This is a genomic window from Streptomyces sp. NPDC020742 (assembly GCF_040641675.1).
Classification (GTDB): domain Bacteria; phylum Actinomycetota; class Actinomycetes; order Streptomycetales; family Streptomycetaceae; genus Streptomyces.
This window is the reverse complement of the sequence record NZ_JBFAEA010000001.1, coordinates 739,286-910,571: the sequence shown is the minus strand read 5'-3', so window position 1 is coordinate 910,571 and position 171,286 is coordinate 739,286. Positions and strand designations below refer to the sequence as shown.

152 protein-coding genes, 2 tRNA genes, 1 pseudogene and 1 riboswitch (1 of these 156 only partly in view) are annotated in these 171,286 nt (G+C 72.8%); of the genes and pseudogenes, 65 read left to right on the top strand and 90 right to left on the bottom strand.

The genetic code is table 11. The features are described 5' to 3' along the window. Nucleotides 1-198 precede the first annotated feature (198 nt). Nucleotides 199-1,137, top strand: coding sequence for a beta-ketoacyl-ACP synthase III (locus AB0G84_RS03980; protein WP_361315004.1), 939 nt, complete (start codon nucleotides 199-201; stop codon nucleotides 1,135-1,137). Nucleotides 1,138-1,327: 190 nt separating this feature from the next. Beyond that, nucleotides 1,328-1,747 carry a VOC family protein gene (locus AB0G84_RS03975; protein ID WP_361315002.1) on the top strand — a complete coding sequence of 140 codons (420 nt, stop codon included), beginning with the start codon at nucleotides 1,328-1,330 and terminating at the stop codon, nucleotides 1,745-1,747. Between the two features lie 120 nt (nucleotides 1,748-1,867). Here the strand turns inward: AB0G84_RS03975 and AB0G84_RS03970 are convergent, their stop codons facing one another. The 3 genes from AB0G84_RS03970 to AB0G84_RS03960 all read right to left on the bottom strand — a co-directional run bounded on the left by AB0G84_RS03970 (nucleotide 1,868) and on the right by AB0G84_RS03960 (nucleotide 3,852). Beyond that, a complete protein-coding gene (locus AB0G84_RS03970) occupies nucleotides 1,868-2,095 on the bottom strand; it encodes a hypothetical protein (protein WP_361315000.1) in 228 nt (75 codons plus the stop codon). Between the two features lie 76 nt (nucleotides 2,096-2,171). Next, a complete protein-coding gene (locus tag AB0G84_RS03965) occupies nucleotides 2,172-3,098 on the bottom strand; it encodes a glutaminase (RefSeq protein ID WP_361314998.1) in 927 nt (308 codons plus the stop codon). 10 nt (nucleotides 3,099-3,108) lie between these two features. Beyond that, complete coding sequence (locus AB0G84_RS03960; RefSeq protein ID WP_361314995.1) at nucleotides 3,109-3,852, bottom strand: helix-turn-helix domain-containing protein; 744 nt, start codon at nucleotides 3,850-3,852, stop codon at nucleotides 3,109-3,111. Nucleotides 3,853-3,931: 79 nt separating this feature from the next. Here AB0G84_RS03960 and AB0G84_RS03955 point away from each other — a divergent pair, with 79 nt between their 5' ends. From AB0G84_RS03955 to AB0G84_RS03945, 3 genes are all read left to right on the top strand, one after another. Next, nucleotides 3,932-4,165: a hypothetical protein gene (locus AB0G84_RS03955; protein ID WP_361314992.1), complete on the top strand. Its 234-nt coding sequence runs from the start codon at nucleotides 3,932-3,934 to the stop codon at nucleotides 4,163-4,165. A gap of 171 nt (nucleotides 4,166-4,336) precedes the next feature. Next, nucleotides 4,337-4,927 (top strand): N-acetylmuramoyl-L-alanine amidase, encoded by a 591-nt coding sequence (locus AB0G84_RS03950; RefSeq protein WP_361314990.1) that lies wholly within the window; start codon nucleotides 4,337-4,339, stop codon nucleotides 4,925-4,927. Nucleotides 4,928-5,005: 78 nt separating this feature from the next. Further along, nucleotides 5,006-5,938: a pyridoxal-phosphate dependent enzyme gene (locus AB0G84_RS03945; RefSeq protein WP_361314988.1), complete on the top strand. Its 933-nt coding sequence runs from the start codon at nucleotides 5,006-5,008 to the stop codon at nucleotides 5,936-5,938. Nucleotides 5,939-6,016: 78 nt separating this feature from the next. Here AB0G84_RS03945 and AB0G84_RS03940 read toward each other — a convergent pair whose 3' ends face one another. Further along, the gene (locus AB0G84_RS03940; protein ID WP_361314986.1) at nucleotides 6,017-7,618 is read right to left on the bottom strand and encodes a Na+/H+ antiporter; all 1,602 of its coding nucleotides are present in this window, start codon (nucleotides 7,616-7,618) and stop codon (nucleotides 6,017-6,019) included. Between the two features lie 57 nt (nucleotides 7,619-7,675). Here AB0G84_RS03940 and AB0G84_RS03935 point away from each other — a divergent pair, with 57 nt between their 5' ends. The 4 genes from AB0G84_RS03935 to AB0G84_RS03920 all read left to right on the top strand — a co-directional run bounded on the left by AB0G84_RS03935 (nucleotide 7,676) and on the right by AB0G84_RS03920 (nucleotide 10,167). Continuing rightward, the gene (locus AB0G84_RS03935) at nucleotides 7,676-7,936 is read left to right on the top strand and encodes a UBP-type zinc finger domain-containing protein (RefSeq protein ID WP_361314984.1); all 261 of its coding nucleotides are present in this window, start codon (nucleotides 7,676-7,678) and stop codon (nucleotides 7,934-7,936) included. Between the two features lie 32 nt (nucleotides 7,937-7,968). Next, nucleotides 7,969-8,457 (top strand): GNAT family N-acetyltransferase, encoded by a 489-nt coding sequence (locus AB0G84_RS03930; RefSeq protein ID WP_361314982.1) that lies wholly within the window; start codon nucleotides 7,969-7,971, stop codon nucleotides 8,455-8,457. A 293-nt stretch (nucleotides 8,458-8,750) separates the two neighbouring features. Further along, nucleotides 8,751-9,164, top strand: a complete 414-nt coding sequence (locus tag AB0G84_RS03925; protein ID WP_018536172.1) for an anti-sigma regulatory factor — start codon at nucleotides 8,751-8,753, stop codon at nucleotides 9,162-9,164. A gap of 43 nt (nucleotides 9,165-9,207) precedes the next feature. Next, the gene (locus AB0G84_RS03920) at nucleotides 9,208-10,167 is read left to right on the top strand and encodes an RNA polymerase sigma factor SigF (RefSeq protein WP_361315156.1); all 960 of its coding nucleotides are present in this window, start codon (nucleotides 9,208-9,210) and stop codon (nucleotides 10,165-10,167) included. Between the two features lie 80 nt (nucleotides 10,168-10,247). Here the strand turns inward: AB0G84_RS03920 and AB0G84_RS03915 are convergent, their stop codons facing one another. Next, nucleotides 10,248-10,709, bottom strand: coding sequence for a hypothetical protein (locus AB0G84_RS03915; protein WP_361314980.1), 462 nt, complete (start codon nucleotides 10,707-10,709; stop codon nucleotides 10,248-10,250). A gap of 96 nt (nucleotides 10,710-10,805) precedes the next feature. Here AB0G84_RS03915 and AB0G84_RS03910 point away from each other — a divergent pair, with 96 nt between their 5' ends. Together AB0G84_RS03910 and AB0G84_RS03905 are read left to right on the top strand one after the other, a co-directional pair. After that, nucleotides 10,806-11,789: a diacylglycerol kinase family protein gene (locus AB0G84_RS03910; RefSeq protein ID WP_361314978.1), complete on the top strand. Its 984-nt coding sequence runs from the start codon at nucleotides 10,806-10,808 to the stop codon at nucleotides 11,787-11,789. A 319-nt stretch (nucleotides 11,790-12,108) separates the two neighbouring features. After that, nucleotides 12,109-12,366 (top strand): WhiB family transcriptional regulator, encoded by a 258-nt coding sequence (locus AB0G84_RS03905; protein WP_003983230.1) that lies wholly within the window; start codon nucleotides 12,109-12,111, stop codon nucleotides 12,364-12,366. Between the two features lie 224 nt (nucleotides 12,367-12,590). On the opposite strand, the gene AB0G84_RS03900 is transcribed toward AB0G84_RS03905, so the two are convergent. Next, nucleotides 12,591-14,063: a PAS domain-containing sensor histidine kinase gene (locus AB0G84_RS03900; protein WP_361314976.1), complete on the bottom strand. Its 1,473-nt coding sequence runs from the start codon at nucleotides 14,061-14,063 to the stop codon at nucleotides 12,591-12,593. A 331-nt stretch (nucleotides 14,064-14,394) separates the two neighbouring features. Then, nucleotides 14,395-15,048, bottom strand: coding sequence for a TetR/AcrR family transcriptional regulator (locus AB0G84_RS03895; RefSeq protein ID WP_361314973.1), 654 nt, complete (start codon nucleotides 15,046-15,048; stop codon nucleotides 14,395-14,397). Between the two features lie 122 nt (nucleotides 15,049-15,170). On the opposite strand from AB0G84_RS03895, the gene AB0G84_RS03890 reads away from it, so the two are divergent. Both AB0G84_RS03890 and nagB read left to right on the top strand, forming a co-directional pair. Continuing rightward, the gene (locus AB0G84_RS03890; protein WP_361314970.1) at nucleotides 15,171-15,944 is read left to right on the top strand and encodes an SDR family oxidoreductase; all 774 of its coding nucleotides are present in this window, start codon (nucleotides 15,171-15,173) and stop codon (nucleotides 15,942-15,944) included. Between the two features lie 221 nt (nucleotides 15,945-16,165). Further along, nucleotides 16,166-16,948, top strand: coding sequence for a glucosamine-6-phosphate deaminase (nagB, locus tag AB0G84_RS03885; protein ID WP_361314968.1), 783 nt, complete (start codon nucleotides 16,166-16,168; stop codon nucleotides 16,946-16,948). 571 nt (nucleotides 16,949-17,519) lie between these two features. Here nagB and AB0G84_RS03880 read toward each other — a convergent pair. Beyond that, entirely contained in the window at nucleotides 17,520-19,079 is a 1,560-nt protein-coding gene (locus tag AB0G84_RS03880) for a glycoside hydrolase family 3 protein (protein ID WP_361314965.1), read from the bottom strand. A gap of 7 nt (nucleotides 19,080-19,086) precedes the next feature. Beyond that, a pseudogene (locus tag AB0G84_RS03875) lies at nucleotides 19,087-19,328 on the bottom strand (carbohydrate ABC transporter permease); the annotation flags it as partial. A gap of 342 nt (nucleotides 19,329-19,670) precedes the next feature. On the opposite strand from AB0G84_RS03875, the gene AB0G84_RS03870 reads away from it, so the two are divergent. From AB0G84_RS03870 to AB0G84_RS03845, 6 genes are all read left to right on the top strand, one after another. Further along, nucleotides 19,671-20,429, top strand: coding sequence for a GntR family transcriptional regulator (locus tag AB0G84_RS03870; protein ID WP_361315153.1), 759 nt, complete (start codon nucleotides 19,671-19,673; stop codon nucleotides 20,427-20,429). A 160-nt stretch (nucleotides 20,430-20,589) separates the two neighbouring features. Then, complete coding sequence (locus AB0G84_RS03865) at nucleotides 20,590-20,850, top strand: DUF3311 domain-containing protein (protein ID WP_361314962.1); 261 nt, start codon at nucleotides 20,590-20,592, stop codon at nucleotides 20,848-20,850. Further along, complete coding sequence (mctP, locus tag AB0G84_RS03860; protein ID WP_361314960.1) at nucleotides 20,847-22,532, top strand: monocarboxylate uptake permease MctP; 1,686 nt, start codon at nucleotides 20,847-20,849, stop codon at nucleotides 22,530-22,532. Before AB0G84_RS03865 ends, mctP begins: the two co-directional genes overlap by 4 nt. A 273-nt stretch (nucleotides 22,533-22,805) precedes the next feature. After that, nucleotides 22,806-22,969, top strand: a riboswitch (cobalamin riboswitch). Between the two features lie 198 nt (nucleotides 22,970-23,167). Then, the gene (locus AB0G84_RS03855) at nucleotides 23,168-25,570 is read left to right on the top strand and encodes a ribonucleoside-diphosphate reductase subunit alpha (RefSeq protein ID WP_361315151.1); all 2,403 of its coding nucleotides are present in this window, start codon (nucleotides 23,168-23,170) and stop codon (nucleotides 25,568-25,570) included. Continuing rightward, nucleotides 25,570-26,625 carry a ribonucleotide-diphosphate reductase subunit beta gene (locus AB0G84_RS03850; protein WP_361314957.1) on the top strand — a complete coding sequence of 352 codons (1,056 nt, stop codon included), beginning with the start codon at nucleotides 25,570-25,572 and terminating at the stop codon, nucleotides 26,623-26,625. Before AB0G84_RS03855 ends, AB0G84_RS03850 begins: the two co-directional genes overlap by 1 nt. A 133-nt stretch (nucleotides 26,626-26,758) precedes the next feature. Further along, a complete protein-coding gene (locus AB0G84_RS03845) occupies nucleotides 26,759-28,726 on the top strand; it encodes a transglycosylase domain-containing protein (RefSeq protein ID WP_361314954.1) in 1,968 nt (655 codons plus the stop codon). Between the two features lie 69 nt (nucleotides 28,727-28,795). On the opposite strand, the gene def is transcribed toward AB0G84_RS03845, so the two are convergent. The 6 genes from def to AB0G84_RS03815 form a co-directional block, all read right to left on the bottom strand. Then, nucleotides 28,796-29,440, bottom strand: coding sequence for a peptide deformylase (def, locus tag AB0G84_RS03840; RefSeq protein WP_361314952.1), 645 nt, complete (start codon nucleotides 29,438-29,440; stop codon nucleotides 28,796-28,798). A 69-nt stretch (nucleotides 29,441-29,509) separates the two neighbouring features. Then, on the bottom strand, nucleotides 29,510-30,511 hold the full coding sequence (locus tag AB0G84_RS03835; RefSeq protein WP_361314949.1) for a hypothetical protein: 1,002 nt from the start codon (nucleotides 30,509-30,511) through the stop codon (nucleotides 29,510-29,512). A 398-nt stretch (nucleotides 30,512-30,909) separates the two neighbouring features. Next, the gene (locus AB0G84_RS03830) at nucleotides 30,910-32,124 is read right to left on the bottom strand and encodes an HD domain-containing protein (RefSeq protein ID WP_361315149.1); all 1,215 of its coding nucleotides are present in this window, start codon (nucleotides 32,122-32,124) and stop codon (nucleotides 30,910-30,912) included. A 122-nt stretch (nucleotides 32,125-32,246) separates the two neighbouring features. Continuing rightward, nucleotides 32,247-33,731, bottom strand: coding sequence for an HD-GYP domain-containing protein (locus AB0G84_RS03825; RefSeq protein ID WP_361314947.1), 1,485 nt, complete (start codon nucleotides 33,729-33,731; stop codon nucleotides 32,247-32,249). A gap of 181 nt (nucleotides 33,732-33,912) precedes the next feature. Then, nucleotides 33,913-34,323 (bottom strand): mycothiol system anti-sigma-R factor, encoded by a 411-nt coding sequence (rsrA, locus tag AB0G84_RS03820; protein WP_361314944.1) that lies wholly within the window; start codon nucleotides 34,321-34,323, stop codon nucleotides 33,913-33,915. Further along, nucleotides 34,320-35,024: a sigma-70 family RNA polymerase sigma factor gene (locus AB0G84_RS03815; protein WP_361314941.1), complete on the bottom strand. Its 705-nt coding sequence runs from the start codon at nucleotides 35,022-35,024 to the stop codon at nucleotides 34,320-34,322. Before AB0G84_RS03815 ends, rsrA begins: the two co-directional genes overlap by 4 nt. Before the next feature lie 417 nt (nucleotides 35,025-35,441). Between AB0G84_RS03815 and AB0G84_RS03810 the strand changes: the two genes are divergently transcribed. Then, nucleotides 35,442-36,005, top strand: a complete 564-nt coding sequence (locus tag AB0G84_RS03810) for an XRE family transcriptional regulator (RefSeq protein ID WP_361315146.1) — start codon at nucleotides 35,442-35,444, stop codon at nucleotides 36,003-36,005. Nucleotides 36,006-36,041: 36 nt separating this feature from the next. On the opposite strand, the gene AB0G84_RS03805 is transcribed toward AB0G84_RS03810, so the two are convergent. Continuing rightward, a complete protein-coding gene (locus AB0G84_RS03805; protein ID WP_361314940.1) occupies nucleotides 36,042-36,689 on the bottom strand; it encodes an alpha/beta family hydrolase in 648 nt (215 codons plus the stop codon). Nucleotides 36,690-36,742: 53 nt separating this feature from the next. Further along, entirely contained in the window at nucleotides 36,743-37,573 is an 831-nt protein-coding gene (locus tag AB0G84_RS03800; RefSeq protein ID WP_361314937.1) for an SOS response-associated peptidase, read from the bottom strand. A gap of 35 nt (nucleotides 37,574-37,608) precedes the next feature. Between AB0G84_RS03800 and AB0G84_RS03795 the strand changes: the two genes are divergently transcribed. The 4 genes from AB0G84_RS03795 to AB0G84_RS03780 all read left to right on the top strand — a co-directional run bounded on the left by AB0G84_RS03795 (nucleotide 37,609) and on the right by AB0G84_RS03780 (nucleotide 41,363). Beyond that, a complete protein-coding gene (locus tag AB0G84_RS03795) occupies nucleotides 37,609-38,322 on the top strand; it encodes a M50 family metallopeptidase (protein ID WP_361314934.1) in 714 nt (237 codons plus the stop codon). A gap of 166 nt (nucleotides 38,323-38,488) precedes the next feature. Then, nucleotides 38,489-39,862 carry a 3-phosphoshikimate 1-carboxyvinyltransferase gene (gene aroA, locus AB0G84_RS03790; RefSeq protein ID WP_361314932.1) on the top strand — a complete coding sequence of 458 codons (1,374 nt, stop codon included), beginning with the start codon at nucleotides 38,489-38,491 and terminating at the stop codon, nucleotides 39,860-39,862. Between the two features lie 14 nt (nucleotides 39,863-39,876). After that, nucleotides 39,877-40,884, top strand: a complete 1,008-nt coding sequence (rsgA, locus tag AB0G84_RS03785; protein ID WP_361314929.1) for a ribosome small subunit-dependent GTPase A — start codon at nucleotides 39,877-39,879, stop codon at nucleotides 40,882-40,884. Between the two features lie 149 nt (nucleotides 40,885-41,033). Continuing rightward, a complete protein-coding gene (locus AB0G84_RS03780; RefSeq protein ID WP_361314926.1) occupies nucleotides 41,034-41,363 on the top strand; it encodes a multidrug efflux SMR transporter in 330 nt (109 codons plus the stop codon). Between the two features lie 40 nt (nucleotides 41,364-41,403). On the opposite strand, the gene AB0G84_RS03775 is transcribed toward AB0G84_RS03780, so the two are convergent. After that, on the bottom strand, nucleotides 41,404-42,135 hold the full coding sequence (locus AB0G84_RS03775; protein WP_361314923.1) for a helix-turn-helix domain-containing protein: 732 nt from the start codon (nucleotides 42,133-42,135) through the stop codon (nucleotides 41,404-41,406). A 206-nt stretch (nucleotides 42,136-42,341) separates the two neighbouring features. On the opposite strand from AB0G84_RS03775, the gene hisN reads away from it, so the two are divergent. Together hisN and AB0G84_RS03765 are read left to right on the top strand one after the other, a co-directional pair. Beyond that, nucleotides 42,342-43,145: a histidinol-phosphatase gene (gene hisN / locus AB0G84_RS03770; protein ID WP_361314921.1), complete on the top strand. Its 804-nt coding sequence runs from the start codon at nucleotides 42,342-42,344 to the stop codon at nucleotides 43,143-43,145. Nucleotides 43,146-43,331: 186 nt separating this feature from the next. Beyond that, entirely contained in the window at nucleotides 43,332-43,733 is a 402-nt protein-coding gene (locus tag AB0G84_RS03765) for a CBS domain-containing protein (protein WP_361315144.1), read from the top strand. A gap of 114 nt (nucleotides 43,734-43,847) precedes the next feature. Here AB0G84_RS03765 and AB0G84_RS03760 read toward each other — a convergent pair whose 3' ends face one another. Continuing rightward, complete coding sequence (locus AB0G84_RS03760; protein ID WP_361314918.1) at nucleotides 43,848-45,311, bottom strand: catalase; 1,464 nt, start codon at nucleotides 45,309-45,311, stop codon at nucleotides 43,848-43,850. Between the two features lie 160 nt (nucleotides 45,312-45,471). Here AB0G84_RS03760 and AB0G84_RS03755 point away from each other — a divergent pair, with 160 nt between their 5' ends. Continuing rightward, nucleotides 45,472-45,891 carry a Fur family transcriptional regulator gene (locus AB0G84_RS03755; protein WP_361314915.1) on the top strand — a complete coding sequence of 140 codons (420 nt, stop codon included), beginning with the start codon at nucleotides 45,472-45,474 and terminating at the stop codon, nucleotides 45,889-45,891. Between the two features lie 238 nt (nucleotides 45,892-46,129). Here AB0G84_RS03755 and AB0G84_RS03750 read toward each other — a convergent pair. The 4 genes from AB0G84_RS03750 to AB0G84_RS03735 all read right to left on the bottom strand — a co-directional run bounded on the left by AB0G84_RS03750 (nucleotide 46,130) and on the right by AB0G84_RS03735 (nucleotide 51,437). After that, nucleotides 46,130-46,203 (bottom strand) — tRNA-Met (locus tag AB0G84_RS03750). A gap of 103 nt (nucleotides 46,204-46,306) precedes the next feature. After that, entirely contained in the window at nucleotides 46,307-48,157 is a 1,851-nt protein-coding gene (locus tag AB0G84_RS03745) for a tetratricopeptide repeat protein (protein WP_361314912.1), read from the bottom strand. 222 nt (nucleotides 48,158-48,379) lie between these two features. Then, a tRNA-Met gene (locus AB0G84_RS03740) sits at nucleotides 48,380-48,453 on the bottom strand. 98 nt (nucleotides 48,454-48,551) lie between these two features. Then, on the bottom strand, nucleotides 48,552-51,437 hold the full coding sequence (locus AB0G84_RS03735) for a UPF0182 family protein (RefSeq protein ID WP_361315142.1): 2,886 nt from the start codon (nucleotides 51,435-51,437) through the stop codon (nucleotides 48,552-48,554). Nucleotides 51,438-51,573: 136 nt separating this feature from the next. Here AB0G84_RS03735 and AB0G84_RS03730 point away from each other — a divergent pair, with 136 nt between their 5' ends. Continuing rightward, the gene (locus tag AB0G84_RS03730) at nucleotides 51,574-52,128 is read left to right on the top strand and encodes a PPA1309 family protein (RefSeq protein WP_361314910.1); all 555 of its coding nucleotides are present in this window, start codon (nucleotides 51,574-51,576) and stop codon (nucleotides 52,126-52,128) included. 32 nt (nucleotides 52,129-52,160) lie between these two features. On the opposite strand, the gene AB0G84_RS03725 is transcribed toward AB0G84_RS03730, so the two are convergent. From AB0G84_RS03725 to AB0G84_RS03710, 4 genes are all read right to left on the bottom strand, one after another. Then, nucleotides 52,161-53,258 (bottom strand): PDZ domain-containing protein, encoded by a 1,098-nt coding sequence (locus tag AB0G84_RS03725; protein ID WP_361314907.1) that lies wholly within the window; start codon nucleotides 53,256-53,258, stop codon nucleotides 52,161-52,163. Nucleotides 53,259-53,383: 125 nt separating this feature from the next. Beyond that, a complete protein-coding gene (locus AB0G84_RS03720; RefSeq protein ID WP_361314905.1) occupies nucleotides 53,384-53,575 on the bottom strand; it encodes a hypothetical protein in 192 nt (63 codons plus the stop codon). A 271-nt stretch (nucleotides 53,576-53,846) separates the two neighbouring features. Then, the gene (locus AB0G84_RS03715; protein ID WP_361314902.1) at nucleotides 53,847-54,326 is read right to left on the bottom strand and encodes a molybdenum cofactor biosynthesis protein MoaE; all 480 of its coding nucleotides are present in this window, start codon (nucleotides 54,324-54,326) and stop codon (nucleotides 53,847-53,849) included. Nucleotides 54,327-54,428: 102 nt separating this feature from the next. After that, nucleotides 54,429-55,580 carry an SDR family oxidoreductase gene (locus tag AB0G84_RS03710; protein ID WP_361314899.1) on the bottom strand — a complete coding sequence of 384 codons (1,152 nt, stop codon included), beginning with the start codon at nucleotides 55,578-55,580 and terminating at the stop codon, nucleotides 54,429-54,431. 194 nt (nucleotides 55,581-55,774) lie between these two features. Here AB0G84_RS03710 and AB0G84_RS03705 point away from each other — a divergent pair, with 194 nt between their 5' ends. Then, nucleotides 55,775-57,232, top strand: a complete 1,458-nt coding sequence (locus AB0G84_RS03705; protein WP_361314896.1) for a zinc-dependent metalloprotease — start codon at nucleotides 55,775-55,777, stop codon at nucleotides 57,230-57,232. Then, nucleotides 57,229-57,759 carry an NUDIX hydrolase gene (locus AB0G84_RS03700; protein ID WP_361314893.1) on the top strand — a complete coding sequence of 177 codons (531 nt, stop codon included), beginning with the start codon at nucleotides 57,229-57,231 and terminating at the stop codon, nucleotides 57,757-57,759. Before AB0G84_RS03705 ends, AB0G84_RS03700 begins: the two co-directional genes overlap by 4 nt. A gap of 61 nt (nucleotides 57,760-57,820) precedes the next feature. Here the strand turns inward: AB0G84_RS03700 and AB0G84_RS03695 are convergent, their stop codons facing one another. From AB0G84_RS03695 to AB0G84_RS03680, 4 genes are all read right to left on the bottom strand, one after another. After that, nucleotides 57,821-58,579, bottom strand: a complete 759-nt coding sequence (locus tag AB0G84_RS03695; RefSeq protein ID WP_361314891.1) for an AIM24 family protein — start codon at nucleotides 58,577-58,579, stop codon at nucleotides 57,821-57,823. 20 nt (nucleotides 58,580-58,599) lie between these two features. Next, a complete protein-coding gene (locus AB0G84_RS03690) occupies nucleotides 58,600-59,283 on the bottom strand; it encodes an AIM24 family protein (RefSeq protein WP_361314888.1) in 684 nt (227 codons plus the stop codon). Nucleotides 59,284-59,298: 15 nt separating this feature from the next. Further along, on the bottom strand, nucleotides 59,299-61,053 hold the full coding sequence (locus AB0G84_RS03685) for a TerD family protein (RefSeq protein WP_361314885.1): 1,755 nt from the start codon (nucleotides 61,051-61,053) through the stop codon (nucleotides 59,299-59,301). Nucleotides 61,054-61,161: 108 nt separating this feature from the next. Further along, nucleotides 61,162-61,788: a M48 family metallopeptidase gene (locus AB0G84_RS03680; protein WP_361314883.1), complete on the bottom strand. Its 627-nt coding sequence runs from the start codon at nucleotides 61,786-61,788 to the stop codon at nucleotides 61,162-61,164. A 194-nt stretch (nucleotides 61,789-61,982) separates the two neighbouring features. On the opposite strand from AB0G84_RS03680, the gene AB0G84_RS03675 reads away from it, so the two are divergent. Beyond that, on the top strand, nucleotides 61,983-63,110 hold the full coding sequence (locus tag AB0G84_RS03675; RefSeq protein WP_361314881.1) for a ThiF family adenylyltransferase: 1,128 nt from the start codon (nucleotides 61,983-61,985) through the stop codon (nucleotides 63,108-63,110). A 42-nt stretch (nucleotides 63,111-63,152) separates the two neighbouring features. Further along, on the top strand, nucleotides 63,153-64,625 hold the full coding sequence (locus AB0G84_RS03670) for an AarF/ABC1/UbiB kinase family protein (RefSeq protein WP_361314878.1): 1,473 nt from the start codon (nucleotides 63,153-63,155) through the stop codon (nucleotides 64,623-64,625). 39 nt (nucleotides 64,626-64,664) lie between these two features. Here the strand turns inward: AB0G84_RS03670 and AB0G84_RS03665 are convergent, their stop codons facing one another. The 5 genes from AB0G84_RS03665 to AB0G84_RS03645 form a co-directional block, all read right to left on the bottom strand. Further along, nucleotides 64,665-64,865 carry a hypothetical protein gene (locus AB0G84_RS03665; RefSeq protein ID WP_361315140.1) on the bottom strand — a complete coding sequence of 67 codons (201 nt, stop codon included), beginning with the start codon at nucleotides 64,863-64,865 and terminating at the stop codon, nucleotides 64,665-64,667. A 111-nt stretch (nucleotides 64,866-64,976) separates the two neighbouring features. Further along, on the bottom strand, nucleotides 64,977-65,297 hold the full coding sequence (locus tag AB0G84_RS03660) for a hypothetical protein (RefSeq protein ID WP_361314876.1): 321 nt from the start codon (nucleotides 65,295-65,297) through the stop codon (nucleotides 64,977-64,979). Next, entirely contained in the window at nucleotides 65,294-65,647 is a 354-nt protein-coding gene (locus AB0G84_RS03655; RefSeq protein WP_361314873.1) for a WhiB family transcriptional regulator, read from the bottom strand. The genes AB0G84_RS03660 and AB0G84_RS03655 overlap by 4 nt, the downstream gene beginning before the upstream one ends. A 116-nt stretch (nucleotides 65,648-65,763) precedes the next feature. Beyond that, on the bottom strand, nucleotides 65,764-66,093 hold the full coding sequence (locus AB0G84_RS03650; protein ID WP_361314871.1) for a hypothetical protein: 330 nt from the start codon (nucleotides 66,091-66,093) through the stop codon (nucleotides 65,764-65,766). A 145-nt stretch (nucleotides 66,094-66,238) separates the two neighbouring features. Beyond that, on the bottom strand, nucleotides 66,239-68,467 hold the full coding sequence (locus tag AB0G84_RS03645) for an ATP-dependent DNA helicase UvrD2 (protein ID WP_361314868.1): 2,229 nt from the start codon (nucleotides 68,465-68,467) through the stop codon (nucleotides 66,239-66,241). 615 nt (nucleotides 68,468-69,082) lie between these two features. Between AB0G84_RS03645 and AB0G84_RS03640 the strand changes: the two genes are divergently transcribed. Beyond that, nucleotides 69,083-69,328: a mycoredoxin gene (locus tag AB0G84_RS03640; RefSeq protein ID WP_361314866.1), complete on the top strand. Its 246-nt coding sequence runs from the start codon at nucleotides 69,083-69,085 to the stop codon at nucleotides 69,326-69,328. 265 nt (nucleotides 69,329-69,593) lie between these two features. On the opposite strand, the gene nudC is transcribed toward AB0G84_RS03640, so the two are convergent. The 5 genes from nudC to AB0G84_RS03615 form a co-directional block, all read right to left on the bottom strand. Next, nucleotides 69,594-70,529: an NAD(+) diphosphatase gene (nudC, locus tag AB0G84_RS03635; RefSeq protein WP_361314864.1), complete on the bottom strand. Its 936-nt coding sequence runs from the start codon at nucleotides 70,527-70,529 to the stop codon at nucleotides 69,594-69,596. 74 nt (nucleotides 70,530-70,603) lie between these two features. Beyond that, nucleotides 70,604-72,013, bottom strand: a complete 1,410-nt coding sequence (locus AB0G84_RS03630) for a dipeptidase (RefSeq protein ID WP_361314861.1) — start codon at nucleotides 72,011-72,013, stop codon at nucleotides 70,604-70,606. A gap of 205 nt (nucleotides 72,014-72,218) precedes the next feature. Further along, a complete protein-coding gene (locus AB0G84_RS03625; RefSeq protein ID WP_361314858.1) occupies nucleotides 72,219-76,208 on the bottom strand; it encodes a UvrD-helicase domain-containing protein in 3,990 nt (1,329 codons plus the stop codon). A 268-nt stretch (nucleotides 76,209-76,476) separates the two neighbouring features. Beyond that, nucleotides 76,477-80,007 carry an ATP-dependent DNA helicase gene (locus AB0G84_RS03620; RefSeq protein WP_361314855.1) on the bottom strand — a complete coding sequence of 1,177 codons (3,531 nt, stop codon included), beginning with the start codon at nucleotides 80,005-80,007 and terminating at the stop codon, nucleotides 76,477-76,479. A 110-nt stretch (nucleotides 80,008-80,117) separates the two neighbouring features. After that, nucleotides 80,118-80,561, bottom strand: a complete 444-nt coding sequence (locus AB0G84_RS03615; RefSeq protein ID WP_361314852.1) for an MGMT family protein — start codon at nucleotides 80,559-80,561, stop codon at nucleotides 80,118-80,120. Nucleotides 80,562-81,116: 555 nt separating this feature from the next. On the opposite strand from AB0G84_RS03615, the gene AB0G84_RS03610 reads away from it, so the two are divergent. Beyond that, the gene (locus AB0G84_RS03610) at nucleotides 81,117-83,729 is read left to right on the top strand and encodes a flippase-like domain-containing protein (RefSeq protein WP_361315137.1); all 2,613 of its coding nucleotides are present in this window, start codon (nucleotides 81,117-81,119) and stop codon (nucleotides 83,727-83,729) included. 103 nt (nucleotides 83,730-83,832) lie between these two features. Here the strand turns inward: AB0G84_RS03610 and moeZ are convergent, their stop codons facing one another. The 8 genes from moeZ to AB0G84_RS03570 form a co-directional block, all read right to left on the bottom strand. Next, complete coding sequence (gene moeZ, locus AB0G84_RS03605) at nucleotides 83,833-85,011, bottom strand: adenylyltransferase/sulfurtransferase MoeZ (RefSeq protein WP_361314849.1); 1,179 nt, start codon at nucleotides 85,009-85,011, stop codon at nucleotides 83,833-83,835. Nucleotides 85,012-85,082: 71 nt separating this feature from the next. Continuing rightward, nucleotides 85,083-85,835, bottom strand: coding sequence for a spherulation-specific family 4 protein (locus AB0G84_RS03600; RefSeq protein ID WP_361314846.1), 753 nt, complete (start codon nucleotides 85,833-85,835; stop codon nucleotides 85,083-85,085). Beyond that, a complete protein-coding gene (locus AB0G84_RS03595) occupies nucleotides 85,823-86,776 on the bottom strand; it encodes an NAD-dependent epimerase/dehydratase family protein (RefSeq protein ID WP_361314843.1) in 954 nt (317 codons plus the stop codon). Before AB0G84_RS03595 ends, AB0G84_RS03600 begins: the two co-directional genes overlap by 13 nt. A gap of 235 nt (nucleotides 86,777-87,011) precedes the next feature. Beyond that, the gene (locus AB0G84_RS03590) at nucleotides 87,012-88,529 is read right to left on the bottom strand and encodes a hypothetical protein (RefSeq protein WP_361314841.1); all 1,518 of its coding nucleotides are present in this window, start codon (nucleotides 88,527-88,529) and stop codon (nucleotides 87,012-87,014) included. Next, on the bottom strand, nucleotides 88,526-88,789 hold the full coding sequence (locus AB0G84_RS03585) for a hypothetical protein (protein ID WP_361314838.1): 264 nt from the start codon (nucleotides 88,787-88,789) through the stop codon (nucleotides 88,526-88,528). The genes AB0G84_RS03590 and AB0G84_RS03585 overlap by 4 nt, the downstream gene beginning before the upstream one ends. A gap of 55 nt (nucleotides 88,790-88,844) precedes the next feature. Further along, nucleotides 88,845-90,626 (bottom strand): DUF3492 domain-containing protein, encoded by a 1,782-nt coding sequence (locus tag AB0G84_RS03580; protein ID WP_361314835.1) that lies wholly within the window; start codon nucleotides 90,624-90,626, stop codon nucleotides 88,845-88,847. A 248-nt stretch (nucleotides 90,627-90,874) separates the two neighbouring features. Further along, entirely contained in the window at nucleotides 90,875-92,338 is a 1,464-nt protein-coding gene (locus tag AB0G84_RS03575; RefSeq protein WP_361314833.1) for a DUF3152 domain-containing protein, read from the bottom strand. A gap of 8 nt (nucleotides 92,339-92,346) precedes the next feature. Next, complete coding sequence (locus AB0G84_RS03570; protein ID WP_361314830.1) at nucleotides 92,347-93,378, bottom strand: alpha/beta hydrolase; 1,032 nt, start codon at nucleotides 93,376-93,378, stop codon at nucleotides 92,347-92,349. A gap of 184 nt (nucleotides 93,379-93,562) precedes the next feature. On the opposite strand from AB0G84_RS03570, the gene AB0G84_RS03565 reads away from it, so the two are divergent. The 4 genes from AB0G84_RS03565 (at nucleotide 93,563) to AB0G84_RS03550 (ending at nucleotide 95,528) form a co-directional block, all read left to right on the top strand. Beyond that, the gene (locus tag AB0G84_RS03565) at nucleotides 93,563-93,784 is read left to right on the top strand and encodes a hypothetical protein (RefSeq protein WP_361314828.1); all 222 of its coding nucleotides are present in this window, start codon (nucleotides 93,563-93,565) and stop codon (nucleotides 93,782-93,784) included. 148 nt (nucleotides 93,785-93,932) lie between these two features. Further along, complete coding sequence (locus tag AB0G84_RS03560; protein ID WP_361314826.1) at nucleotides 93,933-94,574, top strand: TetR/AcrR family transcriptional regulator; 642 nt, start codon at nucleotides 93,933-93,935, stop codon at nucleotides 94,572-94,574. 141 nt (nucleotides 94,575-94,715) lie between these two features. Next, the gene (locus AB0G84_RS03555) at nucleotides 94,716-94,943 is read left to right on the top strand and encodes a DUF3107 domain-containing protein (protein ID WP_361314824.1); all 228 of its coding nucleotides are present in this window, start codon (nucleotides 94,716-94,718) and stop codon (nucleotides 94,941-94,943) included. Between the two features lie 294 nt (nucleotides 94,944-95,237). Next, nucleotides 95,238-95,528 (top strand): hypothetical protein, encoded by a 291-nt coding sequence (locus tag AB0G84_RS03550; protein WP_361314822.1) that lies wholly within the window; start codon nucleotides 95,238-95,240, stop codon nucleotides 95,526-95,528. A 34-nt stretch (nucleotides 95,529-95,562) separates the two neighbouring features. Here AB0G84_RS03550 and AB0G84_RS03545 read toward each other — a convergent pair whose 3' ends face one another. Then, nucleotides 95,563-96,300, bottom strand: coding sequence for a ferritin-like fold-containing protein (locus AB0G84_RS03545; RefSeq protein ID WP_361314820.1), 738 nt, complete (start codon nucleotides 96,298-96,300; stop codon nucleotides 95,563-95,565). A gap of 450 nt (nucleotides 96,301-96,750) precedes the next feature. Here AB0G84_RS03545 and AB0G84_RS03540 point away from each other — a divergent pair, with 450 nt between their 5' ends. From AB0G84_RS03540 to AB0G84_RS03530, 3 genes are all read left to right on the top strand, one after another. Further along, nucleotides 96,751-98,916, top strand: a complete 2,166-nt coding sequence (locus AB0G84_RS03540; RefSeq protein WP_361315134.1) for a DEAD/DEAH box helicase — start codon at nucleotides 96,751-96,753, stop codon at nucleotides 98,914-98,916. A 99-nt stretch (nucleotides 98,917-99,015) separates the two neighbouring features. Then, nucleotides 99,016-99,882, top strand: a complete 867-nt coding sequence (locus AB0G84_RS03535) for an alpha/beta fold hydrolase (RefSeq protein WP_361314818.1) — start codon at nucleotides 99,016-99,018, stop codon at nucleotides 99,880-99,882. Nucleotides 99,883-100,011: 129 nt separating this feature from the next. After that, nucleotides 100,012-100,473 (top strand): SRPBCC domain-containing protein, encoded by a 462-nt coding sequence (locus AB0G84_RS03530; RefSeq protein ID WP_361314816.1) that lies wholly within the window; start codon nucleotides 100,012-100,014, stop codon nucleotides 100,471-100,473. A gap of 13 nt (nucleotides 100,474-100,486) precedes the next feature. Here AB0G84_RS03530 and AB0G84_RS03525 read toward each other — a convergent pair whose 3' ends face one another. Next, nucleotides 100,487-101,413 carry an NYN domain-containing protein gene (locus AB0G84_RS03525; protein WP_361314813.1) on the bottom strand — a complete coding sequence of 309 codons (927 nt, stop codon included), beginning with the start codon at nucleotides 101,411-101,413 and terminating at the stop codon, nucleotides 100,487-100,489. Nucleotides 101,414-101,614: 201 nt separating this feature from the next. Here AB0G84_RS03525 and AB0G84_RS03520 point away from each other — a divergent pair, with 201 nt between their 5' ends. Next, the gene (locus AB0G84_RS03520; protein ID WP_093485054.1) at nucleotides 101,615-101,767 is read left to right on the top strand and encodes a hypothetical protein; all 153 of its coding nucleotides are present in this window, start codon (nucleotides 101,615-101,617) and stop codon (nucleotides 101,765-101,767) included. A gap of 145 nt (nucleotides 101,768-101,912) precedes the next feature. On the opposite strand, the gene AB0G84_RS03515 is transcribed toward AB0G84_RS03520, so the two are convergent. From AB0G84_RS03515 to AB0G84_RS03505, 3 genes are all read right to left on the bottom strand, one after another. Then, on the bottom strand, nucleotides 101,913-102,518 hold the full coding sequence (locus tag AB0G84_RS03515) for a MarC family protein (RefSeq protein WP_361314809.1): 606 nt from the start codon (nucleotides 102,516-102,518) through the stop codon (nucleotides 101,913-101,915). Between the two features lie 108 nt (nucleotides 102,519-102,626). Beyond that, complete coding sequence (locus AB0G84_RS03510; RefSeq protein WP_361314806.1) at nucleotides 102,627-103,478, bottom strand: PHP domain-containing protein; 852 nt, start codon at nucleotides 103,476-103,478, stop codon at nucleotides 102,627-102,629. Between the two features lie 166 nt (nucleotides 103,479-103,644). Further along, nucleotides 103,645-104,283 (bottom strand): DUF6758 family protein, encoded by a 639-nt coding sequence (locus tag AB0G84_RS03505; protein WP_361314803.1) that lies wholly within the window; start codon nucleotides 104,281-104,283, stop codon nucleotides 103,645-103,647. Between the two features lie 212 nt (nucleotides 104,284-104,495). Between AB0G84_RS03505 and AB0G84_RS03500 the strand changes: the two genes are divergently transcribed. Then, nucleotides 104,496-105,758, top strand: a complete 1,263-nt coding sequence (locus tag AB0G84_RS03500; RefSeq protein ID WP_361314800.1) for an MFS transporter — start codon at nucleotides 104,496-104,498, stop codon at nucleotides 105,756-105,758. Nucleotides 105,759-105,818: 60 nt separating this feature from the next. Here AB0G84_RS03500 and AB0G84_RS03495 read toward each other — a convergent pair whose 3' ends face one another. Continuing rightward, nucleotides 105,819-106,403: a suppressor of fused domain protein gene (locus AB0G84_RS03495; protein ID WP_361314798.1), complete on the bottom strand. Its 585-nt coding sequence runs from the start codon at nucleotides 106,401-106,403 to the stop codon at nucleotides 105,819-105,821. 513 nt (nucleotides 106,404-106,916) lie between these two features. On the opposite strand from AB0G84_RS03495, the gene AB0G84_RS03490 reads away from it, so the two are divergent. Continuing rightward, complete coding sequence (locus AB0G84_RS03490) at nucleotides 106,917-108,041, top strand: magnesium and cobalt transport protein CorA (protein ID WP_361314795.1); 1,125 nt, start codon at nucleotides 106,917-106,919, stop codon at nucleotides 108,039-108,041. A gap of 66 nt (nucleotides 108,042-108,107) precedes the next feature. Further along, a complete protein-coding gene (locus tag AB0G84_RS03485; RefSeq protein WP_361314792.1) occupies nucleotides 108,108-108,647 on the top strand; it encodes a hypothetical protein in 540 nt (179 codons plus the stop codon). A gap of 24 nt (nucleotides 108,648-108,671) precedes the next feature. On the opposite strand, the gene AB0G84_RS03480 is transcribed toward AB0G84_RS03485, so the two are convergent. Then, entirely contained in the window at nucleotides 108,672-109,376 is a 705-nt protein-coding gene (locus AB0G84_RS03480) for a hypothetical protein (protein ID WP_361315131.1), read from the bottom strand. Between the two features lie 274 nt (nucleotides 109,377-109,650). On the opposite strand from AB0G84_RS03480, the gene AB0G84_RS03475 reads away from it, so the two are divergent. From AB0G84_RS03475 to AB0G84_RS03465, 3 genes are read left to right on the top strand one after another with little or no spacing between them, the layout of a single operon-like run. Then, the gene (locus AB0G84_RS03475; protein ID WP_361314789.1) at nucleotides 109,651-110,958 is read left to right on the top strand and encodes a CBS domain-containing protein; all 1,308 of its coding nucleotides are present in this window, start codon (nucleotides 109,651-109,653) and stop codon (nucleotides 110,956-110,958) included. Beyond that, nucleotides 110,948-111,526: a DUF1003 domain-containing protein gene (locus AB0G84_RS03470; protein WP_361314786.1), complete on the top strand. Its 579-nt coding sequence runs from the start codon at nucleotides 110,948-110,950 to the stop codon at nucleotides 111,524-111,526. The genes AB0G84_RS03475 and AB0G84_RS03470 overlap by 11 nt, the downstream gene beginning before the upstream one ends. 42 nt (nucleotides 111,527-111,568) lie before the next feature. Then, nucleotides 111,569-112,756, top strand: a complete 1,188-nt coding sequence (locus AB0G84_RS03465; RefSeq protein ID WP_361314783.1) for an Mrp/NBP35 family ATP-binding protein — start codon at nucleotides 111,569-111,571, stop codon at nucleotides 112,754-112,756. Nucleotides 112,757-112,862: 106 nt separating this feature from the next. Here the strand turns inward: AB0G84_RS03465 and AB0G84_RS03460 are convergent, their stop codons facing one another. The 5 genes from AB0G84_RS03460 to sigE form a co-directional block, all read right to left on the bottom strand. Further along, nucleotides 112,863-113,507 carry a hypothetical protein gene (locus AB0G84_RS03460; RefSeq protein WP_361314781.1) on the bottom strand — a complete coding sequence of 215 codons (645 nt, stop codon included), beginning with the start codon at nucleotides 113,505-113,507 and terminating at the stop codon, nucleotides 112,863-112,865. Between the two features lie 120 nt (nucleotides 113,508-113,627). Next, a complete protein-coding gene (locus tag AB0G84_RS03455; protein ID WP_361314778.1) occupies nucleotides 113,628-114,110 on the bottom strand; it encodes a sec-independent translocase in 483 nt (160 codons plus the stop codon). Nucleotides 114,111-114,236: 126 nt separating this feature from the next. Beyond that, nucleotides 114,237-116,357, bottom strand: coding sequence for a trypsin-like peptidase domain-containing protein (locus tag AB0G84_RS03450; protein WP_361314775.1), 2,121 nt, complete (start codon nucleotides 116,355-116,357; stop codon nucleotides 114,237-114,239). 149 nt (nucleotides 116,358-116,506) lie between these two features. Continuing rightward, nucleotides 116,507-117,469 carry a zf-HC2 domain-containing protein gene (locus tag AB0G84_RS03445; RefSeq protein ID WP_361314773.1) on the bottom strand — a complete coding sequence of 321 codons (963 nt, stop codon included), beginning with the start codon at nucleotides 117,467-117,469 and terminating at the stop codon, nucleotides 116,507-116,509. Next, the gene (sigE, locus tag AB0G84_RS03440; protein ID WP_361314770.1) at nucleotides 117,466-118,272 is read right to left on the bottom strand and encodes an RNA polymerase sigma factor SigE; all 807 of its coding nucleotides are present in this window, start codon (nucleotides 118,270-118,272) and stop codon (nucleotides 117,466-117,468) included. The genes AB0G84_RS03445 and sigE overlap by 4 nt, the downstream gene beginning before the upstream one ends. Nucleotides 118,273-118,463: 191 nt before the next feature. Between sigE and AB0G84_RS03435 the strand changes: the two genes are divergently transcribed. Next, nucleotides 118,464-119,147 (top strand): O-methyltransferase, encoded by a 684-nt coding sequence (locus AB0G84_RS03435; RefSeq protein ID WP_361314767.1) that lies wholly within the window; start codon nucleotides 118,464-118,466, stop codon nucleotides 119,145-119,147. Nucleotides 119,148-119,353: 206 nt separating this feature from the next. Here AB0G84_RS03435 and AB0G84_RS03430 read toward each other — a convergent pair whose 3' ends face one another. Continuing rightward, entirely contained in the window at nucleotides 119,354-119,521 is a 168-nt protein-coding gene (locus AB0G84_RS03430; protein WP_126915881.1) for a DUF3117 domain-containing protein, read from the bottom strand. Nucleotides 119,522-119,846: 325 nt separating this feature from the next. Here AB0G84_RS03430 and AB0G84_RS03425 point away from each other — a divergent pair, with 325 nt between their 5' ends. Further along, nucleotides 119,847-120,647 carry an enoyl-CoA hydratase-related protein gene (locus tag AB0G84_RS03425; protein ID WP_361314764.1) on the top strand — a complete coding sequence of 267 codons (801 nt, stop codon included), beginning with the start codon at nucleotides 119,847-119,849 and terminating at the stop codon, nucleotides 120,645-120,647. 100 nt (nucleotides 120,648-120,747) lie between these two features. On the opposite strand, the gene AB0G84_RS03420 is transcribed toward AB0G84_RS03425, so the two are convergent. After that, entirely contained in the window at nucleotides 120,748-121,353 is a 606-nt protein-coding gene (locus tag AB0G84_RS03420; RefSeq protein ID WP_361314762.1) for a DNA-3-methyladenine glycosylase I, read from the bottom strand. After that, nucleotides 121,350-121,793, bottom strand: coding sequence for a DivIVA domain-containing protein (locus AB0G84_RS03415; RefSeq protein WP_361314760.1), 444 nt, complete (start codon nucleotides 121,791-121,793; stop codon nucleotides 121,350-121,352). The genes AB0G84_RS03420 and AB0G84_RS03415 overlap by 4 nt, the downstream gene beginning before the upstream one ends. 92 nt (nucleotides 121,794-121,885) lie before the next feature. Between AB0G84_RS03415 and folP the strand changes: the two genes are divergently transcribed. After that, the gene (folP, locus tag AB0G84_RS03410; RefSeq protein ID WP_361314757.1) at nucleotides 121,886-122,746 is read left to right on the top strand and encodes a dihydropteroate synthase; all 861 of its coding nucleotides are present in this window, start codon (nucleotides 121,886-121,888) and stop codon (nucleotides 122,744-122,746) included. 129 nt (nucleotides 122,747-122,875) lie between these two features. On the opposite strand, the gene AB0G84_RS03405 is transcribed toward folP, so the two are convergent. Then, nucleotides 122,876-123,625 carry a TIGR00730 family Rossman fold protein gene (locus AB0G84_RS03405; protein ID WP_361314754.1) on the bottom strand — a complete coding sequence of 250 codons (750 nt, stop codon included), beginning with the start codon at nucleotides 123,623-123,625 and terminating at the stop codon, nucleotides 122,876-122,878. 153 nt (nucleotides 123,626-123,778) lie between these two features. Then, nucleotides 123,779-124,870 carry a succinyl-diaminopimelate desuccinylase gene (gene dapE / locus AB0G84_RS03400; RefSeq protein WP_361314751.1) on the bottom strand — a complete coding sequence of 364 codons (1,092 nt, stop codon included), beginning with the start codon at nucleotides 124,868-124,870 and terminating at the stop codon, nucleotides 123,779-123,781. Between the two features lie 40 nt (nucleotides 124,871-124,910). Between dapE and AB0G84_RS03395 the strand changes: the two genes are divergently transcribed. Then, the gene (locus AB0G84_RS03395; RefSeq protein ID WP_361314749.1) at nucleotides 124,911-125,840 is read left to right on the top strand and encodes a heavy metal transporter; all 930 of its coding nucleotides are present in this window, start codon (nucleotides 124,911-124,913) and stop codon (nucleotides 125,838-125,840) included. Nucleotides 125,841-126,154: 314 nt separating this feature from the next. After that, complete coding sequence (locus AB0G84_RS03390) at nucleotides 126,155-126,619, top strand: ATP-binding protein (RefSeq protein WP_361314747.1); 465 nt, start codon at nucleotides 126,155-126,157, stop codon at nucleotides 126,617-126,619. 75 nt (nucleotides 126,620-126,694) lie between these two features. Here AB0G84_RS03390 and dapC read toward each other — a convergent pair whose 3' ends face one another. Together dapC and fdxA are read right to left on the bottom strand one after the other, a co-directional pair. Continuing rightward, complete coding sequence (gene dapC / locus AB0G84_RS03385) at nucleotides 126,695-127,831, bottom strand: succinyldiaminopimelate transaminase (RefSeq protein WP_361314744.1); 1,137 nt, start codon at nucleotides 127,829-127,831, stop codon at nucleotides 126,695-126,697. A gap of 195 nt (nucleotides 127,832-128,026) precedes the next feature. After that, complete coding sequence (gene fdxA, locus AB0G84_RS03380) at nucleotides 128,027-128,347, bottom strand: ferredoxin (protein ID WP_361314742.1); 321 nt, start codon at nucleotides 128,345-128,347, stop codon at nucleotides 128,027-128,029. Nucleotides 128,348-128,487: 140 nt separating this feature from the next. Between fdxA and AB0G84_RS03375 the strand changes: the two genes are divergently transcribed. Together AB0G84_RS03375 and AB0G84_RS03370 are read left to right on the top strand one after the other, a co-directional pair. After that, nucleotides 128,488-129,507, top strand: coding sequence for a GNAT family N-acetyltransferase (locus AB0G84_RS03375; protein WP_361314739.1), 1,020 nt, complete (start codon nucleotides 128,488-128,490; stop codon nucleotides 129,505-129,507). Nucleotides 129,508-129,524: 17 nt separating this feature from the next. After that, complete coding sequence (locus AB0G84_RS03370; protein ID WP_361314736.1) at nucleotides 129,525-130,394, top strand: transglutaminase-like domain-containing protein; 870 nt, start codon at nucleotides 129,525-129,527, stop codon at nucleotides 130,392-130,394. Here AB0G84_RS03370 and AB0G84_RS03365 read toward each other — a convergent pair. The 9 genes from AB0G84_RS03365 to AB0G84_RS03325 form a co-directional block, all read right to left on the bottom strand. Beyond that, nucleotides 130,361-131,491, bottom strand: coding sequence for a PP2C family protein-serine/threonine phosphatase (locus tag AB0G84_RS03365; RefSeq protein ID WP_361314734.1), 1,131 nt, complete (start codon nucleotides 131,489-131,491; stop codon nucleotides 130,361-130,363). The two genes, AB0G84_RS03370 and AB0G84_RS03365, sit on opposite strands and share 34 nt — an antisense overlap. A gap of 67 nt (nucleotides 131,492-131,558) precedes the next feature. Beyond that, complete coding sequence (locus AB0G84_RS03360) at nucleotides 131,559-132,164, bottom strand: response regulator transcription factor (protein ID WP_361314731.1); 606 nt, start codon at nucleotides 132,162-132,164, stop codon at nucleotides 131,559-131,561. Between the two features lie 211 nt (nucleotides 132,165-132,375). Continuing rightward, nucleotides 132,376-133,629, bottom strand: coding sequence for a sensor histidine kinase (locus tag AB0G84_RS03355; RefSeq protein WP_361314728.1), 1,254 nt, complete (start codon nucleotides 133,627-133,629; stop codon nucleotides 132,376-132,378). A 5-nt stretch (nucleotides 133,630-133,634) separates the two neighbouring features. Further along, nucleotides 133,635-134,372, bottom strand: a complete 738-nt coding sequence (locus AB0G84_RS03350) for an ABC transporter permease (RefSeq protein ID WP_361314726.1) — start codon at nucleotides 134,370-134,372, stop codon at nucleotides 133,635-133,637. Continuing rightward, nucleotides 134,369-135,340 carry an ABC transporter ATP-binding protein gene (locus tag AB0G84_RS03345; protein WP_361314724.1) on the bottom strand — a complete coding sequence of 324 codons (972 nt, stop codon included), beginning with the start codon at nucleotides 135,338-135,340 and terminating at the stop codon, nucleotides 134,369-134,371. Before AB0G84_RS03345 ends, AB0G84_RS03350 begins: the two co-directional genes overlap by 4 nt. Before the next feature lie 286 nt (nucleotides 135,341-135,626). Beyond that, nucleotides 135,627-137,558 (bottom strand): hypothetical protein, encoded by a 1,932-nt coding sequence (locus tag AB0G84_RS03340; protein WP_361314722.1) that lies wholly within the window; start codon nucleotides 137,556-137,558, stop codon nucleotides 135,627-135,629. Between the two features lie 464 nt (nucleotides 137,559-138,022). Beyond that, the gene (locus AB0G84_RS03335; RefSeq protein ID WP_361314719.1) at nucleotides 138,023-138,544 is read right to left on the bottom strand and encodes a DUF6113 family protein; all 522 of its coding nucleotides are present in this window, start codon (nucleotides 138,542-138,544) and stop codon (nucleotides 138,023-138,025) included. Then, nucleotides 138,541-139,578, bottom strand: a complete 1,038-nt coding sequence (mshB, locus tag AB0G84_RS03330; protein WP_361314717.1) for an N-acetyl-1-D-myo-inositol-2-amino-2-deoxy-alpha-D-glucopyranoside deacetylase — start codon at nucleotides 139,576-139,578, stop codon at nucleotides 138,541-138,543. Before mshB ends, AB0G84_RS03335 begins: the two co-directional genes overlap by 4 nt. A gap of 108 nt (nucleotides 139,579-139,686) precedes the next feature. Next, nucleotides 139,687-139,881, bottom strand: a complete 195-nt coding sequence (locus AB0G84_RS03325) for a hypothetical protein (RefSeq protein WP_361314714.1) — start codon at nucleotides 139,879-139,881, stop codon at nucleotides 139,687-139,689. Nucleotides 139,882-140,273: 392 nt separating this feature from the next. Between AB0G84_RS03325 and AB0G84_RS03320 the strand changes: the two genes are divergently transcribed. Continuing rightward, the gene (locus AB0G84_RS03320; RefSeq protein ID WP_361314711.1) at nucleotides 140,274-142,463 is read left to right on the top strand and encodes a prolyl oligopeptidase family serine peptidase; all 2,190 of its coding nucleotides are present in this window, start codon (nucleotides 140,274-140,276) and stop codon (nucleotides 142,461-142,463) included. Between the two features lie 54 nt (nucleotides 142,464-142,517). On the opposite strand, the gene AB0G84_RS03315 is transcribed toward AB0G84_RS03320, so the two are convergent. Next, nucleotides 142,518-143,642 carry a hypothetical protein gene (locus AB0G84_RS03315; protein ID WP_361314708.1) on the bottom strand — a complete coding sequence of 375 codons (1,125 nt, stop codon included), beginning with the start codon at nucleotides 143,640-143,642 and terminating at the stop codon, nucleotides 142,518-142,520. A gap of 487 nt (nucleotides 143,643-144,129) precedes the next feature. Between AB0G84_RS03315 and AB0G84_RS03310 the strand changes: the two genes are divergently transcribed. The 5 genes from AB0G84_RS03310 to AB0G84_RS03290 all read left to right on the top strand — a co-directional run bounded on the left by AB0G84_RS03310 (nucleotide 144,130) and on the right by AB0G84_RS03290 (nucleotide 150,393). Then, nucleotides 144,130-145,164: an ABC transporter permease gene (locus AB0G84_RS03310; protein ID WP_361314706.1), complete on the top strand. Its 1,035-nt coding sequence runs from the start codon at nucleotides 144,130-144,132 to the stop codon at nucleotides 145,162-145,164. A gap of 106 nt (nucleotides 145,165-145,270) precedes the next feature. Further along, nucleotides 145,271-147,070 carry an ABC transporter substrate-binding protein gene (locus AB0G84_RS03305; RefSeq protein WP_361314703.1) on the top strand — a complete coding sequence of 600 codons (1,800 nt, stop codon included), beginning with the start codon at nucleotides 145,271-145,273 and terminating at the stop codon, nucleotides 147,068-147,070. A gap of 144 nt (nucleotides 147,071-147,214) precedes the next feature. Beyond that, nucleotides 147,215-148,186 (top strand): ABC transporter permease, encoded by a 972-nt coding sequence (locus AB0G84_RS03300; RefSeq protein ID WP_361314700.1) that lies wholly within the window; start codon nucleotides 147,215-147,217, stop codon nucleotides 148,184-148,186. 11 nt (nucleotides 148,187-148,197) lie between these two features. Further along, nucleotides 148,198-149,259, top strand: a complete 1,062-nt coding sequence (locus AB0G84_RS03295; RefSeq protein ID WP_361314697.1) for an ABC transporter ATP-binding protein — start codon at nucleotides 148,198-148,200, stop codon at nucleotides 149,257-149,259. 12 nt (nucleotides 149,260-149,271) lie between these two features. Continuing rightward, nucleotides 149,272-150,393 carry a dipeptide ABC transporter ATP-binding protein gene (locus AB0G84_RS03290; protein ID WP_361314694.1) on the top strand — a complete coding sequence of 374 codons (1,122 nt, stop codon included), beginning with the start codon at nucleotides 149,272-149,274 and terminating at the stop codon, nucleotides 150,391-150,393. Between the two features lie 122 nt (nucleotides 150,394-150,515). On the opposite strand, the gene AB0G84_RS03285 is transcribed toward AB0G84_RS03290, so the two are convergent. The 7 genes from AB0G84_RS03285 to AB0G84_RS03255 all read right to left on the bottom strand — a co-directional run bounded on the left by AB0G84_RS03285 (nucleotide 150,516) and on the right by AB0G84_RS03255 (nucleotide 160,855). Next, nucleotides 150,516-151,589 (bottom strand): dipeptide ABC transporter ATP-binding protein, encoded by a 1,074-nt coding sequence (locus tag AB0G84_RS03285; protein ID WP_361314692.1) that lies wholly within the window; start codon nucleotides 151,587-151,589, stop codon nucleotides 150,516-150,518. After that, on the bottom strand, nucleotides 151,576-152,598 hold the full coding sequence (locus AB0G84_RS03280) for an ABC transporter ATP-binding protein (protein ID WP_361314689.1): 1,023 nt from the start codon (nucleotides 152,596-152,598) through the stop codon (nucleotides 151,576-151,578). The genes AB0G84_RS03285 and AB0G84_RS03280 overlap by 14 nt, the downstream gene beginning before the upstream one ends. Nucleotides 152,599-152,609: 11 nt before the next feature. Then, nucleotides 152,610-153,590: an ABC transporter permease gene (locus AB0G84_RS03275; RefSeq protein ID WP_361314686.1), complete on the bottom strand. Its 981-nt coding sequence runs from the start codon at nucleotides 153,588-153,590 to the stop codon at nucleotides 152,610-152,612. Then, entirely contained in the window at nucleotides 153,583-154,506 is a 924-nt protein-coding gene (locus AB0G84_RS03270) for an ABC transporter permease (RefSeq protein WP_361314684.1), read from the bottom strand. The genes AB0G84_RS03275 and AB0G84_RS03270 overlap by 8 nt, the downstream gene beginning before the upstream one ends. Nucleotides 154,507-154,531: 25 nt before the next feature. Next, nucleotides 154,532-156,148: an ABC transporter substrate-binding protein gene (locus AB0G84_RS03265; protein WP_361314681.1), complete on the bottom strand. Its 1,617-nt coding sequence runs from the start codon at nucleotides 156,146-156,148 to the stop codon at nucleotides 154,532-154,534. A gap of 248 nt (nucleotides 156,149-156,396) precedes the next feature. Further along, complete coding sequence (gene typA / locus AB0G84_RS03260; RefSeq protein WP_361314678.1) at nucleotides 156,397-158,301, bottom strand: translational GTPase TypA; 1,905 nt, start codon at nucleotides 158,299-158,301, stop codon at nucleotides 156,397-156,399. A gap of 199 nt (nucleotides 158,302-158,500) precedes the next feature. Further along, nucleotides 158,501-160,855 carry an ABC transporter family substrate-binding protein gene (locus tag AB0G84_RS03255; RefSeq protein WP_361314675.1) on the bottom strand — a complete coding sequence of 785 codons (2,355 nt, stop codon included), beginning with the start codon at nucleotides 160,853-160,855 and terminating at the stop codon, nucleotides 158,501-158,503. Nucleotides 160,856-161,246: 391 nt separating this feature from the next. Between AB0G84_RS03255 and AB0G84_RS03250 the strand changes: the two genes are divergently transcribed. The 4 genes from AB0G84_RS03250 to AB0G84_RS03235 all read left to right on the top strand — a co-directional run bounded on the left by AB0G84_RS03250 (nucleotide 161,247) and on the right by AB0G84_RS03235 (nucleotide 165,267). After that, entirely contained in the window at nucleotides 161,247-161,543 is a 297-nt protein-coding gene (locus tag AB0G84_RS03250) for a hypothetical protein (RefSeq protein WP_361314672.1), read from the top strand. 87 nt (nucleotides 161,544-161,630) lie between these two features. Then, a complete protein-coding gene (locus AB0G84_RS03245; RefSeq protein WP_361314669.1) occupies nucleotides 161,631-162,458 on the top strand; it encodes a hypothetical protein in 828 nt (275 codons plus the stop codon). 35 nt (nucleotides 162,459-162,493) lie between these two features. Continuing rightward, a complete protein-coding gene (locus AB0G84_RS03240) occupies nucleotides 162,494-164,452 on the top strand; it encodes a fumarate reductase/succinate dehydrogenase flavoprotein subunit (protein ID WP_361314666.1) in 1,959 nt (652 codons plus the stop codon). Further along, complete coding sequence (locus AB0G84_RS03235) at nucleotides 164,449-165,267, top strand: succinate dehydrogenase/fumarate reductase iron-sulfur subunit (RefSeq protein WP_361314664.1); 819 nt, start codon at nucleotides 164,449-164,451, stop codon at nucleotides 165,265-165,267. Before AB0G84_RS03240 ends, AB0G84_RS03235 begins: the two co-directional genes overlap by 4 nt. A gap of 187 nt (nucleotides 165,268-165,454) precedes the next feature. On the opposite strand, the gene AB0G84_RS03230 is transcribed toward AB0G84_RS03235, so the two are convergent. The 5 genes from AB0G84_RS03230 to AB0G84_RS03210 all read right to left on the bottom strand — a co-directional run. After that, nucleotides 165,455-168,121 (bottom strand): SpoIIE family protein phosphatase, encoded by a 2,667-nt coding sequence (locus AB0G84_RS03230; protein ID WP_361315128.1) that lies wholly within the window; start codon nucleotides 168,119-168,121, stop codon nucleotides 165,455-165,457. 171 nt (nucleotides 168,122-168,292) lie between these two features. After that, nucleotides 168,293-168,754, bottom strand: a complete 462-nt coding sequence (locus AB0G84_RS03225; protein WP_361314662.1) for an ATP-binding protein — start codon at nucleotides 168,752-168,754, stop codon at nucleotides 168,293-168,295. A 276-nt stretch (nucleotides 168,755-169,030) separates the two neighbouring features. Continuing rightward, complete coding sequence (locus tag AB0G84_RS03220) at nucleotides 169,031-169,453, bottom strand: (deoxy)nucleoside triphosphate pyrophosphohydrolase (protein ID WP_361314659.1); 423 nt, start codon at nucleotides 169,451-169,453, stop codon at nucleotides 169,031-169,033. 50 nt (nucleotides 169,454-169,503) lie between these two features. Next, nucleotides 169,504-169,683 (bottom strand): SPOR domain-containing protein, encoded by a 180-nt coding sequence (locus tag AB0G84_RS03215; protein ID WP_361314656.1) that lies wholly within the window; start codon nucleotides 169,681-169,683, stop codon nucleotides 169,504-169,506. A 244-nt stretch (nucleotides 169,684-169,927) separates the two neighbouring features. Continuing rightward, nucleotides 169,928-171,286: the 3' portion of an APC family permease gene (locus AB0G84_RS03210; protein WP_361314653.1), read on the bottom strand. It continues 345 nt past the right edge of the window; 1,359 of the gene's 1,704 nt are visible here — the last part of the coding sequence; its start codon lies beyond the right edge, outside the window; the stop codon is at nucleotides 169,928-169,930.

Here is a 171,286-nt window from a genome sequence, read left to right as displayed (position 1 = left end):
GACCGTACGGGCCTTCCTCGCCCGCCGTACGGTCTCCCCGGGGCGGCGGTCGGGCTCCTGCGGGAGGTGGCCGACGGTGGCGGTAGGTGGCACCAGTCTCCAGTTCTGGCGGCGGAACATTGGCAGATCGCTCACCCGCCGGTCACCGCCGGCGGGTGAGACTGGTGGGGCACCGACCGCCCACGTACAGGGGAACTCATGACCGGGTCGCACATCCTGGCCCTCGGCCATTACCAGCCCTCCGGCGTGCTCACCAACGACGACCTCGCCCGCATCGTGCAGACCGACGACGCCTGGATCCGCAGCCGGGTCGGCATCCGCACCCGGCATGTCGCGGCCCCGGACGAGACGGTCGACTCGATGGCGGCCGCCGCCGCGGCCAAGGCCCTGGCCAGCAGTGGCCTGGCCCCTGGGGACATCGACCTGGTCCTGGTCGCCACCTGCACCGCGACCGACCGCAGCCCCAACGCCGCGGCCCGGGTCGCCGCCCGCCTCGGCCTGGACGCACCCGCCACGATGGACATCAACGTGGTCTGCTCCGGCTTCACCCACGCCCTGGCCACCGCCGACCACGCCATCCGGGCCGGCTCGGCGCGGCACGCCCTGGTCATCGGCGCGGAGAAGTTCACCGACGTGGTCGACTGGACCGACCGTACGACCTGTGTGCTGGTCGGCGACGGGGCGGGCGCCGCGGTGGTGTCCGCCGCGCCGGAGCCCGGCATCGGCCCGGTGCTGTGGGGCTCGGTGCCGCAGATGGGCGGCGCGGTGCGCATCGAGGGCGAGCCGGCCCGCTTCGCCCAGGAGGGCCAGACCGTCTACCGCTGGGCGACCACTCAGCTGCCGGCCATCGCCCGGCAGGTCTGCGAGCGCTCCGGGATCGAGCCCGCCGACCTCGCGGGAGTGGTGCTCCACCAGGCCAACCTGCGGATCATCGAGCCGGTCGCGCAGCGGCTCGGCGCGGTCAACGCGGTGGTCGCCAAGGACGTCGTGGACTCCGGGAACACCTCCGCGGCCTCGGTGCCGCTGGCGCTGTCCAAGCTGGTCGAGCGCCGCGAGGTCCCGGCCGGCGCCCCGGTGCTGCTGTTCGCCTTCGGCGGCAACCTCTCGTACGCCGGGCAGGTCATCCGCTGCCCGTGAGGCACCGGGAAACCGGGCCGGCGGCACCCCGCAACCGGCCCGCGCCCACCCCGCACCACCCCCGCAACCGGCCCGCATCCGCTCCGCACCACCCCGCGCCCGGCCCGCGCCCGCTCCGCCTCACCCCCGTACCCGGCCCGCGTCCGATTCGTTCAAGACCCCGGCCGGCCGCGGTGCCTACGCTCGCCGCATGACCACCAGCACTCCCGGCACTCCGACCACCCCGCGGTTCGCCGCCATCGGGATGGTCGTCTCCGACATGGCCGCCTCCCTGGCCTTCTACCGCCGCCTGGGCCTGGACGTCCCGGCCGAGGCGGACACCGCCCCGCACGCCGAGGCACAGCTCCCCGGCGGGCTGCGGCTGATGTGGGACTCGTACGAGACCGCCCGCGCCGTCGACCCCGACTGGACGCCGCCGCAGGGCGGCACACCCACCGGGCTGGCCTTCGAGTGCGACGGCCCGGCCGGGGTCGACGCCGTCTACGCACAGCTCACCGCGGCCGGCTACCGGGGTGCGAAGCCCCCGTGGGACGCCTTCTGGGGGCAGCGCTACGCCGTCGTCCAGGACCCGGACGGCCATGGGGTGGACCTGTTCGCACCACTGCCCTGAACGACCCGGGGGGGCAGCTCTCTCGCGACGGCTCTCGCGACGGCTCCCCGGAAGGCCCCCGGAGCCCCCAGCGACCCCAACGGCCCCGACGGCCCCGACGGCCCCGACGGCCCCGTGCCTCTAGTGCCCCGGCTGCTCGCGCAGGTACTGCGCACCGCACAGGAAGCAGAACGGCTCGGCCTTGTCCGTCCCCCAGGCCTCGGCCGGCTGGGTGGCGGCGGCCGGAGCCAGGTCCCGCCCGCACATCGCCGTGGTGGTGCCCCGCCGCGTCATGTGCCAGAGCTTGACCGGGGTGTCCTCGTGCGGCAGGACACCTTCCTCGTACTCGGCGCGAATCTCGTGCTCCATGGCCGTGCACCTCCTACCCATACGATGCGCCAGCCTTCCAGGGGCCACAACGCCAGCCGGCCCCCTCACCAGGGGCTCAGAACACCGACCAGCCGGTCAGCGTGGTGAAGTGGTCCAGCGCCGCCGCGCCCGCGACGGAGTTTCCCCGGGCGTCCAGTCCGGGGCTCCAGACGCACAGCGTGCAGCGGCCGGGGATGACGGCGATGATGCCGCCGCCGACGCCGCTCTTGGCGGGCAGCCCGACCCGGTAGGCGAACTCCCCCGCCGCGTCGTACGTCCCGCAGGTCAGCATCACCGCGTTGATCCGCTTGGCCTCGCGGGCCTGGAGCAGCCGGCTGCCGTCCGCGCGCAGCCCGTGGCGGGCCAGGAAGCCGCCGGCGACGGCCAGATCGCGGCAGCTCATCTCGATCGAGCACTGCCAGAAGTAGTGCTCGATGACGCTGGGGACCGGGTTCTCCAGATTGCCGAAGGACGCCATGAAGTGCGCCAGCGCGGCATTGCGGTCGCCGTGCTCGGCCTCGGAGTCGGCCACCGCCTGGTCGAAGGCGAGGTCCGGGTTGCCGCTCTCCTCGCGCAGGAAGTGCAGCATCGAGGTGCTGGCGTCGCCGGTCAGCGTCTGCAGCCGGTCGGTGACCACCAGCGCGCCCGCATTGATGAACGGATTGCGCGGAATGCCGTTCTCCGCCTCCAGCTGGACCAGCGAGTTGAACGGCGTTCCGGACGGCTCCCGGCCGACCCGCTTCCAGATGTCGTCGTCGCCGAGGCTCCCGTGGCTCTGCGACATCACCAGCGCCAGCGAGAACGCCTTGGAGATCGACTGGACGGAGAACGGGACCTCCCAGTCGCCGACCCCGTACACCGCACCGTGGATGTCGGCGACCGCGATGCCGAAGCGGTCCGCGGACACCCGCGCCAGCGCCGGTATGTAGTCGGCGACCTGTCCATGGCGGACGAACGGCCGGGCATGGGCCGCTACCTCTTCGAGAACGGCCTGGTAGTCCATGGGGCACACGCTAACCCGACGTGAGCAGCCGACTCATCGGGGCCCCCGTGAGCGCCTTCACCTCCCGCGCCAGGTGCGCCTGGTCCGCATATCCGGCGCGCACCGCGACCTCGGCATAGCCCACCCCGGCGCGCGCCAGACCGAGCGCGCGCACCAGCCGCAGCACCCGGGCCAGGGTCTTGGGGCCGTAGCCGAAGGCGTCCAGGCTCAGGCGGTGCAGCTGCCGTTCGCCCAGCCCGACCGTCCGCGCCACCTCGGCCACCGGGCGGCCCGCCGCGAGCGCCGCGGCCACCTCGGCGGTCCGGCCGTCCGGCGGCGCGGCGCGACGGAGCCGGACCTCGGCGATCCGCTCCAGGACCCGTACGACACCGCCGGGCGTCCCGGCCGCCGCGGCCCGTTCGGTCACCTCCCGCACCCGGCCGGCGGGCCACAGGTCCGCCAACGGCACCCGCCGGTCGCGCAGTTCCCCCGCCGGTACGCCGAAGACCGCCGGGCCCACCCCAGGCGGGAAGCGCACCCCGGTGAAGCGGGTGCCGGGCGGTACGCCGTGGAGGTCCTGCGGGCCGGTGTCCGGGCCCGCCACCAGCAGCCGGCCCTCGCTCCAGATCAGGTCCGTGCAGCCGTCGGGCAGCACCGGTCCGGCAAGGGGCCGGGTGGTGTTGGTCCACAACACCGCACCGGCCAGCCTCGACGGCCGCTCCTGGTAGCCGGCGGCTACGCCGGGCGGCCCACCCGTCTCGCGCTCTTCACCCACATCCCCCAGCCTGGCACGGGAACCCCACGGCGGTCCGCGCCGTTGATCCCTTACGACACGGACCTCACGGAGGTGGCACATGTCAGGGTTTCTCGACCGCGCCAAGGAGCAGGCACGGCAGGGACTGGAAGCGGGCAAACAGAAGGTCGACGAGGTGCAGCAACAGCGGCACGGCAACGACCTGCTGAAGAAGCTGGGCGCGGCGTACTTCGCCGAGCGGCGCGGCAGCGGTTCGTCGGAGGCGACCCAGGACGCGCTCAACGCCCTGGAGGCACACGTCAACACCCACGGGGACGGGTTCCTGCGCGGCTGACGGCCCCGGGCACCTCCCGCCCTGCCGGCGGCGGCCGAAACCGCTCGCACAGGCCCCGAACGACCGGTCCGTTTAATGCCGTTGCCCGCCCGGCGCCGCCGGGCGGGCAGTACAAGCGAGGCAGGAGGCGGTACGCGGCCGGCGGCCGCCGCGCAGGCATCGGAGTGGGTCATGTCCGTACCGCTGTCCGCCACCCGGTTCCGCGGGGCGCTGATGTCCGCGGGACTGCGGGTCGTCTCCCTCGACGGCTGGGAGACCCACAACCGCAACGCGCAGGGGCCATGGGGCCCGGTGCACGGCGTCATGGTGCATCACACCGGCACCTCCGGCACCAAGCACACGGTCCAGGTCTGCCACGAGGGCCGGCCGGACCTGCCGGGCCCGCTGTGCCACGGCGTGCTCACCAAGGACGGCACGGTGCATCTGGTGGGCTACGGCCGCGCCAACCACGCCGGCCTGGGCGACGGTGACGTGCTGCGCGCGGTGATCGCCGAGAAGCGGCTGCCGCCGGACAACGAGGCCAACACCGACGGCAACCGGGTCTTCTACGGCTTCGAGTGCGAGAACCTCGGCGATGGCCACGACCCCTGGCCCGAGGCCCAGCTCGACGCCCTGGCGCGGGCCGCTGCGGCGGTGTGCCGGGCGCACCACTGGACCGAGCGCTCGGTCCTCGGCCACCTGGAGTGGCAGCCGGGCAAGGTCGACCCACGGGGCTTCCCCATGGACCGCTTGCGGGGACGGGTCGCCGAGCACCTGAAGTGACCGGCCCCCGGGCCCCGTGCGGCCTCCCCCGGCCGCACCGGGCACCGGCCCGGCCCGCCGTCTCCCCCACGCGCGACAATGGACGGCGTGACCAGCACCGTTCCCGATCCGCCGGCCGATCCCCGCTCGCTGAGCCCCCGGCTGCCCTCCCCCCTCCAGGAGGTCGAGGACGAGCCGTTCGCGCGCCGCGGGGTACGGCTGCTGCTGAAGCGGGACGATCTGATCCACCCGGACCTGCCGGGCAACAAGTGGCGCAAGCTGGAGCCGAACCTGACAGCCGCGGCGGCGGCCGGCGAACGCACGCTGCTGACGTTCGGCGGGGCGTACTCCAACCATCTGCGGGCCACCGCGGCGGCCGGCCGACTGCTCGGCTTCGCCACCATCGGCGTGGTCCGCGGCGACGAGCTGGCCGGTGCGCCGCTCAATCCGTCGCTGGCCCGCTGCGCCGCCGACGGGATGCGTCTGCACTTCCTCGACCGGGCCCGCTACCGCCGCCAGACCGACCCGGACGTGCTCGCCGCGCTGCACGAGCGCTTCGGCGCCTTCCGCGTCCTCCCGGAGGGCGGCAGCAACGCCCTGGCCGCCCGGGGCTGCACGGAGCTGGGCCGCGAACTGCGCGGCGCGGCCGGCACGGTGGCGGTGGCCTGCGGCACCGGCGGCACACTGGCCGGCCTGGCCGCCGGGCTGGGGCCGGACCAGCGGGCGCTCGGCGTCCCGGTGCTCAAGGGCGGCAGCCCGCACTTCCTGCACGGGGCGGTCGAGGAGCTGCAGCGCGCGGCGTTCGGCGGCCGGCGCGGGCACTGGCGGCTGGACGACCGCTTCCACTGCGGTGGCTACGCCCGCCGCACCGCGGAGCTGGACGCCTTCGCGGACGCCTTCGAGCGGCGCCACGGGCTGCCGCTGGAGCGGGTCTACGTCGCCAAGCTGCTGTACGGGCTGAGCACGCTGGTCGAGGAGGGCGCCTTCCCGCCCGGCAGCACGGTGGCGGCGGTGGTCACCGGCACGCCGTGACGCCGTGGCGGGCCCCGGCGACCCGCCACGACCGGCGCACCGGCCCGGCCGCCCGCGGCAGACCGCGGGGCCCGCCCGTCAGGTGGCGCTCTCCCGGTAGGCCGCGGCTTCCTCCAGGTCCAGCCGGCGCAGCAGGGTGCGCATCATCTCGTCGTCGATCCGGCGGGTGTCGCGCAGCGCGACGAAGACCCGCCGTTCGGCCTCGATCATCTCCCGGGCCAGCCGCCGGTAGGTCTCGTCGGCGGACTCGCCGGTCACCTCGTTAACCGCGCCCAGCCGCTCCCACACGGAGTTGCGGCGCCGCTCCATGACGGAGCGCAGCCGGTCGGCGAGCGGCCCGGGCAGTGCGTTGCGCTCGTCCCGCAGCAGCTCGTCCAGGCGCTCCTCGGCGGCCCGCGAGGCCTCGTTCTGCGCCTGGGCCTCGGCGAGCGTCTCGGCCTGGGTGTCCGGGCCGGGCAGTCGCAGGAAGCGGATCAGCGGCGGCAGCGTCAGCCCCTGGATGACGAGGGTGGCGATGACGGTGGTGAAGGTCAGGAAGAGCACGAGATTGCGGGCCGGGAAGGGGCCGCCGCCGTGCACGACGGCGGGGATCGAGAACGCGATGGCCAGCGACACCACCCCGCGCATCCCGGCCCAGCCGACGATGACCGGCGCGGTCCAGGTGGTGTCGGGCTCCCGGGTGCGGATCCGGGCCGACAGCAGCCGCGGCAGGTACGTCGCGGGGAAGACCCAGACGAACCGGGCCAGGACCACGACGGCGAACACCACCGCCGCGTACCCGAGGGCCTCGGCCCCGCTGAACTCCCCCAGGCCTTCCACCACCACCGGCAGCTGCAGTCCGATCAGGGCGAAGACCGCGGACTCCAGGAGGAAGGAGATCACCTTCCACACAGCGCCTTCCTGCAGCCGGGTCTCGAAGTCCACCTGCCAGGCCCGGTGCCCCAGGTAGAGGCCGACCACGACGACGGCGAGCACCCCGGAGGCGTGGAACTGCTCGGCCAGCGCATAGGCCACGAAGGGGATGAGGAGCGAGAGGGTGTTCTCCAGCAGCGCGGACTCCCGCAACCGGACGCGCAGCCAGTGCAGCGGCACCATCAGGACGATGCCGATGCCGATGCCGCCCAGGGAGGCGACCGCGAACTCCTTCAGACCCTCGCCCCAGGTGGCGCCGGCGCCCACCGCGGCGGCCACCGCGACCTTGTACGCGGTGATCGCGGTGGCATCGTTGACCAGCGATTCGCCCTGCAGGATCGTGGTGATCCGGTGCGGGAGTCCGAGCCGGCGGGCGATGGCGGTGGCCGCGACGGCGTCCGGCGGGGCGACGACGGCGCCCAGGACGAGTGCCGCGGTCAGCGGCAGGTCCGGGATGAGCAGGTAGGCCGCGTAGCCGACCACCAGCGTCGCGAACAGCACATAGCCCACCGACAGCAGCGCCACCGGCCGCAGGTTGGCCCGCAGGTCCAGGTAGGAGCTGTCCAGCGCGGCGGTGTGCAGCAACGGAGGCAGCACCAGCGGCAGCACGATGTGCGGATCGAGGGTGTAGTTCGGGACGCCGGGGAGGTACGACGCCGCGAGCCCGGCCGCGACCAGCAGCAGCGGCGCAGGAACGGGCGTCCGGCGGGCCAGCCCGGCGACCGCCGCGCTCCCCGCAACCAGCAAAAACAGCGGCACCACAGCCATCGGCCCGCCCCTCCCCGTATGCTCCGCCGTCCGTCCCGGCGATCTAACCTGGCCATCATGAGCGAGTGCACGCACCTTGCCGACCTCCCGCGCGCCGAACCGGCCCCGCTGAGCGAAACCTGCCTGGAGTGCCTGGCGGTCGGCAGCCACCCCGTACAGCTGCGGCTGTGCCTGGTCTGCGGCCATGTCGGCTGCTGCGACTCCTCGCCCTACCGCCATGCGACGGGGCACTTCGAGGAGAGCGGCCACCCGGTGATGCGGACGTTCGAGCCGGGCGACGCCTGGCGCTGGTGCTTCGTCGATCAGCAATTGGTGTGAAACGTTCACCGCTGTCGGTTTAGCCTTCCAGGATGATCCGCGAAGCGACGCCCGACGACGTCCCCGTCATCCTCGCCATGATCGGCGAGCTGGCCGCGTACGAACGCGCCTCCGAAGCCGCCCGGGCCACCGTGCCGCAGCTGCACGAGGCCCTCTTCGGGCCGCAGCCGGCGGCCTTCGCACTGATCGCGGAGGAGGACGACTCCCCGGTGGGCTTTGCCCTGTGGTTCCGGAACTTCTCCACCTGGACGGGCACGCAGGGTGTTTACCTGGAGGACCTGTTCGTCCGCCCCGAGGCGCGCGGCGGCGGGCACGGCAAGGCGTTGCTCGCGGCGCTCGCGGAGATCTGCGTCTCCCGCGGATACGAGCGTTTCGAGTGGTCAGTCCTGGATTGGAATGAACCGTCCATCGGCTTTTACCAGTCGATCGGCGCGCTACCCATGGACGAATGGACGGTCTTCCGGCTCACTGGAGATGCGCTGCACCGACTCGCGGCCACCGCGGGCACCAACGCAGCGTAATCGGCCTCGATTTGACAGTGCACACCCCTAGCCACTGTCCGTACCCGTGGTTTTACAATCAGTGACAGCGCTGGGGTGTGGCAATCCCAGGGCGGTGCGCCGACCGGAGGGCACTCGTGCTTCTTCCGGGCGACACCGGCCCGCAGATCGCGATAGCGTCACAGCCGAACCATGAGCCGCGCCGGATCGTTCTCCTTTCATCCGACAGGAGAAAGAACCGGAGCGAAATATCCCGAACAACGCGAATATCGCGTATTCCAGCTCAACCAGCTTGTGCCACCTTGGAGGTGAGGGTGTCCCAGATCGCAGGCGAGCCCGGGACTCAGGACTTCGTGGAAGTCCGTCTGCCCGCTGCGGGTGCCTACCTGTCCGTGCTGCGTACGGCCACGGCCGGGCTCGCAGCCCGTTTGGACTTCACCCTCGACGAGATCGAGGATCTGCGCATCGCGGTCGACGAGGCCTGCGCGATCCTGCTGCAACAGGCCGTCCCCGGCAGCGTGCTCAGCTGCGTCTTCCGTCTGATCGACGACGCGCTGCAGGTGACCGTGTCCGCCCCGACGACCGACGGCCGCGCCCCGGAGCGCGACACCTTCGCCTGGACGGTGCTCTCCGCGCTGGCCGGCAAGGTCGATTCCAGCGTCGCGGAGGACCGGACGGTCACCATCAGTCTGTACAAGGAGCGCGGCGCCGGTCCCGGACCGTCATGACCGAACAGGGGGCCCCGTGAAAGATGTCGAACGCGGCGGGCGGATGGCGTCCAGTGCGACCATCCCCGAGCAGCAGGCCCGGCCGCATCCCATGGGCGTAGACGACCACGGCGGCCATTCGGACGCGGCGGAGCAGGCAGAGCGGGCGGACCACATGGACCAGAGCGAGCAGCAGGGGCAGCAGGAGCATCGGCACGATGCGCCGGCTCCCAATGACCGGCTGCCGGAAGCGCAGCACTCCCAGGAGTCGCAGGACCGCAGCGGCGCCCGGGCGATGTTCCACGAGCTGCGCACGCTGCCCGAGGGCTCACCGGAGCGTGCGGAGCTGCGCAACACCCTCGTCCGCATGCACCTCCCGCTCGTCGAGCACCTCGCCCGGCGGTTCCGCAACCGCGGCGAACCACTGGACGACCTGACCCAGGTCGCCACCATCGGCCTGATCAAGTCGGTGGACCGGTTCGACCCGGAGCGCGGGGTGGAGTTCTCCACGTACGCCACCCCCACCGTCGTCGGCGAGATCAAGCGGCACTTCCGGGACAAGGGCTGGGCGGTCCGGGTCCCGCGCCGCCTCCAGGAGCTGCGGCTGTCGCTGACGACGGCGACCGCCGAGCTCTCCCAGCGGCACGGCCGGGCCCCCACGGTCCATGAGCTCGCGGAGCACCTGTCGATCTCCGAGGAAGAGGTCCTGGAGGGCCTGGAGTCGGCCAACGCGTACAGCACGCTCTCCCTGGACGTGCCGGACACCGACGACGAGTCCCCGGCGGTCGCCGACACCCTCGGCGCCGAGGACGAGGCGCTGGAGGGCGTGGAGTACCGCGAGTCCCTCAAGCCGCTGCTGGAGGACCTCCCGCCGCGCGAGAAGAAGATCCTGCTGCTGCGGTTCTTCGGCAACATGACCCAGTCGCAGATCGCCCAGGAGGTCGGCATCTCCCAGATGCACGTCTCCCGGCTGCTGGCCCGCACCCTCGCCCAGCTGCGCGACAAGCTGCTGGTCGAGGAGTGAGCCGGAGCGCGGAACGACCGGTGGGCGGGACCCCTGGGGTCCCGCCCACCGCTGCATTCTGACCCCCGCGGGGTCCGGAGCTAGGAAGTCTCGCGCGGCCCGATGCCCAGCGCCTCGGTGGCGGTCGGGTTGACCAGCAGCACGAGGACGGCGAGGGCGGCCACCGCCAGCACGACACCGGCCGCGATCAGCCCCCCACCGCCGTTGACCAGCGTCCAGGCGACCGGCAGCGCCACGATCTGGGTGATCAGCGAGGGGCCCCGGCTCCAGCGGCGGCGCAGCCACAGCCCGCGGGCGGCCACCAGCGGAAGCACCGCCAGCGCCAGCAGGGTCAGCCCGCCGGTCTCCGCCTGCCGGGCGCTGTCCGGCGCACCGGCCAACCCCACGTACAGCATGTACACGCCCAGCCCCGCCAGGGCGGTCCCCTCCACGGCGGTGAGCGCCGCGGCGGCGCTCAACCGGGCGGGCCGGGGGCCGACCGGCTCGGGCGCGGCGGAGGCACCGGCGGCTCGCTTCGCGGACTGCTTCTGCTGACTGCTCACCCCAGCAGGGTAGCGCCGGCGCCCGTCCCGCCCGGGAAGCCCCCGCATCCGGACGGGGCGTGAGGCCGGTACCTGCAGGTAGGTACGCTGCTCCCCATGCGTGCACTCCTCGTGGTCAACCCTGCCGCCACCACCACCAGTGTCCGCACCCGCGAAGTGCTCACCCACGCCCTGGCCAGCGATCTCAAGCTGGAGGTCGCCGAGACCCGGTACCGCGGACACGCCCGCGACCTGGCCCGGCAGGCAACCGAGGGCGGCGAGACCGAGCTGGTGGTGGCACTGGGCGGCGACGGGACCGTCAACGAGGTCGTCAACGGCCTGCTCGCGAGCGGCCCCGATCCGGAGGCCCACCCGCGGCTGGCCGTGGTCCCCGGTGGCTCCACCAATGTCTTCGCCCGCGCCCTGGGGCTGCCCAACGACGTCGTGGAGGCGACCGGCGCGCTGCTGGACGCGCTGCGCGACGGCAGCGAGCGGACGATCGGCCTCGGCCACGCCGGGGGCACCCCCGGCACCGAGGACGAGGGGGCACCGGGGCGCTGGTTCACCTTCTGTGCGGGCTTCGGCTTCGACGCCGGGGTCGTGGGCCGGGTCGAGCAGCAGCGCGAACGCGGCAAGCGTTCGACTCATGCCCTGTACATGCGACAGGTCGTACGGCAGTTCCTGGGCGAGGCGAACCGGCGGCGGGGCGTGATCACCCTCGAACGGCCGGGCGGCGACGGCGGTGCGGCGCAGACCGTCGAACACCTCGCGCTGGCCATAATCTGCAACACCGCGCCGTGGTCCTATCTGGGCAACCGGCCGATCTACCCGTCCCCGGACGCCTCGTTCGACACCGCGCTGGACCTGTTCGCACTGAGCAAGCTCTCGCCCACCGCCGTCGCCCGCTACGCCACCCAGCTGCTGACGTCGACGCCCGAGCGCGGCCCGCACGGGAAGCACGCACTCTCACTTCACGACCTCACGAACTTCACCTTGCATTCGCAGGTCCCCCTGCCGTTCCAGATGGACGGTGACCACTTGGGGCTGCGTACGAGTGTGACGTTCACAGGCGTTCGCCGTGCACTGCGTGTGATTGTGTGAGCAGTAGGGCCCAAAGTCCTTTCACTCGAACGTTTAGACTGGCTCCCACCCTCTGGAATGACGGCTGTGACCGAGGCGACACCAAGGATTCAAAAAAAAGTTTCCGGAAGGGGTTGTATCCGCAGCCGAGGTTTGCGAGTCTCTTCATGGCGATCGGGACGGCCGCACTGACGGCCCCCTTGAGAGCCCGAATCCTCCTCCTCATTCCACAGGACCGCACCAGTTCATGACTGGGGTTCGGCCCTTCCCTTGTGGAGGGATTCGTGAAAGCGTTCACATTCACAAGCACGTTCCCGTCACACGAGGAGATGGAGCAGCCATGGACTGGCGTCACCGCGCCGTTTGCCGCGAGGAAGACCCCGAGCTCTTCTTCCCCATCGGCAACACCGGTCCTGCGCTGCTGCAGATCGAGGAAGCCAAGGCCGTCTGCCGCCGCTGCCCCGTCATGGAGCAGTGCCTGCAGTGGGCGCTCGAGTCCGGCCAGGACTCCGGCGTCTGGGGTGGTCTGAGCGAGGACGAGCGCCGCGCGATGAAGCGCCGTGCAGCTCGCAACCGGGCGCGCAACGCCAGCGCCTGAGCCAGCAGCCCCGTGGCCCCCGAGCCGCAGCGCGCAGTACCCCCGATGCACCATCGGCGCTGAAATGCCCGGTCGTTATCGCATCGCAATAGCTTTGAGCCCCGGACCGTACGGTCCGGGGCTTGTTGCTGTGTGGGGCCCCGCGGCGGGGGGGGCGGTGCGCTCCGCCTCCCCGGCCTGCCGGCACCGTTCCGGTCGGGACTCGGTGCGGTATCGGAACGGTCTCAGTGCTGCTTCTCGGGCCGCACCGGCACATCGAGGACGACCTGGGTGCCGCGCTCGGGCGCCCGCACCATGTCGAACTTCCCGCCCAACTCACCCTCCACCAGGGTCCGTACGATCTGCAGCCCCAGGTTTCCGGCCCGGTGCGGATCGAAGCCCTCGGGCAGCCCGCGGCCGTTGTCCTGGACGGTGACCAGCAGCCGCGGCTCCTTGCGGCTGCCGCCGCGCACCGCACCGACCTCGACGACGCCGTGCTCCGCCTGGTCGAAGGCGTGCTCCAGGGCGTTCTGCAGCACCTCGGTGAGCACCATCGACAGCGGGGTGGCCACCTCGGCGTCCAGGATGCCGAACCGTCCGGTGCGGCGGGTGGTCACCTTCCCGGGGGAGATCTCCGCGACCATGGCCAGCACCCGGTCGGCGATCTCGTCGAACTCCACCCGCTCATCGAGGGTCTGCGACAGCGTCTCGTGCACGATCGCGATCGAACCCACCCTGCGGACCGCCTCGTTGAGTGCGTCCCGGCCCTGTTCGGAATCCATCCGGCGGGACTGCAGCCGCAGCAGGGCGGCCACGGTCTGCAGATTGTTCTTCACCCGGTGGTGGATTTCCCGGATGGTGGCGTCCTTGGTGATCAGTTCCCGCTCTCGGCGCCGGAGCTCGGTCACGTCCCGCAGCAGCACAAGTGAACCGATGTGCGTGCCCTTCGGTTTGAGCGGAATGGCGCGCAATTGAATCACGCCCTCATTGCCCTCCACCTCGAATTCCCGCGGGGCCCAGCCGCTGGCGAGTTTGACCAGGGCCTCGTCCACCGGGCCCCGGGCGGGGGCGAGTTCGGCGGTGGCCTGCCCCAGGTGGTGGCCCACCAGGTCGGCGGCGAGGCCGAGGCGGTGGTAGGCGGAGAGCGCATTGGGGCTGGCGTACTGGACCACACCGTCCGCGTCGAGCCGGATCAGCCCGTCGCCGGCCCGGGGCGAGGCGTCCATGTCGACCTGCTGGCCGGGGAACGGAAACGTTCCGGCGGCGATCATCTGGGCGAGGTCGGAGGCGCTCTGGAGGTAGGTGAGCTCCAGCCGGCTGGGGGTGCGCACGGTCAGCAGATTGGTGTTCCGGGCGATCACTCCCAGCACCCGGCCCTCCCGGCGTACCGGGATGGACTCGACCCGTACCGGAACTTCCTCTCGCCACTCGGGGTCGCCCTCACGTACGATGCGGCCCTCATCCAAGGCGGAGTCCAGCATCGGACGGCGCCCCCGGGGAACGAGATGGCCAACCATGTCGTTCTGGTAAGAGGTGGGGCCGGTGTTCGGCCGCATCTGGGCGACGGAGACATAGCGGGTGCCGTCGAGGGTGGGGACCCACAACACAAGATCGGCGAAGGAGAGGTCGGAGAGCAGCTGCCACTCCGAGACCAGCAGATGGAGCCACTCGAGGTCGGAGTCGCTCAGAGCGGTGTGCTGGCGTACGAGATCGTTCATGGAGGGCACTCTTCGGAGCCTACCGGCGTACGGTGTAGGTGTTGTGCCCGCATGGGCATGGACAAGTAAGAATGGTCTAGTCCACAATGCGGGAAAGACCTCCGTTCTCCCCGCACAGGAGAGCGGAACGAGGCCGGCGGCGCTCTCTGCCCTGACTGCGCCAAGGCCTCTGATCGACCGGTCCCACGGCGGGACGGTGCCCCCACCGCACGCGGGGGATACCCTCCGCCGACACGACGGGGCCGGCCGATGGTAGCTCCGGGCTGCGGTGCCGGACAGGTTGAGGGTCCTGTCCCGGCGCCGCGGCCCGCGGGTGTTTCCGGAGCCGTTCCTACGCGGCGGAGCCCTTGAGTTCACCGGCTTTCCGCGCGCCCGCCGGTCGCGGCCAGGCCCGCATCGCCAGTTCGGCGATCGCCTCCAGGGCTTCCTGCTCCGCGCCGTCCCTGGCCTGCTGGGACATGCCCTGGATGACCGCACCCACATAGTCGGCGAGTGCGGTCGCGTCGGTGTCGGCGGGGAGTTCGCCGGCCGCGATGTCCGCGCGGATGGCGCCGGCGATTCCCCGGACGGTCGACCGCCTCATCTCCCGCAGGGACGCGGCGACTTCGGCGGAGGCGGGCGAGGTGTTCAGGGCGGCGCTGATGACCAGGCAGCCGCGGGGGCGGCCGGGCCAGGTGTACGCGACCGCGGCCTCGCGCAGCGCCCTGGCGACGCCGCGGCGGGCGGTGGGTTCCTCGGCGACGGCGCGGGAGAGGAAGCCGCCGTGGTGCCGGGCGTACTCGGCCAGGACCTCGTCGAACAGCGCACGCTTGTCGCCGAAGGCGGCGTAGAGGCTGGGCGCGCTGATACCCATCGCGCGGGTGAGGTCGGCGATCGAGGTGGCCTCGTAGCCCTGCTCCCAGAAGGACCGGACCGCCTGCTCCAGTGCCGTCTCCCGGTCGAAGGACCGGGGCCGGCCGCGCTGCTTCGTCTCCTTGGTCGCCATGGCAGGAATTTTATAGCGACCGGTACGGAAGCCGTGCTACGGTTTTTTGTAGCGGGCGATACAGAATTGGCCGGGCGCATGAACAGGCATGCGCCCGGCGCAGACCAGGGAGGGGCTCGGGGATGGGTGCACTCAGCGGCAGGACGGCACTGGTGACCGGCGGCAGCAGGGGGATCGGCCGGGCGATCTCGGAGCGACTGGCGCGAGACGGCGCACGGGTCGGGGTGCATTACGGCCGGGACGAGACCGCGGCGAAGGAGACGGTCACGGCGATCGAGGCGGACGGGGGCGAGGCGTTCACCCTCCGGGCCGAGCTGGGCGTGCCGGGCGATGCGGCGGCTTTGTGGGCGGCGTTCGACGAACGGGCCGAGGGGCTGGACATCCTGGTCAACAACGCCGGGATCAACACGGCGGTCGACGGGACACTCAAGGGCATCGGCGAGCTGACGGCGGAGGACTTCGACCACCTCTTCGCGGTCAACACCAAGGCGCCGTTCTTCCTCGTCCAGGAGGGGCTGTCCCGGCTGCGGGACGGCGGCCGGATCATCAACACCTCGACGGGGCTGACGCGCGGGGCGGCCAAGCCCGAGCTGATCGCCTACGCCATGACCAAGGGGGCGCTGGATGTGTTCACTTCGACGCTCGCCAAGGACCTGGGCCCGCGCGGGATCACGGTCAATGCGGTGGCGCCCGGCGTGGTGAGCACGGATATGAACGCCGGCTGGCTGCGGGGCGAGGCCAATGCCGAGGCGCGCGAGTGGGTGGCGGCGATGTCCCCGCTGGGCCGGATAGCCGACACCACCGACATCGCCGATGTGGTGGCGTTCCTGGCCTCGGACGACAGCCGGTGGGTGACCGGCCAGTGGATCGACGCGACGGGAGGCGTCCTGCTCTGACGAGGAGCCCTGCCCCGACGGCTCATCGCCGGCGGTACACACCGCGACCCCGGCGTCCGGGGTTCCGGATAGCGGACGCGTTACCGAAACGGCCACCGGATGGACGGGAAACCGTGCCCCGCCGTTCGGGAGCGGCAGCCGGGCCGCGGCCCACCGCTCTGCTAGATTGGTCTATACCACATGACCTCATGAGACCACTCTCCAGAACGGCAGGCCAAAGCGTGGAAGTTGTCATCGTTCCGGACGCCGCGGCGGGCGGCGAGCTGATCGCGGAGGCCATCGCCACTCTGGTGCGGCGCAAGCCCGACGCGCTGCTGGGGGTGGCCACCGGCTCCACCCCGCTGCCCCTCTACGAGGCGCTGGCCACGAAGGTCCGGGCCGGCGCGGTCGATGCCTCGCGGGTCCGCGTCTGCCAGCTCGACGAGTACGTCGGCCTGCCGGCCGGGCATCCGGAGTCCTACCGCTCGGTGGTGCTGCGGGAGGTGGTCCAGCCGCTCGGTCTCCGGGAGGAGGCCTTCATGGGCCCTGACGGGACGGCCGAGGACGTCCAGGCCGCGTGCGAGGCGTACGACCGTGCGCTGAGCGAGGCCGGGGGCGTGGACCTCCAGTTGCTCGGCATCGGCACCGATGGGCACATCGGCTTCAACGAGCCCTGCTCGTCGCTGGCTTCCCGTACCCGTATCAAGACCCTGACCCGGCAGACCCGGGAGGACAACGCCCGGTTCTTCGACAGCCTCGACGAGGTCCCGCACCACGTCATCACCCAGGGCATCGGCACCATTCTGGAGGCCCGCCACCTGGTGTTGCTGGCCACCGGCGAGGGGAAGGCCGACGCGGTGGCCCAGGCCGTTGAGGGACCGGTCGCGGCGCGGGTTCCGGCCTCCGCGTTGCAGCTCCACCCGCACGCCACGGTGGTCGTCGACGAGGCCGCGGCCGCCAAGCTGACGCTCGCCGACTACTTCCGCGACACCTACGCCGCCAAGCCGGACTGGCAGGGCCTCTGACGGGACGTCCGGCCTGGGCCTCAGGGGCCGGGCGGGCTCCCAGGGGCCGGGCGGGCTCCGGGGTGCCGGGAGGGCCCCGAGGTGCCGGGCGCCGGCGGTGCGGCCGGGGCGCACTCCGGTGGAAGGCCCGGCCCTGGCGGGAGGCCCGGCCCGGTGGGTGCTCGGCCCTGGCGGGGGCACAGCCCCGGTGGGTGCTCGGCCCTGGTGGAACACCCCGCCCCCTGGGTGCTCAGCCCTAGAGGCAGGCCCCGCCCCGCTGGGGGCTCTCAGCCCTGGCGCGAGGCCAGACCCCGGCGAGGGCACGGCCCCAGTGGGTGCTCAGCCCTGGCAGGACACCCAGCCCCCTGGGCGCTCAGCCCTGGCCGGAGGCCAAGCCCGCCCCACTCGGGGCTCTCAGCCCTGGCGCGAGGCCAGACCCCGGCGAGGGCACGGCCCCAGTGGGCGCTCAGCCCTGGCCGGAGGCCAAGCCCCGCTGGGTGCTCAACCCCGCGCCCCACTGGGCGCCCAACCCTGCTCGGTGCCCAACCCCGCTCGGTGCCCACCCCCGCTGGGGGCTCAACGCTCGGGGTGTTCAGCCCTGGTGGGTCGAGGCTCGGCCCACCAGGGCCTCGGCCGCGGCCAGGCCGCAGACGCGGGCGGCGCCGTGGGTGGCGAGGTGCAGCGCGCCGCGGGGCGGTGCCTGGGGGACGCCCATCTCGACGACCGCGGTCCCCGGGCGGGCGGCCAACAGGGCAGTCACCGCCTCGGCCATCCAGGGGTGGCGGTGCAGGTCGCGCACCACCGCGACGATGCGGCGGCCGGCGGCTGCGGTGAGCAGACCCTCGATCAGTGCGGGGATCCCGGCCGCGGACGCGGAGGCCGCGGTGTAGGCGGCGGTATCGGTGCCGGGGAGGAGACGGGTCAGCTCGGCGGCGACGCCCCAGGGGGTCTCGTCACCGACCGCGATATTGGCGAGCGGGGTGAAGGCCGCGACATGGACGGGGCCGGTGAGCGGCTCGTAGGGGCCGCCGGCGGTGGTCAGGCGCAGTGCGCGGCGGGCGGCGGTGAGCCCGATCCCCGGTGCGGGCGCGACCCGCTCCCGCTCCCCCGCGTCCGGGCCACCCGGCGTGCGCGCCAGGGCCCGTACCCGTGCCGCGGCGTCGGCGAGCCGTCGCTCCGACAGTTCGCCGGTGCGTACCGCCCGCACCAGGGCGTCGCGCAGCCGCAGCACGGTGTCCTCGTCGGTCGGTCCGCCGCCCACACAGATCGCGTCGGCGCCGGCCGCGAGGGCCAGCACACTGCCGCGCTCGATGCCGTAGGTGGCGGCGATGGCCCGCATCTCCATCCCGTCGGTGACGATCAGCCCGTCGAAACCGAGGCCGCCCTCGGCGACCGGGGCGCGCAGCAGGCCGTTCAGTACGGCCGGGCTGAGCGTGGCGGGACGCTCGCCGTCCAGGGTGGGCAGCAGGAGGTGGGCGCTCATCACGGCGCGGGTGCCGGCCGCGACGGCGGCGCGGAACGGCACCAGTTCACGGGCCCGGAGGGTGGCCGCATCGGCGGTGATCCGCGGCAGGTCGTGGTGGGAGTCGACGGCGGTGTCACCGTGTCCGGGGAAGTGCTTGGTGCAGGCGGCCACCCCGGCGGACTGGAGGCCCTCGACATAGGCGGCGGTGTGCCGGGCGACCAGCCGCGGATCGGCGCCGAAGGAGCGAACGCCGATGACCGGGTTGTCGGGGTTGGAGTTGACGTCGGCGCAGGGCGCCCAGTTGAGGTTGACCCCGCAGTCGGCGAGCCGGCGGCCGAGTTCCCGGGCGACCGCGCGGGTGAGCGCGGTGTCGTCGACGGCGCCCAGGGCGTGGTTGCCGGGGAAGGAGGACCCGCCGCGCACTTCGAGGCGGGTGACATCGCCGCCCTCCTCGTCGATGGCGATCAGGAGTTCCGGACGCTCCCGGCGCAGTTGCGCAGTGAGCGCGGCGAGTTGCTCGGGCCCGGCGACATTGCGGCCGAACAGCCCGACGGAGGTCAGGCCCTCGCCGAGCCGGCGCAGCAGCCAGTCCGGTGCGGTGGTGCCGGTGAAGCCGGGCTGGAGGACGGCGAGGGCATCGCGGTTGAGGGTGTCGGCGGAGGACACCGGGCGGACGGGAGGGGTCATGGCTGCGTCATCCCTTCACTGCGCCGGAGGTGAGACCACCGACCGCCTTGCGTGGCAGGACAGAGACAGGAACAGAGCGAGGACCGGGGTCGGGACGGCGAAGAGCGAGACGGCGGCCATGGCGGCGCCCCCATCGTCCCCGAACCGGGCCCTGGAACTGCGAGAGCCACAGCGGAAGGGCGTCCTTCGCCGGCTCCTTGTTGAGGACCAGCACCGGAGGAGCTCCTTCCAGGCCGTGGTGGAGCCGAAGGGGAAGCCGCAGAGGAGAAGAGGGTGGGTGGACCAGGCGTTCGACATGTCCGGCGGCCCGGACCTGCGACCGCGGTCGCCGATCTGAGCCCACGCCGCATCGCGCTCTCCCTCCAAGGCCGGGTGTGGTCTTTAATGGTTTAGACCAGTTCCGGCAGCTTGGCCTAGACCTTTCGGAGTGTCAAGGGTGTATAAGAGTCGCTGTCAGGTCCGTTACCGGACCGACATCTGGCGCGCCGGGACCCGCGAGGGAGCACGGAGAACCCACCCGTGCCACGATGTGAGCCGCTACGTACGGAGGAGCCGGTGACGGCAGCACGACAGGAGTCGGAAAGGCGGGGCATGGAGACGGACGGGGGCAGCACCGACAGCAGCGGCGGTACCCGCACCGCGCGGGTGCCCAAGTACTACCGCCTCAAGCGGCACTTGCTGGAGATCACCGAGACCCTGCCGCCCGGCTCCCCGGTCCCGCCCGAGCGCACCCTCGCCGCGGAGTTCGACACCTCCCGGACGACGGTGCGCCAGGCCCTGCAGGAACTGGTCGTCGAGGGCCGGCTGGAGCGCATCCAGGGCAAGGGCACCTTCGTGGCCAAGCCCAAGGTCTCCCAGGCGCTGCAACTGACCTCGTACACCGAGGACATGCGCGCCCAGGGCCTGGAGCCGACCTCCCAGCTGCTGGACGTCGGCTATGTCACCGCCGACGACCGACTGGCCGGGCTGCTGGACATCGCGCCCGGCGGCCGGGTGCTGCGCATCGAGCGGCTGCGGCTGGCCAGCGGTGAACCGATGGCCATCGAGACCACCCATCTGTCCGCCAAGCGGTTCCCCGCGCTGCGCCGCAATCTGGTCAAGTACACCTCGCTGTACACCGCACTCGCCGAGGTCTACGACGTCCGGCTCGCGGAGGCCGAGGAGACCATCGAGACCTCGCTGGCCACTCCCCGCGAGGCCGGTCTGCTGGGCACCGACGTCGGTCTGCCGATGCTGATGCTCTCCCGGCACTCGCTCGACGCCCAGGGCCGGCCGGTGGAGTGGGTGCGCTCGGTCTACCGCGGCGACCGCTACAAGTTCGTCGCCCGGCTCCAGCGCCCCGCGGACTGACGGCCGCCCGCCCCGACCGGCGACGCCTCCCGCGCCGTGCGACACCGCACCGCGCGGGAATTCGCCATACCGATATGCGGACAGGTAGTGACGCGCGCCACGTCCCTGCCATAGATTTCCAGCCGGTTGCACAGGAGATCGCCAGGGACGGAGCCGCACGATGCCAGAGCCAGCCGGACCACCGACCAGAAGACGAATCGTCACACCGACGCGTGTGGTGGCGGGGCTGTGCCTGCTGGCTCCGTTCGTGGCGATGCTGTGGGTGAGCTCGTACGCCCGGATCGAGCCGACCCTGATCGGCATCCCGTTCTTCTACTGGTACCAGATGCTCTGGGTACTGATCTCCACCGCGCTGACGACGGTGGCCTACAAGCTGGTCCAGCGTGAGCAGCGCGCCCGCAAGGGTGGTGCACAGGCATGAGTCCGACCCCGGCCGCGCCCGGCGCCGCTCCCCTCGCCGCCTCCGCCCCCCAGGGCGTCAACGGCGTGGCGCTCGCCGTCTTCGTCTTCTTCTTCCTGGCCGTGACGGTCATGGGCTTCCTCGCCGCCCGGTGGCGCAGGGCGGAGCAGTCCGAGAGCCTCGACGAGTGGGGCCTGGGCGGGCGCAGCTTCGGCACCTGGATCACCTGGTTCCTGTTGGGCGGTGACCTCTACACCGCGTACACCTTCGTAGCCGTTCCGGCGGCGATCTACGCGGCGGGCGCGGCCGGCTTCTTCGCCGTGCCGTACACGATCCTGGTGTACCCGCTGATCTTCACCTTCCTGCCCCGGCTGTGGTCGGTCTCGCACAAGCACGGCTACGTCACCACCTCCGACTTCGTCCGGGGCCGCTTCGGCTCCAAGGGCCTGTCGCTGGCCGTGGCGCTGACCGGCATCCTGGCGACCATGCCGTACATCGCGCTCCAACTGGTCGGCATTCAGGCCGTCCTGGACGTGATGGGCATCGGCGGCGGCGAGCACACCAACTGGTTCGTCAAGGACCTCCCGCTGCTGATCGCCTTCGCGGTGCTGGCCGCCTACACCTACTCCTCCGGGCTGCGCGCCCCGGCGCTGATCGCCTTCGTCAAGGACGGCCTGATCTACCTGGTCATCGCCGTGGCGATCATCTACATCCCGATCAAACTGGGCGGCTTCGAGGGGATCTTCGACGCGGCGGGCAAGGCGTTCACCCAGCCCGGCCCGGTGCCCGGCAAGCCGCGCGGCGAGCTGACCAGCGGCCCCAACGCCCAGTGGGCCTACGCCACTCTGGCGCTCGGCTCGGCGCTGGCGCTCTTCATGTACCCCCACTCGATCACCGCCACACTGTCCTCCCGCAGCCGCAATGTGATCCGCCGCAACACCACCATCCTCCCGCTCTACTCGCTGATGCTGGGCTTCCTGGCACTGCTCGGCTTCATGGCCGTCAAGGCCGGCACGGACATCCAGGGCAACCCCCAGCTGGCCATCCCGCAGCTGTTCGAGGACATGTTCCCCAGCTGGTTCGCCGGTGTGGCCTTCGCGGCGATCGGGATCGGCGCCCTGGTGCCCGCGGCCATCATGTCCATCGCCGCCGCCAACCTCTTCACCCGGAACGTCTACAAGGACTTCCTCAAGCGCGACGCCACGCCCGAGCAGGAGCACAAGGTCGCCAAGCTCGTCTCCCTGCTGGTGAAGGTCGGCGCCCTGGTCTTCGTCCTCACCATGGACAAGACCGTCGCCATCAACTTCCAGCTGCTGGGCGGCATCTGGATCCTGCAGACCATGCCGGCGCTGGTCGGCGGACTGTTCACCCGCTGGTTCCACCGCTGGGCCCTGCTGACCGGCTGGGCGGTGGGCATGCTCTACGGCACCCTCGCCGCGTACGGCGTCGCCAGCCCGACCCAGGCCCACTTCGGCGGCTCCAGCAAGGAGATCCCCGGCATCGGTGAGATCGGCTACATCGGCCTCACCGCCTTCGTCCTGAACGTGGTGGTCACGGTGGTGCTCACGGTCGCCCTGCGGGCCGTCAAGGCCCCCGACGGGGTCGACGAGACCAGCCCCGGCGACTACACCGCGGACGCCGGCGACACGGGCGTCGCGACCGACCTGCCGCCGGCCACCGCCGGAGCACCCGCCGGGCACTGATCCGCCGGCACCGCACCACGGGCCGTCGCGTCCCCCTGGGGGCGCGGCGGCCCTTCGCCGTTCCGGAACCGCCGGGGCGCACGGGGGTGGGTGACGGCGCGTCGGGCGCGTCCGCCCTTCCGGGGTGGCCGCGGCAGGCGTGGCGGCGACTGGCCGGAAGGGGCCGCTGTCCTGGGACAGAGCACCTTTCCCGGGCCGTCCGACGCCCCTGGTCATTCGCACACCCGTCGGAGTGGTATGGGGTGACGACACAAGATGTGGGGGTGCATGCGGGTGGCAGCACAAGATGTATGCTCGTCCTCGCTGTCGCCGCAGGGGAATCCGGTGTGAATCCGGGACTGTCCCGCAACGGTGTTGGAGCGCGCTCGGTGGCCCGATCACGGCCCTTCCGCGCGTGCCGTGAAGTCCGAAGACCTGCCGACGGTACGTCCGCACCGCCATCGGTACGGACGTCGATACGTCCGGGCCCCGAGGGTTGGGCCGATGGACGCCGCGCGGTGCCCGCGCGCCCCACAACGTCACGGGGTGCCGCATGCCCGCGCGCGCCCGTCGCCCCGCTCTCCCGGCCCCCGCCGAGTGAGGGAGAGCACCACGTGACCATCGCGCCAACGGAGCCCGCGTCAGACGCCGAGGTCGTGCCGACTGCGGTGACCACGCCTGCCGCCCCCGCCGACGGCGCGCCGGGCGAGGACGGGCCGGGCGTCGCCCTGCTGCGCACGCTGACCGCGCTGACCGAGGACCTCACCGCGACCGACCCCGGCAAGGTGGCCGCCGCCGCCCTGCGCGGCCGGCACCCGGGCTCCGACGAGGCCGAGCTGCGGTCGCTGGCCACCGAAGCCGCGGCCGGCCTGATCGGTGACGAGCCCCAGTACTCCAAGCTCGCCGCCCGGCTGCTCACCCGCGCCATCGCGGAGGAGGCCGCCGGGCAGGGGGCGGTCTCCTTCTCCGCCTCCGTCGAGGTCGGCCACCGCGAGGGCCTGATCGCCGACGGGACCGCGGAGTTCGTACGGGCGCACGCCGAGCACCTGGACGCGCTGGTCGACGCCGCCCTCACGGACGGCGCGGACGACCGCTTCGGCTACTTCGGGCTGCGCACGCTGCACTCGCGCTACCTGCTCCGGCACCCCACCACCCGTCAGGTCATCGAGACCCCCCAGCACTTCCTGCTGCGGGTGGCCTGCGGTCTGGCCGAGGACCACAGCGAGCGCGCCCTGGCCGACGTCGCCGAGCTCTACCGGCTCACCAGCTCGCTGTCGTACCTGCCCTCCTCCCCCACGCTGTTCAACTCCGGCACCCGCCACCCGCAGATGTCGTCCTGCTACCTGCTGGACTCCCCGCTGGACGAGCTGGACTCGATCTACGACCGGTACCACCAGGTGGCGCGGCTGTCCAAGCACGCCGGCGGCATCGGCCTGTCCTACTCCCGCATCCGCGCCCGCGGTTCACTGATCCGGGGCACCAACGGACACTCCAACGGCATCGTGCCGTTCCTGCGCACGCTGGACGCCTCGGTCGCCGCGGTCAACCAGGGCGGCCGGCGCAAGGGCGCGGCCTGCGTCTACCTGGAGACCTGGCACGCGGACATCGAGGAGTTCCTGGAGCTGCGGGACAACACCGGTGAGGAGGCCCGCCGCACCCACAACCTCAACATCGCGCACTGGATCCCGGACGAGTTCATGCGCCGGGTGGAGGCGGACGGCGACTGGTCGCTGTTCTCCCCCGCCGACGCCCCCGAGCTGGTGGACCTGTGGGGCGAGGAGTTCGACGCCGCGTACCGCAGGGCCGAGGCCGAGGGCCGGGCGGTCAAGCAGGTGCCGGCGCGGGTGCTCTACTCCCGGATGATGCGGACCCTGGCGCAGACCGGCAACGGCTGGATGACGTTCAAGGACGCCGCCAACCGGACCGCGAACCAGACCGCCGAGCCCGGCAAGGTCGTGCACTCCTCCAACCTCTGCACGGAGATCCTGGAGGTGACCAACGACGGGGAGACCGCGGTCTGCAACCTGGGGTCGGTCAACCTCGCCGCGCACCTGGGCGACGAGACCGCCGGCTGGCAGGAGGCGATGGACTGGGAGCGGCTGGACGCCACCGTCCGCACCGCCGTCACCTTCCTCGACCGCGTGGTGGACATCAACTTCTACCCGACCGAGCAGGCCGGGGCCTCCAACTCCCGCTGGCGCCCGGTGGGTCTGGGCCTGATGGGCCTGCAGGACGTGTTCTTCCGGCTGCGGCTGCCCTTCGACTCGCCCGAGGCGAAGGAGCTGTCGACCCGGATCTCCGAGCGGATCATGCTCGCCGCGTACGAGGCGTCCGCGGACCTCGCCGAGCGGCACGGCCCGCACCCCGCGTGGTCCGCGACCCGCACCGCCCGTGGGGTGCTGCACCCCGACCACTACCCGGACGCCGAGCCCCGCTGGGCGGACCGCTGGGCGGCGCTGCGGGCCCGGATCGCCGAAACCGGCATGCGCAACTCGCTGCTGCTGGCGATCGCGCCGACCGCGACCATCGCCTCCATCGCCGGGGTGTACGAGTGCATCGAGCCGCAGGTCTCCAACCTCTTCAAGCGCGAGACGCTGTCGGGGGAGTTCCTCCAGGTCAACGCCTACCTGATCGAGGAGCTCAAGGCCCTGGGGCTGTGGGACGCCAAGACCCGTGACGCGCTGCGCGAGGCGAACGGCTCGGTGCAGGACGTCGAGTGGATCCCCGCGGACGTCCGCGCCCGCTACCGCACCGCCTGGGAGATCCCGCAGCGCGCCCTGATCGACATGGCCGCGGCCCGTACGCCCTACCTGGACCAGAGCCAGTCGCTGAACCTCTTCATGGCCTCGCCGACCATCGGCAAGCTCAGCTCGATGTACGCCTACGCCTGGAAGAACGGCATCAAGACGACGTACTACCTGCGCTCCCGTCCGGCCACCCGGATCGCCCAGTCGGCCCGCGGCACCGCGGCCGCCGCCCCCGTACCGCAGCAGGCCACCGACCCCGAGGCGGTCGCTTGCTCCCTGGAAAACCCCGAGTCCTGCGAGGCCTGCCAGTAATGCCCAACCCCACCGAGCCCAACGCCTCCGCCGCCCACACCGCCACCACCGGCGAGAAGAACCTGCTCGACCCCGGCTTCGAGCTGACGCTGCGTCCCATGCGGTACCCGGAGTTCTACGACCGCTACCGCGACGCGATCAAGAACACCTGGACCGTGGAGGAGGTCGACCTCCACTCCGACGTCGCCGACCTCGCCAAGCTCTCCCCGGGTGAGCAGCACATGATCGGCCGGCTGGTGGCGTTCTTCGCGACCGGCGACTCGATCGTCGCCAACAACCTGGTGCTGACGCTCTACAAGCACATCAACTCCCCCGAGGCGCGGCTGTACTTGAGCCGTCAGCTCTTCGAGGAGGCGGTGCACGTCCAGTTCTACCTGACGCTGCTGGACACCTACCTCCCCGACCCGGACGACCGGGCGGCGGCCTTCGCCGCGGTGGAGAACATCCCGTCCATCCGGGAGAAGGCCGAGTTCTGCTTCAAGTGGATGGACTCGGTCGAGAGCATCGACCGCCTGGAGTCCCGGGCCGACCGCCGCCGCTTCCTGCTCAACCTGATCTGCTTCGCGGCCTGCATCGAGGGCCTGTTCTTCTACGGCGCCTTCGCCTACGTGTACTGGTTCCGCTCGCGGGGTCTGCTGCACGGCCTGGCCACCGGCACCAACTGGGTGTTCCGCGACGAGTCGATGCACATGGAGTTCGCCTTCTCGGTGGTGGACACCGTCCGCCAGGAGGAGCCCGAGCTCTTCGACGACAAGCTGGAGCAGCAGGTCACCGAGATGCTCAAGGAAGCCGTCGAGGCGGAGCTGCAGTTCGGCCGCGACCTGTGCGGTGACGGCCTGCCGGGCATGAACACCGAGTCGATGCGCGAGTACCTCCAGTGCGTCGCCGACCAGCGGCTGCAGCGGCTGGGCTTTGCGCCCGTGTACGGCTCGGAGAACCCGTTCTCCTTCATGGAGCTGCAGAACGTCCAGGAGCTGACCAACTTCTTCGAGCGCCGGGCGTCGGCCTACCAGGTCGCCGTCGAGGGCACGGTCTCCTTCGACGACGAGTTCTGATCCCCGTTCCGGGCCGGCTCCGGCCGGCCCGGAACTCCCCTGCCGGCGGCCCGCCTTCGGCCTGGTCACCAGCCTTTTGTGAGCGTTCTGTTACCTACGCAACCGGAAGCCCGGCCACCACATCTCACTGGGCATGAAGGGCACGAAGGGGCTCCGCCGGTTCATCGACTATCCGCGCCAGGGACGCAAGGGCGCCCGCCGCTGGCTGCCGTCGTGGCGGCTGTGGGTGGGGGCCGTCGGTCTGGGCCTGATTTCCCTGGTGGGACTGTTCGCCGTGGTGTACGCGACGGTCGACGTCCCGAACGAGAATGCGCTCGCCGGACAGGAGGCCACCGTCTACTACTGGGCCGACGGCAGCCAAATGGTGAGCGTGGGCGCCGTCAACCGGCAGAACGTCACTCTGGACAAGGTCCCGGACTCCGTCGAGAACGCCGCGATAGCCGCGGAGAACGCCACGTTCTACAGCGATTCCGGCGTCTCCATGAAGGGCATCGGCCGGGCCATGGTCAACATGGTCTCCGGCGAGGAGACCCAGGGCGGCTCCACCATCACCCAGCAGTACGTGAAGAACACCTACCTCTCGCAGGACCAGACGGTCACCCGCAAGGTGAAGGAGTTCGTCATCGCGCTGAAGGTGAGCAACCAGAAGTCCAAGGAGGAGATCCTCCGGGGCTACCTCAACACCAGCTGGTTCGGCCGGGGTTCGTACGGCATCCAGGCCGCCGCCCACGCCTTCTACGGGATCGACGCCAAGGAGCTGAACCCCAGCCAGGGTGCGCTGCTGGCGGCCCTGCTCAAGGGCTCGGAGCAGTACGACCCCGGGCTGAGCAAGGCCAACCACCAACGGGCCGTGGCGCGTTGGAAGTGGATACTCGACCGGCAGGTCGCCACCGGCACGATGAGCGAGAAGGAGCGGGCCAAGTACACCCGGTTCCCCGAGCCGCGTGCCCCCTCGAAGCCCACCAGCCAGGCCGGCCAGACCGGCTATCTGGTCGATGTCGCCAACAAGTTCGTCAAGGCCGCCACCGGGCTAACCGACAAGGACCTGGCGCGCGGCGGCTACCGCATCCACACCACCTTCGACAAACAGCGCACCCACCGCCTGGAGAAGGCGGTCCGGGACGTCCGCCGGCAGAACCTCGACCCCGAAAAGCGCGCCGCCGACAACTACGTCGAGTTCGGCGCCGCCTCCGTGCGTCCCCGGGATGGGGCGATCGTCGCGGTCTATGGCGGCTCGGACGCCACCCGGCACTTCAGTAACAACGCGGACACCTCGGCGGTCCCGGCCGGCTCCGCCTTCAAGCCCTTCGTGCTGGCGACCGCGCTCCAGGATCAGGCCGACGGGCCCGACGACCCCGCCGCGACGACCGACATCGACCAGAAGGCCCGGCAGGCGGCGGAGGACGAAGCGACCGGGGATCTGCGCAGCGCCCTGATGATGGGGCAGAGCCCGCCGTTCGTGCAGGCCGGGAAGCGCCTGGGGCTGGAGCGGATCCGGGACCTGGCGGTGTCCGCGGGGCTGCGCGAGGAGAGCATGGCGCGCCTGGAGCAGACCTTCCCGCTGGGCACCTCGGCGCCCAGCGCGATCCGGATGGCGAGCGCCTACACCACCTTCGCCAACAGCGGGCTGCACGCCGACCCGTACGCGGTGTCGTCGATGACCTACGACGGCAAGAAGATCCAGGGCTTCGACCGCGCCGCGCCGAAGCGGGTGCTGGACACCGGGGTCGCCCAGCAGGTGTCCGGCGCCCTGGGGGTGCTGGGCCTGCGCACGCTGGGCCCGTCCAACGACGTGTCGGTCCCGATGCCGGTGGCGGTCGGCCGTACCGAGCCCGGGGACCGGATGAAGTCGGCGTGGTTCATCGGCTCCCCGGCCGGCGGTCCGGAGCCCGGCCCCAGCACCGGCACCGGCTCGCAGAAGTGGAGCGGGGTCCGCCCTGGCCTGACCGCCGGCGCCGAGCCGACCACCGCGGTCACCATGTTCCGCAACAAGCCGGGCGCGCCCGAGCTGCTGCCGATGCAGGGCGTCGGCGGCGACGACAAGGGGCTGGGCACAACCCTGCCGCCGAAGGTCTGGAGCGCCTACCGGGCCACGTCGTGACGGCGGCGGGCGCCCGGTCCCACCGGGGCCGGGCGCCCGCCGCACACGATGGTCGACGTACCGCCGCGCTCAGTCGTTGGCGACGACGGGGTAGCGCGGCTCCTGCTCGGCCATCTGCTTCAGCACGTCCTTGCGGTCCCGCTTGCTGAGCCGGTCGATGTAGAGGTAGCCGTTGAGGTGGTCGGTCTCGTGCTGCAGGCAGCGCGCGAAGTAGCCGGTGCCCTGGACGGCGATCGGCTCGCCCTGGGCGTCGTGGCCGCGGACGACGGCGTAGTCGGGGCGGGCCAGCTCGGCGTAGGCGCCCGGTACGGACAGGCAGCCCTCGTTGGAGTCGTCCAGCACCCGGCGCTCGGCGGGCAGCTCGTCCAGCACCGGGTTGCAGACCGCGCCGACGTGCCGGACGCCCTCGTCGTCCAGGCAGTCGTAGACGAAGACCTTCAGGTCCACGCCGATCTGGTTGGCGGCCAGGCCCACGCCCTCGGCGGTGCGCTGGCTGGCGAACATGTCGTCGATCAGCTGGGCCAGCTCGTCGCCGAACTCCGTGACCTCCTTGCACTCCTTGTGGAGCACCGGGTTGCCGACGACCGTGATCGGCCGCGAGGTGCCGCGCTCGCGGTGGGCGGCCTCCCGCTCCGCGGCGTCCGTGACGTCGTCGATGAACGCGTCGTCCGCCGGCCGGTCACTGTCTTGATCAAACACGGGCTGCTGGGCCATCTCCGCCGTACGCCTTCCTCAAAAACCCTGACTAGTCGCCCTACAGCCTACGGCGACGCGGGCGGCCGCTCAGCAGACCTCTTCGAGATCGCGCCACTCCCGGGTGTCCGGGCTGTCCGCGACCCAACCGTCCAGCAGGCCGCGCACCAGGGCGGACGGCGCCGCGATACCGCACTCGCGCTCCGGCACCCACAGCGAGCCGGAGCCCGCGGTGCGGTGGCCGAGGGGGCCGGGGTGGCCCGGCTCACTGTGGTCGTGCGGGTCCAGGTGCTCGCCGTCGCCCTCGTCGCTGGGCATCCGGCTCTCCGAGCACGTCCGGCACAGCAGCCGTACGGAGGAGGACCAGTCCTCGGCGGCGAAGCCGGCGTCGGCCGCCAGCTGCTCCAGGGCGTCCCGGTCGGCCTCCGTGGCGGCCTCCAGCAGCACCACCCAGGTGGGGACCGGGGACGGCGCCCAGAGCTCGATCTCGTCGAAGACCGGGTACGCCCGGGTGGTGCCGTCGGCGCCGGCGGCGGTGGTCCGCTCGCCGTGCGGTACGCCGTCGTGCAGCACCACCTCGCCCCAGCGCCGCCCGGAGGACGGCAGCGGGATGGACAGCACCTCGATCCGGGCGGGGTCCAGCCGGCGACCCCAGACCACTTCGGCCTCGCCCTCCGGGGAGAGCCGGACGGCGGCGCTGCCCAGCGCCATACCGAGCGGTTCGCCGGACGGGGAGCCCTCGCCGGGGACCTTCAGCCCGTAGGCCTGCCAGGCGCGGCGGGCCAGCGGCCAGTCCTGCAGGGCGGTGGCGGCGATCCCCACGTTCCACCAGTCGGGCGCCCCGGTCTCGCGGTCCAGCAGCGCCACCGCGCGCAGCCCGGCGGCCCGGGCCTGGTCCCAGTCATGCCGGAACTTGTGCAGCAGGGCGAGGTTGAACCAGGACTCCGACAGCCACGGCTCCATGTCCGCGGCGCGGGTCAGCAGCGCCCCCGCGTCCTCGTAACGGCCGTCGCCGATCAGCGTGAAAGCGCGGTCGGTCGCCTGCCGCCACGAGGCGGAGGGCCGGTGCCGTACCTTGCCGAAGATCCTCACGATTCCCGCCTGCTGGTTGTTCCCACTGCCGCTCCGGAGGTGTCCCGGGCGGTGTCCTGGGCCCCTTGTGGGGCTCACTCGACAACCTGCCACAGATTGCCGTCGGGCTCAGCCCGGTTTGCCGCTCCCCTGCGGCAACTCGCCCTTCGCCGACCCCCTGGATCCCCCCGAGGGGGCTCCCTTCGCATCCAACCATGCCCGTCTCGCAGGGCGCTCATTACCCGTGGGTTCCCTCCCGTCCGGCGCCCGGAGGCGGCTCGGCGAGGGGTGCCGGAGCGGCCGGACGGACCGGGTGCCACAGCCCCTCCCTTGGGCGATTCCCGTCCTTACCGGTGGATACACACTGGTACCGAGAGGTCGCGGACCGCATGCCGCCCCCACTGACACCGTCGCCCCTCTCACACCGCCCGGCCGCGGCGCGAGAGGACCCGGGCGAGCGCCTCGACGACACCGGGCTCGTGGTCCCGCGCGGTCGCCAGCCGCAGCCGTTCCAGGGCGCGCAGCGGCCCTGCGGGCCCCGTCCCGGCGCCGGAGAGGTCGTCGTAGGCGTTGACCGTGCGGACGATACGCGCCGTGAGCGGCTGGTCCCGGTACGGATCGGCCTGCCGCTCGACGATCACCGCCACCTCCGCGGGCGCCCCGGTCTGCCGGACAACGGCGCCGCCCAGCAGGGCGATCCGCCGCTGCTGGGCGGGCGGCAGCGGTGCGGTCGCCCCGTCCGGCACCGGGTCCAGCAGCGAGAGCTGGCCGATGTCGTGCATCAGGGCGGCGTGCTCCAGCATGTCCAGGTCCGGTTCGTTCAGTCCGAGTTCGCGGCCCACGGCGCGGCTGAGCGCGGCCACCCGGCGGGCGTGGCCGTGCGGGGTGTAGCCGGCGATCTCGGTGGAGCGGGCCAGCGAGGCGATGGTCTGGCGGTTGGTGGTGCGTACCGCCGCGAACCGGCGGAAGGCGCACTGGGTGAGCAGCAGCGGCAGGCAGAACACCGGAAGCGCCCACAGACCGGCGACCGCGGTGGCGAGCGCGATCACCACACCGGTGGCACAGATGGCGGTGCCGATGCCGGGCAGCGCGCGCAACTCGTCGCGCAGCAGCGGGCAGTAAGGCCAGCCGGTACGGGCCGCGGCGAGGGCGGCGGCCAGCACCGCGTCACACAGCGTGGTCAGCGCCAGCAGGGCGATCAGGAAGAGCGGGTAGGCCGGCCCGGAGGCCACCCAGCCGCCCAACCGCCCGGTGGCGTAGAGGGGTTGGAAGCAGACGGCGGCGAAGCCCACGGTCAGCACCCGGCGCGCCAGCGGGTCCAGCACCGGCTCCCTACCGCGCGCCAGCTGCGGGACCAGCCCGATCAGCCCGGCCGCCAGCACGACCGCCACGGTCTGCGGTACCCCGTGGGTCGTGGGGCGCCCGCCGGCCTCGCCGAGCAGCGCGTAGGCGAGCGCACCGGCCGCGCCGAGCGGCGCCCCCTCCCGCTCCGCCGGGGCCCGCCCGTACCCGGTCGCCGGGGCCGGGGCCCGGCCGGCCAGCTCGCCGACCGCGATCAGCACCCCGAAGGCCAGCGCGATCCCGGGCTGGGCCGGGCCCTCCCACAGCGTGCGGCCGAGCGCCCAGCAGGCCAGCGCGGCGGCCGGGAGGTGCACCGCGGCGATCACCGCGCGGCCACCGGTGACCGGCCGGCGGCCGCGCGCTCCGGCCGGACCCGCGACGGCCCCGGAATCCGGGGGCCGGCCGGTGGCGCCGGTCACCGCGCACCGTCCCGCACCGCGCCCGCCACCCCTCCGGACCCCGCCGCACCCTGCCCGTCCGCCCCGCCCGCCCGGTCCGCCCCGTCGGCCGGCCCCGCCGCCGCGCCGGCCGCCCCCTCCGGCTCCCGGGCCGTGCCGTTCTCCCGGGCCGTGACGTTTCCGCTGCCAGCCGCGCGGACACCGGGCTCCGCCGCCGTCACCAGGTCCGGCTGCCAGCCGTACCGCTCCAATGACGCCGCCAGCGCCCGGACCATCCGCGGATCGAACTGCGCCCCGGCACACTTGCGCAGTTCGGCGACCGCGGCCGGCACCGGCCGGGCCCGCCGGTAGGAGCGGGTCGAGGTCATCGCGTCGAAGGCGTCGGCGACCGCCACCACCCGTGCGGCTTCCGGGATCTGATGCCCCATCAGTCCATAGGGGTAGCCGCCGCCGTCCAGCCGCTCGTGGTGGTGCAGGATCGCCGCCCGGGCCTCCCCCAGGAAGCCGATGCCCCGCACGATCTCGTGTCCGTACTCCGGATGCAGCTCGATGACCCGGCGCTCCTGTGGGGTCAGCGGCCCGTCCTTGCGCAACAGCCGGGTGGGGACGCCGAGTTTGCCCACGTCGTGCAGGATTCCGGCGAACCGCAGCACCTCCAGCCGCTCCTCCGCCATGCCCAGCTCGCGGGCGATCATCACCGAGGCGCGGCCGACCCGTTCGCTGTGTCCCCGGGTGTAGCGGTCCTTGAGGTCCACGGCCTGCACCAGGGCACGGATGGTGGCCTGGTGGGCGGCGCGTTCGCGGTGGTACCGGCCGAAGCCCCAGCAGGACAGGTGGATCGGCAGCAGCACCAACAGCGCCGCCGGCGGCCCGTACGAGCTGTGCCACAGGACGGCCATCATCAGCCCGGCGAGGCCCTGCACCAGGTGCGGCCCCAGCGAACGGGCCAGCAGCCCGCGCCAGGCGGTCCGGACCGGGTGCCGCTCGGCGAGGGCCAGCACCCCGCCGTCCAGCGCGGCGAGCACCGCACAGAAGGCCACCGCGGCGGCCGTGGCGGGCAGCAGCAGGACGGGGAACCGCGGTGCGGTGAGCGAGGGGGCGCCGAGGGCGCGGACGAGGGCGGTCGCCGCACCGCAGGCGAGCGCCAATTCAGCAGCGTGCCAGAGCCGCCGGGCACCGGCCCAGCGGGTCGCGGCCGGTGCGAGCAAGGCGCCGGGCACGGCGGTCAGCGCGGCCAGCGGCGGCGGCAGCAGGAAGACCCCGGCGAACAGCAGGGCGCTGGCCCAGCCTCCCCCGGCGCTGGGCCGGGCTCCGTCCACCGCCCGGCCGCCCGGTGGCGGGCAGCGGAGGGCCGCCTCGCACAGCGCGTAGAGAATCATCAGGGCCAGGGCGCTGCCCCAGGGAGCGGCGGCCCCGAGTCGCAGGGCGGGGGCGGCACACAGGGCCGCCGCCAGCACGGCACCGCCGATGTATCCCCGTGCGGCCGCCGGAAGTTCCCGCATCGCGCCCTCCTCACCCATGCCCGCCCGGCCCCGGCTCGTACGCAAGCTGGGATCGGCGCCCCGCGTCCGCGGTGCGCTCGGGTGCGTGAGAATAGAGGGGCCGGAGCGCCGGGAAGGGCGCATCGGCGGAACGAGCGGGACGAACGGCCCCGCCCCTCACCCAATGGGGTGACGTGCGGCCTTATTCGGCGCGGGTGACCTCGGTCCGTGCATCGGCGGAGCCGGGCGCCCCGGCGGCGCCGTCGGCGTCCCGAGTGGGGGCCGCCGGGCCGCTCTGCTCGCGTGCTGCCGCCTCGCGCTTGGCCTGTTCGAGCACGCTCACCTCGGGCACGGTCTCGCCGGCCCGGATGAGCTCGATCCGGCCCATCACCTTGGAACGCAGATCGCTGGGGACGTCGTCATGGCCGCAGCAGCGCTTGACGAGCTTCTTGACGGCCTGCTCCAGGCCGTACTTCTCCAGGCACGGCGAGCACTCGTCGAGATGCACCTGGAACTCCGCGCACTCCCCGGCGGGCATCTCCCGGTCGAGATACTCGTAGAGGTGGTCAAGGACCTCTGAGCAGTCCTTCTCGTGCGGCTCTCCGCAGCTCATGATCCCGAGCCTTTCCGGTCGTGCGACTCCGACGTCCGCGCGGCCTGCGGGTCCGCAGCCGTCGCCCCCGCCGGGACCAGCCCGCGCTCACGGGCGTAATCCTCCAGCATGCCGCGCAGTTGGCGCCGGCCGCGGTGCAGTCGGGACATCACCGTGCCGATGGGTGTCCCCATGATGTCCGCGATCTCCTTGTACGCAAACCCCTCGACATCCGCGAGGTAGACCGCGATGCGGAATTCCTCCGGGATCGCCTGGAGCGCGGCCTTGACGTCCGAGTCGGGGAGGTGGTCGAGCGCCTGGGACTCGGCGGAGCGCAGGCCCGTCGACATGTGCGACTCGGCGCGCGCCAGCTGCCAGTCCTCGATCTCCTCGGCGGCACTGCGCTGGGGCTCGCGCTGCTTCTTGCGGTAGGAGTTGATGAAGGTGTTGGTGAGGATGCGGTAGAGCCAGGCCTTGAGGTTGGTGCCCTCCCGGAACTGGTGGAAGGACGCGTACGCCTTGGCGTACGTCTCCTGCACCAGGTCCTCCGCGTCGGAGGGGTTGCGCGTCATGCGCAGCCCTGCGGAGTACATCTGGTCCAGGAAGACCAGGGCGTCCCGCTCGAAGCGGGCATTGCGCTCGGCCGCAGTCTCGTCCCGGGCAGCGGACTGCTCCTCAGCCGTGCCGTCGGTCCCTGCGTCGGTACCGGTGACCGGACCCACCTCCTCCAACACCGTCGTGGCCCCGGAAACGGACCCACTTGAATCGGAGAATAGACGACGATCCGGTGCCGCCGCCGCTCCGGCCAGGGCGGGCTGCGTCACCTGCATCTGCGACCACGGCAGGTCAGCGGCCGGGCGGGCCGGGCAAGCGATTCCCATGCGGCGGACTCCCATTCCTCATGCTTCGCTGGACGTACTCGGGCATCTCCGTCCGTGACAACAGCCCCGGCCGCCGGCGCATTCCCGCCCGGCCCGGCGGATTCCGTCCGTTGCCGCACGGACCGTTGCGCACCGGTTGACAAACCGCGTTGCTGCTTCAGCAATGGAGGGGTGGATGACTACGCGAACGGCACGACGGACGGCACCACGGCGGACGGCGGTCCCGGCGGTGCGGCGCACGACCACGGCTACGACCGGGTGCTGGCCGAGGTGGGCCCGCGACTGCGGCGGCTGCGCCAGGAGCGCGGGGTGACGCTCGCCGCGCTCTCCGAGGCCACCGGCATCTCGGTCAGCACGCTCTCCCGCCTGGAGTCCGGCGGCCGGCGGGCCACCCTCGAACTGCTGCTGCCGCTCGCCCAGGCGCACCAGGTGCCGCTGGACGAGCTGGTGGGGGCACCGGAGGTCGGCGATCCGCGGGTGCGCGCGGTGCCCCAGCGGCGCGGGCCCATGACGGTGGTGCCGCTGACCCGCCAGCCGGGTGCGCTACAGGCGTTCAAGCTGGTCATCGAGCCCGTCCGGGGCGCCCCGGAGCAGCGGACGCACGAGGGCTACGAGTGGCTGTACGTGCTGTCCGGCCGGCTGCGGCTGCTGCTGGCGGACCGCGATGTGGAGCTGCGGGCCGGCGAGGCGGCGGAGTTCGACACCCGGCTGCCGCACTGGTTCGGCCCCGCTGACGGGGAGCCGGTGGAGCTGCTGAGCCTGTTCGGCCGGCAGGGCGAGCGGATGCACGTACGGGCCCGGCCGCGGGGGCGGGCGGACTGATCCCGCGGGCCTCCCGCCTCGGCGACGGGCCGCGGGTCAGCCGAACATCCGGTCCAGCCAGGCCAGTACGGCACCGGTGAGCTGCGCCATCGACTCCGCCTCGGCGACGCCCGCCTTCTTCGGCACCGCGAAGCCGTGATCGCCGTGCGGGACCTCGGTCAGCTCGGTGTCCGGCGGGAACTCGGCCGGCCGCCCGAACGGGTCCCGCCCGCCCTGGACCACCAGCGTCGGCACCCCGGCGCCGGTCAGTTCGTCCGCGCGGGACTTCTCCGGCCGACCCGGTGGGTGCAGCGGGAAGCTCAGGGCCAGGACGGCCGAGGCGCCCAGCTCCCGCGCGGTGCGGCAGGCCACCCGGGCACCGGCGCTCCGGCCGCCGGCCACCACCGGCAGCCCCGGCTTCGCCAGCGCCGGCCACAGCGCGGTCCACCCGACGTCCAGGGTCTTCGGCGCCGGCGCCACCTTCTTGCCGGCCACCCGCCACGGCTGTTCGACCAGCGCCACCGGGTAGCCGCGGGCGGGCAGCGCGGCCGCCAGGGCCTGCAGGTCGCGCGCCTCGATGCCGCCGCCGGCGCCGTGGCTGAGCGCCACCACCGCCCGCGCCGGCCCCGCGTCCCGGTACCAGCTGATCCGGGCGTCGCCCGCCGGTGTGGCGACCGTCTCGGTCTCCCTCGCTGCTGTGCTCATACGCCCATCCTGCCCGGGCCGCGGCCGGAGGGGCACCGCCGCGCCCAGGGGACTTAGAACAGCGTGCCGACCTCGGGCCCGTCGAGCTCGGTGACCAGCTCGGGACCGTTGTTGCGGACGTTGCTGACGTCGGTGGGCACCGGGTGGGCCCGCATCAGCCCGGGCGGCGGGGGCGTCAGCAGCTCCTGCAGCTCGCCGGGGTCCGTACGGGTCGGGTCCAGCCAGGCGTCCCAGCGGTCCGGGGTCAGCACCAGCGGCATCCGGGGGTGGATCGCGGCCAGCGACTGCGGGCCCTCGCCACCGTCCGCCCCGGCCAGCGCGGTGGTCTCGGCCTCAGTGGTCAGGACCGTGCAGGTCACCCACCAGGCCCGCGGGTGGTCCCCGGGCAGCGTGCGGTCCCGCCAGAACTCGTAGAGCCCGGCCATCGCCATCACCGACCCGTCGGCGGGCGTGACGAAGTACGGCTGCTTACGGCCCCGCTTCTTCCGGCCCTGCTCCTCCAGCTCCCGCTCGGCGGCGCCGGTGACCCACTCGAAGTAGCCGTCACCGGGGAGCAGGCAGCGGCGGGCCGCGAAGGCCTGGCGGAAGGACGGCTTCTCGTGCACCGTCTCGGACCGGGCATTGATCATCCGCGCGGCGCCGTCGGGTGATGTCGACCACGACGGGACCAGGCCCCACGTCAGCGTCCGGAGTTGGCGCACCGGGCCCGGCGGGAAGCCGTCGGCCGCCGCGCCCTTGAGCGGGCGCTCAAGTACCGCGTGCACCTGGGCCGTCGGGGCGACGTTCCAGCTGGGCGCGAGGGTCTCCGCCGGCTCCCAGCGCTGGACGCCGAAGAGTCCCGCCAGTTCCTCGGGGCGACGACTCGCTGCATACCTACCGCACATGCGTGCCACACTGCCATGCCACACGAAGGGGAGACATGGACACCGACCACCTCACCGACATATGGGGCCGGGTCTTCGGGACCCAGCCCCATCCTTCGCTCTGGCTGGTGATCGTCACCGGGGTGCTGGCGCTGGGCGCCGTCGTCCCGCGCACCGCCTGGCGGCTGTCGCGGAACGCCGTCACCATCGCGCACGAGGGCGGCCACGGCCTGATCGCACTGCTCACCGGCCGCCGCCTGGACGGCATACGGCTGCACTCGGACACTTCCGGGCTGACCGTGTCCCGCGGCAAACCGACCGGTCTGGGCATGGTGCTGACCGCCGCGGCCGGCTACATCGCCCCGTCCCTGCTCGGCCTGGGCGGCGCCGCGCTGCTCGCCGCGGGGCACATCACGGCGCTGCTGTGGGGCGCCACCGCGCTGCTGCTGGCGATGCTGGTCATGATCCGCAATGCCTACGGCGTGCTCACGGTCGTCCTGACCGGCGGCGCGTTCGTGCTGATCTCCTGGCTGACGACGGCGCAGGTACAGGCGGCGTTCGCGTATGCGGCGGTGTGGTTCCTGCTGCTGGGCGGGGTGCGTCCGCCCTTCGAGCTGCAGGGCAAGCGGCACCGGGGCGGGGCGGCGGACTCCGACCCCGACCAGTTGGCCCGGCTGACGAACGTCCCGGCGCCCGTCTGGCTCGGCCTGTTCCACGTGGTGACGCTGTGCTCCCTGACCGGTGGCGGCCGCTGGCTGCTCGGCGTGTGACGTCAACCGCAACCGCTCCGCGTACTCCGGTGTCCGATATCCGGGTCTCCGTGCCACCCAGGGTCCGCCCCACTGCACGCGGGCGCACGTCCACTGCCACGTTTCGGAGGGGTTGCGCCACTTTTGATCAAGATCGGCACCCTTGCCCAGCCATTAAAGTAAGGGCATGACCGAGAGCCCCGCACACCCCGCCCTGTGGCCCGCCCCCGTCGCGCCCGGGGCCATCGATGCAACCGTCACCGTGCCCGGCTCCAAATCGGTCACCAACCGCGGACTGGTACTGGCGGCCCTCTCCTCCGAGCCGGGCTGGCTGCGCCGCCCGCTGCGCTCCCGCGACACCCTGCTGATGGCCGAGGCGCTGCGCGCCCTGGGCGTCGGCATCGAGGAGACGGCCTCCTCCAGCTCCGCCGGCTCCGCCGACGCGGTGGAGCAGCCCGGCGGCGGTGAGGCCTGGCGGATCATCCCGGCGGGGCTGCACGGCCCGGCCACCGTCGACGTCGGCAACGCCGGCACGGTCATGCGCTTCCTGCCGCCGGTCGCGGCCCTCGCCGACGGCCCGGTCCGCTTCGACGGCGACCCGCGCTCCTACGAGCGCCCGCTCGGCGGCGTCATCGACGCGCTGCGCGCCCTCGGTGCCCGGATCGACGACGACAACCGCGGCGCGCTGCCGCTGACGGTCTTCGGCGCCGGTGCCCTGGAGGGCGGCCCGGTCGAGATCGACGCGTCCTCGTCCTCCCAGTTCGTCAGCGCCCTGCTGCTGTCCGCGCCACGCTTCAACCAGGGCGTCGAGGTCCGGCACACCGGCGCCGCGCTGCCATCGATGCCGCACATCCGGATGACCGTCGACATGCTGCGCAGCGTCGGCGCCCAGGTGGACACGCCGGAGGCGGGCGGCGAGCCGAACGTCTGGCGGGTCACCCCCGGCGCCCTGCTCGGCCGCGACCTGGTCGTGGAGCCGGACCTGTCCAACGCCCAGCCGTTCCTGGCCGCCGCGCTGGTCACCGGCGGCCGGGTCACCATCCCGGACTGGCCCGAGCACACCACCCAGCCCGGTGACGCCCTGCGGGAGATCTTCACCACCATGGGCGGCTCCTGCGAGCTGACCGACCAGGGCCTGACCTTCACCGGCAGCGGCCGGATCCACGGCATCGACGTCGACCTGAGCGAGGTGGGCGAGCTGACCCCGGGCATCGCCGCGGTCGCCGCGCTGGCCGACTCCCCCTCCACCCTGCGCGGGGTGGCACACCTGCGACTGCACGAGACCGACCGGCTGGCCGCGCTCACCAAGGAGATCAACGAGCTCGGCGGCGACGTCACCGAGACCCAGGACGGCCTGCACATCCGCCCCCGCCCCCTGCACGGCGGGACCTTCCACACCTACGACGACCACCGGCTGGCCACCGCCGCGGCGGTCATCGGCCTCGCGGTCGAGGGCGTGGAGGTGGAGAACGTCGCCACGACGGCCAAGACCCTGCCCGACTTCCCGGCGCTGTGGACGGACATGCTCGGTCCGTCCGCCGTCCCCGCCCGGAGAGCCTGAGGAACCCGGCCGCCATGCGCCGCTACGGCAAGAACCCCGATGAGGACGACGTCCGCGTCCGGCCCAACCGCAAGGGCAACCGCCCCCGTACGAACATCCGCCCCAAGCACGAGGACGCCGCCGAGGGCCTGGTCCTGACCGTTGACCGCGGCCGGCTGACCTGCCTGATCGAGGACCGCACGGTCACCGCGATGAAGGCCCGCGAACTGGGCCGCAAGAGTGCGGTGGTCGGCGACCGGGTCGCCGTCGTCGGCGATCTCAGCGGCGCCAAGGACACCCTCGCCCGGATCGTCCGGGTCGAGCCGCGCACCTCGACGCTGCGCCGTACGGCCGACGACGACGACCCGTACGAGCGGGTGGTGGTCGCCAACGCCGACCAGCTCGCGATCGTCACCGCGCTCGCCGACCCCGAGCCCCGCCCCCGGCTGATCGACCGCTGCCTGGTCGCCGCCTACGACGCGGGCCTGGACCCCCTCCTGGTACTGACCAAGTCCGATCTGGCCTCCGCGGACGCGCTGTTGGAGTCCTACGGCACCCTCGGCGTGCCCGCCATCGTCACCAACCGCGACGAGCTCACCGACGGCGCCGCCGCCGACCGGGTGCGCGAGGCGCTCAAGGGCCGGATGACGGCGTTCGTCGGGCACTCCGGCGTCGGCAAGACGACGCTGGTCAACGCGCTGGTCCCGGAGCGCCGCCGGGCCACCGGACACGTCAACGCGGTCACCGGGCGCGGCCGGCACACCACCACCTCCGCGCTGGCGCTACCGCTGCCCGGCGACTCCGGCTGGGTCATCGACACCCCGGGCGTCCGCTCCTTCGGCCTGGCGCACATCGACCCGTCCCGGGTCATCCACGCCTTCCCCGACCTGGGGTCGGGCACCGCCGACTGCCCGCGGGCGTGCAGCCACGACGAACCGGACTGCGCCCTGGACGCCTGGGTCGCCGACGGGCACGCCGACCCGGCCCGGCTGTACTCGCTGCGGCGTCTGCTGGCCACCAGGGAACGACGCGAGGGCGACTGACGCGACGTTTGCTGCCGCTCACACGAGGTAAATGCATAATCACACCAGGACCGGCGAACTGGTCACCAGGCCCGGATCGCCCGGACGGGGCTCCAGACGAGTGAGATGACGTCCTGTCGTCACTCCTCCAGCTGACGGAGGCAACGGGTATGGCGTGGGCGTGGGTGCTGGTCGTGGTGGCCGGTCTGCTCGAAACCGGCTTCGCGGTCTGCCTGAAGCTCTCGCACGGCCTCACCCGCCTCTTCCCGACGATCGCCTTCGCCGCCTTCGCCCTCGCCAGCTTCGGCCTGCTGACCCTGGCGCTGCGCCGGCTCGACGTCGGCCCGGCGTACGCGGTCTGGACCGGCCTCGGCGCGGCGGGCACGGCCGTCTACGGCATGGTCTTCCTCGGCGACGTGGTCTCCACCCTGAAGATCGTCTCCATCACCCTGGTCATCGTGGGCGTGGTCGGACTGCAGCTGTCGGGCTCCGGTCACTGAGCCCCGCACCCTCGCCCCACCGTCTGCCGCCGACGCTCCCTCAGCCCCGACCGAGCCGCTGCGCGCCGTCCGGCAGTCCCGCGAACGCGCCCCGGACGAGCCGGGACACCGCCTCCACCTCCGCCTCCCGGCCGGTGCGCCGCGCCGCCACCCGTCCCGGTGCGGCACCCGCGGCCGCCGGGGCGAGCACACAGGACAGCGTCAGCCGGACCGCGCTCTCGCAGGCCGCGCCCAGGGCGGGCAGCTCCTCGGCGGGCCAGCCGGGCCCCAGCGCAGCGACGGCCTCGTCGCGAAGCCTGCCGACGAGTTCGGCAGGGTCCGGCAGCGGCCGCTCGGCGGGCGGCGCGGTGCGCTGCGTGGGCACGCCGGACCGGATGCGGCGGGCCGCCGCCGGCCCCTCCAACGCCGCTCCCGGGGCCGGCAGCCGGTCGCTCCAGCAGCCGGTCAGCGCCGCCCTGACCAGGGGGTTCGTCCGTGCGGTGCGCAGTGTCCAGGAGGCCGCGGCGGTCAGCCTGGCGGTTGCATCGCCCCGTGTCCCGGCCCCCGGTGCGCCACCCCGGGCCAGCGCCCTGGCGGCCCCGGCGAGGTAGTGGTCGGTCTCCCTGCGCACCAGTGCGCGGGCCAGCCCCTCCTTGCTGCCGAACTCGTTGTAGAGGGTCTGCCGGGAGACACCGGCCGCCGCCGCGACATCGACCATCCGGACGGCCGCCCAGGCCCGGGTCGTCAGCGCCGTATAGGCGGCGTCCAGCAGGGACTCGCGCGCTGCGGGCATTCCTCGCCTCCCCGGCCGACCCGGGTGGCCGGCGTGCGCACAGAATTGACGTGCCATCAGACACTGTCAAGGGTCGCCGCAGGGGCGGTGCCCCGCGCGGTGGCCGGGGCGCCGCCGGGCGCTCGCTCACCTGCCCGGTGGGCGACACACGCCGGGCTCAGCAGAGCCGTGTGGCTCCCGCGTATGCCAATGGATACTGTTCGCACATGCCCGACTATCACGATGATCTTCGCCTCGGCCATGTGCTGGCCGACGCCGCGGACGCCGCCACCATGGAGCGCTTCAAGGCCCTCGACCTGAAGGTCGAGACCAAACCGGACATGACTCCGGTGAGCGAGGCGGACAAGGCCGCCGAGGAGCTGATCCGCAGCCAGCTCCAGCGGGCCCGACCCCGGGACGCGGTGCTCGGCGAGGAGTTCGGCAGCGAGGGTGCGGGTCCGCGCCGCTGGATCATCGACCCCATCGACGGCACCAAGAACTACGTCCGCGGGGTGCCGGTCTGGGCGACGCTGATCGCGCTGATGGAGCGCGGCGAGGGCGGCGACCGGCCGGTGGTCGGCATCGTCTCGGCGCCGGCGCTCAACCGCCGCTGGTGGGCCGCGGAGGGCCTGGGGGCCTTCACCGGCCGCAGCCTGACCTCCGCGAGCCGGCTGCAGGTGTCCCGGGTCGGCCGGGTCCAGGACGCCTCGTTCGCCTACTCCTCGCTGACCGGCTGGGAGGAGCGCGGCAAGCTGCCCGGCTTCCTCGACCTGAGCCGGGACTGCTGGCGCACCCGGGCCTACGGTGACTTCTGGCCGTACATGCTGGTCGCCGAGGGCGCGGTGGACATCTGTGCGGAGCCGGAGCTGTCCCTGTGGGACATGGCCGCCTGCGCGGTGGTCGTCAACGAGGCCGGCGGCCGGTTCACCGGCCTGGACGGCAAGCCCGGCCCGCACAGCGGGAACGCCGCGGCGTCCAACGGACTGCTGCACGAGGACCTGCTCGGCTACCTCGGCGACACCAAGCACTGACCCCCCGCTGCGCGCGGGCGGACGCCCCGCGCGCGAGGGGCGCGACGGCGGGCGCTCGGATGCACGTCCACCAACTCCCCCTTGTTGCGGCGGCAGAGGCATGTGAACATGAGAATCCCCCACTTTGTGAACTTGTGAATCCCTTCGCAAGGACCTTCACCAAGGAGGTGGCTCCACTCCATGCCCATGTACGTCAAGGACGCCATGAGCACGGTGGTCCTCACCATCGGCCCCACCCACACCCTCCGCCAGGCGGCACAGCTGATGGCGGCCCGCCGCATCGGCTCGGCCGTGGTCCTCGACAACGACACCAGCGGCATCGGCATCCTCACCGAGCGCGACATCCTCAATTCGCTCGGCGCCGGTGAGAACCCCGACCGGGAGACCGCACAGACCCACACCACCCCCGACGTGGTCTTCGCCGCACCGGACTGGACCCTGGACGACGCCGCGGGCGCGATGGTGCGCGGCGGCTTCCGCCATCTGATCGTGCTCAACGACCGGGAACCGGTCGGCATCGTCTCGGTACGGGACATCATCCGCTGCTGGTCGGCGGCCGACGTCCGGGTGGGCGCGGTACCGGCCTGAGCCGAGTCCGGGCCGCCGACGGACGGCGGACGGGGAACGGCGAACGGGCGCACGAAGAGGCCGGAGCCCACTGGCATCCGGCCTCTTCGGCTCGTACGGCAAACGGCCCTGGTGTCAGCCGCGCAGGGCCTGGACCGCAGCTTCCAGCCGCTTGCCGTAGTCCGCGTCCGCCTTGCGGAAGTTCTCGATCGCCCGCTGGGCGATGTCGTCACGGGAGACCTGGGAGATGAAGCCCGCCAGGTTGTTGATCAGGCGCTCCTTCTCGTCCTCCGACATCAGGCGGTAGAGGTTGCCGGCCTGGACGAAGTCGTCGTCCTCGGCGTGCGAGGGCGCGGCGTGCTCGCCCGTGGCACCGGTCACCGACGCCGGCTCCCACAGCGGACGGCCCGTCTGGGCGGGGCCGCCGAAGCTGTTGGGCTCGTAGTTCTTCTGGCCCGCGTGACGGCCGTCGTAGAGCACACCGTCCCGGCCGTGGGTACGTGCCTCGGTGGCGTGCGGACGGTTCACCGGCAGGTGGTCGGCGTTGATGCCGACGCGGTAGCGGTGCGCGTCGCCGTACGCGAACAGACGCCCCTGCAGCATCTTGTCGGGGGACGGGCCGATACCCGGCACGAAGTGGTGCGGGGAGAAGATCGACTGCTCGACCTCGGCGAAGATGTTCTGCGGGTTGCGGTTGAGCTCCAACTTGCCGATCTCGATGGGCGGGTAGTCCTCGTGCGGCCAGACCTTGGTCAGGTCGAACGGGTTGAAGCGGTAGTTCGCCGCCTCGGCCGCCGGCATGATCTGCACCTGCACCGTCCAACTCGGGAACTCGCCCCGCTCGATGGACGTGCGCAGGTCACGCTGGTGACTGTCGGGGTCCTTGCCGGCCAGCGCCTCGGCCTCTTCCGAGGTCAGGTTCTTGATGCCCTGGTCGGTCTTGAAGTGGTACTTGACCCAGAAGACCTCACCGGCGGCGTTGTTCCACTGGAAGGTGTGCGAGCCGTAGCCGTTGAGGTGGCGGTACGAGGCCGGGATGCCCCGGTCACCGAAGAGCCAGGTCACCTGGTGGGTGGACTCGGGCGACAGACCCCAGAAGTCCCAGACGTTGTCCGCCTCCTGGGAGCCGGTGTACGGGTCGCGCTTCTGGGTGTGGATGAAGTCGGGGAACTTGATGGCGTCCTTGATGAAGAACACCGGGGTGTTGTTGCCGACGAGGTCGTAATTGCCCTCCTCGGTATAGAACTTCAGGGCGAAACCGCGCGGGTCACGCACCGCGTCTGCCGCCCCGAGGTTGCCCGCGACGGTGGAGAAGCGCAGGAAGACCTCGGTCTGCTTGCCGATCTCGGAGAGGAAGGCGGCGCGGGTGTACTTGCTCACATCCGCGGTCACCGTGAACGTGCCGTACGCGCCGGCGCCACGGGCGTGCACGATGCGCTCCGGGATGCGCTCACGGTTGAAGTGCGCGAGCTTCTCGATCAGGAGCTGGTCCTGAATGAGGCCGGGGCCGCCGATGCCGGCCGTCTCGCTGTTCTGGTTGTCCCCGACCGGAGCCCCGGATTCGGTGGTCAGCGGTCCGGTGGTGCTCTCTACCGACACGTGCGCCTCCTGAAAAGTCTTCTACACCTGCCCTTGGCTTGCGCCGAACCCGATCCTACATTGGACATTGTCTAAGTCAAGATGCACCCGAAAGCCGTACACAATCCGGTGATGGACGGCCACTGCTACCCTGGCTCTATCTGACTGATAGGTGATTGGCATGAGTGACCTGCTGGAACGGCTCCGAGGACGCGGCTGGCGACTGACCGCGCAGCGACGCGTCGTCGCCGAGGTCCTCGACGGGGACCACGTCCACTACACCGCCGACGAGGTGCACGCACTGGCCTCCGCGCGGCTCCCCGAGATCTCCCGCGCCACGGTCTACAACACCCTGGGCGAGCTGGTCTCCCTGGGCGAGGTGATCGAGGTGAGCACGGACGGCCGGGCCAAGCGCTACGACCCCAACGCCCACCACGACCACCAGCACCTCGTCTGCTCGCAGTGCGGCACGATCCGCGATGTGCACGTCCACGGCGACCCCCTCTCCGCGCTGCCCGAGCCCGAGCGCTACGGCTTTAAGGTCTCCGAGGTCACCGTGACCTACCGCGGCATCTGCCCCACCTGCAGCACCACCTCCTGACCCCGCCCGACGCACCGGGTCCGTCCGGACCACGCCCGCCCCGAGCCCGCGCCCTCTTGAGGCCGCGGGCTCCGCCGTGCGCCCTGCGCATGCGGGCTCCTTGGCCGGACCCGGCCACCCGTCCTGCCGCCTACGGCACACCGCCGGCGCGGGCCACCACCCACCGGCGGGCAGCACGCCCGGCGGCGCATACGACGAAGGCCCGGATTCCATGGAATCCGGGCCTTGGTCTTGTGAGTAGCGGGGACAGGATTTGAACCTGCGACCTCTGGGTTATGAGCCCAGCGAGCTACCGAGCTGCTCCACCCCGCGTCGTTGTGCCCTCACCTTACCCCCGGCTCGACGACCAGCGCAAATTCCTTCCCGTGGCCCGGACGCGGGCCACGGACCCGCCCCGGGCCACCGGAAAGACGCCCTACGCACTCAGCTCGTCCTGCAATGCCGCACACAGCCGCGCCGCACGCTCGGCGACCTCCGGCGGCCCCAGCTCGACGGCCCGCGCACACCAGCCCTGCGCCTCCGCGAGCGCACCGCGCCGGGCGGCCAGCAGCGCCAGCCGCAGCGCCGCCCGGCCATGCCCGGCCTCGGCCGCCCGCTGCCACCACAGGGCGGCTTCGGGGAGGCTGCCCTCGCGGGCCAACAGCAGCCCCAGGTTGAAGGCACCGTTACGGCTGCCGGCCTCGGCGGCGGCCCGGTACCAGTTCGCGGCCTCCACCGTCTCCCCCCGGGCCGCCGCGAACATGCCAATCCGGACCTGGGCGCGGCGGTGGCCCTGCCGGGCGGCTCGCTCGTACCACTGCATGCTCTCGTCGTCCGCGGGCCGCTCGCTGTCCGCGAGCCCCTCCCCCGCCGCCGACGCCTTGCGGTCGAGCAGGTCCGCGAGCCGGAACGCCGCCTCGGCGCTGCCACCGCCGGCCGCACAGCGCAGGTTCCGCTCGGCGTCCTGGAGCTCGCCGTCCCGCAGCTGGACGATGGCGACCTGCAGCGCCGCCTCGGTGTGCCCGGCCAGCGCCGCCCGCTCGTACCAGGCGTGCGCCATCCGCTCCTCGCCCCGGCCGGCGAAGAGGATGCCGAGGTTGAACGCGGCGTCCACGCTGCCCGCCTCGGCCGCCTTGGAGAACCACGGCTCCGCCCCCGAGGCGTCGCCGCGCTGCAGCAGCAGGATCGCCAGCGCGTTGGCGGCCTCGCGGTGCCCGGCGTAGGCGGCCCTGCGGTACCACTGCTCACCGCGGCCGGCCCGGCCCTGACGGGCGCACAGCAGCCCGATGTTGTAGGCGCCGTTGACGTCCCCGGCGTCCAGCGCAACGCGGTACCAGCGCTCGGCGCTCTGCAGCTCGCCGCGGTCGGCGTGCAGCGCGCCCAGCGCATTGGCGGCGTTGCCGTCGCCGTCCTGGGCGGCGCGCCGCCACCACTCCGCGGCGCTCTCCTCGTCACCGGCGTCGCGCAGCAGGAAGCCCAGCGCACAGGCGGCCTTGGGCTCGCCGTCCTTGGCGGCGGAGAGGTACCAGCGGCCCGCCTCCTGGACGTCGCCGCGGTCCTCCAGGAGCGCGCCCAGCTGGAGCGCGGCCCTGCGGTGCCCCCGCGCGGCGGCCTGGCGGTACCACTGCTCGGCCTCCTCCTGGCGGTTGAGCTCGCCGTAAGCGGTGGCCGTCCGGCGGTCGGCGCCCCGGCCGTCCTCGATGAGCCGGGCCAGCCGGTACGCGGCCTCTCGGTGGCCGCGCTCGGCGGCGGTACGGAACCAGCGCTCCGCGCCGCCGTCGCCGCGGTGCTCCAGCAGGTCGGCGAGGGCGTACGCGCCCAGGCAGTGGCCGGATTCGGCGGACTGGCGCAGCCAGTACTCGGCGGCCGGCTCGTCGCCGCGCTCGCGGTAGTGCCGGCCGAGGGCGTGCGCCGCGGCGGCGGATCCGGCGACGGCGGCGATCCGCCACCAGCCGGCGGCCTCGTCCCCGTAGCCCCGCTGGTGGAGCAGGACGCCAAGGTTGTTGGCCGCGGCGCGGTCCCCGGCTGCGGCGGCCGAGCGCAGGTGCGGCTCGGCGCCGTCGAGGTCACCGCGGCGCAGCAGCATGGCACCCAGCGCGCTCATCGCGGCGGTGTCACCCGCCTCGGCGGCCCGGCGGTGGCCGGTCTCGGTCACCGCATCGGACGCCTCAGCGGCCTCGGCGGCCTCCATCGCGTCCATCTGCAGCTCGGAATCGCGCCCGTCGTCGGGCACCTGCACAAACCGGTCCGTCTCCAACAACCTTGCCTTGTCCCCCATAAGACCCATCGTCGCATCACCTGCAACCCGCGTACACCTGGTATACCGCAGCCAGTGAGGTCACTTCAGCGGTTTGTCGACTTCCCGACACGACGACATCCCAAACTCAAGCACACAGGTTCCCCATAGGAGCCGTACGACCCGGCCTTACGCGGGATCGCACCGGAACGTATGACGGCGACACATGGCAAAGGCCCGGATCCCATGGAATCCGGGCCTTGACCTTGTGAGTAGCGGGGACAGGATTTGAACCTGCGACCTCTGGGTTATGAGCCCAGCGAGCTACCGAGCTGCTCCACCCCGCGTCGTTGTGCCCTTAACGTATCACGGCAGCGACCGGCACCCGCACCGGCGCGGCCCGTGGCCACCGGTTCGGCACCGGTGGCCACGGGCACGGGACGGCTCAGCCGCCGGACCCGCCGCTCTTCTCGGAGGCCGTGGCGGCCCGGTCCAGCGCCGCCTTCAGCTTCTTCTTGGCCTCGTCGTACGCGGTCAGGTCGCGCCGCCCGAGGGCCTTCTCGCCCTCCTCGTACGCCTTCTCCGCGTCGGCCAGGGCCTGCTGCACCGTCTGGTTCGCCGGCGGCTGCTTGCCGGTGTCACCACCGGGCGGGTTCTCCGTACCGGAGCTGGGCGCCTTCTTGCCGAAGACCACGTCGAGCGCGTCCTTGAGGGAGTCCTCCAGGACCGGCTTGCTGTCGCCGTAGCTGACCAACACCTTCTTGAGCAGTGGGTAGTTGGTGTTGGCGCCGCGGAGGTAGACCGGTTCGACGTAGAGCAGTCCGCCGTCCAGGGGCACGGTCAGCAGGTTGCCGTACTCGATCTCGGAGTCACCGAACTTCTTGAGGACGTTGAGCTCGTTGGCGATGGTCGGGTCGGAGTTGAACTTCGACTGCACCAGCTGCGGGCCGGGCACCGGTGTCTGCGACGGCAGCTTCAGCAGCCTGATCTTGCCGTAGTCGTTGCTGGTCGCATTGGCGTCGACCGCCATGAACGCACCGAGGTTGTCCCGCTTGTTGGGCGTGAAGGTCGTCGTCAGCGAGAAGGACCGGTCCTTCTGGTCGGGCATCTTCATGCTCAGGTAGTACGGGGGCACCGCGTTGCCCGACTTGGTCGTCGGGTCGCTGGGGATCTGCCAGCGCTCGGAGCCGGTGTAGAAGGTGCCCGGGTCCGTGACGTGGTAGGTGGTCAGCAGCTGTCGCTGCACCTTGAACAGGTCCTGCGGGTAGCGCAGGTGCTCGCGGAGCGACGGGCTGATGTCGCTCTTGTTCTTGACCGTGCCGGGGTAGGCCTTCATCCAGGTCTTGAGGACCGGGTCCTTGTCGTCCCACTGGTAGAGCTTGACCGAGCCGTCGTAGGCGTCGACCGTCGCCTTGACGGAGTTGCGGATGTAGTTGACCTGGTTCTGCTGGGCCACCACCGCCCGCTGCCCGTCGGTGAGCGAGTCGGCCGTGGTGTCGCCGAGGGTGGTGCGCGAGGCGTACGGGTAACCGTTGCTCGTGGTGTAGGCGTCCACGATCCACTTGATCCGGCCGTCGATGACCGCCGGGTAGGCGTCGCCGTCGATGGTCAGCCAGGGGGCGACGGACTCCACGCGCTCCTTGGGCGTGCGGTTGTACAGGATCCGCGAGCCGTCGCCGATCGCGCCGGAGTAGAGGATCTGCGGCTCCCCGAAGGTCACCGCGTACGCGGCGCGGTTGACCGGGTTGGCCAGGCTCACGCCGCTGCCGCCCTGGTAGCGGTAACCCTTCTCACCGCTGTCGTCGGAGTAGTCCAGCTCCTTCTGCGGGCCGCCGACGATGGAGTACTGGGTGGTCTTCTCGCCGTAGTACACCCGCTGCTGGTACGGGGGGAGCTGGCCCTTGGTCGGCAGGTCGGACTCGGTGTACTGGGGGCCGCCGCCGTCGGCGGTCTCCGTCCCCTTGGCGGTCACCGCGCCGTACCCGTGGGTGTACTTGAAGTGGTCGTTGATCCAGTTGCGCTCGGGGATGCCGGCGATGTTCAACTCGCGCAGGCCGATGACGGTGTCCTGCTCGTTGCCGTCGCGGTCCTTGTAGCGGTCGACGTCGAGGGTGGAGGGGAACTGGTAGTAGCCCTTGGCCTGCTGCTGTTGCTGGAAGGCCGGCGAGACCACGTTCGGGTCGAGCAGCCGCAGGCTGGCCGTGGTGTCGGCGTCGTCGCGCAGCCGCTGGCCGTCCTCCTTGCCGGTGGGCTTGTAGTTGCCCTTGTACGGCGTGACCTCGGAGTCCTGGATGTCGTACGCGTCCCGGGTCGCCTTGATGTTCTGCCTGATGTACGGCGCTTCCTTGGCCTGCTCGTTCGGCTGGACCTGGAACTTCTGCACGATGGCCGGATACAGGCCGCCGATCAGGACCGCGGAGAGCACCATCAGGCCGAAGCCGATCACCGGCAGCTGCCAGGTGCGGCGCCACAGCGTGGCGAAGAACAGCACCGCGCAGATCGCCGCGATGAAGAACAGGATGGTCTTCGCCGGGAGGTAGGCGTTGGCGTCGACGTAGCGCAGCCCCGTCCAGTTGTCGGCGGACTTCAGGCCGCTGGACTTGACCGCGAGTCCGTACCGGTCGAGCCAGTACGCGACCGCCTTCAGCGAGACGAAGAGGCCCAGCAGCACCGACAGGTGGCCGGTGGCCGCCGCGGTCGCCCGCGAGCCCGGGCTGGTCAGCCGCAGACCGCCGTAGAGGTAGTGCGTCAGCGCCGCGGCGACCAGGCACAGCACCGCACAGGCGAACCCGAAGCTCAACAGGAAGCGGTACCAGGGCAGATCGAAGGCGTAGAAGGAAACGTCCAGGCCGAACTGCGGGTCGGTCTTGCCGAACGGGACGCCGTTGACCCACTGGAGCCAGGTGCGCCACTCACCGGACGCCGAGGCGCCGGCGATCAGTCCGACCACGGCCGTGACCGCGATCAGCGCCCACTTCTTGAACGGCGCGATGCTCATCCGGTAGCGGTCCAGGCTCTGCTGCTCCATGGACATCGCGCTGAGCGGGGGCCGCAGCCGGTGCGCCAGCCAGATGTTGACGCCGACCGTGACGGCCATCACGACGCCGAAGGCGAAGAACAGACCGATCTTGGTCCACAGGGTGGTGGTGAAGACCGAGGAGTACTTGACCGAGCGATACCAGAGCCAATCGGTCCAGAACCCGGCAAACATCACAAAGAGCATGGCCAGTACGGCCAGTACTCCCAGTGTCATGAGCAGGGTCCTGATCCGCCGCGATGGCCGGCCTACTCTGATCCGTGGCCCTGACGGGCCTGAGCCGCGGTCCGGCATCTGGAAAGCCAAGGTGCGCACCTCGAAGTTCGCTGTCGTCTGGAGCAGGCCCGGCGATACTAGGACCCACTGAGGCAACTTACGAAGGCTTTACTCGGTTCCCGATTTCCGGGGGACACAAGGCACGATGTTGAGCATGACCAACCTCCCCGTGGACGGCACCCCGCTCGCCGCCGACCCGCTGACCCGCGCCGTGCTCGAAATCGACGAGTACAGCGCCGGGCTCGGCTGGGACCAGCCCGCCCGACTGTTCGCCCTCGTCGACACCGCCGAACTGCGTGCGCAGGAGCCTTCGCTCGCCGCCCAGCTCGGCATCGACGACTCCACCACCGCTTCCCTGACCCCCGTGGAACAGGACGAGATCCCGGCCGAGGTGCCGCTGGACGAGTTCCTCGCCACCATCGCCTGGCCGGACGCCGTCGCCGGCTGCGCACTGACCGTGGAGCGGCTGATGCTGCCGCCGTCCGCCGAGGACTCCGAGCCCGCGGGCATGGACGAGCAGCAGCTCGCCAAGTGGGTCGCCGGGCACCCGGAACGCGAGGAGGTCCGGATGACCGTGGCGGTGCTGCGCAACGGCCGCCGGGAATCGGCGCTGCGGCTGCGCGCGAAGGACTCCACGGCCGAGGTGCTCACCGGGGCGGCGCTGGTCCCCGGCCTGGCCGACGCGCTCGCCGCGACCTTCGAGGGCTGACGGCGCCGGCCCGGCGCACCTACCGACGGCCGCTACGACCGGCCTGCCGGGCTGCATCCCGGCAGGCCGGCGACGTCGCCCTTGCGGATCTTCGCCAGCGCGTTGACGGCGTCGCCGATGGTGTTGACCTTGACCAGCCGCAGTCCGCCCGGGGTGTCCTTGGCCGCGGCGGCGCAGTTGTCCTTGGGCGTCAGGAAGAACTCCGCGCCCTTGTCGCGCGCACCGACCGTCTTCATCGAGATGCCGCCGATCGGCCCGACCTTGCCCTGGTCGTCGATGGTGCCGGTGCCGGCCACGAACTTGCCGCCGGTGAGGTTCCCCGGCGTGAGCTTGTCGACGATGCCGAGCGAGAACATCAGCCCGGCGCTCGGGCCGCCCACATCGGCCAGCTTGACGTCGATGGGGAACGGGAAGATGTGGTCCACCCCGGCCTGGATGCCGACGATGGCGCGGCCGTCGTCCGCCTTCTCCGTCGGGACCGTGATCTGCTTCGTACCGGTTTCGGGCTTCTTGCCCTGCTTCTCCACCGCGGCCGCGTCCTTGGCCGGGATGATCGTGAAGTCCGCCTTCTCACCCGGCTTGTGCTTGGTCACGAGCTTGGCGACGTCACCGACCTGCTTGACCTGCGTGCCGTCCACGGCCTTGATCACATCGCCGGCGTGCAGCAACCCGTCGGCCGGCTTGTCCTTGGCGACGGACCCCACCACGGTCTGGGAGGCCACCGGGATGTGCAGCTGCCGCAGGGCCGCGGCCTTGGCGCTCTCCTGGGACTGGGTGAACTCCTCGGCGTTCTCCTGGTCGGCCTGCTCGGCGGTCTGTCCCTCGGGGTAGAGCGTCCGGTGCGGCACCACGGCGTTGTCGTGGTCGAGCCAGCCGTAGACCGCCTCGAGGAGGTTCATCCGGTAGTCGGGGCCGGTGACCCGGACCGTGGTCATGTTCAGGTGACCGGTCGTGGGGTACGTCTTGCGGCCGGAGATCTGCAGCACCGGTTCGCCGTCGTGCTCACCGAGGGTGTTGACCGTGGGTCCCGGCGACATCTCGGAGTACGGCACGGGGATCAGCACCCCCGCGCAGAGCAGCGCGATCAGCATCAGGATCGAGGCGAGCAGCGTCGCGGTGCGGCGTGGCATGGAACGACAGTACGGGACGGGTATGACAACCGGCCCGCGGGGCCGTCCGTACGGGGCCGGTCAACGGGCCGTGCAGCGGCCCCGGAACGCCGGGCGGGGCGTGCTTCCGCGGAGGGTGGCGGCCGTCAGGCCCGGTCGGAGGTGGCCGGCGCGGGGCCGGAGACGGAGTGCTCCTTCTCCATGGCGTCCCGGAAGCGGGCGTAGCCCGCGAGCTCCGCGACGTCTCCGGTCTTGCGGTTCCGCAGTGCCCAGCTGCTCCACCCCGCGGCGACCAGCCCGGCACCCACCGGAATCAGCAACCAGAGGAGCGCACCCATCAGCGACCTCCCAACCCCTTGTACGACCGCTGTACGACCGCGATCGAAGAATAAGAAGATTAACCATCTACCCGGTCAACGCTCACGTCAGGGGGCCGGTTACGCAACCGGAGCGCACGGCACCGGTTCGGCCCCGCGGCGGGGACGAACGCCCCCGCTCAACAGGCTCCTACCCGCGACCGCGAGAGCAATCCCCGCCGTTCACCGGGCCGTGTGCACACGCCTCGTGCGGGCACGCACCGGCGGGCATCCTCGGTGCACGGCGGGCGCGCTACGCGCCCACCCACTCCTCGGTTCCGTCCGAGAACGTCTGATGCTTCCAGATCGGCACCTCGTGCTTGAGGTCGTCGATCATCCTGCGGCAGGCGTCGAACGCCTCGCCCCGGTGCGGGCAGGACACCGCGACCACGACGGCCAGGTCACCGATGCGCAGCTCGCCGACCCGGTGAACGGCGGCCAGCGCCCGTACCGGGTAGTCGGCGACGACCTTCTCGGCGATCCGGCGCATCTCCGCGACGGCCGAGGGGTGTGCGGAGTAGCCGAGGCCCTCGACGTCGGCGCCGTTGTCGTGCGAGCGGACCGTGCCGACGAACAGGGCCGTGCCGCCGGCGGCGGTGTCGCCCACGGCGGCGAACACCTCGTCCACCGACAGCGGGGCGTCCCGGATCTCCAGGAGCCGGATCGGGTCCGCCGCGGCCTGCTCACCGGGGTGGTCGCGGCCGGGGGTCGGGGAGGAGGGCGTGCCAGGCATGCCCCCATCGTGCCGTATGCGGCGCCGGCGGGGAATGGCCGTTTCCACCGGTGGTCCCCGCCCCCGTATGGAGACTCCTCCAGCCCGGCGCCCCGGTGGCGCTCAGATGCGGCGCCGTGCCTTACGGGCGCGCCGCACCAGGGCGGCGGTGCCCAGCAGGGCGACGGTGGCGCCGGCGGCGCCCGCGGCGGTGGCGTCCTTGCGGCCCAGCCGGCGGCCGGCGACGGTGTGCCGCCCGGCGACCTCCTCCAGGAGTTCGGCGAGCACCTCCTCGTTCGTCCACCGGGGCCGCCAGCCCGCGTCGTGCAGCCGGCTGCCGCTGACCACCCAGGGGTGCATGGTGTAGGCGAGGTCCCCCGCGGGCGACGGTGTCAGGCCGATGCGGTGCAGCCGGGCCGCGGCGCCCAGTGCCACCGAGGACGGCAGCTCCATGCGGCGGATGCCGGTCAGCTCCTCGACCTCCTCCTGCTCCAGCCAGCCGTCGCAGCCCACCGCCAGCTCCCCCTCGACCTTCTCCAGCGCCGCGTACTCCAGGGCGCTGACCAGGTCGTCGACATGGCAGAACTGCCAGGCGGGCCGGGAGCCGGCGACGACCAGGAGGCGGGGCGACTCGAAGTAGCGGGTCAGCGCGGTGTCGGTGCCGCCCACCAGCACCGTGGGGCGCAGCACGGTGACGTTCAGGCCGGGGTGGGCGCGGGGCGCGCGGTGCGCCAGGTGCTCGATCTCCAGCAGGTCGCCGACACCGGTGGCGTCCGCGGTGGCCCGCAGTTCGGCGTCCTCGGCCAGGGGAACGTCGTTGTCGGGCAACGCCCCGTAGACCATCGCGGAGGTGCACAGCACCACGCGGTGCACGCCGGCGGCCGCGGCGGCGGTCAGCACGGTCTGGGTGCCGCGCACGTTGTAGGCGGTGCGGGCGGTGGCGTCGGTCTCGAGGTCAAGGTCGAGCGCCAGGTGGACGACGACGTCGGCCCCGCGCAGCTTGTCGGCGATGGCGGGGTCGCGGACGTCCAGGACGTGCCACTGCGCCTCGGCGATGTCACCGCGCCGCTCGTCGATGGCCACCACCTCCTTGACCTCGTCGGAGGCGACCAGGGCACGGGTGAGCCGCGCGCCCACTCCGGACGCGGCTCCGGTGACGGCGACGACGGGCCGGCGCAGCGGCCGGTCCGGGGCGCCGCCGGCGGTGTCGTCCGCCTTGTCGGTCTGGGCCGCAGCGTTTCGCGCTGCGCGAACGGTCGGATCTGGGGAACTCACCGGGCGTCTCCAGCGGTTGTCTTCAGTACGGACGTGTGGTCATGTCGTCCGCACCAGGTGGCGTCCATCCTGCCGCAGCCACCGGGACAGCGAAGCACCGAGCCCCGAAGCGGTCCCGGGTGTCTACGCTGGAGGTGATGTCGGGCAGCCGCCGTCGGCCACCTGGTCGGCGGCCCTACGAGCCGAGGAACCCCGTGAGTGACACCCCATTCGGATTCGGCCTTCCGCCGGAGGAGCCGGAGGACGGCGACAACGGCAAGAAGAAGGGCGGCCAGGGAGGTAGCCAGGGCCCCGCGGACCCCTTCGGGTTCGGCAGCGGCGGCGGCGCGGACAATCCGCTCGCGGCGCTCTTCGGCGGCATGGGCGGCCCCGGCGGTGCGATGAACCCGGGCGACCTGGGCGCCGCCTTCCAGCGCCTCGGCCAGATGCTCTCGTACGAGGGCGGCCCGGTGAACTGGGACATGGCCAAGGACATCGCCCGGCAGACCGTCGCCCAGGGCGCCCCGGACGGCAGCAAGGACGCGAGCCTGTCGCCGGGCGAGCGCTCGGCCGTCGAGGAGGCGGTGCGGCTGGCGGACCTGTGGCTGGACGGGGTGACGTCGCTGCCGTCGGGCTCGGGCTCGGTGGTGGCCTGGAGTCGCGCCGAGTGGGTCGAGGAGACCCTGCCGGTCTGGAAGGACCTGGTCAATCCGCTCGCCGAGCGGGTCGGGGCGGCCATGGGCGATGTGCTCCCCGAGGAGATGCAGGCCATGGCGGGCCCGCTGCTGGGGATGATGCGCTCCATGGGCGGCGCGATGTTCGGCACCCAGATCGGCCAGGCGCTGGGCGTGCTGGCGGGCGAGGTCGTCGGGTCGACCGACATCGGGCTGCCGCTGGGGCCGGCCGGGAAGGCCGCGCTGCTGCCCCGGAACGTCGGGGCGTTCGGCGAGGGCCTGGGCGTGCCGGAGGAGGAGGTGCGGCTCTACCTGGCCCTGCGGGAGGCCGCCCACCAGCGGCTCTTCGCCCATGTGCCGTGGCTGCGCTCGCATCTGTTCGGTGCCGTCGAGGGCTATGCGCGCGGCATCAAGGTCGACACCACCAAGCTGGAGGACGTGGTCGGCCAGATCGACCCCCAGCACCCCGAGGAGCTGCAGAACGCCCTGCAGCAGGGCATGTTCCAGCCCGAGGACACCCCGGAGCAGAAGGCCGCGCTGGCCCGCCTGGAGACCGCGCTGGCACTGGTCGAGGGCTGGGTGGACGCGGTGGTGCACGCCGCTGCCAAGCCGCATCTGCCGTCGGCGGACAAGCTGCGGGAGACGCTGCGGCGGCGCCGGGCCAGCGGCGGGCCGGCCGAGCAGACGTTCTCGACGCTGATCGGTCTGCAGTTGCGTCCGCGCCGGCTGCGGGACGCCTCCCGGCTGTGGGCGTCGCTGACCGATGCGCGCGGTATGGACGGCCGCGATGGTCTCTGGGAGCACCCGGACATGCTGCCCACGGCGGCCGACCTGGACGACCCGGACGGCTTTGTGCACCACGAGCAGATGGACTTCTCCGAGCTCGACAAGATGCTGGGTGAGGCCGCCGGCGGCGGCCCGGGCCACGGCACGTCCGCCCCGGAGGGCGAGGGCCCGGATGTGGCGCCCGGTGAGAGCAAGGGTGACGACGACAGGTGAGTCTGCACGCGGATGCGGCGCGGGTGCTGTCCAAGTGGCCCGCGCCGTCGCCCGATCAGGAGCAGCTGCGGCTGACGTACCTGGACCACCTCGCCGCCCACCAGGACGGCATGTGGAAGCCCTGCAAGGACGGGCACCTCACGGCGAGCGCGCTGGTGATCGACCCGGCCGGCGGGCGGGTGCTGCTGACCCTGCACCGGAAGCTGGAGATGTGGTTGCAGATGGGCGGCCACTGCGAGGTGGAGGACGTCTCGCTGGCGGACGCCGCGCTGCGTGAGGCGCGCGAGGAGTCCGGCATCGCCGAGGGGCTGACGCTGCTGCCCGGCGGCCCGGTGCGGCTGGACCGTCACCACACGCCCTGCGCGGTGCATCTGGACGTCCAGTACGCCGCGTTGGCACCGGACGGCGCGGTGGCGCAGATCAGCGACGAGTCGCTGGACCTGCGGTGGTTCGCCTACGACGAGGTGCCGGCCGTCGCCGATGCGTCGGTGGCGCGCCTGGTGGAGAGCGCCCGCGCGCTCCTGTGAACGGCCCGACGCCTCCGGCGCCCGCCCCGTCCGGGGTCGGGCGCCGGAGGCGTGCCGGCGGTCAGTTGGTGAAGATGTTGCCCTGGTTCCCGCCCCGGGCGCCCTGCTGGCCCATGCCGAACTGGGCGGCCAGGCCGGAGCCGATCACTGCGTTCTGCGGCGGCAGCAGCTCGCTGGGCTGGACCAGCGCATGGCCCTGGCCGAGGAAGCTCAGCTCCCAGCCCTCGCCGGTGCTGCCGCGGCGCCGCCACACCCCGGAGGAGTGCGTCTGCGCCTGCATCTGCACCCGCAGCGACGCGGACCAGGCGACCACCGCGTCGGCGTCGGCGCTGACGTACTTGTCGGGGGTGACCTGGAGCATCAGCGGCTGGCCGGAGGTCATCAGGGCGACCTTGCCCCGTCCGGTGATGTTGAGCTGGTACTTGCCGGTGCCGGAGATCCCGTACTGGCTGTCGACGGAGACCACCTCCCAGTGGAGGGTGGAGTCCAGCGCCAGCACATAGGCGCTGTCGACGGTCAGTCCGTCGTGGTCGACGTCGACGACGTGCACGTACTGGGCGAGGTTGGCCAGATAGACGGTGCCCTGCCCGGAGACGCGCATCAGGTCCAGGCCCTCACCGGAGTAGGCGCGGGTCCGGTGCTGGCCGGGCGTCTGGTAGTTGCCGTCGAATTCGAGCAGCCCCTGGTAGGCGACCATCGTCCCCTTGCGGGCGAGGACGTCGTCGTGGCCCTGGAGCGCGACCCGCAGCAGCTGGCTGTTCTGCAGGGCGTAGCGGTCCTGGGTCTGGGCCTCGGTGAAGGCGAAAAGCGGACTCTGCATGGCGTGTTCGGTCCTCCCCCTCAGCCCCGGGCCCGGAGCCGGTCGGTGCTGTCCTCGCTGGGCTGGACGACCACGAACCCCTGGCCGGAGAAGCCCAGTTGGTACGCCTCGCCGCTGCCGCGCCCGATCATCGAGGACGCCTTGAAGCTGCGCTTGCCCTTCATCTTCAGGTTGGTCGACCAGGCGACCAGCGCGTCGGGGTCCACATAGGTCTCGTCCTCGCCCCGGCCGCAGTCGACCACGATCGGCGTGCCCCGGGAGGTCAGCGCCACCCAGCCGGTGCCGGAGATCCCGACGTTGAACAGGCCCTGGCCGGCGAACTTCGCCATCCCCTTGACGCGCTGGACGCCCCACTGGAGGTGGGCGTCGAAGGCGAGGAGGTTGGTGCCGTTGACCGAGAGCGACTCGCCGTTGAGGTTGATGCAGACCACGTCGGCGCCGTAGTCGGCCAGGTAGAGCAGGCCGTCGCCGGAGCACTTCATCAGGGGCGCGCCCTCGCCGGTGAGCCACTGGGAGGCCATCTGGCGGACGGCGGGCGGGTTCGGTTCGTACTGGACGAAGCCCTCGTAGGCGATCATCGAGCCGGTGCGGGCGAAGACGTCCTGGCCGCTCTGCATGGCGATCTTCACCATGGCGCTGCCGTGGTTCTCCATCCGCGCGGCGGGCGGGGTCGGGACGTAGCCCGACAGCTGTTGCTGGTTCATCTGGTGCGGGCTCCCTCAGACCTCGTAGGGCTGGACGACGATGAAGTTGCCGGGCGCGCCGCGGAACTGGAGGTTCACGCTCTCGCCGGAGTGGCCGGGGTAGGCGTGCCGGCGCAGGCTCACCTGGCTGGAGACGATCACCTGGGAGCCCGCGGACCAAGCCACGATGGCGTTGGCGTCGGCGAAGGTGGTCGGGGTGACCGGCAGCACGACCGGGGTGCCGTGGGTGGTGACGACGAGGGTGCCGGTGCCCTGGAACTGCAGGGTGAACAGGGCGCCGCCGGGGATGCCGTGGCCCTCGATGCGGCGGACCTCGTACTGGAGCGATTCGTCGAAGGCGAGCACCGACTCGGCGGAGACGCACAGCGCCTCGCCCTGCAGCTCGATGGGGTGGACATGGGCGCTGTTGTCGGCGAAGAACACCTGGCCCTGGCCGGTGCAGCGCATCAGCTGCATCTCCTGACCGGTGGCGTTGCCGACGATCCGGCCGCGGAAGCCGGCGCCCTTGTAGCCGAAGTCGACCTTGCCCTGGTAGAGCACCATGCTGCCCTGGCGGGCGAGCACCGGCTGCCCGTCGACGCCGAGGTCGGCGCGGATCAGCTTGCCGTTCTGCGGGGTCCAGCGCTGCCCGGTGGGGGCTTCCTTGTACTTGTCGAGGACGACGCCGAGGCCCGGCCCGCCGCCCTGGGGCACGGCCGCGGCCTGGCCGGGGTGGGGGACGCCCGGGGGCTGTCCGTACGGGGCCGGCTGGCCCGAGAACTGGCCGGGCTGGCCGTACGGGGCTCCCTGCGGGGCGGGCTGGCCGGAGAAGCCGCCGGGTGCGGGCTGGGGCTGCCCGTAGGGGTCCGAGCCGGGCGCCGGCTGCCCGTAGGGGTCCGGCCCGGGCGCCGGCTGCCCATAGGGGGCCGGCGGCTGTGGTCCGGACGGGGCGGGTGCGCCGGGGGGCGGCACCGGGCCGGCCGGCGGGGCCACCGGTGCGGCGATGGTCGGCGCGTTGTGCACCTGCGGGGCGGTGGGGTGCGCCTGCGGAACGGTGGACTGCGGGGTCTGGGGCGCCGGAGCGGGATCGGGGGCGGGCTGCGGTACGCCCTGGGGCGGGCCGGGCACGGCCTGAGGGGCGGCGGGCGCGGGCGCGGCGGGCGCTCCGAAGGACGGCGCGGGGACGGCGGCCGCCCCGGACGGCGGCGCGAAGCCGGGCACGCCCTGGGGGGCGGCCGGCGGCTCGGGCTCGACCTCCGCCTCCTCGGCGACCTCACCGCCGAAGTTCTTCAGCAGCGCCTCGAGTCCGCCGTCGAAGCCCTGGCCGACCGCGGCGAACCGCCAGACGTCCTTGAGATAGAAGTCGCCCAGCATGACGGCGCGTTCGGTGCTGAACTCGCTGCCGGTGAAGGAGTAGCGGGCGACCTCCTCACCGCCGGCCACGATCCGGAGGTAGCCGGGGCCGATCTGGGAGATCTGCCCGGCGCCGTCCAGCGCCGCGGTGAAGGACAGCTTCTGGATGTGCGGGGGGATCTTGTCCAGGGTGACCCGGAAGGACTCGTTGTCGCCGGCCTGGGAACCGAGCAGCTGGACGGCTTCCTCGGGCGAGGCGGGCTGGTTGTAGAAGATGAAGTACCGGTCGTCGGAGAGCCGTTCATCGGCGTCCAGACCGAAGCAGCTGATGTCGAAGGTCAGGCCCGGTCCGGCGATCTGCACACCGACGTACAGATCCCTCCCCGCCGTCAGATCAGCGATTTTGGCCTTGTGGCCGCGCTGGAATTCCCTGGCCATACGTAACGCCCGTCCCCCGCTCCGGCTGTGAGTTCGCCTGCCGCGGCCAGGCTAACCGCTGACACCGACAGCGGGCGATGCCGGGGCGCGGCGGGCTCTTCCCCGCGGCTATTCGGTGCGGGCGGCGGCCAGGTGGGGCAGCCGCCCGGCCGCCACGACCCCTTCGAGGTAGCCCCGGGCGCGCTCGGTGCGCGGGTACGCCTCCAACAGCCGCCAGAACGCGGGGCCGTGCCCGGGGACCAGCAGATGCGCGAGCTCGTGCAGCAGGACGTAGTCGACGACGTACTCCGGCATGCCTTGGAGGCGGTGCGAGAGGCGGATGCTGCCCTCGGCCGGAGTGCACGATCCCCAGCGGGTGTTCTGGTTGGTCACCCAGCGCACCGAGGCGGGGCGGGCCCGGCCGTCGAGGAACTGGTCCGACAGCCGTGCGGCACGCTCGGCCAGCTCGCCGTCGCCCAGCATCCGCCGGCTCTCCTGGGCGGCGAGCTTGTCCAGCATGACGGTCACCCAGCGCCGCTCCTCGGCCTTCGACATCCGCGCCGGGATCAGGACCACCGTGCGGTCGCCCTCGCGGTACGCGGAGACCGTTCTGCGCCGCCGTGAGCTGCGGCGCACCTCCACCGCGCGGCTCTGCGGAGCATCGGCCCCGGGGCCGGGCGCGGCCCCGCGCGTGGTGTCGGGGGCGCGGCGCAGGGGGGTCTCCCCGGAACCGTGAACGGGAGGGTCGGCGGGCACGCGACCGACGTTACCCGCTGGCCCCGCGGGAAGTCCCGCCCCACGGACGGTTCGCCTCCGAACCACTCCATGGCGTGCAGCGTTCGTATGACGCACACCGCACCGGCCTGTGGATAACTCCACGCGGTTCCGCCGCAGGGCGCATGCTGGGGTCCGGCACGACAGACGACGGGGGGGCGGATCACATGCATCCGATGCTGAAGCCCGCGCTGCGGCGCGGCTGGCGGGACAGGGAAACGGTGCGGTTCGGTGTGGCACCGGCCCATGCGCGGGTGGTCGGCCCGGTCGACACGGCGACCGGAAGCTTCCTCGCGCTGATCGACGGCACCCGCACCCTGGAGCAACTGGTGGCGGAGGCCGCGCTGCTCGACCTCCCACCCGGGCATGCTCGGGGCGTGGTGGACCGGCTCGCCGCGGCCGGCCTGCTGGAGGGGGTGGCCGGCGGCGGCGCGGCGGCCGGCACCGTACGGGCCGACCGTGCCGCGTTCGAGCGGCTGCGGCCGGACCTGGCGTCGCTGTCGGTGCAGCACCGCGAACCGTCCGGCGCCCTGGGCCGGATGGGGGCCCGGCGTGCGGTCCGGGCCAAGGTCAAAGGGGCGGGGCGGGTCGGTGCGGCGGTCGCGGCGCTGCTGTCGGCCGCCGGCATCGGGCGGGTCGACGTGGTCGACGGCGGCACGGTCGCCCCGGGGGACGTCCTGCCCGGCGGGCTGGCGGCCGGCCAGGTCGGTGAACCGCGTGCCGCGGCCGCCGGACGGCTGGTCCACCGGTCCTCCCCGTGGAGCGGCCGGCCCCGCCCGAGAGTCCCGGTCAGCGAGTCCGGTGAGCCCGGGTTGTCCCTGATGGTGCTCGCACCGCGGGACGGCCTCGCCGCCTACGCTCCCGACCCGGTGCTGTCCGAGCCGCTGCTGACCGCCGGAATCCCGCATCTTTACGCGGGCGTGATCGAGGGCACGGGTGTGGTGGGTCCATTGGTGCTGCCCGGCGGTTCGGCCTGCGCCGGCTGCGACGAGCTGCACCGCAGCGACGCGGAGCCGGACTGGCCGCGGTTGCTGGCGCAGTGGCGGTCAGGGCGTGCGGCACCCCCGGTGCCCGCGTGCGACGCCGCGCTGGCGACCGCCGTCGCGGGGCTGGCCGCCGTACAGGCGCTGGCGTTCCTCGACGGTGAACTTCCGCCGTCCACAGGGGCGCGGATGGAGCTGGCGCTGCCGTGTGCGGCGGTGCGCACGGTGCGCATCGCGCCGCATCCGGAGTGCGCGTGCGGGGCTGCCGCTTCGCGGTGCACGACAGCACCTCGGATCCCCGGCCGTGACACGCCACAATGACGGAGTAACCCCGGTAGGGGACAGTGTGAGTTGGAGGGGCGCATGTCTGATCTTCCCCGCAAGGCGGTCACCCGCACCGCCAAGCTGGCCGCGCTGCCACTGGGGTTCGCCGGCCGTGCCACCTGGGGCCTGGGCAAGCGGATCGGCGGCAGATCGGCCGAGATCGTGGGCCGTGAGCTGCAACAGCGCACCGCGGAGCAGCTCTTCAAGGTGCTCGGTGAGCTCAAGGGTGGGGCGATGAAGTTCGGGCAGGCGCTGTCCGTCTTCGAGTCGGCGCTGCCCGAGGAGATCGCCGGCCCCTACCGCGCCGCCCTGACCAAGCTTCAGGAGGCGGCGCCGCCGATGCCGACGAGCACGGTGCACCAGGTGCTCGCTGAGCGGCTCGGTGAGGAGTGGCGGGAGCTGTTCGAGGAGTTCGAGGACAAGCCGGCCGCGGCGGCCTCCATCGGCCAGGTGCACCGCGCCGTCTGGCATGACGGCCGCGCGGTGGCGGTCAAGGTCCAGTACCCGGGCGCCGGCAAGGCGCTCCTATCAGATCTATCCCAATTGAGCCGTTTCGCCCGGCTGCTGGGGCCTCTGATCCCCGGCATGGACATCAAACCGCTGATCACCGAGCTGCGCGACCGGGTCTCCGAGGAGCTGGACTACGCCCTGGAGGCAGAGGCCCAGCGCGCCCACGCCGAGGAGTTCGCCGACGACCCGGACGTGGCGGTGCCGGCCGTGGTGCACCAGTGCGACCAGGTATTGGTGACCGAGTGGCTGGACGGGGTGCCGCTGTCCGAGGTGATCGCGGACGGCACGGACGAGCAGAAGGACCGGGCCGGCCAGTTGCTGGCCCGCTTCCTGTTCTCCGGCCCGGCCCGCACCGGGCTGCTGCACGCCGACCCGCACCCGGGCAACTTCCGGCTGCTGACCGGCGACTCCCCGGACACCCCCGTCGAGGAGTGGCGACTGGGCGTACTGGACTTCGGCACCGTCGACCGGCTGCCCGAGGGGCTGCCGCCGACGATCGGCACCTCGCTGCGGATGACGCTGGACGGCGAGGCGGACGCGGTCTACCAGCTGCTGTGCGACGAAGGCTTCGTCAAGGAGTCCATCGAGCTGGACCCGGACGCGGTGCTGGAGTATCTGCTGCCGATCATCGAGCCCGCACAGGCGGACGCGTTCACCTTCACCCGGGGCTGGATGCGGCAGCAGGCGGTCCGGGTCGGCGACCTCCGCTCCCCCGCCCACCAGCTGGGCAAGCAGCTCAACCTGCCGCCGGCCTACCTTCTGATCCACCGTGTGACGTTGAGCACCATCGGGGTGCTGTGCCAGCTGGGTGCGACGGTACGGCTGCGCGACGAGCTGGAGGCGTGGCTGCCCGGCTTCGTCCCCGAGGAGGAGCCGGCCGCCGGCCCGGGCGTCACCGGCATCAGCATCCCCGCCTCCGCCACCGGGGAGCGCGCGGACACCGGCGCCGGCCCCCGGAAGGAGGAGGCCGCCGAGGAGGCCGTGGAGGAGACCAGCGCCTGACCGCGAGGGCCGGGCCTCACCCGCCGGCAGGGCCCGGCCTCACCACCAGGTCGAATCCAGCCGGCCCTCGATGGCCCGGATGTTCTCCCGCGCACAGCGGTCGCAGAAGTAGCGGCGCTCACCGTTCTCCACGGAGCAGGTCCAGGTCGGCGGCGTCCCCTCGGTGACCGCGCCACAGCCGGCGCACACCGTCTCGCCGTCGGCCAACTCCGCCCGTTCATGAGTCTTCTGGTTCACCAGCCGACGATATCCCCGTCCACCGCGCGAAGCCGGATGCAACGCACCGCGGGGCCCGCCCTGTCGGACGGACCCCGTGTGTGGTGGTGCCAGTGGTGAAAAAAGAGCGCCCTCTTACTGCATCACGGCCATGGCCAGCGCGCGGCGGGCCCGCAGCGAGGCGCGCTCGGCGCGGCGCTGCATCCGACGCGCAGCGGCGAGCCGGTGGCCCCTGCGTTCGGACTCGGCCTCCCGCAGGCGTTCGTGCATATGCGCACGCGCCAGGGCTTCTGGGATGAGTTGCATGGCGAGGTTCCTGTTCTGACGCGACTCGATCGCGTCGGCGTTCGCGGGGACGGCGGTGTCGGTGAAGGTGGGGTTCATCGTGGGGTCCTGCTTCTGGGGATCCCGTGTGACGGGATGGTCGATCGTTCCTGTGCCGATGGTGATGTTCATGCCGCGACCGGGTTCTTGCGCGGACGGCCACGCGGGCGCTTCCGCGGCACCACGACGCCCTGGACGAAGAGCTCACCGCCCCAGACGCCCCACGGCTCACGGCGGTCCTTGGCACCCGCGAGGCAGGCCTCACGCACCGGGCAGGTCTGACACAGCGTCTTGGCGTACTCGACGTCGGCCGGGGACTCCGCGAAGAAGACCTCCGGGTCGTAAGTGCGGCACGGGACGGCAGCGCCGAGGCGGTCGATCTCGTCGTCAAGCTCGGTGAGGGGCAGCAAGGCGTTCTCCTGGGGGTCGGGCGGAGGGATCAGGTCGGTCGCTACGGACGGGGTGTGCGTCTGCAGTTGCACGGTGTGTGTTCCTCGTCTGTTTCGGCCCGCTCGTGGCGGGCGGTGGGGCAAACAAAAGGGCCGCGGATCCCGGTGTGGGTTCCGCGGCCCTGGAAGGTGCCGACCTAATCTGCCGATCAGGCTGGATCTCTCCAGGGTTCGAGGCCGCGGTAGGCCCACATGTCATGCTGCGTCTGGTACTGCTTCCGGGCTCCGGCACCATTGGCCGCCGCCGCGAAGGCAAAGGCATTCGCCCTGGCCGCCACTGCTACTGCCGCAGGTGCCTCGGTCGGTCGCGCGGTGCGCTCGCGGCGCGTGAGCGCAGCGAGAATCTCGGGGCGCGCGACCTCGGTACCGGAGAGACGGCCGGAGCCGGACAGACCGGTGCCCAGGAGCGAAGAGCCGAGCGTGCAGGTGGCGACGACCGAGAGATCGGTCATTTTGTTGGTCTCGATGAAGCTGATCACTGGTCTCGCCTCCTCTCGGCGTCTCGGTGGACCGGGAAACCCGGTCCAGGGTGTTCAAGTACAGCACGGATCCATCGGATCTCGGAAAGAAACCGTTGTCTCCGTTGCTCCCGAAGGCTATGGGGCTGCGCTCCGCGCGCGCAAACTATTTTTCCGACGAGTTTTCCGCGGCGCCTCCAGACCCGTCTCCGGTGGCTCCCGGGAGCTCCTCGCCGGCGCAGAGAGCCAGCACAGCGCTTCCGTAGCGGTCGCACTTGCGCCGCCCCACACCAGAGATGACCGCAAGCTCCGATTCGGTTCCCGGAACGGCCTCCGCAATCGCCATCAGTGTCTTGTCGGTGAAGATGCAGTAGGCGGGCTGCCGCGAACGGGCGGCCTGTTCGGCCCGCCACGCGTGCAGCCGCTCGTACAGCGCCTCGTCGAGCTCGGCCGGGCAGTCCTCGCACCGCATCAGCTTCATCTCGCCCGCGTCCGTCAGCGTCCGGTTGCAGACCCGGCAGCGGGCCGGGCTGCGGTGCCGGGGGCGCCTGGTCGCCGGCCGTGCCCCGTCCCCGCGCTCCACACCCCCCGGCGCGGCGCCCGGCGCACGGCGCCCCGCCCCGGCCCCGGAACCGGGCCGCAGTCCCGCCAGGAAGCGGCTGGCGCTCCGGGAGGACCGCCCACCGGGGGAACGCGCCAGCGACCAGGACAGACCCAGGTGCTGCCGGGCACGGGTGACACCGACGTACAACAGCCGGCGTTCCTCCTCCACCTGCTCGTCGGTCCGGGCGTAGGTGATCGGCATCATGCCCTCGGTGAGCCCCACCAGGAACACGGCGTCCCACTCCAGGCCCTTGGCGGCGTGCAGGGATGCCAGGGTCACCCCCTCGACGGTCGGGGCGTGCTGGGCGTTGGCGCGTTCGTCCAGCTCGGCGACGAGGTCGGCGAGCGAGGCCTCCGGCCGGGCCTTGGCGAAGTCCTCCGCGAGCCGCACCAGGGCCGCCAACGACTCCCAGCGGTCCCGCGCCGCCCCCGAGCCGGCCGGTGGCTCGCTCGTCCAGCCCATGTCGCTGAACACCGCCCGCACCTCGGACGGCAGATCCACCGCGTCGTCCAGCAGCGTGTCGTTCGCCCCGAAGCGGGCCGCGCCGCGCAGCTTGATGCCGGCCTCGCGTACCTCGGGCCGTTCGAAGAACCGCTCGGCGCCGCGGAGCTGGTACGGCACCCCTGCGTCGGCCAGCGCCTGCTCGTAGATCTCGGACTGGGCGTTGACGCGGAAGAGCACCGCGATCTCGCTGGCCGGCACCCCCGAGGCGATCAGGTCACGGATCCGCCGGGCAGTGCCCTCGGCCTCGGCGGGCTCGTCGGCGTACTCCGTGTACACCGGCTCGGGGCCGGCCGTGCGCTGCGAGACCAGCTCCAGGCGGTGCTCGGCGGCCCGCCCCCTGGCCTGGGAGAGCAGGCCGTTGGCGAGGTGGACGACCTGCGGGCTGGAGCGGTAGTCGCGGACGAGCTTGACGACCGTCGCATTCGGGTGGCGGGTGCGGAAGTTGAGGAGGTGGTCCGGGGTGGCGCCGGTGAAGCTGTAGATCGTCTGGCTGGCGTCGCCGACCACGCAGAGGCTGTCGCGGTCACCCAGCCACAGCTCCAGCAGCCGCTGCTGGAGCGGGCTGACGTCCTGGTACTCGTCGACGACGAAGTGCTGGTACTGGGACCGGACCTGTTCGGCGATGTCGTGTCGGTCCTGCAGCACACCGACGGTGAGCAGCAGCACGTCCTCGAAGTCGATGGTGCCGCGGTCCCGCTTGAGCTGTTCGTAGGTGCCGTAGATCTGCCCGATCTCCGCGGGGTCGCGGGGAGCCTCGCGGCCGGCCTTGGCGACCGCGGCCGGATAGTCAGCCGGCACGGTCTGGGTCACCTTGGACCACTCGATCTCCGCGGTGACGTCGCGCAGCTCATTGCGGTCGAGCCGGACCCGGCAGCGGGCGGCAGCCTCGGACACCAGCTGGACCTTGCGGTCCAGCAGCCGCGGAAGCTCGCCGCCGACGGCCTTGGGCCAGAAGAACTGCAGCTGCCGCAGGGCCGCCGAGTGGAAGGTGCGCGCCTGGACCCCGCCGGCCCCCAGCTGACGCAGCCGCCCTCGCATCTCCCCCGCCGCGCGGGCCGTGAACGTGACGGCGAGCACGCTCGCGGGCTGCACGATGCCCGCCCGGACCCCGTACGCGATCCGGTGCGTGATCGCCCGGGTCTTGCCCGTGCCGGCCCCCGCCAGCACACACACCGGACCGTGCAGCGCCGTCGCGACCTCGCGCTGCTCGGGGTCCAGCCCGTCGAGCACCCCGTCGGCCGAGTCCGGCACCTGAGGGAAGAGAGAGGAGTCTGTTGCTGCTGTCACCCCGCCATGCTGCCAGGTCCGCCGAACCGCGCGGGACGCCCGTCCACAGTCGCCGCTTCCCGGTCACACCGGTCCCGGCCCCTGTGGACGGGCGCGGGCAGGCAGCGGCGCGGCGTGCTGTGCTGTGAACACCCGGCGGCGAAGCGCAGAGGGGAGGACCCGGGCACGGCGGGCGGTCGGGCGGCGGTGGAGCGGGGGACGGGGCGCTCGAGGGGAGGAGGACGAGGCGGAGGGAGGCGGGGGCGGGGGTGGGGTGGCGGGGGGGGTGGGCCCCCAGGGGGAAGGGGGAGGGGGGAGGGGCGGGGCGGGGCCCGGGGAGAGCCAGGCCGAAAGCAGCGAGGCGGCACCCGCCGCCGCGCGGCGCACGCCCCACGCCCCACAACCCAAGGCCCACAACCCACGGCGAACGCCCCACAGCCCACAGCCCACAGCCCACAGCCCACAGCCCACGGAACGACGGCTAGGGACGAAACGCTGAAGGCAGTACGGAGCAGGGCAGGGCCGTACGGGGCGGGCGGGCAGGGCGTGGGAATTGCCGGGGCGTCCCGTACGTTGTGGTCCGTGGCCGCGCCGAGTGGGCGGTACGAATCACGAATGACGAAGGAGCGCGGACACATGGCGGGCACTGTGACGATGTACAGCACGACCTGGTGCGGTTACTGCCGTCGGCTGAAGGGCCAGATGGACCGTGAAGGCATCGCGTACACGGAGATCAACATCGAGCAGGACCCGGAGTCCGCGGCGTTCGTGGAGAAGGCGAACGGCGGCAACCAGACGGTGCCGACCGTGCTCTTCGCCGACGGTTCGACGCTGACCAACCCGTCGCTGGCGCAGGTCAAGCAGAAGGTCGGGGCGGCCTGAGGCCGGACGTGCCGGTCAGTCCGCCTGCCTGAGTCCGGACGTGCCGGTCAGCCCGCCGGCCTGAGCCCCCGTGGGGTCAGGCCGGCGGCCCGTCGTCCGGGCTGCTCACTCGCGTCTCCGGCTCGGCGCCGCGCGCACCGGGCCGGGTGTTCCGGACCGGGTGTTCCGGGCCATGCGCTCCGGGCCGTCCGCTCAGACCGACCGCTCCGGGCCGTGTGCGGGGCCGCCCCCGGCAGCCCCGCGCACGGCCCGTGCGGTGTAGCGCTCAGGGCTTCGGGAGCGGCTTGCCGTACCAGAGTTCGATCAGACGGGCGGCGATGGAGATGCCGTACGGCGGGAGGACCTCGCCGGACTCGAAGGCGGCCCGGAGGTCCTCGCGGGAGAACCAGCGGGCCTCCTCGATCTCCTCACCGTCGACCCTGATCTCCGAGGACGTGGCGCGGGCCATGAAGCCCAGCATCAGGCTGGAGGGGAAGGGCCAGGGCTGGCTGGCGACGTACTCGACGTCGCCGACGACCACGCCCGCCTCCTCGTAGACCTCGCGGGCCACCGACTGCTCGATGGACTCGCCCGGCTCCACGAAGCCCGCGAGGGTGGAGAAGCGGCCTTCGGGCCAGTGGACCTGGCGGCCGAGCAGGGCGCGGTCCTCCTCGTCGGTCACGAGCATGATCACGGCCGGGTCGGTACGGGGGTAGTGCTCGGCGCCGCAGGCCGGGCAGCGGCGGATGTGGCCGGCCGCCGCGATCACCGTGCGCTCACCGCAGCGCGAGCAGAAGCGGTGCAGGCGCTGCCAGTTCTCCAGAGCGACGGCGTGCACGAGCAGGCCGGCGTCCCGGGGCGAGAGCAGCAGGCCCGCCTCGCGCAGACCGGCCGGGCGCGCGGACTGGTCCATGCGGCCCGGCAGGGTGTCCTTCTGCAGGGCGAAGTAGCTGACGCCGTCGTCGTCGGTGCCGAGGTAGTAGCGGTGGGCCTCGGACAGCGGCGCCTCGAAGGCCGGCGTCATGATCAGCTCGGTGCGACCGTCGGGGGTGTCATCGATCAGGGCCTGGCCGCCGGACACCACGAAGACGCGCGTCGTCGGGTGGCTCCAGGCCGCCGCCAGCCATGCCTCGTCGAGACGGTGATGGGCGGAGCGGTCGATGCCGCTCGGCGCGCTGAAGGTGATCGGCCGGTCGGCGGTGTGCTCGGTCCAGGTGGTCACTGCTGTTTCCAACTCCCCCTATGGCGTGGGTGATTGCTGCGTACGGCGCGGCGCGGGCGGCGGTGCGGGCGCGGTCAGGCCGGCGGCTGCCAGTTCTCCGCCAGGTCGCCCCACAGGTGGGCGGCGGTCTCGACGCCCTTCATCAGCAGGTCGAGCTCGACCTTTTCGTTCGGTGCGTGCCAGCCGTCGGACGGAATGGAGATGCCGAGGAAGAGGACCGGGGCGCCGAGGACGTCCTGGAGGTCGGCGGCCGGGCCGGAGCCGCCCTCGCGGGTGAAGCGGACCTTCTGGCCGAAGGCGCGCCCCATGGCGCGGGCGACGGACTGCAGTGCGGGGTGGTCGAGCGGGGTGAGGCAGGGGCGGGTGGCGCCCCAGAAGGTGAGGGTGTGGCGGATGCCGGCCGGGAGTCGGTCGGCGACCCAGTCGCGTACGGACTGTTGGACGGCGTCGGCGTTCTGGCCGGCGACGAGCCGGAAGGAGAGCTTGAGCTGGGCGGTGGACGGGACGATGGTCTTGCCGCCGGGGCCCTGGTAGCCACCGCCGATGCCGTTGACCTCGGCGGTGGGGCGGGCCCAGATGCGCTCCAGGGTCGTACTGCCGGCCTCGCCGAGGGGGGCGTGGGAGTGCGCGGTGCGCAGCCACTCCTCCTCGTCGAAGGGCAGCTCGGCGAAGAGCTCCCGCTCGCGGTCGGTGAGCTCGATCACGCCGTCGTAGAAGCCGGGGACGGCGACGCGGCGGTCGTCGTCGTGCAGGGCGGCGGCCAGTCGGGCGGCCTCGGTGGCGGGGTTGGGCACCGCACCGCCGAACGACCCGGAGTGGATGTCCTGGTCGGGGCCGTACAGGTCGATCTGGCAGTCCGTCAGCCCGCGCATGCCGGTGCAGACCGTGGGGGTGTCCCTGCCCCACATGCCGGTGTCGGAGACGATCACGGCATCGCAGGCGAGGCGGTCGGCGTGCTTCTGGATCAGGGCCGGGAAGTTGGGGGAGCCGGACTCCTCCTCGCCCTCGATGAGCAGCTTGAGGTTGACCGCGGGGGCGGTGCGGCCGGTCGCGGCGAGGTGGGCGCGCACGCCGAGGGTGTGGAAGAACACCTGGCCCTTGTCGTCGGCAGCGCCCCGTGCGTAGAGCTTGCCGTCGACGGTCTGCGGCTCGAAGGGGTCGGTGTGCCAGCCGTCCTCGCGAGCGGCGGGCTGTACGTCGTGGTGGCCGTAGACGAGCACGGTCGGCGCGGAGGGATCGCCGGAGGGCCATTCGGCGAAGACCGCGGGCAGGCCGCCGTTCTCGGTCTCCCAGATCTCGGCGGTCGGGAAGCCGGTGTCGGTGAGCTTGGCGGCGAGCCATGCGGCACTGCGGCGGACGTCGCCGGCGCGCTCCGGGTCGGCGGACACGGAGGGGATGCGCAGCCACTCGGCGAGGTCGTCGAGGAAGGCCTCGCGGTGGCGGGTGAGGTACGCGTGGACGGCGCTGTCCGGGGTTGTGCTCATACGACCGAGCCTATCGGCCTTCGGGAGGCGGCTTCTCGGCGGCATCGGCGGTATCAGCGGTTCCGGTGGTCGGGGCAGTCCCGGCGGTTCCGGCGGTCCTGGTAGTCCCGGCAGTCCCGGGGGTCGCGGCAGTCCTGGCGGTCCCGACAATCCTGGCGGTCGCTTCAGTCCTGGCGGTCTCGCCTGCGTTGCCGGTCTCGCCGCTCTAGTCGGTCTCGCCGGTCTCGCCGGTCTCGCCGAGCAGGATGCGCTCCAGTCCGGCGCGGCCGGGCAGCCGGGCGGGTCTGATGACCTCGCCACTGCGCACATGGACGAAGGCGGCGCCGACGGCGGAGGGCGGCAGGCCGTGCCGCTCGGCCCAGGCGAGGCGGTAGACGGCGAGTTGGAGGGGGTCGGCGGTGCGGGCGCGACCGGTCTTCCAATCGACGATCTCGTAGCGGTCGCCGTCGGGGCCGCGCTCCTTGTAGACGGCGTCGATACGGCCGCGGATCACCCGTCCGGCGAGGGTGAGCTGGAAGGGGGCCTCGACGCGGTGCGGGGTGCGGTGGGCGTAGGGGGTACGGGCGAAGGCTTCCTTGAGGGCTTCGAGGTCGCGTTCGTCGGTGATGTCGGGGTCCTCGGCCTCGTCGGCGCCGGGTAGTTCGTCGGGGCCGAGCAGGGGCAGGGTCAGCTCCTCGAAGCGGGACTCGACCCAGGCGTGGAAGCGGGTGCCGCGCCGGGCGCCGGGGCGGGGCGGGCGCGGCATCGGGCGGGCGAGTTCGCGGGCGAAGCCGTCGGGGTCCGCGGCGAGGTGCAGCAGCTGGGTGGCGCTGAGTGCGGCGGGCAGCGGGACGTCGCGGACGGTGGCGCGGGAACGGCGCAGCTCGGCCGTGAGGGCCTCCAGGTCGCGGTCCCAGGAGCGGATGGTGCGGTGTTCCTCGGGGAGGAGGGTGGCGGGCCGTGTCTCAGTGGTGCCGGGGGGACCTTCGGGGTCGATGAGGCCGGCGTCGGCGAGGTCGGCCTCGGTCACGTCGGGTTCGGTGGAGCGCTGGGCGATGATGCGCGGGGTGCGGGGCCGGGCGTCCGGGGACGGCGGGGCGTCCTGGGCCGCGGTCGTCGGTTCGTCCTCGTACCCCGGAGCTGTCTCGTCGGCGGGACGGTCCCCGGGCGCCGGGCCGTCCCCGGTGGCCGGAACGTCGTCGACCGCGGGGGTGGCCTCGGCCGGCGGAGTCTCTCCGTACGACGGCGGAGCCTCTCCGTACCAGGGCTCCTCGCCGAACGGGTCGTCCTCGGGCAGGTCGTCCGACGGCGCGGTCTCCCACTCCCCCTCCGGGTCCGCCCATGGCTCCTCCGGGCCCGCCCACGGCCCCACGGGCCCGCCCGCTTCGTCGCCGCCCTCCGGTGGCGCGTCCCACAGGTCCTCCGGCGGCGGTGGCCACTCCGGGTCGTGGCCGGGCGCGGCGGGTGCGGCGGGCGCGCCCGGGCCGGTTCGGCGGGCGAGGTGGGCACGGACCGTGGCGGCGGCGCGGCGGCGTCGGAGCATGGCGGTGGGGTCGAGCGGCAGCGGCCAGGCCTGTTCGGTGGCGGCCTCGGCGAGGGCAGGGTTCTCGGCGCCCTCCTCGGGGGGCTCCGCCCAGTGCTCGATCTCGCCGTGTCCGGCTTCGCAGTGGGTGCGCAGCGCTTCCAGGAAGGCGGACGGGCCGCGGGGGCGCTTCTGGCTGGGTCCCCACCAGTGGCCGGAGCCGAGGAGCAGGCTGCGGGGGCGGGTGAAGGTGACGTAGCCGAGGCGGAGTTCCTCGGTCTCCTGGTGGTGCTTCATCGCCTCCTTGAAGGACTTCAGGCCGCGGGCGTCCCAGGTGTCGACGTCGGGCAGGGTGGCGGCGTCGCCGCGCAGGGCGTGCGGGAGGACCTTGGCCCGGCTGGTGAAGGACTCGCGGGCCTGTTCGCTGGGGAACTGCTTGCCGACCAGGCCGGGCACGGCGACGACGTCCCATTCCAGGCCCTTGGACTTGTGGGCGGTGAGCACCTTGACGGTGTTGTCGCCTCCTGGCAGCGAGCTGTCCAGGCCCTTCTCGTACTGGACGGCGGTGCGCAGGAAGCCGAGGAAGGCGAGGAGGGTGGCGTCGCCGTCGAGGGATTCGCCGCCCTGTTTGGCGGCGAACCCGGCGGCGACGTCGAGGAAGGTGCCGAGGGTCTCGCGGCGGCGGGCGGCGAGGGCGTGCGGGGACGCGGACAGCTCGACCTCCAGGCCGGTGGTGGCCAGGATCCGGTGGAGTACGTCCATGAGCGGGTCGCCGAGGGAACGCCGCAGGTCGCGGAGCTCGGTTGCGAGGTAGGCGAAGCGGACCCGCGCCTCGGGCGAGAACGGCAGTCCGTCGTCGGGGCCCTCGGCCTCCAGGAAGGTGTCGAGGGCGTCGGCGAGGGAGACCGTCTCGGCCGGGTCGACCCCTTCGACGGCTTCGGCGAGGCGCTGCTCGGGGTCGTCGGAGTCGGTGCCGGCGGGGCCGCGGTGGACGAGGGTGCGGGCGCGGCGGCCGAGGAGTGCCAGGTCGCGGGGGCCGATCCGCCAGCGGGGACCGATCAGCAGGCGGACCAGGGAGGCGTTGGCGGTGGGGTCCTGGAGGACTTCGCAGACCGCGACGAGGTCCGCGACCTCCGGGAGGTGCAGCAGCCCGGACAGGCCGACGACCTCGACGGGGATGTCCCGGGCGACCAGTTCGCCCTGGATGCGGGCGAAGTCCGCGGCGGTACGGCAGAGCACCGCGATTTCGCCGGGCGGGGTGCCGGTGCGCACGAGGTGGGCGAGGGAGTCGGCGAGCCAGCCGATCTCCTCGGCGTGGGTGGGCAGCAGGGCGCAGCGCACGACACCGTCGCGTTCGGCACCGGGGGCGGGGCGTAGCGCCTCGACGCCCTCGTGCATCCGGCGGAGGGGGGCGGCGAGGCCGTTGGCGAGGTCGAGGAGGCGGCCGCCGCTGCGGCGGTTCTCGCTGAGGGCGAACCGGCGGGCGGGGGTGCCGTCCGGGAAGGGGAAGTGGGTGGGGAAGTCGTCGAGGTTGGCGACGGAGGCGCCGCGCCAGCCGTAGATGGCCTGGCAGGGGTCGCCGACGGCGGTGACGGCGTGCCCGGTGGGGGTGCCGGCGGTGGTCCCTGCGAGGGTCCCGGCCCCGGTGGCGGCGGTCCCGGTGGGGGTTCCGGCCCCGGTCACGGCAGCGGTGGCAGCGGCGGTCCCGGTCGTGCTTCCCGTCCCGGTGCCTGCGTTCGTCCCCGTGGCAGTCCCGGCACCGGCCCCGGTCTCGGCTCCGGCACCGGCCTCGGTCCCGGCTCCGGCTCCGGCTCCGAAGAGGCCGGACAGCAGGAGCCGTTGGGCGACGGAGGTGTCCTGGTACTCGTCGAGCAGGACGACGCGGAACTCGTCGCGCAGGATGCGGCCGACCTCGGGGCGGGTGGTGGCGAGGGTCGCCGCATGGGCGATCTGGTCGCCGAAGTCGAGGAGGTCGCGGCGGCGCTTCTCGGCGCGGTAGGCGGTGACGAGGTCGAGGAGCTCCCTGCGGGCGCGGGCGGTCTCGGGGACCTTGCGCAGGTCGGCGTTGCTGAGCTTGACGCCGTCGAGGGCGGTGAGGAGGTCGGAGTCGTAGCCGCGGAGGGTGGCCGGGTCGACGAGGTGCTCGGCCAATTCGGCGTCGAGGGCGAGGAGGTCCTCGACGAGGGTGGGCAGGGAGGTGGTGAGGGCCGGGTAGGGGCCGGGGGCGGCGCGCAGGGTGCGGGCGGCGAGCTGGAAGCGGGTGGCGTCGGCGAGCAGCCGGGCGCTGGGTTCCAGGCCGATGCGCAGGCCGTGGTCCTTGAGGAGCTGGCCGGCGAAGGCGTGGTACGTGGAGATCCGGGGCTCTCCGGTGGGCTGGTCGGCCGTGCCGTCCTGGGGCGGGAGGGGGTCGGGGTCGGTGACGCCGGCGGCGTGCAGGGCGGTTCTGACGCGTTCGGCGAGTTCGCCGGCGGCCTTGTTGGTGAAGGTCAGCCCGAGGACCTGCTCGGGGGCTACCTGGCCGGTGCCGACCAGCCACACCACCCGGGCGGCCATGACGGTGGTCTTGCCGGAGCCGGCTCCGGCCACGATGACCTGCGGGGCGGGCGGGGCGGTGATGCACGCCGTCTGCTCCGGAGTGAACGGGATGCCGAGGAGCTCCTTGAGCTGCTCGGGGTCGGTGATACGGGCTGACACAGTCGGAAACCGTATCGGGCGGCACTGACACTCCCCGCAGCCGGCGGCGTCGGTGCAGGTCATGAGGGGGCGCGGGTCGGCACCACGGTCACGGAACAGAGGACCGGACCAGCAGGACACCTGCGGTTACGGAACGGATCTCCGGGCCAGCAGGACGCCCCGCTCCCAGAGGAAACGGCCGGACCAGCAGCGCGCCCCCGTCCCGGAGAAAACAGCCGGACCAGCAGCGCGCCACGGTCACGGAACGGACTGCGGACCGCCGGGCCGGTCATTCGACGATGTGCCGGCCCTCGGGCTGGGCGCTGCACGAGGCGCGGAAGGTGCAGTGGGTGCAGTGGGTGCCGGTGGTCGGAGTGAACCGCTCCTCCAGGACGCGGCCGGCGGCGGTGGCCAGCAACTCCCCCACCCAGTCGCCCTCCAGGGGCGGCTGCGCCTGTACGGCGGGCAGGGTCTCGCCGCCCTCCTTCTGGGGCGCGCCGAGGCGCAGGTGGACCAGTTCGGCGCCGCCGGCTTCGGGGGTGGCGCCGTCGAAGGCGTCGTCGACGGCGCCCTCGCGGACCGCGAGCTGGTAGACGGCGAGCTGGGGGTGGCGGGCGACCTCGGGGCCGGTCGGCTTCTGTTTGCCGGTCTTGAAGTCGACGACGTAGGCGCGGCCCTGGGCGTCCTTGGCGACGTGGTCCATGCTGCCGCGGATGCGGACCTGATGGTCGCCGGCGCGGAGGGTGACGTCGAAGCCGTGCTCGGTGGCGACGGTGGCGCGGTCGCGGGTGTCGCGTTCCATGACGTGCCAGCGCAGGAAGCGCTCCAGGGCGGCGCGGGCGTGGTCCTTCTCCTGCCGGGACTTCCAGGGGGCGTCGAAGGCGAGCGCGTCCCATACGGAGTCCAGCCGCTCCATCAGGACGGCCAGATCGGCGGGGGTGCGGCCGGAAGCCACCTCGTCGGCGAGGACGTGCACGACGTTGCCGAAGCCCTGGGCGGCGGTGGCGGGGGCGTCGGCCTTGACCTCACGGCCCAGGAACCACTGGAGGGAACAGGTGTGGGCGAGCTGGTCGAGAGCGCTGCCGGAGAGGACCACGGGCTGGTCGCGGTCGCGCAGCGGAACGCCGTTGTGCGTGGGCTCGGCAAGGCCCCACCAGGTGTCGGGGTGGGCCGCGGGGACCAGGGGCCGGCCGTCGTCGTCCTGGAGTGCGGCAAGGGTGGCGAGCCGCTGGGCGGCGGCCTCGCGCAGGGCGGGGCCGGCGGCCGGGTCGACGGTGGTGGCGCGGAGTTCGGCGACGAGGGCGGCAACGGCGAGGGGGCGGCGGGGGCGTCCGGTGACGTCCTGGGGGGTGACGCCGAGTTCGGTGAGGAACCGGGAGGGCTGGTCACCGTCGTCGGCGGCGGCCTTCACGGCGGTGACGACCAGGCGGTCGCGGGCGCGGGTGGCGGCCACGTAGAAGAGCCGGCGCTCCTCGGCGAGCAGGGCGCCCGGGGGGAGGGGTTGGGCGAGGCCGTCGCGGCCGATGCGGTCGGCCTCCAGCAGGGATCCGCGGCGCCGCAGGTCGGGCCAGAGGCCTTCCTGGACGCCGGCGACGACCACCAGCCGCCATTCGAGGCCCTTGGCGCGGTGGGCGGTCATCAGCCGGACGGCGTCGGGGCGTACCGAGCGGCGGGTGAGGGTGTCGGCGGCGATGTCCTGGGCGTCGACCTCCTCCAGGAAGTTGAGGGCGCCGCGGCCGCCGGTGCGTTCCTCGGCGCGGGCGGCGGTCTCGAAGAGGGCGACCACCGCATCGAGGTCGCGGTCGGCGTTGCGGCCGGCGGCGCCGCCGCGGCGGGCGGCCCGCTCCAGGCGCTGCGGCCAGGGGGTGCCGTTCCACAGCTCCCACAGGGCCCCTTCGGCGGTGCCGCCGTCGGCGAGGAGGTCGCGGGCGGACTGCAGCAGCAGGCCGAGCCGCTGGGCTCCGCGGGCGTAGCCGGGGTCGTGGGCGATCAGGCGGCGGGGGTCGGCCAGTGCCCCGGCGATCAGTTCATCGGAGGGGCGGGGCAGCGGCCGGCCGGCGGCGCGCTCCTCCTCGCGCAGGGCGCGGCCCAGCCGCCGCAGATCGGCGGAGTCCATGCCGCCGAGGGGGGAGGTCAGCAGGTCGAGAGCGGTTTCGGCATCGAGCCACGGGGGCGGGGCGGGGGTGTCGTCGGCAGCCGTGCCCCCACGGCCCCCGCGGCTCCCGGTGCCCCCGGTGTCGGTCCCCCCGACGGCCTCCCCGAGGTTGGCGCTCCCGGTGTCGGTGCCCCCAACGACGTCCCCGGTGTCCGTGCCCCCAGTGGCCGTGCCCCCGGCGTCCGTGCCCCCAGCGACGCCCCCGGCGCCGGCGCCCGGCGCGCCAGCAGGAGCCAGCGCCGCCCGTGCCGCCACCCGCAGCGCGCTGAGCAGGGGGGCGACGGCGGGTTCGTGGCGCAGCGGCAGGTCATCACCGTCGATGTCGAGCGGGACCCCGGCGGAGGTGAGCGCCCGGCGCACGGCGGGGATGGAGCGCCCGCCGGCGCGGACCAGGACGGCCATCTCGTTCCAGGGGACGCCCTCCTCCAGGTGGGCGCGGCGCAGGATGTCGGCGACGTTGTCCAGTTCGGCGCCGGGCGTCGGGTACGTGAACACCTCGACCCGGCCGCCGTCCCGTACGGGCACCGGCTCCCGGTGGGCGCGCACGGTGTCGGCGGGCAGGCGGGTCAGCGGCATCCGGCGGGTCAGCAGCCGGGTGGCGGCGAGGAGGTCGGCGCCCGAGCGCCGGGAGGTGCCGAGCACGGCCACCGGGGCGGGGGTGCCGTCGGCGCGCCGGAAGGTCTCGGGGAAGTCGAGGATGCCGCCCACGTCGGCGCCCCGGAAGGCGTAGATCGACTGGTCGGGGTCGCCGAACGCGACGAGGGTGCGGCCCGGGGAACCCGGTGCGCCGGCCGTGGTGCCGTTGCCGGCGAGCGCGTGCAGCAGCCGCACCTGGGCGACGTCGGTGTCCTGGTACTCGTCGACGTAGACGGCGTCATAGGCGGCGGCCAGCCCGGCGGCGACGTCGGGGCGCCCGGCGAGCAGCACCGCGCGGTGCACCAGCTCGGCGTAGTCCAGGGCGCCCTGGTGGTCGAGGACGTCGAGGTACTCGGCGAGGAAGCCGGCCGCGGCGCCCCAGTCGGGGCGTCCGGTGCGGCGGGCGAAGGCGCCCAGGGTGTCCGGGCCCAGGCCCAGTTCGCGACTGCGGGCGAGCACCGCGCGGACCTCGTCGGCGAAGCCGCGGGTGGTCAGGCAGGCGCGCAGCTCGTCCGGCCAGCTGATCGCGGCCCGGCCGGCGGCGGCCAGCTCGGCCTGCCCGGCCAGCAGTTCGCGGACGGCGAGGTCCTGCTCGGGGCCGGACAGCAGCCGCAGCGGGTCGGCGAAGAGGTCGGCGTCCTGGTGGGCGCGGACCAGGGCGTAGCAGTAGGAGTGGAAGGTGGTGGCCTGCGGGACGAAGCTGGTCCGCAGCCGGGCGGCGAGCCGGTCGCGGAGGGCGACGGCGGCCTTGCGGCTGAAGGTCAGCACGAGGATCCGCTCGGGGTCGGCGCCGGCCCGGATCCGGCGGGCGACCGACTCCACCAGGGTCGTGGTCTTGCCGGTGCCGGGGCCGGCGAGCACCAGCAGCGGCCCGTGGCGGTGGTCAACCACAGCGCGCTGGGCTGCGTCCAAGGCAGGAGAATCCACCCGCTCCGGCGGGGTGCGTACGAGGCGGTACGCGCCGGGGGCGTCCCGCCGCGCCGCCCGGTGGGGCTGCGTCGGCGGAACGGCCGAGAAGGAGGAACTCACGTGGATCGCCGGTCCTGAGGAGGGTGCTTGTCGTGGTGCGGATGCGGTGCGGAGCCCGCCCCGGTGCGGGGCGCCGGCCGGCCTGCCAGGCCGGCGCCGTGCGGTACACGCTAGGGCGTGCCGGAGCCGTCCCGGCGGCCGTCCCAGCGCGCCCGCCGCATGTCGAGCCGCGGTATGCGGTCCCCGGCGCTCTTTCCGGACTCGCGCAGCGGGGTGCCTTCCTCGCGGTAGTGGGCCAGTGCGCGCCGTTCGCTGCCGGGCAGCAGCCGGCCGTCCGCGCGGACCACCCGCCACCAGGGCACGGCGCCGCCGTAGAGGGCCATCGCCCGGCCCACCTGGCGCGGTCCGCCGCCCCCGCCGGGAGGTGCCCCCGGCCCGTCGGCGTCCTCGGCCGCCGCCCCTTCGGGCTCGGCCTCCCCCGCCAGCCACTCCGCGACATCGCCGTAGGTCATCACCCGGCCCGGCGGGATCAGCTCGGCGACGGCCAGCACCCGCTCCGCGTACTCGGGGTACTCGGGCAGGTCGTCCGCCGTGGTGTCTCCGGTCCCACTCATTCGGTCCATCCTGCCGTACGGCGCCGACAATGGGATCGGACACACGGTCCCGCACCACCGGAGGGGCCGGCGGCACGGCGTCGTCAGCAGTGGTACGGACGGTGGCACGCCCTGCGCCCGCACCCCAGCGGGGGCGGAGGTTCCGCTTCCCGTACCCCCGAAATGCACCCTGATGCCCGCCCGCACCGGCCGGCCGTGCCACCATCTTCCGGACGGTGACTGGTGATACGAGATCAAGAAGAGACGGCCGAGCAGCAGGGTGCGGCGCCTCCGCGGGAGGCGGGCGCCCCTGACGCGCTGCCCGTCGCGGGGAAGCACCAACGGGGGCCGGCCACGGCTTCCGCTACCGAAAAGGCGAGCACGATCGAGAAGGCCGAAAGACCAGGGGCGTCCGAGAGGCCGCAGGGGCCCAGGGAGCCCGAGCCAACTGCGCTCGACAAGGAGGAGCGGAAGGACGAGCAGGCGCAGGACGAGCACACCGGGCGCGACAGTGGTCCGGCGGCAACTCCCGGTGCGGCCCCGGGCAGGGTCCGGACGGGCTCGCACCGCGCCGACCTGAGTGCCGATGCGTCCGGCGAGTTCGACGTCGACCGGGTCTCCGGTGACGAGCCGTTGCTGCCCGCGCGGGTGCACCGGCCCTCCGATCTGCTGCGGCTGCTGCTCGGCATGGCCGGGATCGCCCTGGTGCTGGCGCTGGCGACGTTCGCGCACGGCACCACCCAGGGGCTGGCGCGGGACATCGGCACCGGCGCGAAGGCGGCGCCCCCACTGCTGATCAACCTGGCGGGGCTGACGTCCAGTGTCGCGGTGCTGATCGTGCCGGTGGCGTTCGCCGTGGAGCGGCTGATCAAGCGGGACGGGCTGCGGATCGCCGACGGTGTGCTCGCCGCCGTCCTCGCGCACGGGGTGTCGCTCGCCACCGACCTGTGGGTGGCCGAGTCCGCCCCCGCCTCGATCCGGGTCGCGCTGACCCAGCCGCTGGCGAACGGTGCGCTCTCGGCTCCGGTGCACAGCTATCTGGCCCCGGTGATCGCCTATATGACGGCGGTGGGGATGTCCCGCCGGCCGCGCTGGCGGGTCGCGATGTGGTGCGTGCTGCTGCTGGACGCGTTCGCGGTGCTGGTCGGGCGGTACACCACCCCGTTCGCGATCATCATCACGGTGCTGATCGGCTGGACCGTCGCCTTCGGCACCCTCTACGCGGTCGGCTCCCCCAACGTCCGCCCCACCGGCCAGAACCTCCTCGCCGGCCTGCGCCGGGTCGGCTTCCACCCGGTGAGCGCGATGCGCGCGGAGGACGCCGCCGGCCAGGACAGCGCCGAGCACGCCGACCGCGGCCGGCGCTACCTCGTCACCCTGGAGGACGGCCCGCCCATCGACGTCACCGTCGTCGACCGCGAGCAGCAGGCCCAGGGCTTCTTCTACCGGGTGTGGCGGCGGCTGTCGCTGCGCGGCATCAACCAGCGCCGCAGCCTGCAGTCGCTGCGCCAGGCGCTGGAGCAGGAGGCGCTGCTGTCGTACGCGGCGATCGCGGCCGGGGCCCACGCCCCCAAGCTGATCGCCACCTCGGAGCTCGGCCCGGACGCGGTGATGCTGGTCTACGAGCACATCGGGGGCCGCACCTTCGACTCGCTGGCCGACGACGAGATCACCGATGCGCTGATGCACAGCGCGTGGCGACAGGTCGAGGCGCTGCAGTCCCGGCGGATCGCGCACCGGCGGCTGGTCGGGGACGCGCTGCTGGTGGACCAGGGCGGCAACATCGTGCTGACCGATCTGCGCGGCGGCGAGATCGCGGCCGGTGACCTGGTGCTGCGGATGGACATCGCCCAGCTGCTGGCCACCTGTGGGCTGCGGGTCGGCGCCGAGCGGGCGGTGGCCGCCGCCGTCGAGGTGCTCGGACCGGACCCGGTCGCCGACTGCCTTCCGATGCTCCAGCCGATCGCGCTCAGCCGCACCACCCGCGCCACCCTGCGCCAGCTGGCCCGCGAGCGCAGCAAGCGGGAGCGGGAGGCGGTGCTGGCCGCGTCGCAGGCCGCCAAGGAAGCGCGGGAGGCCCGCGAGGCGGGTGACCCCAAGGACCGCAAGACGATACGGGCCGAGCGGCACGCCGAGAAGAGCGCCGAGAAGCGGGCGCTGGACGAGGCGAGCGAGGAGGCCCGTGAGGAGGACCTGCTGGCCCAGATCCGCCGGCAGGTGCTGCTGATCCGGCCCACTGCGGTGATCGAGCCGGCGAAGCTGGAGCGGCTGAGCCCGCGGATCCTGATCAGCTGGATCGCCGGTGCCTTCGCGGTGTACCTGCTGCTGTCCCAGCTCACCAACTTCAACCTGGGCGATGTGATCAGCGAGGCCCGGTGGGAGTGGGTGCTGGTCGCGATGCTCTTCTCGGTGGTGACGTACATCGCGGCGGCGATGAGCCTGCTGGGCTTCGTCACGGAGAAGGTGTCGTTCGTCAAGGCCGTCGTCGCGCAGGTCGCGGGCGACTTCGTGAAGCTGGTGGCGCCCGCGGCGATCGGCGGCGTGGCGCTCAACACCCGCTTCCTCCAGCGGGCCGGGGTCCGTCCGGGTCTTGCGGTGGCGAGCGTCGGCGCGTCCCAGCTGTTCGGGCTGGGCAGCCACATCGTGCTGCTGCTGGCGTTCGGCTACCTCACCGGCACCGAGCACGCGCCGCAGATCTCACCGTCCCGTACGGTCATTGCCGGGCTGCTGACCGTCGCCGTACTGGTGCTGGTCGTCACGGCCGTCCCTGTGCTGCGGAAGTTCGTCTCGACACGGGTGCGCTCGCTGTTCGCCGGGGTGGTCCCCCGCATGCTGGACATCCTCCAGCGGCCCCGGAAGCTGGTCACCGGCATCGGCGGGATGTTGCTGCTGACCGCGGCGAACGTGATGTGCCTGGACGCCTCGATCCGGGCGTTCGGCGGCGACCAGCTCAGTTACGCGAGTATCGCGGTCGCCTTCCTCGCCGGTAACGCGCTGGGCTCCGCCGCCCCCACCCCGGGAGGTGTGGGGGCCGTCGAGGGCGCCCTGATCGGTGCGCTGACCTTCGCCGGCCTGGCCGGTGACGTGGCGTTCCCGGCGGTGCTGCTGTTCCGGCTGATGGTCTTCTGGCTGCCGGTGCTGCCCGGCTGGGTGGCCTTCAGCTATCTGACCCGCAAGGGCGAGATCTGACCCTCGGCCGCCACGGCGTTCCTGGCCCGAGCGGCCCGGCACAGCACACCGGCGGGCCGCGGCGCGGTGCCGCGGCCCGCCGGTGCGGGTGCTCAGGTGTCGGTCAGTAGACCGGCTTCTCCGGCTCGATGGTGTTGACCCAGCCGATGACGCCGCCGCCCACGTGCACCGCGTCGGCGAAGCCGGCGGACTTCAGCACGGCGAGCACCTCGGCCGAGCGGACGCCCGTCTTGCAGTGCAGGACGATCTTGCGGTCCTGCGGGAGGTCCTGGAGGGCGTTGCCCATCAGGAACTCGTTCTTCGGGATCAGCCGGGCGCCCGGGATGGCGACGATCTCGAACTCGTTGGGCTCGCGGACGTCGATGATGTCGATCTTCTCATCGGCGTCGATCCACTCCTTGAGCTGCTGGGGAGTGATCGTCGAGCCGGCCGCCGCCTCCTGCGCCTCCTCGGACACGACACCACAGAAGGCCTCGTAGTCGATGAGCTCGGTGACGGTCGGGTTCTCGCCGCAGACCGCGCAGTCGGGGTCCTTGCGGACCTTGACCTGACGGTAGGTCATCTCCAGTGCGTCGTAGATCATCAGGCGGCCGACTAGCGGGTCACCGATGCCGGCGAGCAGCTTGATCGCCTCGTTGACCTGGATGGAGCCGATGGAGGCGCACAGCACGCCCAGCACGCCGCCCTCGGCGCAGGAGGGCACCATGCCCGGCGGCGGGGGCTCCGGGTACAGGCAGCGGTAGCAGGGGCCGTGCTCGGACCAGAACACCGAGGCCTGGCCGTCGAAGCGGTAGATCGAGCCCCAGACGTACGGCTTGTTCAGCAGCACACAGGCGTCGTTGACCAGGTAGCGGGTGGCGAAGTTGTCCGTGCCGTCCACGATCAGGTCGTACTGGGCGAAGAGCTCCATGACGTTGGTGGAGTCGAGGCGCTCTTGGTGCAGGTTGACCGTGACGTACGGGTTGATGCCCAGGACGGTGTCCTTGGCGGACTCCGCCTTGGAGCGGCCGATGTCCGCCTGGCTGTGGATGATCTGGCGCTGCAGGTTCGACTCGTCGACCTCGTCGAACTCCACGATGCCGAGCGTGCCCACGCCCGCCGCGGCCAGATACATCAGCGCGGGCGAGCCCAGGCCGCCGGCGCCGACACACAGCACCTTGGCGTTCTTCAACCGCTTCTGCCCGTCCATCCCGACATCGGGGATGATCAGGTGGCGGGAGTACCTGCGTACCTCGTCGACGGTGAGCTCCGGAGCGGGCTCGACCAGGGGTGGCAGCGACACGGATGACCTCAACAAGGGTTGGTCGGTATCTCAGGACTGGTGTTCTTCCCGTAACACTGCCACGCCCCTCTTCATTCCGAGACACATGTTCCGATGCGCGAGACACATGCGTCCCAGAAGCCGGGCAGCGCCTCCCAAGCGTCTCCGCACCGGTCACGGCGGTCGGTGACGTACACGGTGCCCGCCCCCTGCCAGCGGGCGATCCGCAGCGCCTCCTCCAGGTGCGTGGCCGGCACGCTGTGGACGAGGTGGCAGAACCGCTGCGGCGGGTGGTCGGCGGTCCACTCGGCCACCTGGGACCAGCGGTAGTCCGACCAGCGCCCGGCGAAGGTGACGAGCTGGTCGGCGGCCTCGGCGTAGCCGGGGTGCGGGTGGGTGCCGTGCCCCAGGACGAAGTGCCCGCCGTCGCACAGGGCGCGCAGCGCGGTGACCGCCTGCCGGGTCCGGGGCAGCTGCGCGCGGCCGGCGGGCGGGCGGGCCAGCCAGAAGCCGTCGACCTTGTACCACTCCCGGTAGCGGTGCGCCTCGGAGATCAGCTCGCCCAGGGGCCGGGTGCCGCGCGCCAGGTCCAGGTGCCCCAGTACCCGTACGCCCGTCTCGCGGAGCCGGGCGGCGGCCGGCCGGCAGTGCGGGTCGGGGCGGATCCCGGGGCCGTTGGACACATCGAGCACCGCCCAGTGCACGAGCCCCGGCGGGCAGCCCAGCAGCCCGGCCCACTCGGCGGGCGCCAGCAGCGGATGCGCGAAACCGGGTACGCCGATGCCCAGCGGCCCGGCCCCGGTGGGGGCGCGGGTGCCGCCGGACGGCGTGATCAGATGCGACACGCGGCCTCCATCCAGATGTCGGCCAGGGACTCCTCCAGGACGATCCGGGGCCGCCAGCCGAGCCGGTCGCGGGCGGTGCGCACATCGGCCTGCTGCCAGGTGCCACAGCCGTCCGGGTAGGGGTAGGTCGCGGGCGGCGCGCCGGGGTGCTCGCCGGCCGGGCTGGGGATGACCAGCCGGGCCGGTGGCGAGTCCAGCTCGTGCAGCGCCCCGCCGAAGCCGGCGACCCGGGCCAGCACCGACGCGGCCTCGCGCAGCCGTACCGCGCGGCCGGTGCCGATGTTGACCACGCCCTGCGCGGCGGAGAGCGACGCGGCGTGCACGGCCCGGGCGACGTCCCGTACGTCGACGAAGTCCCGTTGGACGCCGAGCCCGCCGAGCTTGAGTTCGCTGTCGCCGGACTGCATGGCGCGGCGCATCGCCTCGGCCAGCCGTCCCAGCGGCGAGCCGGCCGGCGTGCCCGGCCCGACCGGGGAGAACACCCGCAGCACCACCGCGTCGAGCCCGGAGCCCAGGACGAGTTCGGTGGCGGCGAGCTTGCTGACGCCGTACGGGCCGCCGGGGCGTGGCACCGCGTCCTCGGCGGTCGAGGAGCCGGGCTGGGAGGGCCCGTATTCGGAGGCGCAGCCAAGGTGGACGAGCCGGGCACCGCAGCCGCTGCGGCGCAGCGACTCGCAGATGGTGGCGACCGCGACGGTGTTGTGCCGGGTCAGCTCGCGGGCGCCACCGCGGGTGGCGCCGGCGCAGTTGACGACCACGCCGGGGTGCACCGCGTCGAGGAAGCGGGTGAGCGCCCCCGGGCTGCCGGTGGCCAGGTCGAAGCGGACGTCGGCGTCGTCGCCCCGCCCGAGGGCGGTGAGCTGGACGGCGGGGTCGGCGAGCAGGCGGTCGGCGACATAGCGGCCCAGATAGCCATTGGCGCCGATGAGCAGCACCCTCATCGTGTGACCCCCCGGTCCGCGTGGCGTGTGGTCGGCTGGAGGTTCATGTGTCCTGCTCCTCATACGGATGGTGGGAAGTACGTCGGCTTCGCCGCGGGGCCGGTGCCCGCCCTGGGACGGAGGCCGGGTGGGGACGCGGTGAAGCGTCCGAAGGGGGCGGTTCCGGGGTGCCCGTTCGGGGGCGGTAGCCCGTGCGCGGGTGCGGGGCGGTGGGGGACGGGGGTGGTGCGGACGGTCACGGCCGGTGCGGCCTCGGCGGTCCGGTGGGGACGGCCGCGTGCGCACTGGCGCCGGTGAGCGCCCGCAGGCCGTACCCCAGGAGGCCGAGGGCGGCGGCGGTGCAGGCCAGGGCGGGGACCGCGGCCGGCCCGGCGGCGCTGGTCAGCACGTCGACCGGGGTGCTCAGCGGGCCGAGGCCGGGGAGCCGGGCGGTCAGGACCAGGGCCGGGGCGAGCACCTCCAGGGCGGCGGCGCACGCCAGGCCGGCGGCGGCCGCACCGGGGAAGCCGTGGACGACCAGCAGACGGGCGAGGAAGAGCAGCGTCCCCAGGGCGGCGACCGCCACCGCCGCCACCGCGCCGTCACCGCCGAGGACCACCCGTGCGCCCAGGAGAAGCACCGTCTGGGCGGCGAGGAAGAGAGCGGTGGCGGCGAGCAGCAGCGGCCGGACGCGGGCGGCGAACTCCTCCAGGCCGCGGCTGGCCGCCAGCGCGCGCCGGCCGCGCAGGGCGAACCAGCGGGCGCAGCCGGCCGCGGGCAGCACCGCGCAGGGCAGCGCCACGGCGGTGGCGACGGCCGCCCGGGGGACGGCGTACGGCAGGTCGGTGCCGCCGGCCTGCAGTTCGCCGAGCAGCCAGTCGCCGAGGACCGCATAGCCGGCGGTCCAGCAGACCCACAGCGCCGCGGTGCGCGGCCCCGGGGCGGAGTGCCGGGCGCGCAGCGGCCCGGACCGGACGGCCAGCCGGACGGCGAGCGCGACCAGGACCGCGCCGAGGGCACCAACGCCGGTGTGGAGTACGGGGGTTACCGCATCGCCCAGCGCGGCGGGGGCGGCGACGGCAGCGACGGCGACGGCGCCCGGGAGCAGCTGGAGCGCGGCCGTGCAGGGTCCTCCCCACCCCTGGCTCCCGGAGGGGGCGGGGGCCGCGTGCCCCGGGGGCAGTCCCGGTGCGGGCATCCCCGCCGCCGGGCCGCCCGGCACCGCCCGTTCGGCGTGCTCCGGCGCGGCGCCGGGAGCGGGGCCGAGGGCGCCGGCGGACCCGGCCGGCCGGCCGCCCCCGGGGGTGTCCGCGGGGCCGGCCGCCGCGGCGCCCGCGCCCCACACCGGGTGTGCGGCTCCGGGCCCCGCCCCGGCCGGCCCGCCGTCCTGCCCGGCGCGGGGCACCCTGGCGTAGAGCTCCTCGGCCAGCGAGAAGACGTCACGGTGCCGGAAGCGGGCGGCCGTGCGGTCGGTGACGCCGTGCGCCTCCAGGCCGGCGGCGATCTCCAGCGCGTCGACGGCGTGGGCACACAGCATCTGGTGACGGTGCATCAGGGCGCGTACCGGGTCGGCGGGTCCGCGGCGTACGGGCCGGGCGGTACGACTCTCCCCGGCGGCTCCGGAACCCGCCACCGCAGGGCCCGTCACCGCAGGGCCCGTCACCGCGGAGCCCGTCAGCGCGGAGCCCGTCACCGCGGAGCCCGCCGCGACGGCCCCGCGAGCCTCCACCACGGTCTCCAGGGCGGGGACGCCGCCGCCCTCGGGCGCGGTCATGCGCCGTCTCCGTCCGCCGGGGCCGCCGTACAGCCGCGGCGGCCGGGGCGGGCGCGGCGTCCGGCGAACTCCCGCAAGCGGGCGCCGGATCCGGCCGGGGCGGTGCGCTCGCCGGCGGGCGCCGGGGCACCGGCGCGGGCACGGCGCCGGAGCCCGTCCCGGTTGCCGGCGTGGGCCACATCGGCCATGCCGGTGACCAGGGCCACGCCCACCACGCCCATCGCGCACATCACGTCCACCACACCGTTCACCACTGCCATCTCCCTACGCCGACCCTGACTGCCTCATCGCGCTGCCCCCGTCCCCACGGCCTTGTCATGTCTCGAACCTCACCCGGCCCCCGGCGCGCCGCTCACCCCGTCGCTCCCCCTGGCAGGCCGCCCAGCTCGGTGTGCGGCCGGCCGGCGCGGCGGCCCTGGCGGCGGCGCCGGTCGCGGCCCAGCGGCCGGGGACATGGGATTCGGCGGGCCGGGCGAACGGCTGCGGCACACCGTGGACGTCCAGCCCACCGCGGTCCGCCGGGCGGGCCGGCGCGTGCGAGATCAGCTCCAGGTAGATGCCACGAAATGCCGCGGCGTTCTGCTCGACGGTGAAGAGTTCCAGCGCCCGCGCCCGGGCCGCCGCCCCCAGCCGGGCTCGGCGCTCGGGGTCGCCGAGCAGCGCCCGGCAGGCCGCCGCGAGCGCGCGCGGGTTGCGCGGCGGGACGACCAGGCCGGTGCCGCCGATGACTTCGCAGACCGCGCCGGTGTCGGTCGACACCGTGGCGCGTCCGCAGAACATCGCCTCCACCAGGGAGCGTGGGAAGCCCTCGACGACGCTGGAGAGCACCACCACCGCGGCCGAGGCGTAGGCCTCCTCCAGGAGCGGCGCCTCGGGGCCGCCGAGCTCCTCGAAGCTGACCGGGTTCTCGCCGACGGTGCGGGCGTCGGCCGCCTCGTCGGGGAAGAGCTGGGCGGCCAGCGCCCGGCAGTGCGCGAGATAGCCGGGCGCCTCCGGGTGGCGGCCCACCCCGCCGACGATCCGGAGGGTGGCCGCCGGCTCGGCCCGGCGGACCTCGGCGAACGCGTGCAGCAGCGCCACCAGGTCCTTGGCCGGCTCGATGGAGCCGACCCACACCAGGGTCTTGGAGTCATCGGCCGGGGCGTCCGCGACGGCGGTGAAGCGGCCCGCGTCCATGCCCGGGTAGACCGTCCGCAGCCGGGCGCGGTCGGCACCGCAGCGCTCCTGCCAGCGGCGGGTGTGGGTGTTGCCGGGGGTGATCAGGGCCGCCTGGGCGTAGGTCTCGGCGGCCAGTGCGCCCTGGAAGGCGGCGAGCAGGGCGCGCACCGGCGCGCTCAGCGGCGCCGCGGCGCGGGCGAGGTAGTGCTCGCGCAGCCGGACACCGTGCTCGGTGACCAGCAGCGGGGTGCCGAAGGAGCGCTTGGCCACCAGCCCGGGGAGGGCCGCCGCCCCGCCCGAGGTGGCGTGGCAGAGGTCCACGGCGTCGAGACCGGGGGTGCCCCGGTCGCCGTACCAGTCCAACGACAGGGGCCGCAGGGCGAGTTCGAGGTGGGCCGCGACCGCCAGCAGGTCGGCGACGCGGGCGCCGTGGGCGGCGGGCAGCGCGCGGGGGCCGCGGCAGGCGGACTCCAGGATGCGCACGGCGTCGTCGGAGCGCAGCAGGACGGGCAGTCCGCCCTGGTCGCCGGCCTGCTCGGCGAGCCCGTAGAGACCGCTGGCGAAACGGTCCGCCTTGCTGGCCGGCGGGGCGCCTGGGGCCCCCTCCGGGCCGGCCGGCGGCGCCGTGAAGGCGGTCACCAGGGCGCCGAAGTGCTCGGCGAAGCGGCGCCGTTCGCGCCGACCGTGGGACCGGCCCCGGCGCTCCTCGGAGCCCCGGTGGTGGCCGGCGGGGAAGGCGCCCCAGAGGGGCGCGGTGTGCACCCGCCGTACCTGGGCGGGCAGTGACGGGGCCCGGAGCTCCTCCTGGCGGGCCTGCGTGGCGAGGGCGTACACCTCGATGTCGTGGCCGGTCAGCCCGCGTACGAGCCGGTCACACCACGCCTGTGACGCACCCGGCGCGTACGGGTAACCACCCTCGGTGAGCAGTCCGATCCGCATGACTGCACCCCCGTCCTCCCATATCGGCATCCCTGGCACGACGGCCGCACCGCCGTCACCTGCAGGAAGAAGCTATGCAGAAGGGCCGGTGGCGCGATGGACGGTTGTCCGTCGCACCACCGGAAGGGGTGAAAGCACGTAACTTATCGCCCGTAGGGGCGTTTCGACGCGGTATGTGTGCGCTGTGCCGTGGAGCGCCGCCCCGCGGACAGCGGGACGGGCCCCGGTCACCGCGGCCGGGCGGCCGGCTACCGCTGGGTGGGAAACGGCCAGGAGTTGGGCCGGCAGGTCGCTCCGTCGGTCGTCAGGAACTTGGTCTGCTGCATCATCACCGGCGCCAGGGCGCCCTGCCGGGAGCAGCTCTCGTGGTTGTGCCCGAGCCGGTGACCGACCTCGTGGTTGATCAGCATCTGCCGGTAGGCGAGCATCTTGTCGTGCCCGTAGGTCTTGGCGCCCTGTGCCCAGCGGTAGGCGTTGATCATGACCCGTTCGGTGGCCGCCGAGTCGCAGGAAACATTGTCCTCGGTGGTGTCCAGGCCGGACTTGGCGCACCACGTCCCGGTGGTCCCCGGGCTCGCCAACGTGATCACGAAGTCCGCGTGGCCGGACGAGACCCGCTCGAAGGTCATCGCCCCGCCGTGCGCCCAACTCCGATCGTCGTTGAGGGTCTTATGCACCGCCTCGGCGAACAGCTTGCCGTCCAGCGGCAGCCCCTCCTCGATGTCCACGCGGTAGCGCAGCACCTTGCCGTGGCCGGGCGCCTTGGCCCCGCCGGGGACCGGGGTGAACCGCCCACTGGCCGTCAGATCCGCGGCCAGCGGGAAGACCTGGGTCATCTGCTCGTCATAGCTGGCGGCCTTGGCGTCCTGGGCGGGCCTGGCGTGCGACCGGGAGGCCTCGTCGTCGGTGCCGTCACTGCGGTCGGGGCCGCTGCGCGGCTGCGGTTCGCCGTCCTTCTTGTGCTGCTCGGTGACCTGGCCGGCGATGACCACGGCGAGCACGGTGGTCACCGCCGCGGCCGCCGCACCGGTGAACGTCCGGCCCATGCCGCCCTTCCTGGCGCCGTGCCGCGCCTCCTCGACCTCCCCGCCGTCACCGCCGGGGGCGCCGGACGCCTCGGCGGGGTGGCCGCCGGCCGGCTCTCCGGCCGCATCGACCGCGCCGGCCGGGTGCGCCGCGTACGCCGCGTCGGCCGCGGGGGCCGTGCTCCGCTCGAAGACCACCGACCGTCCGGTGAACCGTCCGCCGGGCGGTACGGGGGTGCCGCCCTGGGCGTCCCCGGCGGCACGCGGGAAACCGGCAGCGCCGGGCGCTCCGGCCCGGAAGACGTCGTCGTCCGCGTCGTCGAGGCCGGTCCCGTCGGCCGCGCCGGTCGAGCCGGCCGCGTCGAAGGCCGCCACGTACTCGCGCCGCGGGCCCGACTCGCGGCCCGGTACGGCCATCGGCCGGGTACCGGACATCTCGGCGCGGGGCCTGGGGATCCGCGGCGCGGCCTGCCCGGGTGCGGGTGCGGACGGCGCCGTGGGGAACGCGCCCCAGCCGCCGCCCGGTTCGCGCTGCTCGGGGTGGCCGCCGCGCACCGTGTCGCCCTCCGGGGGCTCGCGCCGGCGGCGTCCCGAGCCCGGCCCGGCGGCCGGCGCTCCCGGCGGCGTGGCCGGATCGGGGGTGTCTGCCGGAGTCTCCGGCCGGCCTCGACGGCTATGGCGTCCCACGGGGCGTGTCAGCTCCTGCCCGCATCAGCGGTCACATCGGTCACGGCGGAGTCGAGCAGGTCGCGGACCGCCCGCGCCACCGTCTCCGGGTACTCCATCATCGCCACGTGTCCCGCCTCCGGCAGCGTCAGCAGCCGCGAACCGCGGAACGCCGCGGCCGCCCGCCGGGCCATCCGGAAGGAGACCAGGCGATCGCGTCCACCGTAGACGAGAAGGGTCGGCGCGAGCACGCGCTCTGCCTGGCGCCACAAATTGTGCTGTCCGCCGAGCGTGTAGGCGTTCACCAGGCCGCGCGCCGAGCGCTCCATGACCTCCCAGAAGTAGGGGAGTTCCAGCCGCCGGGCGTACTCGTCGACCGCGTCGTTGAACCCTTCCGGGGTGACCTTGCCCGGGTCGCCGTAGCAGAGCGCCATCACCTCGCGGGTACGGCGCTCGGGCGTCCAGTCCCGGGTGAGTCGGGCGAACACCCCAGTGATGCCCGGCACCGCGAGCAGCGCGGTGGGCACCGCCGTCAGCTGCGGCCGCAGTTCGGGCAGCGCCGGTGAGATCAGGGTCAGGGTGCGGACGAGGTCCGGGCGCACCGCGGCCACCCGGGTCGCCGCGGCGCCGCCCATGGAGTTGCCGATCAGGTGCACCGGGCCGCGGTCGGCCGCGTCGAGGTGGCGGATGACCGCGCGGGCCTGCGCGGAGACCGCGTAGTTGCCGTCGTCCGGCGGGGGCGACAGGCCGAAGCCCGGCAGGTCGATCGCCTCACCGTCGAGCCGGTCGGCGAGCAGCGGCATCAGGGCGGACCAGTTCTGCGAGGAGCCGCCGAGGCCGTGGACGTAGAGGGCGGGCTCGCGCGCCGCGCCGGAGCCGCCGCCGCTGCCGTCCGCCGCGCCGTCGTGGCCTTCCGGCCGCCCGGCCGGGGCCCGTACGGTCAGCGTGAGGCCGGGCAGGGTCACGGTGCGCACCGTCTCCGCCGCGCCGCGCCGGCCGGGGCCGGCCGGGGGCACCGGGAGAGCGGCGGTCGCGGTGTCCGGCGACTCGGTCGAAGACATGGGGTCGATGTTACGAGACGATCACGCCCCCGATTGTGTGTTCGCGGTCACACACCGCATCGCGCCGCCGCGACGGCTCTCCTAGGCTCGTAGGCGAGGGCAGCCGCTCCGGCCCCTGCTTTCCTGACAGGCACCAGCCGATGATTGCGAGTCCGTGAGAAAGTCCGCGAGAAAGGGAGCCACCATGCGCGTCGATCCGACAGACCCGGACACTTTCGAGGACGACAGTGACTCCGCCACCGAGTTCGACGTCGAGGCGCCGGAGGCGGACGCCGCGGAGCAGTACGCCGATCTCGCACCGCACCGTGACGAGCCGCTGAACGGCACCGACACCTACTCGGCGAACGAGGCCGACCGTGCCGAACAGGCCCGCGTCGTGGAGCTCAACGAAGACGAATACCGATGACCTGGGGCGTTATGTCAGGTTACCGGGGCGGTACCGGAGAGAAATTCTCGCCCCGGGCCGCGCACAGCCGGGTTACCCAAAAGTACGATGGCGGGCGCGGTGCACCACCTTGTACGGACCGCGTTTGGAACGACTTCTGGGAGGCAGCGTGAGCGCCATCGAGCAGACCGAGGCGGCGCGCCCGCGGGGCACACGCCTGCCACGACGGGCCCGGCGCAACCAGCTCTTGGGCGCCGCCCAGGAAGTGTTCGTGGCGCAGGGCTACCACGCGGCCGCGATGGACGACATCGCCGAGCGGGCGGGCGTCAGCAAGCCGGTGCTCTACCAGCACTTCCCGGGCAAGCTGGACCTCTACCTCGCGCTGCTCGACCAGCACTGCGAGTCGCTGCTGCAGTCGGTGCGTACGGCGCTGGAGTCGACGACCGACAACAAGCAGCGGGTCGCGGCGACGATGGACGCCTACTTCGCGTACGTGGAGGACCCCGGCGGCGCCTTCCGCCTGGTGTTCGAGTCGGACCTGACCAATGAGCCGGCGGTCCGCGAGCGGGTGGACAAGGTGTCGCTGGAGTGCGCCGAGGCCATAAGCGCGGTGATCGCCGAGGACACCGGCCTGTCGCGGGACGAGTCGATGCTGCTCGCCGTGGGGCTGGGCGGGGTCTCCCAGGTGGTGGCGCGCTACTGGCTGTCCTCCGAGAGCGCGGTCCCCAGGGACACCGCGGTGGCGCTGCTGACCTCGCTGGCGTGGAAGGGCATCGCCGGATTCCCGCTGCACGGAAGCGACACGCACTGACCGTGTTCGCTGCTGGCGTGGTGCGCGGCGTCCTGCGCGTCCCCGTACCGGGCTAATGTGTGCTGCGTACAGCGCGGATGTCCGCGCACCCTCCCCCAGTCGACGCTGGGGGACCCCCAGACCGTCGGAGGGACAGTAGCCGTGGAGGTCAAGATCGGCGTGCAGCACGCACCCCGCGAGATCGTTCTGGAGAGCGGGCAGTCTGCCGAAGAGGTGGAGCGCGCGGTGTCCGAGGCGCTGGCCGGCAAGTCGGAGCTGCTGAAGCTGGTGGACGAACACGGCCGCAAGGTCCTGGTCCCGGCGGACCGGCTGGCCTATGTGGAGCTCGGCGAGCCGGCCACCCGCAAGGTCGGTTTCGGCACGCTCTGACGGCACGGCGCCCCGGTGGCGCCGGCAGCGGAACGAGGGCGGCGGCCCGGGGGGACATCCCTCCGGGCCGCCGTCTTTTCGCAGATCGGACCGTTCGAGTCGACCCGGTCGGCCGATCGGGCAGCCGATCGCCGACCGGAGGGTTGCTGCCGCGACCCCTTGGGTACGACCGCCTACGACCGATTTGTTCGTCCGACCCGGACGGCCCGATCGGCACCACACGACACCTCGGCACCACGGGCCGGCACGACCGGCGCCGGCACAAGGAAACCCACGACACACGGGAGGGACAGCATGATCTGGGAAGCGCTCGGAGCCGTTCTCATCGGCTTCGCCATCGCCCTGTCCGCCACGCACAGGCTGCCCGACCGCTTCCCCTCGCGCGCCCTCACCCTGGCGACGGGGCCGGTCGCGGCGCTGCTCGGTGCTCTGCTCACCCGCTCGATCCTGGGCCCGGGCCACCCGATCCAGGTGATGGTGGCCGCGGTCGCCGTCGGGGCGGCGCTGCTCTCGGTCCTGGTGCGCCCCTCGCACCGCCGTCTTCGGCGGCCGGCCACGACGCTGAAGGGGCACCGGACGGCCTGAACCGTCCGACACCCCTCCGGCAACAGCAGCAGCGTCAGGCCGCCAGCCCCAGCGCCGCCATCCGCTTGGTGTGCGCCTCGGTGATCCGGGAGAACATCCGGCCCACCTCCGCCAGGTCGAAGCCGTCGGCCACGCCGCCGACCAGCATCGTGGACAGTGCGTCGCGGTCCGCGACGACCCGCTGCGCCTGCGAGAGCGCCTCGCCCATCAGCCGCCGCGCCCACAGCGCGAGCCGCCCGCCGACCCGGGGGTCGGCCTCGATGGCCGCGCGCACCTTCTCCACGGCGAAGGTGGCGTGGCCGGTGTCGTCCAGGACGGCCAGCACCAGGTCGCGGGTGTCGGAGTCCAGGCGGACCGCGACCTCGCGGTAGAAGTCACTGGCGATCGAGTCGCCGACGTACGCCTTGACCAGGCCCTCCAGCCAGTCCGACGGCGCGGTCTGGCGGTGGAACTCGTCGAGCGCGGCGGCGAACGGCTCCATTGCCTCGTTCGGCTCCGCCTCGATGTGGGCGAGCCGGTCCCGCAGCCGCTCGAAGTGGTGGAACTCGGCCGAGGCCATCTTGGCCAGCTCGGCCTTGTCGTCCATCGTCGGCGCCAGCTTGGCGTCCTCCGCCAGGCGCTCGAAGGCGGACAGCTCGCCGTACGCGAGCGCGCCGAGCAGATCGATCACGGCGGCCCGGTACTGCGGGTCGGCGGAGGCCTGCGCCCAGTTCTGGGCGGCGATCCCGGTGTGTTCTTGCGCGTCAGCCGCGGCGTTCTCAGGCGTTCCCATGACCGGCACAATAGCCCGCTCAGCCGCCCGGGGAAGGCCCTGGTCAGCCATGGACGATCACCGGTGCGACGGGGCCGCAGGCCGGCGCGGGCGACGTGACGAATTCCTCACTCATACAAGCCTTCGGATGAGGGAGCCTCATCCGGGGTACAGTGGTATTGGACCTGCCGAGTAGTCGGTGGGTCGTTCCACGAAGCGGATGCCCGGTCGGTGGCCCGATCGGCTCCAAACCGACCGCCCTCCTTCGCGGCGCGTACCAGACATACGCACAGCAGGAGGCACACCGCTCGCGGCAGGAGTGCCTGAGCGTTGGCAGTGGTCCCGCGCCACCGGCCGCCATCAGGCCGGCCCCGTACGAACCCGTACGACGGAGCGGTACGACCCCCTTCGCCGCCTCACGCCGCGTCTCACAGAAGAGGCAAGATTCTGTCTACGTTCCGAGACCTCGGGATTTTCCCCGAGACGGCCGAGGCCCTGGAGGCCGTCGGCATCATCTCCCCCTTTCCCATCCAGGAGCTGACGCTCCCCGTCGCCCTCTCCGGCAGCGACGTCATCGGCCAGGCCAAGACCGGCACCGGCAAGACCCTGGGCTTCGGCCTGCCACTGCTGGAGCGGGTCACCGTACCCGTGGACGTCGAGGTCGGCCGGGCGCAGCCCGAGCAGCTGACCGAGGCGCCGCAGGCGCTGGTCGTGGTGCCGACCCGCGAGCTGTGCACCCAGGTCACCAACGACCTGCTCACCGCCGGCAAGGTCCGTAACGTCCGGGTGCTGGCGATCTACGGCGGCCGGGCCTACGAGCCGCAGGTCGAGGCGCTCAAGAAGGGCGTCGACGTGGTCGTCGGCACGCCCGGCCGACTGCTGGACCTCGCCGGCCAGAAGAAGCTCGACCTCTCGCAGGTGCGCACCCTGGTGCTGGACGAGGCCGACGAGATGCTCGACCTGGGCTTCCTGCCCGACGTCGAGAAGATCATCCAGCTGCTGCCGGCCAAGCGGCAGACCATGCTGTTCTCCGCGACCATGCCCGGCCAGGTCATCTCGCTGGCGCGGCGCTACATGTCGCAGCCCACGCACATCCGCGCCACCGCGCCGGACGACGAGGGCGCGACGGTCGCCAACATCACCCAGCACGTCTTCCGCGCGCACTCCATGGACAAGCCGGAGATGGTCGCGCGCATCCTGCAGGCCGAGGGCCGGGGCCTGGCGATGCTGTTCTGCCGTACCAAGCGGACCGCCGCCGACATCGCCGACCAGCTCGCCCGGCGCGGCTTCGCGTCCGGCGCGGTGCACGGCGACCTCGGCCAGGGCGCCCGTGAGCAGGCGCTGCGGGCCTTCCGCAACGGCAAGGTCGACGTCCTGGTGTGCACCGACGTCGCCGCCCGCGGCATCGACGTCGAGGGCGTCACGCACGTCGTCAACTACCAGTCCCCCGAGGACGAGAAGACCTACCTGCACCGCATCGGCCGTACCGGCCGCGCGGGCGCCAAGGGCACTGCGGTCACCCTGGTCGACTGGGACGACATCCCGCGCTGGAAGCTGATCAACAAGGCGCTGGACCTGCCGTTCGACGAGCCGGAGGAGACCTACTCCACCTCGCCGCACCTCTACGAGCAGCTGAACATCCCCGAGGGCACCAAGGGCGTGCTGCCGCGCGCCGAGCGGACCCGGGCGGGGCTGGCGGCGGAAGAGGTCGAGGACCTGGGCGAGACCGGCGGTCGCGGCCGTGGTCCGCGCAAGGGCGCCGGCGTCGAGGAGGCGCGTCCCCCGCGCACCCGTACGCCGCGGCAGCGCCGCCGTACCCGTAGCGGCACGCCGGTGGAGGACGCAGCCGCGTCCGGGGCGGCGACCGAGGCGGTCGAGACCGCCGAGGGCACCCAGGCCGCCGAGGGCACTCCGCGCCAGCCGCGCCGGCGCCGCCGCACCCGTAACGGCCGGGCGGCCACGGTGCCGGCTCCGGCGACGGAGGCCGTCGCGACGGCACCGGCCGGCACCGAGGCGGACGAGCCGGCCGCGGAGGCCGCGCCCGCGCCGCGTCGCCGCCGTACCCGCAGCACCGCGCGGGCGGCCGCGGAGGCGGCACCGGCCGTGGTGACCGAGACCGTGGCCGAAACTGCGGCCGAGGCCGTGGTGGACACCGCCGAAGGCACCGACGCCGCACCGGCCAAGCCCAAGCGGGCCCGCAAGACGGTGAAGAAGACCGCCGCTGCCAAGCCGGCCGCCGAGGCCGCCGAGGCCGTGGTGGACACCGCGGAGGGCACCGAGGCCGCACCGGAGAAGCCCAAGCGGACGCGGAAGACGGTGAAGAAGACCGCCGCCGCCAAGCCGGCCGCCGAGGCCGCCGAGGCCGTGGTGGACACCGCCGAAGGCGCCGAGGCCGCACCGGCCAAGCCCAAGCGCACCCGCAAGACCGCCAAGACGGCGGCCGCGGCGGCGCCGGCCGCGGCGGTGACCGAGGAGGCCGGCGAGGCCCCGGCGAAGCCGAAGCGGACCCGGAAGGCCGTGCAGAAGACCGCCGCCGCGCCGGCCGGTGACGCCGCGGGCGAGGCCGGCGAGGCCAAGCCGGTGCGCCGCCGCACCCGCGCCAAGGCCACCGCGGACGAGGCGGCGGCCACCAGCTGACGCCACGTCCGCGCCCGACGGCCCGGCCCCGCCCCGTGCGGTGCCGGGCCGTCGGCGTCCCGGCCCGGTTCCGCCGCCCGGCCGGATAATCTCGGAGCCATGAGCAGGCCGCCCTTCCTCACACTGCCCCCGTGCGCCCGCGCGTACCGACTCGACACCGACCGCGGGGCGTTCGCGGTGCACGACGCCCGGCCCGAGGGCGCGCCGATCGGGACCGCCCTGCTGGTGCCGGGGTTCACCGGCAGCAAGGAGGACTTCATCGCCCTGCTGGCGCCGCTGGCCGCTGCCGGGTTCCGGGCGGTCGCGGTGGACGGCCGCGGGCAGCACGAATCGCCCGGTCCGCGCGACGAACGGGCGTATGCACAGGCCGAGTTGGCCCAGGACGTGCTGACCCAGGCGCGGGCCATACGGGAGCCGGACAGCGGTCCGCTGCACCTGCTGGGGCACTCCTTGGGCGGGCTGGTCGCCCGGGCCGCGGTGCTGCGCGACGCGGCGGCGTTCCGTTCGCTCACCCTGCTCAGCTCCGGCCCCGGGGCCATCGAGGCGGCGCAGCAGGCGCGGGTGCGGATGCTGATCGAGGCGCTGGGCACGCTCGACATGGCGAGCGTGTGGCGGGCGATGCGGGAGCTGGACCCGCCGGAGGCTGCGGACGCCGCGACGCCGCCGGACATCGGCGCGTTCCTGCACCGCCGCTGGTTGAACACCGTCCCCGAGCAGCTGATCGCGACCGGCCGTCAGATGCTGGCGGAGCCCGACCGGGTGACCGAACTGGCGGGTGCGGGGCCGGCTCTGCACGTCGTCTCCGGGGCCGTGGACTACGCCTGGCCGGTGCCGTCGCTGGATGCGATGGCGAAGCGGCTGGCCGCCCGCCGTACGGTCATCGAGGGCGCCGAGCACTCCCCCAACGCCGAACGGCCCGAGAAGACAGCCGAGGCGCTGACCGGGTTCTGGAGCGGGGTCGGCTGAGCCGGGGTCGTCGGGGGGGGCGGCCGCGCGGGGTGTCGCCGGGACAGCGCGGGGCGGTTCGGCGAGCATCGACGGTGCGGGCGGCCACCGACGCCCGGCCGGCACCGGCTTCGCACGAAGGGCTCGACCATGACCGAGAACCACCGGGACGACCCGCACGGCATCGCGCTCACCCGGACCTTCGACGCCCGCCGCGAGCGGGTCTTCGAGGCCTGGACGACGCCCGAGCACTTCGCGTACTGGTTCGGCGGGGAGCTGGCGGTGCCGGCCGACCGGATGACGATGGAGGTGCGGCCGGGCGGGGCGTGGAGCCTGGTGCTGTGCACACCGGACGGCGGTGAGCTGCCGTTCTTCGGTGTCTACCGCGAGGTGGCGCCGCCCGAGCGGCTGGAGTTCACGCTCAAGGACTCCTCCGCCCCGCGCGGTGCGGAGGGCGAGCTGGTCCGGGTCACCCTGAGCGATCTGGGGGACCGTACGGAGATGGCCTTCCGCCAGCTCGGCGGGAACCTCAGCACGGAGCAGTACCAGCAGGCGGAGGCGGGCTGGGCGAGCTTCTTCGACCGGCTGGCGGAGCTCCTCGCCCGGGCCTGAGCGGGCCGACGCGTCAGTACTGCGCCTGGACGTGCTCCCAGAAGCCGTCCCGCAGCACCCGGCGCAGATCGGCGTGGCTGCGCAGGGAGTGCCGCAGCAGCGCCTCCGCGGCGGTCAGCAGCTCCTGGTCGACGGTGCCGGGCAGGTACGGGTGACCGGGCAGGAGGTCGGCCACCCACTCCCGGCCGCGCTCCGCCAGCCACTGGGCGGCAACCTGGGCACCGACGAAGCGGACCTGTTCCCGGCCGGGTGCCGGGCCCTCCGGCGCCGGGTCGAGGTACTCGGCGCCGGTGCGGCGGGTGACGTAGGGCTTGCAGAAGTCCAGGTCGAGGGTGCGGGCGCTGTCGACCTCCCACAGCAGCGGCTCGGCCTGGTTGCGACCGGCGGGGGCCTCGATGCCCCACAGGTGCACCCGGGCGCCGTAGCCCTGCGCCGCCTCGACCGCGGAGACCAGGTCCTCGTCGCCGCCGATGAGCACCGCGTCGCTGATCGCACGGTGCCGGGCCAGCGACTCCAGGTCCGAGCGGATCAGTGAGTCGACGCCCTTCTGCTGGTTGTTGGCGTTGAGGTTGCCGAGCCTGACCTTGACGTCGGGCAGCTCGGCGATTCGCTGCTGGTCCTGGGTGTGGAGGCGGCGGCGGGCGCCGTCGTACCAGTAGACGCGCAGCAGCCGGCTGTCCGGGAAGATCGTCCGGGCCTTGTCGATGAACGCCTCGATCATCCCCTCGGCGTCCAGCTCGAAGCCCTTGCGGTCCTCCGTGCCGGCCACCAGCTTGCCCACCGCGGCGTAGACATAGCCGGCGTCCACGAAGGCGGCATGGGTCGACGGGGTGGTGGCGGTGGCCTGGGCGAGCACCCGGGTGAGCAGCTCGTTGGTGCGCTCGATGCCCGCGGCGAGCGTGGCGAGGTCGGTGGGGCCGGTGGGCCGGACGTCGTTCATACGGGACCCATTGTCCGGGCGCCCGCTCGGCGGACACAAGCGCTCCACCAGGCGGTATTTAGACCGTCGAAAATTTTCTTTAGCGTAGGGAATGATTGCCCGGGTAGCCGTGTTGTACCCGACGGAGCGCCTGGCAGCGACGCCGCGCACCCGTATCACCAAGAAGTTCTCCGCAGGAGGATCAGACGAAGGGAGAAGCCTGTGCGCTTCGAGATCATGCGCCTGGACGACGTCGACGGCACCGCCGTGGACAGCACCGTCGTGGACGCCGCCTCCGTCAACCGGATCGTGCAGCAGGCCGCCGCAACCGGCCAGCGCATTTACATCCGCCCGGCCGACACCGCCGCTCGTTAACACCGATATCCGTTCACGCCCACCCCGGCCCGGCACCGCACGTCCTTGAGGACGCACGCCGACGACGCACCGGCGCCAATTGATCACGACACCGCAGCGCCCCCGTACGGAACACGCCGTACGGGGGCGCTGCGGCGTGCCGGGCTCAGGCGCTCTGGATCACCTGCAGCACTCCGTTGATGATCTGCTGCACGGCCAGCGCGGAGAGCATCATGCCGGCGAGCCGGGTCACCAGGACCACCCCGCCATCCTTGATCACCCGGATGATCACCAGCGAGAACCGCATCACCACGTACAGCACCACATGGATGGCCGCGATCGCCGCCCACACCGAGAGCTGCGCCGCGAACCCATGGGCGTGCTGCACCGCGAGGATCACCGAGACGATCGCGCCCGGCCCGGCCAGTAGCGGCATCCCCAGCGGTACCAGGGCGACATTGACGTCCTTGGTCTGGGTCGGCTCCTCCGACTTCCCGGTGAGCAGGTCCAGCGCGACGAGCAGGAGCAGCAGCCCGCCCGCGATCATCAGCGCGGGGGTGGAGATGTGCAGCCGGCCGAGGATCTGCCGGCCGAAGAGGCCGAAGACGGCGATGACGCAGAAGGCGACGGCGGCGGCCTGCCAGGCCATCCGGCGCTGGACCTTGGCCGGCCGGCCGGAGGTGAGGGCCAGGAAGATCGGGGTGATGCCCGGGGGATCCATGATCACAAATAGCGTGACAAAGAGGGTACTGAAGACAGCGATGTCGAACACGGTGAAGGCCTTGCGAGAGGTGGTGCGGACGAGCGAACACGGGCCGATGCGGCACGCGGACCGTGCGGGAACGCGTGCGGACCCGCAGGAGCAGGAGGGCGGGCGGACTCAGCCGCCGGCGCCGGGAACGGGGAACGCCCCGGTCGCACGGCGCACGATCTCGCCGTAGACCTCGGGGTCGGTGGTGTACTCACCGAGGCGGCAGGTCTTGCGGCTGCCGTGGTAGTCGCTGGAGCCGGTGGTCAGCAGGTTCAGCTCGGCGGCCAGCGCGCGCAGCCGGGCGCGGGTGGGCCCGTCGTGGTCCATGTGGTCGACCTCGATGCCGTCGAGGCCGGCCGCGGCGAGTTCGGCGAGCACGCTCTCCGGGATGCACCGGCCGCGCTTGACGGCCAGCGGGTGCGCACAGACGGTGGCCCCGCCCGCGGCCTTGACCAGCCGGATCGCCTCGAACGGGTCGAGCTCGTGCTTCTCCACGTACGCCGGGCCGTCGCCTGCCAGCAGCGAGGTGAAGGCCTCGTCGACCGAGCCGACCACGCCCAGTTCCATCAGGGCGGTGGCGAGGTGCGGCCGCCCGACGGCGCCGCCCCCGGCGATCCGCTCGACCTGTTCCCAGGTGACGGGCATCCCGAGGTCGCGCAGCTTGCCGACCATCGCCCGGGCGCGCGGCACCCGGTCGTCGCGCACCAGCTCCCGCTCGCGGGCGAGTTCGGGCTCGGCGGGGTCGAAGAGGTAGGCGAGCATATGGAGGCTCACCCCGTCGATCCGGCAGGACAGTTCGGCGCCGGTGACCAGCGTCAGCCCCGCGGGCAGCGCGGCGCGCGCCTCGGCGTACCCGGCGACGCTGTCGTGGTCGGTCAGTGCGACGACGTCCAGCCCGGCCGCCGCGGCGCCGCGCACCAGCTCGGCGGGGGTGTCCGTACCGTCGGACGCCGTGGAGTGGGTGTGCAGGTCGATGCGCACGACACGGACTCCAGACTGCTGCGGGACGGACGGGGACGGGGTGCGGGCCCGGCCGCTGGGTGCGGGGGCGCCGCGAGGGGACTCCAGAAGGATACCGGGCGGCCGGACGGTGCCCGGCGCCGTCACCCCCGCCGCGGCACCAGGGGCGGTGCCGCGGCCCGGTCGGTCAGCTCAGGATCCGCGGCGAGAGCGCCCCGCACGGCAGCAGGTCCACCTCGGCGCCGGCCTCCCGCAGATCGGTCAGCACCAGCTCGTCGTACAACAGCACCCCGGACTTCTCGGGCCAGGCGATCGCCCACAGCCACAGCCCGCGCGCCTCGCCGGCGAAGACCGCCCGGTCCGGCGGCGCACCGCCGACCTGCCACAGCGGGGTGGGGCGACCGGCCGCGAGGACCTTGGCGTGCGGCGGTCCGTCCATACTCAGCCGCGAGCCGGGGTCGAGTCCGTCGATGCCGGCGTAGCGCGCACCCAGCCCGACGCCCAGTTCCTCGGCGATCAGCAGGAGTTCACCCGGCCCGCCGAGCGGTCCGGGCCCGGTGCAGGCCACCGCGGTCGCCCGGCCGCCGCTGCGCTCGTCACCCGCGCAGGCCACACCGGTGAACAGCCAGCCGACGGGCAGCGGCCAGGGCATCCACACCGGCACCTGGGCGCGGTGCACCACGACGCCGAGCGCCTCGACGCTCGGCGGGACCACCGGCTGGAGCGGGTGCACGGTGCCGTGCTCGGCGCACTGCCAGGTGTCGGAGAAGAGACCGGGCGCCCGTACCCGGCCTCCGCACTTCGGGCAACTGGGTTCGCCCCTCATAAGGTCCAACAGTCCTCCAGGGCCGCCGCCGCGTCAAGGACGATCACTCGACCGGTGTGCCCGGATTCACGTACCGGGCCCCGCACTTGACCGCTTTCCGCCGCCGCCGACACCGCCGACCCGCCCACCTCGAAGATTAGTTGCATCTTGCACTCTTTAGGGCCCCTAACTTATTGTGTGTAGACGTCAACGACCTGGAAGGGGAGCTCCGCATGAGCGGCACGGAGAGCAGCGACCACGGCGGCAGCACCGACGATCCGTTCCAGGAGGGCGGCACCTCCCTGCTGCGCCAGCCGAAGGCCGTCTGGGCCACCGCCGGCGCCTCGGTGGTCGCCTTCATGGGCATCGGCCTGGTCGACCCGATCCTCCCCTCGATCGCCCGGGGCCTGTCCGCCACCGACAGCCAGGTCTCCCTCCTGTTCACCTCCTACTTCCTGATCACCGCGGTCGCGATGCTGCTCACCGGCTTCGTCTCCAGCCGCATCGGCGGCCGGAAGACACTGCTGGCCGGGCTGGCGCTGGTGGTGGTCTTCGCGGGGCTGTCCGGCAGCTCCGACTCGGTCGGTGAACTGGTCGGCTTCCGGGCCGGCTGGGGCCTGGGCAACGCCCTGTTCGTCTCCACGGCGCTGGCGGTCATCGTGGGGGCGGCGGCCGGCGGGTCCGCCGCGGCGATCCTGCTCTACGAGTCCGCGCTGGGGCTGGGGATGGCCTGCGGCCCGCTGCTCGGTGCGGTGCTGGGTGACATGAAGTGGCGCTACCCGTTCTTCGGCACCGCCGCGCTGATGGCCGTCGGCTTCCTCGCCATCACCGCCTTCCTCAAGGAGCAGCCCGGGCCGGCGCGCCGGACCGCGCTGCTCGACCCGGTCCGGGCGCTGGGCCACGGCGGACTGGCCTCCGTCGCCGTCTCCGCGTTCTTCTACAACTACGCGTTCTTCACGGTGCTGGCCTTCACCCCGTTCGTGCTGGACATGTCGCCCTACCGGTCCGGCGGGGTGTTCTTCGGCTGGGGTGTGCTGCTCGCGGTGTTCTCGGTGGTCCTGGCGCCCCGGCTCCAGCGCCGCTTCGGCTCGCTGACGGTGCTGGGCGGGTCGCTGCTGCTGCTCGCCGCCGACCTGCTCGTCCTGGGCTACGGCGACCACACCACCGCCGTCGTCTGCACGGTGCTCTCCGGAGCCTTCATCGGCCTGAACAACACCGTCTTCACCGAGCTGGCGCTGGGCGTCTCGCCCGCCCCGCGCCCGGTGGCCAGCGCCGGCTACAACTTCGTGCGGTGGTTCGCCGCGGCGGCGGCGCCGTTCCTCGCCCCGAAGGTCGCGGAGTGGGCCGGCTCCGCGGTTCCGTTCGCGATCGCGGCGCTGGCCGCGGTGGCTGGAGCCGGCATCGTGGCGGTACGGCGCCGGGCGCTGACGACCGGGGCGGCGGAGCCGGAGCCCGCGCACGCCGCCCAGGACGAGGTGTCGGCCTTCGCCAACTGAGCCCACCACAGGGCGGGTTCACCGGTCGGTGACGGACCGTCACCGACCGGGCGGGCCGGCTCAGTCCAGCGGTACGCCGGTGCGCAGCGGGTCGCGCAGGTCCGTGCCGTGCCGCAGCCAGCGCTCCTGGAGGGCCTCGGCGCCGTGCACCCGCTTCCAGGCCGCCTCGTTGGGCGTCATCGGCAGCAGCGGCAGGAACCGCACCGGCTCCCGGGGCTCGTCGAGCTCCAGGTCCTCCACCAGCCCGCCCGCCTCACCGACCAGGACGGAGGTGAAGGCCGCGCCGGGCCACAGCGGCTCGCCCACGTCCAGCGAGGCACCCGGCGCCACCACCACCCCTTCGACCTGGGGGGAGGCGGCCAGTACGGCGAGCGGCCGGAGCACCTTGTCGGTGTCGGCCCGCCCGCCCCGCACGGACAGCAGGAGTTCGGCGCGCGGGCCGCGCAGCGGATCCGCGAGGACCGCCGTGGGGTCGGCCATCGGCTGGGCGGACATCCCGAGCGTGGCGTAGCGGACCACACCGTCACCCACGAAGCGGAGCACCTCGATACGGTCGGTCCCGAGGAAGGTGACGGCGGCGCGCGCGTCCGGCTCGCCCAGGCTCATCCGCAGCCGGGCCTCGACCAGCTCAAGAACGTCAGACATGCCGCGAGCATACGGGCGGCCCCTCGGCCGGCGGTCACCCCGTCCGGGCCGGCTACCGAGCGCCAACCATTCGTATGGAACAGGCAAAGCGGCGTCCTGGCGCGTCGGGCGGCTGATAGCCTTGCCGTCTGGTCAGGGAATGACGTCGTCCCCCAACGGGGACCGGCCGGAGGAGGTGGGGCTGCGGTGGATCCGAGTCGACCGTGCAGTACCGATAGTTCTCCCGTCATCCCCCTCGCGCAGCACTTCTGAATCCGAGGCTTCCGTACCCCGCCACCAAGCGGTGAAACCACGGAATCCCCTTTGCGCCGGCGGAGATGACGGAAGAGCGCCTTCGACTCTTTGTTCCGTGTCTCTGCGAACTGCCGTCAGTGTTCCGCACCACGCTCCGCCCGCCCCGCCCGCCCCGGGCAGGGCCTTCCGGATGCACCGCCGAGGAAGCCGGTACGTCCCGTCCCGGGTGGCGTGGTGCCCGCGCCCACAGCTGACGGCCGGCCCGTGAAGGAGCCTGCCATGTCGATGATCCGCGACCTGCGCGCCGCCGTCCGCCCGTCCCGGCGGCGCGACGACGCCTCCTGCTACGAGAGCTCCGCTCCGGCGTGCGCCAACAGCGCCGTCGTTGACTGCGGTGTCTATCGGGAGGGCCGTCGGGTGAGCGACCACGTCACCCCGGCCGAGGCGATGGCCCGCGTCCGGGCCGACGGCGGCTTCGCCTGGATCGGTCTGCACGAGCCGACCGAGGCCGAATTCGCGGGTATCGCCAAGGAGTTCGGGCTGCACCCGCTCGCCGTGGAGGACGCGGTCCACGCCCACCAGCGGCCCAAGCTGGAGCGGTACGACGAGACCCTGTTCACCGTCTTCAAGACGGTGCACTACGTCGAGCACACCGAGCTGACCGCGACCAGCGAGGTCGTGGAGACCGGCGAGGTGATGTGCTTCACCGGCCGGGACTTCATCGTGACCGTGCGGCACGGCGGTCAGGGCTCGCTGCGCGCCCTGCGGCACCGGCTGCAAGACGACCCGGAGCTGCTGGGCAAGGGGCCGTCCGCGGTGCTGCACGCCATCGCCGACCAGGTCGTCGACGGCTACATGGCGGTGGCCAATGCGGTGCAGGACGACATCGACGAGGTGGAGATCGACGTCTTCAGCTCGGGCACCAACGGCAAGGGCAACGGCACCAAGGGCTCCGCGAAGGGCGGCGACGCCGGGCGGATCTACCAACTCAAGCGCGAGGTACTGGAGTTCAAGCGCGCGGTGTCGCCGCTGCTGCGGCCGATGCAGCTGCTGAGCGAGCGGCCGATGCGGCTGGTCGACTCCGACATCCAGAAGTACTTCCGGGACGTCGCCGACCACCTGGCGCGGGTCAACGAGCAGGTGCTGTCCTTCGACGACCTGCTCAACTCCATCCTCCAGGCGAACCTCTCGCAGGCGGCGGTCGCGCAGAACGAGGACATGCGCAAGATCACGGCCTGGGCGGCGATCTTCGCGGTGCCCACGATGATCGCCGGGATCTACGGCATGAACTTCACCTACATGCCGGAGCTGAAGTGGAAGTACGGCTACCCGGCGGTGCTGGTCGTCACGGTCGCGATCTGCTTCGGCATCCACCGCGGGTTCAAGCGCAACGGCTGGCTGTAGGGCACCGGGCGTCTCAGCGTCCGGGCGCCCCGGGCGGGCAGGGACGGGCCCGTTAGGCTGCACGGTATGACGGAGACCGTGTCACAGGCCCTGCAGGATCGGGCGCTCATCGAGGAGGCCACCAAGAAGTCCGGCCTCATCTGGGTGCGGGGCTCACAGGGCCCGGCCCGTGCGCTGTGGCACCTGTGGCACGAGGGCGCCGCCTGCCTCGTCGGCGACGGCGCCGAGCAGCCGCTGGCGGACCTCGGGCTGGCCGACGGCGCTACGGCGACGATCACCGTGCGCAGCAAGGACAAGGGCGGCCGGCTGGTCGCCTGGGAGGCCACGGTCGTCGAGCTGGCACCGGAGAGCGAGGCCTGGCGGGCCGCCGTCGAGGAGCTGAAGGGCAAGCGGCTCAACGCGCCGGACGCGGACACCCTCACCGAGCGCTGGGCCCGCGAGTGCCGGGTGCTGCGGCTGGTGCCGGCCGGTGCGGAGGCCGTCCAGCGCCCCGGCCGGATGCCGGAGGACTCCCACGCCGCCCCGCCGCTGGCCACCGCCGCGATCACCCGGCGGCCGGTGCCGGCCGCGCTGCCGAAGCTGCTGCGCCGGGGCCGCAAGGGCTGACCCCCGTCAGACCCGGCCGGGCGGTCAGCCCGTGCCGGAGATCCGGCTCCCGTAGTCCACGACCTGGTCCTTCGCCGGGGCCTTGAGGTCCACGCCGCGGCCCCACTCGGCGAGCGTGACCACCCCCGCCCCGCCGGCGCGCTTCATCCGCAGCGGGTAGGGCGTGCCCTCCAGCGAGACGTCCAGGGTGCCGCCGGAGCCGGCACCGGCGGTGAGCCGGACGGTGCGGGTGCCGTCGACGTCGCCGCGGTCGCCGACCGTGAGCTTGCCGTGCAGCCCCAGCAGGCTGGCGAGCAGGGTGTCCTTGTCGGTGAAGCCGCTGAAGCGCTTGTAGACCGGGTCGGCGGCGGGCACCTTGACGTACTTGCCGTCGAGCTTCTGCGCCGCAGACGGGCCGTTGCCGCCGGACCCGCCGCGCTTCTCCCCGGCCCAGAAGGCCGCGTCCGCCTTCAGATAGAGGTCGTCGCCGACCCGCAGCAGCTGGAAGGCGGCGGCCTTGGTGGTCAGCTCGCCCTTGGCACCGTTCTTCGCCAGGCTCATGTCGAGCCGGAAGGTACGGCCCTGGCTGACGACGTTGCCGGAGAGGTGCACCGTATCCGCGCGCTGGGCGGCGGCCTGCGCCTTGGCCTCGATCTTCGCCGGTGGCAGCTTCCCCACGCCGTTGGTGCCGGCGTCCGGGTCCTCGCTACCGCAAGCCCCCAGCGCCGCGGCCAGCGCCAGGCCGACCACCCCGGTGACCACGGCCCGTCCCGTACGGCGGCGTGCGGCCAGCGGTCGGGGGCGGGCCCCCGGGGGGAATGCGCTCACGTCGGCTCTGCCTCCTGATGCGGGTGACCTCGACAGCAGTACGGCAGCGTACCTGGGCCGACTCCTGCCGTCCGCGGGGTGCGGGGCCCTCACCCCAGGGCGGCCCCCGCCGCGGCGGTGGGGACCCGGGCGCGTTAGCCTGAACCAGGATTCATGCCTTATTTCTGACGGAACGGGAGAAAGGGCGGCGCTCTGCATGGCAGTGGTGACTCCCCGGGTCTTCGTCTCCCACCTCTCCGGCAGCGCCGTCTTCGACCCCAACGGCGACCCGGTCGGCCGGCTGCGGGACCTCGTCGCGCTGCTGCGGGTCGGCGCCCGCCCACCACGGCTGCTCGGCCTGGTCGTCGAGGTGATCAACCGGCGCCGGATGTTCGTCCCCATGACCCGGGTCACCGGAGTGGAGTCCGGCCAGATCGTGATCACCGGCGCGATCAACATGCGCCGCTTCGAACAGCGGACGTCGGAGACCCTGGTCCTCGGTGAGCTGCTCGACCGCCGGGTGCGGCTGGTGGAGACCGGTGAGGAGGTCACCGTCCTCGACATCGGCATCACCCAGCTGCCGGCCCGCCGCGACTGGGAGATCGACAAGGTCTTCGTGCGCAAGGGCAAGGGCGGGGCGCTGCGCCGCAAGGGCGAGGCGCTGACCGTGGAGTGGTCGGCGGTGACCGGCTTCTCGCTGGAGGAGCACGGGCAGGGCGCGGAGAGCCTGCTGGCCACCTTCGAACAGCTGCGCCCGGCCGACCTCGCCGGCGTCCTGCACCACCTCTCCCCCAAGCGGCGCGCGGAGGTCGCCGCGGCGCTCGACGACGACCGGCTCGCCGACGTCCTGGAGGAGCTGCCGGACGACGACCAGGTCGAGATCCTCGGCAAGCTCAAGGACGAACGGGCCGCCGACGTCCTGGAGGCGATGGACCCGGACGACGCCGCCGACCTGCTCTCGGAGCTGCCGGAGGAGGAGAAGGAGCGGCTGCTGGAGCTGATGCGGCCGGAGGAGGCCGCGGATGTGCGGCGGCTGATGTCGTACGAGGAGCGCACCGCGGGCGGGCTGATGACCACCGACCCGATCGTGCTGCGCCCGTCCGCGACCGTCGCGGACGCGCTGGCCCGGGTGCGCGACCCGGACCTTTCCCCCGCCCTCGCCGCCCAGGTCTACGTCTGCCGGCCGCCGGACGAGACGCCCACCGGCAAGTACCTGGGTCTGGTGCACTTCCAACGGCTGCTGCGCGACCCGCCGTTCACCCTCGTCAGCTCGATCGCCGACACCGACCTGCCGCCCCTGCCGCCGGACACCCCGCTGCCGGAGGTGACCAGCTACCTGGCCGCGTACAACATGGTGGCCGCGCCGGTCGTGGACGAGAGCGGCGCCCTGCTGGGCGCGGTCACCGTCGACGATGTGCTGGACCATCTGCTGCCCGAGGACTGGCGCGAGGTCGAGCTGCACGGCTCCGGCCCGGCCGGGCTGACCGGCACCGGGACCCCAGGGAAGACGGCCGATGGGCGCTGAGGAGCGGGAGAGCCGGGAGCGCGCCCGGGCCAACGGGGCCTCGGCGGTGCGGCGGGGCGGCACCGAGCGGAGTCGGGTGCGGCTGGACATGCCGCGCGCCCCGCGCCGGACGTTCCTGCCGGAGTACGACCCGGAGGCCTTCGGACGGCTCTCGGAGCGGATCGCCCGCTTCCTGGGGACCGGGCGCTTCATCGTCTGGATGACGGTCACCATCATCCTGTGGATCGCCTGGAACGTCACCGTCCCCGGCCAGCTGCGGTTCGACCAGTACCCGTTCATCTTCCTCACCCTGGCGCTGTCGCTGCAGGCCTCGTACGCGGCGCCGCTGATCCTGCTGGCGCAGAACCGCCAGGCCGACCGGGACCGGGTCACCCAGGAGCAGGACCGCAAGCAGAACGAGCGCTCCATCGCCGACACCGAGTACCTGACCCGGGAGATCGCGGCGCTGCGGCTGGGCCTGGGCGAAGTGGCCACCCGCGACTGGATCCGCGACGAGCTCCAGGACCTGCTGCGGGACATGGAGCTGCGGCAGATCATCGACGCGGAGAGTGACGAACGCGACCGCTGACGGCCTTTCCGGAGGCACGCTCCTGCGCCGTACCATCGGGGCATGGCTAACGACACTCCCCCAGACTCCGTCCGGGTGGTACCCCCCTCAGGCCCCGCGCCGAGCGAGGACGCGATCCGCGCCGCGCTCGCGACGGTGAACGACCCCGAGATCCACCGCCCCATCACCGAGCTGGGGATGGTCAAATCGGTGGACATCGCGGCGGACGGCACGGTGGCGGTCGTGGTCTACCTCACCGTCTCCGGCTGCCCCATGCGCGAGACGATCACCAACAGCGTGCGCGACGCGGTCGCCGGCGTCGAGGGTGTCACCGGCGTCACGGTCGAGCTGGAGGTGATGAGCGACGAGCAGCGCAAGGAGCTGGCGGCGTCGCTGCGCGGCGGCACCGCCGAGCGCGAGGTGCCGTTCGCCCAGCCCGGCTCGCTGACCCGGGTCTACGCGGTCGCCTCCGGCAAGGGCGGCGTCGGCAAGTCGTCGGTGACGGTCAACCTCGCCGCGGCGATGGCGGCCGACGGGCTGAAGGTCGGTGTCGTGGACGCCGACATCTACGGCCACTCGGTGCCCCGGATGCTCGGTGCCGACGGCCGGCCCACCCAGGTCGAGAACATGATCATGCCGCCGTCGGCGAACGGCGTGAAGGTCATCTCGATCGGCATGTTCACCCCGGGCAACGCCCCGGTCGTCTGGCGCGGCCCGATGCTGCACCGCGCCCTGCAGCAGTTCCTCGCCGACGTCTACTGGGGCGACCTGGACGTCCTGCTGTTGGACCTGCCCCCGGGCACCGGCGACATCGCGATCTCCGTCGCACAGCTGGTGCCGAACGCCGAGATCCTGGTCGTCACCACCCCGCAGCAGGCCGCCGCCGAGGTCGCCGAGCGGGCCGGCTCGATCGCGGTGCAGACCCACCAGAAGATCGTCGGCGTGGTCGAGAACATGTCCGGGCTGCCCTGCCCGCACTGCGACGAGATGGTCGACGTCTTCGGCACCGGCGGCGGCGAGCGGGTGGCCGAGGGCCTGACGAAGACGACCGGCACACAGGTGCCGGTGCTCGGCGCCATCCCGATCGACGTCCGCCTGCGCGAGGGCGGCGACGAGGGCAAGCCGGTGGTGCTCACCGACCCGGACTCCCCCGCCGGCGCGGCGATCCGCACGATCGCCGGCAAGCTCGGCGGCCGGCAGCGCGGCCTGTCCGGGATGTCGTTGGGGATCACCCCGCGCAACAAGTTCTGAGGTGGCGGGCCCGGACGCGCGAGCGCCCGAGGGGCTCGTACGGACCACCTGACGACGGCAGGGGGCGGGCCCGCGGGCCCGCCCCCTGCCGTTCGCACCGGCGCGCTCAGCCCTCGTACGCGGTCAGGTCCTTGATCACCGAGAAGCCCAGTCCGTACGCGCTCATCCCGCGGCCGTACGCCCCAATGTGCACCGCCTCGGGACCCTCGGGCGACGAGCCGGCGAGCACCCAGCCGTACTCCGACTCGCGGTAGGCGAACGAGGTCGGCACCCCGTCGACCGGCAGCATCAGCTCGCTCCAGCTCCCGCCGCCGAGGTCGTCGGCCAGCTCCCAGGCGAGCATCGTCTGCTGGTCCAGCCAGTCCTGGCGCAGCGTCCGGTCCATCTGGGTGGGCCAGGTGTGGGCGAGCAGCCCCGAGCCGGCGAGCCAGGCGGCGGTGGAGACCGAGGTGGCCTCCAGAACGCCGGTGCCGTCGGCGCTGCGCCGTACGGGGCGGCTGGCGACCGTCACCACGACCGCGAACCGCTCGTCCTGCGGGGACTCCACCTTGATGGTGGGCTCTTCGCCGTGCCCGGTGGCACCGTGCTCGACGGTGCCGCCCGCGGCTGCGCCGACCTGCATCAACCAGCGCGGACCGGTGAACGCCTCGTCGAGGCCGTACCACGGGAACGCGGCCAGCAGATAGCCGTCGGCCTTCCGGCCGACGGCGGCGGACGCCTGTTGATCCGCTGTCCGACTCGTCGTCTCCATCTGAGCGGAGCCTCCTTGTTGCCCTGCGTCGTGGGCGGCCCGCCCCCCTCAGGCGACCGAACCCCGGACACCCGGAGCATAGCTATAGGGGTCAACACAGCCCGGTCATACCGCAGTGTGTCAGGTGGCGTCGGCGTCGAACGGCGGACGCTCGCCCGGAGCCGGCGGCGCGGGCTTCTTGAGCAGGTCGGGCCCGGCGGAGCCGGCCGGGGACTCCTTGTACAGGCTGGGCCCGGAGCCGTTCGAGGGCGTGGCGGAGGCGGCGTCCTCGCGGCCGTTCACGGCGTCGGTGACCTCGGCCATCTCCTGCCGGATGTCGAAGCCGTTGCGGATCTCCGAGAGCTCCTTGAGGCCGTACTCGTCCTTCTCCAGGACGTGCTTGCGGACGAAGTTCTTGGGCTTGAGGTCCTCGAACTCGAAGTCCTTGAAGTCCGGCCCCAGCTCGCTGCGGATGTCCTCCTTGGCGCTGTCGGAGAACTCCCGGATCTTCCGGATGACGCCCATCACGTCCTGGATGACCTTGGGGAGCTTGTCCGGACCGAAGATGAGCACGGCAAGGACGATGATCGCTACCAGCTCTAGGGGTCCTATATCGAAGAACACCTTGCGGCTCCTTGGGTCATCAGCGGCCATCTGCGGCCATCGTCGGCCTAGGGGCCAGGCCGCCTATCACGGTACCTGGCCCCGTGTGTCGGACGGGAGTCACCCGTGCCAACACCGTGCAAACGATCAGTCCGCGGTGGAGGAACCCAGCTTGAGCCGGACGGACCGCTCCTTGCCGCCCCGGTGGACGGTCAGCAGCAGCGTGTCGCCCGGCCGGTGGCTGCGGACCTTCACGATCAGCTCCTCGCCGCTGTGCACCGCGGCGCCGTCCACCTGGGTGATCACATCGCCGGCCCGGATGCCGGCCCGGGCGGCCGGGCCGTCCGGGGAGACCGGCTGCCGGCCGGCCTTGCCGTGCGCGCTGACCCGCGCACCGTCGCCGGCGTACTCCATCTCCAGCGTGACGCCGATCACCGGGTGGGTCGCCTTGCCGGTGTTGATCAGCTCCTCGGCCACCCGCTTGGCCTGATTGATCGGGATGGCGAAGCCCAGCCCTATGCTGCCGCCCTGACCGCCGCTGTCCGAGCCGCCCGCGCTGTCGGCCGCGCGGATGGCGCTGTTGATGCCGATCACCCGGGCCCGGGCGTCCACCAGCGGGCCGCCGGAGTTGCCCGGGTTGATGGGCGCGTCGGTCTGCAGCGCGTCGACGTAGGACACATCGCTGCCGTCGCCCTTCGCACCGCCCGCGGTGATCGGGCGCTGCTTGGCGCTGATGATCCCGGAGGTGACGGTGTTGGCGAGGTCGAACGGTGCGCCGATCGCCACCACCGGATCGCCGACCTGCACCGAGTCGGAGTTGCCGAGCGGCAGCGGCCGCAGCCCCGTGACGCCCTCGACCTGGACCACGGCGAGGTCGTACCCGCCGTCCTGCCCGACGACCTTCGCCTTGGCGGTCTGCCCGCCGCTGAACGTCACCGATATCTCGCCGCCGGTCCCGGCCGGCTCCACGACGTGGTTGTTGGTGAGGATGTGGCCCTGCCGGTCGAGGACGAAGCCGGTGCCGGTGCCCTGCTCGGTGTTGCCCCGCACGTGCAGGGTGACCACGCCGGGGAGCGCGGCCCGGGCGATCCCGGCGACGCTGTCGGGACGGCGCCCGGAGCCGTCCCCGGCCTCCTGCGGCAGGTTGATGTCGTTGATCCCGCCGTACCGCTCGACATAGGCACCGACCCCGCCGCCGACCCCGCCCGCGAGCAGGGCGAGCGCCACCGCACCGGCGACCAGTTGGCCGCGGCGGATGCGCCGGCCGCCGTGCGGCACCGCCGGCGGCCCGCCCTGCAGGGGGGCGCTCCAGGGGTCGTACTGCTGCCAGGCGCCCGGGCCGGCCGGGCCGCTGCCGGGCGGGGCGGACGCGGGCGGGGCCGCGGCGGGGCGCGGACCGCCGTCGCCGGGGCGGGGCATGAAAGCGGTGTCCGCGCCCCCGGGAGCCGGCTGCGGAACCGCCTCGGACGGGGCGAGGGGGGCGACGGCACCGGCGGCGGCCTGCGCGGCGGCGGGCTCCGGGCCGTAGGGGGGCATCGGGCCGGCGGCGGGCGGAACCGGGGTGCCCTGGGCGGGGGTGCCCTGGGCAGGGGTGGCGCCGGACCAGCCCAGGGTGCTGCCGGGGCGGGGTTCGGGCCGCTGCACCGGCGGCGCCGGGGCCCAGGGGCCGGGCCCGCCGTACGGCGGGGTGCCGTAGGGGTCCTCCGGGTGGAGCGGGCGGGCGGGCGCGGCAGGGCCCGCCGGGCCGGACGCGACGGCGTCCTGCGGCTGCGGCGCGGCGCCGGCGGGCTCGGCTGCGCCGGCGGGCGCTGCGGCCGCAGGGGGTGCCTCGTCCCCCAGGTCGGCGGAGATCTGACCGAGCGTCACGGTGGCCGCTCCGGACCGCGCGGCGCCCGCCGTCTCCGGCGCGCCGTCGGCCGCGGGGGCCTTCTCCAGGCTGGGTCCGCCAGGTGCCGCTGCGGCCAACTCCCGCTCGGCACCTACCGGTCGGGCCTCGTCGACCGCCCCGGCGGGGGCGTCCTTCCCGGTGGGCTGCGCCGGCGGCGCGGCGGGAGTCCGCGGCTCCGGCGGACGCACGATCCAGTCGCCCGACTCGTCCGCAACGGGCCCGCCGGCCGGGCCGGAGGCCCCGGTGGGCGCGCCGTCCGCCGGGCCGTCGGCGGGCGGTGCCATCGGCGGGCCGGCGTCGGCGGACGGCCCGGTGCCCGGGGTACGTCCCGGGCGGCTCCACCACTTCAGCTTCGGCCCGGCGGCCTTACCGTCGTCCATGCTCTCCCCAGAATTCGCCCGCGCTCCCGCGGGCCACCGCCACCTCGCGGCGCACGCCCGCTCGCGGGGGCGCCGCCCGACAGCGATTCAACCAGTTCCGCGCGGGGCTGCGCAGGGGACGGTCAGGGTGGAGCGGCGCAGGGGGACGGTCAGCGCGGGGCGGGGGCGGGGCCCTGGGGACCCTGGGCGGCGGCGGAGCCGGTCAGCGGACGCTTCGGCTCCAAGGGGGGCAGCGGCGGGCCCTGCCGCAGCGGAACGCCGCCGGTCGCGGTCGCCACCGCCGGAGGCAGATGGCGGTACGCCGTTGCCGGGCCGGTCGCGACGATCAGCGGGGACAGCCCGAAGCGGCCGACCGGGGCCGCCGGCGGCGCGGTCCGGTCGGGCGCGACACCGGGACCGTAGAGGGCCATGGCGCTGGGCGCCGGGGCCGGCGTCAGACCGCCGGACGGGCGCTGTTCACCGGGGCGGGCGTGCCCGGCCGGGAGGTACTCCGCACCGCGAAGCAGCGCGGCGCCGTCCATCGCGGGGGTGTCGCTGAGCGGGGTGACCGCCGTGCCGCTGCCCTCACCGCGTCCGCCCGACGGGTCGACGGCCGCCTCCAGCGGGAGGGCACCGCCGAGCGCGAGGGCCGCGAGCGAGACCGCACCGGCCGCCGCGAAGGCGAAGCGGCGCCGCTGGGCGGGCCGCTCGGCGTCCTGCGGGCGGAAACCGCGCGCGCGGGGCGGGGTGCTGACACCGGCCGGGGCACGGCCGGCGTGACCGCCGGCCGGGGCATAGCGGAACGCGCCGCTGCCCCGGGCGAATTCGCCGGCGCCGAAGGTGCCGGAGCCGAGGCCACCGCCACCGAGCCGGCTGCCGGGGCCCTCGGGGTCGCCGCCGGGCAGCTGCTGCAGCCGCGCCAGCAGCCCGGCGGAGGGGCCGGGCGGCGCGGTCTCGGCGAACACGCTCTTCAGCCGGCGCTGGGCGTCGGCCTCTGCCTTGCACTTACCGCACGTCGCGAGGTGCGCGAGCACCCGCTCGCGCGCGTCATGCCCCAATTCGCCGTCGACCAGGGCCGCGAGGCGGTCGCCGAGATGCTGCTCGGCGGGGGACGGACCGCCACGGAGGCTCACGCGATTCCGACCTCCCCCGTGGGCACCACGGCCAGCGACCGTCGCTGCTCACGCTCCGCGCTGCGGGTCGCCGGGGCGCGGTGCTTGAGCGCCTTGCGCAGGTGCGAACGGCCGCGGTGGATCCGACTGCGGACGGTGCCGAGCTTCACGCCGAGCGTGGCGGCGATCTCCTCGTACGACAGGCCCTCGATGTCGCACAGCACCACGGCGGCGCGGAACTCGGGCGCGAGGGTGTCCAGGGCCTGCTGCACATCGGCGTCGAAGTGGGTGTCGTCGAAGTGCTGCTGCGGCGCGGGCTCACGGCTGGGGAGCTTCTCGGCCGCGTCGTCACCGAGCGCGTCGAAGCGGATACGCTGCCGGCGCCGGACCATGTCCAGGAAGAGGTTGGTGGTGATCCGGTGCAGCCAGCCCTCGAAGGTGCCGGGGGTGTACGTCGACAGCGACCGGAAGACGCGGACGAACACCTCCTGGGTGAGGTCCTCGGCGTCGTGCTGGTTGCCGGTGAGGCGGTAGGCGAGGCGGTAGACCCGTGCGCTGTGCGTGCTGACGATCTCCTCCCAAGTGGGCGGAGTCCACGCCTGCGTATCCGCGTCTGCGGCGAAGGTCGCGCTGGGTGCGGAGTCGGCGATGGGGGTCCCCCCGCTCGAACGAAGTCGAGAGTGGGGGAGGAAACGGTCAGCAGTGTTTGTCACGGATTTCGGCTCGGCGAACGACCTCTTCAGGCGCCTCAGCACCCCTCGGTCACCCGCCGCAGCCGCACCTCCCCTGGTGGCTCTGGTGGTGTCCAGTAGAGCCCCTACCATATCCACCTCGCCCGTTAGCTCCGGATAAGCAGTTTTGACCTGCATTTGGTCCTGCTTCTGATCGTGCTTCCCGTCTCGCGCGGTCTTCACCACTGCGTCCCCCCGTCACCCTCCCGTCGCCTTCTCACCTCACCCCTACTTAACGCCCGGTCCCATCTGCGGGTTCCCGCACGCAGCGGATACAGTCACGGTTGCGTCAACTACGGGGACAGGAGAGGGCCATTACCGGCAACCGGCAGACGAGCTTGGCATTCGCCGAGGCGTACGGCGCCGGGACCGTCGACACCGCCGCCGAGGCCGCCCTGGGCTGGTCCCGTGACCTCGCAGCGGAGGTCGGGATCCGCACGGTGACGAGCGGCACCGGCGCCGCCCTGGGCCTGCTCGCCGCCACCGCCGACGCCAAGGCCGTCGCCGAGATCGGCACCGGCACCGGGGTGTCGGGGATCTACCTCCTGAACGGCATGCGCCCCGACGGGGTGCTGACCACCGTGGACTGCGAGCCCGAGCGGCAGGCCTTCGCCAAGCAGGCGTTCCGCGCGGCGGGCTTCGCCGGCAACCGCGCCCGCTTCATCCCCGGCCGCGCGCTGGACGTCCTGCCGCGGCTCGCGGACGGCGGGTACGACCTGGTCTTCTGCGACGGCGACCTGATGGAGTGCCTGGAGTACCTCGCCGAAGCGCTGCGGCTGCTGCGCCCCGGGGGCCTGGTGTGCTTCGAGGGCGTCTTCGCGGACGGCCGTACGGTCGACTCGGCGGTGCAGCCCGCCGAGGTGCTGCGGCTGCGGGAGTTGCTGCGCACCATCCGGGAGAGCAGCACGCTGGTGCCGGCGCTGCTCCCGGTCGGCGACGGGTTGCTCTGCGCGGTCAAGCGCGGCTGAGCGCACCGACGCCCCTCCCGCTCGGCCCTTTGCGCCTCTGCCCGTCCCCGACACCCGGCACCACCCCCGGCGTCCGGCCCCCGGAAACCGGGGGATGCAAACGGCCCCGGCACGCGGCGCGCCATTGCTGCGCGCCGCGTGCCGGGGCCGTGGTGAGTCGGTGGGTCCCGGGGTTTCCCCCGGTGTCCGCCGGTCCGCCGCCCTCGTCAGACGACGACCTTCTCCAGTGCCTCGCCCAGGGCCTTGGCTTCGTCGGGGGTCAGCTCGACGACGAGCCGCCCGCCGCCTTCGAGCGGAACCCGCATGACGATGCCCCGCCCCTCCTTGGTCACCTCGAGCGGGCCGTCACCCGTCCGCGGCTTCATGGCCGCCATGCTCGTTCCCCTTCCTGAAACCAGCTCATCTCAGCCGACGGCCCGGATAGGCACGTGTCACCGGCATCGAACACATTGCTTCCAGGCCATTATCCCGCATCGAACGACCCGATGACCAACATCGGGGAGCATCCCTTCGGCAACGCGCTCCCGCAAACCCACCCAATTCGGGGAGCGGGCTGCGATACTCCTCCATCCGCGGACGTCCGGCGCAGTAACAATCTTTGACGTACGTCACATGCGGGCGGCCGTTGATCTCCGGCATCCTGAGCGCTGACTGCCGCTGCCGCGCAGTCCGAGCCGCGACGGAGGGGACTTTCCAACCATGGCCGACACCGTGCTCTATGACGTGACCGACGGACTCGCGACGATCACGCTCAACCGGCCGGACGCGATGAACGCGCTGAACATCGAGGCGAAGGTGCTGCTGCGGGACACCCTGCGGACGGCCGCCGCGGACCCGGCCGTGCGCGCGGTGCTGCTCACCGCCTCCGGACGGGCCTTCTGTGTGGGCCAGGACCTCAAGGAGCACATCGGTCTGCTGACCGAGGACCGGGCGACCGGCTCCGGCGGCACCATGAACACCGTGCGTGAGCACTACAACCCGATCGTGACGGCGCTGACCGAGATGCCCAAGCCGGTCGTCGCGGGCGTCAACGGGGTCGCCGCGGGCGCCGGCGCGGGCTTCGCACTGGCCGCCGACTACCGCGTGGTCGCCGACACCGCGTCCTTCAACACCTCCTTCGCCGGCGTCGCGCTGACCGCCGACTCCGGGGTGTCCTGGACCCTGCCCCGGCTGATCGGCCACGGCCGGGCCGCCGACCTGCTGCTCTTCCCGCGCAGCATCGGCGCCCAGGAGGCGTACGAGCTGGGCATCGCCAACAAGGTCGTCCCGGCCGACGAGCTGGCGGACACCGCGGCGGCGGTCGCCCGCAGGCTGGCGCAGGGGCCGACCGCCGCCTACGCCGCAATCAAGGAGTCGCTGGCCTACGGCGCCGGGCACTCGCTCGCCGAGACCCTCGGCAAGGAGGACGAGCTGCAGGGCCGCGCCGGGGCGTCGGAGGACCACCACATCGCGGTGCAGGCGTTCGTGAAGAAGGAGGAGCCGGTCTTCCTGGGCCGCTGAAAGCTGACCGGCCCATCCGCCACCCGGGCCCACCGGGCGGCGGGCGGGGCGGTCAGCGGACGAGGCGGTCAGCGGACGGGCCGGTCAACGGGCGGGCCGGTCAGCCGGCCGCCGCCTCCACCGCCTCCCGGACATGACAGTCCGCCAGATGGTCGTTGACCAGGCCGCACGCCTGCATCATCGCGTAGGCGGTGGTCGGGCCGACGAAGCGGAAGCCCCGCTTCTTGAGGTCCTTGGCGAGGGCGGTGGACTCCGGCGTCACCGGCGGCACCTCGGCGGAGGTGTGCGGCACCGGCCGGCCGGCCCGGTCGGGCGCGTAGGACCAGATCAGCGCGTCCAGCTCGCCGGGGGCCAGCCCGGCGGCGACCTGGGCGTTGCCGATCGTCGCGTCGATCTTGGCGCGGTTGCGGATGATGCCAGGGTCGGCGAGCAGCCGCTCGGCGTCGGCCGGGCCGAACCGCGCCACCTTCTCGATCCGGAACCCGGCGAAGGCGGCGCGGAAGCCCGGCCGGCGGCGCAGGATCGTGATCCAGGAGAGTCCCGACTGGAACGCCTCCAGGGTCATCCGCTCGAAGAGCGCGTCATCGCCGTGGACCGGACGCCCCCATTCGGTGTCGTGGTAGGCGCGGTAGTCGGCCATCTGCTCCGACTCCATCCCCCACGGACAGCGTGGAAGGCCGTCGGGTGTGGTCACCACGCTGCTCATGCCTCGTCCTCGCCTTCTGGGTGCCGGGGGGAGCCGGGTTCCTCAGGGGTCTGCCGGTCGTCGGCCGTCCCGGGCCGGGCGTCCGGTGCGCCGCCGTCCGCCGGCGGGCCGCCCTGTATCAGCCCGGCGCCGCCCATCGCCGTGGCATGGGCACCGGCCAGCGCCGCCTCCAGCTCGGCGATCCGCGAGTCCCGCTCGGCGAGTTCGGCGCCCAGCCGGTCCAGGACGTCGTCGACGTCGTTCATGCGGTAGCCGCGGACCGCCATCGGAATCCGGACCGCCTCCACATCGGCGCGCGCCAGCGGGCGGTCCCCGGGCAGCGGGTCGTACAGCCGGTCCGGCTCGGAATCCCGCAGCCCCCCGCCGTCACCACCACCGACGACCACGAGCGTGACCGCGGCCACCACCACGACCATCGCGATCAGCAAGAACCAGAACACGACCAACTCCCCGGACTGAGTGCCTGCTCCGATCGTGCCATGCGGGTGTGACAGTTAGGGTCGCTCCCGGACCACGGAGAGGGAGTCAGGGAATGCTGCGGCTGGGTAATCGCGAGTTCGGGGCGCACGAGCCAGTGATCATGGCGATCGTCAACCGGACCCCGGACTCGTTCTACGACCAGGGCGCGACCTTCCGCGACGAGCCCGCGCTGGCACGGGTGGAGCAGGCCGTGGCCGAGGGCGCCGCGATCATCGACATCGGCGGCGTCAAGGCCGGCCCCGGCGAGGAGGTCAGCGCCGAGGAGGAGGCCCGCCGCACGGTCGGCTTCGTCGCCGAGGTGCGCAAGCGCTTCCCCGACGTGGTGATCAGCGTCGACACCTGGCGGCACGAGGTCGGCGAGGCGGTCTGCGAGGCCGGCGCCGACCTGCTCAACGACGCCTGGGGCGGGGTCGACCCCCGCCTCGCCGAGGTCGCGGCGCGCCACGACGTGGGGCTGGTGTGCACGCACGCGGGCGGCGTCGAGCCGCGCACCCGCCCGCACCGGGTGGAGTACGACGACGTGATGGCCGACATCCTGCGGGTGACCGTCGGACTGGCCGAGCGGGCGGTGGAGTTGGGCGTGCGGCGGGACGCCGTGCTGATCGACCCGGGGCACGACTTCGGGAAGAACACCCGGCACAGCCTGGAGGCGACCCGCCGGCTGGGCGAGATGGCGCAGACCGGCTGGCCGGTGCTGGTCTCGCTGTCCAACAAGGACTTCGTCGGCGAGACCCTCGACCGGCCGGTCAAGGAGCGGCTGCTGGGCACCTTGGCGACCACCGCCGTCTCGGCCTGGCTGGGCGCCCAGGTCTACCGCGTCCACGAGGTCGCCGAGACCCGCCAGATCCTCGACATGGTGGCCTCCATCGCCGGCCACCGCCCCCCGGCGGTCGCCCGCCGGGGACTGGCCTGAGGCTCCGCGGCCCGGCGTCCGGGCTGTACGGCGGCCAGGTGGGTTGTCCCGGCACGTGCCTGCCGGGACAACCCACCTAGGGCGCTTCTTTCGGATCTTCGTGGGCTCGCGGGGTCCAAAAGAAAAGCCCTAGATCCCGACCTCCTTGGTCACCAGCGTGATCGCCTCGTCCACATCGTCGGTGAGGTGGAAGAGCTCCAGGTCGTGCATCGAGGCCTTGCCCTCGGCGATGACGGTGTCGCGCAGCCAGTCGACCAGCCCGCTCCAGTAGGCCGTGCCGAACAGCACGATCGGGAAGCGGGTGACCTTGCGGGTCTGGACGAGGGTGAGCGCCTCGAAGAGCTCGTCGAGGGTGCCGAGGCCGCCGGGGAGCACCACGAACCCGCGGGCGTACTTCACAAAGCAGGTCTTCCTGACGAAGAAGTACCGGAAGTCCACCCCGAGGTTCACATAGGGGTTCATGCCCTGCTCAAAGGGCAGCTCGATGCCCAGTCCCACGGAGACGCCGCCGGCCTCGTTGGCGCCCTTGTTGGCGGCCTCCATGGCCCCCGGGCCGCCCCCGGTGATCACCGCGAACCCGGCGTCGACCAGGGCCCGCCCGATCCGCACGCCGGCGTCGTACTCCTTCGCGTCGCGCGGGGTGCGGGCCGAGCCGAAGACGCTGACGGCCGGGCCCAGCTCGGCCAGCGCGCCGAAGCCCTCGACGAACTCCGACTGGATGCGCATCACCCGCCAGGGATCGGTGTGCACCCACTCGGAGGGGCCTTCGGAGTCCAGCAGCCGCTGGTCGGTGGTGCCGGCCTGCACCTGGTCCTTACGGCGCAGGACGGGGCCCAGCCGCTGCTCACCGGGGGCCGGTGCTCCCTCGGGACTGGCCATGACGTGCTCCCTCCGCTGGCAAATCGTGTGCCGTTTCAGCGTAGATCCGCCGACCTGACGCGCAGGGGAATTCGACAGGTCTGCGGGCGAACGGCGGCCCGTCCCGGCAGCGACGCCGCGCGCCCGGACGGTCGGATGGACGACCGGACCCGTTCAGGCGGTCAGCCAGGCGCGCAGCCGCTCCTCGCAGTGCAGGATGCGCTCGGCCTCGACCCGCTCGTCCTTCTTGTGCGCGAGCAGCGAGTAGCCGGGCCCGTAGTTGACCGCCGGGACGCCCAGGGCGCTGAAGCGGGAGACGTCGGTCCAGCCGAACTTGGGCATCGCGCTGCCACCGACGGCCTCCATGAAGGCCCGGGCCGCCGGGTGGGACAGCCCCGGCAGGGCGCCCGGTGAGTGGTCGTCGACGACGAACTCGTCGACCGGGCAGTCCGCGAAGACCTCCCGGACATGGGCGAGCGCGTCCTCGGGGGTGCGGTCGGGCGCGTAGCGGAAGTTGACGGTGACCGTGCAGGCGTCGGGGATGACGTTGTTGGCGACGCCGGCCTCGATGCGGACGGCGTTGAGGCCCTCGCGGTACTCCAGACCGTCGATCACCGGGCGGCGCGGTTCGTACGCGGCGAGCCTCGCCAGGATCGGGGCGGCGGCGTGGATCGCGTTGGCGCCCATCCAGCTGCGGGCGGAGTGCGCGCGCTCCCCGGTGGTGCGCAGCAGTACCCGCAGGGTGCCCTGACAGCCGCCCTCCACCTGGCCGTCGGAGGGCTCCAGGAGGACGGCGAAGTCACCGGCGAGCCAGTCGGGGTGCGCCTCGGCGACGTGGCCGAGGCCGTTGAGGTGCGCGGCGACCTCCTCGTTGTCGTAGAAGACGAAGGTCAGGTCGCGGTTGGGGGCCGGCACGGTGGCGGCCATCCGCAGCTGCACGGCGACACCGGACTTCATGTCGCAGGTGCCGCAGCCCCACAGGACGCCGTTCTCGTCGAGCCGGGACGGCACGTTGTCCGCGATCGGGACGGTGTCGAGGTGTCCGGCGAGCACCACCCGCTCGTCCCGGCCCAGGTGGGTGCGGGCCACGACGTTGTTGCCGTACCGGTCGACGGTCAGGTGCGGCAGGGCGCGCAGGGCCTGCTCGACGGCGTCGGCGAGCGCCTTCTCGTTGCCGCTCTCGGAGGGGATGTCGACCAGCTGCGCGGTGAGCGCCGCGGCGTCGAGCGACAGGTCGAGCGAGGGGCGGGATGCGGAGCGGTCCATGGGTCCGACCCTATCGGCAGCACTCCAGTACGGTGGCTCCGTGTCCGCGCAGCCCGTAGCCTCCATCCGCCGCAAGCGCCGTATGCGCATCGCCGCGGCCTTTGTCGTTCTTGTCGGACTCGCCTGCTATTTGGCAGTGCAATACATCACCGGGGGCCCTGGCGCACCGCAGTGCACGGTGCGCGCGGACGGCGACGAGAAGGCCTACGAGCTCTCCCCGGAGCAGGCCGCAAACGCCGCGACGATCTCGGCGGTGGCGTCCTCGCGTGGCCTGCCCGAGCGCGCGGTGACCATCGCGCTGGCGACCGCGATGCAGGAGTCGGGGCTGCGCAACATCGAATTCGGCGACCGGGACTCGGTCGGCCTCTTCCAGCAGCGCCCGTCCCAGGACTGGGGATCGATCAAGCAGATCATGGACCCGGTCTATGCGTCCGGGGAGTTCTACCGGCACCTGGCGGAGGTGCCCGGCTACTCCCGGCTGCCGCTGACCGTGGCCGCGCAGAAGGTGCAGCGCAGCGGCTACCCCCAGGCGTACGCCAAGCACGAGGCCCGGGCGGCACTGCTGACCGGGGCGCTGACCGGCCGCGACGGCGCGGCGCTGACCTGCAACGAGAGCCGTCCGGCGGACAGCCGGCCGGGGGGCGCGGCGAAGGTGCGGGCGCAGCTGGTGCGGGAGTTCGGCCCGGAGGTACTGCCGCGGACCGGCGGCACCGCGGGGCGCGGCGCGAGCGGGGAGCGGCAGCTGACGGTGCCGGTGCGGCAGAGCGGGCCGTCGGCCGCGGCGGATGTGCCGCGGCGCGGCTGGGAGTTGGCGACCTGGGCGGTGGCACACTCCGGCGAGCTGCACATCGAACAGATCTCTTACGCCGGCCGGACGTGGTCCGCGGCCGATTCGGGGCAGGGCTGGCAGCGCCGCACGGAGGGGCCGGCGGCGGCCGGCCGGGACGCCGTGGTCATCGTCGCGCAGTAGTGTGCGCCGTCCCCCGATAGGGGCACCGGGCCGACCTGTGGCACCAATTCCTTTCGGCGGTAGGGGAATTGGGACGAAGCGGTGCGGACGCCCCGTCAATTGCCTTGCGTACAGGGCACTGTGACGTTTCCGCAGCGGGCCGGGGCGCGCCCATATTGCCCGCCTTTCGCCCCGCCCGATTATGTGATGCGTTACCAACTCTTTACCGGAGTTCACCGCAACCTTCGGAGCCCTGGAGCGGTAGTCAGTGCGTCCGCCCGGCGGACATGGCACATCTGTCAGAAGAACGAGTCCTTCTCCGTAAAAGGAGCACCATGTCCCTCCCCGTTACGCGTCGGATCGCCCGAGCCGCCCTGCTCGTCGCAGCGGGCGCCGCTCCCGTGGTCGCCGCGGCAGGTTCCGCCAGCGCCGCGGAACTGCCCGTCAAGGCGCCCGACCTGGGCGGGCTGACCGCGCCCCTGGACTCCCAGAACACCAGCAAGACCCTCGACCGCACCGCGCAGCAGGGCGTCGGCCTGATCAACGAGGCCGGCGGCAAGGCGGCGACCAAGCTCGCTCCGGCGCTGGTCGAGACCGCCGGGCCGGTCGTCAAGAAGGCCATGCCGCTGACCCGGGGCGCCGTCGACCGGGCCGAGGGCGTGGCCCGGCCGGTCGCCAAGCACGGCATCTCGGCCAGCTCGCCCCTCGACGCGGTCACCGGCCTGGTCGGAGCGCCCCAGGGCCCGCTCGGCCAGGTCCCCGGCGGCCTGCTCGGCGGCCTGCCGCTCGGCGGCCGCTGACGGCCGACCGGCGCGTACGGCGCGGGGCCCGGGGAGGATCGCCTCCCCGGGCCCCGCGCCGCGTGTCCGCCGTGCTCACTCCGCCAGGCGGCGTACCGCGGCCGCCACCCGCTCGTCGGTGGCGGTGAAGGCGATCCGCACGAAGCGCTCCCCCGCCGGGCCGTAGAACTCCCCCGGGGCGACGAGGATGCCGCGCTCGGCGAGCGCGGCGACGGTGTCCCAGCAGGGCTCGTCGCGGGTCGCCCACAGGTACAGCGACGCCTCGCTGTGCTCGATCCGGAAGCCCGCCCCCTCGAAGGCGGCGCGCAGCGCGGTACGTCGGCGGGCGTAGCGCTCGCGCTGCTCGGCGACGTGGGCGGTGTCGCCCAGTGCGGCCACCGTGGCGGCCTGGACGGGGGCGCCGATCATCATGCCGCCGTGCTTGCGGATCTGCAGCAGCTCGCCGAGCACCGCGGCGTCGCCGACCAGGAACGCCGAGCGGTAGCCGGCCAGGTTGGAGCGCTTGGACAGCGAGTGCACGGCCACGATCCCGTCCAGGGAGCCGCCGCAGACGTCCGGGTGCAGCACCGAGACCGGGTCGGCCTCCCAGCCCAGCTCCAGGTAGCACTCGTCGCTGAAGAGCAGCACGCCGTGCTCCCGCGCCCAGGCGACGGTGCGGCGCAGCTCGTCGGCGCCGAGCACCCGGCCGGTGGGGTTGGAGGGCGAGTTCAGCCAGAGCAGCTTCAGGCCGCTGGGGTCCAGCTCCCACGGCTCGTCGTAGACCACCGGCTCCGCGCCGGCCAGGCGGGCGCCGACCTCGTACGTCGGGTAAGCCAGCCGCGGGTAGCCGACCCGGTCGCCGGGGCCGAGGCCCAGCTGGGTCGGCAGCCAGGCCACCAGCTCCTTGGAGCCGACGACTGGCAGCACATTGGTGTGCGCCAGCCCCTGGGCGCCCAGACGGCTCCCGGCCCAGCCGGTGAGCGCGTCCCGCAGCGCGGCCGTGCCCCACACCGTCGGATAGCCGGGGCTGTCGGCCGCCGCGGTCAGCGCCTGCTGCACCACTGCGGGGACCGGGTCGACCGGCGTGCCCACGGAGAGGTCGACGATGCCGTCCGCGTGCGCCGCGGCGGTCGCCTTGTACGGCTCCAGCCGGTCCCAGGGGAAAGCCGGAAGCCGGTCGCGAAGCGACGCGCGGGGGGTGGTGACGGGCTGGGGGGTGGAGGCTGCGCCCACGGTGCTCTCTTTCTCGGTGGTGCCGGGACGGCGCCGGCGGAAAAACGCCGCGGTCCCGTACGGCGGGGCCGTACGGGACCGGGCGGTGTCGGTGCCGTACGGCGTGTGCCGTACGGGACCCGGGCGGCGCCGTGCGACCGCTTGCGACATCGGAGCCGGGGGGAGCAGGCGGGCTCCCCCGCGGCCGCCGGGTCGTTACTGGTTCTGCGGCGGCAGCTGCGCGATGAACGCGTGGTCGCGCTCGATCAGGCCGAGCTTGCTGGCGCCACCAGGCGAGCCCAGCTCGTCGAAGAACTCCACATTGGCCTTGTAGTAGTCCTTCCACTCCTCCGGGGTGTCGTCCTCGTAGAAGATCGCCTCCACCGGGCAGACCGGCTCACAGGCACCACAGTCGACGCATTCGTCCGGGTGGATGTACAAGGACCGCTGGCCCTCGTAGATGCAGTCGACCGGGCACTCCTCGATGCACGCCTTGTCCTTGACGTCGACACAAGGCTGCGCGATGACGTAGGTCACGCTGTCGTTCCTCCTCGGTAGGGCTGGCGGACCGATTGGCAGTTCCGCCGCAGGGCGCGCGGGAGCGCGGCGTCGTCGATGCCCGCCACCTAGTATCTCCGTTCCCGGGCACGAGACGAACAAGAGGGGCGGTTTGAGCGATGGAATTCCTGGCCGGCGGACGCGCGGAAGTCCGTATCACCCGTGCTGACGTGGGCAAAAGGGTATCCGTCCGGCGCCTGACCGGGGGCGGAGCGGGAGAGCCGGCGTTCACGGACGCGGTCGGGCTTCTCACATCGTGGGACAACGGTGTGCTGAGCATCACACGCCGCACCGGTGAGTGCCTCCGGATTGAGGAGTCCTCACTGGTCGCGGGCAAGGTCGTGCCCGCCGCCCCGGTCCGCAGAAAGGTACCTGCCGCCGGCGCCCGGGAGCTCCAGGAGGTCGCGGCCCGCGGCTGGCCCGCCACCGAGACGGAGCGTCTTGGCGAGTGGACGCTGCGCGCCTCCGGCGGCTTCACCCGCCGGGCCAACTCCGTCCTGCCCCTGGGCGACCCCGGCCTGCCGCTGGACGCCGCGCTGGAGCGGGTCGAGGCCTGGTACGCCGCGCGCGGACTGCCGGCCCTGATCGCCGTCGCCACCGGGCGGACGGACGCCGACGACGCGCTCGCCGCCGAGCTGGACCGGCGCGGGTGGGTTGCCGAGCGGCACACCCGAGTCCGGATCTCCGCGCTGGCACCGCTCGCCGACGCTCCCGTCGATTCCACCGCCGTCGCGCTGTCCCGCCGGCCGGACGCCGCCTGGCTGGCCCTGTACAACCGCACCGGCGAGGGCGGCGGCCGCACCGACGACGCACTGGCGGTGCTGACCGGCGGGCCCTCGGTGTGGTGCGCGACCGCCCCCGGCCCGGACGGCCGGACCGCGGCCATCGGACGGCTGGTCGTCGACGGCCGCTGGGCCGGCTTCACCGCCGTCGAGGTGGCCCCGGACGCCCGGCGCCGGGGACTGGCCACCCAGATCATGGCGGCGCTCGCCCAGCGGGCCCTGGACGAGGGCGCCTCGGCGGCGTATCTGCAGGTCGAGGACGACAACGAGGCCGCGCTCGGGTTCTACGACCGACTCGGCTTCATCGACCACCACGGCTACCACTACCGTCGCGCCCTGACCGGCGGCCGACACTGAACGGGTATCCCCCTCCCATGCCCTCCGAACCCGAACCCGAGCCGGAGCCGGCGCCGGACGACCCCGCCGCCCGCCGGCGGCTGTTCGCCGAGGCCGCGCGCGCCGAGCGGCCCGACCTGGCGCTGCTGTGCCTGCTCATCGGGGCCGAGGGCGACCCGGGGCTGGACCAGGCCGGCATCGACGCGGTCCAGATCGAGCTGGACGATCTGGCCGGGCAGCTGCCCTACGCACCGACCGGCGGCCCCGGCGCCTGGGCCCGCAACCTCGCCGAGTTGCTCGGCACCCGCTACGGCTACCGCGGTGCGCCCGCCGACTACCGGCGGCTGGAGTCCTCGCTGCTGCACCAGGTGGTCCGGCGCCGCCGTGGTCTGCCGATCCTGCTGTCGGTGGTGTGGATGGAGGTCGCCCGGCGGGCCGGTGCCCCCGTCTACGGTGTCGCGCTGCCAGGCCACTTCGTCGTCGGCTTCGGCGACCCCTACGGGGCCCATGTCCTGGCCGACCCGTTCGCGGGCGGGCGGCTGCTCACCGACGACGACGCGGCGCTGCTGGTCGCCGGGGCGACCGGCGGACGGCTCACCGCGCGGATGACGGCGGCCGCCGACCCGCTGGACATCGTGGCGAGGGTGCTGAACAACATCCGGGCCTGGGCCCAGGCCCGCCCCGAGCACAGCGCGGTGCAGCTGTGGGCCCTGGACCTGTCGCTGCTGCTGCCGAGTCATCCGGCCCGACTGCGCCACGAGCGCGCCCAACTGCTCGTCCAGCGCGGGGAGTTCCTCGCCGGAGCGGCCGAGCTGGAGGAGTACGCCCGGGTCGTCGAGGCGGTCGAACCGGCCGGCGCCACCGCCATCCGCCGTCAGGCCGCCGCAGCCCGCGCCATGCTCAACTGAGCCGCGGCCGGGGTCCGCCGGACGACCAGCACCGTCGCGTCGTCCAGCAGCTCACCGCCGGTGAACGACTCCAGGTCGTCCCGGAGCGTGCGGGCCAGCTCGGCGGGCGTGCGGTCCGTCCAGCCGGCCAGGCGCTCGGCCAGCGGATAGAACGAGCCGTCGCTGCCCCGCGCCTCGGTCACCCCGTCCGTGCACAGCACCAGCCAGTCGTCCGGCTCCGGGTGGACCCGCACGCCGTGGCGCGGTTCACCGCTGAGCGCGCCCAGCCCCAGCGGCAGCCCGCCCTCGCCGTCCCGGCGCTCGTACACCCGGCCCTCGCGCACCAGGTAGTACGGGATGTGCCCGCAGGACAGCACCCGGCCCCGCGCCGTCCCGTCCGTCCCGCGCACCTCCAGCAGGAGCGCGGTGACGAAGCGCTCGTCGGTGCCCTGCTCGGCCGACCGGGTGTTGTAGCGGGTCAGCGCCTGCTCCATCCGTCCGGCCACCGCCTCCAGGGAGTCCTCGTAGTGCGCGGCCTCCCGGAAGGAGGCCAGCACCTCCAGGCCCGCGCCGATCGCCGGCATGCCCTTGCCCTGGACGTCGCCGATCATCAGCCGCAGCCCGTGCGGCGTCTCGACCGCCTCGTAGATGTCGCCGCCGACCCGCGCGCCCTCCTGGGCGGAGACGTAGAAGCCGTACGCCTCGATCGGCCCGGCGGTCAGCGGCAGCTCGCGCAGCATCGCCCGCTGCACGGTGTCGGCCACCAGGCTGGTGCGGGCGTGCAGCGCCTCACGCTGCAGCCGGGTGCGGCACAGCACCAGGGCGAACACCGCCACCAGCGCCGCACCGAAGATCGCGACCACCCGGCTGACCGGGCCCCAGTCGGGCACCGTGAACAGGTCCACATAGACCAGGCAGCCGAGGTAGACGACCGCCACCAGGAGCGTCGGCCGGTAGGAGCAGCGCAGCGCGGCGAACAGCGGGGCGATCCCCAGGAAGGCCGACTGGTGCAGCTCCGGGCCGAGGTCGACCGCGTCCAGGGCCGTGACGAGGACGATCAGCACGACCAGCAGCACGGCGGTACGGCGGCCCCGCTCGACGGGGCGGTGCTCGGGCATAACACTTACAGCCTGCGCGCCACCGCCGCGGAGCGCACCGGGGCGGAGGTCACCGGGTGCCGTCCGGCTACAGCCAGCCCTTGTCGCGGGCGGTACGGACCGCCTCCGCGCGGTTGCGGGCGCCGGTCTTCTGGATGGCGGTGGACAGGTAGTTGCGGACCGTGCCGTGGGACAGGTGCAGGGCGGCGGCGATGTCGGGGTTGGTCGAACCGTCCGCGGCCGCCCGCAACACCTCCTGCTCGCGGTCGGTCAGCGGACTGACCCCGTCGGCGAGGGCCGCCGCGGCCAGCGCCGGGTCGATGACCCGCTCGCCGCGCAGCACCCGCCGCACCGCGTCCGCGAGCTGGGCCGCGGGGGCGTCCTTGACCAGGAACGCGTCGGCGCCGGACTCCATGGCGCGGCGCAGGTACCCGGGGCGCCCGAAGGTGGTGAGGATGACGACCTTCACCCCGGGCTGCTCGGCCCGCAGCGCGGCCGCCGCGTCCAGTCCGCTGAGGCCGGGCATCTCGATGTCCAGCAACGCGACGTCGACCTCGTGCGCCCGTGCCGCCGGGAGCACCTCGTCCCCGCGCGCCGCCTGCGCGACGACCTCCAGGTCCGCCTCCAGCGACAGCAGCGCGGCCAGCGCCTCCCGGACCATCGACTGGTCCTCGGCCAGCAGCACTCTGATCATGCGCGCCAGCTTAGGCCGTACGGCCGGCCTCCACGGGCCGCTTTGCGCACCCCGTGCTTCCCCGGCCCGCCGCCCCGTCGCCCCCGCTGTCTCGCCGCCCGTGAAGCGGGGCCCGTGAAGCGGGGCCCATGGAGCGAAGCCCGTGAAGCGGGGCCCATGGAGCGAAGCCCGTGGAGCGGGGCCCATGGAGCGGAGCCCGTGGAGCGGGGCCTCAGGTCGGGTGCCCGGCCGGGTGGGTCCCGGTCTCCTCCCGCAGGGTGCCGGCGGCCGGCGGACCGGTGCGCCCCAGTGGGACGTAGGCGCGCAGGGCGAAGCCCCGGCCGCGCGGGCCGGGGCCGGTCTCCAGCCGGCCGTCGGCGAGCGCGAGGCGCTCGCGCAGGCCGCTGAGGCCGTTGCCGTCCTGCCGGGTGCGCGGCGGGCCGGCGCCGTCGTCCAGCACCGCCAGGCACAGGTAGCGGCGCTCGTCGGCCTCCCCCTCTTCGGTGAGCAGCAGCTCGCAGCGGCTAGCCCCGCTGTGCCGTACGACGTTGGTGACGGCCTCGCGCAGCGCCCAGGCCAGGGCGCCCTCCTGGTCGGAGGCGAGGCCGTGGTGGTCGGCCTCCACCGCCGGGGCGACGGCGGCGGTGACCCCGGCGGTGCGCAGGGCGGCCCGGGCACCGGCGAGTTCCACGGCGAGCCGGGGGCGGCGGTAGCCGGTGACGGCCTCCCGGACGTCCACCAGCGCCTGCCGGCTGACCTGTTCGATGTCGGCGACCTGCCGGGCGGCGTCCTCGGGCCGGTCCGGGAGCATCCGGCCGGCCAGCTCGCTCTTGAGGGTGATCAGGGAGAGCGAGTGGCCGAGGAGGTCGTGCAGGTCGCGGGCGAGGCGCAGGCGTTCGTCGTTGGCGGCCAGGCGGGCGACCTCCTGGCGGGCGGCGCGCAGCTCCAGGGTCGTATGGATCAGGTGCTGGACGCCGACCATCATGAAGCCGCAGCCGAGGGCGGGCAGACCGTAGGCGAAGAGGTAGTAGCTGCGGATCTCCGGGTAGCGGGCACCGACGACCAGCAGGAACCCGGTGGTCAGCGGGATCGCCCAGCGGGAGTGCTGCCAGGGCAGGACCACCCCGCTGGCCACGCTGGTGAAGATGAACAGCACCAGCCAGGCGTAGCCCAGGGTCCAGGACAGGGCGACGGACAGCGCCAGCAGCAGGGCCAGCACGCCGTACATCAACGGGCGGGTCAGGTTCCGCCACATGTGGCGGAAGACCAGGACGAGGTACGCGGAGACGAAGAGCGCGAGCCCACCGGAGCCCCAGGTCCGGGCCACGGCGGACACACCGGGCTGCACCAGTTGCCGCACCGGGTCGGCGAGGTAGAGCAGCCACAGGGCGGTCCACATCGTCTTGCTCGCGGCCTGGCGGCGGTTGCGGGGCGCCTGTCCCATCCTCATGGGGTTGGGGTCGTCACGCTCGGCTGGCGTCTCCATCGGCCTCACGTTCTCCGAGTGTCCTTGCGGTACAGCCAGGCCGCGCCGCCGACGAAGAGCACCAGGTAGCCGGCGAGGATGGCCATGTCCTTGAGGTGGGGTGCATCGCCGGCCTCGACGGCGGTGCCCAGGGCCGTGTACGCGTGGGTGGGCAGCCATGCGGCGATGTTCTGCACCCACTGGGGCAGGAGCGTCAGCGGCATCCACAGACCGCCGAGGAACGCCAGCCCGAAGTAGATCAGCATCGCGATCGGGCGGACCGCGTCGCCGGTGGCCAGGTAGCCGATGGCGACGCCCAGGGCCGCGAAGACGAAGCTGCCGAGCCAGGTCCCGGCGCCGATGGCCAGCCACTGCCAGGCCTCCAGGCGGACGCCCTTGACGACCGCGGCGACCAGCATGACCAGCAGGATCGACGGCAGGCTGACCGTCGCCGCGGCGGCCATCTTGGCGGCGACATAGCCGCGCCCGGGCAGGGCGGTCAGCCTCAACTGCCGCACCCAGCCCTTCTCGCGCTCCTTGGCGATGCGCTCGCTGTTGCCCAGCAGGACGGCGGTCATGGCACCGAATGCTGCCATGGACACCATGAAGTAGAGCCCCATGTTCAGTGTCATGCCTGGTATCGGCTTGCTGTCCGCGCCACCGGCGATGATCAGGTACAGCGCCGGCGGGTAGATCACCGAGAAGAACATGAACTTCTTGTTGCGCAGCGCGCGGACGATCTCCAGCTTGATCAGGGTGGTCATCGGGCCGCCTCCTCGGCGGTGGCGGGGCTCTGGTCGGACGCGCTGGTCAGCGCGAGGAAGGCCTGCTCCAGGCCGAGTCCGGAGACTTCGAGGTGCCGCGGGTAGAGGCCGAGGCCGTAGACCGCGTGGACGGTGGCGTCGGCGTCCTGGGACTGGATGCGGACCGTGCGGCCGGAGACCTCCAGGGAGGTCAGGGACGGCAGGCCGTGCAGGGCGGTGCGGTCGACCGGGCCGTCGAGGTCGAAGGAGATGCGGCGGGCGCCGGCCCGGGCCTTGATCTCGGCAGCGGTGCCGTCGGCGAGGACCCGGCCGCGGTGCAGCACGATCACCCGGTCGGCGATCTCGTCGGCCTCTTCGAGGTAGTGGGTGGCGAACAGGACCGTGCGGCCCTCCTGGGCCTGCCGGCGCATCGCGCCCCAGAAGGCCTGGCGGGCGGAGACGTCCATGCCCGTGGTCGGCTCGTCGAGCACGATGAGGTCGTTGGCGCCGGCGGTGGCCAGGGCGAAGCGGACCCGCTGCTCCTGGCCTCCGGAGAGCTTGTCGACCATCCGGTCGGCGATGTCGGTGATGCCGGCGGTGGCCAGGATCTGGTCGACGGGGTGGCCGCGGGGGTGCAGGTCCCGGGCGAGGGTGACCAGTTCCCTGACCTTGACGCCCTCCATCAGGCCGCCGCTCTGCAGCATCGCGCCGACCCTGCCCTGCTCGATGGCGCGCTGGGGCGTGGTGCCGAAGAGGCTGACGGTGCCGGAGTCCGGGCTGCGCAGCCCGAGCAGCAGGTCGAGGGTGGAGGACTTGCCGGCGCCGTTCGGGCCGAGGAGCGCCACGGTGTGGCCGGCGTGCAGCTCGAGGTTCAGGTCGGCCACCGCGCGCACCACGCCGTAACTCTTGTCGACCTGGCGGAAGCTGACCACCGGTGAGGGATTGGCCCCCTGGTCGGTGGCGGCCGTGCCGGTCGTGGGGATCGTCATGTCCTCCAGCGTCCCGGACCGGTGCGGCGGGCGGCAGTGTCTGCTGTATGCACTGCGGCATGACACCTGTCATGGGGGATGTCCCTTAGGGGGCTTCCCTTGGGGCGTCGCGGGCCAAAGGGGCCAAGGGAGCCGAGGGGGCTGCCCCGTAGGGCGTTGGGGGCCTTAGTGGGCCGGGAAGCGGCCCCCACCAGGGCCGGCGCCTTCGGAAAGGCCCCCTGGGCGCCCTACCGGGAGGACCGGCGGACGCCCAGGGGGCCTTCGGGGCGGGTGAGGTGATCCGCCGTCAGCCGCCGTCGGCGCCGATGGTCTGGATCCGCTCGGCCGGGGTGCGGCCGAGCATCGCCTTGCCGACGGCGCTGGCGACCTCTTCGACGGAGACCGGCCGCTTGGAGCCGTCGCCCTTGGTGAGCAGAACACCGTTGAAGGTGTCGCCGTAGAGGGCCTTGAGGGCGGGCCGGTCGTAGTACGGCACCAGCTCGCCGTTGCTGCCGATCTTGAAGGAGAGGAACTTCGGGATGGACCGCTGGGGGCTGAAGGAGACCGTGTGCGCCGCGTCGGTGCGGACGGTCACCAGGCCGGACATGGCGGGCTCGGCGTACAGCTTCAGGGCCTTGTCCACCGCGGCCTTGGAGACCTGGGGCTGCTGGACGCTGGCGGCGAGCACCACGGGGGTGTTCGTGCCGGTGGTGGCGCGGTCGCGGTAGGCGTCGGCGATCTTCTGCTGGGAGGCCTTGACGTCGATCGCCTTGTGGGGGCGGCCGTAGTGCGGGACGGCCTTGCCGTTCTCGAAGGTGATGCCGCCGTCCGCGGCGGCACCGGCGGGCCCGGCGACGTTCTGGAGCGCGACCTGGAGCTTCTCGTCGTCGACGATCATCGCGGGCTTGGCGGTCCGGTCGACGCCGAAGAGGGAGCCGACGACGGAGACCGGGTTGTAGTCGCGGCCGGCGGCGTTGCGGACGGTGGCCTGCAGGTCGATGTCGAGCCCCGCATTGGCGGGCAGCAGGGTCACCGGCCGGCCGTCGACGGTGAGCTTGAGCGGCGCGGTACGGCGGTCCTTGAGCCCGGCTTCGAGCTTCTTGAGCGCCTCGTCCTTGGTGGTGCCGCCGATGTCGACGCCGAAAGCGGTGGTGCGCTTGGGGACGTCGGCGTGGTCCAGCAGGAGCCCTGCGCCGTAGGCGACACCGGCCAGGACCACGACGGCGACGCCCGCGAGGACGAGCTTGTTGCGGCCCTTCTTGGGCGGGTTGATCGGCTCGGGGATCTTGGGCCGGGGCTTGGGCGCGGCCGCGTCGGCGCCGCCACCAGGGGCGTTGGCGAACGGCGACGGGGTGGCCGGACCCTCGGCTCCCGGGATCTTGGGGATGCCGCTGACGAGGGTGTCGCCGGACACCCGGGAGTGGCTTCCGGTGGTGCTGTTCGGCGAGTCCTTCCGGGCGCCGCGCGGTCCCTTGGTGCCACCGGGGGCGCCGCCCTGGTTGCCGGGCAGGCCGCCGGAGATCCCGCCGGAGCCGCTGCCGCTGCCCGGGCCGGTCAGCGGCGCGGGCGGCTGCGGGGTGAGTTCGGCGGTGTCGTCGCCGATCTGCGGGGTGCCGCCGGTGCCGGTGAGCGGGTCGCTGAAACCGGGCGGGAGGTTGAGCGCGGAGCTGCCGCGGGCGGGCCCGGTGGTGGGTCCGGCGGGGCCGGCCCCGGGGGCGTCGAACGGGCTGTGGTCGCGGGCGACGCCGGTGGCGCGGTCGAACGGCGAGGAGTCGGCGGGGCCGCCCTGCCGGGGAGCTTCGTCGAACGGCGAGGTGCCGCCCGGGCCGCCCTGCCGGGGACCGTCGTCGAACGGCGAGGTGCCGCGCGCGCCGCCGTCGAACGGCGAGGCGCCGCCCTGGCGGTCGGGGCCGTCGGAGAAGTACGGCAGGTCGGGGCGCTGCGGGCCCTGGTCGCCGGAGGGCGCGCGGGGCGGGGTGGCGCCGCCGGGCGGGGTGGCGCCACCGGGCACGGGCGGTGCCGCGTGCGAGCCGGTGGTGGAGTTCTGGCCGGACCCCGCGGCCTGCGGCTTGCGGGGCGCGAACCAGTCACTGGTCTTCTCGGGGCGGCCGGTTGCCGGGGCCTCGTCCGCCGGGGCGTCCGGGCGGGGAGTGTTGGCAGTGCGCTCCGCGGGGCGCTCGCCGCCGCGGGCGTTGCCGCGGGGGGCCGCGGAACCGTCGCCTGCGCTCGGTCCGTTCATGCCGGGCTCCTCAGCGACGGGCTTGCGCACGACGACCGGCGGGATGGGGCGCGACCCCGGGATGTTGATCTTGATCCGCGTGGTCAGCGTGGTCTCGGTCCTGGGCTCGTCCGGCTGCACCGGGTCACCGGCTGCCGGCGCTTGGTCGGCGTCTCCCCTGGGCGAGCCGTACGGCGGCGTCCCTGACGGGTACGCGGCTCCGCCTCGGCCCCGGGGGCCGGCGGACGAATTGTCAGATTCACGACTCAAAGCAGGTTCTCCCGGTTGGCTCCGCCGCTCGTCAGAGATGATCCCCGGTCCGAGGCCGGGGGGTGCCCCCAGGGCGGCGCGACGGCGCGCACCACCATACTGTCCGCCACGGACGGACACCCGGGGAGCGTACGAACACCCCCGCCGCCGGCGAAACCCCGGTGCGGGGGCCGTTCACCAGGAGCGGCGTGACATCCGTCCCGGTATGGGCCACGTCATCCGCCGATGCGGCCGGGGCGGACACCGGCGGCGCGCAGCTGGGTGGCGGTGGTGCAGATCACAGCGATCAGGATCCCGCCGAGCAGGAAGACATAGGAACCGGCGCCGGGGCCGAAGAGGAAGTCGCCCTCCGGTCGGGCCTCGCTGAGCAGCAGGAACACGGTGACGAGCCAGGCGGCACCGGGGACCAGCACGCCGGCCGGGGTACCGGTGGCCCGGGACCCTCCGTAGAAGAGGCCGCCGACGCCGCCCAGGGCCAGGGCCAGTCCCCCGGGGAACCAGGCGGCCTGGACGAGGGTGCCGGCGAGCGCGACGAGCACGCCGGTGACCAGGAGCAGGGCGTAGAGGGCGATCCGCCCCGGGGTGAGGGGGGCGTGCAGTGCGGTGGCGCCGCCGGGCGCCACCGGCGGGCCGGAGCGGTTCCGCGGGCCCGCGCCGGGCGTGCCGGCAGAGGCCGTGCGGGCGCGCTGCCTCTTGCCGGGGGGTGTGCTGCCGTTGTCGCCGTCGGCCGTGCTCATTCTGCTGCCTCCTCTGCCTCCTCGGTGTGCTCATTCTCCCCCATGCCCGTCGGCCCCCCGAGGCCGGCGAGTCCGGCGAAGAGGTCGTCCTCGCGGCCGCCCGGGGTGGCCGGGGGTCCGGGGTCGCCGTGCACCAGCTGATAGTGCTCGGTGGCGAACAGCGGCTGCCCCAGGTCGTTGGAGAGCGCGAAGAACGGCCCGTCGACCGCGATCTGGGTGTAATGGGCGCGCATCGCGGCGCTCTTCGCCGCGGCGTGGGCCCGGTCACCGGTGATCGAGGCGGTGACGTCGGCGTCGGGCACCACTCCGGGGACGTCGTCCACGGAGGCGATGCCGGGGAAGTGGTGGCCGGCGGCGTGCAGCCGCGCGAAGCCCTCCTCGACGAGGGAGCGGGGGTTGCAGTTCCAGTAGATCTTCGCGATGGCGTGTGCGGCGCCGAGGTCGGGCCGGAAGTCGTCCCGGGCGGCGAGTTCGGCACCGCGCATGGCGACCCGGTGCGCCTTGATGTGGTCGGGGTGGCCGTAACCGCCGTGGGCGTCGTAGGTGACCAGGACCTGGGGCCGGACCTCCCGGATGACCGCGACCAGGTCGGCGGCGGCGGCGTCGAGCGGGGCCTGCCAGAAGGAGTCCGGCCGCTCGTTCTGGGGGGCGCCCATCATGCCGGAGTCGCGGTAGCGGCCGGCGGCGCCGAGGAAGCGGTGGTCGGTGACGCCGAGCTCGGCCATGGCGGCGGCCAGCTCGCCGACGCGGTGCGGGCCGAGGGTGTCGTCGCGGTCCGGGGCGAGGTGGGCGAGCTCGGGCGGGATGACCTCGCCCTCTTCGCCGCTCGTGCAGGTCACCAGGGTGACCCGGGCGCCCTCGGCCGCGTACTTGGCCATGGTCACGCCGTTGTTGATCGATTCGTCGTCCGGGTGCGCGTGCACCAACAGCAGACGGCGGGCGGGGCGGTCACGGCCGGGCGCGGGGTCTCCACCGGGGACGGAGGCGGGCCGGGGGTACCCCCCAGCGGTGGCCGGGCGAGGGTCGGAGGTCATGCCGACAGCCTACGAGCCGCCCGGCCCGCCCTCACCCGCTGTTCCGGTGGCCGCGCCGGGTGGCGCGGCGGGCCACCGGAGGGGGTGGGGCGGGCCGGAGCGGGTGGCTCAGAACTTGATGCCGCCGATCATGCTGGCGACGTTGGTCGTCAGCGATTTGACCGTCGGGGCGAGGGACGAGCTGGCCAGATAGAAGCCCAGCAGCATGCAGACGAACGCATGCGCGGCCTTCAGTCCGGATTTCTTGACGAGCAAGAACACGATGATCGCCAGCAGCACCACCGCCGAAATCGAGAGTGCCACGGCGGCTCACCTCCAAGTACACACGGTCCGGACAGAGTTGCGGTGCACCGGCCCGTCCGCACGGACCCGCGCACCGGGGTATGCCAAGGGCTCTTTACCCCGTACCCCCTACGCGCAAGGGATCATAACTTTCCGTCCTAGCGCATAACTCGGGGCACGGAAGCAGAGCGGGGGCGCACACGATCTTCACGCGCGCGAGGGGGGTGAGCCCCGCCCCCGGTTCGTGTGCGGTGGTGCGCGATCGCGTTCCGGCCGCGGCCGGACAGCGGCGGTGTTTGTCGCCGGGGCGCCAACGGGAGCGCGGCGGCAGGGCCTGGCCCCTGTCGTCGAAGTCCGGCCGTCTGCCCCGGAACGCGGACGGGAGTTTGACGGCAGGGCCTAGGCTCGCCCCCATGACCGGACAGCCTTCGTTCCCGCGGCACTCTGCCCGTACGCAGCGCTTCACTTTGGGCGCCCCGCGCGGCTTCACCGTCTCCCCGGACGGTGCGCGCGTCGTCTTCCTCCGCTCCGCCTCCGGCACCGACCGCAGTCAGCGGTTGTGCGTGCTCGACCTGGAGCAGGGACGGGAGTTCACCGCCGCCGACCCCGCAGCCCTGCTGGCGGGCGCGGCGGAGCGGCTCTCGCCGGAGGAGCGGGCGCGGCGGGAGCGGAGCCGGGAGGGCTCGGCCGGCATCGTGGGCTATGCGACGGACTCCGCGGTGGAGTTGGCGGCCTTCCCGCTCTCCGGGCGGCTGTTCATCTCGGAGCTGCGGGCCGGCACCACCCGTGAACTGCCGGTCCACGGGCCGGTGGTGGACCCGCGGCCGTCCCCAGACGGCCGGCAGGTGGCCTTTGTGGCGCAGGGGCGGCTGCGGGTGGTCGCGGTGGACGGCAGCACGACGCCGGACGGGGCCGACGCACCCGGCGGGGCGGGCGCCCCGGAGGACCGGGTGCTGGTGGAGCCGGACGGGCCCGAGGTGACCTGGGGGCTGGCGGAGTTCATCGCGGCCGAAGAGATGGGGCGCTACCGGGGCTTTTGGTGGTCCCCGGAGAGCGACGCGGTGCTGGCCGCGCGGGTCGACGAGGCACCGGTGCGGCGCTGGTGGATCTCCGACCCGGCGCACCCGGACCGGGAGCCGGCGCAGGTGGCCTACCCGGCGGCCGGCACCGCCAACGCCGAGGTGTCGCTGGCCCTGTTCGGGCTGGACGGCTCGCGCACGGACGTGGAGTGGGACCGCGCGCGCTATCCGTATCTGGCGCGGGTGCACTGGTCGGCGGCCGGGCCGCCGCTGCTGCTGGTGCAGGCCCGCGACCAGCGTGACCAGCGGTACCTGACGGTGGACACGGCGACCGGGGCGACCCGGACGGTGCACGAGGACGAGGACGAGGTCTGGGTGGAGCCGTTCCCCGGGGTGCCGGCCTGGACGCCGGACGGGCGGCTGGTGCGGATCGCCGACGAGGGCGGTGCGCGCAAGCTGTTCGTGGGGGACCGCCCGCTGACCGGGGCGCCGCTGCATGTGCGGGCGGTGCTGGACATCGGCGCGGACGACGTGCTGTTCTCCGCGAGCGGCGCCGACATGCACGACATCGGGGTCTACCGGGCGTGGTTCCGCGGCAGCGGCGACCAGGGCGGCTGGGAGCGGGTGGCGACGCGGCCGTATCCGACGGTGTCCTCCGCGGTGCGCGGCGGGGCGGTGACCGTGCTGTCGCAGACGTCGCTGGAGCGGCCGGGCACCCAGGTGGAGGTGGTGCGGCTGGACCCGGACGGTGGGGAGAAGTCGCTGGCCTCGATCGGTTCGTTCGCCGACTCCCCGGCGATCACGGCCCGGCCGCGTCTGGTGCTGGCCGGGGAGCGGGAGATTCCGTGTGCGGTGCTGCTGCCGTCCGGCTATACGGAGGGGGACGGTCCGCTGCCGGTGCTGCTCGACCCGTACGGCGGGCCGCACGGCCAGCGGGTGGTCGCCTCCCACAACGCCCATCTGACCTCGCAGTGGTTCGCCGACCAGGGGTTCGCGGTGATCGTCGCGGACGGGCGGGGCACCCCGGGCCGCTCGCCGTCCTGGGAGAAGGCGGTCTCCCGGCGGATCGCCGAGGTGGCGCTGGACGACCAGGTCCATGCGCTCCAGGCGCTGGCCGGATCCTTTCCCCTGGACCTGGAGCGGGTGGCGATCCGCGGCTGGTCGTTCGGCGGGTATCTGGCGGGGCTGGCGGCGCTGCGGCGGCCGGACGTCTTCCATGCGGCGGTGGTGGGTGCGCCGGTGACCGATCTACGGCTGTACGACACCCATTACCAGGAGCGCTACCTGGGGCACCCGGACCGGGAACCGGCGGTGTACGCGGAGAACTCGCTGCTCACGGACGAGGGGCTGTCGGGTGCGGTGGAGCCGCACCGGCCGATGCTGATCGTGCACGGCCTGGCGGACGACAACGTGGTGGTGGCGCATTCGCTGCGACTGTCGTCGGCGCTGTTGGCGGCGGGCCGCCCGCACGAGGTGCTGCCGCTGTCCGGGGTGACCCATATGACGCCCCAGGAGCAGGTGGCCGAAAATCTCCTGCTGCTCCAAGTCGACTTCCTCAAGCGGTCGTTGGGGATTTCCTCCTGACCTGAACGGTCCCGGTCGGTCAGCGGGTTCGCCGCCGGCCGGCCGGGCCGGGTGTCACCACCCGGGCGGGAGCGTGGACGGCGGGGGCGGGGCGTGCGGGGGCCGCGCCTCGCCCGGGGCGGAGCCGTAGGAGAGCACCCTGGCGGTGCCCCCTGCGGGGGCCCCTTCGCCGCGGCGGGCGGCGGCGAGCAGCACGGCGAGGGCGGCGAGCGCCACGAGGGCGGCGGTGACCAGCTCCAGCCCGGCCTCGGCGGGCAGCGCGGCGAACCGGTCGGCCTGCCCGGTGTGCACGGCGGAGGCCAGCGCGGCGGCGGCGTGCACCAGGAGCAGGGCCGCGGCGGTGGCCGCGGCGGGCCGGGACCAAGCGGCCCGGCGCCAGGAGGCCGCCGCGGCGCCGAGGGCCAGCAGGGCGAGTGCGGCCGTGAGCCAGTGGACCGGCGGTTGGAGCAGGGCGCGGAAGACCGAGGGGTCGCCGAGCAGCCCCTTGCGGTAGGTGTCCCCGCCGAGCCGGAGCCACCAGTGGACGTTCCAGCCGGCGACGGCGAGTCCGGCGGCGGTCAGCAGGACGGCGGCGGTGCGGGCCGGCGCGGTGCGCGGGCGGCCGGGCCGGTTGGGGGTGATCCCGTACGGGGCGGCGTGGACGACGCCGTAGGCGGTGGCGGCCACCTCGGGCAGTTCCAGCACCGGGCTCCTGGTGTGCCGGCCGGTCCGCGGGCCGGGCCGGCGGCCGGCCGCGACCACCAGGAACAGGGCGACGGCGAGGGCGAGCTGAGCGAGGACGGTCAGCCGCGCCCGGTGGGTGAGACCGCTGTCCAACCCCTGGAGCCAGCCGGCACCGAGCGTCCACACCAGAGGGGTGCGCAGCAGGACGGTGGCGGTGGCGAGGGAGAGCAGGGCGCCGGCGGCCACGGCCGGGGGAACGGTGGGGCGCAGGGCGATGACCGCCGCGGCCAGCGCGCCGAGCACCAGCAGCGGGTCGAGCGGGGAGGTGGCCCAGGCGGTGAACTCCCGTGGCCGGCGGGCCTCTCCGAACCAGGTCCGGGCCACATCGGCGGCGTGTTGGGCGACCGCGAGGTCGCGGACGATCCAGGCCGCGCCGAGCAGGGCGAGCAGCAGGCAGAGCAGCGCGGCGAGGCCACGTGCGCCGTGGGTGAGAACGCGGTCCCGCACTGTGGACACGGCCCGCCCCCCGTCCGTGTCGGTGTGTCAGGGTCGTCCACGGCGCCCCGGTATACGAGGCGTCCACCGCAGGTCTACTGCAGTCGGGGCGCGGGGACAACAACGCCCGGGCGGGACACCGGACGAAACGGGGCAAAAAATGAACCGGCCGGGGCGCCTCCTGGCGACCCCGGCCGGTCTACGGCACCCGCACGGCCGTACGTTGTTCATCATGGCGCGTCCGTATATCGGTGTTGCGACAGTGAAGTTGCCTTCATGTTAAAGAAGTTGGGGATGATATGTCCCCCATGCCGCATATCGCGCCCCCCTGTCAAGCACGCCCGGGCGTCAATCTGCGCAATCTTCGCTCAAGAAGTAGACGACCTGTTCACGAGCACACCCGATCCCCTTGACTCCGCCATAAATCACTTGCGAAAGTCCGCTCATCCAGCGGTGCAGACGGCGCCGCTTCACGTTCCAAGAGAACTCGGCGCGGGGGCACTTCGCGATGACTAGTCCATCCCAGACCGCGGCTACCAAGTCCGATGACCGCGGACTTGGACCCAAGGGTCTGAAGAAGGAAAAGAAGGGCAAGGGGGGTGAGCTCGTCGGCCGTTCCCCCGGCCAGTTGATGTGGATGCGCTTCAAGCGCGACCGCTCCGGTGTGGTGTGCGGCATCGTCGTGCTGGCGTTCTTCGTCATCGCGGCGCTCGCCCCGGTGATCGGCGCGCTGTACGGCAAGGACCCGTACACGCTCTACGGCAACGAAGACCCCAACCTGCTCGACGAGTTCGGCTATCCGGCCGGCGCCAACGGCGGCATCTCGCCCGAGCACTGGATGGGCATCGAGCCGCAGCTGGGCCGCGATGTGTTCATGCAGCTCATCTACGGCATCCGGATGTCCCTGGGCATCTCCGTCGCGGTGACCATCCTGACCGTGATCACCGGCATCATCATCGGTGTCACGGCTGGCTACGTCGGCGGCAAGGCGGACTACTTCCTGAGCCGCGTGATCGACTTCCTGCTGGCCTTCCCGAGCCAGCTGACCTTCGTGGCCTTCATGCCGATCGTGGTGGCGCTCTTCGTGCCGCCGGGCGACGAGACCCCGACCTACGTCCGGGTCTGTGCACTGATCATCGTGCAGTGGTTCCTGGGCTGGATGGGCCTGGCGCGACTGCTGCGCGGACAGGTGCTCTCCCTGCGCGAGCGGGAGTTCGTCGAGGCCGCGAAGATCACCGGCGCCTCGCCCTGGCGGATCATCCGCAAGGAGTTGCTGCCGAACGTGGTCACCCCCGTGCTGGTGCAGAGCACCTACATGCTCCCCCTCTTCGTGACCGCGGAGGCGGGCCTGTCCTTCCTGGGCGTCGGCATCATCGAGCCGACCCCCGACTGGGGTCGACTGTTCCAGGCCGGCGCCCACTTCTACGAGAACGACCCCACGTTCTTGCTCTTCCCCGCCGCGGCCATGCTGATCTTCGTGCTGTGCTTCAACCTCCTCGGAGACTCGGTACGCGACGCCTTCGACCCCAAGTCCGGGCGCTGATCGTCCACTTGAGGGGGGCTGCTGTCTCCCCCACCTGCCGGGCCAGCCCCGGATTGCTTCAGACAGCACATCTGGACCCCAACTGACAGGCAGGTGCTTGGAACCCATGAACGCACTATCTACGCGCAGAGCACGCGCGGTGATCGTGGCCCTGGCGGCCGGCTCGCTCGCGCTCACCGGCTGCAGCGGCGGCAGCGACTCCGGCAAGGACAAGTCGCAGACGGACGCGGACGCCGCGGCGCAGGCCAAGGTGATCCCGATGGGCACCGCCGCCGACTCCACCGGCCCGGCGGTCGCGGTCAAGGATGCGCGCAACGGCGGCACCATCCGCGTGTTCCAACGTGACAGCTACAACCACCTGGACCCGGGCCAGATGTACGTCAGCGACATGAAGTCGCTGTCGCAGCTGATCTTCCGCGGGCTGACCGCCTTCAAGCAGGACGACAAGGGCAACGCCAAGGTCGTGGGCGACCTCGCCACCGACGCCGGCCAGATGTCCGACGGCGGCAAGACCTGGAAGTACACCCTCAAGGACGGCATCAAGTTCGAGGACGGCAAGCCGATCACCTCGAAGGACATCCGTCACACGATAGAGCGGCTGTACGCCAAGTTCATCACCGACGGCCCGACCTACGTCCAGACCTGGCTGTCGGGCGCCGGCACGAGCTACCGCAAGGCGCTGCCGGAGGGTCCGTACAAGGGCGACCACCTGCCCAAGTCCGTCCTGGACACCCCGGACGACAAGACCGTCATCTTCCACTTCAAGAAGCCGCAGTCGCAGCTGCCCTACGCGCTGACGATGCCCGGCTACGCCGCGGTCCCGGACAGCGCCAAGGACACCAAGGACGCCTACGACGTCAAGCCGGTCTGCTCGGGCCCGTACAAGATCGCGTCGTTCAAGTCCGGCAAGTCCATGCAGCTGGTGCGCAACAAGAACTGGGACGGCAAGACGGACCCGGTGCACCACCAGTACCCGGACGGCTACAACATCACCTTCAACCACCAGGCGTCGGACTCCACCAAGCGCCTGATGGCCGACCAGGGTGAGGCCAAGAACGCGGTGAGCTTCACCAACCAGGTGGACCCCACGCTGACCAAGGACGTGCTGAGCAACGCCAGCGCCAGCAAGCGCCTGGTGCAGGGCTACCAGCCCTACGTCTGGCAGATGAACTTCAACATGGACCGCCTCAAGGACAAGAAGATCCGCGACGCGATCACCTACGCCCTGCCGAACCAGCAGATCGTCCGGCTCAACGGCGGCAGCTACGGCGGTGAGATCGCCGGCGGTCTGCTCGCCCCGACCGTGGCGGGCTACAAGAAGGGCTACGACCCCTACGGCAAGCTGACGCACCCCAACGGCGACCCGGAGAAGGCCAAGAAGCTCCTCAAGGAGGCCGGTAAGACGGGCATGAAGCTCGTCTACGCCTACTCCAACACCGAGGCCCGCCAGAAGGAAGCCGTCGCCATCGAGGACGCGCTGACCAAGGCCGGCTTCAACGTGCAGAAGAAGGAGGTCGACGCGGCCTCCTGGTACGAGCAGATGGGCAAGGTCGACAACGGCTTCGACATCTACATGACCGGCTGGGGCCAGGACTGGCCGGACGCCTCGACGGTCATCCCGCCGTCCTACGACGGCACCACCATCCAGGACGGCGCCTCGAACTACTCCCACGTCAACGACAAGCACGTGAACGCCGAGATCGCCCGCATCTCGGAGATCACCGACGTCAAGAAGGCGACCGAGGAGTGGCAGAAGCTGCACCAGTACATCGTGGAGAAGGTCAACCCGGCCGCGCCGGTCTTCTACACCAAGATGCTCCAGCTGGCCGGCTCGAACGTCGGTGGCGTCCGCTACAACCTGGACGTCAGCTACCTCGACCCGAACACGCTCTACCTGAAGAAGTAACGGTCCCGCCTGCCGACGGCAGGCAGACCGCCTGACGAAGGTCCTCCGGACGGCGCGCACACGGCGGAACGCGCGCCCTCCGGAGCCTTTGTCCGCCACCCCTCACGCCCACTGCCGCCGCCGTCCTGAGAGCAGCGAACTGCCATGCTTCAATTCCTACTTCGCCGGACGTTCGGCGCTGTTGTCATCCTCCTCCTGCTCAGTGCCTTCACCTTCTTCGTGTTCTTCGGGGCCGGTGACCCGGCCGCGATGTCCTGCGGAAAGAACTGCACCGCGGACAACATCGCGCTGATCCACCAGAACCTCGGCCTCGACAAGCCGCTGACCACCCAGTTCTGGGACTTCCTCGTCGGCATCTTCGCCGGCCGTGACTACTCCGTCGGACACTGCAGCGCCCCCTGCTTCGGCTACTCCTTCGCCACCAAGCAGGACGTCTGGTCGACCCTGATGGACCGGCTGCCCACCACCGCCTCGCTGGCCATCGGCGGCGCCGCGGTGTTCCTGACGGTGGGCCTGGGCACCGGCCTGCTCGCCGCCTACAAGCGCGGCTCGTTCCTGGACAAGTTCCTCACCTCGATCTCGATGGTGCTGAGCTCGGCCCAGATCTACATCCTCGGCCCGATCGCCCTGGGTCTGTTCGTCTACAGCGGGCTCATGGAGTCCCCCCGGTACGTGCCGATCACCTCGGACCCGGCCGGCTGGTTCATGGGGCTGCTGCTGCCCTGGGTCGTGATGGCGACGATCTTCACCGCGCAGTACACCCGTATGTCCCGCTCGACGATGATCGAGCAGCTGCAGGAGGAGCACGTCCGGACCGCCAAGGCGAAGGGCATGTCCAGCTCCTACGTCTTCCTGCGCTACGCCTGGCGCGGCTCGCTGATCCCCATCGTGACCATCCTCGGCATGGACCTCAGCTCGCTGTTCGGTGGCGCGATGATCACCGAGTTCACCTTCCAGCTGGCGGGCGTCGGACGGCTCGCGATCGACTCCGTCCTCACCCTGGATCTGCCCATGGTCCTGGGCGTGCTGGTCTTCAGCGCCGCCCTGATCCTGGTGTTCAACATCATCGTGGATGCGACGTACGCCTTCATCGACCCGCGCGTGCGCCTGTCCTAGGAGAGCCTGAAGTGACCACACTCACCAAGACCGAAGGCACCACCGTGCCGTCCGGGTCCGACCCCTTCCTGTCCGTTCGTGACCTGCATGTGCGGTTCTCCACCGAGGACGGCATCGTCAAGGCGGTCGACGGTCTCTCCTTCGATCTGGAACGCGGCGAGACCCTCGGCATCGTGGGCGAGTCGGGCTCCGGCAAGTCCGTGACCAACCTCGCGATCCTGGGGCTGCACAACCCGAAGGTCACCGAGATCGGCGGCGAGATCCACCTGGACGGCCAGGAGTTGACCGGGGCCCGGGAGAAGACCCTGGAGAAGCTCCGCGGCAACAAGATGGCGATGATCTTCCAGGACGCGCTGACCGCGCTGTCGCCGTACTACACGGTGGGCCGGCAGATCGCCGAACCGTTCATGAAGCACACCGGCGCCAGCAAGCGCGAGGGCCGGCAGCGCGCCATCGAGATGCTGACCAAGGTCGGCATCCCGCAGCCCAATCTGCGGGTCGACGACTACCCGCACCAGTTCTCCGGCGGTATGCGCCAGCGCGCGATGATCGCCATGGCGCTGGTCTGCAACCCCCAGCTGCTGATCGCCGACGAGCCGACCACCGCCCTGGACGTCACCGTCCAGGCGCAGATCCTCGACCTCCTCAAGGACCTCCAGCAGGAGTTCGGGTCCGCGATCATCCTGATCACCCACGACCTCGGCGTGGTCGCCAACACCGCGGACAAGCTGCTGGTGATGTACGGCGGCCGGGCCGTGGAGCGCGGCTCCGTCAAGGAGATCCTCACCGAGCCCCGGCACCCCTACACCTGGGGCCTGCTGAGCTCGATGCCGCGGCTCTCCTCGGACGTCAACGAGGCGCTGCACCCGATCCCCGGCTCCCCGCCGAGCCTGCTCAACCCGCCGTCCGGCTGCGCCTTCAACCCGCGCTGCGGCTTCACCGGCGAGGTCGACGGCGGCCGCTGCACCGAGGAGCGGCCGCTGCTGGAGCTGGGCCGGGCCGCCGCGTGCCACCTGAGCGCCGAGCAGAAGCAGACCTTCTTCACCGAGCAGATCAAGCCCCGGCTGGGCTAGGGAGCGACCACCATGACCGACAACGTCACCCTCCCGGCGCCCCGTGATGCCGCGCCCGCCCTGGGCGAGCCGCTGCTCACCGCCGAAGGCCTGACCAAGCACTTCCCGATCTACGGCGGCTTCCCGTTCAAACGGAAGGTCGGCGCGGTCCAGGCCGTCGACGGCCTGGACCTGACCGTGCACGCCGGTGAGAGCTTCGGCCTGGTCGGCGAGTCCGGCTGCGGCAAGTCCACCACCGGGCGGCTGCTGACCCGGCTGATGGAGCCGAGCGCCGGCAAGATCACCTACGCGGGCCAGGACATCACCCACGCGGGCCGCAAGCAGCTGGCGCCGGTCCGCTCCGAGATCCAGATGATCTTCCAGGACCCGTACGCCTCGCTCAACCCGCGGCAGACGGTCGGCACCATCATCGGCGGCCCGATGGAGATCAACGGGATCAACCCGCCCGGCGGCCGGGAGAAGCGGATCCGCGAGCTCCTGGAGACCGTGGGCCTGAACCCGGAGCACTACAACCGCTTCCCGCACGAGTTCTCCGGCGGCCAGCGGCAGCGCATCGGCGTGGCCCGGGCGCTGGCCCTGGAGCCGAAGCTGATCGTCGCGGACGAGCCGGTCTCCGCGCTGGACGTGTCCATCCAGGCGCAGGTGGTCAACCTGCTCCAGGGGCTCCAGCGCGAGCTGGGCATCGCCTTCGTGTTCATCGCCCATGACCTGGCGATCGTGCGGCACTTCAGCGAGCGGGTCGCGGTGATGTACCTCGGCAAGATCGTCGAGGTGGGCACCCGCGACGAGATCTACAACCGGCCGCGCCACCCGTACACCCACGCCCTGCTCTCGGCGGTGCCCGAGGCGAAGCTGGTGGAGAGCGCGGACGAGGAGCGGGAGCGGATCCGCCTGGCCGGCGACGTCCCCTCCCCGGTCAACCCGCCGTCGGGCTGCCGCTTCCGCACCCGCTGCTGGAAGGCGCAGGACAAGTGCGCCACCGAAGAGCCGCCGCTGGTGCAGCTCTCCGACAGCGCGGGCGGCCACCTGACGGCCTGCCACTTCCCGGAGGAGCCGACCACCGCTGCCCGCGACGAGGACATCGTCCTCGACCCGGCGCTGGCCGCGATCGAGGAGTCCGCGACGGACGAGTAGACCGCCGACCGGAGCGCCGCCGTGGTGGGGAGGTTCCCGCCACGGCGGCGCTGTCGTGTGCCGCGCGCCGCGGGCCCTTACCGGCGCCCCTCCCGGACCCCGGTCGGGTGGGCCGGCGGCGGCTATCCGCTCGGGACGACCCTGCGCTCCTCGGCGAAGTGGCAGGCCGAGGCGTGCCGCACCGGCCCCGCCGCGTCCCGGAACTCCGGGGGGATCTCCAGCGGCGGCTCCTGCGCCGCGCACAGCTCCTGCGCCTTCCAACAGCGGGTGCGGAAGCGGCAGCCGGACGGGGGGTCGGCGGGTGAGGGCACGTCGCCGGTGAGCAGGATCCGGTCGCGGGCCGCGCGGGCGCCCGGGTCCGGTACGGGGACGGCGGAGAGCAGGGCCTGGGTGTACGGGTGGGTGGGGTGGTCGTAGATCTGTTCGTCGGTGCCGATCTCGGCGAACCGGCCCAGGTACATCACCGCGACCCGGTCGGAGATGTGCCGCACCACGGACAGGTCGTGGGCGATGAAGACGTAGGACAGCTCGAACTCGTCCTGCAACTGGGCCAGCAGATTGACCACTTGGGCCTGTACGGAGACGTCCAGCGCGGAGACCGGCTCGTCCGCGACGATGATCTCGGGGCGCAGGGCGAGGCCACGGGCGATACCGATCCGCTGGCGCTGGCCACCGGAGAACTGGTGCGGGTAGCGGTTGACGTACTCGGGGTTGAGCCCGACCACCTCCAGCAGTTCCTGGACCCGCCGGCGGCGGTCTCCCTTGGGGGCCACCTCGGGGTGGATCTCGAAGGGCTCGCCGATGATGTCGCCCACCGTCATCCGGGGGTTGAGGGAGGTGTAGGGGTCCTGGAAGACCATCTGGATGTTGCGGCGCACGGCCTTCATCGCCCGGCCCGACAGCTTGGTGAGGTCCTCGCCGCGGTAGCGGATCCGGCCGGCCGTGGGGCGTTCCAGGGCGACCAGCAGCTTGGCGACGGTGGACTTCCCGCAGCCCGATTCGCCGACGATGCCGAGCGTTTCGCCCTTGTGGAGGTCGAAGGAGACCCCGTCGACGGCCTTGACCGCGCCGATCTGCTTCTGGAACAGCACGCCCCGGGTGAGCGGGAAGTGCTTGACCAGGTCGCGGACTTCGAGGAGGGGCTCACCCGGCGCCGGCCCGGTGGGCCGGTCCCCGGCGGTGTCACCGCGCACCATCGAGGGTCTCCTTCCAGAAGTGGCAGGCGCTGGCCCGGCCGGGGCCGACCTCGTACAGCGGCGGCGGGTCGGTGCGGCAGACGTCCTGGGCCAGCGGGCAGCGCGGATGGAACGGACAGCCCGGCGGAACGGCCGTCAGGCTGGGTGGCAGGCCCTTGATCGCGTGCAGCCGCCGGCCCTTGTGGTCCAGCCGCGGGATGGAGTCCAACAGGCCGCGGGTGTACGGGTGGGCGGGGGCCCGGTAGAGCTGGTGGACGGGTGCGGTCTCCACGATCCGGCCGGCGTACATCACCGCGATGGTGTCGGCGACGTCGGCGACCACGCCCAGGTCGTGGGTGATCAGGATCAGGCCCATGGTGCGTTCCCGCTGGAGCTCCGCGAGCAGGTCCATCACCTGCGCCTGCACGGTGACGTCCAGGGCGGTGGTCGGCTCGTCCGCGATGATCAGGTCCGGGCCGAGGGCCAGCGCCATGGCGATCATGATGCGCTGGCGCATCCCTCCGGAGAACTGGTGCGGGTAATCCCCCACCCGCGCCCGGGCCGCGGGGATGCCGACCCGCTCCATCAACTCCACGGCCCGGCCGCGGGCCTGTTTGCGGCCCGTCCCCTCGTGGACCTGGAAGACCTCCGCGAGCTGGGCACCGACGCTCAGGACGGGGTTCAGCGCGGAGAGCGCGTCCTGGAAGATCATGGCCATCCGGGCGCCCCGGATCCGTCGCCGCTCCTCCTTGCGCAGCGTCAGCAGATCGCGTCCCTGGAAGAGGATCTCCCCGCCGGTGACGTACCCGGGCGGGGAGTCGAGGATGCCCATCACGGCCTGCGCGGTGACGGACTTGCCGGAGCCGGACTCGCCGAGCACCGCGAGGGTCTGTCCGGGCGCCACGGTGCAGCTGATGCCGTTCACGGCCCGGGCGATGCCGTCCCGGGTACGGAACTCCACCCGCAGGTCCCGAACCTCCAGCAGCGGCGGGGCGCTGCCGCCCTCCGGCGTGCCGGCTCCGTTCGTCATCTGCCGTCTCCTCAGCGCAGCTTGGGGTCGAGGGCGTCGCGGACCGCGTCGCCGAGCATGATGAACGCCAGCACCGTGATGCTCAGCGCGCCGGCCGGCCACAGCAGCATGTGGGGGGCGGTGCGGATGTAGGTGGAGGCGGCGGAGATGTCGATGCCCCAGGAGATGGTGGGCGGCTTCAGGCCCACGCCCAGGTAGGACAGGGTGGCCTCCAGGGCGATGTAGGTGCCCAGCGCGATGGTGGCGACGACGATGACGGGGGCCACGGCGTTGGGGGCGATGTGCCGCAGCAGCAGCCGCCCACTGCCGGCGCCCAGCGCCCGGGCGGCCTGGACGTAGTCGTTCTGCTTGGCGGTGACCACCGCGCCGCGGGCGATCCGGGAGACCTGCGGCCAGCCGAGCAGCACGATGAAGCCGACGACCGGCCAGACGGTGCCGCTGGTGACCACGGACAGGAAGACCAGCCCGCCGAGGACCACCGGGATGCCGAAGAAGACGTCGGCGAGCCGGGAGAGCAGGGTGTCCGACCAGTTGCCGAAGAAGCCGGCCAGCCCGCCGAGCAGGCTGCCGAGCAGCGCGGCCCCCGCCGTGGCGCAGATGCCGACGGTGATGGAGGCCCGGGCCCCGTAGACGACCCGGGTGTAGACGTCCCGGCCCTGGGTGTCGAAGCCGAAGGGGTGGCCGGGCTGGGAGCCCTGCTGGGCCTTGGCCAGGTCGGCGCGGTAGGGGTTGCCGGTGGCGATCAGCTGCGGCCAGATCGCGATGACCACCAGGAAGACGATGACCAGCGCGGAGAGCACGAAGACCGGGTTGCGGCACAGGTCGTGCCAGGCGTCGCTCCACAGGCTGCGCGGCTTGCCCAGGGGTGCGCCGGGGGGCGGCGGGGCGGCGCCCGGCCGGCGCTCCAGTGACTCGGCCTCGCCGATGGCCAGGGCGGCGGGCCCGCCGTCACCGTGGCCGATGGCTTCCTTGGGGACGTAGGACTCAGGCATAGCGGATCCTCGGGTCGAGGACGGCGTAGAGCAGGTCGACGAGGAGGTTGGCGGCAAGGAAGACCAGCACCAGGATCGTCACGAAGCCCACCACGGTCGGCGAGTTCTGCCGGAGGATGCCCTGGTAGAGCTGGAACCCGACGCCGTGGATGTTGAAGATGCGCTCGGTGACGATGGCGCCGCCCATCAGGGCGCCGATGTCGGTGCCGATGAAGGTGACGACCGGGATCAGCGAATTGCGCAGCAGGTGGCGGGTGATGACGCGGTGCCGGGGCAGCCCCTTGGCGATGGCCGTACGGACGTAGTCGGCGCGGGCGTTCTCCGCGATCGAGGTACGGGTCAGCCGGGTCACGTAGGCGAGCGAGACCAGCGCCAACACCAGCCCCGGCAGCAGCAGTTCGTTCAGCGGCGCCTCGGGGGCGACGGACGGCGCGGCCCACGCCCACCGCACCCCGAACAGGAACTGCAGCAGATAGCCGCTGACGAAGGTCGGCACGGACACCACCACCAGCGTGGCGATCAGCACCGTGGTGTCGATGCCCCGGCCCCGCCGCAGGCCGCTGAAGACGCCCAGCACCACCCCCACCAGCATCTCGATGACGACCGCGACCAGGGTCAGCCGCAGGGTGACCGGGAAGGCGGTGGCCATCAGCTCGGTGACCGGCTGCCCGTTGAAGGCGGTGCCGAAGTTCCCCTGGAAGATCTGCCCCATGTAGTGCAGGTACTGCTTCCACAGCGGCTGGTCGAGGTAGAGGTCGCGGCGGATCTGCGCGGCGGTGGCCGGGTCCGGTGCCCGGTCGCCGAACATCGCGGCGACCGGGTCGCCCAGTGCGTAGACCATGAAGAAGATGAGAAAGGTGCTGCCGACGAACACCGGGACCATCTGCAGCAGCCGCCGGACGACGTACCGTCCCATGGGCCCGACCTCCTCCCCGCTCGGCTCAGTTGACCTTGATCGCGTTGTACACGGGCACTCCGAAGGGGTTCAGCGACACGTTGCTGATCCGGTCCGCATACGCGCCGCTGCCGTTCTGGTACCAGAGCGGAATGGACGGCATCTGCTGGGCGAGGATCCTCTCGGCGTCCTGGAACTTCGCGACGGCCTCGCCGGTGTCCGTCGCCGCGTTCGCCTGGTTGACCAGCTTGTCGAAGCCGGCGTTGCTGAACTTGCCGTCGTTGGCGGAGCCGTTGGTGTAGTACAGCGGCTGCAGGAAGTTCTGGATCAGCGGGTAGTCCATCTGCCAGCCGGCCCGGAACGGCCCGGTGAGCGACTTGGACGCGATCTTGTTGCGGAAGTCGGCGAAGGTGCCCACGGGCTGGCCGACGCACGCCCCGTCGTTGCCCAGCGAGCGGTTGATGCTGTTGCAGATCGCGTCGATCCAGTCCTTGTGGGAGCCGGTGTCGGCGTTGTACGTGAGGGTCATCCGGCCGCCGGGGATGCCGCCGCCCTCCTTGATCAGCCGCCGCGCCGCTGCCGCGTTGAACACACAGGCGTCGCCGCACAGCCCCGCCTCGTACCCGCCGGCCTTCCCCAGCACCGGCGAGGTCCAGTCGGTGGCCGGGGTGCGGGTCCGCTGGAAGATCTCCTGGGTGATCCGGTCCCGGTCGATCGCCATCGACAGCCCGCGGCGTACCTTCTCCGATCCCGGCCGCGTCCACCGCGGGTCGTACAGCGGGAAGGTGAGGGTCTGGATGATGCCGGCCGGCTGGTTGAGGTACCGGCCGCCGACGTCCCGCCGGACGTTGCGCAGCTGGGCGGCCGGCACGTCGTCGACCAGGTCGAGGTTGCCGGCCTGCAGGTCGGTGTAGGCGGTGTTGTTGTCGGTGTAGACCCGCAGGTCCACCCCGCCGTTGCGGGCCGGGTCGCTGCCGGGGTACTTGTCCCACTTGCGCATCCGCAGCACCGACCCCTTCTCGTAGGAGTCCACGAGGTACGGGCCGTTGCCGACCGGCTTGGCCAGCCAGGTGGCGTGGTCGGTGTAGAAGGTCCGGGGCAGCGGCATGTAGGCCGTGTAGCCCAGGGTGTCCGGCCAGGTGGAGAACTTCTGGCGGAGCCGGACGGTGAAGGTCCGCTCGTCCTTGACGGCCAGTCCGGACAGGGTGGCAGCGGTGGCCCGGCCGTGGTCCGGGTGCACCCGGTCGAAGCCGTCGATGTACTGGAAGAACGCCGCGTTCTTCTGCTTGTTGCTCAGCTTCGCGCCGTAATTCCAGGCGTCCACGAAGGACTTGGCGGTGATCTTCTCCCCGTTGCTGAAGGTCCACCCCGGTTTCAGGGTGACGGTGAAGTTCTGGGAGTCGCCGGTCTCGATCCGGTCGGCGATCACGTTCTCCGCGGCCCCGGTCCGGGGGTTGTACTGCTTCAGCCCCCGGAAGAGCATGTCCAGCACCTTGCCGCCCTGGACCTCGTTGGTGTTCGCCGGCTCCAATGGGTTCTGCGGATCCCCCCAGGACGCGCTCACCACTCCGGAGCGGCCGGCACTCCCCCCTCCGCAGGCCGTGGCCACGAGGACGGCACCGGCCGCGCACACCGCCCACCGCACGCGCGCCGCTCCACGCATGACGCCTCCTCAGCTCCGGATCCTGCCGCAGGGCTGTCCCGTAGCCACATCAGAGCGCACCGCGGGAGGTGGCGCACTCCGGCGGCGTCCGCCACTGCTCCGAAGACCGGAGAAAACCCCCGTCTGCGCGAACGGAGGCCAGGGCGGTGGCCGGCGGTCGCCCCCGCGCACGACGAAGGGGACCCCTCTCGGCGGGAGAGGGGTCCCCTGACGTCACCGGCCGGGGCGCGCCCGGCCGGGAAGGCGCCTTAGCGCTTGGCGCGGGAGGCGGTGCGGCCGCGCTCCTTCTGGTCCAGGACGACCTTGCGGATGCGCACGGCCTCCGGGGTCACCTCGACGCACTCGTCGTCGCGGCAGAACTCCAGGGACTGCTCCAGCGACAGCTTGCGCGGCGGCACGATCGCCTCGAACGAGTCGGCCGAGGAGGAGCGCATGTTGGTGAGCTTCTTCTCCTTGGTGATGTTGACGTCCATGTCGTCGGCGCGGGAGTTCTCGCCGACGATCATGCCCTCGTACACCTCGGTGCCCGGGTCGGTGAAGAGCACACCGCGCTCCTGGAGGTTGGTCATCGCGAAGGCAGTGACGGCACCGGCGCGGTCGGCCACCAGGGAGCCGTTGTTACGGGTGGTGAGCTGACCGAACCACGGCTCGTGACCCTCGTGGATGGAGTGCGCGATACCGGTGCCGCGGGTGTTGGTCAGGAACTCCGTACGGAAGCCGATCAGGCCGCGGGACGGGACGACGAACTCCATGCGGACCCAGCCGGAGCCATGGTTGGACATGTTGTCCATCCGGCCCTTGCGGACACCCATCAGCTGGGTGACGGCGCCCATGTGCTCCTCGGGCACGTCGATGGTCATCCGCTCGACGGGCTCGTACGTCTTGCCGTCGACCTGCTTGGTGACCACCTGCGGCTTGCCGATGGTCATCTCGAAGCCCTCACGGCGCATCTGCTCGACCAGGATGGCCAGCGCCAGCTCACCGCGGCCCTGCACCTCCCAGGCGTCGGGGCGCTCGGTCTCCAGCACGCGCAGCGAGACGTTACCGATCAGCTCGCGCTCCAGGCGGTCCTTGACCTGGCGGGCGGTGACCTTGCGGTCCTTGACCGCGGCCTTGGCGTCCGCGCCCTTGCCGGTGCCACCGCGGCCGACCAGCGGCGAGGTGTTGGTACCGATGGTCATGGAGATCGCCGGCTCGTCGACCGTGATCAGCGGCAGCGCGATCGGGTTCTCCGGGTCGGCCAGGGTCTCGCCGATCATGATGTCGGGGATACCGGCGACCGCGCAGATGTCGCCCGGGCCGGCCACCTCGGCGGGCTTGCGGGTGAGCGCCTCGGTCATCATCAGCTCGGTGATGCGGACGTTGGAGATGCTGCCGTCGCGCTTGATCCAGGCGACGTTCTGGCCCTTGCGCAGCTCGCCCTGCTCGACGCGGAGCAGCGCGATACGGCCGAGGAAGTTGTCCGCGTCGAGGTTGGTGACGTGCGCCTGGAGGGGGGCGCTCTCGTCGAACTCGGGGGCCGGGACGTGCTCCAGGAGCGTGGTGAAGAACGGCTCCAGGTTGGTGCTGTCGTCCGGGACCGTGCCGTCGGCCGGCTTGGTCAGCGAGGCGACGCCGTCCCGGGCGCAGGCGTAGACGATCGGGAACTCGATCTGGTCCTCGTCGGCGTCCAGGTCCAGGAACAGGTCGTAGGTCTCGTTGACGACCTCGTCGATCCGGGAGTCGGGGCGGTCGGTCTTGTTGATGCACAGGATGACCGGCATCCGGGCGGCGAGGGCCTTGCGGAGCACGAAGCGGGTCTGCGGCAGCGGACCCTCGGAGGCGTCGACCAGCAGCACGACCGCGTCGACCATCGACAGACCGCGCTCGACCTCGCCACCGAAGTCGGCGTGGCCGGGGGTGTCGATGATGTTGATCGTGATCGGGTCCCCGCCGTCCTTGGGGTGATACTTCACCGCCGTGTTCTTGGCGAGGATCGTGATGCCCTTCTCACGCTCCAGGTCGTTGGAGTCCATCATCCGGTCGTCGAGCTTCTCGGCGGCGTGCTCGGCGAAGGCGCCGGCCTGCTTGAGCATGGCGTCGACGAGGGTCGTCTTGCCGTGGTCGACGTGGGCGACGATGGCTACGTTACGGATGTCGTGGCGCGTGGGCACTGGCGGTGCTTCTCCCGGAATCGTGGATGGCGGCGCGTACGGTCCGGTACGCGCGCCCGCCGGGCATGATGACGCCACGGCCGCACCCCATGGTACGGGGCTGGGGCGACAAAGGCCGCCCCAGCCCGTATGAAGCACCGCTGACCTGCGGCTTCTTACTCTTTGTTGGTCTTGCCCGCACCCGCGGTTCCGACGGCGGCTACTTCTTGTAGCCGATGTCCTGGAAGCGGGGGGTGGCGAAGCCGAAGGCGCCGACGTTGGCCAGCGACTTCTTGGTCGCCACCAGCTCGGGTCGCTGGTAGAGCGGGATGGATCCGGCCGCCGCCCAGATCCGGGCGTCGGCCTGCTGCATCAGGGAGCGCGCGGAGTCCTCGTCCAGCTCGGAGGCGGCCTGGTCGAAGAGCTGGTCGATGTGGTCGGTGCCCACCCGGGTGTAGTTCTGCTCGACGGTCAGCGAGCCGTCCGGCGCGGGCTGCGGCTTGGCGTAGATCGGGCGGGCGTCGGTCGCCGGGTAGGCGGTGCCGGGCCAGGAGTACAGCGCCAGGTCGTAATCGCCGGAGGCGATGTGGTCCCGGAAGTAGCTGGCGTCGGAGACCCGCTGGACGGAGGTCTGCACACCGATCTTGGCGAGCATGGCGGCGATCCGCCGGCCCACCGTGCGCAGCTGCTCGGACGCCGCACCATCGGGGAGCACGAAGCGCAGGGTCAGCGGCTTGCCGTTCTTCTTCACGGCGGCGTGGACGGCCTTGTCGCCGGCCGGCGCCCGGCCGCCGGGCAGCCCCACGGTGCCGCGGGAGCCCCGGGCCGCGGTGTGCCCGGCGCCCGGGTGGCCGCCGGAGCCCGGCAGGTCGTGGGCCTGCCCGGTCTCGATGGCCTCGGCGGCGCCGAGGGCCTGCGCGGCGCGCTTCTTGTACCGCTTGTACCGCGCGTACGCCGAGGACTCCTTGTCGCCGTGCGCGGCGTCCTTGGCCCGGGCGGCCGCGTCCTTGTAGAACGCGGCGCTCTGCCGCAGCAGGGCGGACTGCTGGACCTCGGAGCCGACCGCGCCGGTGAAGGAGAGCGGGGCCTCGGCGGCGGCCGGCCGGACGCCCTCCTCCTGGTCGCCCTTGGCGGGCGCGCCGGCGTGGGCGGGGACCGGGCGGCCCGGGTTGCGGCCGTCGTAGCTGCCGTCGCCCTCGCCGTCGGTCCACCGGTCGCCGGAGCCGGCGCCGAAGCGGTCCTGGTAGTCGTCCTCGCCGTCCTCCTCGTACCCGTAGTCGCCGTCAAAGCTGCCGACCCGGGCCCCGGCGTGCCCGTCGGCCTGCTGACCGGAGCCGTCGGACTTCCAGCCGGCGTCGGCCAGCAGCGCCTTGGCCGCGTCGGCGTCCTGCTCGCCGACCGCCTCGCTGTGGTCCTCGTAGCCAGGCTGCCCGGCCATCAGCAGATGGCTGCCGAGCGGCTTGGAGGGCAGGCCGAGCGGCTTGAGGACGGTGTCGGCCAGGGCCTGCCGGTCGAGGGCGCTGGCCACCGCCCGGCGCACCCGGTCGTCGGCCAGCGGGCCGCTGCTGCCGTTGAGGGCGAGCTGGGTGTAGGCCGGCTCCAGGGCCTTGTGGAGCGCGTAGCCGCTCAGCGCGGACCGCGCCGGGGCTCCGGCGCGCCCGGCCGGGGCGCCGGCGTTGCCGGAGCCGATGCCGCCGGGGTCGACCCGCTTGGCCGTGGCCTGGTCCACCGCGGCGACATCGACGGTCCCGGCGGCCAGCGCCGCGGCCCGCTTCTCCCCGGGCAGCGACTCCAGCACGACCTTGCGGAGCCTGGCGGGCGCACCCCACCACGCCGGGTTCCGTACGAGGACGACCTGCCCCGCCGCGGCGTCGCGCTTCTGCACGCGGAAGGGGCCCGCGCTGACCTTCAGCTCCTCGCGGGCGCCGTCGTTGAAGGCATCGGCATTGCCCATCACGCCCCTGGGGTAGAGCGGGGTGAACAGCGACTGCCAGTCGGCGTAGGGCCGGGCGAAAGTGACCTTGACCTCGCGGCTGTTGGCGCCCTGCGCGACCTTGGAGATCCGGTCGTAGCCGGCGTTGCGGGCGGTCCAGAACGCGTTGTCCTTGCCGCGCAGCGCGGTCCACTGGGCGAGGAAGTCCGCGGCGGTGATCGGCTTGCCGTCGCTCCACCGCGCCTTGGGGTTGATCTTGTACGTGACGACCTGCTTCGGCTCGCGGGCGCTGATCTCCGCGGCGTCGAGGTAGTCGGCGTTGCGCTGCGGTGTGCCGTTGGCGTCGACGGTGAACATGCTGGGCAGCACCGCGCCGGTGATCCGGGTGGTGGTCGCGTCGGCGTCGGCCTGGAAGGCGTTGAGGGTGCCGGGCACGGTGTCCACCGCCCAGCGCAGGGTGCCGCCGTTCTTGAGTTCGCCGCGGGGTGCCGGGGCGATGTCCTGGGACGCCGAGGAGGACGTCTCCTGGCCCTCGCCGCTACAGCCGGCCAGGGCCGGCAGCGGGAGCAGCACCCCCGCCGCGACCAGCGCGGCGATGCGGCGTCTGCGGGCCGCGGGGGCGGGGTTGTCGTGGTCGGTCATGACTGTTACCTCCGGGGCTCGCCCGCGTCGCGCCGCTTGGCCGGTCCCTCTCCGGCGCACCACGTTCGGCCGACTTTGCGGCTCATCACATCTATGGGCCCCTACTGAAGGCGACCGATCGGCATCGGGCGGTCCGACACGGCGGAGGCGCCCCGAAGGCCACCCGCCCGGCCCAATACGGGGCACCCAGAGCCCCTTTCGGGGGTGTCGTCCGGACAGGCATCGCACACTTCCCGCACCGACGTTCGAGCCCGTCGTCGCCCGGAGTTGCCGAAACGCACCGGTTCGAGTCGTAATCGCGCGGGCCCCCTTCCCAACCCCTACTGTGACGCGCGACACTCTCGGGCGCATGAGATCGCCCGCCACACCTTCAGAAGTGAGGGCACGTGACATGTCATTTCAGGATGAACTGACGGCGGTGGAGCGCAGCCTGGACGACCTGGTCCGGTCGGTGGGCAGGCTGGAGGCACGGCTCGGCGCCGGCCTGGACATCCGTCGGGTGCGCAGCGACACCGACCACCTGCGCGAGAGCCTCGCACTGCTGAAGCAGGGGGCCGCGGCCTGGGCGCCCGCCCGCCCGAGCGCCGCCGCCGACCAGCTGGTGACGATCTCCGATGCCCCTTACGACGCCACGCTGTGGGCCGGTGCCGAGGACGAGGGCCTGGGCTCGCGCGGGCACGCCCCCTGACGACGGCGGGCCGAGCCCCGCCGTCCGCCCCTCATCCCGTCCCGCCCCGTCCGCCGCCCGACGGAGCGCCCTTCACGGAGACCGACGTTGGCCACTGGCACCGAACCCTCCTCACGTCCGGACGCGACCGGCGTGCACACCGCCTCGCGCGCCACCATCCCCGCCCGCCACCTGCGCACCGACCGCTGGTGGCTGGCGCCGGCCATCACCGCGGCCGGCCTGCTCGCCTTCATCGTCTACTCGACCTGGCGGGCGTTCGCGAACGCCGACTACTACCACGCGCCCTATGTCTCGCCGTTCTACTCGCCGTGCCTGGCGGAGAACTGCCACACCATGCGCGGCGGGCCCAACTGGGAGCTCTTCGGCAGCTGGTGGGGCCTGTCCCCCGCGCTGCTGATCCTGATCTTCCCGCTGGGCTTCCGGCTGACCTGCTACTACTACCGCAAGGCCTACTACCGCGGCTTCTGGGCGTCGCCGCCGGCCTGCGCGGTCGCCGAGCCGCACAAGAAGTACACCGGTGAGACCCGCTTCCCGCTGATCCTGCAGAACGTCCACCGCTACTTCTTCTACTTCGCGGTGCTGGTCGCCGGCGTGCTGACCTACGACACCGCGCTCACCTTCCGCGACGAGCACTACGCCTGGGGCCACATGGGCCTGGGCACCCTGGTGTTCCTCGTCAACATCGTGCTGATCTGGGCGTACACCCTCTCCTGCCACTCCTGCCGGCACATCGTCGGCGGCCGGCTGCGGCACTTCTCCAAGCACCCGGTGCGCTACCGGCTGTGGGGCTGGGTCGGCAAGCTCAACGCGCGGCACATGCAGCTCGCATGGACCTCGCTGATCAGCGTGGCCGTGGCGGACTTCTATGTCTTCCTGCTGGCCAGCGGGGCCATCGAGGACCCCCGCTTCTTCTGACGACTGCTACTACTTCAGGAAAGGTGTGCCCCCCGATGGCGCATGTGGACCGGCAGGCATGGGACGTGGTCGTGGTGGGCGCGGGCGGCGCGGGTCTGCGCGCCGCCATCGAGGCCCGCGAGGCGGGCATGCGGACGGCCGTGATCTGCAAGTCCCTCTTCGGCAAGGCCCATACGGTGATGGCCGAGGGCGGCATCGCGGCCAGCATGGGCAACGCCAACGAGCACGACAACTGGCAGGTCCACTTCCGCGACACCCTGCGCGGCGGCAAGTTCCTCAACCACTGGCGGATGGCCGAGCTGCACGCCCGGGAGGCCCCGGACCGGGTGTGGGAGCTGGAGACCTGGGGCGCGCTCTTCGACCGCACCGCCGACGGGCGGATCTCCCAGCGCAACTTCGGTGGCCATGAGTACCCGCGCCTGGCGCACGTCGGCGACCGCACCGGCCTGGAGCTGATCCGCACCCTCCAGCAGAAGATCGTCTCGCTGCAGCAGGAGGACGAGCGGGAGTTCGGCGCGTACGACGCCCGGCTGAAGGTCTTCCAGGAGTGCACCGTCACCCGGGTCCTGAAGTCCCCCGACGGCGACCGGGTGTCGGGCGCCTTCTGTTACGAGCGGGAGTCCGGCCGGTTCTTCGTGCTGGAGGCGCCGGCCGTGGTGCTGGCCACCGGCGGCATCGGCAAGTCCTTCAAGGTGACCTCGAACTCCTGGGAGTACACCGGCGACGGGCACGCGCTGGCGCTGCTGGCCGGGGCGTCGCTGATCAACATGGAGTTCGTCCAGTTCCACCCCACCGGGATGGTCTGGCCGCCGTCGGTGAAGGGCATCCTGGTCACCGAGTCCGTACGCGGCGACGGCGGGGTGCTGCGCAACAGCGACGGCAAGCGCTTCATGTTCGACTACATCCCGGACGTCTTCAAGGAGAAGTACGCCGAGACCGAGGACGAGGGCGACCGCTGGTACGAGGACCCGGACAGCAACCGCCGCCCGCCCGAGCTGCTCCCCCGCGACGAGGTCGCCCGCGCCATCAACGCCGAGGTCAAAGCCGGCCGCGGCTCCCCGCACGGCGGGGTCTTCCTGGACGTCTCCACCCGGATGCCGGCCGAGGTGATCACCCGCCGGCTGCCCTCCATGCACCACCAGTTCAAGGAGCTGGCGGACGTGGACATCACCGCCGAGCCGATGGAGGTCGGCCCGACCTGTCACTACGTGATGGGCGGGGTGGAGGTGGACCCGGACACCGCGGCGGCGCTCGGGGTGCCGGGCCTGTTCGCGGCCGGCGAGGTGGCCGGCGGGATGCACGGCTCCAACCGCCTCGGCGGCAACTCCCTGTCCGACCTGCTGGTCTTCGGCCGCCGGGCGGGGCTGCACGCCGCGGAGTACACGGCGTCACTGACCGAGCGGCCGCAGGCCGACCCGCGGCAGGTCGAGGCCGCGGAGGCGGAGGCGCTGCGCCCGTTCAACGCCGAGGACTTCGCGGCGGCGGGCGGGGACCCGGTCCGCGAGCGGGGCCCGGCGGAGAACCCGTACACCCTGCACCAGGAGCTCCAGCAGGCGATGAACGACCTGGTGGGCATCATCCGCCGGGAGAGCGAGATGTACGAGGCGCTCAAGCGCCTGTCCGACCTGCGGGTGCGGGCCCGGCGGGCCGGCGTCGAGGGGCACCGGCAGTACAACCCGGGCTGGCACCTCTCCCTCGACCTGCGGAACATGCTGCTGGTCAGCGAGTGTGTGGCGCGGGCGGCGCTGGAGCGCGAGGAGAGCCGGGGCGGGCACACCCGCGACGACCATCCGGCGATGGACCGCAGCTGGCGCAACATCAATCTGGTCTGCCGGCTGGCCGACCCGCAGGGCGAGGCCCGGGCCGGGGACCCGGCACTGGGGCAGATCCGGCTCTCCCGCCGTGAGACCCCGCCGATCCGCCCCGACCTGCTGGAACTGTTCGAGAAGGACGAGCTGGCGAAGTATCTGACGGACGAGGAGCTGAGCCGGTGAGCGAGGCACAGACAGCACAGCAGGAGACCGGCGGGAACGGCCGGTCCGGCGCCTACCAGGCACACTTCCGGGTCTGGCGGGGCGATGCGGACACCGGGGACCTGGCGGACTTCACGGTCGAGGTGCACGAGGGCGAGGTGGTGCTGGACATCATCCACCGGCTGCAGGCCACCCAGGCGCCCGACCTCGCCGTCCGCTGGAACTGCAAGGCGGGCAAGTGCGGTTCGTGCAGTGCGGAGATCAACGGGCGGCCGCGGCTGATGTGCATGACGCGGATGTCGGTGTTCGACCGTACGGAGACGATCACGGTCACCCCGATGCGGACCTTCCCGGTCATCCGCGACCTGGTCACGGACGTGTCCTTCAACTACGCCAAGGCGCGGGAGATCCCCTCGTTCGTGCCGCCCCCGGAGCTGGGGCCGGGCGAGTACCGCATGCGGCAGGAGGACGTCGGCCGCTCCCAGGAGTTCCGCAAGTGCATCGAGTGCTTCCTGTGCCAGGACACCTGCCATGTGGTGCGGGACCACGAGGAGAACAAGACCGCGTTCGCCGGTCCGCGGTTCCTGATGCGGATCGCCGAGCTGGACATGCACCCGCTGGACGCGGCGGAGGACTCCGGCATCGACCGCAAGACCACCGCGCAGGACGATCACGGGCTGGGCTACTGCAACATCACCAAGTGCTGCACGGAGGTCTGCCCCGAGCACATCAAGATCACCGACAATGCGCTGATCCCGCTCAAGGAGCGGGCCGCGGACCGGAAGTACGACCCGCTGGTGTGGCTCGGGAACAAGATCCGGCGGCGTACCGAATGATCCGGCCGGTGGCCACGTAGGGCGCTTCTTTTGGCTCTTCGTGGATCAGGGAGGAGCGCCCCGGCCTCGGGGCGACGGCGCGCGGGCCGCGGGAGACGGGTACGACACCCGTCTCCTGCGGCCCGCGACCGCGTGTGCGGCGGCGTCCGCCGCTGCGGCTCCGGCTCGGCTGCCGGCGTGGCGGTGCTCAGAACAGGCTGAGCAGCGCCTCCGCCGGGTCCGGCGCCGCCGACTCCCCGTCCGGCAGGGCGAGTTCAAACCAGACGGTCTTGCCGCGCGGGGTACGGCGGCTGCCCCAGCCCTGGCTCAGCAGGCCGACCAGCTGCAGGCCCCGGCCGCCCTCGTCGGTGTCGCGGGCACGGCGGCGGCGCGGCTGGGCGAGGTCGGCGTCCCAGACCTCGCAGACCAGGGTGCGGTCCAGCAGCAGTCGCAGCCGGATCTCGCCGTGGCCGTGCCGGAGCGCATTGGTCACCAGCTCGCTGACCAGCAGCTCCGTGGTGTCAACCAGGTCCTGTAGGCCCCAGTCCAGCAGCTGTTCACGGGCCAGCTCCCGGGCCCTGGCCACCGAACGGGGCTCGGGCGCCAGGCTCCAGTCGCCCACCGCCTCCTTGGGCAGGCCGTGCACCCGGGCCATCAGCAGGGCGATGTCGTCCTCGCCGTGCGAGGTGTCCAGGGCGCCGAGCACATGGTCACAGGCGTCCTCCAGCGTCCGCCCGGCGTCCGAGAGGGCCGCGCGGAACGCCTCCAGCCCCTCGTCGAGGGGGTGGTCCCGGGACTCCACCAAGCCGTCGGTGTAGAGCGCGAGCAGCGCCCCGTCCGGCAGCTCGACCTCGATCTCCTCGAAGGGCTCCCCGCCGACGCCCAGCGGCATCCCCGGCGGTACGTCGAGCAGCAGCGCGTCCTCGCCTTCCTCGACCAGCACCGGCGGCAGATGCCCGGCGTTGGCGAAGGTGGCGCGCCGGGTGACCGGGTCGTAGACGGCGTAGACGCAGGTGGCGAGGTAGACCTCGGAGAGGTCGGCGGCCGCGGCGGAACGGCCGGGCTCCAGCGCGCCCCGGGCGGAGCCGGACCGGCTGCGGGCGGCCCGGGCGGTGGACCGGCCGTCGCCGTTGCCACCGAGCCCGCGGGCGATCTCGTCCAGCGCGGAGAGCACCTCGGCCGGCTCCAGGTCCAGCAGGGCCAGGGTCCGTACGGCGGTGCGCAGTTCGCCCATCGCCACGGCGGCGCGCAGCCCGCGGCCCATCACATCGCCGACGACCAACGCCGTGCGGTGTCCGGGGAGTTCGATCACATCGAACCAGTCACCGCCGACCTCGGTGGCGGTGGTGCCGGGCAGGTAGCGGCAGGCGATGTCCAGGCCGGCCGCCTCCGGGTCGCCGGGCGGCAGCAGGCTGCGCTGCAGTATCAGGGCGCGCTCGTGCTCCCGGCGGTAGAGGCGGGCGTTGTCGATACAGACCGCGGCGCGCGCGGCCAGCTCGACGGCGAGCGCGGTGTCGCGTTCCCCGAACGGCTCGCTGCCCTTGGTACGGGAGAACTGCACCAGCCCGACGACGGTGTCCCTGGCGACCATCGGGACGGCGAGGGTGGAGTGCACCACCGCGCCCAGCTCCGGCCCGTCATCGCTCTCCCGGCCGGGGACGATCTGCGCCTGGGCGGTGCGCAGGGCGCCCGCACAGGGGGAGTTGAAGGGGTAGCGGTGGACCGCGCCGACCGCGACCGGCCCACCGGGGCCGCCCTCGGCCGCATCGCCGAACGGGGCGTCCGAGACGGCGCTGGCGAAGGCGACCCGGCGCAGCTCGGCGCTGCCGTCGCTCATGCCGGGCGGGGCCTCGTCGCCGGCCAGCAGGCCCTGGTAGAGGTCCACCGAGGCCAGGTCGCAGAACTGCGGTACGGCGACGTCGAGCAGGGTGCGGGCGGTGGTCTCCAGGTCGAGGGAGTTGCCTATCCGGGCGCCGGCCTCGTTGAGCAGCGCCAGGTTGCGGCGGGCGTTGGCCGCCTCGCGCTCGGCCCGGCGGCGGCCGGTGACGTCCGCGGCCAGCGCCGCGACGCCGATGGGGCGGCCGCTGGCGCCGTGCAGCCGGTAGAGCGACACCGACCAGCGGCGGCGCTCCTCCTCACCGGGCGCCAGGCCGACCACCTGCATCTCGGTGACCGGCTCACCGGTCTCCAGGACGCGGGCGAGCGCAGCGGTCATCCGCTCGGCCTCGGGCCGGGGCAGGAAGTCGTGCGGCGTGCGGCCGCGGTACTTGCTCGCCGGGCCGCCGAAGACGGTGGCGAACCGCTCGTTGACCCGCAGCAGCTTGAGGTTGGTGCCGAACAGGGTGAAGCCCATGGGGGATTGGCCGAAAACGGCCTGCGAGGCGGCGAGGTCGGTCTCGATGCCGCGCAGCGCGCGCACATCGACCACCACACAGACCGCGGCGCGCTCGCCCTCCTCGTTCTGCGAGGGCATCACATAGATCTCGGCGAGCCCGTCGGCCGGCCCGCCCTCCTCCCTGCGGTAGGGCACCAGGCCGGTCCACTCCCGGCCGTCGAGTATCTCGGACACCTTGCGGCGCCCGGTCTCGCGCAACTCGCTGGGGACGAAGGCCTCGATGGGGTCCTTGCCGATGGCGTAACGGGCCGGGATGCCCAGCAGGTGCTCGGCCCGTTCGCTCCACTGGTCGATCCGCCCGTCGGGGCCGAGCGAGAAGGAGGCCACCCGGATGTAGTCGTAGATCGAACCGGGGCGGCTGCTCTGCCATACCGGCGCACCGTGCAACTCGCGCACGTGCGGATGGCCGCCTGGGTCGCCGGGGCCCTCCACACCGCCCTGACCATCGGCCTGTGCGGGTTCTGCCCCGCCGGATGACATCTTGCTCACGAGCCCCGTCCCCTCCAGCTCATCGTGCCCGGACCGGACCAACCTGAGTATCCAGCACCTCGGCTATCCGGAACACGGTCTTCACGATCACAGCACAGTCTCGATCGCAGGCCATCAACAGAATGTCGATGAAATGGCAACGATCAGGACTCCACCTGTCTCCTAACCAGCCACCGACAGCTCGAACCACACTGTCTTGCCACTCTTTCCGCGCCGGGTCCCCCAGCGGCGCGAACTGCATGCGACCAGCTGCAATCCGCGCCCTCCCTCGTCATCGGGGGCGGCGGTGCGCTCCTGCGGCGGGTCGGGCAGCGGATCGGAGACCTCAACGAGCAGCCCGCCGGCACCCAACAGCACCATACGGACCCCGATCGGCCCGCTGGCATGGCGCAGCGAGTTGGTGACGAGCTCACTGACCAGGAGTACGGCCACATCGGCGGCGCCGTTCAGTCCCCAGTCGACCAGCACCCGGCGGACCACTGTGCGGGCGGTGCGCACCGCGTCGGGCTCGGCCGGGAAACTCCATTCGGCGACCGCTGAACCGGTGGTCGTACCGCGCTTGCGGACCTGGTGGGAGGCGGACTCCGGGACCCCTGCCGCTGCGCTGTCGCTCACGCCGATCACATCCCAGACCGTGGCATCCCCGTCGGACTGACCACACCGATGGGGTCAATCTGGACATACCCGAATTCGAGGCTGAAGTACCGCCTTCAACGGTGCACTGTGGCACAAATGGCTTATATGGGGAAGGCAACGTTCCACAAGCTCCGGTGAGCGGGCGGGCGTACGCGGCAGGCCCGGCCGGACACACCGCGCGCAAGCGGGGCGACCGTGCGCACCCGGCGGGCTCAGGTCACTCGGGTCACTTCGGCGGGACCCCGGCAACTCGGGCGACAGGGCTTAGTGCCGCATGCCCGGCATCGCGGCCGCCGCGGCCAGCCGGCGCATCGCCTCGGCCACCGCGGGGCGGTCCTGGTCCAGCCAGTCGACCTGCTGCTCCTCACCGGGGCGCAGCCAGCGCAGCTCGTCGTGGTCCTGCAGCGGCTGCGGCACCCCGGACACCAGCCGGGCCGTCCACACCTGCAGGACGTAGCCCGGCCGCAGCACCCACTCGCCCGGGATCCGCTCGCCGGCCGCCGCCTCGACGCCCAGCTCCTCGCGCAGTTCGCGCTCCAGCGCCCGTTCGGGCGTCTCGCCGTCCTCCACCTTGCCGCCCGGCAGCTCCCAGCGGCCGGCCAGCGCGGGCGGTGCACTGCGCCGTGCGGCCAGCAGCCGCCCGCCCTCGCACACCGCTCCGCCCACCACTACGCGCACCGTCGTCATGCGCGGCAGCCTACGTCCCCCGCTCCCGTCCCGCTTCTTCCCGCGGCCCCTCAGGGCGCCGTACGGCCGACCCGCTCGACCACGTAAAGCTGCCCGCGGCCACGGGTGTCGAGCCGGTCGGCCACCCGCTCCGCCTCCGCCCGGGTGGCATAGCGACCGACGCGGTACCGGTTGCCGCCTTCGTCCTGGCGGATGACGAGCCAGGGCAGTACGGCTCCACCGTCGGTCATTGCGCCCCTCCGTCCGCCGCACAGCGCGCCGTCACGCGCCCCTCCCCTGCTGAGGCCGAAATCCCAATCCGCATATGCCCGAGCGTACGCCCGACCTTCACTCAACGGATATGGATTTACACAAAGAGATACCGAACCGGCCACCCGCGGACTTCCTCCTACCGGAAGTGGCCCGCGAGTGGCCGGTTCGCGCCCTGTGGCGGGCGGTCGCTCTCTGTCTGGCGAGGCGGTGTACGCCGTCGGATCAGGCGCCGACGGACGCCTTGGCGCCTTCGGCCTCCCCGGCGTCGTCCGCCTCGTCGGCCTCGTCGGCCGCACGGATCTCGGCCTCGGCCTCCACCAGGGACGGGTTGCGCCAGGCGCTGCGGACGCCCCAGAAGTAGAAGGCCAGGCCGATCGCCGCGACCAGGAGGATGTCCCAGCCCTCGGGCACATAGCCCTTACCGCCGAACTCCTTGCCGCCGGCGTACGAAACGGCGGCCATGACCAGCAGATAGGCCACCATCCAGGCACCGGCCTTCAGGTGCGGACGGAGCCCGGACCACGGCTTGCGGCCCTGGGTCAGCGGCTTGCCGATCTCGTACCAGGCCCAGACCGGCAGACCGGCGGCCATGATCAGGATGACCTTGCCGGTCAGCGGCCAGCGGCCCCAGTACAGGACCAGCGAGCCGAAGATCATGGCGATCGGCGCGATCACCGGCATGGCCCGCAGCTTGACCGGGCGCTTGAGGTCCGGGGCGATGCGGCGCAGCGACATCACCGCGACCGGGCCGGTGATGTACGAGATCACCGTGGCGACCGAGACGATCTCGGCGAGCGAGCCCCAGCCGCGGAAGAGCGCGAGGAAGAGGAACGCGATCGCGAGGTTGAGCAGCAGCGCGGGGCGCGGCACACCCGTCTTCTTGTCCACCTTGCCGAAGATCCGGGGCAGGTGGCCGTTCTCCTGCACGCCGTGGATCATGCGGGAGGTGGTGGCGGCGTAGATCATGCCGGTGCCGGACGGCGAGATGAAGGCGTCCGCGTACAGCAGCAGCGCCAGCCAGTTCAGGCCCCAGGCCACCGCGAGGTCGGCGAGCGGGGAGTTGAAGCCGAGGCTGGCCCAGCCGCCGTTGGCGGTCAGCTTGTCGCCGGGGACCGCCATCAGGAACGCGACCTGCAGCGCGACATAGATGACCAGCGCGATCAGGATCGACGAGACGACCGCCTTGGGCAGCGACTTGCCGGGGTTACGGGCCTCACCGGCGAGGTTCAGCGGCGACTGGAAGCCGTTGTAGGCCCAGACGATGCCGGAGACCGCGACGGCGGTGAAGACCGAGCTCCAGCCGTTGGGGGTGAAACCGCCGTGGCTGGTGACGTTACTGGTGTCGAAGTGCGCGGCCATCAGCGCGGTGGCGGTCAGCGCCGGCACCACGACCTTGAAGACCGTGATCGCGGTGTTGGTCTTCGCGAACAGCGAGATCGCGAACCAGTTGAGGAAGAAGTAGAAGACCAGCAGGACGCTGGCGAGACCGACGCCGGTGCCGGTCAGCTCCTTGCCGTCGTAGAGCGCGTGCGCCCAGCCGTAGTCCCAGGAGCTCATGTACTGGACGGAGGCGGTGGCCTC

What these genes read in the sequence shown, in the direction of transcription:
- AB0G84_RS03285 (WP_361314692.1), bottom strand. Translation starts at nt 151,589, where the DNA reads ATGGTGCGCGGTGACACCGCCGGGGACCGGCCCACCGGGCCGGCGCCG.
- AB0G84_RS03390 (WP_361314747.1), top strand. Translation starts at nt 126,155, where the DNA reads ATGTCCCTCCCCGTTACGCGTCGGATCGCCCGAGCCGCCCTGCTCGTC.
- AB0G84_RS03570 (WP_361314830.1), bottom strand. Translation starts at nt 93,378, where the DNA reads ATGTCTTCGACCGAGTCGCCGGACACCGCGACCGCCGCTCTCCCGGTG.
- AB0G84_RS03690 (WP_361314888.1), bottom strand. Translation starts at nt 59,283, where the DNA reads ATGAACCAGCAACAGCTGTCGGGCTACGTCCCGACCCCGCCCGCCGCG.
- def (WP_361314952.1), bottom strand. Translation starts at nt 29,440, where the DNA reads ATGGCCCAGCAGCCCGTGTTTGATCAAGACAGTGACCGGCCGGCGGAC.
- AB0G84_RS03215 (WP_361314656.1), bottom strand. Translation starts at nt 169,683, where the DNA reads ATGACCGACGGTGGAGCCGTACTGCCCTGGCTCGTCATCCGCCAGGAC.
- hisN (WP_361314921.1), top strand. Translation starts at nt 42,342, where the DNA reads ATGCCCGACTATCACGATGATCTTCGCCTCGGCCATGTGCTGGCCGAC.
- AB0G84_RS03450 (WP_361314775.1), bottom strand. Translation starts at nt 116,357, where the DNA reads ATGGACGACGGTAAGGCCGCCGGGCCGAAGCTGAAGTGGTGGAGCCGC.
- AB0G84_RS03350 (WP_361314726.1), bottom strand. Translation starts at nt 134,372, where the DNA reads ATGACCACCCTGATCAAGCTGGAGATCGTCCGCGCGCTGCGCAACAAG.
- AB0G84_RS03495 (WP_361314798.1), bottom strand. Translation starts at nt 106,403, where the DNA reads ATGTCTGACGTTCTTGAGCTGGTCGAGGCCCGGCTGCGGATGAGCCTG.
- AB0G84_RS03880 (WP_361314965.1), bottom strand. Translation starts at nt 19,079, where the DNA reads ATGACCCCTCCCGTCCGCCCGGTGTCCTCCGCCGACACCCTCAACCGC.
- rsrA (WP_361314944.1), bottom strand. Translation starts at nt 34,323, where the DNA reads ATGAGCTGCGGAGAGCCGCACGAGAAGGACTGCTCAGAGGTCCTTGAC.
- AB0G84_RS03230 (WP_361315128.1), bottom strand. Translation starts at nt 168,121, where the DNA reads ATGTCATCCGGCGGGGCAGAACCCGCACAGGCCGATGGTCAGGGCGGT.
- AB0G84_RS03340 (WP_361314722.1), bottom strand. Translation starts at nt 137,558, where the DNA reads ATGAACGGACCGAGCGCAGGCGACGGTTCCGCGGCCCCCCGCGGCAAC.
- AB0G84_RS03945 (WP_361314988.1), top strand. Translation starts at nt 5,006, where the DNA reads ATGGACGGCGTGACCAGCACCGTTCCCGATCCGCCGGCCGATCCCCGC.
- AB0G84_RS03755 (WP_361314915.1), top strand. Translation starts at nt 45,472, where the DNA reads ATGAGTGACCTGCTGGAACGGCTCCGAGGACGCGGCTGGCGACTGACC.
- AB0G84_RS03905 (WP_003983230.1), top strand. Translation starts at nt 12,109, where the DNA reads ATGGACTGGCGTCACCGCGCCGTTTGCCGCGAGGAAGACCCCGAGCTC.
- AB0G84_RS03545 (WP_361314820.1), bottom strand. Translation starts at nt 96,300, where the DNA reads ATGGGAACGCCTGAGAACGCCGCGGCTGACGCGCAAGAACACACCGGG.
- AB0G84_RS03490 (WP_361314795.1), top strand. Translation starts at nt 106,917, where the DNA reads ATGTCGATGATCCGCGACCTGCGCGCCGCCGTCCGCCCGTCCCGGCGG.
- AB0G84_RS03425 (WP_361314764.1), top strand. Translation starts at nt 119,847, where the DNA reads ATGGCCGACACCGTGCTCTATGACGTGACCGACGGACTCGCGACGATC.
- AB0G84_RS03420 (WP_361314762.1), bottom strand. Translation starts at nt 121,353, where the DNA reads ATGAGCAGCGTGGTGACCACACCCGACGGCCTTCCACGCTGTCCGTGG.
- dapE (WP_361314751.1), bottom strand. Translation starts at nt 124,870, where the DNA reads ATGGACCGCTCCGCATCCCGCCCCTCGCTCGACCTGTCGCTCGACGCC.
- AB0G84_RS03485 (WP_361314792.1), top strand. Translation starts at nt 108,108, where the DNA reads ATGACGGAGACCGTGTCACAGGCCCTGCAGGATCGGGCGCTCATCGAG.
- AB0G84_RS03955 (WP_361314992.1), top strand. Translation starts at nt 3,932, where the DNA reads ATGTCAGGGTTTCTCGACCGCGCCAAGGAGCAGGCACGGCAGGGACTG.
- rsgA (WP_361314929.1), top strand. Translation starts at nt 39,877, where the DNA reads ATGCGCCGCTACGGCAAGAACCCCGATGAGGACGACGTCCGCGTCCGG.
- AB0G84_RS03920 (WP_361315156.1), top strand. Translation starts at nt 9,208, where the DNA reads ATGGCGTCCAGTGCGACCATCCCCGAGCAGCAGGCCCGGCCGCATCCC.
- AB0G84_RS03370 (WP_361314736.1), top strand. Translation starts at nt 129,525, where the DNA reads ATGCCCTCCGAACCCGAACCCGAGCCGGAGCCGGCGCCGGACGACCCC.
- AB0G84_RS03290 (WP_361314694.1), top strand. Translation starts at nt 149,272, where the DNA reads ATGACCGACAACGTCACCCTCCCGGCGCCCCGTGATGCCGCGCCCGCC.
- AB0G84_RS03975 (WP_361315002.1), top strand. Translation starts at nt 1,328, where the DNA reads ATGACCACCAGCACTCCCGGCACTCCGACCACCCCGCGGTTCGCCGCC.
- AB0G84_RS03865 (WP_361314962.1), top strand. Translation starts at nt 20,590, where the DNA reads ATGCCAGAGCCAGCCGGACCACCGACCAGAAGACGAATCGTCACACCG.
- AB0G84_RS03640 (WP_361314866.1), top strand. Translation starts at nt 69,083, where the DNA reads ATGGCGGGCACTGTGACGATGTACAGCACGACCTGGTGCGGTTACTGC.
- AB0G84_RS03220 (WP_361314659.1), bottom strand. Translation starts at nt 169,453, where the DNA reads ATGACGACGGTGCGCGTAGTGGTGGGCGGAGCGGTGTGCGAGGGCGGG.
- AB0G84_RS03335 (WP_361314719.1), bottom strand. Translation starts at nt 138,544, where the DNA reads ATGAGCACGGCCGACGGCGACAACGGCAGCACACCCCCCGGCAAGAGG.
- AB0G84_RS03660 (WP_361314876.1), bottom strand. Translation starts at nt 65,297, where the DNA reads ATGAACATCACCATCGGCACAGGAACGATCGACCATCCCGTCACACGG.
- AB0G84_RS03930 (WP_361314982.1), top strand. Translation starts at nt 7,969, where the DNA reads ATGATCCGCGAAGCGACGCCCGACGACGTCCCCGTCATCCTCGCCATG.
- AB0G84_RS03795 (WP_361314934.1), top strand. Translation starts at nt 37,609, where the DNA reads ATGGACACCGACCACCTCACCGACATATGGGGCCGGGTCTTCGGGACC.
- AB0G84_RS03720 (WP_361314905.1), bottom strand. Translation starts at nt 53,575, where the DNA reads ATGGGTGCGCTCCTCTGGTTGCTGATTCCGGTGGGTGCCGGGCTGGTC.
- AB0G84_RS03275 (WP_361314686.1), bottom strand. Translation starts at nt 153,590, where the DNA reads ATGCCTGAGTCCTACGTCCCCAAGGAAGCCATCGGCCACGGTGACGGC.
- AB0G84_RS03940 (WP_361314986.1), bottom strand. Translation starts at nt 7,618, where the DNA reads ATGGCTGTGGTGCCGCTGTTTTTGCTGGTTGCGGGGAGCGCGGCGGTC.
- AB0G84_RS03310 (WP_361314706.1), top strand. Translation starts at nt 144,130, where the DNA reads ATGACTAGTCCATCCCAGACCGCGGCTACCAAGTCCGATGACCGCGGA.
- AB0G84_RS03470 (WP_361314786.1), top strand. Translation starts at nt 110,948, where the DNA reads ATGGGCGCTGAGGAGCGGGAGAGCCGGGAGCGCGCCCGGGCCAACGGG.
- AB0G84_RS03475 (WP_361314789.1), top strand. Translation starts at nt 109,651, where the DNA reads ATGGCAGTGGTGACTCCCCGGGTCTTCGTCTCCCACCTCTCCGGCAGC.
- AB0G84_RS03585 (WP_361314838.1), bottom strand. Translation starts at nt 88,789, where the DNA reads ATGGCAGTGGTGAACGGTGTGGTGGACGTGATGTGCGCGATGGGCGTG.
- AB0G84_RS03250 (WP_361314672.1), top strand. Translation starts at nt 161,247, where the DNA reads ATGTCATTTCAGGATGAACTGACGGCGGTGGAGCGCAGCCTGGACGAC.
- AB0G84_RS03950 (WP_361314990.1), top strand. Translation starts at nt 4,337, where the DNA reads ATGTCCGTACCGCTGTCCGCCACCCGGTTCCGCGGGGCGCTGATGTCC.
- AB0G84_RS03500 (WP_361314800.1), top strand. Translation starts at nt 104,496, where the DNA reads ATGAGCGGCACGGAGAGCAGCGACCACGGCGGCAGCACCGACGATCCG.
- AB0G84_RS03430 (WP_126915881.1), bottom strand. Translation starts at nt 119,521, where the DNA reads ATGGCGGCCATGAAGCCGCGGACGGGTGACGGCCCGCTCGAGGTGACC.
- AB0G84_RS03745 (WP_361314912.1), bottom strand. Translation starts at nt 48,157, where the DNA reads ATGGGTCTTATGGGGGACAAGGCAAGGTTGTTGGAGACGGACCGGTTT.
- AB0G84_RS03240 (WP_361314666.1), top strand. Translation starts at nt 162,494, where the DNA reads ATGGCGCATGTGGACCGGCAGGCATGGGACGTGGTCGTGGTGGGCGCG.
- AB0G84_RS03305 (WP_361314703.1), top strand. Translation starts at nt 145,271, where the DNA reads ATGAACGCACTATCTACGCGCAGAGCACGCGCGGTGATCGTGGCCCTG.
- AB0G84_RS03715 (WP_361314902.1), bottom strand. Translation starts at nt 54,326, where the DNA reads ATGCCTGGCACGCCCTCCTCCCCGACCCCCGGCCGCGACCACCCCGGT.
- AB0G84_RS03525 (WP_361314813.1), bottom strand. Translation starts at nt 101,413, where the DNA reads ATGAACGACGTCCGGCCCACCGGCCCCACCGACCTCGCCACGCTCGCC.
- AB0G84_RS03580 (WP_361314835.1), bottom strand. Translation starts at nt 90,626, where the DNA reads ATGCGGATCGGACTGCTCACCGAGGGTGGTTACCCGTACGCGCCGGGT.
- AB0G84_RS03935 (WP_361314984.1), top strand. Translation starts at nt 7,676, where the DNA reads ATGAGCGAGTGCACGCACCTTGCCGACCTCCCGCGCGCCGAACCGGCC.
- AB0G84_RS03870 (WP_361315153.1), top strand. Translation starts at nt 19,671, where the DNA reads ATGGAGACGGACGGGGGCAGCACCGACAGCAGCGGCGGTACCCGCACC.
- AB0G84_RS03675 (WP_361314881.1), top strand. Translation starts at nt 61,983, where the DNA reads ATGCTGAAGCCCGCGCTGCGGCGCGGCTGGCGGGACAGGGAAACGGTG.
- AB0G84_RS03460 (WP_361314781.1), bottom strand. Translation starts at nt 113,507, where the DNA reads ATGGAGACGACGAGTCGGACAGCGGATCAACAGGCGTCCGCCGCCGTC.
- AB0G84_RS03825 (WP_361314947.1), bottom strand. Translation starts at nt 33,731, where the DNA reads ATGCGGGAACTTCCGGCGGCCGCACGGGGATACATCGGCGGTGCCGTG.
- aroA (WP_361314932.1), top strand. Translation starts at nt 38,489, where the DNA reads ATGACCGAGAGCCCCGCACACCCCGCCCTGTGGCCCGCCCCCGTCGCG.
- AB0G84_RS03685 (WP_361314885.1), bottom strand. Translation starts at nt 61,053, where the DNA reads ATGGCCAGGGAATTCCAGCGCGGCCACAAGGCCAAAATCGCTGATCTG.
- AB0G84_RS03765 (WP_361315144.1), top strand. Translation starts at nt 43,332, where the DNA reads ATGTACGTCAAGGACGCCATGAGCACGGTGGTCCTCACCATCGGCCCC.
- AB0G84_RS03965 (WP_361314998.1), bottom strand. Translation starts at nt 3,098, where the DNA reads ATGGACTACCAGGCCGTTCTCGAAGAGGTAGCGGCCCATGCCCGGCCG.
- AB0G84_RS03615 (WP_361314852.1), bottom strand. Translation starts at nt 80,561, where the DNA reads ATGAGTGGGACCGGAGACACCACGGCGGACGACCTGCCCGAGTACCCC.
- AB0G84_RS03695 (WP_361314891.1), bottom strand. Translation starts at nt 58,579, where the DNA reads ATGCAGAGTCCGCTTTTCGCCTTCACCGAGGCCCAGACCCAGGACCGC.
- AB0G84_RS03890 (WP_361314970.1), top strand. Translation starts at nt 15,171, where the DNA reads ATGGGTGCACTCAGCGGCAGGACGGCACTGGTGACCGGCGGCAGCAGG.
- AB0G84_RS03730 (WP_361314910.1), top strand. Translation starts at nt 51,574, where the DNA reads ATGACCAACCTCCCCGTGGACGGCACCCCGCTCGCCGCCGACCCGCTG.
- folP (WP_361314757.1), top strand. Translation starts at nt 121,886, where the DNA reads ATGCTGCGGCTGGGTAATCGCGAGTTCGGGGCGCACGAGCCAGTGATC.
- AB0G84_RS03895 (WP_361314973.1), bottom strand. Translation starts at nt 15,048, where the DNA reads ATGGCGACCAAGGAGACGAAGCAGCGCGGCCGGCCCCGGTCCTTCGAC.
- AB0G84_RS03360 (WP_361314731.1), bottom strand. Translation starts at nt 132,164, where the DNA reads ATGATCAGAGTGCTGCTGGCCGAGGACCAGTCGATGGTCCGGGAGGCG.
- AB0G84_RS03320 (WP_361314711.1), top strand. Translation starts at nt 140,274, where the DNA reads ATGACCGGACAGCCTTCGTTCCCGCGGCACTCTGCCCGTACGCAGCGC.
- sigE (WP_361314770.1), bottom strand. Translation starts at nt 118,272, where the DNA reads ATGGTAGGGGCTCTACTGGACACCACCAGAGCCACCAGGGGAGGTGCG.
- AB0G84_RS03270 (WP_361314684.1), bottom strand. Translation starts at nt 154,506, where the DNA reads ATGGGACGGTACGTCGTCCGGCGGCTGCTGCAGATGGTCCCGGTGTTC.
- AB0G84_RS03735 (WP_361315142.1), bottom strand. Translation starts at nt 51,437, where the DNA reads ATGCCGGACCGCGGCTCAGGCCCGTCAGGGCCACGGATCAGAGTAGGC.
- AB0G84_RS03970 (WP_361315000.1), bottom strand. Translation starts at nt 2,095, where the DNA reads ATGGAGCACGAGATTCGCGCCGAGTACGAGGAAGGTGTCCTGCCGCAC.
- AB0G84_RS03345 (WP_361314724.1), bottom strand. Translation starts at nt 135,340, where the DNA reads ATGACGATCCCCACGACCGGCACGGCCGCCACCGACCAGGGGGCCAAT.
- mctP (WP_361314960.1), top strand. Translation starts at nt 20,847, where the DNA reads ATGAGTCCGACCCCGGCCGCGCCCGGCGCCGCTCCCCTCGCCGCCTCC.
- AB0G84_RS03565 (WP_361314828.1), top strand. Translation starts at nt 93,563, where the DNA reads ATGCGCGTCGATCCGACAGACCCGGACACTTTCGAGGACGACAGTGAC.
- AB0G84_RS03595 (WP_361314843.1), bottom strand. Translation starts at nt 86,776, where the DNA reads ATGAGGGTGCTGCTCATCGGCGCCAATGGCTATCTGGGCCGCTATGTC.
- AB0G84_RS03355 (WP_361314728.1), bottom strand. Translation starts at nt 133,629, where the DNA reads ATGGAGACGCCAGCCGAGCGTGACGACCCCAACCCCATGAGGATGGGA.
- AB0G84_RS03505 (WP_361314803.1), bottom strand. Translation starts at nt 104,283, where the DNA reads ATGAGGGGCGAACCCAGTTGCCCGAAGTGCGGAGGCCGGGTACGGGCG.
- AB0G84_RS03630 (WP_361314861.1), bottom strand. Translation starts at nt 72,013, where the DNA reads ATGAGCACAACCCCGGACAGCGCCGTCCACGCGTACCTCACCCGCCAC.
- AB0G84_RS03280 (WP_361314689.1), bottom strand. Translation starts at nt 152,598, where the DNA reads ATGACGAACGGAGCCGGCACGCCGGAGGGCGGCAGCGCCCCGCCGCTG.
- AB0G84_RS03910 (WP_361314978.1), top strand. Translation starts at nt 10,806, where the DNA reads ATGCGTGCACTCCTCGTGGTCAACCCTGCCGCCACCACCACCAGTGTC.
- AB0G84_RS03800 (WP_361314937.1), bottom strand. Translation starts at nt 37,573, where the DNA reads ATGTGCGGTAGGTATGCAGCGAGTCGTCGCCCCGAGGAACTGGCGGGA.
- AB0G84_RS03365 (WP_361314734.1), bottom strand. Translation starts at nt 131,491, where the DNA reads ATGCCCGAGCACCGCCCCGTCGAGCGGGGCCGCCGTACCGCCGTGCTG.
- AB0G84_RS03980 (WP_361315004.1), top strand. Translation starts at nt 199, where the DNA reads ATGACCGGGTCGCACATCCTGGCCCTCGGCCATTACCAGCCCTCCGGC.
- AB0G84_RS03255 (WP_361314675.1), bottom strand. Translation starts at nt 160,855, where the DNA reads ATGACCGACCACGACAACCCCGCCCCCGCGGCCCGCAGACGCCGCATC.
- AB0G84_RS03405 (WP_361314754.1), bottom strand. Translation starts at nt 123,625, where the DNA reads ATGGCCAGTCCCGAGGGAGCACCGGCCCCCGGTGAGCAGCGGCTGGGC.
- AB0G84_RS03530 (WP_361314816.1), top strand. Translation starts at nt 100,012, where the DNA reads ATGACCGAGAACCACCGGGACGACCCGCACGGCATCGCGCTCACCCGG.
- AB0G84_RS03805 (WP_361314940.1), bottom strand. Translation starts at nt 36,689, where the DNA reads ATGAGCACAGCAGCGAGGGAGACCGAGACGGTCGCCACACCGGCGGGC.
- AB0G84_RS03265 (WP_361314681.1), bottom strand. Translation starts at nt 156,148, where the DNA reads ATGCGTGGAGCGGCGCGCGTGCGGTGGGCGGTGTGCGCGGCCGGTGCC.
- AB0G84_RS03775 (WP_361314923.1), bottom strand. Translation starts at nt 42,135, where the DNA reads ATGCCCGCAGCGCGCGAGTCCCTGCTGGACGCCGCCTATACGGCGCTG.
- AB0G84_RS03465 (WP_361314783.1), top strand. Translation starts at nt 111,569, where the DNA reads ATGGCTAACGACACTCCCCCAGACTCCGTCCGGGTGGTACCCCCCTCA.
- AB0G84_RS03590 (WP_361314841.1), bottom strand. Translation starts at nt 88,529, where the DNA reads ATGACCGCGCCCGAGGGCGGCGGCGTCCCCGCCCTGGAGACCGTGGTG.
- AB0G84_RS03300 (WP_361314700.1), top strand. Translation starts at nt 147,215, where the DNA reads ATGCTTCAATTCCTACTTCGCCGGACGTTCGGCGCTGTTGTCATCCTC.
- mshB (WP_361314717.1), bottom strand. Translation starts at nt 139,578, where the DNA reads ATGACCTCCGACCCTCGCCCGGCCACCGCTGGGGGGTACCCCCGGCCC.
- AB0G84_RS03725 (WP_361314907.1), bottom strand. Translation starts at nt 53,258, where the DNA reads ATGCCACGCCGCACCGCGACGCTGCTCGCCTCGATCCTGATGCTGATC.
- AB0G84_RS03780 (WP_361314926.1), top strand. Translation starts at nt 41,034, where the DNA reads ATGGCGTGGGCGTGGGTGCTGGTCGTGGTGGCCGGTCTGCTCGAAACC.
- AB0G84_RS03535 (WP_361314818.1), top strand. Translation starts at nt 99,016, where the DNA reads ATGAGCAGGCCGCCCTTCCTCACACTGCCCCCGTGCGCCCGCGCGTAC.
- AB0G84_RS03550 (WP_361314822.1), top strand. Translation starts at nt 95,238, where the DNA reads ATGATCTGGGAAGCGCTCGGAGCCGTTCTCATCGGCTTCGCCATCGCC.
- AB0G84_RS03375 (WP_361314739.1), top strand. Translation starts at nt 128,488, where the DNA reads ATGGAATTCCTGGCCGGCGGACGCGCGGAAGTCCGTATCACCCGTGCT.
- AB0G84_RS03850 (WP_361314957.1), top strand. Translation starts at nt 25,570, where the DNA reads ATGCCCAACCCCACCGAGCCCAACGCCTCCGCCGCCCACACCGCCACC.
- AB0G84_RS03900 (WP_361314976.1), bottom strand. Translation starts at nt 14,063, where the DNA reads ATGAACGATCTCGTACGCCAGCACACCGCTCTGAGCGACTCCGACCTC.
- AB0G84_RS03670 (WP_361314878.1), top strand. Translation starts at nt 63,153, where the DNA reads ATGTCTGATCTTCCCCGCAAGGCGGTCACCCGCACCGCCAAGCTGGCC.
- AB0G84_RS03845 (WP_361314954.1), top strand. Translation starts at nt 26,759, where the DNA reads ATGAAGGGCACGAAGGGGCTCCGCCGGTTCATCGACTATCCGCGCCAG.